Origin of the sequence: Actinophytocola sp. NPDC049390, from assembly GCF_044466355.1 — a bacterium.
Taxonomy (GTDB): Bacteria; Actinomycetota; Actinomycetes; order Mycobacteriales; family Pseudonocardiaceae; genus Actinophytocola.
In genome coordinates this window covers 57,466-250,074 of record NZ_JBITMQ010000016.1, presented here as the reverse complement: position 1 = coordinate 250,074, position 192,609 = coordinate 57,466, and the positions used below count along the sequence as shown (strand labels likewise).

Genomic DNA, 192,609 nt, shown 5'->3' with positions numbered 1-192,609 from the left:
GATGTCTTTCCGTGCGCGAAGAGTCTTGACTCCATGAGCCTGCCGCCTTATGCCTCACCCCATATGGCGCCAGAGCGGATCCGATGTGGAGCATTTCATCGCGGTGGAGTGCGCTCAGCCGGCCGAAGATCTGCTGGCCGCGGTCGGTCAACTCGATGCGCACCGCCCGCGCATCGGCTGGATGCGGCTCCCGGCGATCAGATAGCGCCGGATGCCGAACCGGAAGCGCGCGAGGGCCTCGGCCGGTCATCACCCAGTACGAGCGTGGTGTCGTATTCCGGTTCGGGCGGGTGCGCGAGGCGGTCCGCGGCCCGGGCTGACGGTGGTCCCCGTTGTCGACCGGCTGCGTACGACCTCCTGTCCAACCGGGAAAGCTCAACCAGGGCCTGGAACTCATGCTCGACAACCCCGCACTGGACTGGGGAGTGCATGTCGACCGTGTCGAGATCAAGGACGTCGTCCTGCCCGAGGCGATGAACCGGTCCATGTCCCGCCAGGCGGAAGCCGAACGCGAACGGCGCGCCCGCATCATCACCGCGGACGGCGAACCACAGGCCTCCGCCAAGCTCGCCGAGGCCGCCGAGACGATGACCGAACCCCCGGCCGCGCTGCAGTTACGCCTGCTGCAAACAGTTGTCGAAGTGGCCGCCGAGAAGAACTCGACGCTCGTGTTGCCTTTCCTGTGGAGTCGCTCCGTTCCCGGAACACGCGACTCCACCCGACCCTGGCCGGACGCCGCCGACCAACGGCCGTCGGGCTTCCCGGATTGAGCGATTGACGACAAGCAACTCGAACGCGGACCTGGCCGAGAACGGGACACGCGCCTCCAACGTGGTGGGGTGGGCTGGCTCCTCGAACAGCCTCGATCGGATAGCCCAGGACAGCAACCGCCCGGTCCTCGTCGTCCCCGACGCCGCCCGCGAAGCGCAGGCAGTTGGATTCGCTGCGGTGGGTGGAGTTACAGCCGGGGAGGTGCCGTCCCCGAAGGCTCCAGGAGGCGGTTCTCTCACCGGTCGAGCCCTGTTGATCAGAGGGGTCGTGGTGTGGGCTTCTGGAAGTGCGGTAGTGGTGACAAACCGTGCAGCCGATGACTCGATTGAGGTGGCCGAGCGGGTGTTGATCTCGACGACACAGCTGGTGGATCGGGTGGCTCCTCCGGGCATAATCGCCGACATGAACGAGAGCACCTTGTCGGCTGTTGATGCCGTCCGGAGCTATGTTGTGGCGCTTCGTGAGGTCCGGAGTCGGCTGTTCGCCGATCTCCCCGGCATGACCGGTGTGCAGGACTTCATGTTCGCTGTGCGCTCGCAGCGGACGATGGCCCGCGAGGGTCGGACGGACAGCGGCATCGAGTACTCGGTTCATGGCGTGGGATGTCGTATGACCGATGAGGACGGTCGTGAGGTGGATGTCGACCTGATTCCCGCCCCTGACACGACCATGGGGGTGGAAGCCTTCGACGCCTGGCGAATCAAACTCTTTCTCTCCAACAGCGGATACCACCCTCCGACAAACGAGGAACTCAACGCCGCGTGCGAGCAGCTCGCTGCCTGCGGCGAACTGCGGGTGGTTGAACAGGGTCGATGGTTCGCGCTGCCGCCATCCAGCTGACGGTTTAGCATCGCAAATCACCCGTGTCGGACACGTGCCTTCTCAGCGGCGTGACAGTGGCGGGCGAGCTGGAAGCCTGTTCCCGTAGGGCCTTGTTCTCCAGCGTGAGCTCGTTGATCACCTGGGCGTAGGTGCGGACGAGTTCTTCGAGACCTGTGCAGTGCTTCTTGAGTGCCAGGTGGTCGCGTTGCAGCTGGGAGAAGGGGTCGTGGTTGTCGCGGAACTCGGCTGCGGTTCGGCGTGCATGGAGGGCCAGTTGTTGGAAGTGGTCGCGTAGGTCGGGGTGTTTCTGCGCGACGATCCAGTATTTGACGTCGGCTTTGCTGGCCACCGCGATCTGTGGGGAAGCGAACACGGCTGACAGTCCCGCTCCGGCTGCGATGCCCACGGCCACTCCGCGGGCGCCGAGCCTGTCGTGAACGACGTCGCGCGCCGTCAGGCTCGTGCCCGCGAACACCGAGCCCGCCGGTACGACCAGTCCGCCAAGGACAAGCGGCGGCCAGTGCACGGAGGCGATGTTCGCGGCGACGACCGAGCGCAGATATCCAATCATCGCCGCCGCGGCCGTGATGTGTTCGCGGTGCTCATGCCGCACGCTCGGGGGTGTCCGTGCTCGACAGCGGTGACCGGCTCCCCGGACCGACACGACCACGGCGAGCATCCGTCGGGGTCGCCGTCCTCGTCCATGCTGTTCGTGGCGGATGGCGCGACCGAACTCGACCTCCTCTGCCCAGCCGTCCGGATCGTTGTCGCGCGCCCAGCGCCAGCCCGCGTTGCCGTGGAACGGGCAAGTTATTGCGAATATCCGGTAACGATCCCAGTGACACAGTGCGTCATCTGGCCAGCTGAGCTTGGTTGTTGACCGGTTGAGTGCCTCGTCTTGGCCGGAGGCCTTTGGTTGGCTGGTGGCCTCGGAACTACTGTGGCTGAGGTGACTTCTGAGCTGTTGCGCCGTGCCATGACAGATCCCGGTGATCTGGCTCTGCGGGCGTTGCCGGCCCGGGCCGAGGTTCTGCTTGAGGGGTTGCAAGCCTCGCCTCGGTTGGTCGCGCATCTGCGCGTGGTTCACGACGTGGCCTGTCGGTTGGCGGAGTGGGTCCAGCGGCACTATCCCGAGGTGGACTTTGATCGGGAGGCGGTGGTGTTTGGCGCGGCCATTCACGACATCGGGAAGGTCGAGCATCTCGGCGAGTTGTCCGGGCCTGGTTCGGTCCATGAGCAAGCCGGTTATGAGCTGTTGTTGGACCGTGGAGTCGAGGAGGGTTTGGCGCGTTTCGCGCGGACTCACGCGTCGTGGACAGCGGCCGAGGTGGGTGTGGAGGATCTGTTGGTCAGCCTCGCTGACAAGGTGTGGAAGGCCAAGCGCGTCCCAGATCTGGAGCAGCTGGTGACAGAGCGTCTGACGGCTGCAAGCGGTCAGCAGCCTTGGGAGGCGTTCATGGCGCTGGATGACGTGCTTGACCGGATCGCGGCTGACGCCGATCTCAGGCTGGCCTTCCAAGCAAGCTATCCGATCGTGGCGTGACCCGCGATGGCAGATTGAGTCGTCAATCGAGGGCGGCGTGCGGGAAAGCCTCGGAGGTCTGCAGCCAACCAGGACGCTCGGACGTTGCCATCACTTCCGCGGAGGCCGAACTCATCGGCTCCACCCGGTTGGAAGGTGTGCCGCTGGCCGACGCCGCGGCCGAGCGTGATTGGGTGCTCCGTGGGTGCTCCATGGCGGCGCCCGAAGCGCGCCCTCGAGTGAACGTGCCGTCAGCGTCAGACCGCCGGCGGGATCGAACTACAGACCGTCGGCGAGGCCGATGCGGTGACCCGAGGCCTGGTTCCGGCTTCGGTCCACCGGGGCTCGATGTTGGACGTGCTCTTTATGTGGTGAGGAATTTCGTCAGCACGGGCGAGAGCAGTTCCGGTGGCACGACGTGCCCCTGCCTCGCCATGACGTGGAGTTGCCCCTGTGGCAGGGCTTCCGCGAGTTCCCGTGCTGTGTTCACCATCCACGGTGGGCTTTCGGTGCCGGCGAGCACGAGCGCCGGGTTGGTCACCGCGGCGGATTGCTCGGCTGGCGTGCGACCGCCCCGGCTGTCCGCGCTCATGACCTCGAACGGGTCGTACAGGAGCGTGGGCGCGTTGGCCACCATGGCCGGGTCGTTCCGAACCTCGGCGATGATCTCCGGTGGCATCCCGGCCGAGGCGAGGAAAAGCTCGACCACGTCGCCGCGACGTCCCTCGGCGAGCAGCAGCCGGTACCTGTCCGCTTCCTCCCGGGCCGCGCCCTCATCCTCGTCCGGGTCGAACGGCAGCTCGTGCAGCACGATCTTGTCGATCGGCAACCCGAACTCCGCGGCATGGAGTACCAGGCCCGCGCCGGAGGAGTGGCCGTAGACCGAGGCGGATCCCCCGGCGGCCGCGATGATGGCGGCGAGATCCTCGACCTCCCGCTCGACCGAGTACGGCGCGGTGTCACCCGAATCGCCCCGCCCGCGACGGTCATAGGTGAACACGGTGAACCGCGCGGCGAGCGTCTCGGCGAGTGGCTGGTAGGAGGCTCGCCCCTGTAACGCGGCGCTGACGATGACCACCGGCGCCCCGGCTCCCGACCGGTCGTAGGCGATCGTGGTCCCGTCCTGAGACATCGTCTTCATAGTACTGGACGGTACAGTACTCGGTACTGGACAGTCTAGTACCATGGAGTGCATGGACGAGACGAGCCAATCGGCCCGCAAACACCAGGCGATCCTGGACGCGGCGCGGTCTGTGTTCCTGCGAAAGGGATACGGCGGGGCCAGCATGGACGAGGTGGCGGCGCAGGCCGCCGTGTCGAAACAGACCGTCTACAAGCACTTCGCGGACAAACGCCGGTTGTTCGAGGCGATCATCACCAACGACATCAGCGCGACCGAATCACTGACCCACGACATGGTCGCCTCACTGTCCGCGACCGACGACCTCGAGCACGACCTCCGCCAGTTTGCCCGCGGACACATCGACGAAGTCACCCAGCCTCACCTGATCCAACTCCGTCGCATCATCATCGCCGAGGCAGACCGTTTCCCCGACCTGGCCAAGAGCTGGTTCGCCAACGGACCCGAGCGCGCACACGCCACCCTGGCGGCGCAGTTCCAGGAACTCGAACGCCGCGGCCTGCTCACGGTGCCCGACCCCGTGCTCGCCGCGCAGCACTTCAACTGGCTGGTTCTCTCCATCCCGCTCAACAAGGCCATGTTCCACCCCGACCACAAAACCCCCCGCCGCGAACTGAACCACTACGCAGACGAAGCCGTGCGGATCTTCCTCGCCGCCTACGCGGCCGAACCCAACACCTGACATCCGGCGGCGGTACGGGAAAGACGTCGAACCACGCACCCCACAGCCCCAACGGCATGCCCAGTCCTCGGCCAACCTTCGACCGAAGCTGGTCGGAGGTCCTCCTGGACCTTGACAACAACACGCGGGTCGCGGCTCCTGCTGCAGCATGTCACCGAGAACCGGTTCGAACTGCGGCAACTATCACCGCTCCGAACAGACGTACGCTGACCTGCCAGAGTCACGTTTACTCAGGTCAGCGCACCTGGCAACTCCCCGTGAGCCGCCCGTTCAGCCGCGGGTCTTGGAGCGCCGCGACCGTTCGTCGTAGTCCCGTTTGCGTTGCGGGTAGCCGGTCCGGAAGACCTCGTAGACGGGAACCCCGCACTGGTTGCCGAACCGGATCGCGCCTTCGAGGCTGCCGATCTTGCGCCGGGTCCACTCACCGTCGCCCGCGATGAGCATGACGGTGGCGACGATCGTCGCCGTCCCCGGTTCGTAGTAGGCCTCGACGCCGGTGCGTTGCAGCGCCCACTGTTCCATGTATTCGAGGTCTTCATCACGGGCGCGCTGCACGGGCGCCGTCGGGCCCATCACCGGGTGCCCTCGTCGGCGCAACCGCCGGAACGCCCGGAACACCACGATCACGACCACGGCACCGAGAACCAGGACGAGCACGAACTCCACGGTCCAGATATCGGTTTCCGGTGTGGTGGTCGCGGCGGTGGCGTCGAGCCAGTCGTGCAACGTGGAGACGTTGGTGGCCAGGCCCTTCAGCGCGGAACTGTCGCCGGTGGTCCCCGAGCCGCTGAGAGTGCCGATCAGTTGCCAACGGCCTTCGTTCTGGAAGATGACCGGACCACCGGAGTCGCCTTTGGCCGCGCGCTGCCCCGGGTCGTCCTCCGGCCACGTCAGCAGTTCGTTGCCGGAGGACGTGCTCGCGGGCGCGGCCAGGCGCAAGGGCAACTGCTTGAGCGTCGTGGCGAGCGCGCAGTCCCTGGCCTCGCAGACCTGGCCCCAGCCGACCAGGATCGCCTCCTGCCCGCTGCGCGGCGTCATCCGCGCCGCGACCTGGATCGGCGCCTTGTCCGACGCCCGGTCCAGCTCGATCAGGCCGACGTCGAGACCCGCAGGGCCCTTGACCAACCGGTTGGCCCGGCGGGATTCGCCCTCGTAGCGCACAGTCGAGCCGATGAACAGCCGGAAATCGTCAGCCGGGCGCAGCGGGTTGTCCAGCCCCAGGTCGCTCTCGGCCTGGTCAGGCCGGTCGGTGACGATGCAGTGCCCGGCGGTCAGCACCCAGCGTGGCGAGATCAGTGCGCCGCTGCACGCCCCACGGGAGTGCTCGACCACTACCGCCCACGGGTACTCCTGGGCAACCTCCTGACCGCCGACGATCGCCGACGCCGTCGCGGGGAAGATCCCACTGACCACAAGTACCGAGACAAGAGCGGCCAGAGCACTCCTGCCGATTGAACCCCACACGCCCGTCCCCCGCTCCAACCACAACATCCGCACCATGCCAGAGCAGGAACCCGCCGACAAGCACAGGGCGTTCCAAGCCAACACTGGCAGCCTCATCACCGTCGGCACCGCGGGTAGCACCAACCGGCAACAAGGCACGAGCGGTGACCAGCCCTGCGGCTGCCGAGCACCAGGTCCTCAAGGAGCATGTGGGAGCGGGTCTTGGGAGCAGATTGGGAGCCGAGTACGCCATCGAACGGCGGTGAGCCGCGCTCAACCGCTCCGAACAGACCTACGCTGAGTCGGCAACCGAGAGCTCGCCGGCGACGCTGGTGGCTCCCTGCAAGGATGGTGGCCATGGCGAGCTTCCACGCGCGGTACGTGTCCGGTGATCCCGACGACGTATGGCGCGACCTGCGCGGTCTTGGCCTACGGGTCTTCGACGCCCCGTACCGCGAGGACGCCGAGGCGGTGGCGCGCGAGTTCGCCGACCGTGCCCGCAGGAACGTCGAGACGCTCGTTGAGCGGCTGCAGGCGCGGGGCTTCCGTGCGGAGGAGAACGACGACGAGGGGACGCCGTGTCGCGCCCACGTTCCCCCGTCGCCGGGCGCGCCCGCGCTGGCCGACTGGCTGGAGGTGACGTTCGCGCCGTTCCCGATGACGATCAGCGCGTGGATCCGGCAGGTGGGCGATGTGTGGCTCGTCGGCGACTTGCCAGGTTGGCCGGCCAGCGTGCTCGCGGACCCGTTGGTGGTGCGGTTCGAGTGGGCCGAGCGGGGCGGCTCGCGCTCCTACTACGAGGCCGAGCACGCCGCGTACCTCAGGGACACCGCGCGCCGGGACGCCGGCATCTCGTTCCAGCTCGACTACGCGCCCGACGAGCTCCACAAGGCGAACATCAGCGGCGACGCGCCCTACGGCATCGACGTGCCCGGCCCCGGAATCGACGGGAAGGTGGGGCCCGCGATCTGGTTCGTCGACGATCTCAACACCGCGTTCGCGGCCGGCGGCTTTCCCGGGGCGCTGTGGGACGAGGGCTACCAGGAGCCGCCCGCCGGACTGCGTGAGTCGCTCGCCGCGGGGCTGCTGCGGCTCTGAGGCCGGGCGAGGTGAACGGACAGCGGGGCCCCACGATGTACGTCCGTGCGGGCCCCGCATGTGTTCCGAATGATCTGATATCTGTCAGCCGAGAGTGGCTACCCAGTCCGGGTTGTCCTTGAGCCACTGGGCGACGGCCTCTTCTTCCTTGCCCTCGCCGTACTCGTTGACCACGAGGTCCTCGAGCGTGCCGTACTGCTCGTCGTCGAGCTTCGCCTTCGACATCATCTCAGCGACCTCGGGGTGGTCGTCCTTGAAGCCCTGGCGCGCCAGCTCGTGCAGGCCTTCGGGCTCACCCAGCGCACCCTTGGGGTCCGCCAGGTCCTTCACCGGGAAGGCGTTGTTCGCCCAGAACGGCCGCCACAGGGTGACCACGATGTCCTTCTTGCCGTCGACGGCCTTCTGCAGCTCGGCGAGCATCGAGGTCGTCGACGAGGTGACCAGCTCGTAGTCGCCGTCGAGGCCGTACTTCGGCATCACCGACGTCTTGGTGACCTCGGTGAGGCCCGCGCCCGGCTCGATGCCGATGATCTTACCGTCGAACTTGGCCGCGTTGCCGGTGAGGTCCTCAATGGACTCGATCTGGGTGTACTCGGGCACCGCGAAGGTCAGCTTCGCGTTGTCGTAGTACGCGCCGAGGTCCTCGACCTTGTCGCCGTACTGCTCCATATAGGACTTGTGGGTGACTTCTGGCCACGCGGACGGGTAGACGTCCACGTCGCCCTCGGCAAGGCCGGTGTAGAGCGGTGCGGCCTCGGACAGTTCCTGGATCTCGACCTCGTATCCCTTGCTCTCCAGGATGTTCTTCCACAGGTACGCGGTACTCAGGCCGTCGGTCCACGACGGGATGATCCCGAGTGTGATCTGCTTGTCGTCACTGCCGCCGCCGCTGTCCGAACCGCAGGCCACCAGGCCGAGGCTCACACCGAACGCCACAAGAGCCGCACCGACTCGCTTCACCGTCGTCTTCCTCGTCATTCGTCGTCCTTTCCTTGTGCGGGCATGCGCGGAAACGGCACCGACTTCGTGCGTCCGCCTGGTCTGACAGTCAGTTGGCCCCGGCCGGGACGGTCCCCTGGTCCGCGGCGGCCGGCGCGCCGGCCCCGGCGGGCCGGGTGAGCTTCGTGCGCAGGCGGCGGAACAGGCCACGCCGTCCGCCGGGCTGCCCGGCGGACGCGGTGACGCGGTCGAGGAAGATCGCGAGGATCACCACGGAGATCCCGGCCTCGAAGCCGAGCCCGATGTCCAGTCGCGAGATCGACGTGGTCACCTCGCTGCCGAGCCCGCCGCCGCCGACGAGCCCGGAGATGACCGCCATCGACAGCGCCAGCATGATCACCTGGTTCACACCGGCCATCACGGTCGGCAAGGCCAACGGCAGCTGGACCTCCCGCAGGATCTGGCGCGGCGTCGCGCCGAACGCGTGCCCGGCCTCGACGACCTCCGCGTCAACCTGGCGGATGCCGAGCTCGGTCAGCCGGACCCCCGGCGGCAGCGCGAAGATGATGGTGGCCACCAACCCGGCCGGCACGCCGATGCTGAACAGCGTGACGACCGGCACGAGCCACACGAAGGCCGGCATCGTCTGCATCAGGTCCATCACCGGGCGGATCACTCTGCTGAACCGGTCGGAGCGGGCCGCGAGGATACCGAGCGGGATCGCGATCACCAGCGCCACGACGGTGGCGACCACGATGAGCGCCAACGTGTCCATCGCGTTTTCCCACTGCTCCATCGAGATGATCAACGTCATCCCGACCAGCGTGCCGACGGCGACCTTCCAGTCCCTGGCAAGCAGCGCGAGCAGTGCGAACACGAACGCCAGCACGAGAGGCGCCGGCGCGTTCAACAGGTCGGCGATCCCGTTCACCGCATCCCGCAACAGGTCGGCGACCTGGTCGAAGAAGGCGTCGAGGTTGTCCTTGACCCAATCGAACGCGTTGTTGATCCACTCCCCGACGGGGATGCGCGGGACCCCGTCGACACGGTCCGCCCACATGTCCTGCAACCCACCGCTCACCACACGCATCACCGGGCTCCCGTCGCATCACCGTCGTGCACCAGTTCGGTGTTCGACGTTGGCGGCGATCCGGTGTCGAGCACGGAGGCGGCGGACTGGGCGACACTCCCGAGCGCGCTGAGCAGCGTGACCCTGGCGATGACGCCGAGCAGCTTCCGGTCGGCGTCGACGACGGCGATGGGGGTGGCGCTGTTCGCAGAGGCGGCGAACAAGTCGGCGACCGCGACGTCGGGAGCGACCGCGGCAGGCTGCTCCAGCACGTCGGCGAGGTCGTCGCGCCCCGTGGCGACGGCGTCCGCGGCGGCCGACTCGCTCACCACGCCCTGCAACCGGTGCGTACGGTCGACCACCATGACACCGTTGAGCTGGTTCTCACGCATCAGCTTGTGCGCCGCGCGCGGGCCCTGACCGGCACCGAGCACGGCGACCGGGTTCTCCATCACAGATGCCGCGGTGAGAATGCGGGTGCGGTCGACGTCCTGGACGAACTGGGCGACGTAGTCGTTGGCCGGGTCGTTGAGGATCTCCTCCGCGGTGCCCTGCTGCACGATCCGGCCGTCGCGCATCATCGCGATGCGGTCACCGAGGCGCATCGCCTCGTTGAGGTCGTGGGTGATGAACAGGATGGTCTTGCCGAGCTCATGCTGCAGCCTGATGAGCTGGTCCTGCATCTCGCGCCGGATCAGTGGGTCCAGCGCGCTGAACGCCTCGTCCATCAGCATGATGTCGGTCTCCGCGGCGAGCGCGCGGGCGAGCCCGACCCGCTGCCGCATCCCGCCCGAGAGCTCGCCGGGATACGAGCCGCCCCAGCCGCCGAGCCCGACCAGACTGAGCGCCTCCTCTGCCCGCCGTTCACGGTCCGCGCGGTTGAGGCCGCGGATCTTGAGGCCGTAGGCGGCGTTCTCGCCGACCGTGCGGTGCGGCAGCAGCGCGAAGTGCTGGAACACCATGCTGATCCGCTCACGCCGGACGCGCCGCAGCCCGCGTCCCTCCAGCTGCGTGATGTCCTCGCCGTCGATGAGCACCGCACCGGAGGTGGGCTCGAGCAGCCCGTTGACCATGCGGATCAGGGTGGACTTGCCGGACCCCGACAGTCCCATCACGACGTAGATCTGGCCGGGATCAATCGAGAAGGACGCGTCGATGACCGCCGCGGTCAGACCGTCCGCACGCAGTTCGTCCCGATCGGCACCCCCTCGCAGTCGTGTTACCCCGCGTTGCGGACGACGGCCGAAGACCTTGTAGATCTCGGCCAACTCGATCAATGACGACACAAGCAGAAAGACCTCTCGATGGGTTGACGCCGCCCCTGACACCGACGTCCTCAGCTGCGGGCCGCACCGCCATGGAGGCACGTGCACGCGCCCCGCAACCTAACAAGTCCGTCGCACGTCAGCGGACCACCCGGACGTGTGACGCGGACGATCACGGCCCGCGGCGGCGCGATGCCACTCCGCGTCATCGGGGCATCGCGCTGAGTAATGGTGGCCGTGCCTGCGCCCGACGCGGTCATCCACACCACGAAACAAGCCACATGCTGGGACATCGCCGGTTCACGGCGGACAATTCCGAACCGTTCCATACGGCCTCGAGAAGCTTGATCACGGATCAGAAACGATTCGATCGCCGCACGCGGCAACCGAACTCACCGAGCCATATCGTCAGCGAATCGCAAGATTGTCCACTGTGGATCAGTGGTACACGGTAGTGGTCGCGTCTCGACGGCTCGGTGGTCTTCGTTGTGCGCAACACGAATGCCGCGCCACGGCGGCGCCCGCTGCTCGCACAGGATCGCAAGGTTCTCGCCAGGTTCGACCATCCACGTGCGTGGGATGATGCGCGGCACGGCACTCCCGCGAGCATCGGGTCTGATGTCGCCGGTGAGCATGAGTCCCGGTTCCGTATCCTTCCGGGGCTCATCAAGGGGTCCGGCCGGAGATCGTCTCGTCCTGCGGCCGGGCCCCGCACGGCCAGCTGTTTGGCTCGGGTACATGGTCGCGCCGGCAGCAGGAACCGCAGCCACGCAGACAAGGGCATCACTACCGCAGCACGCCAGTTCCAGCCGGCACCGGGCGTTCCGACGGTGCAGTGTGCCCCCTCGTGACCCGAGGCAGCACCGGAAACCAGGCGGCCGGCGCCCTCACCTGGTGAGAGCGCCGGCCGCGTCAGGTGATCAGCGTTGCAGTGTCAGCAGGCCCGGCCGGTAGGGCAGGAGACCGTAGTCCCCGCCGGAGTTGGGGCTGCGGCCCTGGTAGAGGAACTGCAGGTTGCACGGGTCGATGGTCTTGGTCTGGTCCGGGTTGCTGCGGATCAGGTCGCCGTGGCTGATGTCGTTGGTCCAGGTGGCACCGCTGTTGGCCTTGCCCGCGAACGGGTTGCTCTCGCTGGCGGCCTGCGGTGTCCACGAACCGTTGAGGCTGCTGGAGGTGAACGAGCGGAAGTAGCGCCCGTTGGCCCCGATCGCCTCGACGATCATCAGGTACTGGTTCTGGCCCTGGACCTTGTAGACCTCGACCGCTTCGAACAGGTTGTTCGTCGTGTCGCTCATGATCGTCGTGTAGGACGACCCGAAGCTCCCGGGGAAGTTCCCGAGGGGCATGCTCTGGCGGTAGATCTTGCCGTTGTCACCGGCGAAGAACAGGTACATGTTCGTACCGTCGCCTATGAGGGTCTGGTCGATGGGACCCGTGCCGGAGCCGGTGATGCTCGCGGTCGAGAGCGTCCGCGGCGACGACCAGCCATTGGGGTTGGTGGGGTCGCTCGACGTCCGGTACGTGAAAGCGGTCCCACCCCACTGGTAGGCGAGCACCCAGATGCTCTTCGGCGCGAAGTACAACAGCGTGGGTGCGACGGTGCCGGAGTTCATCGCGTTCTGGCCGGCCGAGGCCATGTCGGACCAGTTCGTGAAGGTGGTGAAGTTCATCGACCCCCAACTGGTCCCGGTGTCGTGTGTGGTCGCGTAGACCAGGTGCTTGCCGTTGTAGGGGACGTACGTGAAGTCCTTGAGGGAGACCCAGCCCTGCCTCGGGTTCGCCAGCACCCCCGACGAGGACCAGCGGTAGGTCGACGGAAGCGAGCACCCGCCCGGGTTGTCGCCGCCCATGCGAACGAGCTGCCACTGCTGGTTGGCGCCACCCCAGTCGCTGTACTGCACGACGGGGGCGCCGTCCGCTGTGGACGCGCCCTGGACCTCGACTGCCTTGCCGGAGTGGCGGTTGATCAACCGGACGTAGCCGCCGTCGGAGTCGGCGAGCCGGAACTGCTGGTTGGCCCCGTTGAGGTCCGGCCACTGCTGGAGCCGCCCGCCGTCGGCGGTCGACCAGTTGGCGACATCGAGGACCTTGCCGGAGTTCTTCGACTTCAGCCGGTAGTAGCCGCCGCCGGAGTCCACGAACTGCCACTGCTGGTTGGCCCCGTCGTGCCGAGCCCACTGGTGGATCACCGCTCCGTCGGCGGTGGAAACGCCGGAGACGTCTATCGCCTTGCCACTGTTGCGGTTGACCAGCACGTACCACGCGCTCGTGTCGACGGTCGCCGCCGACGCCGCGGTGGGGTTGAGCGCGACCGCCGCGCTGGCCGCGAGGACGGTCGCGAGCAGGGCGATCAGCGCACGTACCCCACCTCCGCGCCGGACGTGACCAGCACGGTGCGGCCGCACGGTCGGTGGGGCCTGGCCCATCGAATTCATGGTGGTTCTCCTTACGGTTGCTACGGTGTGGTGAGGTCGAACCGGCGGACGGTCACCGCGCCGCCGAGGGACTGCGTCGCGTGGTTGAAGATCCCGAAGCGGTAGCCCATGAAGAACTGCCAGGTGTTGTTCAACGTCAACGCGTTGCCGAGGGCGGTGAAGGTGGTGCCGTCGGTGCTGTAGGAGAACCGGGCCTGCCTGCCCGACCCCGGCCGGATGTCGGCGTTGGCGCGCAACCAGATCCGGCCGCCGCTCACCGCGGCGCTCGCGATCTCCGTCCCGGTGCTGGTCGTGTTCCAGCTGCCGTCCATGGACAGCCCGTTCGTCATGACGACGCGGGTGACGCCGTTGTCCCGCCTGACGCCGATCCACGCGGAGGCCTGGCGCAGCATCGCGAGGCCGGCCCGGTCCCCGTCGCGCATCGCGCTGTAGTCCAGCTCGATGGTCGCGGTCGACGTCGGCCCCTGGATGCGGTGGGTGAGGGTGTTGCGTGCCGCGTAGAGGTCGTTCGTGACGGTCGCGGTCTGCAGGGTCAGCCCGTTGTTCACCGAGTAGCGGCTGGTGTCGGGGTCGTGGTTCCACTCGTACTGCGGACCGAGGGTGTTGCCGGCGAAGGTGTCCGAGCCGATGAGTGGTTTCACCGGACGGGCCGGCAGCGGCGACGGGTAGTTCAGCCCCCACCGGCCGTTGACGGTCTGCAGCACCGGCCACCCGTCGGAGGTCCAGGTGATCGGCGCGAGCGCCGGTACCCGGCCACCGGGGTAGGCGTCGACGAAGGCCATGTAATACCAGGAACCGTTCGGCAGCTGGACGAGCCCACCCTGGTGCGGGACCCCACCGCCGCTGATGGGGCCGGGCAGGTCGAGCAGGACCTGGCGCACGGTGTACGGGCCGAACGGGCCGTTGTCGGACTTGAGCACGTACTGCCCGTTGGCCGGGCGGGTCAGCCAGATGTAGTAGCTGTTGCCCCGCTTGTAGAACCGGGCCCCTTCCAGCGTGCCGATGTTCGACGGCGTCTGGAACACCTGCTGCGCGCGAACCTGGCTGCGACCGTCCGCGGACAGCTGCGCCACGCTGATCGTGGTGTTGCCGTAGGCGACGTACATCGTGTCGTTGTCGTCGATCAGCATGCCCGCGTCGTAGTAGCAGTTGTCGATCTGGGCGTGGCGCTGCCACGGCCCCGCCACACCGGACGCGGTGTAGATGAAGGTGTCGTTGAACTCGATGCAACCCGCCCAGTAGTACGTCCGGTTGCTCGGCCGGTACGCCAGCGTGGACGCCCAGATGCCCTTGACGTAGGCCCGCTGCCCGCTCGTGAGGTCGTACTTCGTGCCGAAGTCCAGCGACGGCACCGCATGCCCCGCGAACTCCCAGTTCACCAGGTCGTAGGACCGCAGGATCGGCGCACCGGGCGAATAGTGCATCGTCGACGCCGTCATGTAGTACACCTCGCCGACCCTGATCACCTCGACGTCGGCGAAGTCCTGCCACACCACGGGGTTGGTGAACTGGTCGGCGGGCTGCTGGCCGCCGTCGACGCGTGCGAGCTGCCACTGCTGGTTCGCGCCACCCCAGTCGGCGTACTGCACGACGTTCGCACCGTCCGATGTGGACGCGTTCTGCACCTCCACGGCCTTGCCGCTGTTGCGGTTGATGAGCCGGACGAAGCCGCTGTCGGAGTCGGCGAGCCGGAACTGCTGGTTGGTCCCGTTCCAGTCGGCCCACTGCACGATCGCGCCGCCGTCCGCGGTCGAGAAGTCGCGGACGTCGAGGACCTTGCCGGAATGGCGGGACCTGAGCCGGTAGTAGCCGTCGCCGGAGTCCACGAACTGCCACTGCTGGTTCGCGCCGTCGTTGCGGGCCCACTGCGTGATCCGCGCGCCGTCGTTCGTGGCGAGGCCGTAGACGTCCAAAACCTTGCCACTGTTGCGGTTCACCAGCACGTACCACGCGCTCGTGTCCACAGTGGCCGCCGCGCTCGGCGTCGGGTTGACGGCCATGACGACACTGCTCACCAGGAGCGCCACCAGCAGTGTCACCATGCCGGTCAGCCGACCGGACCTGCGTGTCGGGAAGACCATGACCAGCGCGCTCCTCACTTCGATGTGACGAGGGTGTTAGCGCAAACACACACTGCCGACGTCGATCGACGCCGCTACCGTCTGGGTGAACTCAAGCTCAGGGCGTTAACTCGCAGTTCACATGAAAGCACCGCGCGTACGCTCCGGTCAACGGGGCGGAGCAAGAATGTTAGCGCTAACGCTCTTGGGGCGCTCCACCGAAGAGGCGGCGCTGAATCTCGCGCCGGTAGTCCTCGAGGGTGTTGTCCAGGTGCACGCCGGCGACCGCGGCCGCCTCGTCCGGCTTCCCGTCACGGATCGCCCGGTGGATCGCCGCGTGCTCCGCGACCGCCTCCGCCACGTGCCCACCCGCGGAGCCGTGCAGGCCGATGGTGCTGGACTGGCGCTGCAGGCGGCGTGCCTCACGTACCGACGCGACCAGGAACTGGTTGTGCGACGCGGCGGCGACCGCGAGGTGGAAGTCGTCGTCACCACGGTCGAACAACGCCATCTCGCCCGTCTCGTACCCCAGCCCGCACAACTCGACCGCCGCCTCGATGGCGCGCAGCTCGGCCGGGGTCGCGTTGGTCGCGGCAAGCCTGCTCGCGGCGGTCTCCTGGACACGGCGGAACTCGAACAGCATGTAGACGTGGTCGAGGTCGGCGGGCAGGAAGAACCCGCCCCAGCGCGCGGAACCCAGCACCCCCTCGTCGTCGGCGACGAACCGGCCACGCCCCCTGTGCGCCCTGACCCACCCGATCGCGGAAAGGATCTTGACCGCCTCGCGGACCATGCCCCGGCTGGTCTCCAGCCGCACGGCCAGGTCCTTCTCGGTGGACATCCGGTCACCCGGCCGGAGCCCCGACTCGGCGATGATTTCCAGGATCCGCTCGGCGACCAGCTCGTACCCGGGCCGGTACGGCGAATCGGACTGGATCTCCACGGAGAAATGTTACCGGAGCACATGATCAGCACGGATGAGTCGGACTCATCCGCCGATGACTCTTGACGACCACCGACAAGAGAAGGCTATGGTGTGATGCGGGCAACACCCGCCGTCCCCACTGAGTCCGAAACATTTCGGTCCGTCGGACGGTCGCGGCCCTTCCTCTCGATTACCGGCCCGCGGCGGTCTCGCGATGTCTTGGGAGCGCTCCCAACGGAGGTGAGCGAGCAGACCTGAACGGTTCCCCGCGACCGCGCCTCTCCCCTGCCTCCGGAGGCACCCGTGCGACACACACTCGGCAAACTGGCGTCGGCGTTCGCCTGCGCCCTGCTGGTGATCACCCTGACCGCGTCCACCTCCCCCGCCGCCCCGGCGGCGGGCGAGAAGGTGCTGCTGTTCACCAAGACCACGAGCTACCGGCACGACTCGATCCCGGCCGGTATCGCGATGTTCCAGCAACTGGCCGCCGACAACGGCTGGCAGCTCACGCAAACCGAGGACTCGGCCGTCTTCACCGACACCACACTGTCCACCTACGACGTCGTGATCATGTTCCAGACCTCCGGCATGGTCTGGAGCACGGCGGCGCAGCGGACGGCGTTCCAGAACTACCTGCGCGGTGGCGGCGGCATCGTCGCGATCCACAACGCGACGGACATGAACGTCGAGAGCGAGTTCCCGTGGTGGGACCAAACGCTCGGGATGACCATGACCCAGCACTCGGCGACGGTCAGCGGCACCGCGAAGGTCGCCGACCACGAACACCCGTCGGGGCAAGGACTTCCGGACCGGTGGACGCGCACGGAGGAGTGGTACAACTTCGACCGCAGCGCCCGCGGTGACGTGCACGTACTGGTCACCGCCGACGAGACGACCTACGACCCCGGCTCGTCGCGCATGGGTCACGACCACCCGATCTCGTGGTGCCGCGACGTCGAGGGCGGCCGGCTGTGGGCGACCGCCATGGGCCACCAGTCCTCCGCGTACTCCGAACCCCTGTTCCGCGCGCACATCCTGGGTGGGGTTCGGTCCGCGGCGGGCACCGTGGCCGCCGACTGCGGCCCGACGGTGTGGTCGAGCTACGACCGCGTCGAACTGGACGGCAACACCGTGGCACCCGGCACGCTCGACGTCGCACGCGACGGCCGCGTCTTCTACACCCAGTACGGCGGGCAGCTGAAGATCTACAAGCCCAGCACCAGGACCACGGTCACCGCGGGCACGCTCAACGTCTACACCGGCGGCGAGGACGGCCTCGCGGGCGTGGCGCTCGACCCGGGCTTCGCGGCCAACGGCTGGGTCTACCTGTTCTACTCCCCTGCCGGGTCGCAGGAGGTCAACCGGGTGTCCCGCTTCACGATCAGCGGCGACTCGCTGGTGTCCGGCAGCGAGCAGGTGCTGCTGACCATCCCCGCCGCACGGCAGTCCGAGCCCGGGCACACCGGCGGCTACCTCACGTTCGGGCCGGACGGGAACCTCTACGTCGGCGTCGGCGACGACACCAACCCGCACGAGTCCAGTGGCTACACACCGATCGACGAGCGGTCCGGACGCAGCCTGTTCGACGCGCAGAAGACCGCGGCGAACACGAACGACCTGCGCGGCAAGATCCTGCGCATCCACCCGGAGTCGAACGGCACGTACACGGTGCCGAGCGGCAACATGTTCGCGCCCGGCACCGCGTTGACGCGGCCGGAGATCTACGCGATGGGCTTCCGCAACCCGTTCCGGTTCACCGTGGACACCGACGGCACCATCTACCTGGCCGACTACGGTCCGGACGCGGGCGCGGACAACGCGAGCCGCGGACCCGGCGGTCTGGTCGAGTGGAACGTGATCAAATCCCCCGGTTTCTACGGCTGGCCGTACTGCGTCGCGAACAACATCCCGTTCACCGACTACAACTTCGCCTCCGGTGCGTCCGGCTCCAAGTTCAACTGTTCGGCGCCGGTCAACACCTCCCCCAACAACACCGGGCTCACCAGCCTGCCCTCGGCGCGGCCCGCCACGGTCTGGTACGGCAACGGCAGCAACGGCAACGCCTTCCCCGAGATGGGTGGCGGCGGTGAGGCGCCGATGGCCTTCCCCGTCTACCACCACGACGCGAACAACCCGTCGCCAACCAAGTTCCCGGAGTACTTCGACGGGACGCCGTTCTTCGGTGAGTGGGCACGCAACACCATGCACGAGTTCCGGCTCGACGGCTCGGGAAACCTGTTGAAGATCAACCGGTTCCTGGCGAACCTGACGTTCCGGTCGCCGATGGACGCGAAGTTCGGCCCGGACGGCTCGCTGTACCTCCTCGAATGGGGCACCGGGTTCGGCCGCGACAACGCCGACTCCGCGCTGTCCCGCATCGACTACGTCTCCGGTGACCGCGCGCCGGTCGCCCGCGCGACGGGCACGCCGTCCTCGGGCGGGGTGCCGCTCACGGTGAGCTTCTCGAGCGCGGGCTCCGCCGACCCGGAGGGTGGCGCGCTCACCTACCGGTGGACCTTCGGCGACGGCGCCACCGCGACGACGGCCAACCCGTCGCACACCTACACCACGCGCGGCCAGTTCAACGCGCAGCTCACCGTCACCACCCCGGACGGGCGGACCGGCGTCGCGAACGTGCCGGTGACGGTCGGCAACACCGCGCCGACCGTCCGGATCACCTCGCCCCCGCACGGCGGCATGTTCGACTTCGGCGACGAGGTGCCCTACGCGGTGACCGTGACCGACCCGGAGGACGGCTCGATCGACTGCGCCAGGGTGGTCACGACACCCGGGCTCGGCCACGACGAGCACGCGCACCCGCTCGACCCGATCACGGGTTGTTCCGGGGTGATCCCCACGCACGGCGACGGCGGGCACAGCGCGGACTCGGACCTGTTCTACGTCGCCGACGCGGTCTACACGGACAACGGGGCGTCGGGGGTGCCCGCGCTCACCGGCCGGGCGCAGGTGCTGCTGCAGCCCAAGCACCGGCAGGCCGAGCACTTCACCGGCTCGTCCGGCATCCGGGTGGTGTCCCAGTCCGGCGCCGAGGCGGGCGGGCGGATCGGCGACATCGACAACGGCGACTGGATCTCGTTCAGCCCGGTGAACCTGACGGGCATCGACCAGGTCTCGTTCCGGGTGTCCTCACCGGGACCGGGCGGCACGATCGAGCTGCGGGCGGGGTCACCGACCGGGTCGCTGGTGGCCACCGCGACCGTGGGCAGCACGGGCGGCTGGGACAACTACGTGAGTCTCGCGCCGGTCGACGTGAGCAGGCCGTCCGGGACGGTCGAGCTGTTCGTGGTGTTCCGGTCCAGCTCCGCCGCACCCTACGACCTGGACTCCCTCACGTTCGTCGGCGACGGCGTCGGCACCCCGGGCGCGGTCACGAGCGGCCCGATCACGGGTGCGAGCGGCAAGTGCGTCGACGTCAACGGCGGGAACTCCGCCGACGGCACCCCGCTCATCCTCTGGACGTGCAACGGCGGGGCCAACCAGCGGTGGACCCGCGACGGTGGCACCCTGCGCGCGCTCGGCAAGTGCATGACCGCGGCGGGCACCGCCGACGGCAGCGCCGTCCAACTCTCCACGTGCGACGGCGCGGCCGGGCAGACCTGGACCACGGGCGCCAACGGGTCGCTGACCAACGCGGGCAAGTGCCTCGACGCCAACGGCGCGGGCACCGCCGACGGCACTCGGCTCATCGTCTGGCCCTGCCACGGCGGTACCAACCAGCGCTGGACCCTGCCCTGACCCACTCCCAGAGACCGGAGCCCCCATGCCCGAGCAGATCCACGCTCGACGCCTCTTCGCCCGCCCTGCCCGACGCTCTCCCCATGGCAACGAACGATCCGCCCGTTCTGCTCCCCGAGCCCGTACGAGTGTCCCATTCGCTCGGTCGAGAGTCCTGTTCGTACGGATCGTGACGGCGTTTGCGCTGGTCGCGGCCACTATCCTACTCCCGGCGATCACCGCGCCGGAGCCCGCTGCCGCGCACGCGGTGAACCCGGACGACTTCAAGCAGGTCGAGCTGGCGCGCGGTGTCGGCGAGGTCGGCGAGCCGATGTCGCTCGCCGTGCTGCCGGACCGGTCGGTGCTGCACACCGCGCGCAACGGCGTGCTGCGCAGAACCACGTCGGCCGGCGTCACCAGTGTGATCGGCACGCTGCCGGTCTACACCCACGACGAGGAGGGACTGCAGGGCGTCGGGGTCGACCCGGGGTTCGCGAGCAACCGGTTCGTCTACCTCTACTACGCGCCGCCGCTGTCCACCCCGAGCGGGGACGCACCCGCGACGGGCACGAACTTCTCGGCGTGGAACGGGGTCAACCGGCTGTCGCGGTTCACGCTCAACTCCGACTACACGCTCAACACGTCGAGCGCGGTGACCGTGCTCGACGTGCCGACCAGCCGGGGCATGTGCTGCCACGTCGGCGGTGACATCGACTTCGACACGGCGGGCAACCTGTACCTGTCCACCGGCGACGACACCAACCCGTTCGACTCCGCGGGCTACACGCCGATCGACGAGCGGTCGGGCCGCAACCCGGCCTACGACGCGCAGCGCAGCGCGGGCAACACGAACGACCTGCGCGGCAAGGTGCTGCGGGTCAAGGTGAACGCCAACGGTTCGTACTCGATCCCGTCGGGCAACCTGTTCGCGCAGGGCACCTCCGGCACGCGGCCGGAGATCTACGCGATGGGGCTGCGCAACCCGTTCCGGTTCGGCGTCGACAAGGCCACCGGCGTGCTCTACCTGGGAGACTACGGGCCGGACGCGGGTTCGGCGAGCAACAGCCGGGGGCCGGCCGGGCAGGTGGAGTTCAACCGGATAACAAGCGCCGGGAACTACGGCTGGCCGTACTGCACCGGCAGGAACACCACCGCCGAGACCTATGTGGACTACAACTTCGCCTCCGGCACGTCGGGCTCACGGTTCAACTGCGCGGCCCCGGTCAACGACTCCCCCAACAACAGCGGCCTGCGGAACCTCCCGGCCGCCCGCGCGGCGTGGCTCAACTACGACAACTGCTCGGTCTCGGCGTTCGGCTGCGGCTCCGAGTCGCCGATGGGCGGCGTGGTCTACCGCTACGACGCGTCGAACCCATCGACGGTCAAGTTCCCGGCCGCGCTGGACGGGCACGTCTTCCTGTCCGAGTTCGGCAGGCGCTGGATCAAGACCGTCGACGTGAACGCCGACGGCTCGCCGGGCCAGATCAACGACTTCCCGTGGCGCGGCACGCAGGTCATGGACACCGCGTTCGGGCCGGACGGCGCGCTGTACGTGCTGGACTACGGCACCGGCTGGGGCAGCGGTAACTCCGAGTCCGCGCTGTACCGCATCGAGTACAACCCGTCGGGCAACCAGGCCCCGACCGCGCGGGCGAGCGCCGACAGGACCTCCGGCACCGCGCCGCTGACGGTGGGCTTCTCCTCGGCGGGCTCGTCGGACCCGGAGGGCGGCGCACTGTCCTACCTGTGGAGCTTCGGCGACGGCACCACGTCGACCTCGGCGAACCCGACGAAGACGTACTCGTCGAACGGCCAGCGCACGGCGACGCTCACGGTGACCGACCCGGCGGGGCTCACCGCCACCGCGAACGTGACGGTGACGGTCGGCAACACCGCGCCTGCGGTCACGCTCACCACGCCCGCCGACGGGGCCCTGTTCTCCTTCGGCGACACCGTCCCGTACACGATCACCGCGACCGACCCCGAGGACGGCACGATCGACTGCTCGCGGGTGAAGCTGTCCTACCTGCTCGGCCACGACGAGCACGCCCACCTGATCACCACGAACACCGGGTGCTCGGGCACGCTGTCGATCCCGGCGGACGGTGAGCACGACACGGCCGCGAACCTGTACGCGGTGTTCGACGCCGAGTACACCGACGGCGGGGCGAACGGCCAACCTGCCCTGACCACGCACACGCAGCACACGCTGCAGTTGCGGCACCGCCAGGCCGAGCACCACACCAGCCAGTCCGGCACGGCGCGGTACGACAAGTCGGCCGCGGAGGGCGGCAGGACGGTCGGCGACATCCACAACGGCGACTGGATCGCGTTCCGGCCCTACGCGCTCGGCGGCGAGACCCGGTTCTCCGCGCGGGTCTCCTCCGATACCTCCGGTGGCACGCTGACCGTGCGGACCGGATCGGCGACCGGCACCGTGCTCGGCTCGGTGACCGTGCCGGCCACCGGTGGGTGGGACACCTTCACCGAGGTGGCGACCACGCTGTCGAACGTCCCGAGCGGCACCACCACGGTGTACCTCACGTTCTCCGGCGGTAGCGGCTTCCTGTTCGACGTGGACGCCTTCACGTTCGGCGCGTCCTCGAGCGGCACCACGAACCGGATCACCGGTCTCGGCGGCAAGTGTGTCGACGTCAACGGCGGGAGCACGGCGGACGGCGCGAAAGTCCAGCTGTGGACCTGTAACGGCGGCACCAACCAGCAGTGGACCGTCAGCGGGAGCACGCTGCGCGCCCTGGGCAAGTGCATGACCGCGGCGGGCACGGCGGACGGCAGTGCGGTGCAGTTGTCCACGTGCGTGGGCAGCGCCGCGCAGAACTGGTCCGTGCGGTCCGACGGCACCATCCGCACCGCGGCCGGCAAGTGCCTGGACGCGTACGGCGCGTCGTCGGCGGACGGCACGCAACTGATCATCTGGACCTGCAACGGCGGCGCCAACCAGCGCTGGACGTTGTCGTAGAAAGGCAGCGAGATGACACACTCGTTCACCCGGCGCGTGCTCGGCGCGACCGCGGCCGTGCTCGCCGCGCTCACCGTGGGCGCGAGCCCGACCGCGAGCGCCGCCGACGCGCCCTACGACGTCCTGGTGTTCTCCAAGACCGCCGGTTTCCGGCACGACGCGATCCCGCAGGGCATCGCGCTGATCCGGGAACTGGGGGCGGCGAACAACTTCACGGTGACCGCGACCGAGGACTCGTCCCGGTTCACCGCCTCGACCCTCGCCCAGTACGAGGCGGTGGTGTTCCTCAACACCACCGGCGACGTGCTCAACGACACCCAGCAGAGCGCGTTCGAGTCCTACATCCGGGGCGGCGGCGGGTATGTCGGCATCCACTCGGCCGCCGACACCGAGTACAACTGGTCGTTCTACGGGCAGTTGGTCGGCACGTACTTCTCGTCGCACCCGGCCATCCAGCAGGCGACCGTGCGGGTGGAGAACCGGGCGCACCAGGCCACCCAGCACCTCGGCCAGTCCGTGGTGCGCACCGACGAGTGGTACAACTTCCGTTCGAACGTCCGGTCGACCGCGCGGGTGCTCGCCACCCTCGACGAGTCCACCTACTCCGGCGGCACGATGGGCGCCGACCATCCGCACACGTGGTGCCAGGTGGTCCACGGTGGACGGTCGTTCTACACCGGCGCGGGCCACACCCAGGCGAGCTACGCCGAGTCCGGGTTCCGGGCGCAAGTGCTGGGTGGCATCCGGTACGCGGCGAACCGGACCAAGGCCGACTGCCGGCCCGAGACCGGCTACACCACGCTGTACAACGGCGGCACGATCGGCTGGTCGCAGGCCGGGCCGGGCGGTTTCACCAACGGTGACGCCACGCTCAGTTCCTTCGGCGGGCTCGGCACGTACTGGTACAGCGCCAAGGAGTTCCACTCCTTCTCGCTGAAGCTGGACTGGCGGCTCGCGGGCGACGACAATTCCGGTGTGCTGCTCGGCTTCCCGGCCAGTTCCGACCCGAACACGTCGCTGAACCAGGGCCACGAGGTCCAGATCGACGCGACCGACTCGGCGGACCGCACCACCGGCGCCGTCTACGGCTTCCAGGCGCCCGACACCGCCGCCCGCGACGCCGCGCTCAACCCGCCCGGCGAGTGGAACACCTTCGAGGCACTGGTCGAGGGCGAGCGTCTGCAGGTGTTCCTCAACGGCGTGAAGGTCAACGACTTCACCAACACCGACCCGAACCGCTCGCTGACCTCCGGCTACATCGGTGTCCAGAACCACGGCACCGGCGACGACGTCTCCTTCCGCAACATCCGGATCAAGGAGCTGGGTGGCAGCACGCCGACCGCGGGCCCGATCACCGGCGCGAGCGGCAAGTGCGTCGACGTCAACGGGGCCAGCTCCGCCGACGGCACCAAGGTGCAGCTGTGGACCTGCAACGGCCAGGCCAACCAGCAGTGGGCCCGCGACGGCAGCACCCTGCGTTCACTGGGCAAGTGCATGACCGCCGCCGGCACCGGGGACGGCAGCCAGGTGCAGCTGTCGACGTGCACCGGCGCCGCGACGCAGAACTGGGCCCCGCAGTCGAACGGCGCCATCGTCAACGGCGCCTCGGGCCGCTGCCTCGACGCCAACGGCGGGTCGTCGGCCAACGGCACCCAGCTGATCGTCTGGAGCTGCCACGGCGGCGCCAACCAGCGCTGGACGCTCCTCTGACCCCGAACACGAAAGGGACGACATGGCACGTGTGCTGATACTGACCGGCGACGCCGCCGAGGAACTGGACTCGATGTACCCGGTGTTCCGCCTGCGCGAAGGCGGGCACGAGGCGGTCGTCGCCGCGCTGACGACCCGGCCGGTGAAGCTGGTGGTGCACGACTTCGAACCGGAATGCGACGCCTACACCGAGAAACCCGGCCACCTGCTGCCGGTGGACGTCGCGGTCGCCGACGTGGCGCCCGAGGAGTACGACGCGCTCGTCATCCCGGGCGGGCGCGCACCGGAGTACCTCCGCACCGACCCCGACGTGGCCCGGATCGTCCGGCACTTCTTCGACCACGGGCTCCCGGTCGGCACGATCTGCCACGGCCCGCAGGTGCCCGCCGCGCTCGGGCTCCTGCGCGGCCGTGTCACCGCGGCCTTCCCGCCGTTGCGGGCCGACGTGGAGAACGCGGGCGCCACCTTCGTCGACGGACCGGACGTCGTGGACGCCAACATGGTTTCCTGCCGGGGCTGGCCGGACCTGCCCGAGTGGTCCCGCGCGTTCATGGCGGTGCTGGAGAAGTCGGCACCGGCATGACGGATCGCCGGGCGCCGGCTCCACGGGAGGCCGGCGCCCGGCGCCATCACGTCCTCAGACGACCGTGCAGGGCGCGCCGTTCAGCGTGAACGACGTCGGCTCCGCGGTGTTGCCGGTGTGACCGGCCTGGAACCCGATGCTGACCGACGCGCCCGGCGGGATGCCCGGGTTGTAGGCCACGTTCCTGGCCGTCACCTGTCCTGACGTCGGCGAGTAGCTCGCGTTCCACCCGGACGTGATCGTCTGCCCGGCGGGCAGGGTGAAGACCAGCGACCAGCCGTTCACCGCGGCGGTGCCGGTGTTGGTGATCGTGATCTCCGCGGTGAGGCCGCTGTTCCAGGCGTTGACCGAGTCGCTGACCCGGCAGGCACCCGGCTCCGGCTCGGGATCGGGGTCGGGGTCGCTGCTCTGGAACTGGGTGATGAACTTCCACACCTCGCCCGAGGTCCACGTCCGCCAGCCGTCGCCGCCGCCGTCGACCGGGCCCGGGGTGTGCCCGCCGTCGAACGCCGCCCACACGACCGGGTACCCGGCCCGGCACCCCGAGTACGCGGTGACGATGTGCGAACGGCTCCCCTGCGCCGGTTCGGGCGGGTTCTGGGCGGTGCAGCCGTTGTTGCGGACGAACGTGTCCCGCAGGCCCCGGCCCAGCCCGATGCCGAGCACGTTGTCGGTGAGCCCGTGGATGCCCATGTAGGCGATCGGCTGGGTGCCGCCCGCGCACCCGCTCAACTGCGCGCCCGAGTAGACGGCCACCGCGCGGAAGACGCTCGCCCTGGCGCACGCCAGCGCGTAGCTCATGCCGCCGCCGTAGCTGAACCCGCCCGCGAAGATCTGCGTGGTGTCGATGCACAGCCCTGCCTGGAGCTGCCGCAGGATGTCGTCGACGAGTGTGACGTCCTGGCCGCCGGAGTTGGCCCAGCCGTTGTTCAGGCCCTGCGGTGCCACGAAGATCGTGCCGTTACCGGCGCCGTCCGCGAGCCGCCGCAGCCCGTAGTAGGACCAGTTGTAGCCGTCGGTTCCGCCGGAGTCGACGTCGTTCGCGGTGCCGTTCAGCCAGTGGAAGCCGAAGAACAACCGGTACTGGTGGTTCTGGTCGTAGTTGGCGGGCAGCCGCAGGATGTAGGTGCGGTTCTGCCCGCCGCTCTGGATCGTGTGGGTGCCGCTCGCCAGCCCGGGCGCCGACCCGCACCCCGCGGAGGGGGCGGCCGCCGCCGGGCCGGCCTGCACGGCCGAGGTCAGCACGAGAACCGCGGCGACCGCGACGGATCCGAACCAGGCTCTGTGTCTTCCCATCACATCACTCCCTTTGCTGGACGCGCTGGAGCTGGAACCTCTGGTTCGCGGCGCCGGTGACGGTCCACTGGGAGATGCGGGTGCCGTCGGTGGTCGCCGCCGACCACACGTCCATCGCGAGGCCGCTCTGCCGGTTGACCATGCTGACCACGCCACTCCCCTGGTCGACCACCCGCCACTGCTGGCTCGTGGCGCCGGTGTCGGCTTGCTGGGTGATGTCGGCGCCGCTGCTCGTACTCGCGACCTGCAGCACCAGACCGCTGTGCCGCGCGCGGACCCGGTGGTAGCCGCCGCCGGAGTCGAGGAAGTCGAACTGCTGGTTGGTCCCGCCGGTCGCCGACCACTGGTGCAGGAGCGCACCGGCCGACGTGGACACCCCGCTGATGTCGGCGAGTTTTCCGCTGTGCTGGGCGACGAGCCGGTAGTACACGCCGGTCTCGACGACCGAGCTGGACTCGTTCCCGGTCGCGCGGTAGGTGTGCCCGGCGACGGCGGTGAACTCGACCAGGTCGCTCTCCGGTTTCGCCGGAGTGACCACGGTGCCTGCCGTGGTGTCCCGCAGTTCCCAGGTGCCGGTGAACATGCGGCTGCGGACCCGGACGGTGCCCGCCCGGTCGGGCGTGACGGTCAGCGCGGTGATCCGGCCGCCCGACCACGTGGCGCCGACGGCGTGGCCGCCGCGGCCGCGCAGCCCGGTGACGCTTCCCGTCGGCCAGGCCGTCGGTAGCGCGGGCAGCACGTGCAGCTCACCGTTGTGGCTGTGCAGCAACATCTCCGCGATACCTGACGTGGCGCCGAAGTTGCCGTCGATCTGGAACGGCGGGTGCAGGTCGAACATGTTGGGCGCGAGCCGCTCGGTGGTGACGAGGTCGCGGACCAGCTTGTGCGCCCGCGCACCGTCCTCCAACCGCGCCCAGAAGTTGATCTTCCAGGCGAGGGACCAGCCGGTGCCCGCGTCACCGCGCAGCTCCAGCGTGCGGCGAGCCGCGTCGAACAGCGCGGGGGTGCCGCGCCGCGTGATCTGGTTCGACGGGTGCAGGCCGTACAGGTGCGAGACGTGCCGGTGGTTCGGTTCGGTCTCGACCCAGTCGTACAGCCATTCCTGGAGGTTGCCGCGCGACCCGACCTTCATCGGCGTGAGCCGCTGCCGCGCGGACCGGACCTGGCTGCGGAAGCCGGAGTCCACCCCGAGCACCTCGCTCGCGGCGGCGGCCCCGTCGAAGAGGTCTCGCAGGATCTGTGAGTCCATCGTGGGGCCCGCGCACACGCTGACCCCCGAGTGGTGTGCCAGCTCCGGCGAGTTCGACGGGTTCGTCACGAGCGTCCCCAGGCTGGGCTCGGTGACGAGCGTGTCGAGGAAGAACTGGGCGGCGCCCTTCACCGCCCCGTAGTTGGCGCGCAGGAACTCCACGTCGCCGGTGAACCGGTAGTGGTCCCAGACGAGCGAGGCGAGCCACGCCCCGCCGGTCTGCCACATGCCCCAGAACGCGCCGTCCACCACGGACGTGCCGCGCCAGGCGTCGGTGTTGTGGTGGGTGACCCAGCCGGACGCGCCGTACTGGACCTGCGCGGTCCGTGCCCCGGTCACCGCGAGGTCGCCGAGCATGCGGAACACCGGCTGCAGGCACTCCCCGAGGTTGGTCGTGTCGGCCGGCCAGTAGTTCATCGGCAGGTTGGCGTTGATCGTGTACTTCGAGTCCCACGGCGGGCTCATCTGGTCGTTCCAGATGCCCTGCAGGTTCGCCGGCTGGGTGCCGGGCCGGGACGAGGAGATCAGCAGGTACCGGCCGTACTGGAACAGCAGCGCGGAGAACTGCGGGTCGCTGACCGATGCGTGCTGGGCGATCCGCACGTCGGTCGGCTGGTCGGCCGCCGACGTCCGCCCGAGGTCGATCGTGACCCGGCCGAACAGCGCCTGGTAGTCGGCGACGTGCCGGGCGCGGAGGGTGTCGAAGGAACTGGCCTGGGCCGCGCTCAGGCGGGCTCGCGCGAGGCCTTGGTAGTCGCCGTTCACCGTGCGGTAGTCGACGTAGCTGGTGCCGATCGACACCAGCAGGGTCACGGTGGTGGCGCCGGAGACCCGCAACGTGCCGCCGGAACTGCTGGTGCTCCCGCCCTCGGCGATCACTCTGGCCAGCGCCAGGAACCGGACGGACCCGGAGATGCCCCTGGCGTCGCCGGAAACGCCGTCCAGTGCGATCGTCGTGCTGTCCGGGCTGGACGCGGTGACCCGCTGCGGGCTGCTGAACGCGGCCGTGAACGAGACCGACCCGGTCAGGCGCATCACGATGACCTGGTCCGGCGCGCTGGCGAACACCTCGCGCCGCTGCCGCACCCCGCCCGCGACGTAGGTGACGACCGACGTCGCCGTGGTGAGGTCGAGCCACCGCTCGTACCCGGAGACACCGCTGGTGCTGGGCATGGTCAGCCGCAGGTCGCCGACCGGCTGGTACGGCAGCTGCGCGGCCGGGCTGCCCAGCATCGTCTGGTCGATCAGGCTCTGTGCCTGCGACCACTGGTTCGCGAACACCAGCTGCCGGATCTGCGCGATCGCGCCCGCACCACGCGGGTTGGCGTAGTCGTGCGGACCACCGGCCCAGACCGTGTCCTCGTTGAGCTGCAACCGTTCCGTGTCGGTGTTGCCGAACACCATGGCGCCGAGGCGGCCGTTGCCGACCGGCAGCGCACGCAGCCAGTCCGAGCCCGCCGCCTCGTCGTACCACAACGCGAGGTCGCCCGCGGCCCGCACGTCGGCGGGCGCCGCCGGGTCGGCGCGGGCGGTCGCCGTCCACCCGGCGCTCGCGATCGCGACGCCCGTACCCAGCTTCAGCGCCTGCCTGCGGGTCAGTCCATCGTTCACTGCGCGGCCCACCGCTGGTTGTTACCGCCGGTGCAGCTCCACAGCTGGACCAGTGTGCCGTTGGCGGTGGCGTTGCCGCTCACCTCGAGGCACAGTCCGGACTGGGCGTTGCGGATGGTGCCGTCCCCGTTCCGGTTCCACTTCTGGTTGGCGCCGCCGTGGCAGGTCCAGATGATCACCGGTGTGCCGTTGGCGGTTCCGGCGCCCGAGGCGTCGAGGCAGCGTCGCGAGTCTCCCGTGTAGACGGTCAGCTCACTCGCCGACGTGTACGTCCACTGCTGGTTGGCCTGGCCGTTGCAGTCCCAGATGATCAGCTGGGTCCCGGTCGCGGTGGTCTGGTTCGGTACGTCGAGGCACCGGTTCGAGGCGGCCGAACGCAGAGGCGTACCCGTGCCGGGGTTTCCGCCGCCGCCGTTGAGCGCGTCGAGGACGGCCTGGTACGCCTGCTTCTTCTGGTAGTTGGAGTCGAACAGCAGCGGGGTGTCGTTGGGGCGCCAGGTGTACCGGTCGGTGATCCCCCACGTGGTGATGCCGGTGCAGCGGGCCACGGCCATGCACGCCTGGGTGACCTGCCGGTAGACGTTCGCCTGACCCGACCCGGAGCCGCCCACGTCCAGCTCGGTGATCTGCACGTCCACGCCGAGGTCGGCGAAGCGCTGCAGGTTCGCCTGGTAGCTGGACAGGTTGGAGTTCCAGCTGAGGTGACTCTGGAACCCGACGCAGTCGATGGGTACGCCGCGGTTCTTGAAGTCGGCGACCATGTTGTAGATGGCGGTGCTCTTGGGGTTGATGCCGTCGGTGTTGTAGTCGTTGTAGCAGAGTTTGGCGTTGGGGTCGGCGTTGCGGGCGGCGCGGAAGGCGGCTTCGATCCAGTCGTTGCCGGTGCGTTGGAGGTTGGAGTCGCGGCGGGTGCCGCTGGTGCCGTCGGCGAAGGCTTCGTTGACGACGTCCCAGGAGTGGATCTGGCCGCGGTAGTGGGTGGCGACCTGGGTGACGTGGTTGATCGCCGCGGATCGCAGGTCACTGCCGGACAGGTTCTGCGCCCAACCCGGCTGCTGCGCGTGCCACAGCAGGGCATGACCCCGGACGCTCATGCCACGAGCGCGGGCGTAGCTGACGATCTGGTCGCCACCGCCGTAGCTGAACTGGTTGCGGTTGGGTTCGGTGGCGTCCCACTTCATCGCGTTCTCGGCCACGACACTGTTGAACTCGCGGCTCAACGTGCCCGAGTACGAGCCGTCGTTCAACAGGTTCGGCACGACCGCCGCCCCGAAGTACCGGCCCGTCTGTGCCGCCGCCGCACCGAGTGTGTCCGCCGCGCTCGCGGGCGTCGCCGACAGCACGAGCCCGGCCGCGGCGAGCCCCGCGGTGGTGATCGCGGTGAGCACGGCTCTGACGCGTGTTCCGGTGGTCATCGCAACCCTCTTTCGTCGTTGAGGAAAGGGTTTTCACATCGGCAAGCCGCACCGCCCGCTCAGGCGCGCGACCACCGCTGGTTGGCCTGGCCGTTGCAGGTCCAGAGAATGGTCGTGGTGCCGTTCGCGGTGCCCGCCTGGTTGACGTCCAGGCAGAGTCCGGACCCGACGTTGCGGACGGACCCGTCCGACGCGAACGTCCAGCGCTGGTTGGCCTGGCCGTTGCAGGTCCAGATGATCACGCGCGTACCGTTGGCGGTGCCCTGGTTGTACGCGTCGAGGCACTTGTCGCCGTACACGCGGATCTCGCCGTTCGCCCAGGTGGTCCAGGACTGGTTCGCGGCCGTGTGGCAGTCCCAGATCAACGCGGTGGTGCCCGCGGCGGTGGCGGCGCCGTCCACGTCGAGGCACCGGTTCGACCCGGCGCCGCGCAGCCGGGACGTCGTCGCGTCGACCGGCGTCCCGCCGGAGACCCGGTAGACCGCGACACCGTGTGCCGGCACGCTCGCGCTGATCTGCCCCGAGGTGGCCGCAGTGCCGCCGGTCCACAGGTCCGTCAGCGTGAACGAGCCGCCGGACAGCCCGGCCTGCGCGGCCGTGGTGCTGATCGTGGCGGTGGCGCCGCCGCGGTTGAACAACCCGACCGCGACCGAGCCGTCGGACAGCGACTTGGCGAACACCTCGACGTTGCCGTCGTCGCGCACCCGGCGCCCGCCCGCACCGAGCCGGTCCTGGTTCACCGCGAGCAGGCGCGGGTTGCGCAGGATCGCGCTCACCTCGGCGGACATGGTGCGGATGTCGTTGCCCGCCATCAACGGCGCGGCCATCAACGCCCACAACGCGAAGTGCGCCCGCGACTCGGTCAGCGTCAGTCCCGGGCGGCCGACCACGAGCATGTCGGGGTCGTTCCAGTGGGTCGGCCCTGCCTGCGCAGCCAGCGGCGCGTTGACGTCGACCACGTTGCCGACACCCATCGGGTAGCTGTTGGTGTTGCCGTTCTGCCAGATGTCGAGGAGGTCCTCGGTGGTGCGCCACAGGTCGGCGACCTCGCCCCAGTTGTACTTGTCACCGGTGATCGCGTGGAAGCTGTTCGGGTTGATGCTGTAGACGATCGGCCTCCCCGTGGCCCGCAACGCATCCCGCATCAGCGAGAACCGCGCGACCTGCTCGTCCCGCGTCCCGTCCGGGGAGCACCAGTCATACTTGAGGTAGTCCACGCCCCACGACGCGAACGTGTTGGCGTCCTGGACCTCGTGGCCCATGCTGCCGGTCGAACCCGGGTGTGTCCCGACCCGCTGAGCACAGGTCCGCTCCGTCGGCACCTGGTAGATCCCGAACTTCAACCCTCGGGCGTGGATGTAGTCACCGAGAGCCTTCATACCGCTCGGGAACTTCGACGGGTGGGCCCGCAGGTTGCCCTGGCTGTCGCGGCTCGGGTCGAACCAGCAGTCATCCACCACCACGTACTGGTAGCCCGCGTCCCGCATCCCCGAGCTGACCATCGCGTCGGCCGCCTGGCGGACCGACGACTCGGTCACGCCGCAGCCGAAGCTGTTCCAGCTGTTCCATCCCAGCGGCGGTGTCACGGCGGGGCTTCCCGGCGCCGCCTGGGCCACTGGCCGGTGGGACTCGGACGGGAGCAGTACCAGCCCGGCCGTCGCGAGCACGGTGAGCGTGGCAGCGGCGACCTTCCGCAGCAGGCGCATTTCACCAGACATAAAGGACCCCATCATCGTTGACGGTGTGTGAAACACGACGCACAAGTGGTTCGAATGTGAACGCTAACACAATACGACTGAGCGAGACAACCGCAGTACAACAGGGTTTCTGTCGAAACTTTCGACAATTGAGGAGCATTCAAGTGATCGCGAACATGCCGCGCGAAAATGCGTATCCGAGCCGATTGGGAGCGCTCCCAGCGCGATCAGCCGAGGACATCGCCCACGCCGCACCGCAGCGGGACCTCGTCGACACAAGCCCGGATGAGTCCGATCCATCGCGGGAACGGTCACTCGCCTGACACCATACCGTCGCCCAGCGTGCCGGCGTCAAGTCATGAGTCGTATCCATCTACTGCTCGTCGTCGCCCGGAAAGGTCCGGAGTCCAGATGCGGCGTCGCCCCCGGGGTGATGACCGGCGCGGGCATCACCCCGACCGCTTCTCCCCCGCGGACTCCGCGCGGGCCGGCAACCTCGTGACCGCGTGGCAGAGCGCGGGGATGGCGCGCTACTTCGTCAACTCGCTGGTCGTCGTGCTGTGCGCGGTCGTCGTGCTGCTCCTGATCGGGTCGATGGCGGGCTTCGCACTGGGGCGGCTGCGGTTCCGCGGTTCGCGGGTCCTGTTCCTCGGCTGCCTCGCCGCGTTGTTCGTCCCGTTCCAGGTCGTCATGGTCCCGCTCGCGCGGACGCTCGCCACGCTCGGCCTGATCGACACCTACCCCGGCCTGGTCCTCGCGTACGTCGCCCAGTTCCTGCCGTTCACCATCTTCCTGATGGCGAGCTACTACGCGCACGTGCCCGCCGAGATCGTCGACGCCGCCATGCTCGACGGCAACACGCTCTTCGGCGTGTACCGCAGGGTCATGCTGCCGCTCGGGACCCCGGCGCTGATCTCGGTCGGCATCCTCGACACGTTGTTCTGCTGGAACGACGTGCTGATCGCGCTGCTGGTGATGCCGTCGGCGGAACACCGCACCCTCATGGTCGGTGTCACGGCGCTGCGCGGTCAGTACTCCGACGACATCCCGACGTTCGCCGCGGGCGTCCTGATCGCGGCGGTTCCCATGCTGGTGGTCTACCTGTTCTTCCAGCGCCAGATCGCACAGGGCGTCACGGCGGGCGCCACGAAGGGCTGACCCATGCGCATCACCGGATTCCGCACACTGACCACGGTCCTGGACTGGGGCCGCCCGGTCGGCGACGCCAACGGCGTGCTCGCGGACGGACGCACCCCGGTGCCGATCGTCCTGGTGGACACCGACGAGGAGATCACCGGAGTCGGCCTGGGGCCGCACCTCGACGGCGAGGACCCGAGAGGGGTCACGGCGCTGTACGACCGGATGCTGCGCCGAACGTTCAAGGCCGGGCACGCCGGTGCGGTGTTCGGCACGATCGGCGCGTTCGACACGGCGCTGTGGGACATCAAGGCGAAAGCGGCCGGGGAGCCGCTGTGGCGGCTGCTCGGTGGCCGCGACCGGCGGGTGCCCGCGTACGCGTCCGGCCTGGACATCGCGTTGGACGACGAGGAACTCGTGGCGGTGTACCAGGCCTACGCCGACCGCGGCCTGCGCGCGGCCAAGCTCAAGGGCGGGCTCGACGTCGACCAGGACCGGCGCAGGCTGGCACTGGTGCGGGACGTGCTCACCGACGCGGGCCGGGTCGCACGGCCCGCGCTGATGCTCGACGCGAACGAGACGTGGACGCGCAAGCAGGCCGTCCGCCACGTGTGCGAACTGGAACGCACGATCGACCTCACCTGGGTCGAGGAACCGGTCCGGCGCTGGGACGCCGACGGGCTGGCCGCGGTGAGCAGGGGCATCCGGGCGTCGGTGGCCAGCGGGGAGAACCTCACCGGGCTCGAACAGTTCCGGCCGCTGCTCGCGGCGGGCGCGCTCGACGTCGTCCAGACCGCGGCGGTCTGGGGCGTCACCCACTTCCTGCGGGTCGCCGCCCTGGCCCATGCCCACGACCTGCCGGTCAGCCCCGTCGGCAACACCCCGGCCGGCCTGCTGCACGCCGCGACGGCGGTGCCGAACCACCTGGCCGGCGAACTCCAGGACCTCGAGCCACCAGTCGGCGTGCGCCTGGCCCACCACGTCGAGGACGGCGCGTTCATCCTGGGCGACACACCCGGCGCGGGCGTCGACGTCGACGAGCACGCGATCCGGACGGCACACGTGGGTCACCCGGCCCACAACGGCGACGGTCCGCACATCCGGCCGCCCGCCGCCGGGCACCGGCTGTTCGCCGCACCGTACGACGACACGATTTCGACACACCCCCGGTGAAAGTTTCGAAATGGCTCCCCAGCAAGGAGCTGAATGCGAAACTTTCGGGACATCCGATGTTCGACGCAGGCTTTCCCGCCGATACCTCCGTCGCCCATGAGCGCGCTCACAAAGTCGGCCTCAACGTCATTCCGAACGGGACGGCAACGATCGCACGACACGCATCTACACAGGTAGAGATGGCGCACCGAAGCCTCTGAGGCAACGCTGACGGCTGCGCCTGTCGAATTAGCGTTCACAACGAGATTGACTTTCTGTCAAGTCGCTCGCTACCTTCGGTGGCGAGGGCAGCACTTGGTGAGCGCGCGATGACGCGATACCTGCCGCCGTGTTGTCGACCCCGTGGACAATGTTGTCGAAGGGAACGCGCAATGCATCGAAACATTCGAAGAAGCCCGGTCGCGGCGGTGGTGTGCCTCGCGGTCGGGTTGATGGTCGCGAGTCTGGTGTCGGTGTTCGCGGGCACCGCACAGGCGGCCGAGTCGACACTGGGCGCCGCGGCCGCGCAGTCCGGCCGCTACTTCGGGACCGCGGTCGCGGCGAGCAAGCTGGGCGACAGCACGTACTCCACGATCCTGCGGCGTGAGTTCAACAGCATCACCGCCGAGAACGAGATGAAGTGGGACGCGACCGAACCCAACCGCAACCAGTTCAACTACAGCAACGGGGATCGCATCGCGAGCCAGGCCCGCGGCCAGGGCGCGTTGCTGCGCGGGCACGCCCTGCTGTGGCACCAGCAGCAGCCGGGGTGGGCGCAGAACCTGTCCGGCAGCGACCTGCGATCCGCGGCGATCAACCACGTCACCCAGGTCGCCACCCACTACCGCGACCAAATCCACTCCTGGGACGTCGTCAACGAAGCCTTCGCCGACGGCACCAGCGGCACCCGCCGCGACTCCAACCTCCAACGCACCGGCAACGACTGGATCGAAGCCGCCTTCCGCGCCGCCCGCAACGCCGACCCCAACGCCAAACTCTGCTACAACGACTACAACACCGACGGCATCAACCCCAAGAGCACCGCCATCTACAACATGGTCGCCGACTTCAAGAACCGCGGCGTACCCATCGACTGCGTCGGGTTCCAGTCGCACCTGAGCAACTCCGTGCCCAGCGACTACCAGGCCAACCTGCAGCGCTTCGCCGCGCTCGGCGTCGACGTGCAGATCACCGAGCTGGACATCTCGGGGTCGAACCAGGCGAACGTGTACGCGACCGTCACCCGCGCCTGCCTCAACGTCCCGCGCTGCAACGGCATCACCGTGTGGGGCATCCGGGACAGCGACTCGTGGCGGCAGGGCGAGAACCCGCTGCTGTTCGACAACAACGGCAACAAGAAGGCCGCCTACAACGCCGTGCTGGACGTGCTCAACAGCGTCGACCCGGACCCCGATCCCGACCCGCCCGCCGGTTCCGGTGAGATCCGCTCGGTCGGGGCGGACCGGTGCGTCGACGTGCCGAACGCGACCACGAACAACGGCACGCAGGTGCAGCTGTGGGACTGCCACGGCCAGTCCAACCAGGTGTGGACGTACACGTCGAGCAAACAGCTGACCGTGTACGGCAGCAAGTGCCTCGGCGCGAGCGGCCGTGGTACGACCAACGGCACCGCCGTGGTCATCTGGGACTGCGACGGTCACTCGAACCAGCAGTGGAACTTCAACTCGAACGGCACGATCACCAACGCCCAGTCTGGCCTGTGCCTCGACGCCGTCGGCGCCGGCACGGCCAACGGCACGCGGATCCAGCTGTACTCGTGTACCGCGAACGCGAACCAGCGGTGGACCGGCATCAACCAGGGCTGAACACGAGCGCGGGTCCCGGACCTCCCGGGGCCCGCGCTCGCGGTCCCGGACCCGCCCGCTGAACCTTTCGCCGAACGGAGGTCACCGATGATCAGAACGGCGCTCGTGACATTCGCCAGCACCCTGCTGGTGACCATCACCGCACTCGTGTTCCCGCCCGCGGCGGCCGCGGCGTCACTGGTGGAGGTGACCGGCTTCGGCGACAACCCGGGCGGGACGCGCATGCACGTCTACGTGCCGGACTCCCGCCCGGCGAACCCCGCGATCGTGGTCGCCATGCACGGCTGCGGCGGCTCCGGCCCGGGGTTCTACTCGGGCAGTGAGTTCGCCTCGCTCGCCGACCGGCACGGGTTCATCGTGATCTACCCGAGCGCCCAGCAACAGGCCGGGTTCGGGAACTGTTTCGACACCTGGTCGGACGCGGCGAAACGCCGAGGCGGTGGCAGCGACCCGGTGTCGATCGTCTCCATGGTCACCTACGTCGAACAACGCTACGGCGGCGACCCGAACAGGGTGTTCGCCACCGGTTCGTCCTCCGGCGGCATGATGACCAACCACATGCTCGCCCTGTACCCCGACGTGTTCAAGGCGGGTGCGGCGTTCATGGGCGTGCCGTTCAACTGCTTCGCCAACGCGGCGGACTACCCACCGGGTGCCAGCAGGTGCACCGGCGGCAGCATGAACCGGACACCGCAGGAGTGGGGAGACGCGGTCCGCCAAGCCTTCCCCGGCTACACCGGACCGCGCCCGCGAATCCAGCTGTGGCACGGCACCGCCGACACGCTCGTGCCGTACTCCCTGCTGCAGGAGGAGATCGAGCAGTGGACCAACGTGTTCGGCCTGAGCCAGACACCGACGTCCACCGACACCCCGCAGCCGAACTGGAACCGCCGCCGTTACGCCGACACCTCCGGCACCGTCCAGGTGGAGGCCTACAGCATCCAGGGCGCCGGGCACACCCTGCCCTCAAGTGGCATGGCGGCATCGGCCATCGCGTTCTTCGGCCTGACCGGCTCCGGCCCCACGCCCGAACCCGAGCCGGGCGGTTGCCGGGTCGGCGCCACGGTCTACGCGTGGAACACCGGACTGACCGAGAACCTCACCGTCACCAACACCAGCTCCGCCCCGATCAACGGATGGTCGCTGGTGTTCACCCTGCCCAACGGTCAAACCATCACATCCGGGTGGAACGCCACCTACACGCCGTCGTCAGGGCAGGTGACCGCACGCAACGTCGACCACAACTCGACGATCGCACCGAACGCGTCAGTCAGCATCGGTTTCCAGGCCACCCACACCGGCAACACCGGCAAACCCGGATCCTTCACGCTCAACGGCACACCCTGCACCACCACGACGTACTGACGGTTCCCCACCGCACTCGGCACTGAACATGACTCTCGCTGGTGCTTCCGAAACGGAAGGCTTTCAGTTGCCGGGAAGGGAACGCGGGAGCCCGAACCACGGAAGGACGCTGTTGTCGAAACGGGTCACGGCGCTGATGCGGTCGCCGGCCAAGGTGAGGACCACGAGCCCCGTCCCACGCCGGATGCCATCACTGCCCGAGCGCAGATAGGTACCGAACGCCGGTTGGCCGTTCGCGCGGGTAGGCACCAGGTGGTACTTGCGGTTGGCGCTCATGAGCGCGGCGTAGAACCCGGAGACGGCGTCGCGGCCGAGGTACTCGAGCGGCATCGGCGGCATGGAGACGCGAGCGTCGTCGGTGAGCAGGCCGACCAGGGCGTCGACGTCGCCGGATTCGTAGGCACGGGCGAACCTCGCCACGAGTGCCTCTTCGGCGGGCGACGCGGGCGCAGGTGGTGAGTCGTTGATCCCGCTCGGCGGGATTCGCCGGTGCAGCGCGGCGCGTGCCCGTTTGAGCGCGCTGTTGACCGAGTCGACGGAGGAGTCGAGCATGTCGGCGACCTCGGCCGCCGGGTAGCCGAGCACCTCGCGCAGGATCAGGACGGCGCGTTGGCGTGCCGGCAGGATCTGCAGCGCGGTGACGAACGCCAGCGAGATGGACTCCTTCTGTTCATACCGTGCTTCCGGTCCGACCGGCGCGGCGATCGCACCGTCGAGGAGAGCGTCGGGGTAGGGCTCCAGCCACACGACTTCGCCGAGCCTGCTCGGCTCCGGCGGTTCGATCTCGGGCACATCCCACTCCTTTGCCGGGCGACGGCTGGCCGAGCGAATCGCGTTGAGGCACTGGTTCGTGGCGATCCGGTACAGCCAGGTGCGGATCGAGGCCCGCCCCTCGAACCGGTCGAGTGCCCGCCACGCCGCGAGCAGCGTGTCCTGCACCGCGTCCTCGGCGTCCTGGAACGAGCCGAGCAGCCGGTAGCAGTGCATGTGCAACTCCCGGCGATGTGGCTCGGTCAGCTGCCGGAACGCCTCGCCATCGCCGGCCCGCGCCCTCGCGATCAGCTCGCTCGCTGTCACGTCTCATCACCCACCAGGTGTCGGTTCTTGCCAGCCCTTCTCCGGTTCTGACACCGGACCGGCCGGGAACTGGGCGCGTCACGGCCGCCCAGTTCCTCCACAGCGTGGTGTCTGAACCGTCGACAGCTCGATTCCACCTCATGAGGAGCACACGTGACACTCACGGGCAAGACGGTCCTGGTCACCGGAGCCAACCGCGGCATCGGAAGGGCGCTGGTCGACGAGGCGCTGAGCAGGGGCGTCGAACGGGTCTACGCCGGCACCCGGCAGGCCATGAACCCCACGGACGAGCGGGTCACGCCCCTGGCCCTGGACCTGACGGACGCCGCCCAGATCAACCGCGCCGCCGAGACCGTTGACTCGCTCGACGTCCTGATCAACAACGCGGGCGTCTACGGCTACGAAGACCTGGCCGACCGAGCCGCCATCGAACAGCATCTCGCGGTCAACCTCTTCGGCCCCTACGCCCTCACGCAGGCCTTCCTGCCCCGGCTTGTCGAGTCACAGGGCGCGATCGTCAACGTGCTGTCATTGGCTGCGGTGGCTGCCGTGCCCATCAGTCCCGCGTACTCGATGTCCAAGGCGGCTGCCTTCTCGCTGACGCAGTCGCTGCGCGCCACTCTCGCCGGCCAGGGCGTGGACGTCCACGCCGTACTGCCCGGTCCCGTGGACACCGACATGGTGCGCGACCTCGAGATCCCGAAGACGTCACCACAGTCGGTAGCCGCGGCCATCCTCGACGCGCTGGACAAGGGAGAGGACGAGATCTTCCCCGATCCCTTCTCACAGGCGCTCGCCGACAGCTGGAACAGCGGCGCGGTCAAGGCGCTCGAACGTCAGAACGCGGCGCTCGTCGGCGAGGCCCAGAACCAGTAGCGGTGCCTCAGGCGTAGAAAAGGTGGTCGAGTGCCACGGTGGCCGCGCCGTTGACGCCCGCGTCCAGGCCGAGGCTCGACCGTCGCAGCTGCACGGCGGGCCGGATGACCGGGAAGACCGCCTCGCGGGTGGCCTCGGCCAGCCTGGTCACGAACGTTTCCGGTGCGGTGGAAAGGAAACCGCCCAACAGGATCAGTTCCGGGTTCAGCAGGTTGGTCAGGAACGACAGGCTCGTGGCGAGGTGCTTGGTCACCAGTTCGGCGTGCTTGGCGGCCGCGGGGTCGTGCTCGGTGGCGCGCAGGAGCGTCTCCAACGGATTGGCCGTGCCGGCGGGCAGTCCGAGGTCGGTGAGCGCGTGCCGCAGCGCCCGCTCCGACAGGACCGTCTCCAGGCAGCCGATCCCGCCACAGATGCACTTCTCGCCGTTCTCCACGATCCGCAGGTGCCCCACCTCGATCGCGCCGTGCACGCCGCCCTGGAACGCCTGCCCCGCGACGACGAGGCCCGCGCCGACCCCGGTGCGCAGGTAGATGAACGCGACACTGCCCAGCTTGCGGCCCGCGCCGAACCGTGCCTCGGCCAGCGCCATCGACCGTACGTTGTGGTCGACCACCACCGGCACACCGAGCGCCTGCTCCAGGTGGTCCGCGACCCCGACCTCGCGCCACGGCAGGTTTATCGGCAACAGCAGCTTGCGGTGACCGCCGTCGACCGGGCCCGGCACGGCCACGCCGACACCCAGCAGCCGCGTGTGGTCCAGCCGTGCCTTGGCGAGCAGCGCGGGCACCGCCTCCGCGATCCGGTCGAGGACGGGGTGGACGTCCTGCTGGGCGTCGAACTCGAAGTCGGTCTGCTCGCGGGTTTCGCCGAGCACGTCGATCACGCCGAGGCGGACGGAGCCGACGCCGATGTGCACGCCGATGACGAAGTACGACGTGGGCTCGATCGACAGCTCGGTGCCCGGGCGGCCGGTGCCGACGCGGGACACCTTCCGCGTCTCGGTGACACAGCCGTACTCGAGGAGCTGCCCCACCACGCGTGTCATCGTCGTGGCCGAGAGCCCCAGCCTGCGCGCGACCTCGCTGCGGGTGAGCCCGGGTTCCTGCTGGAGCAGCCGCAGGACCTGGCCGTTGCGCCCGGATTCCTCCTGGCGGACGGGCTCCGGCTGGAGGAGGCGCCGCACCCGCGTGATGTTGCCGGCGTGCCAGGGCGGGAGTTCTTTTCTCACGTGTCAAAAATAGCATTTCCGCCGGTCAAGTACCATGCCGACGCCCCACACGGAGCGTGCGGGGCGTCGGCTGCTGTGGTCGTCACGACGATGCGACACCGGTCCCGTGGAAGTCGATCGCGTCCACGTTGTACCCGTTCGCCACGTCGGCGGTGAACACCAGGTACAGGGTGTGCGTACCCGCCAGCGCCGTGACCGGCGCCGGTGCGGTGTTCACGTAGCGCGCGCCACCACCGGTCGCGGCCACCGGGGTCGTGGCGAGCACTGGGCCGTCCGGTGCGTCGGCGCGCAGCTCGATCCGGCCGCCCGCCGTTCCCGCGACGCGGTAGCTGATCGCGTCGATCCCTTCGACGCTCATGCGGTCGAAGGCGATCCAGTCGCCGGTGGAGATGCCGGCGACGCGGTACGCGCCCTCGGCGGCGGCGTCGTTGCGGGACTCGGACGTGCCGGACTCCGCACTGTAGTGCTCGGCCTGGCGGTGCTTGGGCTGCAACAGGATCTCTGTCGTCCCGATGAGCGGGGACGCCCCGTCCCCGCCGTTGTCGGTGTAGGTGGCGGTGACGGCGTAGAACATGTTGGCGTCCGCGCCGTGCCCGCCCGCCGCGGTGGTGAAGCTGCCCTCGCAGCCGGGCAGTTCCTCCAGCGGGTGGGCGTGCGAGTCGTGGCCGATCGCCGGCTGCACGACGACCTTCGCGCAGTCGACGGCACCGTCCTCGGCGTCGGTGACCGACACCCGGTACCGCACCGTGTCGCCTTCGCCCACGAACCCGCCGTCGGTCGGCGCGGCGAACTCGACCTCCGGCGGGGTGTTGCCGACGGTGATCGTGACGGCGGCGGACGCGGACCGACCGGTCTCGTCGGTGACCGTCAGGATCGCCTGGTAGTCGCCGTTCCTGGTGTAGGTGTGCGCGGGATGGCGCTCCGTGGACGTCTTGCCGTCACCGAAGTCCCAGTGGTAGCGCAGTTTCTGGCCTTCGTCGGGGTCGGTGGTCCCCCTGCTGGAGAAGGCGACCTTCAGCGGGCGGTGTCCGTTCGTCGGGGTTCCGGTCGCGGCGACGATCGGCGACCGCTTGCCCGGCTCGGCGTACTCGATGCGGTAGAGCCCGTCGTCGGGGTTGTTGCGGCCGAACCCGCGGCCCCATTCGAGCAGGTACATCGCGCCGTCCGGGCCGAAGGTCATGTCCATCGGCGCGTTGAACGTCTGGTCGGGCAGGAACGGATAGGCGTGCACGGGCGCACCGGCCGCGTCGAGCTCGATCTCGGCGAGGAAGTGCTTGCCCCACTCGTAGAAGAACGCCTTGCCGTCGTAGTGCTCGGGGAACTTGCGGTCCGAGGCGAGGTCCGGGTCGTACCGGTAGACCGGCCCGGCCATCGGCGCGCCGCCGGTGCCCAGCTCCGGGAAGTCCGGATCCGGGGTGCTGAACGAGTACGAGATCTCCGGCGCGGTCACCGCGGGCAGGTCGCGGATCCCGGTGTTGTTGGGCGACTCGTTGACCGGCGCCGCGCAGTCGAACTTCGGGCCGGACACGCCGGTGGCGAAGTCGTAGTCGTTGTAGGCGAGGTTCGGGCCGTGGCAGTACGGCCAGCCGTAGAAGCCCGGCTCGGACACGGTCTGCCACTCGACGTGGCCCGCCGGACCCCGGTCGGGGTTGGCCGAGCGCGCGTCCGGTCCGTAGTCGGCGACGAGCAGGTCACCGGTGTCCGGGTTGACCGACATGCGGAACGGGTTGCGGAAGCCCATCGCGTAGACCTCCGGCCGGGTGTCCGGTGTGCCCGGCGCGAACAGGTTTCCCCCGGGGATCGTGTACCCGCCCGCCGCCGTGTCGGTCGGGGTGATCCGCAGGATCTTGCCGCGCAGGTCGTTGCTGTTGGCGGAGGTGCGCTGCGCGTCGAACTCGGCGCGGCCGGGCCGCTCGTCGATGGGTGTGTACCCGTTCGACTCGTACGGCTGGGTGTCGTCTCCTGTGGACAGCACCAGGTTGCCCGCCGGGTCGAACTCGATCGACCCGCCGACGTGCGACGGTCGCGGCGGGTAGGTGGTGGGGACGGTCAGCAGCACGACCTCGCTCGCCACGTCGAGCGTGTCGCCGGTCAGGTGGAAGCGGGACAGCCTCTTCTCCGGCGCGTCGATCGCCGAGTAGTACAGGTACAGCCAGCCGTTCGTCGCGAAGTCGGGGTCGAGCCCGATGCCCTGCAGCCCGCTTTCTCCTCGGGTGTCGACGTTGACGGCGCCGGCCGTGACGGTGGCGCCGGTGTTCGGCTGCCAGATCCGCAGGCCGCCGGTCCGCTCAACGAACAGCACCCGGCCGTCGGGCGCCACCGCGAGCGACATCGGCTGCGTGACGTCGGTGTTGAGCGGAACTTTCTGGAAGTTGCTCGCCGGCGGGGTGACCGCGGGCTCGTGGCCGGGGTGCGCGGCCGCGGTCGCGGTGACGACACCGGCGGCCAGCGCGCCACCGGCCGCCAGCGCGAGGACGCGCGCGGAGAATCGACGGTGATTCATGGTTGGTGGGCCTCTCGATGGGCGGTGTGGTGACTACTGGCAGGTGAGGAACCGGAAACTGTCCGCCGCGGTCTCCGGCCCGGTCGGGGCGTTGTCGCGCTCGACGACGTACTGCTTCACGTACGGCAGCGCGGCCTCGAGGATCGGCGCCCAGTCGAGCTCGCCCTCGCCGACGTCGGCCGGGACGCCGCGCAGGTCGCCGTTGAGGAAGCCGTCCTTGACGTGCAGCAGCTCGATCCGGTTGCCGTACTCCCTGATCAGCGCGGCGACGTCGACACCGGCGTCGGCGGCCCAGAACACGTCGACCTCGAAGGTCACCCAGCGCGGGTCGGTGTTCTCGACCATGATCTGCCAGGCGCTCTTCAGCTCGCCGGTCACCGGGTCCGGGTACCTGGTCGTGAACTCCTGCCAGTGGTTGTGGCCGAAGACCTTGCCGGTGCCCGCGCGCACCGAGCGCTCGCCGAGCCGGTTGAGCGTCGCCGCGGTCGCCAGTGTGTCCGCGTAGCTGCCGATCCCGGGTGCGGCGAAGCCGCCGGAGCCCATGTACTTCTGCCCGATCGTCCGCGCGTACTCGATCGTCGCGTCGAACGTGGCCTCGTCGACGTTGCCCTGGCCGCTCCAGGCCGCCAGGTCGTTGTTCTTGAGCATGGCGCGCAGCTCGGTCGCCGGGGTCCGGTAGGTCGCGCGGTAGGGCTGGACCTGCTCGTACCCGATGGCGCTCAACTCGGCGAGCACGGCGTCGAGCCCGACCTCGCCGATCCAGTTCCGCGAGGTGAACAGCTGGTAGGAGACCCGCGCGGCGGGGACCGCCGGGTGTGCGCAGGACGTGGCGGCGGGGCCGGCGGCCGGGGCGGCCACGGCCGGCACCGCGACCGCGCCTGCCACCAGTGCCGCGGCCGCGGTGGCGGTGAGCGCGGCCCGTGAAGAACGGCGGCCGAAAAGCGAACGGATCATGACTCCTCCTGGGCGGAGCGGCGTGCGGCGGACCTCGGGGAGCGCCCGCACGGGTTCGAGGGCATGGCGGAACACGCCTCGGTGGCGGGGTCTGGGGGCTTGTCGCCGGGCGGGTGGTTCGTGCGGTGGGGGTCTGAAGATCGTTCAAACGACTACTTCACGTGGAGAAAGTAAGCAAGCAACATGACCAGGTCAAGGGTTGTCAAGCAGTTACTGCAGGTAGCGATCGTCCAAGAATGGGAAACTCCCGGCAACCTGTTGACACCATGGACCACGTATGCGACTTTTTCACCGTGAGCAAGGAAGTCTGTTCACCAGCGGCCCGGTAGGTGGACCCAACCGTTCCTTCGACATCCCCCACCCGGCTTTCCACTCGCGTCCCCTTTCCCGTGACCGCGGCAGACCTGCCGAGCAGGCCCGTAGTCGTGCACCACCAAGCGAGGAGTCATCGATGACCACTGCGACGGCGCGTATCGACCTGCCGCTGCGCCAGCTGGACCCGCTGGATTCCACGGTCGTGTTCCGGCCGGAGGCGACCGAAGCGGGCTACTGGACCGGCTGCGCGTCGGTGCTGCACGAGCCGGACCGCGACCGGTTCGTGCTGACCTACCGCCAGCGCCGTCCCCGTGGCCACGCCGACGGCGACCGCGGGTACCGGTGCGCGGTGGCCGTCAGCGACGACGGCCTTGCCTTCACCGACGTCTGGTCGGTGCACAAGTCCTCTTTGGTCTCGCCGTCGATGGAGCGGTTCAGCCTGATCGGCGTGGACGGCGGCTACCAGCTCTACATCAGCTACGTCGACCCGGCCGACAACCGGTGGCGCATCGACCTGATGGAAGCCGGTGAGGTGGACGGCTTCGACGTGTCCGCCCGCAAGGAGGTGCTGACCGCGGCCTCGACCGGCACGGAGGGTGTGAAGGACCCGTACGTGCTGCGCAGAGGACCGGTCACCTACCTTCTCGCCAGCTACGCGGCGGGCCTGCCGGAAACGGCCGATGCCGCCGCCGCGCACGGCACGGCCGACATCTACAACGTCGGCGCCACCACCCACCCCACCGGCCTCGCCACCAGCGTCGACGGGCAGGCGTTCACCTGGCACGGCGAGGTGCTGGGTGTCGGCGACGGGTGGGACCGCTACCAGGCCCGCATCAACTCGGTCGTCGCCCTCGACAGCGGCGGCTACCTCGGGTTCTACGACGGCTCGGCCGGCCACGAGGAGAACTACGAGGAGCGGACCGGGCTCGCCACCTCCCCCGACCTGTTCACCTGGCACCGCCTCACCCCGGGCAGCCCGTGGACGGTCACCCCGCACGCGACCGGCTCGGTGCGCTACGTCGACGCGCACGTCATCGACGGCGAGTGGTGGCTCTACTTCGAGATGACCAGGCCGGACGGTGCCCACGAGCTGCGGCTCGCGCGGCGTCCCGTCGGCATCTGAGGAGCGTCGATCATGACCACGAGGTCTGACCCCGTGCCCAGGACCGTGCCGCCGGGCATGGCGGACGGGTCCAGCGGCGGCACCGTGCCCGCGCGCAGGCGCCGAAGGCAGGGCGGCGAGCGGTCCATGGTCTGGCTGTACGTGTCCACCCTGGTGCTGGGCATCGGGCTGTGGTGGCTCGCCTCCGCGCTCGGTGACAACGCACTGGCGCCGACGCCGATGGAGGTCGTCGCCGCGTTCGGTGAGGGCGTCCGCGACGGCTGGCTGCTCGACCACACCCTGGCGAGCCTCGGGCGCGTCCTGGTCGGGTTCGTCCTCGGCGTGGCGCTCGCGATCCTGGCCGGTTTCCTCATGGGCTGGTACCGGCTGGGGCGCGGGTTGCTCGAACCGTGGGTGCAGTTCTTCCGGACCGTCCCACCGCTCGCGCTCATCCCGCTCGTGATCGTCTTCCTGGGCATCGGCGAGTCCGCGAAGGTCTTCGTCATCTTCCTGGCCGCGTTCCTGTCGTGCGTGATCGCCACGTTCCAGGGCGTGCGCAACGTCGACCTGACCTACCTCAACGCGGCGCGGGTGCTCGGCGCCAAGGACGGGACGATCTTCCTGCGGGTGGTCATCCCGGCGTCCATGCCCTACATCTTCGTCGGCATGCGGGTGGCACTCGGCTCCGCGTGGGCCACCCTCGTCGCCGCGGAACTGCTGGCCGCGCCGACCGGGCTCGGCCGGATGATGCAGGCGGCACAACAGTTCCTGCAGACCGACCGCATCGTCGTCGGGATCCTGATGATCGGTGCGCTCGGCTTCCTGATGGACCGGTTGCTCCTGGTCGCGGAGCGGCGGCTCACGAGCTGGCAGGAGGTCCGCTGATGGCCCCGATGATCGCCATCGAGTCGGTCACGAAGACCTACGACACCTCGCGCGGCACGGTGACCAGCCTGCGGGACGTCAGCCTGGACGTCGAACGCGGCGAGTTCGTGACGCTCGTCGGGCCCAGCGGGTGCGGCAAGAGCACCCTGCTCAACCTGATCGCCGGGTTGCTGACGCCGACCACCGGGCAGGTGCTCGTCGACGGCAGGCCGGTCACCGGGCCAGGACCCGACCGCGGCGTGATCTTCCAGCAGTACGCGCTTTTCCCGTGGCTCACCGCCCGCGAGAACGTCGAGTTCGGCCTACGTCTGCAGGGCATGAAGAAGGCCGAGCGGCGGGCCCGCGCCCAGCAGTACCTCGAACTGGTCGGCCTCGGCCGGTTCGCGTCGTCGCTGCCCAAGGAGCTGTCCGGCGGCATGAAGCAGCGGTGCGCCATCGCCCGCGCGTACGCCGTGCACCCGACCCTGCTGCTGATGGACGAGCCGTTCGGCGCGCTCGACGCGGTGACCCGCGTGCAGATGCAGGACGACCTGCTCGCCACCTGGCAGCAGGAGCGGCGCACCGTCCTGTTCATCACCCACGACGTCGACGAGGCTGTCTACCTGGCGGGCCGGGTGATCGTGATGAGCCCGAGCCCCGGCCGGATCAGCGATGTCGTCGACGTCCCGCTGGCGTATCCCCGCACCGAGGAGATGCGCCTTTCCGCTCAGTTCGCGAAGATCCGCGGCCGCGTGTGGCGCGGCGTCCACCACCCGGCCGCGAACACCGACCCGGCAACAGAAGGAGCCCTCCCATGAGAGTACGACGCCGTACCTCGCTGATCGCCGTGCTGGCCACCGGACTCGCGCTGACCGCGTGCGGCTCCGGCTCGGACGGTTCCGGCGCGTCCGACGGGGTCGCGCTCAACGTCGGCTACATCGACACCAGCATCAACGGCGTCGGGCTGATCTCGGTTGCCAACGACCTCGACCTGTGGAACAAGGCCGGGGTCAAGGTCAACCTCACCCCGTTCACCAGCGGGCCCGCGCAGATCCAGGCCATGGCCGCGGGCTCCCTCGACGTGGGCTTCATCGGCGCGGGCGCAACCTGGATGCCCGCCTCCGGCCAGGCCGTCGTGATCGCCCCGAGCGAAGCCACCTACGGCGACTTCCTGCTCGCCTCGCCCGACTCGGGCGCGAAGACCGTGGCGGACCTCAAGGGCAAGCGGGTCGGTGTGCCCGACGGCGGATCCGGTGAGATGATCCTGAGCCTCGCACTCGACAAGGCCGGGTTGTCCGAGTCCGACATCACGCGGGTGCCGCTGGACCCACCGGCGGTCGTGTCCGCGTTCGTCAGCGGGCAGATCGACGTGGCGGCGATCTTCTCCCCGCTCAGCGACCAGATCACCGAGAGCGTGCCGGACGCGGTGGTGCTGGCCAACAACAGGGACTTCCCGGAGACGACCTTCCTCGGCTCGTGGGTGGCGTCGCCGCAGGCGGCGAAGGGCAAAACCGATGCGCTGCAACGGTTCCTGAAGGTCTACATCGAGGCGAACGACTTCCGGAAGGCCAACCCCGGCGAGACCGTGCAACTGGCCGCGGCGGCGTCCGGCGCACCCGCGGAGCAGTTGCAGGGCCAGGTCGACAACCTCGAGTGGTACACCTCCGACGAGATCCTGGCCGACAACTCCTCCGGTAGCACGCACGAGCGGTTCGCCGCGCTGCAGAAGCTGTTCGTGAAGCTGGGCAGGCTCGACGCGGAAACCCCGGTCGAGCAGTGGGTCGACGTCGACCTGTTCGCCAAGGCGAAGGGCGGGGCCGCGTGAGCGCCGGTCCCCCGCTGGGCCCACAGTCCGGTCCGCCGGTGCGGATCGGACTGGTGGGCGCCGGGTTCGTCGCCGACCTGTACCTGCGCGCGCTCCGGCACGTCCGCGGGCACGAGGTCACCGCGATCTCCGGCAGCACCCCGGACCGGGCGAAGGCCCTGGCCGAGCGGTTCGGCATCCCCGCCGCGGTCACCGGAGTGGCGGCGCTGGTCGAGCGTGACGACGTGGACCTGGTCCTGATCGCCGTCCCGCACGACCTGCACGTCGACGCCGTCGCCGCGGCGGCCGCCGCGGGCAAGGCCGTGGTGTGCACGAAACCGTTGGGGCGCAACGCGAAGGAGGCGAAGGCGTGCCTGGACGCGGTCGAACGCGTCGGTGTGTGGCACGGCTACGCCGAGACCGAGGTGTTCGCGCCCGGCATCGTCAAGGCCAAGGAACTGGTCGACGCGGGTGCCATCGGCACCGTGACATGGGTCCGTGCCCGTGAAGCCCACGGCAACCCGCACCAGCACGCACGCGACCGCGAACGCATGGGCGGCGGTCCCCTGCGCGGGCTCGGCTGCCACTGCGTCGCGATCGGCCGCTGGTTCCTCGAGGGCGCGACGCCCGTGGAGGTCATGGCGTGGGGCGACCGCCTCGTCCGCGACGACGTCGAGGCCGAGGACAGCGCGGTAATGCTGGTGCGCTTCGACGACGCCCGGATGGTGCAGGTCGAAGTCGGCTGGACGCACGTCGCCGGGCTGGACGTGCGCAACGAGATCCACGGCTCGCACGGCTGGCTCGGCACCGACGAGACCGGCAGCACCGGTGTCGTCGGGTTCGCGGGCCGGCCGGCGGGCTACGTGGTGGAGAAGGCAGGCGCGACCCAGGGCTGGCTCACCCCGGTCCCGGACGAGCCGTGGATCTACGGCTACCACGCGGAACTGGCCCACTTCGTCGACTGCTTCCGGCGCGGCGTGTCACCCCGTCAGACCCTGCGCGACGGCGTGCTCGACAACGCGGTGATCGACGCGGGCTACCGGTCGATGGCAAGCAGGGCCTGGGAACCGGTCACCATGCCGTGAACCTCCCCGGCGACGTCCCGTCGTCGGATCGAAACGCGCTCTCCCCCGACGTTCACCAACCCGACGGCCGCTGCTCGACCCCGAAAGGATTCACATTTCAGAGCGTGCGGGTTCGCTGTCGGACATGCCGAGAACCCACTTCGAACACACCCGTGTCGTTCACCGCCGTGGGATGGTGGCGGCGCTCGCCGCAGCGCTCGCCGTCATCCTCGCGGGCTGGTTGACACCGCCGACCCCCAGCGCACAGGCCACACCGGGCGAGTCGTGGCATCCGCGACAGCTCGACTCGTGGTCGACGATCACCCAGCGCACCACGACACCGCCGGAGCCCGTGACGAACGGCGTCACGTACTCGAGCGAGTCGATCGCCTCGATCGACGGCAACGTGCCGATCCACGTCGTGACCGCGGACACGCGGAACGCGAACGTACGCCTCGGCACGATCGTGTCTCACGATGTCGTGGTCGACCCGGAGAACGAGACGGTCTCGTCGATGGCGAACCGTACCGGAGCGGTCGCCGGGATCAACGGCGGCTACTTCGACTTCAACGCGTCCGGCCAGGCGAACGACGGCGAGATCGTCGACGGCGAGATCTGGAAGAGCCCGACCGGCGACCACGAGGGCACGGTGTCGGTGCTCCGGGACGGATCGGTCGTGTACGGAAAGCAGGAGTTCAGCGGAACGGTCGCGGTGACCAACGGGCCGAGCCGCGCGCTCACCTCGGTGAACCGCCTCGACGACGCCACCGGCGATGGCATCACGCTGGTGACGCCGCGGCTCGGTGACGTGCCGACCACCTGGTTCGGTGGCACGCATGTGATGGCGCTGGGCAGGTCGGACGACGGCGGCGAGACGATCACGATCACGAGCGTGACCAGCGCCGACTCGATCTCGGGTGCGCACTTCGGCCTCGTCGGCGGCGACGCGGGCAGCCCGGGCGGCCGGTGGATCCAGGAGAACGTCGAGGCCGGGACGGTCCTGACGACGACGCGGCGGACCAGCCCGAACGACGACATCCGGCAACTGATCCAGGGACCGGGCCGCATCCTCAAGGACGGCGCCGTCTTCTCCGACCCGAACCACCAGATGCCCAGTGGTCTGCACCCCGAGTCCGTCATCGGCAGCACCGCCGACGGCGAACTCGTCATGGCGGTGTTCGACGGCCAGAAGACGGCCGACGTCGCGCTGGGCGTGGGGTGGCGGCAGGCGGCCTCGTACCTGCGTTCCCTCGGCGCGACGGACGCGGTCCTGCTCGACGGAGGCGGATCGACCGACATGGTGGTGCGCCGGCCGGGTGACACCGCCGCCACCGTGGTGAACACGCCCTCGGACCTGGCCGAACGCCCCGTCGCGAACGGTCTGTTCGTCTATTCGACGGCCACCGCGCCCGGCCCCGCGACGGGCGTTTCGATCAACGGCGGCACGTCGCTGTCCACGGCTGCCGGCGTGGTCTCACAGGTCGACGCCTACTCGACCGACGCCGCGGGCAACCCCAGCACCGACGAGGTCGCGGTCGAGGTCAGCCCCAGCGGGCTGGGCACCTGGGCCGACGGCAGGTTCACCGCCGGCTCCCCTGGCTCTGGCGCCTTGATCGCCCGGTCGGGCCGTGCCGTCGAGACGACGCGGGTGACGGTGTCGGAGGCGTTCGACGAGCTGAGCATCTCGCCCGCGCGCAAGGGACTGCCCAACGGCGGTACGCAGCAGTTCACCGTGCACGGCACCAACCGCAAGGGTGCGGCGGTCACCGTCGAGCCGGACTCGGTGGACTGGCGGCTCGACAACACCGATGTCGGCGCGATCGACCCGGCCACCGGCGTGTTCACCGCGGCCGGCACCGGCGACGGCGCGGTCACGATCAGTGCGTCCGCCGGAGGGCGCACGGCCACCGCGACGGTGAGCGTCGGATCGGTGATCCGGCCCCTCGTCACCGCCGACAGCGCCGCCGACTGGCGACTGCGCGCCGAGGGTGGTGCGACGACCGTGCCCGCCGACCGCCTCGCCGAGACCACCGACGTACCGCCGTGGTCCGACCAGGAGCGGGCGTTGCGGGTCGACTACACGTTCCCGGACGACCCCGGTCAGCACCGGGTGCGGCTCAGCCCCGGCAACGGTGCGGGCGTCCAGGTCGACCTGAACGATCTCGGGCAGAAGCCGCAGGACGCGTACTTCTCCTTCAAGATCGACAGCCCGACCCCGCAGCAGTCGTGGATCGTCCTCAACGTCGCCGACGCCGACGGGCACACCCTCGGTCTGTGGACCGCACTGCAGGCGAGCGACTACGGCAAGTGGCGGGAGATGAGCAAGAGCATCAACCGGGGCGTGTTCACGTCCTACCCGCTCACGATCCAGGACATCAGCTTCGTCGGCCAGTTCGCCACGGCCGCCGACGCGGGCACGTTCACCTTCGCGGGGATGCGGGTGAGCTACGACGTCGGGAACCCCACCCAGGAAACGCCGTACGAACCGATCAACGCGAACAACCCGTCCTGGCTCTCGTACGTACAGGACGCGTCCGAGTTCAAGCCCGGCGGACAGACGTTCGTGCTCGGTGACGACGGCCATCTCCGGGCGGAGTTCCCGGACTCGGCGAGCGCCACCAACGTCGACGACATGGTCAGGCGCACGAAGGGCGAGGCCTACCGGACCGCGTCCGGCCAGACCGTCGAACCCCTGCCCGAGGTGGCCCGTCCCGAGGTGGCGGTGAGCCTCGGCGACATCTCCGACACCGGCAGGCCGGAGGATCTCACGTTCGCGAAGAACGTCTGGGAGCAGTTCGACGTGCCCCTGTGGGACGTCGTCGGCAATCACGAGATCAGCCAGGGCGCGTACCCGCAGAACGAGAACTTCCACGACGTCTTCAACCAGGACACGCACTTCTCGTTCACGCGAGGATCCGCGACGTTCATCGGCCTGGACAACTCCAGTGGCTCGATCGTCGGCTCGGACCCCTTCCAGGTACCGGCGCAGGCGCAGTACCCGTGGTTCGTGCGGCAGTTGGACCAGGCGGACACGCCCGTGGTGTTCGTCGGCCTGCACTGGCCCGCCTACGACCACGCGCCAAGCAAGACGAACCAGTTCTCCAGCCGCTGGGAGGCCCAGCAGTTCCTGCAGATCATCCAGAACTACCGCCTGGCGCATCCGAACAAGCACGTGGTCGTGATGTACGGCCATTCGCGCGGGTTCGCCAACCAGCTCACCGATCCGCGGGGCAACCCCGGTGACGCGACAACGGGCATCCCCCAGTTCACGATCGCCGACATCGGGACGCAGCCGTACGTGGCAGCCGACAAGGGCGGCTTCTTCCACTTCGCGCTGTTCCACGTGAACAACGACGGCACGGTCCAGTACACCGTGGAGCCGATGCTCCAGTCGATGACCATCGACCAGGGCACCGCGGGCGACGACGCGGCCGCGCCACGCGGCGACACCCTCGTGGCGGGCGAGACGAAGCAGTTCACGGCCACGGCGGTGAACACCGGCGGCAGCGACATCGCCGACCCACCCACGATGCCGGTCGCCGACCCGCTCTCCCACGTGTGGGCGAGTTCCGACGAACGGGTTGCCAGGATCGACCCGGTGACCGGCTCGGTCACCGCGATCGCGGCCGGCACCACGACGATCTCGGTGACCACCGGCGGGATCACCAGCCGTCTCGAGCTGACCGTGACAGCGCGCTGATCGTCGATCTCGGCGGCGCCAGGGCGAGCTCACTCGAACTCGCCCTGGCGCCGGTGCTCACCGCACGAGGATCGCGCGGCGGCGGAAGACGGTGACGGCGACGGCGAGGACCACGGCGGCCATCCCGGCGAGCACGGCCAGCTCCAGCAGGACCGAGGTGATGCCCGCGCCGGGTTTGGTGGCCGCCAGGAGGGCGTCCATGGCCCAGGAGTGGGGAAAGAAATACCCGATCGTCGTCAGGGGTTCGCCCGCGACCTCTCGTGGCCAGAGGCAGCCGCCGAGCATGCCGAGGACGATGCCGACCGGGGGGCCGATGGCCGGGGCCTGCTGCGGGGACTTCACCAGGGCACCCACCAGCATGGCAGCCCCGGTGGCTGTCAGGCAGAAGAGCGCGGTCACCGCGGTGACGGTGAGCCAGTCCCCCCAGTCGACGGCGAAGACCAACGCACTCACGACGATGATCAGCAACGACTGGGCGATCGCCACCAGGAAACGGCTGACCGCCTCGCCCATGAGGATCTGGGACTGGCGGACCGGGGCGGCGAGCGACCGGCGGATCATGCCGATCCGGCGGCTCTCCACCAGAGCGGCGGCGACCGCCATCGAGTTGACGAAGGTGAACAGCAGCAGGTTCGCGGGTGCGGTGTAGGCGAATCCGGTCGGGGTCTCCCCCGCCTCGTCGCCGGAGACGCTGACCGCGACCTCCCTGGTCTCCGTCTGGGCGTCCCGCACGTACCCGGCCGCCTCCTCGGGTGACGCCCCGGCGCTCTCGGCCGCCCTGGTCGCCTCCTGGACGGCCGACACCTTGCCGACGGCGACGTCGACCGCACTGCGTGCCGCCATGCCGCTGCCACTGGTCTGCGTCATCACCAGGTCGAACTCGGTGGCCCCACGCGGAATGACCAGACCGGCGGCCAGCGTTCCCCTGCGGACACCGTCCCGCAGCTCGGCCTCGGTGTCCACACGGGACACGAGCAGGTCCGGGTCGGCGCTCAGCTCGGCGACGACCGCGTCCGCCACCTTGTCGCCGGGGGCGGCGACCACGGCGACGGGAATCTGCTCGTCGGCCGCTCCCCCGCCCAGCGCCATGCCGACGAACACGATGGTGACGAACGGCATGACCACCATGAAGAACAGGCCGACGCGGTCGCGGGTCTGGCGGACCAGGTTGGCGACGATCAGGGCCCTCAGCGGACGGGGTTTCATCAGGCGAACAGCCCCTTACGGTAACGGAAGAACGCGACCCCGCCCGCCAGCAGCCCGATGCCCGTGACGACCAGCGCCGGTACCGCGGCCGCGGCCGTCGAGGCACCGGCGGCCAGGTCGGAGAGCCCGGTGGAGATCCAGCCGTTGGGCGTCACCAGGGCCACCTTCTGGAGCCAGTCCGGCAGGTTGTACAGCGGCACGAGGCTGCCGCCCAGGAACGCGAACACGAACGACACACCCAGGATGAACCCGTCCGCCTGCGCGTCGGTCCGCGCACCCGCCGCCACCAGCAGGACGATCATCGTCGCCGCGAACGTGTGCGCCAGGAGCAGCAGCAGGACCCCCGCGGGCGTGCCCCAGGACGCGCCGAAGAACAGGACCGACGACAGCCAGACCGCGCACATGCTGACCAGCGCCAGCAGGAACCCGACGATTCCCTTGCCCGCCAGCGCGGTCCACAGTGGAATGGGCGCCGCCCTGGTGCGGGCCAGGGTGCCGTTCTGCCGCTCGGTCAGCAGGGACCGCGCCGACGTCCCCACCACGAAGAACGCGAACAACACCGCCATCCCGGCGCCGTAGTAGACGGCCAGGTCGACCGCCCCGCCGGCCACCGGGTCGCTGGACAGGCTCAGCGTGGGCCCGTCCGCGCCGTTCTCCTCCACGAACAACTGCACGTCCTCGACCGGCACCCCCGCCGCCAGCGACGCCTTCACCGCCAGGGTGCGTGCCTCGACCAGTGACGAGATGCGGTCGACCATGCTCCTGGCGACCACCCCGGCCAGCGGTGCCTCCGGCGACTCCAGGACGGACACCGAGCCACCCTCGCCCGCGCGGACGCTCTCGCTGAAGCCGGCCGGGAAGACGATCGCCGCGCCGGCGTCACCCGAGTCGACGGCCGCCTGCCCGGCGGCCTCGTCGGGTAACTGCGTGAACGTGAGCACGCCTTTCAGCTCGTCGACGGCGAGCGCCTCACGCTGGACGCTCGCCGGGAACTCACCGCCGTCGAGGTCGACGATGCCGATGGTCGCGGTCAGCGGCGGGTCGTCGTCACCGCCGAGCGCGAGCCCGAACAGGGTGGCCAGCAGGACCGGGGACACCAGCGCGACGAGCAGCGCCGTGCCGTCGCGCAACCGGGAGCGCAGTTCGTGCCCCGCCACCACGAGCAAGGGTGTGAACACCGTAGAGGTCTCCTAGTCGCGCAGGGTGCTGCCGGTCAGGTGCAGGAACGCGGCCTCGAGGTCGGGTTCGACCACCTCGACGCCGGTCACGGCGGCCACCCCGGCGACCGAGCCGAGCAGGGCGGGCAACAGGTGCCTGCCGCCGGTGGCGAGCAGCCGCACCGACGACGTGCCCGTGACCACGGCCTCGGACACACCCTCGACGGCACGCAGCTTCTCGGCGGCGAGCCCGGTGTCACCGTCGAGGACCAGCTCGACCCGGTCGGTGCCGCCGAGCCCGGACACCAGCTCCTGCTTGGTGCCGTCGGCGATCACCTTGCCGTGGTCGATGATCCCCACGCGGTTGCACACCCGCTCGACCTCCTCCATGTAGTGGGAGGTGTAGAGCAGCGCCATGCCGTCGGCCACGAGCCGCTCCACCTGGTCGAGGATGGCGGCGCGGCTCTGCGGGTCGACGCCGACGGTCGGCTCGTCGAGGATGAGCAGCCGGGGGCGGTGCAGCAGGGCGACGGCGATGTTGGCCCGCCGCTTCATGCCACCGGAGTAGGTGTCCACCTTGTCGTCGCCGCGGTCGGTGAGGCCGACCGTGGCCAGGACCTCGCCGATGCGCTCGGTCAGCTCCTTGCGGCCGATGCCGTAGAGCCTGCCGAAGTACCGCAGGTTCTCGCGGGCGGACAGCTCCGGGTAGAGGGCGATCTCCTGCGGCACGTAGCCGACGAACCGCTTGGCGGCCACGGGGTCGTCGGCCACGGAGACGCCGCCGACGGTGACCGTGCCCGCGTCCGGGGGCAGCAGCCCGACGAGCATGGAGATGGTCGTGGTCTTCCCGGCGCCGTTCGGGCCGAGCAGGCCGTAGGCGTCGCCCTCGCCGATGTGGAATCCGACGTGGTCGACCACCGCGCGGTCGCCGTAACGCTTGACCAGGCCCTCGCACACCAGAACGGGGGTCATGGAGTCCTTTCCGGCCTGCAGCCTTCGACGGTCTCCGGCTGGGAGACGCCGACGATGTTGTTGCGGAACCGCTGGTTGCCCGGGTCGGTGCCGATCTGCATGTCGAACGGCTCGTTGCCGGTGATGGTGTTCCACTCGAAGGAGTTGTCCACCGAGTCCGAGCCGCCCCAGTCGGCCGAGGAGCCCAGCACGAGCGCGGCGGCCATCACCGAGGGTCCGCCGGGCTTGTTGCCGTGCATCCGGTTGCCGACGATCGCGGCCCGCCGCACGCCGACGGCGGCGATGCCGACCCCGGAGATGGGCGGTCCGGCCGAGCCGAGAGCGTCCGGGTCGTCACCGCCGCTCGCCAGGGTGTTGTCGTGGATGTCGTTGTCGGCCACGAGGACGTCGGTCACCCCGCCGGGCAGTTCGCCCTCGTAGGTCTGGTGCAGCAGCAGCACGCCCGCCGCGTTGCCGTGGCAGTCGTTGCCGACGACCCGGGCGTGGCTGGAGTTGTCGACGAACACGCCGAACGCGTTGCCGGTGGTCTCGCTGTCGGCGATGACCGCGTGGGCGGTGGCGCAGAACGCGAGGGCCACCCCCGCGTACTGGCTGCCGGCACCCCGGCAGCGGCGGACCTCGATGTCGGAGGACTCCCGCAGGTAGAGGCCCCACACCCGGTTGCCGTCGGCCTCGACGTCGACCAGCCGGACACCGGTGCAGGTGTGGGCGTACACCCCCGCGCCGGTGAAGCCGCGCACGGAGAGCCCCTCGACGGTCAACCCGGCCACGCCGTGCGCGCAGATGCCGCTGACGACGCCTTCGGGCGCGTCGTGGAGCTGGGGAACGGTCGTCGGGGCGACCTCGCCGGGGACGATGACCGTCCGGCCCGCGCCCGCACCGACGATGGTGACCCCAGCCGCGGACACGGCGACGCTGCCGGGGAAGGTGCCCTCGGCGAGGCGGACCACGCCGCCCGGGCCGGCCTTCTCGACCGCTGCCTGGACGGACTCTCCCGGTTGGACGTGCACCTCGACCGGTGCCTCCGTCGTGGTCATGGTTGCGTTCCTTTCTGCACGGTGGTGAGTATGGCAAGGGCGACGACGAGATCCCCGCTCCAACCCCAGCGGGCGGCCCCGACGACGCCCAGTCCGGGCGCGTGGGCCGGACCGGCCAGACGTCTCAGCGCGGCACGCCCGCTGGCGCCGCGGACCACGTAGGCGCACGACTCGGTCATCACGACGGAGGCGGTCGCCGCGACACCGGGGACCGCGTCGGCGAGCAGGTCACCCGCCCATTCCGGTGCCCCGACACCGGTGGCGGCGAAGTCGTGCCACGAGAACCCCGCCGGCCGGCCGCCGACCGCCTTCACCAGGCACTCCTTGACCGCGACGGTGGCCGCGACGGCAAGCGCCGGGTCGGGGTGCAGGTCAGCCTCGGCGGGACTCGCGACGTGGGTGGCGTAGCGGTCGCCGCTGTAGGCCATGGCGCGGGTGATCCGGGTGACGTCGAGGACGTCGACCCCGATCAGCACCGGCGGCGGGCTCACCCGACCCGGTCCAGGAACGCCAGCAGGTCGCCGGTGTACTCGTCGGCCTTCTCCACCATGGGGATGTGGCCGCAGTCGGCGACGGTGGTGAACTCGGCACCCGCGTACCTGCTCACCAGGTCCCGCCACGGCCCGACCGGCGTCATCCGGTCGTGCTCGCCCCAGACGAAACGCGACGGGCAGGTCACCTTGTCCATCGCGGAGTCGGCACGGTAGGTCCGGGTGGCGCGGAGGCTGCGTGCCATGGCGACCATCGCGGGCCCGGTGGCCAGCAGCTCACCGGTCGCCACCACCTGTTCCTCGGTGAACAGCGGCTCGCCGTGGAAGAGCGCGGCGAGCATCCGGTCGCGGAACTGGTTGTCGTTGAGCTTGACGCTGCCCCGGCGGTCCATGCTCAGGCCCACGTCGGGATCGGCGGACAGGCCGGGCGCACCGGAGACGACGATGCCGCGCACCCGCTCGGGAAAGCGGCCGGCGAGGTCGATCGCGACCAGCCCGCCGAGCGAGTTGGCGCAGACGACGACGTCGGTGGCGCCCACGTCGTCGGCGGCCGCCATGAGCGCGTCGCCGAGGCGTTCGATGGACCCGGCGACCTTGGAGTCCAGACCGCAGATGGGCTCGTTGGCGCGCAGCACCGGCCAGCCGGCCTCGGACAGCGCCTGGAACGGGTGGTCCCAGATCCAGCCACCCGCGAACAGGGCGGACATGAACGCCACCAGCGGGCGCCCGCCGGGCGCTGGGCGGTGCTCGGTGGTGAACACGGACATCACGTCGGCTCCTAGAAGAGAGGGGTGGTGGTCGGGGTGGTGCCGCAGTCGCAGGCCCTGTCGTCGGTGCTGTCCACCATGGACCCGCAGTCGGGGCAACGCAGGTAGACGCTGTGCCGGGCCAGGGTCCACACGCTCGTGTAGGCGCCGGAACACAGGCCGCCCTTGAAGAAGCGGCGCATGGCGCGCTGGTGCGGGCGGGCGTGCACGGCGCGGACCGACTCGGGTCTGTCGAAGGCGGCCAGCGTGTACTTGCGGGTGCCGAACTCGAACGTGCTCATGCCGAGGAAACCGCGGGAGGCACGCAGCGACTTGACGACCTCGACGCTGAGCAGGTCCAGCTCGGCGCCTTCCGCGTCGTCGCGGAAGTCCAGCCAGGTCAGGGTGATGGCGCCCGGGAGCGCGGTGCGGCCGGTGCCGGCGCGCGAGCTGGACCCGTAGTCCTGGACACCGTCGGACTCCGGGACGAACCGCGGGGTGTAGCCGAGCGACTCGGCGAGCGCGAGGCGGTCGTAGTGCCTGCGGACGGTCACCTCGCCCCCGGCGAGCGTCAGCACGTCCACCCCCGTCACGGCGGCCTGCGCGCCGGTCCCCGGGATGCCGTGCCACTCGCCGCGGTGGGCGGCCTTGAGCGTCCACGCGAGCACCGCGGTGGACCCGGCCACGGCAGGGCTGTCGAAGTCCAGCTCGACGGCGGGGAAGGCGGCGAGCACGGCGGTGACGTGCGCGACGAGCGCGTCACCGGAAACCGGCTCGGTGGTGTCCGGGTCGGTGTAGGCCGCCGCGACGGCGGCCACCGCCGCGGGGTCACGCCGTGCCCACGCGGCCGTCCACTCGCCCGTGGCCTCGGTCATGTCCATGCGCTCACCGCTTCCAGGTCGTGGTCCTCGGGCAGCCGCGCCGACGCCAGCGCGACGGCGACGGCGAGGTCCGCGTTGTGGCTGACCGACACCCGGACGCGGGTGTCGTCACCGGCGCGGCCGGCCAGCTCCGCGCCCAGCCGCACGCCCGGCGGGTGCCCGTGCAGGCAGGCCGCGTTGCGGGCGCACAGCGAGGTGACCTCGGGGAGCACCTCGACGGCGCCGAGCGCGGGTGCGTCGGCGGGCACGTCGAGCAGCTGGAGCACGGCGTACTTGGCGGCCAGGCGCCCGGCCCAGTGCTGGAGCGTGCGCCCACCACCGGACCGCAACCGCTCGGCGCGGGTGAAAACGGTCTCCACGGGCAACGCCCCCAACAGCTGCTGGGGCGCGGTCAACCCACGAAACGCCACAACGGCACTACCCCACCCACTCACGAGACCCCCACTCCACAACAAACAAACCCCGCGAGTCGCGCCCGCGAACACACCGAGTTGTACGTTTCGTGCACCTGCACGAAACCGACAACTCGATGTGTGTGACAACGCGACTCGCGGGTTGTTTTGGTCACGACACGGGCTCCCGGCGTAGGCGGCGCAGGGCGGCCGGGTCGGCCATGCTCAGGCACCCGGTGCCCACGCCGCGGAAGAGTCCGGTGAGGACCTTGCTGTCACCGACCTCGACCACCGTGTCCATGTCGGACAGCGCCGCCATGGTCGCGGTCCACCGGACGCGGGCGGTGAGTTGCTCGATCAACGCCTCCGACAGCACCGCCGGGTCGACGGTGGGTTCCGCCGTGGCGTTGGGGACGACCCGCACCGACGGTTCCGCCAGGCGGACCGCACGCACGGCGTCGGCCCAGCCGTCCACCGCGCCCACCATCAGCGGCGAGTGGAACGCGTTGCTGACCTTCAGCGGCACGATCTTGGTGGCGTCGGTGGCGAGCGCGGTGAGCCGGTCGATCGCGGGCAGCGCACCGGAGACCACGGTGTGCCCCGGCGCGTTCTCCAACCCGACCACGAGCGGCTCCCCCGGCGCGGACGCGGCCTCGGCCAGTTCCTCGACCCGCTCGACGGACAGCCCGAAGACGGCCGACATGCCCCCGGTGGCGGGTAGCCCGGCCATGAGCCCGGCGCGGACCGCGACCAGCCGGACGGCGGTGTCGGCGTCCAGCGCGCCGGCGGCCACCAGCGCGCTCAGCTCCCCCACGCTGTGACCCGCGGTCACCGACGGGGTCACGCCCTCCTCGGTCAGCACGGCCAGGGCGGCGAGGTTGCACGCGGTCACGGCGGGCTGGGCGTGTGCCGTGTCGACGAGTACCGGCAGGGGGCCACGGGCCAGCAGCGGACCGACGGGCGCGGGCAGCAGGGCGTCGGCACGTGCCAGTGCGGCCGCGCCGGCGGCCGACCGGCGCAGCCAGCCGCCCATGCCGACCCGGACAGTGCCCTGCCCCGGGAACACGAACCCGATCACCCCGACCTCCAGATGTGTGCGCTCAGAGCCTGCGCCTGCGACCCGGGACGGTCGCGGCCTTCTCGGTGCCGAGGAAACCCAGCAGCAGCTTGGTGACCTGCTCCGGCTGGTCCAGCGGGATCCAGTGGCTGGCGTCGTCGACGCGCTCGTAGCGCCACGGTCCCTTGATGAACTTGGCCGAGCCGGTCATGCCCTCCTCCAGCAGCGCCTTGTCCCCGGTGGACCAGACGCCGAGCGTGGGGGCGAGCACGGGCGGGAAGTTGGTCTCCACCCGCAGCTCCGCGGCCGGGGACCGGTTGGCCCGGTACCAGTTCAGCGCGGAGGTGAGCGCACCGGGCTTGGCCAGCTCACGCACGTAACGCTGGTGGTCGCCCTCGCCGCCCATGATCTCCTTGAACAGCCGCCATCCGTTGCGCCGCAACAGCTGCTCGCTGACGCCGGGGAACTGGTAGAAGAGCATGTACCAGCTGGCCGCGCGCTGCTCGATCGACGGGGTGCTGAACACGCCGGGGTGCCCGACGGACAGCACCGCCAGGTGGTCCACGCGCCTGGGCATGAGGAAGGCGTACATCCAGGCGATCGCGGCGCCCCAGTCGTGGCCGACGATGTGCGCGCGGGAGATGCCGAGGTGCTGGGTGAGGCCCACGACGTCGTTGACGATCGTGCGCATGTCGTACGCCTCGGCTTCTTGGGGCTTGCTCGACCCGCCGAAGCCACGCAGATCCGGTGCGATCACCCGGAAACCGGCGTCCACCAGCGGGTCGATCTGGTGTCGCCACAGGTAGTGCGAGTCCGGGAACCCGTGCAACAGCACCACCGGGTCACCCTCGCCCCTGTCGACGTAGGCGATCTCGACGTTGTTCACCGACGCGACATCGGTGAGCAGACTGTCCTTTGTGGTCACACTGTCTCCCTGAACAAACGCTCTGCGAAGAACTCACTGAAGCCGAAGTCCGGCACCTCTTCCGGGGGCACCATGTTGAGCAGGCCGGTGACCTGGGCGGCGAAGTTGTCCGCCATCAGCACCCGTGCCTTGCGGCGTCGCTCGGCGGCGTCCGGTCCGAACTCGCAGTGCAGCTTGGCGATGATGCCCGCGCCGAAGTGCAGCCGATGCATCCGGAACCTGCGCTCGTCGAGGTAGGGCTCGAACGCGGCGGGCGACCAGTCGTCGCCGCCGAGCAGGATGTCGCACACCGTGCGGGTGTCACGCAGACTGCACGACAGACCGGTGCCGAGCACCGTGTCCGCGTTGCCCGCCTCGTCGCCGACCAGTGCCACCCCGTCGGTGACGATCGGCTGCTCGGGGAACATCGCCACCGACGGCCACACCTTGAGCGGGCCGACCGGCACGGCGGCGGCGTACACGGACTTGCCCCGGTCGGGCAGGGACGCCAGCTCGAAGTCGGCGATGAACCGGGTGAGGCCCTCCTGGCCCCGGTAGCGGTCCTTGTTCTCGGTGGGGAAGTTGATGTACAGCCGGGCGTGGCCGTCGCCCTGCGGGAACACCATGAACATCTTGTCGTCCTCGGTGCCCATCGCCTGGACGTCCATGGGCCAGTCGTCCAGTCCGGACACCCGCACGCCGCCACCCCAGTGGTGGACCGAGGTGGCCATCGACACGCCGATCTGGCGGCCGATGGTGCAACCGCGCCCGGTGGCCCCGATGACGAACCGCGGCCGCAGCTCGTGGGCTTCGCCGTCCTTCGTGTACGTGACGACCGGGGCGACGCCCTTCGTGACGTGGGTGCGCTGGGCGCCCATCACCACGGTCGCGCCGTTCGCGGCCGCCTGTTCGGCCATCAGCTCGCACACCGTGTGGTGCGGGAACGACATCGGCCCGCCGACGCCGGGCACGAACCGGGTCATGTCCACGGTCTCGGCCTCGGCGGGGTCGACGGTCTCGTCCCACTGGGTCCACTCGCGGATCTCCCAGGCGCCGCCGACGCCGAAGGCGTCCTCCACGCCGAGGACCTGCGCCTCGCGCAACCCCCACGGCGCGATCCACTCGCCGCGGACGATGTCGGCGTAGTGCTCCTGCTTCTCCAGCATTACGACGGACATGCCGTTGGCGGACAGGTACGCGGCGGCGGACGCTCCCGCGATTCCCCCGCCGACCACCACGACGTCGACACCGGATGTCTGCGATCGATGATTCGGTCCGCAAGCTCCGCTCATGCGTGCCACCTCTCCCAACACGTGCGTTCCCGGGCGGCGTGCCGCTTGGCCGGGCGGAAGTCGGTGCCGACGGTGTAGGCCACCGGCACCATGCAGATCTGCGTCACCCCGGCAGGGATGCCCAGCAGGTTCCCGACCTGGCGCTCGAACGGCAGGTGCATGCACGAGATCGTGCTGCCGAGGCCGCGGCTGCGGAGAGCCAGCTGGAACGACCAGATGGCGGGGAAGATCGACCCGTAGAAGTTGCTGGCGCGCATCGCGCCGATGCGGACGCCCTCGACCGCCTCGCCGTGCTCGGCCCGGCCGGTGCGAACGCGGGGGTCGGCGCCCCACTGGGCGTCGATCGCGCCGATGTCCGGCGGCCTGCCGAGCACGCACGGGATCACCAGCACCGGCACCTTGGCGATGCTTTCGGCCAGCGCGGCGGCCGACGCGTTGTTCCTGCGGGCCTGCGGCACGTTGCGTCGTCGCCCCGCGCCCGTCCACACCTCTTTCTGGTGGAACTGCCAGGAGATGTCGAACAGCTCCGCCAGCTGGTCCTTCACGTCCTGCTCGGTGACCACGAGCCAGCGCCAGTTCTGCTGGTCGTTGGCGGTGGGTGCCTGCACGGCGATCTCGAGGGCCTCCTCGATGACCGCCTTCGGCACCGGCCGAGTCAGGTCGAGCCTGCGCCGGACCGACCGGGTGGTGGTGAGCAGCCGGTCGGTCTCGGCGGTGTCGAACGGCGTGTCGAAGGTGGTCATACCGCGCCCAGGACGACGGCGCCCCGCACCGAGCCGGGCGCGGCCGACAGCACCAGCGCGCGGCCGACCGGGCCGGACAGGTCGGGCTTGGTCACGTACGCGTCGACGCCGCCCGTGTGCGGTGTGGACAGCGCGGGCAGCGCGGGCGCGGTGCCGTCCCGCAGCGCGAGCGCGGCCAGCGCCAGGTTGAGCGCACCGGTCACCGACCGGGCGTCGCCGGTCAGGCCCGTGGTCGCGGTGAGCTGCCCACCGGGGACGGCGTCGAGGACGGCGCCGGCCTCCACCGCGTCACCGGGGCCGCCGGTCGCCGCGCCGACGACCAGCGCGACGCCGTCGGTGGGCACGGCGGCCAGCGACCGGTCGACCAGGGCGCGTTCGTCGCCGCCACCCGCGCCGACGTGCGCGCTGTCCAGCACCCGCGCGTACGGGCGGGCGTCGCGGGCCCGCGCGTGTGCGGCGGACTCCACCACGATGGCCACCGCGCCGGACGCCCCGGCCGCGGCGGACGAGTTCTTGTCGTAGGGCACCGCGATGCCACCGTCCGCGCCGCGCGGCGCCTCGTCGGCGGCCACGACCAGGACGACGTCCGCCTTGCCAGCCCGGATGGTCTCCACCGCGCAGTCCAGCGCGATGGACGCCGACGCGCCGCCGTTGCAGATCGTCGTCGTCGGGCCGCGCAGACCCAGCGTCTGGCAGACCGCGCCGCCGGTGGCGTTGAGCACCACGTTGGAGAAGCTCAGCACGGCGGGCTTGTTCGGGTTGGCCAGCACGCTCTCGTCGAACCCGTCGGTGCTCTCCTGCGAGCCCGCCGCGGTGGCGAAGATGACGCCGACCTGTTCGGACTCGGCACGGGTCAGCTTCAGCCCGGCGTCCTCCCAGGCCAGCCGGGAAGCGGCGATGGCCATCCTGGACAGGTTGTTCATGTGCCGCCACAGCGACCGCGGTGCGAAGGTGCGGCCGTCCAGCGACGGCGCCGCGCCGACGGCGGTGCGGCCGGTGGCCACCGCGTCGGCGACCTCCGCGATGCCGACCCCGAGTCCCAGCACCGGACCGAGGCCGGTGACCACGACGTCCGCCTCGGGCAGGGTCGCCTCGAACGGGCCAGGGTGTTCACGCGGCGAGCGCGGTGTGCGCAGCACCAGGGAGGCGTTGTTGCCACCGAACGCGTAGTTGTTGGACACCACCACGTCCATCGGCAGCGGCCGGGCGGTGTTCGGCACGAAGTCCAATGTGGACTCGGCGATCGCCTCGTCGGTGAAGCCGATGGTCGGCGGTGCGGTCGCGGTGCGCAGCGCCAGCACGGCGGCCACCGCCTCCACGGCGCCCGCCGCGCCGAGGGTGTGCCCGATGAAGCTCTTGATGCTGCTGGTCGGCACGCCCGGCGCACGGTCGCCGAAGACCGCGCGCATGACCTTCTTCTCCATGGCGTCGTTGGCCGGCGTGCCGGTGCCGTGCCCGTTGACGTAGTCCACGTCGGTGATGTCGAGCCCGGCGTCGGCGAGCGCCCTGCGCACCGCGGAGACACCGCCGCGGCCGGTCGGGTCGGGCGCGGTGGCGTGGTAGGCGTCGGCGGACAACCCGTACCCGGCGACCTCGGCCAGCGGTGTCGCGCCGCGAGCCAGTGCCGATTCCAGGGCCTCCACGACGAGGAACGCCGCGCCCTCACCGAGGTTGAGCCCGTCGGAGCGGCTGTAGGGCGCGCACGGGCCGGACGCCAGCGCCTGCAGCCCGGCGAACCCGGCGTAGGTGCCGAACAACAGCGGGTCCACGCCGCCCGCGAGGACGACGTCGGCCTCGCCGGTCAGGATCTTGTCCTTGGCCAGGCCGACGGCGTTGCCGCCCGCGGCGCAGGCCGTGGACACCAGGATGCGCGGCCCCCGCATGCCCAGCCGCGCCGCGACGACGTCCGCGGTGGCGTGCATGGGCTGATAGCCGCCGTTCGGGGCCGGGGTCGCCTGGCACTTGCCGAGCACCAGGCCGTAGCGGTCCCCGTCCGGGTCGGTCAGCCCGGCCTGGCCGACCGCCTGCCGGGCGGCGACCAGCGCGAGCCGAGCGGTCCGGTCCAGCCCGGCGTCACCGCCGGGCAGCTGGCTGTCGATCCACTCGTCGGGGACCTGGCCGGCGTACCGGGCTTCGCCGAAGGCCGCGAACCGGTCGTCGGCGACGACCGAGACACCACCTTCGCCCGCGGTCAGCCTCCGCCAGAACTCCTCCGGGTCCCGGCCGACCGCGCAGATCACCCCGACACCGGTGACCACCACCGGGCGCAGCGTCATGACTCGCTCCTCCACTCAGGGCGATTGTGGGGTGTCCACCAATGTCGATGGGTTTGTCGGTGGATCCAGGTTTCCGCTGGCAAGACGCCGCCAGCGGGAAGCTGGGCCGCCGAGAAACCCGGCGAACGTTGGTGGACACCCCACTAGATGATGGGGGTGCTCCAGCTCTTGGGCGTGACGTACGGGCTGGTCAGCGTCGTGACCTCGCTGCCGCCGACGGTGAGGCGCAGCCCCGCGGCCGCCAGGTCGGCGGGCACGCGAACCAGGCCCAGGGTGGCCTCCAGGCCGACGCTGTGCACGGCGTGGACGACCTCGCCGATCACCTCGCCGTCCACGGTGACCTCGGTCCCGGCGGCGGGCACCTCGCCCTGACCGGAGAACCCGACGGTGCGACGGCCCGCCGGGCCGTTGAACACGGCCAGCACGGCGTCGCGGCCGACGAAGTCCTCCTTGGTGATGTCCACGAGCCAGCTCGCGCCCATCTCGAGGATGTCGGCGGCGGTCTCGCGGTGCAGCACCGGCTGGCGAACCTCCAGCATCGCCAGCTCGAGCGCGTCCTGCCCGGCGGGCACGGCCTGCTCGAGGGCCTTGTGCCACAACGCCTCCGCCGACTCGCGCGGCGCGATGACCTTGTAGCCGTACTCGCCGGTGACACCGGTGCGGGCGAACAGGATGTCCACGCCGTCCCACTGGGTGTCCGCGACGGTCTCGAACGGCAGCGCCGCCAGCTCGCCGTCGATCAGTCGGCCGACGACACCCCACGCGTACGGCCCCTCGAGGCCGAAGAGCGCGAACTCCTCGGTGCGGTCGGTGATCTCGACACCGGCACCGGCCTGGGAGCGAAGGTGTTCCAGCAGCTTGGTACCGGCGCCCGCCGAGCTTTCCAGCAGCATGCCGTCCTCGCGGCCCCACACCACGACCTGGTCGACGGCGGAGCCGTCCTCGGCCAGCACGAGGCTCGTCATGCAACGCTCGGCGGTCAGGAACTCGACGTCACGCGCGAGCACCTTCTGCGCGAACTCGACGGCGTCCGGGCCGGACACCTCGATGACGCGCTCGCCGGAAAGGTCGACCACCGCGGCACGCGAGCGGATGGCGTCGTACTCGGCTTCGAGCGTGGAGAACCGCAGCGGGACCTCGGCCTCGCCGACCGTGCCGTAGGCGGTGCCCTCCGGGTGCGCGGACTTCACCGCTGACGTCAGGGGAGCCATGTTGCTGTTCAGACCTTTCCGGTAGTGGTCGCGGGATCGGCGATGGTGATGGCGCCCTCGGCCGCGAGCTGGTTGTCCACACGGGCACTGACCTTGAACTCGCTGAAGCCGCGTCCGCCCGCGGTCTTGTCGGCGGTGAGGACCAGCTTGTCGCCGGGCACCACGGGGCGGCGGAACCGCATGGTCCGCACCCCGGTGAGGTAACCGATGGGCCCGGCACCCTCCAGCGCGAACACCACGCCCGCGAGCTGTGCCATGGCCTCGATGATGATGACGCCCGGGAGCACGGCCGTGCCCGGGAAGTGCCCCTGGAACCAGAACTCCGTGGCGGTGACGTTCTTGACCGCCACCCCGCCGACCCCGGCCTGGACCTTGTCGACGCGGTCCAGCAGCAGGAACGGCCAGCGGTGCGGGAGGATCTCGCGGATCTGGTCGTTGGACAGCTTCAGCGGCTTGACCGCGGGCTCCCGGGTGGCGGTCATGCCGGAACGCTCGTGAGCGCCGGGTTGACGTGGTCGGCGAGGCGTGACACCGAGCCGAACACCGACATGTCGCTGTCGTAGAGGCCGACGCCGAACTCGGCCTCGATGGCCACGTACAGCTCCAGCACATCCAGGCTGTCCAGTTCGAGACCGCGGCCGAACAGCGGCTGGTCGTCGGTGATCCACTCGGGCTCGATCGGCAGGTCCAGCCGCGACACGATCATCTTCTTGATCTGGGCGCAGGTCTGGTGGCGCACGGCGGCCGCGGCGCGCAGCTCGTCGATGGTCACACTAGTCCCTTCCGTTGCTGTTACTGGGTTTCGCACTCAGCCGAGGCCGCCGCCGTTGGCGACGAAGATCTCGCTGGTGATGTAGGAGGCCTTGTCCGAGGCCAGGAAGGTGACCAGGTTCGCGATCTCCTCCGGGCGGCCCATGCGGCCGAGGCGGATCCGGTCCGCGTAGCCCTGCTTGAGCTTGGCGGGGATCACCCTGGTCATGTCGGTCTCGACGAAACCGGGGGCGACCACGTTCACCCGCACGTTGTGCGGAGCGGCCTCATAGGACAGTGCCTTCGTGAACGCGATGATGGCGCCCTTCGAGGCGACGTAGTTGGTCTGGCCGGGGAACCCGCCGTCGAGACCGCTCGCCGAGCTGAGCGTCACGATCGACCCGCGCTTCTGGTGCTGCATGATCCGCAGCGCCTCGCGGCAGGCCAGGAACGTGCCGTTCATGTTGATGTCCATGGTTTCCTGGAACTGGGCGGGGCTCATCACCACCAGGTGCCGGTCCCGGGTGACACCCGCGCTGGTGACCAGCACGTCGAGCCTGCCGTGCTCGGAACGCAGCGCGCGGAACATCTCCCGCACCTGCTCCTCGTCGGTGACGTCGGCCTGTGCCGCGCTCGCGCTGCCGCCGTCCGCCTCGATCCGTGCCACGAGTTCCTTGGCCTGTTCCTCGGAACGGGAGTAGTTGACCACCACGTGGACGCCGTGCGCGGCGAGGTCGACGGCGACGGCACGTCCGATCCCCCGGGATCCCCCGGTGACCAGTGCGACCGAACCTTCCGTGAACAATGGTGTCTCCAGCCGTTTCTGCGAGGTGCGCGCGTAGACCGCCCGCCAGCGTGGGAAGACCGTACTGCGGGGCGTTGTCAGTGCCATATCACTTCGATATTCGCCCGTTGACGACGACGCGGGCGGTGCCGCAGGCTTCGCCCCATGGCAGACACCGAGGTCGACGTACTCATCGTGGGCGGTGGCCCGGTAGGCCTTTCGGCCGCGGTGGAATGTGCACGGCACGGGCTCACGTCCGTGCTGGTGGAGCGCCACGAGGGAACGTCGATTTTCCCCAAGGCGCGGCTGATCTCCACCCGCACCATGGAACTGGCGCGCGCGTGGGGCATCCAGGACGCCGTCGAACGGGAGGGACTGCCCCGTGAGGACAGTCTCGCCGTCGGCGTCGGCACCTCGCTGACCGCCGACGACTTCCACCGCGAGGTCGCGCCGATCGAGGCGGACGCGCCCAACAGCCCCACCTACGCCTACATCTGCGCGCAGGACAGGTTCGAGGTGATCCTCCGCGACCTCGCCGAGCGGTTGCCGGGCACGGACATCCGGTTCGCCACCACGATGACGCGCCTCGACCAGGACGAGTCCGGTGTGGACGCCGTGGTCGAGTCCGCTTTGGGGCGGTCGACCGTGCGCGCCAGGTACGCGATCGCCGCGGACGGCGGGCGCAGCGGCATCCGCGCGCAGCTCGGTATCGACGTCGACGGCCCGCCGCCGCTCGGCCACATGATCAGCATCATGTTCGACGCGGACATCGCGCACCTGCTTTCCGACCGCATGTGCGCGCTGTACTTCCTCCGTTCGGCGATCCCCTGTGCCGTGGAGGCCGTCGACCACCAGCGCCGCTGGATCGTCCAGACCGGCTACGACCCCGCGGAGGGCGGCAGCGAGGCCGACTTCACCCCGGAGTTCTGCGTCGAGGTCGTCCGGGCCGCCGTGGGCGTACCGGACCTGGCGGTCGAGCTGGTGGGCGTCATGCCGTGGCTCCAGCAGGCCGTGACCGCGCGGCGGTTCCGGGACGGCCGGATCTTCCTGGCCGGCGACTCCGCGCACGTGTCGACGCCCCAGGGCGGGTTCGGCATGAACTGCGGCATTCAGGACGCGCACAACCTGGTGTGGAAACTCGCGGCCGTGCTGAAGGGCACCGCGTCGCCCGCGCTGCTCGACACCTACGAGGCCGAGCGCCACCCGGTCGGCGAGCGGACCGTGGGCGAGAGCCTCGCCAACGCGTTCATCACCTTCCAGATGATGGAGGGCGCGCTGACGATGAAGGAGGCCATCACGCGGCAGGCGGGCCGCAGGCGGTCCGAGGGTCTCGTGCTCGGCTTCCACTACGACTCCGCCGCGGTCGTGCCCGACGGCACCGCGGAGCCCGCGGTCGAGGACGACTACCGCGACTACGCGCCGACGGCCCGTCCCGGCCACCGCGCGCCGCACCTGTGGCTGCGGGCCGGTGTGTCCACACTGGACGCCATCGGCCCGCACTTCACGCTGTTCTCCGAGGGCGGCTGGACGGACGCGGCCAAGGAGGCCGACGCCCGGACCGGCGTGCCGGTGTCGTCCGTCGACGTGGACCTGCCCGGGTGGGCCGCGACGTACGGCGTCGATCCCGGCGGCGCGGTGCTGGTGCGGCCGGACGGGCACGTGGCGTGGCGCAGCGCGAGCGGTCCGGCCGACGCCGACGCGCTCGCCGGCGCGCTGACGTCCGTGCTGGCTCGGTGAGTCAGGCGGAGACGCTGGTCAGGCGGCCGCGAGCACGGCGTTCCGAACCTGCCGTGGCCGCGGCCATCCGCAGCGGCAACGGAAAGCCCTGCGCGGTCGCGACCAGGCGCCCCGCCTCGCGGGGGTCGTCGCTGACCCAGGACCGGCCGAGCAGCAGCTCCAACAGCCCCAGCGACTCCTCAGTGGACAGTGGGGCGAGGAAGACCCCGGCGGCGCCGTCCCGGACGACGAGGTCGTCGAGCGGGTCGCGACCGGTCACGAGCACCCGCGTGCCCGCGCCACCCGGCAGCAGGGGCCGGACCTGCGCGGCGTCGACCGCGCCGTCGAGCACCACCAGGAGCCGCAGGTCCGCCACCGCCGTGCGGTAGCGGTCCACCCGTTCGTCGGGGTCCGCCGGGACCGCGACGCCGAGGGCGGTGAGGAACCGCGCCAGCACCCGGTCGACCGGCACGGGTCTGCCCGTGTCGTCGGACAGTTGCGCGTACAACCGGCCGTCGGGGAACTGGGCGGCGTTGGCGTGTGCCCAGTGCAGCGCCAGCGCGGACTTGCCGATCTCACCGGGACCGGACACGACCGCGACGCCGGACGGTTGCGCGAGCGCCGCGTCCACATCGGACAGCTCGGCGGCGCGACCCGCGAACGGCACCGGTTGCCGGGGCAGCTGGGACGGGACCGCGGCCGGTTCCCGTGGCACGTCCTGCGTCAGCCGGGGCTCGTCGCGCAGAATCTGCTCGTGCAGTGCCCGCAGCTCGGGGCCGGGCTCGATACCGATCTGCTCCACCAGTGCCCGCCGCGCGTCCTGGTACGAACGCAACGCGTCCGCGCGCCGGCCCGCGCGGTACTGGGCCAGCATGAGCTGCGCCCGTGCCCGTTCCCGCAACGGGTGCTCGGCCACCACGACCGGCAGTTCCTTCAGCACCCGGTCGTACAGTCCGAGCTGGAGCTCCAGCTCGGCACACAGCTCGATCGCGTCGAGGCGGGCCGCGTGCACCCGGGCGGCGTCGTCGCGCAGGCCGGGCAGGTCCTCGAACGGCGCGCCCCGCCACAGCGACAACGCCTCGCGCAGCAGTCCGACCGCGGCGGACCGCTCCCCCGCCGCTGCGCGTGCCTTGCCACGCGCGACCAGGGTGTTGAACCGCGGCCAGTCCGCGGACTCGTCACCGAGCCGGGCCATGTAACCCGGCGGCGCGGTGGCGATGACCGTGCTGGCGGTGCCGAGCGAGCGCCGCAGCCGGGACACGCAGATGGCGACCTGGCTGCGTGCGCTGGCGGGCGGGTCCGCGGGCCAGATCGCGTCGATCAGCCGGTCGACGCTGACCACCCGGTTGGCGTCGAGCACCAGCCGCGCCAGCACCGCGCGTTCACGCGGCCCGACCCGGACGTCGCCCGCCCGGACCTGGACCGGGCCGAGGATGCTGAACTCGGTGGCGGGGGCCGTCATTCCGCCGTCCGGGTCAGGTGCCGCTCGATCTCGTCCGCCGCCCGGACGGCGCCGCCGGACTCGGCGACGGCCTTGCGCATCAGCTCGGCGCGGGCGGCGGTGTCCTCGTCGGCGACGACCCGGCCGACCGCGGCGGCGATGTCGGCCGCGGTCGCGGTCTCCCGGTCGAGCAGCACGCCGAGGCCGAGTTCCTCTACGCGCCACCCGGTCGGCCGGTCCAGCGGCGAGTCGGGCAGGGCGACCATGGGAACACCGGCACGCAACGCCTCCATGACGGTGCCCATCCCCGCGTGGGTGACGCAGACGGCGGCCCGTTCGAGGACGGCCACGTGCGGCACCCACCGGTGCGCCTCCACGTTGGCGGGCAGCTCGCCGAGGGCGGCGGGGTCGAGCCCGCCCAGGGTGATCACGGCGTGCCACGGCTGCTCGCGGAACGCGTCCACACAGGTCCGGAAGAACCCGGGGTCCTCGTTGAACACCGCGCCCAGCGACACCAGCACGACCGGGAGGTCGGTGTCCGGTGGCGTCCAGCCGCCGAGGAAACCCCGGTCGCCGACACACGGACCGACGAACGCGAACCGCTCGTCGAAGGTGTCCCCGGCGAACTGGAACTCCCTCGGCACGGTCACGACGCTCAACGGCGGCACCTCGAACCACACCTCGTGCGGGGCGGCCTCGACGCCGTACCCGGCGCAGAGCGCGCCGATCCTGGCCATCGTCTCGCCGACCCAGGCAGGCATCTCCTTCGGCTTCTCCGCGGCGGGCTGCTCGGCGCTCGACCGCGGGTTGTACATGGCGTTGAGGAACGAGAAGTGCTCGTTGGACGCGAACACCGGGATGAACTGCGTCGCGGGCACACCCCAGTGGCGGGACAGGATCCGCCCGGCGTAGAGGACGGAGGTGTCGTAGACGACCATGTCCGGCCGGTCGACCCGCGCGACCGCGGTGGCGAGCATCGCGGTGCTCTCGTCGAGCAGTGTCCGCATGAGATAGCCGGGATCGGCCGACAGCCGCGCGAAGTCCGCGTCGCGGTACCGCGAGTCGTAGGTGACGACGGTGGCGCCCGCGCCCTCGGCGATCTCGGCCATGCTGGGCGCGGTCAGGTACGTGACCCGGTGGCCCCGGGCGACCAGCTCGGTGACCGCGGCCAGGTTCGGGATCACGTGGCCGTGATCGGGGTGGCACAGGAACAGGAAGTGTGGCATGCGCAGGATCCGCCTCGCGTCGTCGTCAAACCGCCGGCGCGGCCACGGTATTGGCCGCCGGACGGGCTGGGACACCCCTAGCGGCCCCCTAGCCGTCCCCTCCTTTCGCGTTGCTGCGCACGGCGTAACGGCCGTTGGTTCCCCCACCCCACGACAGTGGCGCTGACCTGCGAGTTAGGGGTTACCCCTCATTCCCTGCCAGCCATAGGATTGCCGCGACTTCCGCACTGAAAGGGCGATGATGGCGACTCTGGTCTGGGACTACTCCCGCGAGTACGAAGCCGAACGCGAGGACATCCTCGACGCGGTCGAGTCCGTGTTCTCCTCGGGGCGGCTGGTCCTCGGCCCGAGCGTGTCGGCGTTCGAGTCGGAGTTCGCCGCCTACCACGGCCTGCCGCACGGTGTCGGTGTCGACAACGGCACGAACGCGCTGAAGCTGGCACTCCAGGCCCTCGGCGTCGGCCCCGGCGACGAGGTGATCACGGTGTCCAACACGGCCGCCCCCACCGTCGTCGCCATCGACGCGGTCGGCGCGATCCCCGTCTTCGTCGACGTCGACCCCGACACGTACCTGATGGACACCGCCCAGGTCGAGGCCGCGATCACGAGCAGGACCACGTGCCTGCTGCCCGTCCACCTCTACGGCCAGTGCGTCGACCTGGCCCCGCTGCGTGCGCTGGCCGCCCGCCACGGGCTGTCGTTGCTGGAGGACTGCGCCCAGGCCCACGGCGCCCGCCGCGACGGGGTGATCGCGGGCGCCACCGGCGACGCGGCGGCCTTCTCCTTCTACCCCACCAAGGTCCTCGGCGCGTACGGCGACGGCGGCGCGGTGCTGACCGGCCGGTCCGATGTGGACGCGAACCTGCGCCGCCACCGCTACTACGGCATGGAGAAGACGTACTACGTCGTCGAGACGCCGGGCCACAACTCGCGCCTCGACGAGGTGCAGGCCGAGATCCTCCGCAGGAAGCTGACCCGCCTGGACGCCTACATCGCGGGCAGGCAGGCCGTGGCGGCCCGCTACGCGGAGGCGCTAGCGGGCACCGACCTGGTCCTGCCGGCCACGGCACCGGGCAACACCCACGTCTACTACGTCTACGTGGTCCGCCACCCGCGCCGCGACGACATCATGGAAGCGTTGAAGGCGTACGACATCCAGCTCAACATCAGCTACCCGTGGCCGGTCCACACCATGACGGGCTTCGAGCACCTGGGCTGGCGGAAGGGCAGCCTGCCGGTGACGGAGGCCGCGGCGGACGAGATCTTCTCGCTGCCGATGTACCCCTCGCTCCCCGAGGACACGCAGGGCCACGTGGTCGACTCGCTGCTGAAGGTGCTGAAGAGCCTCTGACCGTCCGGACGGATCCCGCGCGGGGTCACCCGCGCGGGATCAGGCTGCGCAGGCACAGCAACAACGTCCGCGCCTGGATGTTCACGTAGAAGCTGTGCCGCAGCAGCTCCTCGAACTGCGCCACGGTCAGCCACCGGTACTCCGGGTCGTCGGGTGACACCTCGGCGTCGGTCTCCACGATCAGGTACCGGTTGCGCGCCCCCAGGAAGCGCCCGCCTTCCTCCGACAGGACCGTGTCGAACCGAAGCCGCGGCGAGGTGAGCACCTCGTCCAGGAACCGGGGCCGCACCGGCAGGCGGTCGTAGGTCTCCGGCACGCACTGCACGGTCGGCGCCAGCTCGGCGGTGTCCGCGTAACCGGGCTCGATCCTGGCGTGCGCCAGCACGTGCAGCACGCCACCGATGTCCCGGACCAGGAACCCGATCACGCCGACACCGACCGGTTCCAGCATCGGCTGGCACCACGTGCCGACCTCACGGCCGACCGCCTCGACCGACGCGCCCACCACGGAGAAGAACCCGCCGTCCCGGTGGACGATCCGCCCGTCGGCCCGTGTCCAGTCGGGACAGTCGGCCAGCGACCCGAGTGCGGCACGCAGCTCGGTGCGGGTGCGGACCTCGGTGATCCAGCTCAGCACGTCCCCGATCCAGTGCGCGGACGCGGCGGTGGGATCGGCCGACCGCACCAGGGCCGCCGAGAAGTCGTCGTCGGCCGCGGCCGCCAGCGCCGCTCCGCCACCGGGCAGGCAGGCCAGCACCGTCCGCGCGTCCATGTTCACCAGGTCCGGCACCGACATCAGGGCCGAGATCTCCCCCAGTGTCAGCCACCGGAACCCGTCGAGCACCGGCACATCCGCGTCGACCTCGACCACCATGTTGCGGTTGCGCTTGCGGTAGAACCACGCCCCCTGCTCGGACTGCCGGATGTCCACGAGCACCTCGTGCGGCGAGACGTCCCGGAAGTGGTCGAGGTAGGGGATCGGCCGCCCGTGGTGCACCCGCGTGTAGTTGCTCCGCGTCGCCTGCACGGTCGGCGACAGCTGGATGCCGGACGGGTTGCCGGGTTCGTCCTTCGCCTGCATCAGGCACTGCAGCGTCCCGTCCACCTCCCGCACCAGGATCCCGAGAATGCCGATCTCCGGCTGGTTGATGATCGGCTGCGTCCACGCGGGCACCGGCGCGCCCGGCAGCGACACGGTCAGCGACTCGACGCTGAAGAAGCGGCCGGTGTGGTGGCGCAGGTTGCCGGTGCCCGGCTCGGTGACCCACCCCGCCATGTCCTCCAGGGGAATCCGTTCGGCACGGGTCCACGTGACCGCCGCCCGCTCGGCCAGCCAGGCCAGCACGGGCGCGGTCGCGCGCCCGTCGCGGGCGGAGAGGGCGACGCGGGTCGCCAGGTCGGGTTGCGATGGCGCGGCCACCGGACTCCTTCGTCAGTAGGTCGGCAGGAGGCCACCCGCGAGGGCCCGCTCCAGGGGGATCGCGACCCGGTCCCGTTCGGACAGCCGCGGCGTGGTGGGCAGCGGCAGGCCGAGGCCGTGCACGGAGACCGCCAGCTCGTCGGCGGGCACGTAGCCCCGGGAAAGCAGGTAGCAGACCGTGGAGTCGTCCTCCAGGGCGACGAACGCGTGGCCGAGCCCGGCCGGGATGTAGACGGCGGCGTGGTCGGCCAGTTCGACGGCGTCCCACTGGCCGAAGGCCGGCGAACCGGCACGCAGGTCGACGATGATGTCCAGGACACGTCCGCGCGGGCAGTGCACGTACTTGGCACAACCGGGTTCGGTGCGGGCGTAGTGGACGCCGCGAACGACGTCCTTCGCGGACACGCTGGTGCTGGCCTGTGCGACCGGGAAGAGCGGCCGCCCCACCGCCGCGGCGAAGACGTCCGCCTCGAACGGGGACGTGAACAGACCGCGGTCGTCGGTGTGGCGTTCGGGGGTGAACGCCCACGCGCCGCCGACGGCGAGCTGACGTGCTTCCATGCGGGCCCTGTTTTCCGTGCGTGCTGCCCGGTCGGCGAACAGCTTGTCCGGGCAGCGGCACGGCGGTAAACCCCAGTGATACCCCTAAAACACGGGTTAGGGGTGGTTATCTCCCTTGTGGACCAAGCAAACCGGCCACGGTGTCCGCGACCGCGTCGGCGAGCGGGCGGGATGGCCGCCACCCGGTCACGGCCGTGAAGGCGGACGGGTCGGCGACCAGGCCGCGCAGGTCCATCGGGCTCGCGTGCTCCGGCGGCGGCACGGACGTGACCGGCACCGGCGGCCTGCCCGTCTGCTCGGCGACCGTCGCGGCGATCAGGGTGAACAGTTCCACGACCGGCACGCCGTGCCCGGACCCGATGAGCCAGTGCCTGCCGGCCAGTCGGTCCGCGTGCGCGACCGCCGCGGCGAACGCGGCGGCGACGTCGTCGACGTGGACGAGGTCCCGGAGCATGCCGCCGGATCCCCAGACGGTCAGGGGCTGACCGGCGAGCGCCCGCCGCGCCATCGCGCTCACCACGCCCCGGTCCAGGCTCGCCGGTGCGGGGCCGAACACGACCGGCAACCGCAGGCTGACGCCACCTTCGGCGAGGACCGCGGCCTCGGCGGCGGTCTTCTGCCGGTCGTACTCGGTGCCGGGCCGGTCCTGCTCCGCGCCCGTGATCACCTCGGGCGCGTCCGCGCCGACCTGCGACGTCGACCCCGCCGCGATGACGGTCTTCCCGGCCGCGGCGGCCGTCGCGACGACGTCCACGTTGACTCTGGCCGCGTCGGTGGCCTGCGCACCGGCCGCTCGCCAGGTGCCGCCGCCGGTGTAGAGCACCAGCGGCAGCACGACGTCCGCCCCGGCGACGACCCTGGCGACGGCGCCGGGTTCGGTCAGGTCGGCGGCGACGGTCTCGGCCGGGAACGCGGGGGTGCCCGGATCGCGGGCGACCACCCGCACCCGGGCCCCGCACGCGGCGAGGCGGGCGGCGACCGCCGAGCCGACGAACCCGGAACCGCCGAGGACGACGGCGAAGGCCCCGGAGAGGTCAGACAACGCGGACGTCCGGCACGTACGTGATCCACCTGCCGCCCGCGTCGGCGAACGCGGTCTCCTTGGCCTGGATCTCCTCGGCGTGGTTCCAGGCGAACAGCAGCGCGTAGCCGGGGTAGGGGTCGGCGAAGTCGGCGGCCGGGCGGACCGGGATGCCCGAGCCGGGCGCGAGCCGGTGTTGCTTGGCGGGGGTGGTGTCGGTGATGAACTCGACCAGGTCGGGTCCGATCCCGCAGTAGTTGGTGACCGTGGCGCTCTTGGCGGTGGCGCCGTAGCCGACCACCCGCTCCCCCTTGGCCTTCAGGTCGGTCAGCAGGGTGACCAGGTCGTCGCGGATCTTGCCGACCCTGGTGGCGAACGCGGCCAGCGTCGTCAGGTCGGCCAGCCCGGTCGCCTCCTCCTCGGCGAGCAGCGCGGTGACCGCGTCGCCGACCGGCCGTGCGCCGGGGCGGGCCAGGGTGTAGCGGACCTCGCCGCCGTGCACCGGGATGCGTTCGACGTCCACGAGGGACAGTCCGTTGCGGGCGGCCATCTCCGCGACCGAGCGGGCGGTGAAGAAGTAGAAGTGCTCGTCGTAGATCTGGTCGAAGGAGTTCCGCGCCACGATGTCGCCCAGGTAGGGGTCCTCGAACACGAAGACGCCGTCGGGCGCGAGCAGTGCGTCCACCCCGGCCAGGATCGAGTCCATGTACGGGATGTGGCAGAGGGTGTTGGCCGCGTAGATGACGTTGGCGGGTCCGTTGCCCTCCCGGATGTCGCGGGCGGTGGCCTCCTCGAAGAAGTCCTTGCGCACGTTGACGCCGTCGGCCGCGGCCATGTCGGCGACCGCGCCGGACGGCTCGACCCCGAGGTGCCGCACTCCCGCCTCCGCGACCACCTTCAGCATGGTGCCGTCGTTGCTGCCCAGCTCGACGACGAAGGGGTCGGCGCCAGTCAACTCGGTGTCCAGGAACCGTTGCGCCACACCGCGGAAGTGCGCGCGCATGACCGCGGAGCCGCGGGAGACGTAGGGGTAGTCCTCGTGGAACATCTTCTCCCTCGGCACCTCGGCCATGAGTTGCGTCATGGTGCAGGTGCCGCAGAAGCCGACGGCGAGGCGGTAGAAGAACTCCTCGGTGGTGTCGTCGGGGCGGCGGAACGCGTCCGACAGCGGCTGCCTGCCGAAGTCCGCGAACTCGGTGACCGTCCCGCCGCAGATGCGGCAGCGCGTGGTGTTGGGCATGCGGGTGCTCTTTCTGGTGGGTCGACGGGAGTGTCAGTGCTGGGGGCCCTGTCCGGCTTGGACGGGCAGAACCCCCGCGCCGAGCGCGTGCGGGAGGTCGGCACGGCTCTTCAGGTTGAGCTTCCGGTAGACGCGGGTCAGGTGCTGCTCGACGGTGCTGACCGTGATGTGCAGGCGCCTGCTGATCTCCCGGTTCGTGGCACCCGTCGCGGCCAGCTCGGCGACCCGGCGCTCGGAGTCGGACAGGAGCGGGGGCTCCCCGGGGCAACCGTCCATCTCGGACGGTGCCCAGTCGATGTCGTGGGCGGCTTCCCGGTCGTGCCGCCCGTCGGCCAGCGCCGTCTGCTCGGCCAGCAGCTCCCGCGCGGTGTCCGGCCTGCCGAGCCGCAGGTTGGCCTCGGCGAGGTCGCTCCGCCACGGTGCGAGCACGGGCAGGTCGACGCCCCACGACCGCATCCGCGCGCCGCAGGCCTGGAACTCGCTGATCGCGGCGAGCACCCGGTCGGCCGCCAGGTTGGCGTGCCCACGGGCGCGCAGGTACCGGAGTCCGAAGACCGTGGCGTACGTGCCGTCGGGGACCCGCGCACGCATGAGGTCGTCCAGCACCGCGTGCCTGCCCAGCGCGACGTTGGCCATGAGCAGCACCGAGAGCGGATACCCGACCGACACGCCCCAGCTCTGGTGCGGCAGCAGGCGCAGCGCTCTCTCCGCGCCATCGACGGCGGCGTGGACGTCGCCGCGCCGCAACGCGATGTCGGCGCCGACGACCTCGAGGACGGCTCGCCAGGTGAGCACACCCGCTTCGGTGGCCTCCGCGATGAGCCGGCCGCACCACTCGGCGGCCAGTTCGGGCTCGTCGCCGAGCGCGAGCACCAGCAACGCCGTGGTGACGACCTCGGGAGCGGTGTCGCTGGGACGGCTGCTGCGCAGGATGTGCTCGGCGGCGGCGAGGGCCCGTCCACGGCCCGACCGGCCGAACCGCGCTGTCCAGAAGGTGTCCAGTGCGCGGGCGGCGGCGACCCACGGGTCCTCGTCGCCCGCCGGAACCGCCTCGGCGAGCTCGGCGGCGCGGCCGATCCCGGGGAACCAGCGGCAGATGATCTGCAGTTCGGCGAGCGACTGGGCGTCGAGCATGCCGGGCACGGACTTGACCACGTCCACGGCGCGGACCACGGTGGCCTCGTCGCCGTGCCACAACGCCTGCCGGATCAGGATGACCGCGTCCTGGTTGCGCAGCAGGCCCGCGAACATCGCCTCACGCAACGGCGCGACGTGCGCGCCCACCGCGGCGGGGTTCACCCGCCACAGCGCCCGGACCAGCACCTTCGTGATGGCGAGTCGCTGCTCGTCCTCGGCGGCGGTGAGCGCCAGCTCCAGGTAGCGCACCGCGTCCGCGGTCGCGTCGTCCACCAGCGCCTGCTCGGCCGCGATCCGCAACAGCCGTACCGACCAGCCCTCAGGCACTCGGTCGGCGGCGACCAGGTGCCGGGCCACGACGGCGGGCTCGGCACCGCGCCGGTAGAGCAGTTCCGCGGCGTCGCGGTGCAGGCGGGACCGCTCGGGACCGGGCGCGCCCTCCAGGACGGCGGCCGCGGCGGCCGGGTGCCGGAACCGGCCGTCGACCAGCAACCCGGCGGCGGTGAGCACCTCGACGGTGTGCTCCGCGGTCTGCGGGGTGGTCCTGGCCAGCCTGCCGACCACGCGAGTGTCCTGGCCGTGTCCGAGGGCGGCGATCGCCCTGGCGACGTCGAGCAGGTGCGGTTCCCACCGGTGCACGGCCTCCACCACGGCCCTGCAGAACGCCGGACCGGCGTTCTCCGCGTCGGCGGCGATCCCCTTCGCCAGGTCCTTGGCCATCGCGTCGACCAGCATCGGGTTGCCGCCGGTCGCCTCGACCCAGACGGGGGCGAGCACGGCGGCGGTGGCCGGGTCGGTCCAGCTCGCGACGAGGTCGGCCACGGCGGGTTCGGTGAGCGGGACCAGCCGGAGCCTGCGATGTGGCCTGCGGCTGATCTCGGCGTGGAACTGCGGGAGGGTGATCTGTGGCTGCTCCCACTCGGTGAGGACGACGAGCACCCGGGCCGACGCGATCCGCCTGCACAGGTAGAGCAGGAACTGCAAGGACGAACTGTCCGCGAACTGCACGTCGTCGACACACACCACGACGGACCGCTCGCGGGACAGTTCGAGCACGACCCCGGTGATCTCGTGCACGACCCGCGCACTGGCCTGCTGGATGGTGCACACGTCCTGCCCGTGCCCGTCCGGTCCGAACGCCCCCGACGTGATCAGCCGCGCCACCCGGTCGGCCGCGTCGGGCGGCAGTCCCGCGCCGTGGAAGAGCTGATCGATGACCCCTGCCTGCAACGTCCGCTCCGCCCGCGACCCGGCCGCGCCCAGCAACAACGCGTCCCCGGCCGCCGCGGCGCACTGGAAGTGACGAAGGAGGTCGGTCTTGCCGCTGGCCAGTCCACCGCTGACCAACGCGAGACCGCCTGCGCCGCCCTCGCATTCGGCAAGGAGGTCACACAATACGTCGAGCACACCGCCGCGGTCCGTCGATTCCAATGGTTACCTCCTTTCGGTCTAGCACCCACTAGTCCTATTTGCCATGACTTGCCCACCTTGGGCGTTTTATAGCACGCGACAGTGAGCCACAGTCGCGAATGGACAACTGGCCGCGCAAACGTGACCGGAGTCCGAAATGGACAGTGCACGACAGGCGCCGAACCGGTGGCCACCTGGTTACCAAAGGGAGGTACGCCGCGCGGGCGACAGAGAACACGGACACCGTAGCCCAAGGACGCCGATCACGATGTCGTGTGAACGTACGACAGCCATTCAGCTCAACCCATGCCGCCAAGCGCCTCGGACCGCCGAGCCGCATCGCGGTCGGCCCCGCCCCGCCGACGCCGCGCCGGGCGCCTGGCCACACCAGGCCGCCGGAACGGTGCGTGATGTGAATATCACTTTCTGCTATCGACTACGGGGCACGTTGGTCGGATCCGACCTCGATTTCGTCATAACACCCAAAGGGACCACCACCTGTGGGTTCACGACAGTTCACGCGTTCTCTGCTGTCGAAAACCGACAAGCGCCACGGTTGCGGTCTCAGCACAGTAGAAGGTGATCGCGCGATTCGGCAACGGTGCGGGATTTACGGCGCTCCTCGATCAATTGGCAGACCACTTTCTTGCGGTCACGACTTCACACGGAGGATTTGTCATGCTCAGCGAGCGGTCATTTCGTGCCGGCAAGGGCGCACGGGCGGCTACCCCGCGTCATCTGACGTACGGCGAATTCGCCGCGTGGGGCGTATTGCTGGCAGTTGCCTTCGTCATCGTCGGGGCGTACGGCGCCGCCGTGCTCGCCACCGCCGCCGCGGTTGTCCTGGGTTTGGCAAGTCACATCACGAACCCCGCACGGAAGTAGCGGGCCGGAACCGACCGGGAGTTGGAGAAATGGAGGACCGCACCGTGAAAACGGTCATCTGCGGAATTGACGGTTCGCCGGGTGCACGCTCGGCGTTGCGTGTCGCGGCCGTGCTGGCCGAACGGATGTCGGCGCGGCTGGTCGCCGTGCACGTGCGTGACCGGTCGGCCGACGGAGCCGAGACGGCTGAACGGACCGCCGTGGCGATCATCGCCGACGAGGTTCCGGGCTCCGACGCCCAGGCACGCGGGGCGACCGGCGATGTCGCCGAGCGCCTGGCCGCGATCGCGGAGTCCGAGAACGCGCTCATGATCGTTGTCGGCGCGCGCCGACGTGGCCGCTCACGTGCGTTTCTCCGGGCACGGTCCGCGGTCGGCCTTGTCGGTCTGACCGACGTCCCGGTGCTCGTCACGCCGTTGCCGGCCCGTTCGACCGTCGCCGACGCGGTGGACCCGCACGCCGTCGCACGCCGGTCACCCGTTCCGGTGGCGGCCGCACCGGACGTCGACCGGGGTGGCCAAGCTCCGGCCGACCGTGTCCGGCCCGCCAGGAGCACGGTCGAGGAGCAGCGCCGGCTCCGCCGCACGTCCCGGGTGGCGCTCCGCCCGGGCTGGTCCAGGGGGACGTTCCTGGGCAAGCGCCCCCGCAACTGATGCCCGCCGCCCCTTCAGGACGGCGGATGGCCCGCATGGTGGGTTCTCGGAATCGGAGGAGAAATGGGTACGGCGTATGCGATCGGCGGGATCGCGATTCTCGCGTTCCTCGTGGCCGCATCGTGTGTTCACGTGGTCACCCAGTACGAACGCGGTGTGGTCTTCCGGTTCGGACGGGTGCGTCCGGCGGTGCGCGGGCCGGGCCTTGCGATCGTCGCACCCGTCGTGGACCGCCTGCGGAAGGTCAACATGCAGATCGTGACGATGCCCGTGCCCACACAGGACGGCATCACGCGGGACAACGTCTCGGTTCAGGTGGACGCCGTGGTCTATTTCAAGGTGATCGACCCGGTACGCGCGATCGTGGACGTCGAGGACTACAAACTGGCTGTCGGCCAGGTGGCGCAGACGTCGTTGCGTTCGATCATCGGCAAGAGCAACCTGGACGACCTCCTGTCCAACCGGGAACAGCTCAACCACGGGCTGGAACTGATGATCGACAGCCCGGCCCTGGGCTGGGGAATCCAGATCGACCGTGTCGAGATCAAGGACGTCATGCTGCCGGAGTCGATGAAACGGTCGATGTCGCGTCAGGCCGAGGCGGAGCGACAACGGCGAGCGCGTGTCATCACGGCGGAGGGCGAACTGCAGGCCTCGGAAGCGCTCGCGCAAGCCGCCACCGTCATGGGTGAGTCACCCGCCGCCCTCCAACTGCGGCTGCTCGAAACCGTCGTGGCCGTCGCCGCGGAGAAGAACTCGACACTCATTCTTCCCATCCCGGTCGAACTGCTCCGCTTCCTCGACCGGGCCGCGCGCCCCGGCGCCGCTCGACAGACGGAGGTCACAGCGGTCCCCACCGCACCGACCCAGCCCGATGCGAAGGCCAGTCCGGTCCCTGCCGGGTAAGCCCGCGAACCGCGCCAGACCGTGACGTGAGACATCGGCCCGACGGTCGCTCGCGACCTCTGCGAGCTCCGTCGGGATCACGTACGTTGAGGACCCGTCTGCTGCCTGCACGAGGAGTTGCCCATGGCGGACGCCCGCGTCGGTGCGGCAGCCCCGGAGGAGGGCGCACCTCGCCGCAGGTCGGCGACGGACTGGCCGGGATGGACGGCATGCGCGGCGGCGATGGTGGGGTTCGCGCTGTGCCTGCTCGGCTGGTTGGCGGGCGGCGGCGGGTTCTCGGTGCCGTGGGCGCCCACTGTGGACTTACGACTGAGTTTCGCGCTCGACGGTCTCGGCGCGCTCTACGGCTTGCTGGCGACCGGTGTGGGGGCCCTGGTCTTCGCGTACGGCACCCGCTATCTGAGTCTGCACCTGGAGCACCAGCGCCGGTCCGCGGTGGAACGGTGGCGGTTCTGGCCGTGGATGACGCTGTTCGCGGTGGCGATGGTGGGGCTGGCCACCGCGCAGGACCTCGTTCTGGTGTTCGTGTTCTTCGACCTGACGGCGGTGTGCTCGTACTTCCTCATCGGCTTCGACCGGGCCGAGCGTGAGGCGCGGACCGCTGCACTGATGGCATTGTTGATCACGGTGGTCGCCGCGGTGGCGCTGCTGGTCGGCGCGGTGCTGCTCTACGCGGCGCACGGGACGTTCTCGATCCCCGAGTTGCTGGCGCGGGCCGGCCCGTCGACGACCACGACGGTCGCGGGCGCGTTGGTGGCGGTGGCCGCGTTGGCCAAGAGCGCTCAGGTCCCCCTGCACTTCTGGCTGCCGAGAGCGATGGCGGCGCCGACCCCGGTGTCGGCCTACCTGCATTCGGCGGCGATGGTCGCGGCCGGTGTGCTGCTGATCGGGCGGGTGCACCCGTTGCTGTCGCGCAGTGCGGCCGTGCTGGACGGGCTGCTGGTCGTCGGGGCACTGTCCATCGTGGTGGGTGGGGTGCTCGCGCTGCGGCGGGACGTGCTCAAGCAGGTGCTCGCCTACTCCACGATCTCGCAGTACGGCTACATGGTCATGCTGTACGGGATGGGCGGAGCCGCGGCGAACGGTGCGGCGGCCTTCTACGTGCTGGCCCACGGCGTCGCCAAGAGCGCACTGTTCATGACCGCGGGAGCGGCGACGACGGCCACCGGCGAGGACCGGTTGTCCCGGTTGGGTGGCCTGGGACGCCGGATGCCGGTGCTCGCGGTGGCGGCCGGGGTCGCGACGGCGTCACTGGCCGCACTGCCGCTGTCGATCGGGTTCTTCAAGGACGAGTTGCTGTTCACCGCCGCACTGGAGCACGGCCCGCCGACCGCGGTGCTGGCCGTCCTCGCCGCGGTCCTGACGTTCGCCTACATCGGACGCTTCTGGATACGGCTGTTCCTCGGGCCCGAGCGCGGGCACGTGGGGGCGACACCCGGCCTGCTCGTCGCTCCGGTCGTGATCCTGGCCGCGGTCGCGGTGTTCGGCGGGCTGGTCGTCGGTCCTTTCGCGCGGCTGGCCGAGGACGCCGCCGCCGTGTCGAACGGCGGACCGGTGACGGTTTCCCCGGGCTACCACTTCGATGCCCGGCCGGAGAACCTGATGGCCGTCGCCGCCTGGGTGCTGGGCGCACTGCTGCTGGCCCTGCCGCGAGCGGCGGACCGGATGTCGCGGGTCCTGGCCGTGGCGGGAGAGCGATGGGGGCCGAAGCGGATCTACGAGGCGGCGCTGCACGCACTGGACCGTCTCGCGGCCGCACTGCACGACCGGGAGGTGCGGGACCTGCGCACCAGCATCGCGGCGGTGCTGGTCCCGGCCGGCGTGTTGATCGGTCTCGCGTTCGCGGCCACCCCGACGGCCGGCGCCTACGTGGTCGGCGCGATCGTCGGGGCCGACTGGCTGATCCTGCCGCTGTTGGCGCTGACCGTCGTCGCGACCGTGGTGATCGCCAGGGCTCGGGTCCGGCTCGTCGTGGCACTCGCCCTCTCGGTGGTCGGGTTCGCGCTGGCCGCGGTGTACGCACTGGTCGGCGCCCCGGACGTCGCTCTGGTGGCCGTCGTGGTGGAGACCATGCTGACGCTGGTCTTCGTCGCGGCCCTGGCCAGGATGCCGCACGAAGAGCCAGGACCGGACACGACCGTTCCCGCCCGCCGCCGGCGCCGGCGCGACGCGCTCGCCGGGTGCGTCGCCGGGCTGGCGGTCTTCGTCGCCGTGTGGGGGTTCCTGTCCCAGCCCGCTCCCGACAGCGTGTCCGCCGAACACATCCGGCTCACACCGGCCGCGCACGGCGGAGACGTCGTCACCGTGATCGTCGCCGACTTCCGCGGCCTGGACACGCTGGTCGAGATCACGGTGCTGCTGGTCGCGGTGATCGGCGTGGCCACCCTGATGCGACGGAGGCTGTGGTGAGGACCGGAGACGAAGGTGGGACGCCCAGCGCTGTGGTCCGCGTGGTCGCCCGGCTGTTGCCCGGGCCGAGCGTGATGGTCGCGGCCGGTCTGATCGTCAAGGGGTACGCCGAGGTGGGCGACGGGTTCGCCGCCGGCGTGATCGTCGCGCTGGCTGTCGCGTTGATCTACGTCGCGCTGGGTGCCGACGGCGCCGAGGCGGCCTTGCCGATGCTGCGTCACGCGCCCGCTCTCGCGATCGGCGGCGTGCTCCTCGCGCTCGCCAGCGGGTTCGTCCCACTCGCGTTCGGCGAGCCGCCCGTGACCCACCACCCCGGCCGGGGAGAGCACGTCGTCAAGATCGGCGCGCTCGAACTGTTCACTCCGCTGCTGTTCGACATCGGGGTCTTCCTGCTGGTCGTCGGCGTCCTGACGGTACTGCTGCACCAGCTCGGCCGTCCGCGCAAGGAGGGAACCCGGTGATCCTCGCGTTCGCGCTGGCCGCGGCCGTCCTGTTCGGCGCGGGCGCCTACCTGCTGCAGAAACGGGACCTGATCCGGATGGTCGCGGGCATCATGCTGATCTCCCAGTGTGCCGTCGTCACGCTCCTCGCCGCGAGCCTGAGCCGCGGGCAGGCGGCGATCGCCGTGTCCCCGGGCGACGAGGTGAGCGACCCGCTGCCGCAGGCGCTGGCGTTGACCGCGCTGGTGATCGGGCTGGCCACCGTGGCGTTGCTGCTCGCCCTGGTGCACCGGGCCATCGTGGTCTTCCGGACCGCCGAGCAGGACGAGCTGGCCGCGACCGAGACCGAGCACGAGGCCGGACTGGAACCGGAGCGGCGGGCCGACCGCGAAGAGGTCGAGGCCGGCGCGGAGGACGACCTGGACGGCGAGCGGCCGGTCGAGAACGAGCGGGCCGGCTGATGGTGCTGTCGACATCGCTGCTCGTGCCCTGGGTCGCCGGCGTCCTGCTGGTCGGGCTGGACGGACGTCGGCGCGTGGTGTCGTGGCTGGCCGTGGGGGTGCTCGCGGTCGACCTCGCCGTGCTCGGCGCGCTCGCCGCCGACGTGTTCGCCGGGGGCGGCAGGGAGGTCGTCACCGGGGGCTGGCCCGCCGGGGTGGGCATCGTGTTGCGGGCTGACGCCCTCGGCGTCGCCTTCGGGTTGCTGTCGGTCCTGGTGCTGCTGGCCGCGGCCGTTCACGAGGCGATCGGCGGGGTGCGGTCACGCACCTTCCCCTGTCTGGTCGTGCTGCTCGCCGCGGGGTTGACCGGCCTGTTCGTCACCGCCGACGTGTTCTCCTTCTACGTCTTCTTCGAGCTGGCGATGACCGCCGCGTATGCGTTGTCGGCCTACGGAGGCAAACGGCGCCAGCTGCGGGCCGCGCTGGTGTTCACCGCGGTGAACCTGCTGGGCTCGTTCATCTTCCTGCTGTCGGTCGCCGGCGTCTACCGGGTCACCGGGACGCTGGCGATGGAGCAGGTGGCCGCGCGCATGCCTGATGTCAACCCCAACGCCGCCGTCCTGATCTCGGCTGGGTTCTTCATCGCGTTCAGCGTCAAGCTCGGCCTGTTCCCCTTCCACTTCTGGCTGCCCACCGTCTACGCGGGCGCCCGGCCCGCCGTCGCGGCCATCCTCAGCGGAGCCGTGGCGAACATCGGCGCCTACGGCCTACTGCGTTTCGGCGTCGGCCTGTTCCCCGAGCAACTGCGGCTCGCCGGCGTCACGCTCGTCATCCTCGGCGCCGTGTCGATCGTCTACGGCGGGGTGCTGGCCGTCGCCCGAGGCGACACCGCCGAGATGCTGGCCTACTCCGCGATCGGACAGGTCGGGTACGTGCTGGTCGCGCTGGGTGTGGGCGGCCCGGTCGGCCTGGTGGCCGCGGTGCTCTACAGCGTGATCAACTCGCTGAACAAGGCGTTGCTGTTCCTGGCCTCTGGAGTGCGGGGCCCACTGATCGCGGCCGCGTTCGCGGCCGGGGCGTTCAGCGTGGCCGGGGTGCCGCCCGCGGTGGGTTTCGTCGGCAAGCTGGAGTTGTTCCGCACCGGCGTCGTCGCGGGCAGTACCGCGCTCGTGGTGCTGCTGGTGGCCGGCAGCGCGCTCTCGCTGGTCTACATGTTCCAGGTTTACCAACATCGTTTCTGGCGCACGGACCCGCTGACGGCCACCACGGCGAGCCCGCTACCGCAACGGCTGCTCACGGCTGCGCTGGCACTGCTGGTGGTCGCCGCCGGGCTGTGGCCGGAGCCGCTGCTCGTGCTCAGCGGCCACGCCGTCGACGCCCTGATGGCCGGCGGCCCCGAATGACCCCGAACGAACAGATGGGAGGTTGACCATGATTGCCCTGTTGCTCCGCGTCGTCGTGCTCACCGCGGTCTACCTGCTGGTGCTGACGAGCCTGCATCCCGGGGACGTCCTCACCGGAGTCGTCGTGGCGACACTGCTCGTCGCCGCGGGCCGGCGAATCAGCCCGCTCGGGCCACCGCCACCCGCGCCGCTGCTGCGCAGGCTCGCCGGCGTGCCCGCGTTGGTCGGCGGAACCCTGGTGGACCTGGCACGTGGCACGTGGCAGACCGCCGCCTGCCTCATCGGCCGGGGTCTCGCCGACGGCGGCCTGGTCGAGGTTCCGATCCCCCGCACCGGCCCCACCTCCGCCGCGGCGTGGGGCATCCGGGTCGGGTTCGTGCCGGACACCGTCGTCGTCGACCTCGACGAGGAGCGCGGCCGGATGCTGCTGCACGTGCTCGACGCCCGCGACCCCGAGGCCGTGGTCGCCGAACAACTCGACTCCTACCAGCGGCGCCAGCGCCCGGTCTTCCCCTGATCGCCGTGCCTGCCTACATCGTCGTTCCGGCCCTGTTCTGGGTGACGCTGCTGCTCGTGGGAGGCGGCCTGGCGCTGGTGCGTGCCCGCGACGTGCTCCAGCGGGTCGTCGCGCTCGACCTGCTGGCGGTGATCGTCGTCGCGCTGCTGGCGCTGCTGAGCTACCTGCGGGGGCAGGCGTACTACTTCGACGCCGCGGTGGCTCTCGCGCTGCTGTCCTTCGTCGCCACCGTCGCCGCGGCCCGTTACCTCGGTTCCGGAGGTCCGTTCGGATGATGTCGATCCTGCTCGACGTGCTCGGTGGCGTGCTGCTCCTGCTCGGCCTGGTGCTGCTCACGATCAGTCTCGTCGGCATCCTGCGACTACGCGACACCTACAGCCAGCTACACGCCCAGGGCCTGGCCACCGTGCCGGGGGTGATCGCGATCCTGGCGTCCTCCGTCGCGACCGAGAACGCCAGGATCATCACCTTCGCCGCCCTCGCGATCGTGTTCGTCGCGCTCACCTCTCCGGTGACCAGCCACGCGATCGCCCGCGCCGCTCATCGCCGCGACGGCGCGGCCGACAGTACTTCCGACACTGGCGGCACCGACTCCGCGGCAGGCTGATCTGTGGTGGACAGGAAGAGGTGAGCGGTGGACTCCGAGCGGTACCTCGGGCACCTCGGGCGACTGCTGGTGGTGTACGCCGCGAACTATCCAGGAGGGGCCGGTCTGCTGGTGATCGGTACCCGAGGCCATGGCCGCGTCCTGGGCCCCCTGCTCGGCTCGGTGGCGTTCGCGGTCGCCGCACGCGCTCCCTGTCCCGTGATCGTCGTCAAGTCCGTTCCCCGACCAGCGGACACACCCACAGCTGGACGTCGTCACCGTGGTCGAGCACGGACCGGCCGAACGAGCCCTCGTCGACGCCTCGGCGGTCGCCGAACTGGTCGTGGTCGGGACCCGCGGCCGCGGCGCCTTCCACGGGAAGCTGTTGGGATCGGTCAGCCACGCGGTGATCCACGGCGCACACTGCCCCGTCGCGGTCGTCGAGCCCGACCACGGTCACGGCGTCGACACGCCGTCCCACCTCACGTGACCACACAGGAGGTGTTTCGGCCACAGCCGAAACACCTCCCCACCCGCCGTCCACCGTGGCTACGGTCCGCCGCGGCGCGAGGAGCACAGTGGACGAAGGTGTGGAGAACGGTGTTGGCACAGACGACTTCCGGCTGGGGCACGCAGCGCCGGCGCCGCCCAGGCGTCGTCGGGTGGCGCGGCCGGTCGACCACGAACTGCGCCGCAGGCTCGCCGACGTCTATCTCGACCACTACGACGCCTTCCTGCGCTACTCCATCCACAAACTCGGCAACCGGCAGGACGCGGAGGACGTGGTGCACGAGTCGTTCGCCAGGGTGCTGAAGGCCAACCCGGACCTCGACGTGCCGGACGCGCTCGTCGGCTACGTCCGCGCCGCGGTCAACAACGAGGCCAACCGTCGCGGCGCCAGCAACTCCCGGGACCGGGCGCACCGCGACGGCGGCGACCCCGCGCAGTTCGAGGACACGATGCACGCCCCGGCCAAGCCGGTCGACGAGCGGGTGGCCGACGAGATCACCGTCGGCCTCGCGCTCGCGGTGCTCACCCCGCGCGAGCGGGAGGCGGTGGCGTTGCGGCACATCGAGGACCGCAGCGAACGGGAGACGGCGCTGCGGATGAACATCACGCTCGGAGCGGCGAAACGGTACTGCGCCGACGGACGCAGGCGTATCGCCGCGATCCTCTCCCGGTTGTGACGTGGACCGTACTCGGCGAACCGGAAAGCTCACCCCAACCTCCCGGGCACCGCCCGGGTCCTACCTGTCGACGGCGGGCCGCGAAGGGCGGCCCGGATGAGCGAGAGGTGACCAAGAATGCGGTTCCAGTGGATCTCGGTCATGGCGGTGGCCGCCGCGACGGTCCTGACGGCGTGTGGCGGCGACGGGGTCGCCGGCATTCCGGTCACGACCACGGTCACGACCACGCCGACGAGCGACAAGGTAGCGGCGACCGAGTGGGTGAGCGCCGTGTGCACGGGGTTCACCGAGGCGTTCCGGACCGCGCCGACCGACGAGGAGCTGGCGACGATGGCGCCGGACGCCGTCACCAAGCGCTACCTCGAGTTCCTCGACGTCCAGCAGGCCGCGACCGAGGAGGCCGCCGACAACCTGACCGAACTGGGGCCGCCGGACATCTCCGACGGGGCCAGGCAGGTGCACCGGGACATGGTCACGACGTTCACCGACATCGCGGAGAACACCGAGGACGAACGAAGGACCGTCGGCGAGCTGAGCCAGGCCGGCCGGGACGGCGACGCCAAGCTCGTCCTGCACATCGCGGCCAACGGCGGCAACCACCTGTACGGCCTCGACATCGTCGAGGACAACGAGGAGCTCGACGCGGCCGCCCAGCAGACCCCGGCGTGCACGCGGATGTACGACGAGCTCGCCCACCTCCTGTCCTGACGGGTGTCCACCGCCGCACGGCTCACGTGACGAGCACCGGTGGGTACGGGAATGGATCCGGCGCCACCCGCGTTGCTAATAGTTGAAGATTCAACTATTGGTCGGAGACGACTCCGGCAACAGGCGGAAGGTGGGCGGCATGATCGTCTACAACGAGTTGGTGGCTGTCACGGCCGGTGCGGGACTGCTGGGCGTCGCGTGGTTCCTCATGCACCTGATTCGGCGCACACCGATCAACAGCGAGGGCTGGGCCGCGTTCTTCGGGGTCACCGGCCTCCTGCTACTGGTGCTGGGCCTGCACACCACGGTGACCTGGCCGTTCGGCGGCGGCGGCTTCGAGTACGCCAACATCGCGTTCGGTCAGCCGGCGGCAGGGTTCGGCGCGCTGCTCCTCTTCGCCGCCGTGTACCTGTGGCGGCAGCGGGCGCTCTTCGCCGGTGACCCCGACGAGGCCAACGCGACCGCTCTGGCCGCGTTGAAGCCGGTCGGCATCTTCGTCGGCGCGCTGGGCCTGGCCATGGCGGTGCTGGCCGTCACGTTCGTCCGCTTCCAGCTCGGCGCCGCGCCGCCGGAGGAGCCGATCAGTGGCCGCTTCGGCCACCTGCCCCTCCTCGAGGCGCTGTTCCTCGGTGGTCTGTGGGGCGTCGTCGCCCTCGGCGCTCTGCTCTTCGCGGTCGCGCTGTTGACCGACCGGCCCCGGCTGCTGCGCTGGGCGGCGTGGGCCTGGATCGTTGGTGGTGTGGTGTTCCTGCTCTTCGGCGCGATGAACTTCTACACCCACATCGGCATGTACTACAACATCGAACACGGAACCACGCACCGGTGGTGAACCGGCGCTGTTTCCAGCGCCTCAGAACAGGAAGTAGCGCTGCGCCATCGGCAGTTCTGTCGCAGGCTCGTGCTCGATCACCTCGCCGTCGACCGTGACGCTGTAGGTGTCCGGGTCGACGACGATGTGCGGAAGGGCGGTGTTCTCCGGGAGGTCGGCCTTGGTGCGACCGCGGACGTTGCCGACGGCCACGAGCTGTCGTCTCACGTCGAGCCGGTCGGCCAGGCCGTCGTCCAGGGCGGCCTGGGACACGAACGCGACGCTCGTGCTCGACGCCGAAGGGCTGTTCACGGTGAAGCCCGGGCGCGGCAGCACCGGCTGAGGCGTGGGCACCGAGGCGTTGGGGTCCCCGAGCGCCGCGACCGCGGCCATACCGCCCTTGAGCACCAGCGACGGACGGATCCCGAACAGGGCCGGCTGCCACAGCACCAGGTCGGCGCGTTTGCCGACCTCGACCGAGCCGATCTCGGTCTCCAGGCCGTGGGCGACCGCCGGGCAGATCGTGTACTTGGCCACGTAGCGGCGGGCGCGGTGGTTGTCGGCCCGGTCGTCGCCCGGCAGAGAGCCACGCAGCTCCTTCATCCGGTGCGCGGTCTGCCAGGTCCGGATGACCACCTCGCCGATCCGTCCCATCGCCTGGGCGTCGGAGGACATGATCGACAGTGCGCCGATGTCGTGGAGGACGTCCTCCGCCGCGATCGTGCCCGCGCGTACCCGGCTCTCCGCGAAGGCGAGGTCGTTGGGGACCTGCGGGTTCAGGTGATGGGCGACCATCACCATGTCCAGGTGCTCGTCGATGGTGTTGTGCGTGAACGGGCGCGTCGGGTTGGTCGAGGCGGGCAGGACGTAGGGCTCCCCCGCGATCCGGATGATGTCCGGCGCGTGCCCGCCGCCCGCGCCCTCGGTGTGGAAGGCGTGGAACGTCCGCCCCTTCACCGCGGCCAGCAGATCCTCGACGAACCCGGCCTCGTTGAGGGTGTCGCTGTGGATCGCCACCTGCACGCCGGACTCCTCGGCCACGCTCAACGCGGCGTCGACGACCGCGGGCGTCGCGCCCCAGTCCTCGTGCACCTTGAAGCCGCCCGCGCCACCGCGGAGCTGCTCCCACAGGGCGTCGCGGGACACGGTGTTGCCCCGGGCGAGGAGCAGCACGTTGACCGGCCAGGGTTCCATCGACTCCAGCATCCGCGCGGTCCACCACGGGCCGGGGGTGGCCAGCGTCGCCTTCGATCCCTCCGTGGGCCCGGTGCCGCCGCCCGCGAGGGTGGTGGTGCCGGCGCACAGTGCTTCGGTGACGGCGGCCGGGTCGACGAAGTGCACGTGCGTGTCGATCGTCCCGGCGGTGAGGATCATGCCGTTGCCCGCCGCGATCTCGGTGGACGGCCCGATCACCAGAGCGGGGTCGACCCCGTCCATGGTTTCGGGGTTGCCTGCCTTGCCGATGCCACAGATCCGTCCGTCGCGGACGCCGACGTCCGCCTTGACGACGCCCCAGTGGTCGAGGATCACCGCCCCGGTGATGACCAGGTCGGGAGTGCCGTCGGCCCGAGATGCCATCGACTGCCCCATCGACTCCCGGATCGACTTCCCCCCACCGAAGACGGCCTCGTCGCCGCCGACGCAGTGGTCCTCGGTCACCTCGATGAACAGGTTCGTGTCGGCCAGCCGGATCCGGTCCCCGGTGGTCGGGCCGAACGAGGCGTCGTACTCCCTGCGGTCGATCTCAGCCATCGAGCTCACCCCCGCACTCGCCGCGCAGCCCCGCCACGATCCGGCGCCCCCTGATCGGGATCAGCTCGACCTCTTCCACCGCACCCGGCTCGAACCGCACCGACCCGCCGGAAAGGACGTTGAGGCGCCGTCCCCACGCCGCCTTCCGGTCGAACCGCAGCGCGGGGTTGACCTCCGCGAAGTGGTAGTGCGAGCCCACCTGGATCGGCCGGTCCGCGCCGTTCTCGACCCGGAGCGTGACCGCGTCGGCGCCCTCGTTGATCACCACGGGGTCCGTGCCGTAGAGGATCTGGCCCGGCACCATCGGCACCTGCTCGACAGCGGCGCCCTCGGGCAACGGCCTGCGCTCGGCCTGGCGACCGCCGGTGCCAGGACGGCGCGGCGGGCTGGACGTGCCGGCGCCACTGTGGGGGTGCCGCTCGGCCGAGTCGTCCGGGTGCTGCCCCCGCACGCCCGGGTCGTCGCTGGGGTGCTCGCCACGCGTGCTCACGAGATCGGTCCCGTCAGGGTGACCAGCTTGGTTCCGTCGGGGAAGGTCGCCTCGACCTGCAGCTGGGCCAGCATCTCCGGCACGCCTTCCATCACGTCGTCGCGGGCCAGGACGTGCCGGCCGTCCTCCATCAGGTCCGCCACGGTGCGACCGTCCCGCGCGCCCTCGAGGAGGTAGGAGGTGAGCAGGGCCGTCGCCTCGGGGAGGTTGAGCTTCAGCCCGCGATCCCGCCGCTCGGCGGCCAGCTTCGCCGCCGTCTCGACGACCTGACCGCCGAGGCGGTCGACGGTTCCGGCGCCATCGACGACCTCCCCGCGTGCGCGTCGCCGCTGCTGGACGTCAACGCCGAGCGCCACCGCTCCCGACGGACCAGGCTGTTCGCCTCGTGACCGCCACCGTCGAACCAGGGACCACGTCCGCCACGCGGATGCGCGCCCGCGCCCACCTGCGCACGCGACGCGCCGTCGACGGGGCGGGCCGGGCACGAACGGAGCTCGCCGCACTGCGTTCCCAGGCGCCCCTGACGCTGCGCCCCACCATCCCGCGGCGCACCGGTCCGTCGGCGGTCGACGGCGCCGAGCCGGCCAGGGTGAGCCTGACGGCCGCGGCCGCCGGACCGGTCGGTGGCGACGACCTGGCTCTGACGGTGCACGTCGGCGCGGGCACCACCCTCGTGCTCGACGAGGTGTCGGCCACCCTGCTCCTGCCCGGCGCCGACGGGGCGCGGTCGCTGCTGCGGATCAGGGTGTGCGTCGAGGAGGGCGCCACGCTGGTCTGGCTCCCGGAGCCGGTGATCGCGGCCAGGGGCTGCCACCACGTGACCGACGTCGCCGTCGACCTCGCACCCGACTCGCGGCTGCTGATGCGCGAGGAGGTGCTGCTCGGCCGGCACGGCGAGGCCAGCGGGCGGTTCCGCCAACTGGTGCGGGTCCACCGCGACGGACGGCCGGTACACCGCCAGGACCTCCGCCTCGGCGCGGAGCCCGGCAGATCACCCGTGGTCGTGGGAGCGCACCGGGCGGTCGGCTCCCTGCTCGTGGTCGAGCCGGCCCTGCCACCCGTGGAGACCACCCTGCTGGGTGAGGACGGCGCCCTCTTCCCGCTGGCCTGCGACGGAGCCGCGCTGGCGCAGGGGCTCTCCGCCGACAGCATCGGCCTGCGCGGACAACTCGACCGAGCGACCGCCCTGCTCGACCGGCCCTGGACCCCACGCCCCACCCCGACCAGGAGGCGAGATGAGCACGACTGACCACCACCACACCCGGGCGTTGCGGCTGGGCGTCGCAGGGCCGGTCGGGACCGGCAAGAGCTCCCTGATCGCGACCGTGTGCCGCGAGATGGCCACCGAACTCGGCATCGCCGTCATCACCAACGACATCTACACCGACGAGGACGCCCGGTTCCTGCGCTCGGCCGGTGTCCTCCCCGAGGAGCGCATCCGCGCCGTGGAGACCGGAGCCTGCCCGCACACCGCCATCCGCGACGACATCACCATGAACCTGATGGCCGTGGAGGACGTCGAGGCCGAGTTCGCGCCGCTGGACCTCGTGCTGGTGGAGAGCGGCGGCGACAACCTCACCGCCACCTTCTCGCCCGGCCTCGTCGACGCCCAGATCTTCGTGCTGGACGTCGCGGGCGGCGGCGACGTCGCCCGCAAGGGCGGGCCCGGGATCGCCCGAGCCGACCTGCTGGTGATCAACAAGATCGACCTGGGCCCCTATGTCGAGGTCGACGTCGACCAGATGGTGGCCGACGCGACCCGGGCACGCGAACAAGGCCCGGTGCTCGCACTGTCCCGCAAGCAACCCGAGACGGTCGACCGGCTCTGCGCCTGGATCCGCGACCTGCTGGCCAGGCACCGGGACGGCCGCCTCGTCGCCACCGACCCCGGCCCGATGGCGCCGCACAGACACGCGCGCTGACCCGCGCCCGCCGAACCGGGGCCAGCGGCATCTGTGACCTCAGTGTCGCCGAGAAACTGTGGTCACACCCGAACCAGGACCTCGTCGAGCGGCTTGCGCACGAGGTCGGGCACCATCGCGTCGTCAGCCGGGTAGCCGACCGGGATGACCGCGAACGCCTTCTCGTTACGCGGCCGTCCCAGAACGTCGCCGAGGAAACGCATCGGACTCGGCGTGTGGACCAACGCGGCGAGTCCGGCGAGGTGCAGGGCGGTGAGCAGCATGCCCACGGCGATCCCGACCGACTCGTCGACGTAGTAGTGCTTGTGCTTGTCGCCGGTCCGCTCGTCGAGAAAGTAACGCTGGGCGAACACCACGATGAGACAAGGCGCGTCGGTCAGATGCGGTTTGTGCTCGTCGGTTCCCAGGGGCCCGAGCGCGGCAAGCCATTCCTCGCCCAGGCGACCGGCGTAAGACTTCCGCTCCTCCGCCTCGGCGGCCTCACGGATCCTGGCACGCACACCGGGATCGGTCACCAGAACGAAGGTCCACGGCTGTTGGTGGGCCCCGGACGGTGCCGTCGCCGCGACCGAGATCGCGTTGGTGACCAGCCGCTCGTCGAGCGGCGTCGACGAGAACTCCCGAACCGTCCGCCGTTGCGCCATCCGGTCACGCAACCAGGAGGACGTGCGCGCCGACTCCTCGACGGGCAGCCGCCGCGGACGGTACGGAACCGGGCGGTATTCGCCGTGCTGCGTTGTCTGCATCCGCTCACTGTGCCCGACGCGGAAGTACGAAACGAGCGTCCGTTGCTTCGACGTCGCATGGTCCCCGCACCTCACCCCGTGCACATCCCGCTCACCGGGCCCGCGACACCGGTGTAGGTGTAGGCGTCGCTGATCCAGCTGCCGTCGGTGAGCCGGTTCCACAGGCTGGTCGGGCCCCATCGGCCGGTGTGCGTGGTGCCGTTGGCCGAGCATCCGATGGTGACGGTCGCACCGTCACGGACCGAGCCGACCAGCGGGTAACCGGTTCCTGGTCCGGAGCGGCGGTTCACCGTGGTGGCACCGTCGGCATCGACGATGCCCTGGGTGTAACCGAGCGCACCGTAGTTGTAGAGCTGGCCGCCGACCGGCACCGAGGTGCTGCCGTGCAGTGCGGAACCGCCGTACTGCGCCGAACCGTTGCGGAACAGCCACTTGCCGATGATGTGGTTGGCGATGCCGATGAAACCGCCGTTGTACATCAACGAGAAGTGCACGTGCCGTGCCCGGGCGGCGCCGCCACAACCGGTTTCGGTACCCGTGTCACCCAAGTACGTGCCGGCCGACACCGGCTGGCCGTCGGCCCACAGATGGTTGGACAGGTGGTAGTAGCGGCTCGCGTAACCGTCGGGGTGCAGCACCCTGATCATGCCGACACACGGCGTGTAGGCCAGCCCGTCCCGCACGGCCAGCACCCGCTGATCACCGCCCGCGAGGTCGACCGAACTCCACGGCCCGCTGCCGGCGTCGTAGGCGTGCGGACCGCCGAGCACGGTCCACGACTGGCCCACCGCCCACGGCAGGCGCATGCCCGTCCGGTAGTCACCGTCGACCTGTGCGCTCGCGCGGCCGCCGTGCGCGGCGAACACCGTGCGCTCCCCCGCCGAAAGCACCGGGGAGTGACTGGCCAGGTCGGCGAACTCGGGCTGACCGTCCAGGCCGATCCGCCAGCGCTTCCGCACGTCGTCGTGGTGCGCGACGAACAGCCAGTCCCTCGGCAGAACGTTCGAGCCTCGCCGCGTGACCAGGACAACCGTGCCTACCGCCCACCCGTCCTCGGACCGCAGAACACGCACCTCGGCCTTTGACCAGTGAGTCACCGACGCGCCCGGCATCCGGTCACGTGCCGCTTGGGTCACTTCCGCGACCAGGTCGGCCGGCTCCGCTCCCGCCGCACTTGGACTGGCCGACGACAAGCCGGTCACCACGGCCGCGAACGCGGCCAACCATCGGACTGCCCTACCCACGGCGGCACCTCCACCCGACGACGTCGGTGCGACGGTACGGCGCGCGACCGCCGCAGCGGTGCGTTGTTGCCCGGTCGAACCGGGGTGTGCAACAAGGGTCAGGCCCGCGCCGTCAGCGGTGCCGGCCGTTCGACGACGGCGGACGCATGGTGAGTCCGAGGCCACCGGAGCGGGCGGCGTCCAGTGCCGCGCCGTCGAGGTCCGCGCTCAGGACGTAGCCGCCTTCCGACACGCCGTCGAGGTCGATGACCAAGCTCCCGTCGGCGTGCGCGGCCTCGCGGACGGGTGCGCCGTCCCGGTCGAGCAGCGTGAGGCGAACGCCGTCGGGCATCGGCCGGCCGTCGATACCGCCCAGGGCGAGGACGCCGTCCGCGAGCAGCTCGGGGGTGATCACGACCGCCCGGTGCTCCCGCGGGTTCACGAACCGGTCGACGATGTTCTCCTCCCACCACTTGGGGACGAGCCGCACCTCGGGCCACAGGCGGTGGAAGACCTCGTCGTCGAGGTACGCACCGACCCACAACCCGTAGCGGGTGTGCGTGCGCCCGGTGACCCTGAGGTGGACGGTCCTGCCGAGCGGCAGCCCGATGCTGACCTGTCTGACGTTGGCATGGTGGACCAGCACGGCCCGGGCCGCGTCGTGCAGGGTGACGTCGAGCGGCTCGTCGCTGTGGGAGATCCGCACTTCCGCCCGATGCAGGACGCCGACGTCGCGCGGGACCTCGATGACGAAGAAGTCGGTGTCCCGGGTTCCTGGGCCGGTGCCGTCGGTGTGCAGGGTGAGGTCGAAGGATCCGGGGCCCCAGGTGCCGGTGAAGGGCGCACCGAGTTCCCACTTGCCGCGGGGCAGCACGCGCAGCCGGGTCGCCGTCTCGAAGGTGTTGTTGGACTCGAAGCGGTCCGGCAGGAGGCGCCCCGGCGCGATCCGGCCGGTGAGCAGGCACGCGCTGGTCCCTGTCCCGCGCACGGTGAGCCGGTAGGTCCCGGAGCCGACATCGGCGGCGATCGACGCGTGCCCTGGGCTCGGGTAGGTCACCACCGTCTCGACCGAGGTGCCGTCGGCGACCTGCTCCAGGTCGACGAACACCTTCGTCAACCGGTCGTACCACCGCAGGTCGACGGTCACGTGCGAGAAGGCCTTGACGTCGAACAGGAAGGTGTCGGTGTCCCCGGACCGGTTGAACCCGTCGCTGAAGATCGGCTTGAACGTGCCGTCCGCGGCCGGGTACAGGCGCTCGGGCGCGGCCTCCGAGATGTCCTCGGCGATTCCCGACTTCATCGCCTCCAGGACGGCGGCGTAGGCGTGCAACCCGCGGTCCGGTGACCCGGCGTTCTGCCACGCGGTGGTGAACAACACGTCCCGCACCTGGTCCGCGTTCAGGTTCGGGTTGACGGCACGCACCATCGCCGCCGTACCACACACGAAGGGTGCGGCGTAGGACGTGCCGTCGACCCGGCCGCCCATCGGAGCCAGCGGCGTCGGCACGACCGGGATCCTCGTGCCAGGCGCCCACAGGTCGACACCGGGCCCGTACGCGCAGTTCGCCCTGGTGTCGTCCTCCATGAGCCGGCCGACGGCGATGGCCCTGGCCGAGACCGTGCTCGGGAAGTCGCCCTGGTCGCCTGCGAGGTTGACGTTCTCGTTCGGGGCGGCGCACACGATGAGGACGCCGTTGTCGGCGGCCCAGTCGAACGTGTCGGTCCACTCGTCTTCGATGTCGTCCTGGTCGAGCAGGTGCCCGAAGCTGAAGTTCACGAACCGGATGCCCCACTGGGTGCACCGGATGATCGTGGTCAGCGCGGCGTCGACGGTGTTGCCGTGGAAGAGGGCGGGCATCGCGACCGTGCCACCCGCGCCGGCCGCGCCGACGTTGTTGCCCACCACCGCCGCCGCGGCACTCGCCACCTCGGTGCCGTGGAAGGTGGTGCCACTGTTCGGCGGCAGTCCCGGCGCGTCCGCGACGGCGTTCCAGTTCACCAGGCCGGCACCGATGTCGTTGGCGGCGGCCGGATCGAACCCGGTGTCGCAGACGCCGATGAACTCGACCGCCGACACCGAACGCATCAGCCGCATCGACTCCACCAGGTACCACGCGTCGGCGATCCGCGACCGCTGGTTCACGCATTCCCACCGCAACGGGTCGCGCGGGTACACCAGGCCCGCACCCTCGAGCGGGGTCGCCAGCGGCAACGTCCTCGGTCGCAGCACGAGGTTCAGGCTGACTCGCCTGCCCTCCGCCCGCATCGGGGCGATCAGCGCCGCCAGCGCTCGCGCGGGTTCCGAGGTCCACTCCGTCCGCTCCGCCCGAGGCCAACCACGGGCGAGCACCTCGTCCACGTTCTCCGGCGCCCGCGGCACGTCGTCGAACAGGACCTTGACGGTCCTGGGCAGTCCCGCCATGTCCACGTCGTCCCGGCCGAGGCCGAGCGCGCGGAACTCGTCCGGCATCGCCGGATCCTCAGCGGCACGCACGACCCGCCCACCGCGGCGGAGGAGGTCGTCGACGGTTTCCGTGTCGGCGGCGTTGACGAGAAGTTCGCCGGCGGCGAAGAAGGTCGCCTCCCCGTCGTCAGCGCGATAGGCCTCGACGGGCCATGCGCTCGCCCAGGACCTGGCCATCGCCAGCCGGAAGAGCGTGGAACGTTCGGATGTGATGTGTGTACGCACGACACTGTCTCCCTCCGACGAACGGGTGGGATCGATCGTTGTGCCTGGACCTCGTCCTCTGGCCGTGACGTACGTACGCTTGACACGAAGGTCGCTCGGCCCGCATGCGGCGTTACCCCGCGAACTCGATCGGGTGATCCTGGCTTGAGCGAGGGGCCGACTGTCCACTCACGCGATGGGTGCGTTCGCAGCCGCAGGGGCCGAGCACCGGATGCTCGACCCCTGCGGCATCGTCCCACCGCTGGGTGTGGGTACTGGTGTCGGTCGGGCCTGTCGTGTCAGGGAACCTGGACCGGGACGGTCAGCTCCCGTTCTTCTCCGCCGTTGCCTCGGATCACGACGTCGACGTGGCCGGTGACACCGGGCGGAAGCAGGCCGGCGTCGAGGGTGGCGGTGATCGATGTCGCCCGGCGGTCCTGCACCCCGCTGGTCTGGGACAGGCTGAGCCAGGGCGCGGATGCGAGCAGATCGTCGCCGGTGGCGTGTGCCAGGACCGCCTCGGCCGCGAAGCCGCTACTGAGTAGCGTGCCGTCGTCGCGGATGTCGGTGCCCCGGAGCAGCTGCGGCGTCCCGGCGGCAAGACGGTGCGTCGCCAGCTCGATGCACGACCGCGGGTCCACCCGCACCAGGTACGGCGGCGTCGCCAGTGCGCCCGGCGTGGTTTTCCAGAGCGACCCGGACCCGGGTTGGTAGGCGAGGCCGATCCCGTCGACGCCGTACATCACGCACCGGTTCCGCACGGTCCCGGGAGCGGCGCTGCGCCACCCGGCCACGGTCAGGATCTCCGTGCCCAGTGCGCGTCGGGTGTTGACCCCGGGGTTGAGCTCCACGAAGAACCGGTCGGTGTCCTCGTCGTAGGCCAGCCCGTTGACGCCGCCTCCCTGCGGGACGTCGAACCGGATCATCCTGGCCAGTTCGCCGGTGGCGGCCTTGGCGCAGACGATGCCGTTGACGTTCTTGTTGAAGACGAAGCAGATCTCCTCCAGGGCGTCGACGAAGGCGAGGTCTCGCACGTCGACCGTGCGGGGGTCGACGCCGAGTGAACGCACGATCTCCTCGGTGGGGATGGTCCGCCCGGTGGCCACCCCACCGGTGGTGTACTCGGCGATCTTGTGGGTGCCGTCGAGTTTCGCGAGGGAGACCCACCAGCTGTTGTCGGCCTCCTCGATCGCCATCGAGTACATCCCGAAGGGGATGTTCACCCGGCCGGTCTGGGTGGCGGGGGCGGCCGTGTCCACCGGGTTGCGGATCGCCGCCTGCCAGTCGTACTGCTCCTTGCTCTTGTTCCCGAGTTGGAAGGTGGTCGACCCGGCGCTCGTCTGGACGGTTTTCACGGTGGGCGACGCCGAGGTCAGTGACACGTTCGCGGTGGCGGACGTCTGGGCCGCCGTGATGCCCGCGGTCGCGGTGGCCGACCGGGTCGGGTAGCCACCGGGTTTGATCGCCGAGACGGTGTAGCGCTGCCCGGTGAAGATCTCCGCCCGGTACCGGCCGAGCGAGTCGGTGCGGTAACGCCACCGCAGCCGCCCGTGGCCGTCCACGATGTCGACCGACGCTCCCGCGATCGGCTTACGGGTCGCGGCGTCGGTCACGGTGCCCTGCACCAGGCCCGCATCGGGCAGGTCGATCCGCATCTGCGTGTCGTTGGTCCGCCATGGCCATTTCCCGGCGTTCGAGGGCTGGAGGTAATCGTGCGTGCAGCAGGCCATGGTGGTGGGGCTGCCACTGCTGCCGGTCATGAAAACGATCGCGCCGCCATACATCGCCGCGGCCACCTCGGGATCGACGCGATCGGCGCCGATGGTGATGTCGCCGCCCTCGTACAGGACGACGGCGAGATCGATCCTCGAGGTTGTCGTCGCGACCACGAAGTTGTGGAACTCGATGGTGAACGCCCGGTGCGGGGCGGTGCCGGTCGTCGCGGTCCGCACCTCCGAACCCTCCAGCCGCCACAGTTCGGTGTCGAGCTGAATTCTCGGCGTCGGTGGGCAGTTGTCGTCTGCCCGGATCGCATGCCAGCGCGGTTCGTCGACACAGAAGCCGAGTTCCGTCAGACCGGTGGTCTGGTTCTTCACCTCGACCTTCGTCATGGGGTAGCCCTGGTACCGGAACTCGAACGGCAGTGTGAGCTCGGCCCCGACCGTACTGCGGGCGTCAGGGTTCGGCGTCAGTTCGACCGGGTCCGTCCCTGGCGTCCAGGTGCGCTTCTCGACGACGCAGTCATAGCCGTACGGCGTGCCGATCTGGTTCCCGGTTCGACCGTCGACCGCGCGCCGGGGCACCACGACCGGCCCGAGCGACACGTCCGCGTCCACCAGCTCGACGCTGCGGAAGACCTTCCGGTCGCCGCAGATGCCCGCGTCGATCGTGACCAGGTGCGTGCGCGGAGCCGGCACGTTCTCGATCGCGTAGTTGCCGTCCAGGTCGGTGACCGCCGAGTAGACCGAGCCCGCCACCGACACGGTGGCGTTCGGCAGGGCGACCCCGGTGTTCTCGTCGACGACCCGGCCGCTGATCGTGTAGCCGGGCAACGCCACCAACGACACCGCCAGGGTGGCGGTGCCACCGGCGATGATGGTCACGGTCTCGGTGGCCTCCTCGAACCCGAAGGCCGTCACCGCGGCGCTGTACTCACCCGCCGGAATCCTGAGGGTGAACGCGCCGGTGTCGTCGGAACGGGACGAGCGGACGGTCGAACCGGCCGTGAGCCGGATGGTGGCGCCGGGCACGGCCGCACCGGACGTGCTGGCGACGGTGCCGGTGAGCGTGCCGAGTGAACCCTGGTTCGTCCCCTCCAGCAGCGCGATCGCGTCGAGCCGGCCCTCGCCGTAGACGTTGTTGTCCTCGGCGGTGCCGCCGCACTGGGCGTCCGCGGTGTCGACGGCCGTCGAGTCCAGCAGCTGCCGGGTGCCCGCCACGTCGCCGGCCAGGGTGGGGTCGGCCGCCCAGAGCAGCGCGATCGCACCGGCGACGTGCGGCGCGGCCATCGAGGTGCCGTTGTAGATGGCGTAGCGGCCCCCCGGCACGCTGGACCGGACGTTCACGCCCGGCGCCGAGATGTTCGGCTTGATCTCGCCGTCCTGCCCGGCGCCGCGGGAGGAGAACGGGGCGATGGCGTTGTTCACGTCGTAGGCGCCGACCGAGTAGTTGATGGTGCGGGAGCCGGGGGAGCCGGAGGTCGCGCAGTTCGGGCCGTTGTTGCCGTTGGACCACACCCCGAAGATGCCGGCGTCGGCCCAGGCCTGCTGGATGTCCTCCATGAACGGGTCGTTGGACGGGACCCTCGTTCCCCACGAGTTGTTGATGATGTCGGGTCTCTTGCCCGGGTCGGGGGCGGTGCCGTCGACCTTCGTCGGTGCGAGCATCCACTGGGCCGAGGCGATCAGGTTGGTGTCGGAGCAGCTGGCGCACCCGTTCGCGGAGATCCAGGTCGCGCCGGGGGCCACCCCGATCCGGTTGGCGGCACCGTCGTCACCGACCATGGTGCCGATCGTGTGGGTGCCGTGGCCGTTGTCGTCGGTCGGGAAGTCGGACGCACCGGTCGCGTCGAACCAGTTGTAGTCGTGGCTGAACGTGCCGTCGTCGTGGTAGCCGCGGTAGGAACCGGCCAGGGCGGGGTGGTCGAACTGCGCACCCGTGTCGATGCTGCCGATGACGACTCCGTCGCCGCGTACCCCGTAGTCCCGCCACACCTGGTCGGCCCGGATGTTCTTCACGCCCCATTCGGGCTCGGCCTCGGCGTTGACGCCGACCCGGTTCTCACTGAGTTCCGACGAGACCGGGGCCGGGGGCTCGTACTCCTGCGGCGGGAGGATCCGGTCGACGCCCGGGTCGGCGGCCAGGACGTGGGCCAGGCCCAGTGAGCCGTCCTCGACCCGGACCGCGTTGGTGATCCAGACGGAGGTGTACTCGACCTTCTCCTTCTTCAACCGCGCGATCGTCGCGGCCTGGCTGTTCTTCGCGGTGGCGCGCAGTCGATCCACCACCAGCGCACCCCGGCTGTCCCAGGACCGCACGTCCCGGGCGGCGGCGGTGTCGGCTTCGGCGGTGAAGGTGATCCAGAAGTCCTGCGCCTCGCCGGGCGCCGCCGCGAACTTCTCGGTCAGGTCCGGCGCGATCTTGTCGGCTGCCGGCTTCGTGTCCGGTTCGGCCGCCGCTCCGGCGGTCGGCGGCGACACCACCAGCAGGGAGAGCATCAGGCCTGCCGCCGACAGCGCGGCTGTGACACGCGGTGTTCGGCGCGGCGGATGGTTCATGGTCATGGATTCGGAGGATTCCCGAGCGCACCGGGCCGGGGCGAGCGGTCAGATGACCTATTGGTTATGACCTACCGGCCGGTCACCCGGCCGTCCGGCTTCTGCCCCGCTGGCGACGGCGGCCGGATCAGCCCCGCGTGAGTGGCGGCCACGACCAGCGCCGTCCGCGAGGCCACGCCCGTCTTCTGCATCGCCTTCGACAGGTGCTGGCCGACGGTCCGGGGGCTGATGAACAGGGCGACGGCGATCTCCTTGTTCGTCATCCCGCGGGCCGCGTGTTCGATCACCTGGATCTCCCGTGGCGACAGTTCGTCGCCGTAACCCAGCGGTCCGCGCCGCCAGGTCCGGGCGATCTCGACGTTGTACTCGCGCAGCGTGTGCACCACCCGGTCGGCGTCCCAGCTCGCCCCCAGGTCCCGCAACCGCTGCTCGGTCTCGCGCAGCAGGGCGACCGCCGCCGACAGCTCGCCCGCGCCGAGCAGGCACCGGCCCTGGCGTTCGGCGGCGAGCAGTGCGTCATACGGACGTGGCAGCTGGGCCCACTGCCGGGCCGCGTCCGCGAACAGCCCGGCCGCGCAGACGGGGTCGTCGCCCTGGGCGAGCAACCCCCGGCAGACGGCGAGTGCCGAGGACGACGCCGGGATCCGGCGGCCGCGGTGCCAGTCCGCCACCTCGTCGACCAGGCGCTCGGCCGCGGGTCCGCGGCCTGCGGCGAGCAGGCTCTCCACGTGCACGCCGAGGATGTCGGCCGACCAGTGCCAGACCGCCTTCTCCGCGATGACCGCCAACACCGGTTCGGTGACCCGCAGGGCGTCGTCGACCCGGCGACGCCCGAGCAGCAGCCTGGCCAGCCCGGCAGGCGCGATCGTGTGCTGCGGCATGAGGACGGCGCCGGCGCCACTGTCGACCGCGGCCCGCAGGTGCCGTTCGGCGACCGCGTGGGAGCCGACGGCGATGGCCAGTTGACCGGCCACCGCGTAGGCCCACATCCGCTCGTCGCCCCGGACCGCACGGAAGGCGAGCGCTGCCGCCTCGTCGAGCAGCCCGTCCCAGCCGCCGGTGTTCCACCGCAGGCCGGCGGCGACCACCTGCGCGCTGACGGCCAGCGCCTGCGGACTCGCGTCCGCCATGATCCGCCTGGCGTCGTCAAGCAGGTGGCGGGCGTCGGGATAGCGACCCCAGGCCACGGTGGCGATGGCGTGATCCAACGTCCGGGCCGCCGTCGCGGCCCGTTGCGACGGGGTCAACCCCGCTGGGGACTCCGGACCGGGCCAGGCGGTCTCCGCACCGAACAACAGCATCAACGTGGACCGGTGCGCGGCGGTGGCCGCCCGCTCCACCGGGCTGCCCGCCGCGTCGACCAGTTCGGTCGCCCGGTCCAGCCAGCGCAGGTGCCGCTCCGGCGCCCAGCCGGGCGCGAACGGGAAGGCAAGGTTGAGCATCGACCGGACCGCGAGGTCGGGGCGGTGGACTTCGAGGTCCGGCACCGACGCCTCGAACTCGGCGATCGCCTCGCCTGCCCGGCCCGCGCTCCACAGCGCCCGGCCCAGCCGGAGCCGCAGCTCGCCCCGCTCCCTCGGGCCGCACTCCGCGGACTCGAGCAGCTTCCGCAGCGCCGTCGCGACGCGGTCGGCGAACTCCCCGAGCGCGTCCTCACCGTAGAACCAGGCGTCACCGAGTTTGTCGGCGAGCCGGAGGTGCCGGTCGATCGGGTGGTTCGCCTCCTCGACCAGCTCCAGCAGCGTGAGGAAGGCGCCGCGGCCGTCGCCCGCGGCGACCGCCCGATCGGCGCTCGCCTCGCCGTAGCGGCACCAGGCCTTGATGTCGCCTGCTCCGCGCGAGTGCCTGGCCAGTCGGTCCAGGTCCTGGGGGTGATGACGCAGCAGCGACGCCACGGCCCTGGCGTGCCGGGTGCGCACCCCGGACGGCGGGACCGTGTCGAGCACCGCACGGGCCTCCAGCGCGTACCGGAAACCGTAGGTGGCGACATCGGCCTCGCCGAGGATTCCGGACTCCAGCGCCGCGTCCAGGGCAGGTTCACCGCGCTCCGGCCGCAGGGCCGCCACCTCGGCCAGCACGGTCCCGTCGGCGGGATGCGCCAGCACCGCCGCGGCCTCCAGCAGCCGCACGGCGTCCGGTGGCAACCGGGACAGCCGTCTGTGCACCGAGTCGGCGATGGTGCGGGGAACAGTCAACTCCGACAACACTTTGCGGTTCACGGCGCCGGTGGCGAGCAGGTCGGCGTCGCGGTCCTGCAGCAGCCGCACCGTCGCCTCGACGGCCAGCGGAACGCCGTCTGTGTGGTCGTGGATGAGGGCCGCGAGCTCCTCGGAAACCCCGTCACCGCCCAGCATGTCGTCGATCAGCCTGCGGGCCTGGTCGACGTCGAGCGGGCCGGGCGCGACCCGGAGCAGTCCGTGTGACTCCGGCATCCGGGAGGTCAGCCCCCACAGCAGGGAGTCCCGGTCGACGTCCGCGGGCCGGTAGGTGACGACCAGCGAGCACTCACTGTCCAGGTCGCTGGCCAGCAGCAACAGCCATTCGATGGTCGCCCGGTCGGCCCACTGCGCGTTCTCGATGACCACGAGGTCGGCGCCCAGCCGCGCCACCAGCTCGGTGAGCGCCCGCAACAGGCGGTGCCGGGTGGCGGCGCTGTCGTCCAGCGGTTCCGGTGCGGGCGGCAGTTCGCCCGCCCACTCGGGGAACACCGGGAGCAGCGCGCCGCACAGGTTGCTCAGGCCGAAGGACCGCAGGTCGGCGTGCCCGAGCCGGTCGCGCAGCCTGCGCACCCCGTCGAGGGCGGCGCTCAGCAGGAAGGGCCGGTCCAGCGGCGGACAGGCCCCGACCACCTGGCGGCGGTCGGCGATGTCCGGGTGCCCGAGCACCTCGCGCAGCAGCCGGGTCTTGCCGATGCCCGGCTCGCCCTCGATCAACACCAGGGTGGGACCGGCCGCGATGGCCTCGACCACGCGCGTCACGAGGTCGTCACGACCGATGACGGGCCGCGCCGGCGGCGACGGTTCACGCTGCGACTGGGGCTGCATACCGCGTCCTTCCCGGCAGAAACTGCTGGTCGTCAGCCCATCAAAGCCCGCGGCCGTCGTCGGCACCAGAGTCGGCGGCCGTGACCGCACGATGCGGGTGATGATCATCACATGTGGACGCCGGTGAACCTCGACGGGCGTGCGGCAGCCTGGCGACGCGTGCCGTTCCGCCGATCGGACTACAACGACTTCACCGCCGCCACGAGCTTGCTCAGCGACTCCTTGGCGTCGCCGAACAGCAGTGTTGTCTTCGGGTCGTACAGGAGCTCGTTCTCGATGCCCGCGAAGCCGGGCCGCATGGACCGTTTGAGGAACACGACGGCGTCGGCGTTGGCGACCTCGAGGATGGGCATGCCGTAGATCGGTGACCCGGGCGCGGAGTGCGCGGCCGGGTTGACGACGTCGTTCGCGCCGACGACGAGTGCCACGTCCGTGCTGCGGAACTCCGGGTTGACCTCGGTCATCTCCTTGAGCTTGTCGTACGGCACGTCGGCCTCGGCGAGCAGGACGTTCATGTGCCCGGGCATCCGCCCGGCCACCGGGTGGATCGCGAAGGTGACCTCGATCCCCCGCTGCTCCAGTTCGTCGGCGAGGTCGCGCAGGGTGTGCTGGGCCTGGGCGACGGCGAGTCCGTAGCCGGGCGCGACGACCACCTTGCGGGCGTAGCCGAGGAGGATCGCGACGTCCTCCGGGCCCGCCGAGCGCACGGGACGATCGGACTCGGTGGTGCTGCCCAGCGTCGACCCGCCCGCGAAGGCGCCGAACAGGATGTTGGTCAGCGACCGGCCCATCGCGTCGGCCATCATCTTGGTCAGCAGCGTGCCCGACGCGCCGACCAGCGTGCCCGCGACGATCAGCAGCGTGTTGGACAGGACGTACCCGCTCGCCGCCACCGTGATCCCGCTGAACGCGTTGAGCAGCGAGATGACGATGGGCACGTCCGCGCCGCCGACCGGCAGCACCAGCAGCAGGCCGACGCCGAGTGTCAGGACCGCGAGCAGGACGGCGCCGAGCATCGAGCCGTTGACCGCCACCCAGACGCCGGTGGCGAGTGCGCCCGCGACCGTCCCGACCGCCACCCAGCGCATGCCGGGGAAGAGCATCGGGCGGCCGGTGATCAGCTCCTGCAGCTTGGCGAAGGTGAGCAGGGAACCGGAGAAGGTGATGGACCCGATGAGGACGGTGAACGCGGTCACCGCGAGGTGTGCCAGGTCGTCCGAGGTGCCCTCGGCCAGCTCCAGCAGCGCGACCAGGGCGCCCGCCGCGCCGCCGACACCGTTGAACAACGCGACCATCTGCGGCATCGCGGTCATCGCGACGCGCCGGGCCGCCGCGGTGCCGATCGCACCGCCCACCGCGATCGCCAGCAGGATCCACACGAGCCGGTCCGGGCGTTCTGCGGCGAACACGACGAGCACCGCCACCAGCGCGCCCGCGGCCCCGACGAGGTTGCCCACCCGCGCGGTCCTCGGCGAGGACAGTCCCTTGAGCGCGAGGATGAAGCAGACCGCGGCGACCAGGTACAGCAGGGCCGTCCAGTTCTCGCTCACGACCGGGGCTCCCGTTCTTTCCTGTCCCTGCCGCGGAACATCCGGAGCATGCGGTCGGTCACGACGAACCCGCCGACGAGGTTGACCGTGGCCAGCACGATGGCGACCAGCTCGAGCACGAAGATCGCCGTCGACTCGGTGTGCGCGGCGACCGCGACCGTGCCGACCAGCACGATGCCGCTGATCGCGTTCGAGCCGGACATGAGCGGGGTGTGCAGTGTCGAGGACACCTTCGAGATGATCTCGTAGCCGACGAACACCGCCAGCACGAAGACCGTCAGCAGCGCGATTCCATCCACTTAGGACTGCTCCTCTCCACCGCTGTTGTCGAGCAGGTCTTTCGTGGGCGCGTGCCGGACCTCGCCGCGGTGGGTGACACAGCACGCGGAGATGATCTCGTCGTCGAAGTCGGGCGCCAGGGTCTCGCCGGAACGCATGAGCAGCAGCAGGTTCACCACGTTCGTGCTGTAGAGCCGGCTCGCCTGCGCGGGCAGCTGGCTGGGCACGTTGCGGGCACCCCACAGCAGCACCCCGCCGACCGTGATCTCCTCGCCGGGCTTCACCCCCTCGACGTTGCCGCCGGACTCGGCGGCGAGGTCCACCACGACCGACCCGGGCCGCATCGCGGCCACCATCTCCGCGGTCACGAGCAGCGGCGCGGACCGCCCGGGCACCGCGGCGGTCGTGATCAGCACGTCGGCCGCGGCCACGTGGGGTGCGAGCAGTTCACGCTGCAGCCGCGCGCGTTCCTCCCCCATCTGCCTCGCATACCCGCCGGTGCCCTCCAGGGTCGGCAACTCCAGGTCGACGAACTCCGCGCCGAGGCTGCGGACCTCCCCCGCCGCGGCCGCGCGCACGTCGTACGCGTGCACCAACGCACCCAGCCGCCGCGCCGTGGCGATGGCCTGGAGTCCCGCGACACCGGCGCCGAGCACGAGCACCCGCGCGGGCGGGATCGTGCCGGACGCCGTCATCGCCAGCGGCAGGAACTTCGGCAGCCGCTCGGCGGCGACCAGCGCCGCCCGGTATCCGGCGACGAAAGCCTGCGAGGACAAGGCATCCATGGCCTGCGCGCGGGCGATGCGCGGCACCAGCTCCATGGCGAACGCGGTGTGCCCCGCGTCGCGCAGCGCACGCACCCGGTCCAGTTCCTGCGCCACGGGCAGGAACGACACCGTGATCGCGTTCGGGGCGAGCACGTCGAGCCTGTGTGTGCCGATCGGCCGCACCGACAGCACCGCCCCGGCGCCGTCCAGCGCACCGGTGTCCACGGCCGCGCCCGCGTCGCGGTAGTCGTCGTCGAGGAATCCCGCGGCCGCACCGGCACCCGGCTCGACCACGACCTTCAGACCTGCTTCGGCAAGGCGCGACACCAGGCCAGGCACGAGCGCGACCCGCCGCTCGTCGGGTCCGGTCTCGCCGGCGATGGCGACCTTCACAATCGCACCTTAACGCACAGAATCGATGCGAATAAGGAGTTGATTTTCCGAGCGTGACGAGAACGATGACGTGATGGTCCACATGAGACCCCCGCGCCGGTCAGCGCCAACGGCCCCGGCCCACGAATCGCAGCACCGCCGCGAGGAGGAGGAAGCCGCCGATCAGAAGGATCGCCGGCACGAGTTCCGCCACGCAGTCCTCCTGATCAACATCGACCGGCATGGACACAACATGGTATCCGCGCGCCGAGATCGCAGAGGGTCGCGGCGCGGGAGTTGACCAGGAAGGCATAAGGGCGGCATAAAAATGATCCGGCGCCACGGCTGACCCCGGCGAGCACTTCGGGCAAAACGGTCACCCGTTTGCGATCCATGGATCTTTGCGGCATCTTTGTGCGCGGCGTGCCGGGAAGTCTGGTCGGCGACCGTCCCCGGCCGGGGGCGGTGTCCTGATGTCGACCCCGGAGCCGCCCAGTGGTGTTGTCCCAACCTTGTCGTGCCGATGCCACCACGTTCGTCGTACGCTGCGACCATGCACGCCAAGGAGATGGCCGAGGACTTCCCGGTGGTCGACGCGGAGTCCGACGCGTGGGACGCGGTCACGCGGATGGCGGAACGCCGCCTGCCCGGGCTGGTCGTCACCGACACGGCGGGCAAACCGGTGTCGGTGCTGCCGTCCTCCCAGGTGGTGCGGATCCTCGTGCCCAGCTATGTCCAGGACGACCCGTCGCTGGCCGGGGTGTTGTCCGAGCGGATGTGCGACCGGGTGGCGGACAAGCTGCGCGGCAAGACGGTCCGGGCACTCGTGCCGGACGACGCGCCGGAGCCCGCGACGGTCAACGCCGACGACACGATCGTCGAGGTCGCCGCCGTGATGGCCCGTCTGCGCAGCCCCCTCGCCGCGGTGATGGACGGCGACGAACTGGTCGGGGTGATCACCGCGTCCCGGCTCCTGCAGCTCGCCCTCACTCCGCGCTAGCCGTCTCGGCGGCCGCCCCTGCCCAGGGGGCGGTGTGAGCACCGGGATCGCCATCACCGTGTTCGTGGTGGCCTACCTGTTCATCGCCACCGAGCGGATCCCGAAGACCGCCGCCGCGCTCGGCGGGGCCGCCATCGTCCTCGCTCTGGGCGTGGTCGGGTCCGAGGACGCGTTCTACTCACACGACACCGGCATCGACTGGGACGTCGTCTTCCTGCTGCTCGGCATGATGATCATCGTCGGGATCCTGCGGCGCACCGGCGTGTTCGAGTACACCGCGATCTGGGCGGCCAAACGCGCCAAGGGCTCCCCGCTGCGGATCATGATCCTGCTGGTCCTGATCACCGCGGTCGCGTCCGCGTTCCTCGACAACGTCACCACCGTCCTGCTCATCGCCCCGGTCACCCTGCTCGTCTGCGAACGACTCGACATCAAGCCGATCCCGTTCCTCATCGCCGAGGTGCTCGCCTCCAACATCGGCGGCGCCGCCACCCTCATCGGCGACCCGCCGAACATCATCATCGGCAGCCGCGCCGGGCTCACGTTCAACGACTTCCTCGTCCACATGACACCGATCGTCCTGATCGAGCTCGCCGTGTTCACGCTCGTCCTGCCCTGGCTGTTCCGCGGCTCGTTCGCCGTCGACCCGGACAAGGCAGCGGGGGTCATGGAGCTGAACGAACGCGAAGCCATCCAGGACACCCGGCTGCTGGTCAAGTGCGGGCTCGTGCTGGCGGCGGTGTTCACCGCGTTCATCGGGCACTCGGTGTTCCACATCGAGCCCTCGGTGGTCGCGCTGCTCGGCGCCGGTGTGCTCGTGCTGATCTCCGGCAGCAGGCCGAAGGACTACCTCGCCAGCGTCGAGTGGGAGACGCTCCTGTTCTTCGCAGGGCTGTTCATCATGGTCGGCGCCCTGGTGAAGACCGGCGTCATCGGCGAGCTCGCCGGACTGGCCGCCGACGCCACCGGAGGCGACGCGCTCACCGCGGTCATGCTGATCCTCGTCGTGTCCGCCGTCCTGTCCGGGATCATCGACAACATCCCGTACGTGGCGACGATGAGCCCCATCGTGCTCGAACTGGCAGGCGACATCGGCAACCCGGTCCACTCCGAGGCGCTGTGGTGGTCGCTCGCGCTCGGCGCGGACTTCGGGGGAAACCTCACCGCGGTCGGCGCCAGCGCCAACGTCGTCGTCCTCGGCATCGCCATGCGCGCGGGCACGCCGATCTCGTTCTGGGAGTTCACCAGGAAAGGCGCCGTGATCACCGCGATCACCATCGCCATCGCCGCGCCCTACCTGTGGCTGCGGTACTTCGTCCTCGCCTGAAAGCACACGGGAATGCCCGGAACGGAACCATGGCGATCGCACTGATCGTCGCCGACGATCCCCATACCCTCGACGTGTTGCGGATCGCCTGCACCGCGCGCGGCTACCAGGTGGTCACGGAGACCGCGGGACGTGCCGCGATCCACACCGCCGCCAGTGTCCAGCCCCACGTGGTGCTGCTCGCCGTCGAACTGTCCGACATGGACAGTGCCGGTGTGGTCGTGGCGTTGCGGCGCCTGACCGGCGCGCCGATCATCGCGTTGTCCGCCGGTCACGACGCCCGGGAGGCCGTGCGGCTCCTCGACGCGGGCGCCGACGACTACGCCACCCTGCCGTTCGGCATCGACGAGCTCCTCGCCCGCGTCCGCGCGGCTGTGCGGCGAACCACGTCCCGGACGGATGACCAGCGCCGCGGCATCGTCGACACCGGCTCGTTCGCCGTCGACCTCGACACGAAGAGGGTGTGGCGGGACGGTGCCGAGGTGCACCTCACCCCCACGGAGTGGCGGGTGCTGGAACTGCTCGTCCAGCACGAGGGACGCCTCGTCAGCCACCGGGAGCTGCTGCGGAACGTCTGGGGATCGGACCACTACGCAGACACCCACTACGTCCGCGTCTATGTCGGACAGCTGCGGCGCAAGCTGGAACCGGAACCGGCCAGCCCGCGGCACCTCGTCACCGAACCCAACCAGGGGTACCGGTTCCACGCGCACCGCATCGACGTCAGGTGACGTTGACCTCCCGTTCCCGGAAGGCGAGCAGGCCGCACGCCGCCAGCACGGCGGCCAGCCCGGTGAGCACCACGAGAGGCACGAGGTCGAGGTCGTCGACCGGCAGCTGGGGGATGTGGCCGAACGGGGAGAGGTTGTTCATCCAGGTCGGGAACTGGAGGATCTGACCGAGGTAACCGACCAGAAAAGCGTACAGCGGAACGACCCATGCCAGCGCCGCGACGCGGGGCGCGAGTCCCACCAGCACGACCGCGACCCCGGCGATGACCCACAGCGCGGGCAGGTAGGCCAGCGACGCACCGACCAGTTTCCCGGCCATGGCGGCGTCACCCATGGACGACGCGCCGGACAGACCGATCCCGAGGCCCGCGGCGAGCAGCATCACGACCGATCCGATCAGGACGACGACGAGGTGGCTGCCGAGCCAGCGGGTGCGGGACAGTGCGGTCGCCAGCACCGGCTCGGCCCGGCCCGCGTTCTCCTCGGCCCGGGGCCGGAGCGCGGCCATGACCACGTAGACGGACGCGATGATCGCCATGATGACCATGACCATCGAGGCGAAGGACTCGGCGACCGACGCGCCTCCGATCTCGGCGATGACGTCTGAGAACACGTCGATCCCGGCCAGCATGTCCTCGGCCTCACCGAGGATCGAGCCGTACGTGATCCCCAGCAGCAGCATCGCGACACCGAAGCCGAACATCAGGCCGCGGTGCAACCGCAGCGCGAACCCGATCGGGTTGGCCAGCGCGTTCGAGGCGGCCGCCGCACCGCGGCGCGGCTGACGCAGAGCCGCACCGACGTCGCGACGGACGCTGAGCCGGAACGCCACCAGCACGAGCGCGGCGGCCAGTGCCAGCGCGAGCAGCAGCGGCCACCACCGGTTCTCCAGGAACGCCCAGGTCGCCTGAATCCACCCGATCGGCGACAACCACGACAGCCCGTTGTCCCCGACGTCGCCGGCCGCGCGCAGGACGTAGGCGACGCCGACGACCGCGAGCGCCAGCCCGGACGCGCCGCGCGAGTGATCGGTGATCTGCACGGTCACCGCCGCCGCTCCGGCGAACACGATGCCCGCCGCGGCGTGTGCCGCACCGTAGAGCAGCGCGCCCGGCCAGGTGATGCCCGCCATGCCGAGCCCGCCGAGGCCTGCCGCGATGAGCAGGGCCAGCACCACGTTGGTCGCGGTGACCACGACGAGCGCGGCGACGAGGTGCGCGTGACGGCCGACGACGTTGGCGCGGACCAGCTCGGCGCGGCCGGTCTCCTCCTCGGCCCGCGTGTGCCGGACCACGGCGAGCACGCTCATCAGCCCGACCATGATCGCCATGAAGCCCAGCATCTGGTGGCTCATCATCGCACCGAGCGTGTAGTTCTCCAGGTAGTGCGCGGGCCCCGTCATCGCGAGCCCGGCAGGAGTGCCCATCGTCTCCGCGGTCCGGGCACGGTCCGCGTCGTCGCCGTACAGGTCCTGGAAGCTCTGCGCGGTGCCGACCGTGGTGATGGTGAGGGCAGCGAGCCACACGGGGATGCGCACGCGGTCCCTGCGCAGGATGAAACGCACGAGGGCGCCCGTGCCGGTGAGTGCGCTGCCGCGGTCCTGCGCGGTGACCGCCGTCCGCGTGGTCGTGGTGGTCATCGGGCGTTCCGAGCGGTGGTGTGGTCGGCGTCGGTGTCATCGCCGTAGTGGCGCATGAACAGCTGCTCGAGCGTGGGCGGCTGGCTGACCAGCGACCGGATGCCGAGGCCGTGCAGGTGCCCGATCGCCTCGTCGAGGTGCTCGGTGTCCACGTCGAACCGGATCTGTCCGTTCCGGACAGCCGGGTCGTGCACGCCGGGCACGTCGGCCAGCCGGTCGGCGGGCCGGGTCGTCTCGGCGGTGACCGTGGTCCGGGTCAGGTGCCGCAGCTCCGACAGCGACCCGGACTCCACGATGTGACCGAGGCGGATGATCGAGACCCGGTCGCACAGGGCCTCGACCTGCGCCAGGATGTGGCTGGACAACAGCACGGTCCGCCCGGCGGCCTTCAGCTCCCGGACGCACTCGGCGAACACCGACTCCATCAGCGGGTCCAGGCCGGCGGTCGGCTCGTCGAGAACCAGCAGTTCCACATCGGACGCGAGCGCGGCGACGATCGCGACCTTCTGCCGGTTGCCCTTGGAGTAGGTGCGGCCCTTCTTCGTCGGGTCCAGGTCGAACCGCTCGCACAACGCGTCCCGGCGCTTGCGGTCGAAACCACCGCGCAGCCGGGCGAACAGGTCGATGGCCTCTCCCCCGGTGAGGTTGGGCCACAGGTTCACGTCACCGGCCACATAGGACAGCCGCCGGTGCAGTGCCACGGCGTCACGCCAGGGGTCGCCGCCGAGTACCGACGCGGTGCCCGCGTCGGGCCGCAGCAGGCCGAGCAGTACCCGGATCGTGGTCGACTTCCCCGCCCCGTTCGGCCCCAGGAAGCCGTGCACCTCACCGGTGCGCACGGTCAGGTCGAGCCGATCGAGTGCCTTGGTGGTACCGAACGACTTGTCCAGGCCCGACACCACGATGGCGGCGTCGGCCTGTGCGGGCATGACAGCGGACATGGCAGGTCCTCGTTGACAGGCACGCCGGAACCACCGGCGCACGGGCGGATATGCGAAACCGCCACCTGGGGCATCGTCACCAGGCAGCCGGTCGAAGAACACGAGAAGGCGGAGTGTCTACCGGGCCGGCGGGTCGGAGTCCGCGCGGCGAGCGCCCGCGTGCGAGGACGACAGGCGAGACGACAGGCGATCGGCATCCGCCAGGACCACGTCCCTGGCGACCACACCCGAACCCATCATAGCTTCACAAACTACAGCATTTTCACAAATTCGTGACGTTAAGAACGCGCAAAGATGAGCGGCGAGGCAACCAGGACTCCCTAATCTCGTTCCGGTCGATCATCGGCAACCGGAACCACATCCGTCGACGAAGAGCAGTCGTGGCGATCGGTCATGAAGCACGTGGACGTGAGCGCGTGATCGGACGCAACAGGCCGGGCACGGAGCGATGGCGGCATCCGACCCAGGTTGTCGTGGCAGGCTTCGCCTCGGCGATCGCCGTCGGCACCGTGCTGTTGTCCCTGCCGCTGGCGACGGAGTCCGGGCAGCGCACGGAGCTCGTGGACGCGCTGTTCACCGCCACCTCGGCCGTGTGCGTGACCGGACTGGTCACAGTGGACACCGGCAGCCACTGGTCCGCGTTCGGTGAGGTGGTCATCCTGGGGCTGATCCAGGTGGGTGGGCTGGGCATCATGACCCTCGCCGCCCTGCTCACGGTGCTGGTGGCACGACGGCTGGGCCTTCGCCGCCGCATGCTGGCCCAGGCGGAGACCAAAACGCCCGGGTTGACCGGCATCGGCGGGCTGGTGCGGAACATCGTGGTCTTCAGCCTGGTCAGTGAGGCGGCTGTGGCCGTGGTGCTGACCATCCGGTTCGCCACGGGCTACGCACGGCCGTGGGGCGAGGCGGTCTATCACGGGGTCTTCCACGCGATCTCGGCGTTCAACAACGCCGGATTCTCCGTGCACCGCAACAGCCTGATGGACTACGTCACCGATCCGTGGGTGAGCCTGACCATCGCGGCAGCGGTGATCGTGGGCGGACTGGGCTTCCCGGTGGTGTTCGAACTCCTCCGCTCCTGGCGACGCCCCTCCCGGTGGTCCGTGCTGACCCGCATCACCGTCGTGCTGACCGTCGCGCTGCTGGTCGTCGGCACCGTCCTGACCATCCTGTTGGAGCGGACCAACCCCGCCACCCTGGGGCCACTGTCCGGACCGGGCAAGCTCCTCGCCGGGTTCTTCCACTCCACGATGACCCGCACCGCGGGCTTCAACAGCATCGACATCGCCGCGCTGCGACCGGAGAGCCTGTTCACCACGGACCTGCTGATGTTCATCGGTGGTGGCAGCGGCGGCACCGCGGGCGGGATCAAGGTGACCACGTTCGGGTTGCTGGCGTTCGTGATCTGGTCGGAGATGCGCGGCCACACCCAGGTCAACGTGGGGCACCGCCAGGTACCGGAAACCAACCAGCGCCAGGCGCTCGCCGTCGCGCTGCTCGGCATCGGCGCGGTCGCGCTGTCGGTGCTGCTGATGCTGGCGATGACCCGCCACACTCTCGAGCTGGTGCTGTTCGAGGTCGTGTCCGCGTTCGGCACGGTCGGCCTGTCCGCCGGCATCACCGCGGACCTGCCGCCCGCGGCCAAGGTACTGCTGAGCGCGCTGATGTTCCTCGGCCGTGTCGGACCGCTGACCCTCGCTTCGGCACTGGCGCTGCGGCAACGGACCCGCCGCTTCGAACTCCCTGAGGAAAGGACGATCGTTGGCTGACTTCAAGGACGAGACCGTCGTGGTCATCGGGCTCGGCCGCTTCGGCGGCGCGCTGGCCCTGGAACTGTCCAGTCTCGGCACCAACGTCCTCGCGATCGACAGCGACCGCAAGATCGTGCAGAGCTTCGCGGGCGAGCTGCCGCACGTCGTCACCGCCGACACCACCGACATCGACGCGCTCCGCCAACTCGGCGTGCCCGACGTCCACCGGGTCGTGGTCTCCATCGGCACCGACATCGAGGCCAGCATCATGACCACGTCGTTGCTGGTCGACCTGAGCGTCCCGGACATCTGGGCCAAGGCGATCAGCCGCCAGCACGGCACCATCCTGCAGCGTGTCGGCGCCCACCACGTCGTGCTCCCCGAACACGACATGGGGGAACGGGTGGCGCACCTGCTGACCGGGCGCATGCTCGACTACATCGAGGTCGACACCGACTACGCGATGGTCAAGACCAAACCCCCGCACGACGTGGTCGGCGTCCCCCTGCACGAGTCGCGCCTGCGCGCCAAGTACGGGGTCACGATCGTGTCGGTCAAGAAGGAAACCGACGGGCCGGACGCCGGCTTCACCTACGCCACCCCGGACACCGTGCTCATGTACGGCGACCTCATCCTGGTCGTCGGCGCCATCGCCGACGTCGAACGTTTCGCCAACGCCAACTGACCGCGTCGCGTCGACGCGGTTCAGCACAGCGAGGACATCACGTCAGCCAGGTCGGTCGGTCAGGGGCGCGTTGCCCGGCGGCAGGTTGTCGGGCGGTTCGACGCGCAGTGCCTTGGCGATCGGCACGTCGGTCGAGGAGTGCAGGACGATCGAGAGCGCGATGGTGATCGCGACGAGGTCGAACACGTGGTCCCCGGCCGGGAGGCCTGCCTGCAGGACGAGCAGCCCGTAGACCACCGACGCGAAGCCCTTGGGCCCGAACCAGGCGGCGACCCACCGTTGTTGGGCGGGCAGCGTGGTGCGCAGCAATGACAGCAGCATGGCCGCGGGCCGGACGAGCAGGATCGCGATAACGGCGACCAGCCAGTCGCCCACGGACAGGTCGCCGAGGCGGTCCGGGGTGATCAGCGCGCCGAACACCAGCAGGGCGGCGAACTTGGTCACCTCCGAGAGCAGGTCACCGAAGTGCTCGAACCGCTCCGCAGCCACGTGGTCCAGCGTGGCGATCGTCGAACCGGCCGCGAACGCCGCCAGGTACGGGTTCGCGTGCGTGAGGTGGCAGGCGGCGTAGAGCATGACGGCGATCGCGAGCGGGCCGAGCGCCTGCAGCCGTGGCTCGGCGGTGAGGATCCGCAGCCGCCAGGCGAGCACGACCACGGCCGGGATCGCGATGCCCAGCGCGAGACCGGCGACCAGCTCGAGCGCCACCTCGCCGAGGTGCGCGTCCCGGTTGGCCGCGGTGGCGAGGAAGATCAGCACGAACGGCAGCGCGAGCCCGTCGTTCAGACCCGACTCGACGTTGAGCAGCCGTCGCAACCGCAGCGGCACGTCGTCCCGGCCGACGATCGCGGCGGCGAACACCGGGTCGGTCGGTGACAGGATCGCGCCGACCAGGAACGCGGTGGGCCAGTCCAGTCCGGCGAGGAAGTGCGCGGGCAGGGCGATGCCGACCATCGTCAGCGGCATCGCGAGCCCCAGCGCCCTGCCCGACAGCCGCCAGCCCTCACGCAGCGCGGGCAACCCGGCCCGCTGGCCGTCGGTGAACAGGACCGTGAACAGCGCGAGGTCGGCGAGGCCGGTCACGAACGCCCCGTCGGACGGGATGTCCACCAGGCCCAGGCCGCCCTGCCCGATCAGGGCACCGGCCAGCAGGAACAGCAACGCCGTCGACAGGACCGTTCTCGCCGCCACCCCGGACAACGACACGCTGATGAGCAGCACTACCCCGAACGCGAGCACAAGCGCCACGGACACACCCCGTCCACATCGGAAACACCCATCCACCCCAGAGGGTGTGCCGACCAGACTTCCCGGCGCGCCGCAGGTAAAGATGCCGCACAGACCACCGGGAACACAAGCCGGGGTCAGTGCGCGTCGAACCGGCGCAGGATCCGGCGGGTCAGCAGGACGGCGGCGATCGCGGTGAGGACGGTGCCGGCGAGCAGACCGAGCGGGCCGGGGTGCCACAGGACGTCGACGGTCCAGTAGTGCGGCACCACGCGCAGCGGCCACTGGGCGGCGTCGGGCAGCCACCACATGGCGGGCGCGATCCCGGTGGGCAGCAGCCCGAGGATCTTCAGCCAGCCGAGTCCTTCGACCTTGTTGGGTGCCACGGCGGCGGTGGCGAGGGTGATCAGCGGTGCCTGCGCCGCGGCCAGCGCCACCGCGGGCAGCGGCAGGCCGGGCACGAGCCCGGAAACGGGCACCGCGACGACGAGCAGGAGCAGTGCCGCCGCCGCGACCGCCACCACCCGGTACGCGAGGTAGCGCCGCACTCCGACCGGGCTGACCCGCACGACCAGCAGGGTTCGGTCGTCGACGTCGTCGAGCACCAGCAGCGCGCCGACCATGCCGGTGATCAACGGCACGTGCAGCAGGAGCAGCGACGCGACCAGAACGGGTTGGTACGGCGTGACATCGACGCCGAACCGGTCGCGCAGGTATCCCACGAGCGGCGGGTAGCCCAGCCGCAGTGCGACGGCGAGCAGGACGGGCCCCGCGAGCACCACGGTCAGCAGGGCGCTACGCACCGACGTCCGGCGGTCGATCCCCGTCAACGCGGCGAGCCACCCTCGCGGACGCCAGGGCTTGTGGTGCGACCGTCCCCCGCGTGGGCCGCCCACCGGCTCGCGGGTGAAGCGGCCACGGGCGACGAGAACGGCCGCGGCGACGGTCAGCAGCAGGTAGCCCAGCCCCGCGGGATGCGGACGGCCCTGGATCACGTCGGCGGCCGCGGTGGTGGGCACGAGGAACAGGAGCGGGTGGTCGAGCAGGCCGGTCAGGTGGGCCAGCGGTGCCGCGATGAGCGGCGCGAGCGGCAGCGGCGCGACGGTGAGGAACGCGGTGAGCGAGGGCTGCCGGACCACGAGCGCGAAGCTGACCGTCAGGAACAGCACCGACAGCAGGACCACACCCGCCAGTGCCGCCGCGAGGTTCACCCCGGCGGCCAGCGCGACCGGGACCGCGGACGCCACCGACAGCCCGGCCAGACCACCGACCTTCGCGCCCAGGTATTCCCCGAACCGCACCGGACTGACCGTCAACGCGGCCAGCGCCCCCTCGTCGCGTTCGAACAGCACCAGCGCGGCGATGAAGAACGCGCCGAAGGCCGCGGTGTCGACGGTCAGGATCACCGGACCGGCACCGCGCGCCACCGACGCGGGCAGCGCCGCCAACACCACCGTCCACACCACGGTCACGACGAGCGCCACCGCGGGAATCCGGTACCGCCACTCCACCGTCCACTCCAGCGCGACGGCAGCGCGGAGACGGTTCACAACCGCCCGCCGGTGACGGCGACGAACACGTCGTCGAGGCTCGCCTCGCGGGTGTGGACGGTCTCCACGGGATACGCACGCAGCAACGCGGCGAAATCGGGGTCCTCGCCGATACCCGACAGCGGGAACTCCTCCCGCCGTACCGTGTTCTCGTCGCGGTACTCGACCACGACACACGGTTTTCCGTGAGCCAGCCGGAAGTTGCGCGGGGTGTCGACAGCGGCGAGCCGTCCGTCCACCATGAACCCGACCCGGTCGCACAGCTGGTCGGCGGTCGCCATGTCGTGCGTCGTGAGGAACACCGTGCGTCCCTGCGCGGCCTGGCGGCGGACCAGGTCACGGACCAGACTGGCGTGCACCGGGTCCATGCCGGACGTCGGTTCGTCGAGGAACAGCACGCGCGGCCGGTTCACCAGCGCCCGCGCCAGGTTCAGCCGCATCCGCATCCCCTTGGAGAACTCCCCCACCAACCGGTCGGCCGCCGACCCGAGATCGACCAGGTCCAGCAACCCGCCCGGCTCGTCGACCGGACCGCGGTGAAAACCGGCGAACGCGGCCAGGTTCTCCCGCGCGGTGAGCCGCGAGAAGTGCGCGGGCAACTCGAACCCGACACCGATGTGCTCGTAGTAGTCCCTTCCCCACCGCGCCACCGGCCGTCCCAGCACGTCGGCGCGTCCCTCGTGCCCGCGGAGCAGACCGGTGAGGATCCGCTGGGTGGTCGACTTCCCGGCACCGTTCGGCCCGAGGAACCCGAACACCTCGCCCTCGGCCACGGTGAACGAGATCCCGTCCACCGCGTTCGCCGTGGCGCCGCGGTACCGCATGCGCAGGTCCTCGACCTCGATGACCGTCACGACCCCCGCCGCCCGTCGAGCGCACGGAACGCGTCGTCGATCAGGTCCGGCAGTTCGGCGGAACCGTCGGCGGCCACCCACTCCTCGAGCGCCGTGGTCAGCGTGGCGAGGCACGCCGAGGCCAGGATTCTGGTGGTGAAGTCCGGTTCCCCGTCCACCAGCGCACGCGCGAGAAGGTCCCGCGTGGCGACCTGGTTCTCCCACAGCCGTGCCCGCAACGCCGGGGTCCGCAGCGTCAGCCGAACCCGCGTCAGCAACGCGTCCCGGTCGGACGCGTAGATCGCGCCAAGGCCCTCACGCACCGCCGCACGGATCCGGCTCACCGGTTCCTCGGTACGCGGCCTCGCGCGGATCGCCGCGACCAGCAGCGGGTCGTAGGAGTCGCTGAGCACGACGTCTTCCTTGGTCGGGAAGTACCGGAAGAACGTCATGTGCGACACCCCGGCCGCCGCCGCGATCCGCTCCACCGTCGTCGCCTCGTAACCACGCTCGATGAACAACCGCAACGCCTGCTCCTGCAACCGCTGCCGCGTCCGGGCCTTCTTCCGCTCCCGCCAGTCCGCCGCCATCCCGCCTCCTGTTAGCCACTAACATATTAGCGACTAACAGAACGGATCGCCACGGCGGCCACTTCTGCCACCGCGTCGGAGGAAGTCGCGTTCAGCGTCGGTCGGCGCCAGGGCGGCGGCATGCCGGTAGGCGCGGGCGGCGTCGTCGTGCCGGCCGAGTCGGTCGAGGAGGTCGGCCCGCGTGGCGTGGAAGGCGTAGTAGTGGTCGAGATCCAGCTCGTCCACGAGTTCGAGGGCGGCGGCGGGGCCGTGGACCTCGCTGACCGCGATGGCGCGGTTGAGCGCCACGACGGGAGTGGGGGTGAGCGCGAGCAGGCGGTCGTAGAGCGCGAGGATCTGTGGCCAGTCGGTGTGCTCGGCGGCCGTGGCGTCGGCGTGCACGGCATGGATCGCGGCCTGGACCTGGTAGGGGCCGGGTTGGTCGCGGCGCAGGCATTGCCGTACCAGCGCCTGTCCTTCCGCGATGAGTTCGCGGTCCCACCGGCCGCGGTCCTGTTCCCCCAGCGGCACGAACGAGCCGTCGGCGCCGGTGCGGGCGGCGCGACGGGCCTCGATCAGCAGGACGAGGGCGAGCAGGCCGGTCACCTCCGGTTCGTCGGGCATGAGTTCGGCGAGCATGCGCGCCAGCCGGATCGCCTCGGCGCACAGGCCGGGGTTGGCGAGTCCGGCGTTGTAGACGAGGTAGACGACGGCAAGTACCGGTCGCAGCCGGCCGGGCAGCTCCTGGGCCTCGGGCACCCGGTAGGGGATGCGGGCGGCCTTGATCTTGCGTTTGGCGCGGACCACGCGTGCCGCCATCGCCGGCTCGGCCACCAGGAACGCTCTGGCGACCTCGTGGGTGGACAGGCCGCCGAGCAGCCGCAGGGTGAGGGCCACCTGGGTCTCGGTCGCCAGGGCGGGGTGGCAACAGGTGAACATGAGACGAAGCCGGTCGTCCGGCACGGTGTCCACCTCCTTGGGGACGTCGAGGGCCGGGAGCCGGGCGGCGTCGGTGGCCAGCTCCCGTCCGCGTGCTTCGCGGCGGAGCCGGTCGATGGCGCGGTTGCGGGCCGTGGTGGTGATCCAGCCACCGGGGTTCGGGGGCAGACCGTCGGCAGGCCACTTCCGCAGCGCGAGGGCGAACGCGTCCTGCACGGCGTCCTCGGCAACGTCGATGTCGCCGCAGAAGCCGATCACGGCGGCCAGTGACCGGCCGGACTCCGCGCGGAAGATCCGGCCGATCACCGACTCGTCGGGACGCTCGTCGGTCACGGCGCCTGGGGTTTGTCGGCGAAGCCCGCGAAGGGGCGGACCTCGATCGGCACGCCGATGCAGGCGGTGACCTTGGCCGCCCAGCCGAGCGCGGAGTCGAGGTCGGGCGCCTCGATGACGTAGAAGCCGCCGAGGTGGTCCTTGGACTCGGCGAACGGGCCGTCGGTCGTCAGCACCTCGCCTCCGGACGCGCGCACGACGGTGGCGGTGTCCGGCTCGTGCAGGCGCCCGGAGAACACCCACGCGCCGGTCGCGGCCATGTCCCGCTCGATCTCGCCGAGTTGTGCGTGGGACCGCAGCATCGCCTCCTCGTTCACCGGTTCGCGAACCGCACCCTCGCGACTGTGCACCGACAACATGTAACGGGCCATGGCGACCTTCTCCTCGTGACAGGGGCGGGCTCGTTCCCCGCATCCTCACCCCACTACGAACGGACCGCACCCGAATCGACGCGCCTTGCCGAACATCCTTTGACACGAGCGGGGTCGCTCCGCTCGCCCGCGGATCAGGGGCGGGTGGCCGCCGCGATGATCCCGTGCACCGCGTCGCCGATGCGGTCGGCGGCCTGGTCCGGTTCGGGTTTGCCGGCGTCGAGCCAGGCGATGACGGCCTCGGTGGTGAAGGTGGGCAGGAGCCGGGCGGCCCACCGCGTCCACGGTCCGTCGGGCACGGCGGCCGTGAGGTTGCGGTGGGCCACCTCGGCCGAGGTGGCGGTGAACCGGTCGGTGACGTCGCGGAACTCGGGTTCGCGGTTGGCGTGGCGGAACAGCAGGCGGAAGCCGTCGGGGTCGGCGGCCGCCGCGTGGACGAGCGCGCTGATGCTGTTCTCGGTGAAGTTGTCGGTGCCGACCGCTTCGGCGAGGCGGGCACAGGCGCGGTCCAGCGCGGCGCGGTAGAGGTCGGCCTTGGTGTCGAAGTGCCGGTAGAGCAGCACCCGGGTGATCCCGGCTTCGGCGGCCACGTCGTCGAGGTTCGTCGCCGCGAACCCGGTGTGGACGAACGCGCGGACTGCCGCGTCGAGGATCTGTTCCCGCCGCTGCGCCCGCGGCATCCGGCGAACCGGTTCGGCCATCCTCCACCTCCGTTGTTAACACGAGAGTGTACATGTAGCGTTGTTTACACAGACGTATACAAGAGGGAGGCGTCATGGCCGCGCTGCGCGCCGTACAAGGGCCGATCCACCGGATCCGCACATCGGTCGGTGACGAAGGCTGGCGGGTCATCGGTCACGCCGAGGTCCGCATGCTGCTGACCGACGACCGGCTGGGGCGTGCGCACCCCGAACCGGAGAAGGCCGCCCGGACCGGCGAGTCAGCCCTGTTCGGTGGCCCGCTGGGAAACTTCGCCACCGAGCAGGCCGACCACGCCCGGATGCGCGGACTGCTGCAACCGCACTTCACCCCGAAGCTCATGCGCGCGCTGGCGCCGCGCGTGGACGAGCTGACCACCGGGCTGCTCGACCGGCTGGCCGACAGCGGCTCGCCCGCCGACCTGGTCGAGGCGGTCGCGGAACCGTTGCCGGTCCTGGTGATCTGCGAGCTGCTCGGCGTCCCGTACGAGGATCGCGACCGGTTCCGGGCCTGGGCGCGGGACGCGGCCGACACCGAGGACCGCGGCCGGTCCGAGCACGGGCTCGCGGCACTGTTCGGCTACGGCACCGAACTCGTCGCACGCAAACGGGCCCATCCCGGCGACGACGTGATCACCCGGCTGGCGACGACACCAGGTGTGTCCGACGAGGAGGCCGCCGGACTGGGCATGGCGTTGCTGTTCGCCGGGCACGAGACGACCGTCGTCCAGATCGGGCTCGGCGCACTGCACCTGCTGGCCGATCCCGAGCAGTGGCGGGCGCTGGCGCGCGATCCGGCGCTGCTGGCCGGCGCCGTCGAGGAGGTCCTGCGAGCACCCGCCCGGAGCGGAGGCGGCATCCCGCGCTACGCCCGGACCGACCTGGAGATCGCCGGAACGGTGGTGCGCGCCGGCGAACTGGTGCTGCTGGACACCGGTGCCGCCAACCACGACGCCACCGTGTTCCCGGACCCGGACCGCTTCGACATCCACCGATCAACCGCCGCACACCTCACGTTCGGGCACGGCCCCCGGTACTGCGTCGGCGCCCCGCTCGCCCGCATCGAACTGCACTCGGTGTTCGGCCGGCTCGCCACGCGGTTCCCGGCGATGCGGCTCGCGACGCCGGTGTCCGATCTGGTGTTCAGGACCGGCACTCTCACCGGTGGGCTCGTCACACTGCCGGTGGCGTGGTGACCGGCACGCGGTGCGCCACCTGTCCGTCTGTCCGCGGCTCCCCTCGGCGTCTGGCCACGGCGAGCGAGCGAAGCTCGGCCTGGTAGCCGGCGTACGCCGTGCGCATCGCCGCGGCGGGCCAGTCGCCGGGGAGCAGGGCGGCCGGCAGGAGCGGGTCGCCCGCGAGGTGGCGGACGACGTGCGCCGCGACGGCGAGCCGGGGTGCCGGCTCGCGGGTCGAGGCGAGCGCGTCGAGGAGCAGGACCCCGTGGGCCGCCCAGGTCCGCAGATCCCACAGCCCGGCGGCCAGGGTGGCCGGATCCTCGTCGGGCGTGGCCGTGAAGGTGCTCAGCACGGCGTCGTCGGCGTAGGCCCGCGGCCGGCTCAGGTTGGACGGCCGGGTCCACACGCCCTCACGCAGCTCCGCGAGCCGGTGCGACGACAGCCGCTCCCGCAGCGCGGCGCGCTGCGCCCCGGGTCGTCCGCCGACGACGACCACCGCCATCTCCCAGGTGCCGTCCCACGGGGTCTCGGCGTCGAGGACGGCCTCCTCCTGGCGGCGCCGGCGGGCGGCGAGACGCTCCCCGAGGACGTAGTCGCCGTCGTCGCGGCGAAGGTCGCCGGCGGCGACCGCCCTGGTCAGCGCCACCCGCGTGGTGGCGGCCGGGATGCCGAAGTGCTCGCCCGCGTGGACCAGGTCGGCCGAGCTCAGCCGATCCGGGTGCGCGCCGAGCAGGAGGCTGAGCACGACCGACCGCGCGGGCAGCGGGGCGAGGTCAACCGGCACGCCGACACCTTCTCACGCTACATATCTCGACACAACTGTCATCGAAATTGTAACGTCGCCGGCATGACTGAAGCCGCCCCCTGGCGCCGCGCCGCGCACGAGGGTCCCGACTCGCCGTACCGCGACGCCGGGCCCGTCGCCGACGACGTCCCCGCCTACCGGACGCTGACCTACGAGGTCGACGGCCGTGTCGCACGACTGACGTTCAACCGGCCGGCGCAGGGGAACTCGATCACCCCGGACACGCCGGTCGAGCTGGCCGACGCCGTCGAGCGGGCCGACCTCGACCCGCGCGTGCACGTGATCGTGCTGAGTGGCCGCGGCAAGGGGTTCTGCGGCGGCTACGACCTCGCGGCGTCGGCGGAGCACCTGATGGACGGGCGGATGGCGGGGTCCACGCCGCGTGCCGGCACCGTCCTCGACCCGACCGTGCAGATGCACAACCACGACCCGGCGGGCACCTGGGACCCGATGGTCGACTACGCGATGATGAGCCGCTTCACGCGCGGGTTCGCCAGTCTGCTGCACGCCGACAAGCCCACGGTCGCGAAGATCCACGGCTTCTGCGTCGCGGGCGGTACCGACATCGCGCTGCACTGCGACCAGATCGTGATCGCCGCGGACGCCAAGATCGGCTATCCCCCGACCAGGGCCTGGGGCGTCCCGAGTGCGGGGCTGTGGGCGCACCGCCTCGGCGACCAGCGAGCCAAGCGGCTCCTGTTCACCGGCGACACGCTCTCGGGCCGCGAGGCAGCGGAGTGGGGCCTCGCGGTCGAGGCGCCCGAGCCGGAGGAGCTCGACGCCCGCACCGAGCAGCTCGTGCAACGGATCGCCGCGATGCCGCTCAACCAGCTGATGATGGTCAAACTCGCCCTCAACTCCGCGCTCCTCGCCCAGGGCGTGCAGAACAGCCAGATGATCAGCACCGTCTTCGACGGCATCTCCCGCCACACCCGCGAGGGCCACGCCTTCCAGCAACGCGCCGCCACGGTCGGCTTCCGCGCGGCCGTCCGTGAGCGCGACGCGGCGCCGTACGACGACGGCGGACCCGCCACGAGCAACGTCACCAACCAGCCGACAGACAAGGGATGAGCACGATGCCGAGCACGCACGAGGTCGTCAACCAGGTCCCGCCGCTGGTGGGCCACAACACCGCCGCCGACCCGGCGCTGCGGGAAGGGGTCGAGCGCGAGGGCGCCGGCTGGGCGTTGCCCGGGATCGACGAGCTCGGCCGGCTGGCCGGCACCGCCGAGGCCCAGGAGTGGGGCCGGCTCGCCGAGCGCGTGCCGCCACGGCTGCACACGCACGACCGTTACGGCCGCCGCGTCGACGAGGTCGAGTACGTGCCGGCGTACCACCAGCTCATGCGGACCGCCGTCGGCCACGGGCTGCACGGCGCCCCGTGGGCCGACGACCGGCCGGGCGCGCACGTCGCCCGCGCCGCGAAGTTCTACTCCTGGCAGGTCGACGCCGGCCACGGCTGCCCGATCTCGATGACGTACGCCGTCGTACCCGCCCTGCGCGCGAACGCCGAGCTGGCCGAGAAGTTCGAGCCGCTGCTGACCAACCGCGAGTACGACTTCGGCCTGCGCGACCCGGAGACCAAGCGGGGCCTCATCGCCGGCATGTCGATGACCGAGAAGCAGGGCGGCTCCGACGTCCGCGCGAACACCACGACCGCGACTCCGCGGGCCGACGGCACCTACGTGCTGCGCGGCCACAAGTGGTTCACCTCGGCGCCGATGTCGGACCTGTTCCTGACGCTGGCGCGGACGGGCGCGGGCGTCACCTGCTTCCTGGTCCCCCGCGTGCTGCCCGGCGGTGAACGCAACGCGATGCGCTTCATGCGTCTCAAGGACAAGCTCGGCAACCGGTCCAACGCCTCCTCGGAGATCGAGTACGACGCCGCCGTCGGCTGGCTGGTCGGGGAGGAGGGCCGCGGCGTGCGCACCATCATCGAGATGGTCAACATGACCCGCCTCGACTGCGTGATCGGCTCCGCCGCGGGCATGCGGGCCACGCTCACCGCGGCGGCACACCACGCCCGGCACCGATCAGCGTTCGGCGACCTGCTCGTCGACCAGCCCGCGATGCGCAACGTGCTGGCCGACCTCCAGGTCGAGTCCGAGGCCGCGACCGCGGCGATGCTGCGGCTGGCCGGTGCCAACGACCGCGCGGTCCGCGGCGACGATGCCGAGGCGGCGCTGCGCCGGATCGCGCTGGCGGTCACGAAGTACTACGTGTGCAAGCGGGCGCCGTTCATGGTCAACGAGGCGCTCGAGTGCCTCGGCGGTAACGGCTACGTCGAGGACTTCGACATCGCGCGGATCTACCGCGAGATGCCGCTGTTGTCGATCTGGGAGGGCTCGGGCAACGTCGCCGCCCTCGACGCGCTGCGGGCGATGGCGAAGGAGCCGCACACCCTCGACGCGTTCTTCGCCGAGGCCGAGCGGGCCGCCGGCGTCGACGCGCGGTACGACGACGCCCTCGACCGGCTCAGGAAGGAGTTCACCGGCTTCGACGACATCCAGCTGAGGGCCCGACGGATCGCGGAGCGGATGGCTCTCGTCTTCCAGGGCGGCCAGTTGCTGCGCCACGCGCCCGCCGCCGCCGCCGACGCGTTCTGCGCCAGCCGGCTCGGCCGCGACTGGGGCGGCGCGTTCGGCACCCTGCCGACCGGCCTCGACCTGGCGGCGATCATCGACCGGGCGCTCCCGGCATGACGGCGGGAACGGAGCCGGGTGCACCCGAGCTGGTCACCGTCCGGCGGGACGGGCCGGTCACCACGATCGGGATCAACCGGCCGCAGGTGCGCAACGCGGTCGACCGCGCGACAGCCCAGGCGCTCGCCGACGCCTTCCGCGCCTTCGACGCCGACCAGGACGCCTCCGTGGCGGTGCTCCACGGCGAGGGCGGCACCTTCTGCGCGGGCGCCGACCTCAAGGCGCTCGCGAGTGGTGACGTCAACCGGTTCGAACCGCACGGGGACGGCCCGATGGGGCCGACCAGGATGCGGCTCGGCAAGCCCGTGATCGCCGCGATCGCCGGTCACGCCGTCGCGGGCGGGCTGGAGCTGGCGATCTGGGCCGACCTCCGGGTCGTCGAGGAGAACGCCGTGCTCGGGGTCTTCTGCCGCCGCTGGGGCGTCCCCCTCATCGACGGCGGCACGGTCCGCCTGCCCCGGCTCGTCGGAGCAGGCCACGCCATGGACCTGATCCTCACGGGACGACCGGTCGGCGCCGCGGAGGCCCAGCGAATCGGCCTGGCCAACCGGGTCGTCCCCGCGGGCCAGGCGCTGCCCGCGGCCCAGGAGCTCGCCCGCGAGATCGCGGCGTTCCCGCAGACCTGCATGCGCCATGACCGCCTCTCGATGCTGGAGCAGGAGGGTCTCGGCGAGTCCGACGCGCTCGACGTCGAGTACGCACACGGCGTCGTCTCCGTGGCGGCCGACAGCGTCACCGGCGCCACCCGGTTCGCTCAGGGCGCGGGCCGGCACGGCGACTTCGATCGCTAGGAGGTCACCCGGTAGCGCAGGTGAAGCACCCGTTCGCCCTGAATCACCACGTCAGGATCCGCCAACAGGTGCTGCGCGTCGACCGACCCGAAGAAGCGCTTGCCGGACCCGAACACGACGGGCACGACGTCCATGCGAACCTCGTCGACCAGGCCCGCGGCGAGTGCCTGGCCACCGACGTCGCCTGCGGCGACCTCGACCACGCGGTCACCCGCGAGCTCCCGCGCCTTGGCGACGGCTGCCTCGACGCCGTCGACGAAGTGGAACGACGTCTTGGCGTCCCAGCCCTCGGGCGGCGGCCGGTGTGTCACGACGACCACGTGGTCGACCCCGCCCGGAGGCTGCCCGTCCCAGCCGTCCGTCATGTCGAAGACGTGGCGGCCGGCGATCGTCGCACCGATCTGGTCCCAGTACGGCCGGGTGTAGTCGTAGGACGTCCGCGACACCTTCAGCGTGCCGCTCTCGTCCAACGGGACGTCACCGCTCAACAGCCAGTCGAACAGCGGCCCGGGCTGGTCGTTGTCGTCGGCGATGAAGCCGTCCACCGACACCGAGCTGTACATGACCACCTTGCCCACGGGACTCTCCTCTGCTTCGGGTTGCCCCGAAGCTAACGTGTCGTGAGCTGTCGCTCTTGTAGGAAATCAATCGGCGGGCAGGGGCCAGCCGTCCAGTGTGTGGCCGGGATGTTCGCGCAGGAACCGGCGCCGGACTTCGACGTACCGGGTCGGCGTGAGCCCGGTGAACGCCCGGAACTCGTGGCCGAAGTGGGCCTGGTCGAAGTAGCCCGCGGCTCCGGCGAGGTCGCCCCAGTCGACCGGGCCCGCGGGGTCGATCGCGAACACGGTGGCGGTGAAGCGGTAGGTGCGGGCCAGCCGCTTCGGCGTGACGCCGACGAGTTCCTTGAACCGCTGTGCCAGATGAGTGCTGCTGACACCGGCCGCCACGCTCAGGTCGCCGATCGCCACGGCCCCGCTGGTCGCCGCGATGACGCTGCTCGTGTGGCGGACCAGGCCCAGGCCCGCGGTCTCGCGCAGCCGTCGCACCAGCTCCGCCTCGAGCAGCGTCAGCATCTCGTGCGGTCCGTCCGCCGTGGCGAGCCGGTCCCGCAGCTCAGCAACGGCGGGCCTGCCCCACGCCTGCTCCAGCGTCACCGGCCGGTCCCGCAGCTCGGCCGCGGGCATCGGCAGGAACGGCGCCAGCCCCCACGGCTTGACGTGCACGCCGACGGACCGGGTCGGGAGCGGATAGCCGAACTCGAACGCGCGGGTGCGCATGGTGACCACGCAGCCGTCGGCGTACTCGGCCGTCTCGACGTCGGTGCCGGCGCGGATGCGGAAGGGCGCCCCGAGGTTGACGATGAGCAGCGCCGACGGGGCAGGCGGCAGCGTCAGCCGGGCGTACGGCGGCGCTCCCTCCAGGTAGTAGAGGTCGTCGATCAGCCCGTCCAGCGGCGGTCGCGGCGCTCTGGACACGTACTCCACGCCCACAGCATCGCCGACGCCTCACCGGCTCGCGCGCCGGGATGGTGCACGACGCGCACGCGCCCCGCGGAGCGCTGGCGAACCGCGTCCGGCGGTGCCATGCTGACCGCGTGCGCACGCGCGAACCATCGACCGGCGACGAGGCCGGTTCGGGGGACATGCCGAGGCTCTCCTGGTCTCGGCACGGCGCTGTGCAGATCCTCCAGGTCCACGGTGACATCACGGCTGCGTCCGCGGTCGACGTTCACGACGCGCTGCTGACCTTCGACCCTCCGCCGGGAGCCATGGCACTGGTGCTCGACCTCAGCACGGTCGACAGCCTGGCGGCCGCCGGGGTCGACGCGATCCGAGCCGGCAACACGAGCTTGTCGCTCCACCTCGTCGCGACCGGGTCCGTGCTGCGCTCGCTGCGGCTCGCCGGTCTGTCGGAGACCACCGCCGTGCACGGGTCGCTCGATGCCGCCATCGCCGCTGTCGAAGGCGTCGACGAGGCGACGCTGCTGCGCGAACAGCTCCACCAACGCGAGCGGTAGATCGTCAGCCAGCCCGTGATCGAGCAGGCCAAGGGCATGCTCATGCAGGACTTCGAACTCGACGAGGCGGAGGCGTTCGACCTCCTGACCGCCCTGTCGCAGGACACCAACACCAAGGTGCGGGACGTGGCCGCGAAGGTCGTGGACGAACTCACCGGATCAGCGTCGGAGGAGACCGCGCACGCCACTCTGGAGGCCCTGCGGGAGCTGCGCGACCAACTCCGCGAAGGATGACCGACGGCGAACTGCCCGCCGGTCACCTCACGCACCACCGGCCGTGCCGCGGACTTCCACCTCGGCCAGCGACAACGGGTTGGTCGGCGACGCCAGCTGCACCCTGACGTGCCGGGCGGTGGTGCCGTCCGGCAGCCGCACGACCGACGGCGTGCCGGCCTGACCCGGCACGTGCACCGCGGTGACACCGGGTGTGGCGCGGGCCTCGGCCAGCGAGTCGGCGGTGATCGGGTCGTCCGAGGCAAGCACCCAGAAGTCGGACAACCGGTCGGCGCAGCAGTCGGTTCGGTTCCACACCTCCACGCTCGACACACCGGTGACCGCGCCGAGGTCCACCTGCCACCACGCCTGCTGGGACGGCTCCGCGGTGTGGGTGACCGAACCCGCACCGAACCTGCCGTCGGTGTTGCCGTCCACCGCGCGGGACGCGGGCGCCGACCATGCCGTCGACTGTTGCGTCGCCGGCCTGCCCAGCGCGAGGTTGGGCAGGTTCACCTCGACCGGCACGACGGTCGTCGTCGTCATCCGTCCGGTCCGGACGGACACGGCCAGCTCGTAGGTCCCCGGTTCCGCGCCGCGCGGCACGGTGATCCGCAGCGGCACCGGCTTCTCGGCGCCACCCGCCATCGGCGCCACGGAGGTCGACCGCGGTGACACGGTCCACCCCTGCGGCGCGGCGATGGTCACATCGCTCGCGGGCGAGAAGGACCGGCCCGTGTTGGTGACGGTGAGCGTGCCGTCGGCCTCGGTGCCCGGCGCCAGCTCGGCGGGCACCTCGGCACGGGTGCGCAGGATGGTGCGCACGCCCGGCGTGCTGATCCTGAACACGTACGCGTGCTTGCTCGCGGTCGCGTCCTGGCCTGGGGTCTCGACCACCACACGGCCGGCGGAGTCCTTGTGCCAGGCCAGTTCCCGGCCGTCGGACCCGAGCAGGGTGATCTCCGTGTCGCTGTCGACCGGCAGGTCCGTGCCCAGTGTCAGCTCGGCGCCCGGCCACGACAGCGCGGTGGCGTACACCGCGCCGTCCTTGACGGTGTACCGGACGTCGTCCGGACCGTCCGGCTCCGCGGCGTGGTTGAAGTAGGTCGTGCCGTAGATCGCCTCGCCGTTGATCCGCAGCCACTCGCCGACGTCCAGCAGCCGCTGCCGTTGCAGCTCCGGGATCGTGCCGTCGGCCTTCGGGCCGATGTTCAGCAGCAGGTTGCCGTTCTTGCTGACGATGTCCACCAGCGAGTCGACGAGCTGGTCGGACGTCAGGTAGTCCGACTCGGGTTCGTTGGCGTTGTAGCCGTAGGAGTGCGCGATGCCGCGGCTGGACTCCCACTTGTCCGGGTCGATGTCCGGCTTGACGGTGTACTCCGGGGTCTGGAAGTCCAGCTCGGTGCTGTCCAGCGCACCGGTCTGGATCTTGCAGCGGTTGGCGACCGCGACCTCCTTCGGGTTGTCGCGGTTCTTCGCGCCGTTGTAGAAGTCGGCGATCACCGGTGCGGTCCGCCAGTACGCGGCCGGCTTCTCCCATTGTCCGTCGCACCACAGGATGTCCGGGTCGTAGCGGTCGACCAGCTCACGCATCTGCGGGACCATGTAGGCGCCCACGTAGTCGTCCACGGCGGGCGCGCCCGTGTAGGGCACCTCCTCACCGGTGTACGGGTTGCGGGCCGGGCCACCGGTGTAGCTCGGGTTGTACCACTCGTAGAGCGAGTAGTAGAAGCCGGCCTTGAGCCTGCCGTCGCGGCGGGCGGCGGCGAACAGGTCTCCGGCGAGGTCGCGCCGAGGGCCGAGGTCGACGGTGTCCCGGCCGGACACGTCGCTGTCGAACAGCGCGGCGCCGTCGTGGTGCTTGGAGGTCAGTACGAAGTACTTCGCGCCCGCGTCGTTGAACAGCCGGACCCAGTCGGCCGGATCGAACTTCTCCGCCTTCCACTGGTGGATGAAGCTGTCATAGGGCGTCTGCGTGCCGTAGGTGTCGCGGTGGTGGCTGTTGGTCGGCGACCCGGTGTTGTTCATGTAGTTCCAGTACCACTCGGCATAGCTCCCGCGCGGTCCCCACGCGGGCACCGAGTAGGGGCCCCAGTGGATGAAGATGCCGAACTTGCCGTCGTCGAACCACTCCGGCGTCGGGTGGCTGTTGAGCGACTCGACCGTCGGCTCGTAGTCCGGAGTGGACGTCGGCGCCGCCGCGGCGGGCACGGTGAGCGCACTGCCCGCGAGCGCCGCCAGGGCCGCCAGCGACACGGCCGCGACACGAGTTCTTCCTCGCATGAACTACCTCCCGAACGGTTGTGGCCCGACCACTGGTGATGTACGCCAGGATAGATCCGACCAATGTGGGCCAACCTGCGGGAAAACACTGCGCCGATGCAGCATCCGATCCTCCAGTGAGAGAAGTGATCGGATGAAAGGTAACTCACGGCACCCAGTTGCACAAGGTTTCGCCAGGCGGGGAAAGCGTTTTCCTGCTCGCGTTCCCGCTTCGGTCACCGCCGGGCGCCCGCGCCTCGGCTCAGCGCGACGATGACGACCACCGCCAGGACCGGATAGGTGGCGGCGGCGAGCTGGGCGACCGGGGACATGTCGAGGTTCGCCGCGTTCGACATGGGGTAGAAGGCCGCCGGGGGGACGAGCCAGAAGACCACGCGCAGCGCGAACACGGCGACGGTGAGCGCGGTGAGCGCGAGCCACCAGACCGACCGGCGCCGCCAGGCGATGGCGGCGAGCACGACGACCAGCGGCACCGCCCACACCCAGTGCGGCAGCCAGGACACCGGCGACACCAGGAGCGTGGTCAGCACGCACACGAACACGCCACGCAGGGGGAAACCTCCGCGGTGCAGGGACACGGCGGCGGCCAGTCCGAGCAGGCCGACCACGGCCGCGACCGCGAGCCAGACGGGGCTCGTCGGCGTGTCGGTGCCGAGCAGCCGGGCGACCACGCCGCGCAGCGAGGCGTTGAACGGCGCCTGCGGCACACCGGGCCGGTTGGGCGACAGGCCGGGCCCGAACCAGTACGCCAGCGCGTCGCGCGGCACGGCGAGGAAGCCGACCAGGACCATGCCCGCGAAGGCGGCGAGGGCGGTCCCCGCGGCACGCGGCCGACCCGTGCACGCCAGGTACACCACGTAGACCAGTGGGATCAGCTTGATGCCGGCGGCGATCCCGATACCGACGCCCTGCCACCGCCTGCCTTCGCCCTTCACCAGGTCCAGCAGCACGAGGAACATCAGCATCGCGTTGAGCTGCCCGAGCGCGAGCTCGAGCTCGACCGGGACCGTGAACACCGCGAGCACGACGACGGCGGCGGTGAGGCCGGCGCGGTGCCGCGGGTCGCGTACGCCGACGGCGCCGAGCACCAGCCAGACCGAACCGGCGAGGAACGCGGCGTCGAGGACGACCCAGACCAACCCGGCGACGGCGAACGGGCCGAGCGCCGTCGGCGCGAAGAGCACGGCGGCGACCGGCGGGTAGGTGAAGAACATCTGGCTGAACGGCCGCAGCTCCAGGTACAGGTCGTGACCGGCGAGGAAGTTGCTCGCACCGAACCGGTACACGTCGAAATCGACGAGCCACATGTCTGTCTCGCCATGTCTCAGCCACACGAGGAACGCGGCCAGCACCGCGGCACCGCACACGCCCAGCAGCCACGGCGCACCGCGGCCGGTCTTCGAATCCACAGTGGACATCACAGAACACCTGCCGGCTCAGCAACGGGGATCGGACAACCACAGAGTCCCCCGCCGGAACGGATGTGAATAGTCCTCACTTATGGGATTCGGTCCTCGCCGACGGGACGATGTCCCACTCAGGGCACCTCGCCGGTCCCGGGATCCGGGCTGAAGAGGGAGCCTGCCACCGGACGGCCCGCGGCGCCGATCTTGTTCGGCTTCTTCGGCACCGGGGTGCCGCGGTAGTCGAGCGCGGCCGGGCCGAGCGGCTGGTGCACCTCGACGAGCCCACCGTGCGGCAGCCGCTTGACGATGCTGGTCGGGAGGCCGTGCCGGAGGATCTCGTGGTCGTGCCGTTGCAGGCCGAGGCAGAGCCGATAGGTCGCGAAGTAGGCCAGTGGCGGCAGCACCAGCAGCACGATGCGGGCGGTCCAGAGCAGGGTGTCGGCCGAGAGATCGAAGCGGAACGCCAGCACGTCGATGGCGGCGGCGAGTTGCAGGCAGCCGTAACCGGCCAGCACCGCGACGCCGAGCGCGGTTCGCCACGGCACGTCACGTGGCCGCTGCAGCAGGTTGTGCGGGGCGCGGTCGCGGCTGAACCGTTGCTCGAGCCTGGGATACAGCAGGAGGGCGAGGAAGCTCACCGGCAGGAACACCATCGCCGGCCAGAACTGCGGCGGTATCAGGTAGCCGCCCAGCTGGATCTCCCACGCCGGGAACAGCCGCACCGCGCCGTCGACCCAGCCGAAGTACCACGGTGACACCGAGCCCGCGGACACCTGCGCCGGGTTGCCCGGCCCGTAGTTCCACGCCGGGTTGATCTGGAACAACCCACCCATGAGGGCGAGCACGCCCACCGTCGCCATGACCACGATCGCCAGCCGGGCCGCGAAACCGGGCACCAGCCGGACACCGACGAGGTTGCGTTCGGTCCGCCGGTGTCCCCGGAACTGGGGCGGCCCGACGCGGCGCTGCAGGGCCGCACGCAGCACCAGCAGCCCGACCAGGCTCACGATCAACAGCCAGTGCACCGCGTAGACGCGCGGGATGACCTCGGTGCCCGGGAACTCGCCGCCGAACACGATCCAGTGCAGCCCGGTGCCCACCACCGGGGCCGACAGGATGTACCCGGAGATCATCCGCAGGCTGGTGTCGGACAGCATGTCAGCGCCCAGCAGCACACCCGTGAAGGCGGTGAAGATCCCCGCGATCAGCAGGAGCACGGTGACCGTCCACACAGGACGGTGTGGTCGCCGGAACCCGCCGGTGAAGAACATCACGGCGAGGTGCACCAGCAGCGAGCCGACGAACAACGACGACGCCCACGCGTGCATCTGCAGGATCAGCAGCCCACCACGCACCTCGAAGGCGATGTGCAGAACGCTGGCGTAGGCGCGCGTCATGTCGATGCCGCGCAGGTTGTCGAACGGGCCGTCGTAGGTGACGCTGCCCATCGACGGGTCGAAGTACAGCGCCAGAAGGCCGCGCGTCAGCAGCATGACGACGAGGCTGGCCGTCGTGATCCCGGCGATCAGCTGCGACCAGTGCGTGGGCAGGACCTGGTTGAACCGCCGGCGAAGGTCACCGGCCCTGGCGGTCTGCTGGCTCAGCCGATCCAGCAGGCGTCGGCGAGACCTCGTCGGCATCCGATACGTCCGCATGCCATGGAGACTCCGCGGAGCGCCGAAATGTGACAGTTCGACCGTAGGACCCCGGTCACAGCGCCTTCGCCGGCGTTCACCTCCCCTGGCCTGTCGTGATCGGCTGGGTGAGCCGCCGGAGGAGGCGGTGCACGACATAGCGGGCGTCGCGTCCGACACCCCGGAGGGTCGCGGAGGCGAAGCTGCGTTGCCATTCCAGCCCTACGAAGCCGAGCCCGGGGTGGGCGGTCGAGATGCCCTTGTGGTGCCCGCGTTCCGCCGGGTCCAAGTAGGACAGTGCGGGCCGGTAGCCGGTGGCGAGGAGGATGGTGTCGACGTGTTCGCGGGTGCCGTCGGGCCAGGCGACCGTGTCGCCGTCGACGTGGGTGAACACGGGGCGCTGGTCGGGTTGTCCGGCGTCCACGGCGCGCTGGTAGCGGCCGTCGTCGTTGACCGGGGTGTGCGGTGGGTTCCTGAGCAGGTGCCCGATGGGCAGGTGGTCGAAGCCCAGGGCGATGGACCAGAAGTGGACGTCGCGGCCGAGTGGGCGTTGCGGGGCGTACCTGACCGGCTTGCGGGTGGCGAGGGAGACGGTGGCGACCTTCGCCAGCTCGTAGCCGACCTGCACGGCGGTGTTCGCGGCGCCGACCACGATCACCCGCTGCCCGGCGAACGGGCCCGGTTCGCGGTAGTCGGCGGAGTGCAGGACCGTGCCGGTGAAGGTGTCCAGGCCCGGGAGCGCCGGGCGGTGCGGCGTGCTGAACGCGCCGGACGCGGCGATCACGACGGGCGCGGTCAGCTCGGCGCCGTCCGCTACCTGGACGGTGAACCGCCCGTCGCGGCGCCGGACCGAGGTGACGCGGTGCCCGGTGCGGATGTCGGCGTCGAGGTCCTTGGCGTAGTGGCGCAGGTAGTCGACGACCTCGTCGCGACGCGGGTAGCGGTCCGGGTCACCGGGGAAGGGCATCCCGGGCAAGGAGCTGTACCGCGCTGGTGAGAACAGGGTCAGGCTGTCGTAGTAGGAGGGCCAGGACCCGACGGGCTCGGGACCGGCTTCGAGGACGACCGGAGAACGGCCTGCTGCGCGGAGTGCGTGTGCGGCGGCCAGGCCGGACTGCCCGGCGCCGATGACGATGACGTCGCTGGCGTCGATCATGACAAGTACTGCCTCTACTGGGTTTTTGGGATGGTGAGGAAGGACAGTGCGGTCGCGACTGCGGCGAGCGCGCCGAGGATGAGGAACGTGGTGGCGTAGCTGCCGAACCACTCGGCGAGCGCGGCGCCCGCGAACGGGGCGAGTGCCATGGTGATGGTCACCGGCGCGGACAGCAGACCGGTGAGGTGGCCGTAGTGGCGACGACCCCACCGGTCGGTGACCGCGGTGGCCTGCACGAGCGTGAACAACCCCCGTGCCATGCCGCCCACGATCGCGGCGGCCACCAAGGCGACCGCGGTGTTCAGCACCCCGAGCAACGCGGTCGTGCCCGCGAGAGCGAACAGGATCGCGGCGGTCCGCGCCGGCACGCTGGTTTCGCGGACGATCCTGCCGTAACCGAGACGCCCGACGACCTGCCCGGCACCGGCGAGCCCGAGCGCGACCGCCGCCACCTGGGTGGACAGCCCGCGTTCCGTGAGCAGCGGCACGAGGTTGACGATCGCGGCGAACGTGGCGAGCGCGGCCAGGCTCAGCGTCACCGCCAGCATGACGAACGGCGTGGTCCGCGCGACGTGCCGTGGATCGGTGTCGGCCCGTCCCAGCTCGGGCGGAGGACGCGGCGGCCACGACAACCGCAGCCCGAACCAGTGCGCCGGAATCGTGACGACCGCGAGAATCCCGGCGAGCACCAGGTAGGTCCGCCGCCAGTCCACGTGCTGGGCGAGGGTGGCGGTGAGTGGCGCGAACACGGTACTCGCCAGCCCGCCCGCGAGCGTGAGGATCGTGAGCGCGCGGACCGGGTCGGGGCCGTACCAGCGGGTGAGCGCGGCGAACGCGGGCGGGTAGAGCACCGCGCCCATCGCGGCCCCCACCAGCACCCAGCCCGCGAAGAACCACGCCAGGTTCTGCGCGGTCGCGACGACCACGACCGCAGGCACGCCCAGCAACGACCCGGCCGTCATCACCCCGCGCGGACCGTGCCGGTCGAGCCGCCTGCCGACCGGGATCCCCACGAGCGCCGCGACCAGCTGGCTGACCGACAGGGCGGCGGTGATGACCGGGGACGACCAGCCTGTAGCGGCCGTGATGTCGCCGGCCAGCACCGGGAACGCGTAGTAGAGCACGCCCCAGCCGGTGATCTGCGTCGCGGACAGGGCGGCGAGCACCACCCACCGCCCCGCGTGCGACGCGCGACGCTCCTCCGTCGCCGCGGTGGCTGTCACCGGCTCTGCGGCGCGGACAGCGTGAGCACCTCCGGCTCGGTGGGCGCGCCGCAGCAGCCGCCCTGGCTCTGGGCGGGTTCGTCGAAGACGCCGGCGCCACCGCACACGCCCGTCTCGGGCAGGACCAGCTCGACCCGTTCGGCGGCCTCGTGGTCCCCGGCGAGTGCGGCGGCGATGGAGCGGACCTGTTCGTAGCCGGTCATCGCGAGGAAGGTCGGCGCGCGGCCGTAGCTCTTCATCCCCGCCAGGTACACGTCCGGCTCCGGGTGGGACAGTTCCTTGACGCCGTGCGGGTAGACGGTGCCGCACGAGTGCACGTTCGGGTCGACCAACGGGGCGAGCGCGACCGGCGCCTGCAGCGTCGCGTCCAGTTCCAACCGCAGCTCCGAGAGCCACGACAGGTCCGGCCGGAACCCGGCCGCCACCACCACCTCGTCCACATCGGACACCGTCTGCCCGCCATCGGACACCAGCGTCAGGGAGCCGTCGCGCCGCTCGACGGCCTGGGTGCGGAAGCCGGTCACCACCGCGATCCGCCCGGCGTCGACCGCTGCCTTCGCCCGCAGGCCCAGTGCACCGCGGGCGGGTAGCTGGTCGTGGTCCCCGCCGCCGAACGTCGAGCCGACCGCGCCGCGCCGCAGCAGCCACGTGACCCGCGTCGCGGGCTCCCGCTCGGCGAGGTCGGCGAACGCGACGAGCGCGGTGAGCGCCGAGTGCCCGCTGCCCGCGATCACCACGTGCCTGCCCGCGTACCGCGTCCGCACGGCGTCGGCGGTGAGGTCGGGCACCCGGTAGGAGATCCGGTCCGCCGCGGCACGCTCGCCGAGCGCGGGCAGCCCGTCCCCACCCAGCGGGTTGGGGGTGCCCCAGGTGCCGGACGCGTCGATGACCGCACGCGCGGCGATCCGCTCCTCGCTCCCGTCGGCGCGCCGGACGTGCACGGTCAGCGGCTCGCTGTCCCGGCCCGCGTCGACCACCCGGTCCCGGCCCCGCCGCGCGACACCGACCACCTCGGCCCCGAACCGGACCCGGTCACCGAGCACGTCGGCAAGCGGCCGGAGGTACTCGGCGGCCCACTCCGCACCGGTCGGGTACGCGGCGCCGTCGGGCCGCTGCCGGCCGGCGCCCGCCAGCAGCCGCCCGGCGGCCGGTGCCACCAGCTCCGACCACTGGGAGAACAACCGCACGTGATGCCACTCGGCGACCGCCGCGCCCGCCCGGTCCGCCCGCTCCAGCACCAACGGCTCCTGACCACGCTCGACCAGCTCGGCGGCGGCCGCGAGACCCACCGGACCGGCACCGACCACCACCACGGGCAGCTCCGACATCACCGACTCCATTCATCGACAGTGTTCGATTGATTGAGGCGACAGTATCGATGAGAGTCGATAAATGCAACGGGTCGGCCACCCGAGGAGTTTGACGCCTCATCGACGCGCGTCGATACTCAGGAGCATGACCGCCACCGTCCCCGCGACCACGGTGCTCCCGGAACAGGAAGCCGCGACCTACGCCGAATGGTTCGCGAGCCTCGCCGAACCCACCCGCGTCCGCCTCCTGAACACCGTGGCCACCACCCCCGGCGGTCTCACGATCGGCCGGCTCACCGAGCTGCTCGGCATCAGCCAGTCCACCTGCTCCCACCACGTCCGCAAACTCGCCGACGTCGGCTTCCTCAGGCTGCACAAGGAAGGCACCAGCACCCGCGTCGTCGTCAACGAAGCCTGCTGCGTCGGCCTCCCCCACGCCGCCGACGCCGTCATGGGCCTGCTCACGCGACGTCCGTGCTGCCCGCCGGACGTCCCGGCCGACGTGACCGTCCGCGCGCTCGAACCCGGCGACTGGCCCGCGGTCCGCCGCATCTACGGCGAAGGCATCGCCACCGGCGTCGCCACCTTCGACACGACCGTCCCCTCCCGCGCGTCACTGGACGCCAGATGGCTCCCGGACCACCGCTGGGTCGCCGAACGGGACGGCGAGGTCGTCGGCTGGACCGCCCTGTCCCCCTTCTCCAGCCGCGAGTGCTACTCCGGTGTCGCCGAGAGCGCCATCTACGTCGCCGACGGACATCGGGGCGCCGGGGTCGGCAAGGCCCTGATCCGGCACCAGGTCGTCGCCGCCGACGAGGCCGGGCTCTGGACCCTCCAGACCACGATCTTCACCGAGAACCGCGCGAGCGTCGCCCTGCACCACCAGGCCGGCTACCGCACGGTCGGCATCCGCGAACGCATCGCCCAACGAGACGGCACCTGGTACGACACCGTCCTCATGGAACGCCGCTCCGACCGCACGGGCGATCAGTCGCGGTAGTAGTCGGCGATGGCGGCGAAGGCGGCCTTGGGTTCCCACGGCATACCCGGATAGGTGTCGCCACCGCGGTCTTCGAGGACCTTGACGATGCCGAGGCTGGCCAGGTCCAGGTCACGGCGAGGGTCGTCGGGACGGTGCGGGTAGTTGGCGAGCGCGAAAAGGTACACGAATGCGCCGTCCACACCTTCGGCGTCAAAGATCTCCAGCAGCTCGCGCAGGTAGGCGGCCTGACCGGCCTCGTCGCGGTCGTACTCCCCGTTCAGCCGAACCGGGTGGCCGGTCTCGTCGTACTCGACGATCTCCATGCTGCGCGGCGCCATGTCGCCTGCGCCGCGCCAGGTGGCGGTGCCGAAGCCGGTGATCGCGACGGGCTTTCCCTGCGCCACGAGGGTGCGTACGCCTTCCTGGAACCGGTCGGCCACCTCGGCGGACCGGATGAGTTCGACCGACATGATGTCGAAGAGGGTCCAGTCGACCCGCTCGAACGGGATGCAGGCATAGGTGATCTTCCCGTGAAAGTGCCCGCGGACCGTTGCCACGGCAGCACGGAGGAAGTCGTTGAGGCGGACGCTCGCCTCGGCGGTGCGCTCGCCAAGGCTGTCCGGCCGGCTGAACAGTCGATCGAGCCGCTCGGTGATGTTGTCACCGGGGAGGAATCCCCGGTCCATGAGGCTCAGTTCGACGCCGGTGACGAACACGACGTCGGCTCCCGCCCGCCGGACCCGCTCCGCCCGCTCCGCGCAGTCGGCGAACAGCGACAGCATCTGCGCGGTCGTCAGGTCCAGCGGGTAGGGCGAGAACCAGACCTCCAGTCCGAGTTCGGCGGCGCACCGGGCAGCCAGTTCCAGCCGCTCCGGATCGCCGCCGACGACGTGCACGGCGTTGCAGTGCAGGTCGTCACGGATGATGGCCAGTTCCCGCTTCACCTGGTCGAGATCGAAGGTCGCGCGGGAGATCTCGCCGCCCCGGACAAAGCCGGTGTCGTAGGCGATGCCTTTGGCTCGCATGGGTTTGGTCCTCTCGTGTCGCGATGTGGCGCCCCCGAGACTAGGAAGAAAAGTGCGTGCACGCAAATTTGCGTGGTCGCAGGTTGCTTGGGATACTCGACCGGTGACGACACGACGGACGGGGTTGCGCGAGCAGAAGAAGCAGGCCACCAGACAGGCTTTGCGCGAGGCCGCGCTGCGGCTGGCCCTGCGGCACGGCCCCGAGAACGTGCGCGTCGATGACATCGCCGAGGCGGCCGGAGTCTCCCCCAGGACCTACAACAACTACTTCTCCAGCCGCGAACAGGCCATCGTCGCCGCCGTCACCGCCGAACGGGAAGCGCGGGTCGCGGCGGCGGTGACGGCCCGGCCCGGCGTCGGCCTCGCCGACGCCGTCGTCGACGCGATCGTCGAGCAGTACACCGACCCGGGAGAGCACCATCGCGACGCGCTGCTGCTGATCACCACCCGGCCGGCGCTGCGCGACGCGTTCGTCGACACCACCGGCGCGATCGAGCTTCCCCTCGCCGACGCGATCGCCGAACGCCTCGGCGACACCACGCCGTACGTCGCCCATGTGCTCGCGGCGAGCGTGACCGCCGCGGTTCGCATCGCACTGCGGCAATGGCTACAGCCGAGCACCGCGCCGCTCACGACCGGCGGGCTCGTCGTGCCGTCCGGCTCGCTGCCCGACCTGCTCCGCACCGCACTCACACCGCTCGCCCCCGCACTCGACGCCGCCGAGGACCGAGCACGACAACGCTCACACCGGCACAGTTCGGCTACCGGTCGTCGAAGGTGAAGACCGCCTGCAGGACGTGCCTGCGGTGGTCGGCCAGGTCGGCGAGCAGGGCCGGCGCGTGGTCGAGCGGCACCAGGTCGGTGATGACGTGTTCGCGCACGCCCTTCCCTTCGGCGCGCAGCAGTTGGATGGTCTCCGCGGAGAGCCGTTCGCGGTCCCACAGGTGGGCGGTGCCCCTGGGCACCCGCCCGATCTGCGCGCAGCGGATCGTGAGGCCGTTGTGGTGGAACTCCTCGCCCAGGCGCAGTGCCTCGGCGCCGCCTCCGTAGAACGCGAGGTCGATCGCGGTGCCCTGCGGCCGGAGCAGTCTGAGCGCGATGGCGAGGCTCTCCGCGTTGCCCCGGCACTGGAACACGACGTCCGCGCCGCGGTCGCCTGCCGCGTGCCGCCACCGGGACTTCAGCGTCGTCGCGGGGTCGTCGCCCGGGTCGAGCACCTCGAAGCCGAGGGCGGTCGCGGCGGCCTGCCGCTCGGGCGTGGGATCGACGAGCACCACCTCCTCGGCACCGTGGTGCCGGGCGAACAAGGCGGTCAGCACGCCGACCACGCCCGCACCGGTGACCGCGATCCGGCGGCCGAGCACGCCGTCGGCCAGGGCGCGCACGTCGGTTCCGTGCAGTTCGGCGGCCGCGTGCAGGAGTCCGTTCGCGCAGATCGGGCCCATGTGGGCGACGTAGATGCCGAGCAGCGGATCGAGGTCGTCCGGGAGCGGCACCACCCGGTCGGCGAGGGGGTCGGCGCGGTAGCCGGAGCGGTGACCGTAGGTCATCGCCACCGTGGTGCCCGCCGTGACCGCGGGCGTGCGGCTCTCCCGCACGACCGCCACCTCCATGTAGCCGAGCTTGCGGACCGGGTAGCCGACGCCGCCCGGCCGGAACAGGCCGAGTTCGGTGTCCCACGTCGCGTGGAGGAAAGGGTTGGTGCCCTTGAGGAAGCTCAGCTCCGTACCCGCGGACAGTCCGCTGTAGACGGTCTCGGCCCGGAACTCGCCCTCGGCGGGACGTTCGGCCCGCTCGGTGGCCACGCAGACCCGGCCGGGTTCCTCGACGACCAGAACGCGTTCATCCATCGCGGTCCTCCGCCACGCGCACCGGGCGGCCGTCCACCACGGACCGTGCGAGCGCGCACGCCAGCCGGTGGGTGCGCAACGCCTCCGCGTAGGGCACCAGCACGTCGTCGCCGCGGCCGAGCACGGCGTCGACGAACGCCCGGTCCGCGGCGCGCTTGGCGTCGTCGGGATCGACCGCCTCCCACACCGGCTCGTCCACGCCCGTGCGGACCGCCATGCCGTCCTCGGTGACGGTGACCGCGAGACCGTCCGCGAAGACCTCCAGCCCGGCACGCTGCTTCCAGCCCAGCACGCAGGTCGCGGCCAGGGTGCCGACCGCCCCGTCCGCGAACCGCAACGCCGCGGCCGTCGCCCCGTCGACGTCGCCACCGTTCGCCGGTGCACCGGCCACGGCGTGCACCTCGGTGACCTCGCCCGCCAGCAACCGGGCCAGGTCCAGCACGTGCACCGCCTGCTCGACGGCCTGCCCGCCGGACCGGTCCCGGTGCGACCACCACGGCACGGGCGGCACCTTGTCGAGCCACGCGCCGACGACGAGCCGGACGGGGCGGTCCGCGAGCAGTTCACGGGCGCGGCGCACGGAGGCGGCGTAGCGCCAGTGGTGCCCGACCGCGGTCGGCACCCCGGCGTCGGCGACCGTCCTGGCGACCTGTTCGGGCACGGTCAGGTCGAGGCCGAGCGGTTTCTCCACGAACATCGGCAGGCCCGCGGCGGCCACCGCCTCCTCGATCTGCCCGTGCCCGAACGGCGGGACGCACACGTACGCGGCGTCCACACCGGAGTCGAGCAACGCGGCGAGATCGGCCACGGGTCGCGCGCCGTGCGTGCGCGCGAACGCCGCCCTGCGCGGCTCGTCGGGGTCGGTCACCGCGACGACCCTGACCTCGGGGAACCCGCTCAACATGCGGGCGTGCCGGTCCGCGACCCCGCCGGCGCCCACGAACCCGATCCGGCAGTCACGCACAAGTCCTCCTCGGTCACCCTGTGCTTTCAGGCCCCTTCGAGAAGGAGTTGCCACACCGAAGGGACCCAAAACAGAACACGTTGGACGGTTTGACGGGCGTGGACGGGGAAGTTCTCCCGTCGTGACTGACAGGCCCGTACTGCACCGCGCGGTCGCGGACTGGCTGCCCCGCCGCAGCTGGCACCGCGACCGGTGGAGTGCGGACGCGCTGCTGTCGCACAAGGACGGACAGCGGGTCAGCGTGGTGATTCCCGCGCAGAACGAGGAACGCACGATCGGCCACATCGTCGCCACCGTGTGCCGGTGCCTGATGTCGGCCGTTCCGCTGGTCGACGAGCTGATCGTGGTGGACTCCCGGTCCACCGACACCACCGCGGCCACCGCGGCGGCGGCCGGTGCCACCGTGGTGGCGCAGGACGACGTCCTCCCCGAGCTGGGCCCCATGTCCGGCAAGGGCGACGCGCTGTGGAAGGGCCTCGCGGCCAGCACCGGCGACATCGTCGCGTTCGTCGACGGGGACCTGCGGGACTTCTCCGCACAGTTCGTCACCGGGCTGCTCGGCCCGCTGCTCACCGAACCCGGCGTCGGCTACGTGAAGGGGTTCTACCAGCGTCCGCTCGCCGACGGCGGCGGCGTGGACCGCGACGGCGGGGGCCGGGTGACCGAACTGGTGGCACGTCCCCTGCTCGACCTCTACTGGCCGGAGCTCTCCGGTTTCGTCCAGCCGCTGGCCGGTGAGTACGCGGGACGTCGCGACGTGCTCACCCGGGTGCCGTTCGTCGCCGACTACGGTGTCGAGGTCGGTCACCTGATCGACCTGCTCCACGGCCGGGGTCTCGACGCGCTCGGCCAGGTGGACCTCGGTGTCCGCCTGCACCGCCACCAGCCCAACCACCGCCTCGGGCGCATGTCCGCGCAGATCCTGCTCACCGTGCTCAGCAGGCTGGAGACGGCGGGCCGGCTGACGGGCGCGACCCCGCCGTCGACCACGCTCGCCCAGTTCCTCGGCACGGACACCGACGAGGACGACCGGCGTGACGACGGCCTGGACCTGCCAGAACTCGGCCGCAGGCTGGTGCTGACCCGCGTGCGGCCGGAGGAACGACCACCGCTGACGACCGTGACGGAGGCCCGGCGATGAGCCTCACCGTTCTCATGAACGCGGGCCCCTGGCTGCCGGTCCCGCCCAACGGCTACGGCGGCATCGAGAACGTCGTCGCGACGCTCACGACCGCGCTGCGCGGGATGGGCGTGCGGGTGGTGCTCGCCACGGTCGGTGACAGCACCCTCCCCGCCGACGAGCGGATCACGCACTTCCCCCACGGCCAGTTCGAACACCTGCTCGAGCCGTACAACCGCGTGTCGGGGCTCGCCCACGCGCACCAGCAGCGGGTGCTCACCGAGCTGCGGCGCCGCGACGACGTCGACCTCGTGCACGACCACGTCGAGGTGGTCGGGCCGAGCACACTCGCGGGCACCGACATACCGGCACTGCACACCCTGCACTGGGATCCCCGGCGGCACGCCGACTTCTACACCGCGCTCGACGGCGGCCCGCACCTGCGCGTCAACGGCGTCTCCCGCGCCCAGCTCGCCTCGGCACCCGCGCGCCTGCGGGCACGCAGCGTCGGACACGTGCACCTGGCCACCCCGCTCGCCGACGGCGCGGCGGGCAGACCCGTGCCGCACAAGGAGGACCACGTGGTGGTGCTCGGCAGGATCACCCCGTGCAAGGGTCAGCACGTGGCGATCCGGGTCGCCGCCCAGGCCGGGGCACCGCTGGTGCTCGCCGGTCCCGTCGGGCCCTACCGGAACCGGGCCGAGCTGGACACGGCACTGCGTGCGAACGCGGACGCCGGGACGCACCCGGACGTGCGGTACTTCCTCGACGAGATCTCCGCCCACGTCGACGGCAGGCGGGTGACCTGGCCGGGCAGCCTCTGCGACGCGGAGCGGGCCCTGCTCCTCGGCACCGCGCGAGCGGCCCTGTTCCCCATCGAGTGGGACGAACCGGGCGGCACCGCGATGATCGAGTCGCTCGCCCTCGCCTGCCCCGTCATCGGTTACCGGCGCGGTTGCCTGCCCGAGCTCGTCGACCACGGCCGCACCGGCCTGCTCGCCGACCCCGGCGACGAGGACCGGCTCGCCGCGCACCTCCTCGCGGCAGGCGCCATCGACCCGACGGCCTGCGCTCGCGAAGCCGCCAGGAGGTTCACGCCCCGGGTCATGGCGCGGCGGTACCTCCAGCTGTACCGGCAGGTCCTGGCCACGGCCGAGGGCCGTGCCCCCGCGGACGACGTCGTCGCGGTCACGAGCCTGTCGGGACCACGCGCGTCAGGCGCGCCCGCGCCAGGACGAGGTGCGTGACGGGGCGCCCCGGCACTACCACTCCCACTGGATGCCGAGCACCCCCGAGCTGACGGCCGACGCGACCAGGTGCACGGTGTCGTGTGGACTGAGCGCGAGCCTGCCGGTGGGGTGGCGCTCGTCGCTCAGGTCGCGCTGCGCGAAGGAGTGACAGGCCACGGGCCGCGCCGAGGGGTGGAACCGCACCTCCAGCACGTACTGCTCGGCCGGATACCGGAAACCGTGGGCGAACTCGCTGGAGACCCCGGCCGTCGGGTCGACCAGGTCGCACTCGAACACCCAGGTCTCCCCCACGTCCAGGACGTGGCCGAAGAGCAGTTCGTAGACCAGGGCCGGTGCGCTGGGATGGGGCACGAACCGGCCGAGCAGGCAGTTGCCGAGCGAACGCGGACGCACCAACTGGGGAACGCACCCGGGGTTGCCGTAGTACCGGGCGACATAGCGGTCGACCCCGTGCCGCACGGCGCGGACCGCCGTCCGCGTCCACACCGAGGAGGTGCGCCGCTGCGCGTCGACGACGACCTTGTGCTGGACACTGACCAGCTCCACACCGCGTTCCCGCGCCCCGGGAACCGCGTCGAGCAGGTCCGTGATCGGCGCGATGTCGGCGACTCCGGCACGGGACGCGCGGTTCGCCGCGGGCAGCAGGCCGATGAGGGACTCCGGCGGCAGCCCGAGGACCTCTTCCAGCGCCCGCACGGCACGCAACGACGCCGCGGTGTCCGGGCGTGACTGCCCGGTCTGCCAGTTGCTGAGGCTCGACACCCCGACCGAGATACCGCGGCGGGCGAGGTGGGACCGCAACCGGTCCAGTGTCAGGCCACGTTCCCGGATGGCCACGCGCAGCGCGACGTGGAAGGGCTCCGTGTAGAGGTGCGCGCCGGGCCGCCGCTGTTCCATCGCGTGCCTGAGTTCCCCGTGCGGTGTCGACCGCCGCCGTTGGCGGTGCCGTCGATTTTACCGGCCACCGCAAGCACATGCGGCCCGCGCGGGCGCCTGCCGGCCGGGCACCGCGCACGCCCGGCCGGCAGGTCGCGGTCACGGGATGGTGACCCCGAAATCGCGGTTCGCGGTGGCGAAGTCCTGGAAGCCCAGCCGGGCCCCGGCCGACCGCGTCACCGTGCCGTTCGCGACCACCCCGCCGGAGGCGCTGGAGTACACGGAACCGCCGCTGTCACCACCTCGCGCGGCTGTCTGCCCCTGGGTCTGCTCGGCCTCGACGAGGTCCTCGCGGTCCTGCCAGAAGAAGATGACCCGCAGGTTGCACACCGGCCCACCGGTCGCCTCCGCGCTGGTGACACCCGACTGGCAGAGGTACTGCCCGACGAACACGTGCCCCCACCCCGTCACCCGGACGCCGGTGTTGCTGTCGCCGCCGCCGATGTAGATGACGTTCTCGCTCGCGGCCGGGATGAGCCCGATGTCGTGGTCGTCGTGCCCTCGGCTGGTGAAGCCGATGAGCTCCCCCGTGCCGTCGGCGATCCTGCTCCCGACCTGACCGCAGTGCTCGGCGGTGAGGATGTACCGCTGGTTCGCCGCGTCCCGCACGCCGAAGCCGGACGTGCACAGGGTGCTCGCCGTCTGGTTCCACGTGCGCGCACCGCCCCACCACGGCGGGGAGTCGTCCTGCCGTGACACGTCGGTCATCGGCTCCTCGTGCAGGACCGTGAGCGGTACGCCCGCCGCCGCGCGCAACGTCGCGACGTCGGCGGCGCGTGTGGCCACGCCCGGGTGGGCCGCGAGCACGAGCCCGCTGCCGTCGCCGGGGCTCTTCACACCGTGGATCCCGGTCCCCGGGTTCGCGTCCAGCCACGCCTGGACCTCGCGGGCGGCGGCGGCGATCTCGGCCTCGGAGTGCGCGGCGGCCGCCACGCGCACGGGGACGTCACGGGACACGCGGGTCACCACCGTCGCGACGGCCTTGGGCACCGCTCCCTTCCACCACAGGGTGACCTCCCGGTCCCCCAGGACGATTCCCGCGTACCCCGGGGCGCCGCCGATCGCGGACCGCAGCGTCTCCGCTGCCTCGACCAGCGGCCGCTGCGCGCGGGACAGGTCGGTGGCCGTCACGACATGTCTGCCCTCGGCGTGCGCGGCGGGCACGGCGGCGACCGACGCGCAGGCGACCACCACGGCGGCGAACAACGCACCAGCTCTGCTTCGTGAACTCACGGACGAACTCCTTGTGTCGCAGGGAGAGCCCCGTCCTCCACGGACGAAGGCCCTACCGCGATGACACCGGACCGCGAGCGCTGCGGACAACATCGGCGGGCACTCCGAAATTTCGGACCCCGGTTGCAACCGCGTAGAAGTTGATGTGACAGTGCGTGGTGGACAAGAACGCATCGCGCGACACGCTCGCGCTCGAGGTACTCACCGCCGCGCACGGACCGGTGATGTCCAGGCTGTGGCAACTTTACTGGCACGACCTCAGCGAGTACCGCGAAGTGCCGCCGCGCGCCGACGGCACCTTCAAGGAGTTCGACATGCCGTCCTTCCTCGGGGCGGAGCCGGGCAGGTCGGGTTTCCTGCTCTGGCGCGGAGATGACCTGGCCGGGTTCGTCCTGGTCGGCCCGGCCGACGACGACTCGGACAGGGACATTCGGGAGTTCTTCGTCGTGCGTGGGCTACGACGCCACGGTGTCGGCCGTCGAGCAGCCGCCATGGTGCTGGCCCAGCTCCCCGGGCGCTGGATGATCGCCTTCCAGGAGGAGAACCCCGGCGCCGCCGCGTTCTGGCGCCGCGTGGCCGCGGACGCGGCCACTGACGGGGTGGTCGAAGAACCGCATCCCGTGCCGAACAAGCCGTGGCTCCCGCCCGACGTGGTGCTCCGCCTCACGACGAGCCACTAGCGCAGCTCGCGTTTGAGGATCTTGCCGGTCGCCGTCATCGGCAGCGTGTCACGCAGCTCGACGATCCGCGGGTACTTGTAGGCCGCCATGTTCTCCCTGCACCAGGCGACGAGCTCGTCCTCGGTCACCGTGGTGCCGGGGGCGGGGATGACGTACGCCTTGACCTCCTCGCCGTGCGAGTCGTGGGGCACGCCGACCACCGCCACCAGCGAGACCGCGGGGTGGGTCATCAGCACCTCCTCCAGCTCACGCGGGTAGATGTTGAAGCCACCCCGGATGATCATGTCCTTGGTGCGGTCGACGATGGCGTAGTAGCCGTCCTCGTCGCGGGTGGCGAGGTCGCCGGTGTGGAACCACCCGTCCCGCAGGACCTCCTCGGTGTCCTCGGGCCTGCCGTGGTAGCCCTTCATGACGTTGTGCCCGCGGACCGCGATCTCGCCGGGCCCCTCGCCCTCGACGGTGTTCCCGTCGCGGTCCACCAGACGCATCTCCACGCCCCAGAGCGGAAAGCCGATCGTGCCGGGTTTCGTCGGCCTGCCGAGCTGGTTGAAGCAGACCGCGGGTGAGGTCTCCGACAGGCCGTAACCCTCCAGGATCGGGATGCCGAAGAGCGACTCGAAGTCCTTGAGCACCTCGACCGGGCAGGCGGCCGCGCCCGACACGGCCAGCCGCAGCGTCGTGGGCACCTCGGCGCCCTCGGCGTGGATCTTCGACAGCATCGCCCAGTACATCGTGGGCACCCCGGCGAACATCGTCACCTCCTCGCGGCGCATGAGCGCCAACGCCTCGCCTGGCTCGAAGCGCGGCATCAGGACGAGGGTGGCGCGGCGACGCAGGCTCACGTTCATGACCGAGGTCTGGCCGAACGAGTGGAAGAGCGGCAGCACGGCGAGTGAGACGTCGCCCTCGGGGTCGGCCGGGAACATCTCGTCGCTGACCAGAGCGTTGATCAGCATGTTCGCGTGGGTCAGCTCGGCGCCCTTGGGCCGGCCGGTGGTGCCGGAGGTGTAGAGGATGGCCGCCGTGTCGTCCGGCCCGGTCCGCACCGTCTCGAACTCCCCCGGCAGCCCCGAAAGCGCCGCCCAGAACGACTCGCCGTGCTCCGACTCGGTCGCCAGCGGGGTGGCGGGCAGGACGAAGAAGTGCTCGCAGCCCGCGACGGCGTCGAAGCCCGCCCGGCCCCGGGCACCCATGGGCACCTCCGGCGTGCCCTCGAAGCAGAAGAACGCCGTGGTGTCGCTGTCGGCGAGGTGGTACTCGATCTCACGCGGCCGCAGCAGCACGTTGAGCGGCACCACCGTGGCGCCCGCCTTGAGGATCCCGAAGTAGACGAACGGGAAGTACGGCACGTTCGGGCACAGCAGCGCGACCTTGTCGCCACTGCCGATCCCGCGCGCCACGAGGAGGTTGGCCATCTGGTTCGCGACGGAGTCCACCACGGCGTAGGGCAGGCGCAGGTCTCCGTAGACGAGGGCGGTGCGGTCGGGGACGGCGCGGGCGCTGTCTTCGAGGACGATCGACAGGTTGAGCACCTCCCAAGGATGTTGTGCCGCCGCCGTGACGTGCTTGTACGAACGTGCCGATTCACGGCACCCAGTCGATGGCGGCGGCCAGCGTCGAGGGCGCGGTGCCGAAGTTGCGCCGGAAGACCCGGGTGAAGTGCGGCCCGTCGGTGAACCCGGCGCTGTGGGCGGCGGTCGTCAACGTCTGCCCGTCGGCCACCAGCCGGATCGCGTGCTGCAGCCGCTGCCAGCGCACGTAGGGCCGAAGCGGGATCCCCACGTGTGCGCTGAACAGGTGCGCCAGCCGGCTCGGTGACAGGTGGACCGCGGCGGCGACCGCGTCAAGACGTACCTGCCCGCCGGCCAGGAGCGCGGGGATCACGGCCACCGCCCGCGCGACGGCCGGGTGGACGTCCGGCCGCGCGTCGCGGTCGTGGCCTGCCCAGTCCTCGACGACCGTCAGTGCGGCGGCGGCCGCCGCGTGACCGTTCGCGGGCCTGGCGAACGTGAACGGCGCAACCGGGCTCTCGTGTGGGCGGGCGGGAAACGGCGGCCCCCAGGTCTGCGCGCCGGTCGCCGCGCCGGAACGGGCCAGCAGGGCGCGGCCGGGCGCGCTGCTGGGTTCGACCTGAGCCAGGACGGCGCCGTGTGCTCCCGTGACCAGCGTGTGCGGCGTGTCGGGCGGGATGACCGCGACCCGGGTGGTCAGCCGCCGGCCGCGGGCGTCGGCCATGGTGAACGGCTCCTCGGCGACGATCAGGTGGACCGCGTGGTGGGCGTGGAGCTGGTTGGTGCCGATGGTGCCGCCGTAGAGGAGGAGCCCGGGGCGGAGCAGGCACCAGCCCCGCCAACGATGCGTCATCCGCCCTCCCCGCTCACCACGCCGGTCGATCAGGGTCGATCAGGGTCGATCCTGTCGGATCACTGGCCACCTTTCGCGCACAGGTAGCGGATCGGGCGGATGAAGGCGCGGTAGAACGGCCGGATCAGGCGACCACTGACGCGCCCGTGGCGTTCCTCGTGCCAGACGCGTGCCCGCGGATGCGCCTCCATCAACCGGTCGAGGACGCCGGCGCCGATGCGGTGTGTGGGCAGCTCCGTGCACACCTCGATCCCGCGGAGGTGCTTGATGTTCACGTACCCGTACTGCGCCGGGCTGACCAGCCGGATCGGCGCGCCGTGGTCGCCGTCGAGGGGGCGTCCGTTCAGCGTGTCGGCCAGCAGGACGTCCTCGGCGAGCGCGTCGCGCGGCTCGACGACGGACACCACGCCGTCCAGGCCCTCGAACACCAGGTGGGTGACGGTGGTCCCGGGCGCCAGCGCGGGTTCGACGAACCGGCGGTAGAAGTCGGCGAACCGCACCCCTTCCCAACGCAGGTCGGTCGCGGTCCAGCCGGCGACGCAGTGGAAGTCGGCGACGATCTCGCTCCGGGGCAGCCGGGACAGCTCCGCGAGCCGCACCTCGGACGAGGTTCGCAGCGCTCCGTCAACCGCGATCACGGGGTCCTCGGGCACGGCGGGCGGCGGCCGGTGCAGGTGTGTGCCGAACCTCGGGAACCCGTCGACGCGACGTTGCCCGGGCGGAAGTGTCCTCATCCCCTACCCCTTCACCGACCGACGGTCGGTCACCGACCTTCGGTCAGTCTCTAAGCTTGCCCGGTGAGTGTCAAGCGACATCGGGAACGGCAGGCGGAGGCGACCCGGGACCTGCTGGTGACGATCGCCCGGGAGCGATTCGTCGAGCAGGGCTACGCGGCGACCGCGATCGACGACATCGTGCAGCGAGCCGGTCTCGCGAAGGGCGCGCTCTACCACCACTTCAGCGGCAAGGACGCGCTGTTCAAGGCGGTGTACGACGTCGTGCTCACCGAGACCGCCGAGGCCGCGCTGGCCGCGGCGCTGGCCGAACCCGATCCGTGGGCGGCGGTGCGCGCGGGTCTGTCCGCGTTCCTCGACGCCTGCCTGCAGCCCGCGTTTCGGCGGGTCGTGATCATCGACAGCGTGACCGTGCTGGCCGCCGACGCGTGGGAGGGCGGCATCGAGGGCGTCGAGCTCCCGATGTTGCGGACCGTGCTGAGCGTGCTGATGGACGGCGGCACCCTGCCAGGTGTCGCGCTCGACCCGTTGGCACACGTCGCGCTGGGCGGCCTCTACGGCTCAGCGCTCTACATCGCCCGCGCCGCCGACCCCCACGCCGCGCGCGCCGAGTCGGACACGGTCCTCGACCTCGTCCTGCGCGGTGTGCGGGCCGTCGCCGACGAGCAGCGCGGTCAGCCGGCCTGACGGCGCTCCGGTACGCACCACAGCAACTCCGGCGACGTGTCGCGATCGCCGACCACGATGGCGTCCTGGCCGAACTCGGCGCCGATGCGCGACGCGGTACACCGGTCCAGTCCCACGGCGAGCAGGCTGTCCTCGGCCGGCCAGTCCGGGTCCGTGCCGATGCCGACGCCCGGCAGCACCGGCACCCCGGTGGCGCGGAGCCGGTGCTGGAGCGCGCGGTGGCGTCGCCGGTTCTCCTCGGCGGGCAGCACGCGGCCACCGGGACTCCACGCGGTGAGGAACGCCCAGCAATGGACACCTTCGCGGCACAGCAACGGATCCAGGTCCGGACTGGGCTGCCCGATGCGGACGTCGATCGGTCCCGCCGGAGCGATCACGCGGAACGTGGTGGTCCGGTAGGCCTCGGCGAGGTCGACGGTGACGTGGGCCGGAATGCGGCTGGTGCGCAGCGCGAGACAGGTGTCCGGCCGCCAGTCGCGCAGCGGCTGTGCACGCGTGCGCCCGGTGCCGCGGTCGTGGACGAGGCGCACACCGCTCACGTCGGCGGGCAGCAGACCGGCCTTCTGTTCGGCGAACGGGCGCCGCGGCACAGGCACCCAGCCCGGTTCGTCCTTGCCGACGAGCGTTCCGGACGCGGTGCGCAGGTGCGGGCCGAAGTACATCCAGCAGGTCTGACCGCGGGTCTCGGCGGTGAGCGCGGGACGCGCCAGCGGCGAGAACATGCCATAGTGCGCCAACCACGCCTTCTCCTCGCCGATCGGCCCGAACTGGTGGCCGTGCACGGCGTGCCCGAACACGTCGTGCACCACTCGGAACAGGTCGTTGGCGAGCAGTTCGACGCCGGCGACCACGATGCCCGTGCGTGCGAGCACCGGGTGATCGGCGTGCTCGGCGCCCGCCTCGCCCCACCTGGCGTGCGTGGCCAGGACGTACAGGTGCCGGTGCCGCCGGACGTCCTCGATCATGTGGCGGCTGTCGCGGTAGGGCTCGTTCTGGTGTGGCCACGGCTCGATGCGCAACCCCAGCGCGGCGACGGCGAACTCGTACTGTTCGGTGATCTCCCGGATGTACTGCCGGTAGGACGCCGCGACCAGCGGATGGTCCGGTTCGTGACGCATGACCGTGAACTGGTCGGCGACGAGCATGCCCAGGTCGTCGGTCACCGACGCGAACCGCGGGCTGTCGCGTTCGGACCGGCCGGACGAGGCGAGGTACCGGGACGCGCAGCGGCGGAGTTCGTCGTCCACCCGGCCGCTCTCGGTCGTCGTCAAGCAGGTCTCCTCCGGTCGGGTTCGGTGTCCACGCGCTCGCCGAACGCGCGCTGCCAGCCGTCGACGATCTCGTCGGCGAGGAAGTCCGGGAACGGCTGGACCCCGGGCCGGGGCCGCGCGCAGGAGAGCAGGTCGACCACCAGGTTGTGGGCGTGGAAGACGGGGTCCAGGTACCGCACCAGCCCCGGGTCGCTCGCCGAGAAGTTGACCGGCCGTTTGCCGCACAGGACGTCCTCGGCCGCGAACGCGTCGCCGAACTCGTCCTCTCCGCCCATGTTCGCGAGGTGGGCGCCGAGGAAGGCGGCGGGGTCGTAGCCCGCGGTCACCACCCCCGGTACCCCGGTCGCGGTGACGACCGCGAAGGCCTGCCGTGCCCAGGCGGCCACCCGGTCGCGCTCCTCGGCGAGCATGGCCTCGCAACCGGCCGCCGCGGCGGCCGCCACCGCCCCGGGGTCGACGTCCACCACCCCGATGCGATCGGTGTGGGGACCGAGGGCACGGACGATCCCCCTGCCGACCTTGCCGTATCCGAGGACCAGGAACGGCCGCCCGTCGACCGGCTCCGGCACCAGCCGCCGGAACGCGTGCACGAAGGCGCGCCCGGTGCCCAGCAACGCCTCGAGATCCTTCACCCGGCTCTCGTCGACCGCGATGACCGGATAGTCGGGACACGCGGCGCGGTAACGCCGGGTGCCGGTGCCGGTGAGTTCGCCGACGCCCATCCGCGGTGCCACCCACGGCTGCAGCTCACCGCCGCAGTCCAGCACCACGTCGAACTCCTCGGGGAACCGGTAGGAGTCCCGGAACTCGACACCGGCGGCGCCCAGCGCCTCGACGCAGCGCGGATCGGGACTCGTGAAACTCGGGTTGGTGACCACGAGGTCGGCCCCGCCCACCGCGAGCACCTCGATCTTGCACATCGTCTCGGCGGTGAGCGGCACGTTGTGCAGGACCGTCAACCCGGCGTACGGCCGCGCGCGTTCCGCCCGGAGCCGTGCCCGCCGCAGGAACACCACGTCGTCGGCGGCGAAGCGTGCCGTGAGGTCCGGGAAGAGGCCGTTCTCAGTCAAGACCGGGCCGATCCCGCGCCGGAAGTCGCCATTCGACGACGGTAGGCGCGGCCGGTCATCGCCCGACCAGGGCGAGGTAATGTCCGATGTTTAGCCCGCCCACCAGCGGGTAGTCACCCTTTGATGTGCGCGAAACATGCCGAGCTGCCAGGGCGTGCACTGGCAGAGTATGTCAGTGCCGTCGCCGGCGTCATGCGCATGACGCCGGACGCGGTCTGGGCCGACAGCCGCCCTCCCGCCACCGCCTACCTGCCGCTTCGGCACCGCTGTCCGGAGTTCCCGGACCGGGACCTGCTCCTGGTCTGGGGCGAGCAGGACGGCTGGTTGATCGCCGCGGAGACCGAGCCCAGCGATGAGCCCGTGGTGGTGGCCTACCTCGGCGAGGACGTGCTCCCGGCACCCGATGTCGTGCACCGGTTCGTGGCCGACACGGCCGCGGGTGCCCGGCCCGGACAGCTCCAGCCACCCGGCTTCCGCACGGTCGGCGCCCACGATGACCTCGCCGACCGGCTCGGCGCCTACCTGACGGCCGAGGCCGCCGTCGTCTGACCGAGTGTGACGGTGCGTGACGTGCGGACGCCAAACACGAGGGACACGCGGCGGACGGAGTGGCTTGGACAGCATCTGGCGGGAAGGTCGTGTCGTCGCGGGCCGTTACCGGTTGGGGTCTCCGGTCGGCGAGGGCGCGATGGGCACGGTGTGGCGGGCGTTCGATGTGCGGCTCGGCCGCGTCGTGGCCGTCAAACAGCTACGTGCCGCCGTGGCGGCCACCGCCGACGAGACGTCCCGGGCACGGCAGCGGGTCTTCCGTGAGGCCCGGGCCGCCGCCGGGTTGACGCATCCGCACGCGGTCGCGGTCTACGACGTGGCCACCGATGACCAGGACCAGCCGGTCCTGGTCATGGAGTACGTGCCGTCGCGCAGCCTCGCCGACGTGCTCACCGAGCGTGGCGCCCTCCCGCCCGAGGACGTGTCCCGGATCGGTGCCCAGATCGCGGGTGCGCTGGCCACCGCGCACGCGGCGGGCATCGTGCACCGCGACGTCAAGCCCGCGAACATCCTGCTGACCACCGACAGCGACAACGACAACGACGAGGCCGCGGGCAGCGCCAAGATCACCGACTTCGGGTTGGCGCGCAGCAGCGGGGACGTCACCGTCACCGGAACCGGTCTGCTGGCGGGCACGCCCGCGTTCCTCGCCCCGGAGACCGCGCGCGGCGAACCGTCGACACCGGCCGCGGACGTGTTCTCCCTCGGCGCCACCCTCTACACCGCGATCGAGGGCACGCCGCCGTTCGGCACCGCCGACAACCCCGTCGCCCAGCTCCACCGGGTCGCCGCCGGAGGAGCCCCACCACCACGACGGGCCGGTGCCCTGGCGGCCCCGATCATGGCCATGCTGCACGACGACCCCGCGGCACGCCCCACCATGAGCCACGTCGCGGCCACCTTGGCCGGGCACGAGCCCGCACCGTCGCCCGCCGCGGCGCGAAGCCCTGCACCCACGCGGCTGGACCTGCACCCGATGACCCAGTACCGGGCCGTGCCCCCGCCGCCCGCGGCGCGGGCACGGTCGCGGCGACGAACGGGTTTCGCGGCGATCGCCGCGCTCGCCGTCGGCCTGTTCGTCCTGCTGGTCGTCGCGCTGTCGGCCGGCGGGGACGCCGAGCCCGACAGGGCGGCACCCGCGTCCACGACTCCGGCCACGACGACCACGCCGTCGCCCTCGGCCGATCCGGCGCTGCTCCGCCGGACGGTCACCGACTACTACACCCGGCTGGCCGACGACCCGGACCAGGCGTGGCACCTGCTCGGTCCCGCGCTCCGCGACCAGGGCCAGGAACGGTTCGAGGAACAGTGGAAGGACGCCAAGGACCTCCGGCTCGTCGGCACACCCACCGTCGAGGGTGACACCGTCGTCGCCGAGATCACCTACACCGCCGAGAGCCGCGGCCAGATCCACGAAACTCACCGGCACGGCCTGCTGGTCGACGACGGCACCGCCCTGATCAACTCCGACGAGGTTCTCTCAACCACGGTGGTGCGGGGCGGCGACAAGGGGAAGAAGGACGACGAGGACAAGGACGAGAAGCACAAGAAGAAGGAGGACAAGGACGACGACGGCAACTGACCAGCACCACCGGCTCCCGTCGCCGCAACGGCGTCCGTGGTCATGACCTGTCGGCGTGACCGGGGTCCGCGCCCGCGGCGCCGGGCTCGACGTCCAGGCCACGGAGTGCGACGGCACGGGTGATGTCGCTGGGTGTGACGATGCCGACGAGCCGTTCGCCGTCGAGTACCAGCGCGCGTCCGTCGGCGCCGCCACCCAGCCGCGGCAGCAGCGCGGTCAGGGGTTCGTCCGGCGCGGCCGTGGGCACCGCTCCCGGTGGGCACGCGGTCTGCCGCAGCACGGTGGTCGAACGGCGGTCCGGCGGTACCGCCCTGAGCCGGTTGAGGGTGACCAGCCCGGCGATCCGGCCGGTGTCGTCGAGCAGCGGATAGGCGGAGTGGCGGCGCGCCAGAGCGGTGTCGACGAGGAACTCGGCCACGCCGCGGTCGCCCGGCGCGGTGTCCGGGTCGGGTGTCATCACGTCCCGCACCCGCAGCCCGCCCAGTGTCGTGCCGGCGCGTGCCCGCTGCTCCTCGGCGCCGGCCATGGTCACCACGAACAGGCCGAGCAGAACCCACCACAGCCCGCTCGAGAAGCCGCGCACGGCGGCGAGGACACCGCCCGCCACCAACAGGAACCCGAACACACGTCCCGCGCGGGCCGCCCACACCGTCGCCCTGACCCGGTCCCCTCGCCACGCCCACAGCACCGCCCGCAGCACCCGGCCACCGTCCAACGGCGCCGCGGGCACCAGGTTGAACACCGCGAGCACCGCGTTGACCGCCGCCAGGTACAGCAGCACCTGCACCCACATCAACCCGCCGTCGAACCAGGCCGTCAGCCACGTCATGACCACGAACAACCCGGCGACGAGCAGACTGGCCAACGGTCCCACGACGGCGATGCGGAACTCCGCGCCCGGGCTCGGCGCGTCCCCGCGCAGCCGCGCCGCCCCGCCGAGCAACCACAGCGTGATGCCGTCGACCTCGACCCGGTTGCGCCGCGCCACCACCGCGTGCGCCAGTTCGTGCGCCAGCAGCGACAGCACGAACAACACCACCGTCAGCACCGCGGCCACCACGTAGGCGGTGGTCCCATAGGCGGGGAAGTCCACCGGCAGCCGCGCCAGCAGGGACACGAGCAGCAGCACCACGATGCCCAGCACGCTCCAGTGCAGGCCGACCACGACCCCGGCGATCCGTCCCAACCTCAGCGTCGCCTTCATCCTCCAGGAGTACCCACCCCGATGCGCCTACACGCCGATGACAGCCTCGGGCGCGGCACCGAGTCAATGCGGTTCTCCACACAAGAACGGTGTGGTGTTCCACAGTTCGATTCTGCGGAGCTCAGCAAGGTCCGCCCGAGCCGACCCGGCATAGCGTCGTGGGCATGTTCCTGAACACGATCCTGTCTGTCACCCTCGCCGTCGGCCCCGGCACCGTTCCGTCCACATCGGACATACCGGCGGTGGAGTTGCGTAACCAGCTGACCGGTCTTGTGACCGACCGGCATGTCACCGCCGGGCTGATCCACGTCCAGGACGGTACGCACCAGTGGTCGGACGCGGTGGGCGTGAGCGACCTGGCCACGGGGAAACCGGCCGACCCGAAGGGACACTTCCGGATCGGCAGCGTCACCAAGACCTTTGTGGCCACAGTGCTTCTGCAGTTGGTCGACGAGGGAGTGCTGGCGTGGACGAGCCGGTCGAGCGATACCTACCGGGTGTCGTACCCGCCGGCGAGCACATCACCGTCCGGCAGATCCTGCAGCACACGAGCCTCCTGCACGACTACATGAGCGAACCGGGCTACTCCACCAACCGTTGGCGCGGCGACGCCCGCTTCGACGACTACACGCCCCATGAACTGCTGGAGGTCGCGTTCACCGCGGACCAGGACGACGACCCCGCCATGCCCTGGCGCTACTCGAACACCAACTACGTCGTGGCCGGGTTACTGGTCGAGAAGCTGACCGGCCAACCGTACGGCGAGGAGGTGAAGCGCCGGATCCTGCGCCCGCTCGGCCTCGATGACACCAGCGTGCCCGGCCACCGAGCGTCCGTGCCCACGCCGCACGCCCGCGGCTACGAACCACTGCCGACGAACCCTCCGACGATCGTGGACGCCACGGAGATGGACCCGTCCCTCGACTGGGCGGCCGGTGAGATGATCTCCACTACCCGGGACCTGACCACGTTCGTCACGGCCCTGCTCGACGGGCGACTGACGAGCCGGGCAAGCCTGGCGGAGATGCGAGAGACGACAGCGGCCGATCCCCTGTTCCGCTACGGCTTGGGGCTGCAGGAGTTCACCCTCCCCTGCGCCGACGGGCCCAAGGCTGTGTGGGGGCACACCGGCCAACTGATCGGCTACCTCACCTTCGCGTTGACCGACGGGGAGGGCAGGTCGTTGGTGCTGTCACTGAACCCGTACGAACAAGACCCGCCCGCAGCGGCGGTGGTGTCCATCGGGATGACGGTGTTCTGCCGCTAGCGGCCGGTTCACGAAGCAGTTGCGCCGCACCGTCACGGCGTGCCGAGGACGTTCGCGGCCACGCGAGGGCGCAGTCCGCCACGGATCGCCTCGGCCCGCCACGACGTGATCCCCCGTGGGCCGCAGGCGCCGTTGTCGGTGACGATCCGGTTGACGCCGCGGACCGATCGCTTGGCTTGCCACCATCGAGGATCTGGCCGACTTTGTGAAGTCGAGGTGGACCCTGTGGCAGGCCCATGACCCGCAACAACTAGCGGCCGGTTCACGAAGCAGTTGCGCCGCGCTGTCACGGTGTGCCGAGGATGTTCGCCGCCACGCGAGGGGCGCAGTCCGCCACGGAATCGCCTCGGCCCGCCACGACGGTGATCCCCGTGGGCCGAAGGCACAGTTCCAGCACCCGCACGCGGTCGAGGGGTGACAGAGCCTCGTAGCGGCGGCGGAGGTCCGGGTCGTCGAACAGGTCGTCGCCGCGGATCGTGAGGTGGCGGTTGGGGTCGCGGGCGCCGAAGTCGATCAGTTTGCTGTCCTGCTCGAGGTTGACCCCGAACGCGGCGACCCAGTCGAGGGCCTGGCCGGCGCACAGGTCGAACACCTCGGCGAAGGTCACCGGGGTGACGACCGGGTTGAGGTAGGCGTCCGCGTCCACAACGGACTGGACAAGCGCCGACCCGCCGCCGTCCGCGGTCGGGCCGTAGCGGGTGCGGGACAGGCGCAGCCCGAGTGCGTGGACCGTGTGCAGATCGGGTCGCCCCCCGGGGCTCTCCGCGAGCAGGTGCACGAGCTCCCGTTCGAGCATGCGGTTGTGCTCGCCCAGGGCGCCGTAGAACCACAGGTACAGCAACCCGTCGTCGACGAGGTGGTCGGCCGCCCACGCGAGCCCCGCACGTGGGTCGGGCAGATGGTGCAGCACACCGGTCGACACGACGAGGTCGAACGTGGTGCCCACGTCGGCGTCCGGCACGCTGCCGTGCAGGAACTCGACGTTGGTCACGCCGTGCAGTTCGGCGAGTTTCCTGGCCACGGCCAGCGACTGCTCGCTCGCGTCGAAGCCGGTGAACCGTGCGTGCGGGTACTGCAGCGCGAGCGGGACCAGCCGATGCCCGGTGCCGCAACCGAGGTCGAGCACCTCCCAGCCGTCCAGCCGGTCATCCTCGAGCAGGCACGCGACCCCGAACGCCGTGTCGTGGATCAGCGGACCCGACGGATCCGGGGACGGGTACGGGTAGGCCTCGTACAGGTCGCGGGTCACCGACATCAGGCCGTTCCCTTCTCGTACAACACGCCGTCGCTCCAGATCCGGTCGACGCGGCCCCAGTCGGCGGCCGAGGCGACGTCCGGGAAGAAGCCGCGGCCGTTGTGGTTCGCGCTCGTGTTGCACAGCACGGGAATACCGCTGAGCCGGTGGTACTCGCGCAGCACCCTCGTCAGCGTCGGGTCGTCGTCGGCGCAGACGGTCTGCAGCCGTGCGGTGCCGTCGAGGTGCAACACCGCGGGGATGCGGCCCTTCCAGTCGTCGCGCACGTGGTGGTCGAACAACATGTGCGGATCGGGCACGCCCGGCTCGAAGATCTCGGGTGCGTGCTCGGTGAGGCAGATGGGCGCCACCGGGCGGTAGGGTTCCCGGCCCTTGACCTCGTTCAGCAGGTCCTTCATCGACGGGTCGACCGCGGGTGCGATGATGCTGCGCCCACCGAGTGCCCTCGGCCCCAGCTCCGCCCGCCCGTTGAGGAGTACGACCGGATCGCCGGTGCGGTGCAGGACGCCGGCGAGTTCCTCGGGGGTGCAGGGGGTGGTCCGCCAGCCCGCCGGGGGCGTGGCCGGCCCCATCACGGGCCCCTGCCGGGGGTGCCAGGTCAGCGGGGTGAGGCCGTCCCGCGCGGCAAGGTGGGCGCACGCGGCACCGATGGCCGAGCCGGAGTCGTTCGGGAACGGCGGCACCCACACCGCGCGGAACTCCGGCTGCGCACGCAGCGCGCTGTTCCACTTGATGTTGAGCGCGCAGCCGCCGACGAAGCACAGGTTCCACGGGCCGTCGCCACGCCACCTCCGCACCGCGGCGGTGGCGCGCTCGACCAGCAGATCCTCCAGGAACTGGTGGACGCTCGCGAGGACGTCGACGTCCGGCGCGTCGACGCGGGCCCGCAGTTCCCGGAAGAACGCGTGCACATAGGACAGTGACGGTTCGGCGTTGCTGCCCACTCCCGCGATTTCCGCCCGGTAGCGGGCGACGCGCGGCGTGTCGGCCTCGAAGTGCTTCTCGAACAGCTCGCGAAGCACCGCGACCACGTCCTGTTTGGGGCTGCCCATCGCGATGTAGGCCATCAGCTTGCCCGCGACCGACAGGTCGTCGACGGTCTTCGCCTCGTCGGCGCGCCGGAACGGGCCGAAGTGGTGTGCCGCGGACGCGTAGGCGTGCCCGATCAACGGGAACAGTTCGCCGCCGTTCGTCACGCCTTCCGCCGGGTCCACGTGGTAGAGGCGGGGGAACAGCCCGCCGTCCCAGATCAACACGAACGACGGCTCGCCCGCGAACGGAGCCGTGCAGTAGGCGCTGGCGAGGTGCCCGGCGACGTGCACGTAGCTGGTGAACGGCAACGTGGTGCCGTCGAGCCGGAACTCGCCGGTCCGGCCGGGGCGCAACAGGTCGGTGATCGTGTCGTTCTCGCGGTACGGCGCGACCGTGAGGGTGTCGGGCACCCCGTCGTCGGTGACGGACACCGAACCGGTCTCCCTGCCGTCCCAGCCGTCGATCACCCATTCGTCCACGTCGCCCGGCCGGTAACCGAAGTCGGCGAGGATCCGCCGCACCACGGCCATGTCCTCGACCTGGCTGTAGCGCAACCCGTTGTCGAGCTTCTCGATCTCGACGCTGAACACGAGCCTGCCGTCCTCCACGACGGCGACGGCGCCGTCGTGCGTCAGTTTCAACCCGCAGACGATCATTTCCGCTCCCCCTCGATCTCGTCGAGCAGCCGGGTCAGCTCGGCGGGGTCGACGTCACGGAGGAAGTCGTCCACAGTGGATTCGTCCACAGTGGAGTCGGCTGCCACCGGAGGAGTCGCGGGGGAAGCCTGGGCGGCGCCGCCGAGTTGTTCGATCTCCTCGGTCACCACCGCGCTCAGGTGCGCGGCGCTCGGGTTGTCGAAGACCTTCGTGACCGGCAGCTCGATCCCGTAGTGGTCCCGCAGCCGTGCGACGAGCTGGAGCGCCATCAGCGAGTCGGCGTCGAACTCGAAGAAGTTGTCGTGCACACCCACCCGGTCGAACCCGAGGATCTCGGCCATCTCGCCGGTGACGACGCGCTCGACGTCCGTCCTCGGCGGCGAGTAGGGCACGCTGACGTCGGGCCGCGGGTACCGGGACGACGGCGTCGGGGCAGGCTGTTCCCGCACCGGCGCGGGTGCGGGGGTGGGCGTGACCACCGGCGCCGGGACGGCAACGGGCACCGGCACGGGCGCCGGCTGCTGGACGGGCGGCGCGAGCGGAACCGGGTCCAGCCAGTAGCGCCGGTGCTCGAAGGGGTAGACCGGCAACGACAGCCTGCGCCGCCGGGAATGACGCCACAGCGCGGCGAAGTCCACGTCCACGCCCGCGGTCCACGCGGTGCCGACCGCCTGCAGGAACGTGCGCACCCCGTCGCCGCGCTTGCGCGGGTCGGCCTGCAGGGACGCGGCCGCCACCCACGTCCTCGCGGTCGCCAGTTCCAGCATCGACAGCAGGGCGGTGCCCGGACCGACGTCGAGCACCACGAGGTCCTCGACCGCGGCGAGGGTGGCGCAGCCGTCGGCGAACCGCACGGGCTCCCGCAGGTGCCGCACCCAGTAGTCGGGGTCGGTGGCTTCGGCCTCGGTCACCCAGTCACCGGTGACGTTGGAGACGAACCGCGCCGTGGGCGCCGACAGCTCGACCGTGTCGAGCACCGCGCGGTACTCGTCGAGCACGGCGTCCATCATCGCGGAGTGGAACGCGTGCGAGACCGCGAGCCTGCGCACCCGGACCCCGTCCGACTCGAGCCGCTCGACCACCGGGTCGAGCGCCTCCGACGGACCGGACAGCGTCACCAGCGCGGGACCGTTGACCGCGGCGAGGTCGACGCCGTCGGTGAGGTACGGCGCGACCGCCTCCGGTGACAGCGGGACCGACACCATGCCGCCCGCGGGCAGAGCGGCCATGAGGCGGGCCCGCTCGGTGACCACCCGGATCCCGTCCTTGACACTGAGCACACCGGCGACGACCGCGGCCACGTACTCGCCGAGGCTGTGGCCGAGCATCGCGACGGGCTCGACGCCCAGGCCGCGCAGCAGGGCGGCCGCGGCGTACTCGACCACGAACATGGCGGGCTGGGTGATCGCCGTGTCGCGCAGCCGTTCCGCGGCGCCCGCGTCGCCGGGGGCGGCCGTGACCAGCAGGTCGCGTAGCTCGTCGCCGATCGGACACGCCGTCAGGCACTCCTCGACGGCGTCCCGGTAGACGGGGAACGCCTCGTACAGGTGTGCCGCCATGCCCGGGTGCTGCGCGCCCTGTCCCTGGAACAGCAGCGCGACCCCGGCGACCGCGTCGGTGCGGCGGGTCGCGACCCGGGACGATCCGGAGGTGCCGAGCGCGTAGCTCGCGTCCTCCGGGTCGCGGACGGCGACCGCCCTGCGGTGGCGGAGCTGCCTGCGGCCCACCTGCAGCGTGTAGGCGACGTCGGCGAACTCGGCGCCCGGGTTGGCGGCGAGCCACCGCACCAGGTTCTGGCTCATGGTCTCCAGGGCCGTCGCGGTGTGGGCGGACAGCAGCAGGAGCTGGCTGCCCGGTGCCGGGTCGCCCTCCGGCTGGTCCGGCGGCTGTTCGATGATCACGTGGGCGTTGCTGCCGCCCATCCCGATCGAGTTCACGCCGGCCCGGCGCGGTTCCGGTCCCGGCCAGTCGATCAGCTCGTTGTTGACGAAGAACGGGCTGTCCTCCAGTCCGAGCTGGGGGTTGGGCTCGCGGAAGTGCAGCGTCGGCGGGATCATGCCGTGCCGCAGGGCCTGTGTGGCCTTGATGAAGCTCGCCACGCCCGCACCGGCGTCCAGGTGCCCGATGTTCGGCTTCACGGACCCGAGGGCGCACGTGCCGACGGCGTCGCTGGTCTCGCGGAACGCCTGCGTCATCGCGGTCACCTCGATCGGGTCACCGAGCGGGGTGCCGGTGCCGTGCGCCTCCACGTACCCGATGTCGTCCGCGGTCAGCTCCGCGGCGAGCAGGGCGCTCGCCATCGCCTTCGCCTGTCCGTGCACGCTCGGCGCGGTGAAGCTGACCTTGTTCGACCCGTCGTTGTTGATCGACGTGCCCTTGATGACGGCGTACACGTGGTCGCCGTCGGCGAGCGCCTCCGACAGGTGCTTGAGCATGACGACCCCGGCGCCGTTGCCCACGACGCTGCCCGCGGAGCCCGCGTCGAACGCCCGGCAGTGCCCGTCCGGCGACGACGTGCCGCCCGGCACGTGCAGGTAGCCCGCGCCGAACGGCATCCGGACCGACGAGCCGCCCGCCAGCGCCATGTCGCACTCGTCGTTGAGGATCGCCTGGCACGCCATGTGGATGGCGGTCAGGGAGCTGGAACACGCGGTCTGCACGGCGATGCTGGGCCCGGTCAGGTCGAGCTTGTAGGACACCCGCGCCGGGAGGTACTCCTTGTCGCCGCCGAGCATGATGTGCAGGTCGCTCATCACGTCGACGATCCGGCCGTTCGGGATGATGTTCATCGGCAGGTAGGTGTTCATCGTGCACCCGCCGTAGACCCCGATCCGGCCGTCGTAGCGGGCCGGGTCGTACCCGGCGTCCTCGAGCGCGTGGTAGGACACCTCGAGGAAGTGGCGGTGCTGCGGGTCCATGATCTCGGCCTCGCGCGCGTTGTAGCCGAAGAAGGACGCGTCGAATCCCTCCCCGTCGCGGAACACCCCGGCCGCCTTGACGTACTTCGGGTTCGCCAGCAGGTCCGGCGCGACGCCCCGCGCGCGGAGCTCGTCGTCGGTGAAGAACGTGATCGACTCGACGCCCTCGCGCAGGTTGCGCCAGTACTGGTCGGGGTCGTCCGCGCCCGGCAGCCGGCACGCCATGCCGATCACCGCGATGTCGGCGGGTGTCGTCTCGTACTGGGTGGGCATGTCAGCCTCCTCGTCGTCGGTCAGCCTCTGCGCTGGCGTCCGCGCACGCGCCGGGCGGTGCCCAGCGACGGGGTTCTGGCGGTGGTGTCCTGGGGGTTGGCGCGCATGCTCTCCAGGTAGGCGGAGAGGCTGCGCGCGGTCGGGTACTGGAAGAGCTTCGGGACGGAGACGTCGATCGTGGTGGCCTCCCTGACCGCCGCGGCGACGCGCGCGAGCAGCAGCGAGCTGCCCCCGATCTCGAAGAAGTTCGCGTCCACGTCGAACTCGTGCAGGCCGAGCACCTCCCGCCAGATGCCGACGACGACGGGCAGGAGCTGCCCGTCCGCACGCGTGGACCGGGTCGACGCGTCCGGCCGGTCGGCCGTGGCGAGCAGTGCGCGGGTGTCGAGCTTGCCGTTGCGGGTCCTCGGGAGGGTGTCGAGCACGACGACGCGCGCGGGCATCATGTAGCCGGGCAGCCGCTCGGCGAGCGCGACGCGCAGTTCGGTGGCGTCGGCCGAGGAGCCGGTGACGAAGGCGAGCAGGCGAGGGCCGTTCGCGCCCGGCGCGACGAGCACCGCGCAGTCGGCGACCAGTGGCCGCAGCTGCGCCTCCACCTCGCCGGGTTCGATGCGATAGCCGCGGATCTTCACCTGGTCGTCGAGCCTGCCGGTGATCACGAGCCGGCCGTCCGGGAGCACGCGGCCGCGGTCACCGGTGCGGTACATGCGGCCGTGCCCCAGCACGGTGTCGGGCAGGAACCGCGCGGCCGTCTCCTCGGGGCGGTTGACGTACCCTGCGCCGACCCCCGGCCCGCCGATGTACACCTCGCCGTACAGGGTCGGCGGCAGCGGCCGGTGGTACCGGTCGAGCACGTACAGCCGGGCCAGCCCGGTCGGCGTCCCCACCGGCAGCGCGGCGCCCTCCGCCGCGGTGCCGGGTGCGGTCAGGTACATGGCGCAGTTGATGCTGGTCTCGGTCGGTCCGTAGCCGTTGTAGATGTGGCAGCCGGGCGCGAACAGCGGGCGGACCCGTTCCACGACGGTGCTGGTGAGCATCTCCCCGGCGATCTGCACCACCTCGATCGTGTGCATCGGGGTGTCGCGCGCGGTCAGCTCCCGGATGAACGTCGGTGTCGCGTAGAGCGCGTTCGCCCGGTCCCGTGCGAGGAACCCGCCGAACCCCGCGGCGGAGTACCGCTCACCGGGCAGCGGCAGGCAGATCGCGCCACCGAACACGAGGACCGTGAGCAGTTCCTGCAACCCCACGTCGAACGACAGCGCGCAGGTCTGCGCCATCCGCATGCCGGGCCCGGCCGGGAACTCGCGTGCCTGCCAGCACAGCAACGGCAGCACGCTGTCGTCGGTGATGATCACGCCCTTGGGACGCCCGGTCGTGCCGGACGTGTAGACGACGTAGGCGACGGCCTTCCCGTCCCGCACCGGCAACGAGTCCGAAGTGTCCACATCGGACTCCCCGACCGCCTCGGCGGCCGCCTCGTCGATGGGCAGGACCGCCGGGGACACACCGGCGTCGGCGGCCAGGGCCGTGATCCGGCCGACGTCCTCCGGCGCGGCGAAGACGGCGGCCACGGACGCGTCGGCGAGCATGAACCGCAGGCGCTCGTTGGGCAGGTCCGGCATCAACGGCATGAACGCGTACCCAGCGCGCAGTGCGGCCACCATGCCCGCGACGAACCGGGGCCCGCCCTCGAAGAACAGGGCGGCCACCGGCGTGCCGCCGTCCCGCGGTGCGGGCGGCAGAGCCGTCGCCAGCCGCGCCGTCCACGCGCCCAGTTCGGCGTAGGACCAGGTGCGCTCGCCGTGCACGACGGCGGGCGAGTCCGGCACGGTCCGGACCTGCTCGACGAACCGGGCGGCCAGTGACGCGGGCCCGACCTCGACCTCGCCAGGCACGAGGACCGATCCCGGACCGTGCCAGGTCGGGAGGTCCCGCAACGATTCGCGGGGTGCGGCGAGTGCCGCGGACACGAACGTGCGCAGGCTTTCCGCGAGGTGGCGTGCGGTGTCGGCGTCGAACACCTCGGTGCTGTGGTTGACGCGCACGACGAGCCCGTCGCCGGTCCGCCCGAACGTCACGTCCAGCTCGGTGACCGCGGTCCGCACCGGCAGGGGCCACGAACTGGCCGTGAACGGCCCCAGCTCGCCCTCGGCCGCCTCGATCTCGAGCGCGAGCCCGGCGATGCCCGCCTGTCCCGGCGCGCCGTCGTCGTAGAACCCGCAGCTGACCTGGAACAGCGGTGAGGGGTCGGCGCCGACGCCGAGCTGTTCCACGAGGCTCGGCAGCGGCACGCGTGCCCGTGCCAGCACGGTCGCCAGCGCGTCGCGGCCGCGGGCGATCCGGTCGACGAGACTGTCCTCGCCGCCGGTCGCGGCGATGCGGACAGGCACGGTGTTGATCAGGTAACCGACCGCGCCGGCGAGCCGGGGGCCGGACCGCAGCGCGACCGGGACGCCGACCACGACGTCGCTCTGCCCGCAGATCCGGTCGAGGAAACCGTGGTAGGCGGCCAGGAGCACGGTGTACGGGGTGGCACCCTGTTCGGCGGCGATCCGGTCGAGCGCGGCGGTGTCCTCGGCGCCGAACCGCAACGTGGTCACGTCGCCGACAAACCGGGTGCCGGTGCCGCGTTCACGGTCCCTCGGCAGGTCCAGGACGGGTGCGTCCCGCAGTTCGTCGGTCCAGTCGGCCAGTGCGGCCTGACCTTCGGCGGAGGACAGGTAGGCGTTCTCGGCGGCGACCACGGTGGCCACGTCCGGCGCGGGCGGCAGCGGGGTGCCTTCGTAGAGCGCGCCGAGCTCGGTGCGGATCACGGCGAGCGAATGCAGGTCCGACACCAGATGCGAGGCGACGATCAGCAGGACCGGCGGCCGGGCCGGGGAACGGAACAGGACGAGCCGGAACAGCGGGTCCTCGGCCAGGTCGACCGGCCGCGCGGCCTCGGCGGCGACGGCGTCGGCCAGTTCGCCGCTGTCGCCGTCCACGTCCCGCACGGTGAACCATGCGTGGTCACCGACCCGCCATTCGTCGCGCACGACGCGCACCCCGTCGTGGCGGAAGCGGCTGCGCAGCTGCGCGTGCCGTGCGACGAGGGCGAGGGTGGCCGCGCGGAACCGGTCCGCGTCCGGGTCCGGGGTGAGCTCGACGGCCCGTGCCAGCACGTACGCCGCCGCGCTGCCCTCGTTCCACTGGCTGAGGAACCACAGCGCCTGCTGGCCCCTGGTCACCTCTCCCGGCGCCGCGGCGCGCGGCGGCGGCCCAGCGGGTGTGAGGGCGGCGATGTCCCGCAGCGTCGCGCCGCCAAGCAGCGCGTCGAGACCGGGCACGGTTCGGCCGCTCTCGGCCAGGGCCTGCTGGAGGTGCATGGCGCGCAGGGAGTCCAGCCCGGACGCGGTCAGCGGGCGGTCGTCGGCGAGCGAGCCGACCGGCACACCGAGGACCTCCGCGACGAGTTCGGCGGCCTCGCCCGGGTCCTCGGCGCCCGCACCGGTCACCCCGCCGGGTCCGCCGCGGACGACGACCGGCAACGCGCCGGTCAGGTAGTCGTCCCGGCACGCGGCCCTGCGCACCTTCCCGCTCGTGGTCCTCGGCACGCCCGCGGGTTTCACGAGCACGACCTCGTCGAGCGCGAGCCCGTGTTCCCTGGCGACCGCCTGCCGGATGCGGGCGACCGCGTCCTCCGGGTCCGGCACTCCCCCACGGACGGCCTGCACCACGACCAGCCGGTCGTCATCCGTGGTGAACGCGGCACCCGCGCCCGCCACCAGCCGGGGTTCGACCGCCTGGACCGTCGCCTCCACGTCCTGCGGGTGGTGGTTGCGGCCGCGGACGATCAGCAGGTCCTTCACACGGCCGGTGACGAACACCTCGCCGTCGAGCACGAATCCCAGGTCGCCGGTGCGCAGGAACGTCCTCGGGTCACCGGGCAACGCGGCGCGGAAGTGCTCCTCCGTCGCGCTCGGGTCGCGCCAGTACCCGCCGGCCACGTTCGGGCCGTGCACCCAGATCTCGCCCTCGGTCCCGTCGGGCACCGCGGTGCCGTCCCGGACGATCACCACGTCGGTCACCGCGGCGCCGCAGGACACGTGCGGTTCGACGCGCGGCCGCCTGCCCGCGCTGGCGCTGACGAGCAGCGTGGCCTCGGCGAGCCCGTAGCAGGGCACGAGGCTCTCCGCGCGGAATCCGCACCGCGCGAACGTTTCCGCGAACGCCGTGAGCACGCGCGGGTGCACGGGCTCGCTGCCGTTGCACGCGACCTGCCAGCTGGACAGGTCGAGGCCGGGCAGGTCGTCGGCGCGGACGCGCCGCACGCACTGGTCGTAGCCGAAGTTCGGGGCCGGGGAGATCGTGCCCCGGTACCGGCTGATCGCCCGCAGCCAGCGGACCGGCTCGCGCAGGAAGGTCGCGGGCGGCATGAGCACCGCGGTCGCGCCGAGGTACAGGGGGTGGAGCACGCCGCCGATGAGACCCATGTCGTGGAAGAACGGCAGCCAGCTCACGACGACCGCGTCGTCGCCCTGCCCGAACGCGGCCCGCATCTGTTCCTGGTTCGCCATCAGGTTGCGGTGGCTCACCATGACGCCGCGGGGCGAGCCGGTCGAGCCCGAGGTGTACTGCAGCAGCGCGAGATCCGCGGACGCGGACGCGAGTTCGGTCTCGTCGTCGTCGAGGTCCCGCACGTGCGCGACCGGCCATTCGCCGCGCAGCCACGCCGTGACGTCCGTGTCCGGGAAGTCGGTCAGCACCAGGGACACGTCGGCGTCACGCAGGATCGCGTGCATGCCCGCCGTGGAGGCGCCGTGCGCGACCGGGGCCGCGAGGGGCACCGCGACCCGGCCCGCACGCAGCACCCCGAGGAACCCGGCGACGAAGTCCAGTGACGGGGTGTACAGCAACGCCACCCGGTCGCCGACCGCACCGTGCCGGCGCACGCCTCGGGCCACCCGGTCCGCCTCGGCACGCAACTGTCCGTACGTGAGCCGGGCGGTCTCGGTCTCCCCGTCGCCGAGCAGCCGGTACGCAACCGCGTCCGGGCGGTCGCGGGACCACTCGTCGAGCCTGCCGAGCAGGGTGTCCGAACTGGACGGTTGGCTGCCGGTCATCGCTCCTCCGTGGTCGCGTGCATGGCTGGGTTCCTCCGTGTCCGCCGGTAGCCCGCCGCCTGCAGCTCGTACAGGCGGGCGTACACGCCGCGCGCCGCGCGGAGCTCGTCGTGGGTGCCCGCCTCGGCGACGCGTCCCGCGTCGAGCACGACGACCAGGTCGGCGTCGCGCACGCTCGAGAACCGGTGGGACACGAGGACCGTGACGGTTCCGGTCGTGGCGCCGTACTCGCGTGCGGCGGCGACGTGGCGGCGCAGCAACGCTCGTTCGGTCTCCGCGTCGATGGCCGACGTGGGCTCGTCGAACACCTGCAGCAGCGGGGAACGGCGCATCATGCCGCGTGCCAAGCCGATCCGCTGCCACTGACCGCCGGACAGCTCGGTGCCGTGCGGGAAGCTGGCGCCGAGCTGGGTCCTGGTGCCGGCCGGGAGAGCGGCGACGACGGTGTCCGCGTCGGCGCGGGTCAGCGCCGACGCGACCGCGGCCGCGTCGTCCAGCGCGGGCAGGTGCCCGACGCCGACGGCTTCCCGCACCTCGAACTCGAGGCGGGCGAAGTCCTGGAACAGGCCGGTCGTGCGTCCGCGCCACTTCTCGCTGTCGAGGTCGGCGAGCGGGGTGCCGTCGACGAGGATCTCGCCGCCGTCCGGCTGGTGCATCGCGGTCAGCAACGCGACGAGCGTGCTCTTGCCGCTGCCGTTCTCGCCGACCAGACCGATGACGGTGCCCGCGGGCAGGTGCAGGTCGACACCGGCGAGCACGTCGGTCGCCGCGCCCGGGTAGCGGAACCGCAGCCCGCACAACGTGATCCCGTCGCGCAGCACGTCGGGGGGTGCGGCGCCCCTCGGCCGGTCCGCCGGTGGGGCGGTCCGCCGCAGCCACACCAGTCCGCGCCCGGCCGCCGCGCACCGGTTCAGCAGACCGGCGAACCGGACCGTCTGCGTCATCTGCAACACGATGCTGGTGAGGAGCATGAGGACCATGACGACGTCGCCGACACCGACGCCACCGCGGGCGGCGCTCACGACGACCAGCAGCCCCGCTCCGGCGTACCCGGCGGTGAACACGAGCCAGCCCAGCGCGGACAGTGCGAACGCGCGGCGGGCCGCTCGGTCCAGCAGCCGGTCGCCGTCCACGCCGAGGCCGGTGTGGCGGGCCAGGATCTCGCGCTGGATCCCGTGCATGCGCAGTTCCCTCGCGGGCGCCGAGGTGGTGGCGAGCGTGAACAGGGTGCGTGCGCGCCGGTCGCCCTCGGCGGTGGCGGTGAGCGCCTCCTGCCGTACGCGTTCGGCACGGGAGCTCGCCAGCAGCGCGGGCACCGCGAACACCACCACCAGCAACAGCCACGGACTGACGGCGGCGAGCAGCGCCACGGTGCACAGGGCCCGCAGCGTCGCGCCGAGGAGCAGGGCGAGCACGTCCGCGCTCTCGGAGAGGCTCACCTGTTCCTTCGCCAGCACGGCGACGGTGTCGAGGTGGTCGCGCCGACGCTGGTGGTCGATGCCGACCGGGCGCAGCGAGAGCCGGACCAGTTCGCGGTCGACGGCGTGACCGGCGCCGGTCATCACCCGGTGTGCGAGCCGGACACCCCACAGACCGGCGACGAACCCCGCCGAGTTCACCGCCGCGATCGCGGCGCCGACCGCCACGGCCGTCGGCACGTCCCGCACCGCGGCGGCGTCGACGACCAGCTTGAGCCCGTACGCGGTGCACACGAGTGCGAGCGGCCGCACGGTGAACAACGCCATGCAGCCGATGGCGGCGGGCCGGTCGGCGCGCACGCACACCCCCACCGCCGCGGCGAGGCCGCGCATCCGGTCACCAGTCACGGCCGCGCACCTCCTCCCCGTCGAGGAAGCTCCGCGCCTGCAGGTGGAACAGGCGGGCGTACTCGCCGCCCGCGGCGACCAGGGTGTCGTGGTCGCCGTCCTCGGCGACCACGCCGTCGCGCAGCACCACGATCCGGTCGGCGAGGCGCACGGTCGCGAACCGGTGGCTGACGAGCACCGTGGTCAGCTCACGCGGCCCGGACAGCAGTGTGGCGTTGAGTTCGGCCTCGGCACGCACGTCGAGCGACGCGGTCGGTTCGTCGAGCACGAGCAGGCGGGCGCCGTGGCGGACCGCGAAGAACGCGCGGGCGAGCGCCACCCGCTGCCACTGCCCGCCGGAAAGCCCGGCCTCGTCGGCGAGTTCGCGCCGCCAGCCGTGGCGTTCGAGCACCTCGGCCACGCCCGCCTGCCGGGCGGCGGCGACGATCCCGGTGTGGTCGTCCGCGTGCTCCGGCGTGCCCAGCGCGATCGCGGCCGCCGGCGACAGCTCGTAGCGGGTGACGTCCTGGAACACCGCGGCGATCCGCCGCCGCCACGCCGTGAGGTCTACTGTGGACAGCGGGACGCCGTCGACGAGGACACGGCCGTCGTCGGGTTCGTACAGTCCGCACAACAGGTTCACGAGCGTGGACTTGCCCGCGCCGTTGAGCCCGACGATCGCGAGCGAGCGCCCGGCCGGGATGTCGAGGGTCAGCCGGTCGAACACCGGCCGGTCCCGTCCGGGGTAGGTGAACGTCACCGCCTCCAGGCGGATCCCGTCGGTGAGCGGTGGCGGGTCGGCGGCCCCGCCTCTGGCGGGTGGCACCACCGCCGTCAGGCGGGACACCAGTGGCACGGCGGCCGAGCCGTGCGCGATCGTGAGGTTGTCGGGGCTGGCGACGAGGATGCCGACCACGCCGAGCACCGCGCCCGCGTACGCCACGAACTCGCCAGCGCCGATGGCGCCGCCCGCCACCGCCGCCGCGAGCCAGCAGTACACGGCGAGCTGCGCCAGCAGCGTGCCCGCGCCGAGCGCGGGCACGAGCCACCACCGGCGGCCCTCGCCGCGCGGCGCGGTCACGGCGGCGAGCCACTCGCGGTGGAACCGCTGGTCCACCCAGCAGGCCAGGCCGAACAGGCGGAGGTCCTTGGCGTTCGCGGGGTCCAGCGCCATGCCGCGCAGGTAGTTCGGCCTGCGCAGCGACGCCGGCGCGGCGCCCAGAGCGCGGGCCCCGGCCCGGTAGTCCGCCACCGCACCCGAGGTGAACACGGCGAACGCGGCGAGCAGTCCGAGGCCGAGCCACCAGTGGAACCCGGCGAGGACGGCCGCGCAGCACACCCCTTGCAGGCGGATCGTGCCGACGGCGACGGCGGCCGCCAGCGCGTCGCGTGCGGTGGCCTTCGTGACGCCTGCCTCGGCGACGCCGGACACGAGCGCGAGCGTGTCCCGGTCCGCGAGGTGCCCGACGCCGTCCGGGGTCAGGCACGCGGCGAGCGTCCGGTTCCGGAGACGGCGGTCGACACGTCGGCCGAGCGCGTCGGCGAGCTGGGCGGCCGCCGGGTCGAGCAGTTGCTGCAGCACGAACAGGACACCGACCGCGGCGGTCGCGACCGCCGCGTCCCGGGCCGGGGTGCCCGCGACCAGGAGCGCGTCCGCGAGCCGTCCGACCGCGACGACCAGCGCGGCGGGCGTGATCCCCGCGGCGAGCACCACCACGGCGAGCGCGGCGGTGAGCCCGCCGTGCGCCCGGGGGAGTTCGCGCAGCAGCGCGCCGGTCGGCCGGCGCCACGCGCGCGCGGCTGCCGGAGCGGTCGGTGTCGACGTCACGAGGCGGGCTCGCTCGCCAGGTCGCGGAGCCGGGCCAGGTCCTCGAGGTGTTCGAGCACGGTGTCGGCGGGGAGCCCGAAGTCGATCAGGCAGGCGATCTCGTCGACGCCCGCGCCGGTGAGGCGGTGCACCATGGGCAACGCCTCGGCCGGGGTGCCGAACAACCCGTGGCTGGTGAAGTAGCGCTCGAACGCGAGCGCGGCCAGCGCGTCCTTGTCGGCCTGCGTGACCCGGTCGGGGTCGATCGACAGGTCCGTGCTGCGCGCGAGCTTCTCGTACAGGTTGATGTGGGCGCGCAGGTAGGCGGTGAGCGGCTCCCGCACCATCGCGCGGACGTCGTCGGTGTCCTTGCCGATGAACGTGTGCACCATCGCGGTCACCGTGTGGGCCTCGGGGTCGCGGCCGTGCTCGCGCAGCGCGTCGCGGTAGACCCGCACCCGGTCGGCGACGTCGGCCACGCTCTGCTCCACCAGCCCGGTCAGCACGTGGAGACCGAGTTCGGCCCCGGTCCGCCAGGTCTGCTCGGACGACGAGCTGGTGATCCACATCGGCAGCGTGCCCGCGGCGGGGTTGGGGAAGGTGCGGAACGAGATCTCCTTGCCCGCTCCGTCGACCCGCTGGATCCGGCCACCGGCGAGCAGTTCGCGCAGCGTCGCGAGGTGGTCGACGAGCACCTGCTTGCGCTTCTCGTAGTTGTCCGGCTGGAACACGAAGTCGTTGGCGTGCCAGCCGGACGCGAGCGCGATACCGGTGCGGCCGCCGGAGATGTTGTCCACGACCGACCAGTCCTCGGCGACGCGGACCGGGTCGTGGAGCGGCAGCACGACACTGCCCGCCCGGATGCGCAGGCGTTCGGTCGCCGTCGCGAGCGAGGCGGCGAGCACGGCGGGGCTCGGGTAGGGGGCGCCGAACGCGTCGAAGTGGCGTTCCGGCACCCACAGTGCCTCGAACCCGTTGCGGTCGGCGAACCGCGCGCAGTCGAGCATCATCCGGTACTGCTCACGGGTCTCGCGGCCGTGACCGGTGCCGAAGAAGAACAGGCTCCACCGCGGGCCCGCGGGGCGCGGTTCGTCCGTAGTCTTCCGGGCGCCGACCTGGAGCCGGTCCCTGAGCCGTTGCCGTTGTTCCGGACTCAATGCCGCGAGGCGGCCGCTGAGATCGTCTCCCACGTGTGCGCCCTTCCTTGCCAGCCTGTCCCGCAGCAGCGTGAACAGGGTCGACTCGTGACTGTGGACGAAGAAGTGGTCGCCCCGAACCTGCACGAACTCGAAGCCGTCGCCTGCCTTATCCGCCCAGCGGCGCACGTGGTCGGCGGTGACGGTGTGGTCACCGGCGCCGTGGATCGCGGTGATCGGCACCCCGGTCAGCACCGTGCCGTCGTCGACGTGGTTGCCGGTGACGGCGAAGTCGGCGCGCACGGTCGGCAGCAGCAGCCGCATCAGCTCGTGGTCACCCAGCACCTCGGCCGGGACCGCGCCGATCTCCCGCAGGCGCGCCACGAACTCGGCGTTCGACAGGTCCTCGCCGCTCTCGCGGACGAGGTCCGCGGTCGGGGACGGGTAGGACGCGAGGAACAGCCGCGTGGGCGGCCGGGAGCGTGCGGTGAGCACGCGCGCGGTCTCGAACGCGACGTGCGCGCCCATGCTGACGCCGAACAGCGCGTAGGGCCGGTCCAGCAACGGGTTCATCGCGTCGGCCAGCGCGGCGACCAGGTCGGGCATCCGCGTGAACGGCGGCTCGGCCACCCGGCCCAGCCTGCCGGGCAGGCGTACCGGGACGACCTCGACGTGCGGGGCGAGGAGCCCCTGCCAGTGCCGGAACGCGGTCGCGTTGCCCCCTGCGTAGGGCAGGCAGAACAGCCGGACCGGCGCGTCCACTGTGGACCGGGAGAACCAGGGCGCGGTCATCGCCCGCTCCCCTCGGGTGGGGTGAGGTCGACCAGCCCGCCCGCGAGCCAGCGCGGCAGCAGCGCGCGGTATCCGGTGGCGAGGGGGTCGCCGGACTGCCCGCCCGGCCAGCTGACCCGGAACTCCCCGGTGACGGGGTCGCTCACCATGCGCATGGCGGCGCCGAACCCCGCCGCCGCGGCGTCGACCGACTGCTGGCAACCGGCCCTCGGCACGTCCGGGTGGTCGATGGCCCAGCGCAGGCGGGGCAACGCCGGGGACAGCGGGTGACGCAGGCCGAGGCGGTTGACCGCACCCCATGGCGTGTCCGGCGCGCCCGGCCCCAGCTGCCGCTCCAGGTAGAGCGTCGCCGCCCGCACGGCCCAGCGCAGCAGGTGCGGCCAGTCGCGGAAGCCGGCGGGCGCGGTCGCCGGGTCGGCATCGGCGACGATCTCCGCGAGCTCGCCGTCGAGGGCGGCGAGTGAGGTGGCCCCGAACAGCTCGGCCGTCGGTGTGCGGGGTGCGAGGCCCGCCAGCGCCTTCCCGCGCACGATGCGGTGCAGCAGCACGAGGTAGTGCAGGCCGCGCGCGTGCACGTCCGCGGTGCCGTCCCAGCTCGCGACCGCCGCCGCGACCGCGGGGTGCGGCTCGAGGTAGGGCAGGAAGACCGTGCGCCACGGCCGGTAGAACGCGGCGTCCACATCGGACTGGACGACCGGGGCGGGGCGCCCCGCGCGCAGCGACTCCGCGATGCGCCGGGCGCGGTGGTGCGGGTAGGCGTTCTCGGCGACCGACCGCCCGTCCGGCATGCCCACGGCGGGGTCGCAGTTCGCGGTGACGAGCACCCGCTGCCCGACGACCTTCGGCACGCCCTCGGGCGGCACGACCCCGTCACCGCTCCCCCGGCGGACGAGCCGGCCCGCGACCGTCCACGCGGACCCGCCGTGCCGGTCGGTCACCAGCAGGTTCACCGGTGGCGCACCGGACACCGCGGCGGCGTCGCACGCCTGGCTGACCGTGCCGCACCGCACGAGGTCGCCCAGCCCCAGCTCGATCCCACCCGGTTCGAGCGCGAGCCAGCGCAGGACCGACCCGTCCGACAGCACCGGTCCCGCCTCCGCGAGCCGCACCCGGACCCGCGCGGTCCCGGTGCCCGCGGTGAGCACCTCGTCGCGGTCCACGACGGTCGCCGTCCCTGGCGCACCAGGGGTGAGTCGTTCGCCGGTGCGGCCGCACAACCGGGTCAGGCCCCACGACAGGTCCCTGGTGGTGCCCGCGAGGAACACCGGGAGCCCGGGGCGCAGGAACCCGCGCACCCCGGTGCCCTCGATCGTCGCCCCGGCCGCGACGAGGGTGTTCGGGACACCGAGCGCGAGGTGGATGTCGTTGGCGAGTTCGGTGCCCACCACCCAGCTGTTCGACCCGGCGGCGGGTTCGGTCCGCAGTGGCGTGCCGTCGGCCTGTTCGGCGCGCGCGGCGGTGAGGACCCGGCGGAGCAGAGCGGCGGCGGCCCGGTCGCACCGTTCTGTCCCGTCGAGCGCGGTCGTGGTGCCCAGCGACCGGTCGACGAGGTCGCCCGCGCCGGGCGCGAGTTCGTCGAGCCGGTCCCGCAGCTCACCGCCCGCGGGGTCGGTGAGCTGGTGGAACATGTCCTGTGCGACGAGCACGGAGTCGACGGCCGACCAGTTCGCGGGCGCCGCGCCGAGCACCGCGTACTCCCACGGCGTCGCCCGCGCGCGGAACGCGTTGACGCCCTCGGCGTACGCGTCGAGGACTGCGCGCTGGTGCGGAGGCAGCGCGGCGACGATCCGCTCGGCGTAGAAGGCGAAGCCGATGCGCCGGGCCCGCACGTCGTCGTCGAGCACCCGCTCGCCGAGCAGTTCGTGCAGTGTCCCGGCCGTCCGCCTGCGGGCGAGGTCCATCGCGAACCCGTGTGAGCGGGCCGTCGCGACGCCGAGCGCTCGCCACACCTCGGTCGTGGTGCCCGTCGCCCACGGCACCCCGAGCCGGTCGGTCCGCAGGTCCGGCGCGAGCGCCCGCACCGCGCGCGCCGCGTCGCGGTGGAACCGCCACATCGCCGCCAGCGCGGTCGCCTCGGTGCGCCACGCGCTGCGCGTGAGCCGGTCATCCGCTACCGACGCCGCGGCCGCCGCGACCCGCGTGCCCGCGGTGCGAACCGCGCACCGGAGCGCGAGCGCCACCGGCGACAGGTCCCACCACCGCGGTCCGCGGTCACCCATGGCGCACCACCCCCGCCACGGTGGCGAGGCGCCGGCCGGGGTCGTCGGCGGCCGCGCGCAGGTAGCGCGCCATCGCGGCGAGGACCCCGGTGGCGTCGTCCTTGGTGAGCAGGTCGGAGTTGTAGCCGAACCGCACCTCGGTGTCCCGGTCCGCGGTCCCCCGCCGCACCGCGAGGTGCGCTGGCACGAACGCGGGCTTGGGCCGGTCGGCCACGTCGAAGCCGTCCACCGGTTCGAAGGTCGTTTCGGCGCCCGCGGGGATCTCGGTGCCCTGGTTGACGACCGCGAGCGTCGCCTCGTACAGGCTCGACGAGCGGAACGCGGGGTCGGCCGCCCGCAGGGCGCCGAGCACCGGCGCGAGCGGCACGTGGGCGTCGTCGATCGCGCCGAGCATCGCCGCACGGGTGCGCGTCAGCACGTCGCCGACCGTGCCCGTGGCCCGTACCCGCAGGACCGACTGGGTGGCGAACAGGCCGATCGTGCCGGTGTGCGCGGGGCCGCGGTTGGCCATCGACGTGCCGACCCGCACGTCCTCGGCGCCGGTCACGCCGTGGAGGGCCGCGACGTACGCCGCCGCGCACGCGATGCCGAACGTCACGCCCCTGGCGGCGAGCCGCCGGGTCACGTCGGCGAGCCACGTCCGCTCCCAGGTGTCGGCGACGGTGAGCTGGCGGTAGCGGCGCCGCTCCGGGGTCCTCGGCCAGGTCATGGCGGGCAGGGGCGGTGCGAGCGCCGCGGCGCGGCGAGCCACGGCGACACCGTCGGCGAGTGCCGCGCCCTGGGCCTGTGCGTGGTCGCGGTAGTTGCCGGGCGGTGGCAGCGGCTCGCCCGCGTACCGGGCTGCCAGGTCGCGCAGGTAGACGGCGTGGGAGACCTCGTCGCACCGCAGGTGCGGCAGCGGGGCGAGCAGGACGTGCGTGCGCTCGTCGACCGACAGCAGCAGAGCGTGGTGCGGTGCGGTGGAACGGACGTCGACCGGGGTTGCCATGAGCGCGCCCGCCCGTGCCGCCGCGTCGGCCAGGCCGGAGATCGGTTCGGCCGTCAGCCGCGCCCGTTCCGGTGGCCGGATCACCATCAGCGGGCTCGGGGAGAACACGAAGTGGGTGCGCAGCATCTCGTGCCTCGCGACCAGCGCGTCGAGTGCCGCCCGGAGCGCCGGGACGTCGACCGGCCCGGTGATCCGCGCGGAGACGAGGTCGACGTGCGGGGACAGCCCGTCCTTCGCGGCCGCGGCGGCGAGCATCTGGGACTGCGACGGCGACGGAGTGGCCGGCACGCCGCCGAGCACGCGCAGCAGCCGGTCGCGCAGCTCCGCGCGATCCGCCGCCGCGGTCACGACTTCCCTCGCCACGGCCGGGTCACCGCGTCGAGGCGCAGCGCCATCTTGTCGGTGAGCGTCACGCCGAGCCCCTGTGCCGCCTCCTGCGCCTGGCGGCGGTCGTGGACCCCGACGATGGGCACCGCGCCCTGGTGCCGCAGCCAGGCGAGCGCGACCGCGGCGGGTGAGGTCGCGAGCCGGTCGGCGTACCGGATCAGCAGTTGGATCACGGGGTCGGCCTGCCGCAGCACCTGCTCGTTCAGCGGTCTGCGGCCGGTCATGGCGTCACCCGCGCGGTAGCGCCCGGACAGCAGGCCCTGGCCGAGGGCGCTGTGTGCCAGCAGCACGATGCCCTCCGCGCGGCAGAGGTCGGCGACCCCGTCGCGTTCGACACGGCGGTCGCAGAGGTTGTACCGGGCCTGGTGTGCGCTGACCCGTTCACCGTGCTCGGCCAGCGCGGCGACGGTCGCGCGCAGCCCGTCCGAGGACAGGTTGGACGTGCCGAGGGATTCGACGAGCCCGGCGCGGCGCGCGGCGGCGAGGTGTCCGGCCAGTCGCCGCAGGAGCGGGCGCGGTGGCTCGTGGTGGACCTGGTAGAGGTGCGCTCGGTCGATGCGCAGCCTGCGGTTGCCGCGCTCGACCGCGCGCAGGAACTGGCCCCTGGCCAGGCGCCACGGGTAGGGGAAGAACTTCGTCGAGACGATCGCGGCGCCGCCCGCGCAGTCGCCGAGCAACCGTTCGGCCCGCCCCCTGCTGTAGACCTCGGCGGTGTCGTAGCACCGCACCCCGTGCTCGGTGAGCGTCTCGACCGCGGCGCGCACGTCCGTGTCGCCGAACCGCGTCCCGTACCCCCAGGTGCGCCGGTTTCCCCACGACCAGCACCCGGCGACGACCGGGATCTGGGCCACCTCGGCGGTGAAGGTGGTCATCGCCATCCGCTCAGCCATGGCGCTCCCAGAAGGCCGGGTCGGGCTTGGGCAGCGCCGTGATCCGCGGTACCGGCGACGTCGCCAGCACGACCAGGGAGATCGGCAGCGCGAGCAGGCAGACGACGAGTGCCGTGCCGGGGCCCCACGCGTTGCCCGCCGCACCGCCGAGGAGCGCGCCGATCGGGACGGCGCCGAGGACGAAGACCCAGCTGCCCGCCATCACGCGGCCGAGGAGGTGTTCGGGCGTGACCGACTGGCGGATGCTGAGCGACTGCACGCTGTAGGCGGCGATGGCGAAGCACCAGACGACGAACACGGCGGTGCACAGCGCGACCGAGCCGAGTCCCGCGTCGTCGGGCAGGACCAGCGCGAACGGCAGGATCGTGCCCGCAGCCTGCATGAGAGTCATGGCCCGGCCGATGCCGAGCGCCGCAGCGATCCTCGACGAAGCGAAACTGCCCAGGATCGCGCCGACGCTGCCACAGCCGAGCACCATCCCGATCTGGGTGACGGACATGCCGAGGCCGTTGGCGGCGTGCACGAGGAACACGGTCGTCGCGGCCGAGTCGACGAGGTTGTACGTGGTCGCGGTGGCGATCGTGGCGCGCAGCACCGGGTGCGCGACGACCGCCCGAAGGCCCACCGTGATCTCGCGGAGCAGGTGCCGCTCGGCCCGGTCGCGCACGGTTTCCACCACCCGGATGCGCAACAGGGTGGCCGTGGCGACGAGGAAGCTGAGCGCGTCGAGCACCAGCACCCACCCGAGCCCGACCCACCCGAGCAACAACCCGGCGATGCCGGGCCCCGCGGTCTCGGCGATGGACTGGGCGCCGAACAGCCTGCCGTTGGCCCTGGCGAGGTCGCCCTCCCCGACCACGGCGGGCACCAGCGCGGGATAACCGACCTCCGCGAACTGCGCGAGGACACCGAGCACGGCGACGCCCGCGACGAGCACGACCAGCACGGCGTCCCCGTTGAACGCGGCGGCGGCGAGCAGTGCGAGCACGACCGCCTGCGCCGTGTTGACCGCGATCAGCACCGGCCTGCGCCGCAACCGGTCCGTCCACACCCCGATGAGCGGCATCGCGACCATGACCGGTGCGAACGCCGCGGCACGCAGCAGGCCCAGCTGGCCGGATGTCGCGTGCAACGCGCTGAGGGCGTACAGCGGCAGGGCCAGCTTCGTGACCTCGCTGCCGACCTGGCTCACCAGCTGCCCCGACCAGAGCAGCCGCAGGTTGACCTCGGCGCGCCGGGTGTCGGTGGATGCGGACGTCATGTGCCTCCTAGCGGAGAAGTTCCGGGGGTGGCGGGCCGGCTGTCGCCTGCCCGCCACCGGCGAGTGCGCGGGGCGCCCCGGCTCACTCACGGATGCTCGTCACGGACGAGCCCGGCTCACTCGTCGTCCTCCTCCTCGAAGGCGGCGAGCACGGCCTCGGCCTCCTCACCATCGAGGATGGAGTCGTGGAACGTCTCGACTGGCATGTTGATTCACCCCCCTCCATCTGTTTTTGGGCAGGCGACTACCGTGCGCCGATTACCCGGCACACGGAAGAACATTGATTGTCGACCGAATCCGCGGCCCACGCGGAGGCGGCCACCGGTCTCATCTTGGGGAGGACGTACGCGAGCCAACAACCCGGAATTGATGTGACATACATCACGTTGACTGTTTTCCTATCACATCTACGCTCAGGTAGAAGCTTTCGCAAATGGCGCCGATCAGCGAGTTGTGCGGACAACACGCCGATCGGCCTATTTCTGCGTACGTCACAAACAGGACGCATCTCGCCGTTCCATGCCGCCGCGAATCGACCCGGTTTCGACCGCTTTTCGAGTATGCGAACTTGAGCGTTGAACAATTCGGAATGACTCTGAGTAGATGTCTTTCCACCCGATCAGCGGGTTGACACAATTGACGCGGAAATCCGTCCCCCTGAGCCCGGCGGAGCGTGAGGGCGGATTCGCGCCGGCTCCGGATGTCGTGCTGATGTGGGCCGTGTCACGAGCGGCGGCCGAACACGGTGTGCCACGATCCTTGTGGTGTCACCCGTCGGGAGGGAGCTCCATGAGCGTGTCGGAAACGGTGCCGGCAGGCCAGGTGGTGAACACCGACCGCTATCCCTTGTCCGAGCCGGACGGGCCGGGCTGGCGGGCCGTCGTCGACAGCACGCGTGCCGGGCTCTCAGATGTCGGTTGTTGCGTGCTTCCCGAGTTCATCAGACCCTCGCTGCTCACCGCGCTGCGGGAGGAATGCGCGCGGATAGCCCCGTTGGCGCACAGCGAGGTCGAACGTGTCAACGCGTACAACATCGCGCTCGACTCGCCGCTGCCGAACGGGCATCCGGCTCGCCGGGTCATGGAACGCGGGAACGCGTTCGTCGCTCGCGACCACATCCCGGTGGCCTCGGTCATCCAGCAGCTCTACGCCAGCCCGGTGTTCCAGCGCTTCGTCGCCGACTGCTTCGGGTTGGACGAGCTGCACGAGCTGGCCGATCCGTTGTCCGGCCTGACCCTCAACGTGATCGCGCCGGGCCGCGCCCACCCGTGGCACTTCGACACCAACGAGTTCACCGTCAGCATGCTGACCCAGCCCGCCGACGACGGTGGCGTGTTCGAGTACTGCCCGAACATCCGCTCCGCCGACGCGGAGAACTTCGCGGACGTCGAGGCCGTGCTCGCCGGCCGCGGCGACCACCTCGTCCGCGAGCTCGAACTGCGCCCCGGCGACCTGCAACTGTTCCGCGGCCGGTTCTCGCTGCACCGGGTCAGCACCGTGCGCGGCTCGGTGGCCCGGCACACGGCGATCTTCGCCTACAGCGAGCGGCCCGGCGTGATCGGCAGCGTGGAACGCACCAGGCAGCTCTTCGGCCGGGTGACCCCCGCGCACACACAGGGCCAGACCGTCCGAGGCGACCACCTGCTCGACTAGTGGGGAATGAGCCGTGCACTTCGACACGACCGGCAAGGTCTCCTTCGACCACGTCTACACCGAACCCGATCCCCGCCCCTACTTCTCCGCCCTGCGCGAGTTCGACTACCAGCTGCCGCAGCTGGCCAAGCCGTACTTCGCGGAGCTGATCGCGGGGTGCGACCAGCCGACCGTGCTGGACGTCGGCTGCTCGTACGGCGTCAACGCCGCGTTGTACCGGTGGGACACGACGATGGACGAGCTCTACGAGCACTACGCGAGCGCGCGGACGGCCGGCATGGACCGCGCCGAGCTGATCGCGGACGACCGTGCGCGGGTCGCGCGGGCCGGCGTCCGGTTCATCGGGCTGGACGTGTCGGCACCGGCGTTGGAGTACGCCCGCGCCGCCGGTTTCGTCGACGTGGCGATCCACGCGGACCTCGAACGACACGAGCCGACCGGATCGCAGCGCGCCCAGCTGGCCGAGGCGGACCTGGTGGTCTCGACCGGCTGCGTCGGCTACGTCACCGAACGGACCATCGCCCGCATCGCGAGCCTTCCCGGCGGGCGGCAGCCCGTGATGGCACACTTCGTGCTGCGCATGTTCTCCTACGAACCGATCGCGGAGAGCCTCGCGGGGCTCGGCTACGAGACGGTCGCCGTCGAGGGACTGTTCAAGCAGCGGCGGTTCGTCTCCGCGCAGGAGCAGGCACAGATCCTGGACGCGATCGGCGCCACCGGGGCACAGCCGCACGCACTGGAGACCGAGGGCTGGCTCTGCGCGCAGCTCTACCTTTCCCGGCCCGCCGAAACCCATTGAGACCCGAGGATGACCGTGACGATCAGCGACAACACCTTCGGCAACGAGGCGCACCTGCCCCGGGTGCCCGTCCCCGGCATCGCCGAGAGCTGCGAGCGATTCCTCGAGTGGTCGGCGCCGTTGCTCACGGACGCGCAACGCGCGGAGACCGAAGCGGCGGTGGCGGCGTTCCTGGCGGAGGACAGCCCGGCGCACACGCTGCAGGCGGAGCTGCTCCGGTACGACGAGCAGCCGGGGGTGCACAGCTGGCTGGACGACTTCTGGGCCTACCGCTACCTCGGGCGGCGCGACCGGATCGCGCTCAACGCCAACTTCTTCTTCCTGTTCCACGACTCCGGCGAGGAGCAGGTCGAGCGCGCCGCCGGGCTCGTCGCGGGCACCGTGGACTACAAGCTGCGGCTCGACGACGAACAGATCCCGCCCGCCACCCTGCGCGGGCAGCCGCTGTCCATGGCACAGCAACGGTTCCTGTTCTCCACCACCCGGATCCCCGGCGCCGTGCAGGACACCGTCCGCGCACCGTACAGCGCCGACGCGCCCGGCCCCTCGACGGCCCGGCACATCGTGGTGTTCCACCGCAGCACCGTGTTCCGGCTGGAGGTGCTCGCCGAGGACGGCCTGCCCTACGGGCGCGACGACATCGCCGACGCCCTGCGCGCGATCACGAAGTTCGACGCGGCGGTGACCGACCCGTCGACCGCCGTGGGCCACCTGACCACGATGGCGCGAGCGGAGTGGGCGACCACGCGGCAGGCCCTGCTCGACGCGGGCAACGCCGAGGCGTTGGAGGAGATCGAGACCGCGCTGTTCTGCCTGTGCCTCGACGAGCACACGCCCGCGAACACCGAGCAGGCCTGTGACCAGTTGCTCCACGGCAACAGCGGGAACCGGTGGTTCGACAAGTCGCTTTCCCTGGTCGTGTTCGCCGACGGCTCCGCGGGGATCAACCTCGAACACTGCGGCCTGGACGGGACGACGGTCCTCGCCTTCGTGGACACCCTGTTCGGCACGGCACCGGCCGCCCGGCCGACCGCGCACGGCCTCCCGGCCACCACGCCCATCGAGTTCACCCTCGACGACGCGCTGCGTGACACGGCCCGCGCCGCCGCCGAGTCGTTCGCCGCGTACGCCGCCGCCACGGCGACGGCCACGCTGACGTTCCCGGACTTCGGTGCGAACACCGCGAAACGGCTCGGCATGTCACCGGACGCGTTCGTGCAGATGGCCTACCAGCTCGCTCACCGGCGCGCCAAGGGGCTCACCGGCGCCACCTACGAGTCGATCGCCACCCGCCAGTTCCGGCACGGCCGCACCGAGGCGATGCGGGTCGTCACCCCCGAGGTGCTGCACTTCGTGTCCACAATGGACGACGAGTCCGCCGACCCCGCCGCCCGTCGCGACGCCTTCCGTGCCGCGGCCGGGAAACACGTCGCCCGTGCCAAGGAGTGCCAGGCAGGCGCGGCACCCGAGCAGCACCTGTGGGAGCTGTCGCGGCGCGCCGGTGACGCGGAGCCGCACGCCCTGTACCGCAGCCCCGGCTGGCTCGTCATGCGCGACGACTTCCTCAGCACCAGCTCGGCGCCGTCGACGAACGTCCGGTACTTCGGGTTCGGATCGACCAGCCCGCAGTGCGTCGGGGTGGCGTACGTGCTGCTGGCCGACACCCTGAACATCTACCTGAGCACACCGCGCCACGTGGCGGGCCAGATGCACACCTTCGCCGGGGAGCTGACCACCGCGATGCGCGAACTCCGAGAGCTGCTCGAGGTGGCACGGCCGTGATGATCGTCGAGCCCGGTACCCGCACCCCGGTCGCCGGAGCCATGCCGGTGCGGTGAACCGCCACCTGCTCGACAACCGCCGCCCGGAGGCGGGTGGCTGGTGCTCGACGACGGCGATCCCGCGCTGCAGCCACTCGCCTGCCCCGACGAACGCGGCCCCTCCGAGGAACTGGCGAACCGGCTCCGCGCCCAGACCCGGACGCTGATGGTCCGGCAGGGCGCGGACCTCGCCTTCGGCCGCACGCTGCCCCGGCTGCTGCGCGAGTCGGGCCTCGGCGACGTGCAGGCGGAGGCCTACTTCCCCGTCGCCGCCCCAACCTGCGCGGTCCTCGAGGCGGCGACGATCCGCCACGTCCGCGACCAGCTGCTGGCGTCGGAGCTGGCCACCCCCGAGGAGATCGAGACACACCTCGCCAACCTCGACCGCAGCGACCTGGACCTCATGCTCGCCCCTATGATCACCGCGTGGGGCCGCAAGCCGGCGTAGTCCCGGCGCCGGGACGGCCGGCCGTGCCCGAAGTGGCCGAGGTGATCGCCCCGCCCTGCGACCTGATCACCGCCTTCACCCCGTCGGCATACCGCGGCCCACCGTCCTTCTCGGCCGCGGTACCGGCGGCGGCGAGGAGGGTCACGGCGGCGAGGCTGCCCCAGAGCGCGGCCGGGCCGCGGGCAGCGAGCGCGGTGATGACCGCCGGGGAGATGGCCAGGCCGAAGCCCGTGGAGAGCTGGAAGCGGGCGAGCGCGCGGCCCAGGACGTGCGGCGGGGCGAGTGCGGTGACGAGCGCGGTGGCGCTCCCCGCGTAGATGATCTCGCCGAGCGTGCAGACCACGGACACCGCGGCGACGGCCGGGGCGGCCCAGCCGTGTCCCAGTGCGGTGGCCGCGAGGAAGCCGAGGTAGGACACGGCGAGTACCACCCCGCCGAGCGCCAGCACGGCCCGCCTGGAGAAGCGGGACAGCAGGACGGTGACCGGCACCTGCAGGGTGACCACCAGCACCGTGTTCGCCACGAAGATGGCCGCCGCCCACGCAGGCGATGCGTGCAGCTGGGTCACCAGGATCAGCGGGAGCGCGATTTCCGGGACGTTGAGGCAGAAGACGTAGATCACGTTGGCGGCCAGCAGCCCGCGCATCCGAGGCGCCGGCTGGTCGTCCCGGGCCTCGGCCGGGGTGCCGGTCGGCCGCGCGCGGACGTGGACCGACCACGCCAGGACCGCCGCGGCGAGATACGCGAGGCCGGTGACGGCCGCCAGCACCTGCAACGCGGTGGCGCCGCCCGCCAGGCACGCGGTGGCGAGGAGCGCACCCACCCCCATGCCCGCGTTGCGCAGGGCGCGGCCGCTCGCGAGCGCGGCGTCGCGTTCGCGGCCGTGCGCGACCGTGGCCACAAGAGCCGCGTGGGCGGCCGGCCAGGCCTGGTTGCCGACGCCGAGGAACAGCGCCGCCGTCGCGAACAGCCCTACGTGCCCCGTCGGCGCGGCCAGCAACAGCGCCACGCCGAGCACCCGCACCAGCATCGACGCCGCCACGGCCGTGCTGCGCGCACCCCGGTCCAGCCACCGGCCCACCGCGGGCACGCACACCAGGCCCGCGACGATCCCGGCCGTCATGGCGATGCCGGTGACCGACGCGGAGAGCCTCAGCACGGCCACCCCGTAGATCAGCAGGAAGGGCCGCAGCATGCCGGTGCCGAGCGCGTCCACGGCCAGGGCGACGGCGTAGCGGGGACCGCCGGACGCCCGGACGAGGGCGCGGAGCCGGATCTTGGTTGCCATGGCGTCAACGGTGCTGCGCGCCGTCCCGCTCGCCACGTCGATTGACGAACTCCGTCAACCGGCGCGGTCGCCGGCCGCCCGACCAGCGAGAATGGGATGATGACGTTGCGCATCGACATCAGCGGCCTGCC

At 71.2% G+C, this 192,609-nt stretch carries 155 protein-coding genes and 3 pseudogenes (1 of these 158 only partly in view); 64 read left to right on the top strand and 94 right to left on the bottom strand.

The features are described 5' to 3' along the window. Nucleotides 1-351: 351 nt before the first annotated feature. A pseudogene (locus tag ACIBVP_RS36955) lies at nucleotides 352-680 on the top strand (SPFH domain-containing protein); the annotation flags it as partial. Between the two features lie 94 nt (nucleotides 681-774). Beyond that, nucleotides 775-1,611: a DUF6896 domain-containing protein gene (locus ACIBVP_RS36950; protein ID WP_396111122.1), complete on the top strand. Its 837-nt coding sequence runs from the start codon at nucleotides 775-777 to the stop codon at nucleotides 1,609-1,611. Nucleotides 1,612-1,615: 4 nt separating this feature from the next. On the opposite strand, the gene ACIBVP_RS36945 is transcribed toward ACIBVP_RS36950, so the two are convergent. Then, complete coding sequence (locus tag ACIBVP_RS36945; RefSeq protein ID WP_396111121.1) at nucleotides 1,616-2,206, bottom strand: hypothetical protein; 591 nt, start codon at nucleotides 2,204-2,206, stop codon at nucleotides 1,616-1,618. 336 nt (nucleotides 2,207-2,542) lie between these two features. Here ACIBVP_RS36945 and ACIBVP_RS36940 point away from each other — a divergent pair, with 336 nt between their 5' ends. After that, on the top strand, nucleotides 2,543-3,136 hold the full coding sequence (locus ACIBVP_RS36940; protein ID WP_396111120.1) for an HD domain-containing protein: 594 nt from the start codon (nucleotides 2,543-2,545) through the stop codon (nucleotides 3,134-3,136). A 343-nt stretch (nucleotides 3,137-3,479) separates the two neighbouring features. Here the strand turns inward: ACIBVP_RS36940 and ACIBVP_RS36935 are convergent, their stop codons facing one another. After that, entirely contained in the window at nucleotides 3,480-4,247 is a 768-nt protein-coding gene (locus ACIBVP_RS36935; RefSeq protein WP_396111119.1) for an alpha/beta fold hydrolase, read from the bottom strand. 61 nt (nucleotides 4,248-4,308) lie between these two features. On the opposite strand from ACIBVP_RS36935, the gene ACIBVP_RS36930 reads away from it, so the two are divergent. Then, a complete protein-coding gene (locus ACIBVP_RS36930; RefSeq protein ID WP_396111118.1) occupies nucleotides 4,309-4,938 on the top strand; it encodes a TetR/AcrR family transcriptional regulator in 630 nt (209 codons plus the stop codon). Nucleotides 4,939-5,208: 270 nt separating this feature from the next. On the opposite strand, the gene ACIBVP_RS36925 is transcribed toward ACIBVP_RS36930, so the two are convergent. Continuing rightward, nucleotides 5,209-6,351 carry a S1 family peptidase gene (locus ACIBVP_RS36925; protein WP_396111117.1) on the bottom strand — a complete coding sequence of 381 codons (1,143 nt, stop codon included), beginning with the start codon at nucleotides 6,349-6,351 and terminating at the stop codon, nucleotides 5,209-5,211. A 387-nt stretch (nucleotides 6,352-6,738) separates the two neighbouring features. Here ACIBVP_RS36925 and ACIBVP_RS36920 point away from each other — a divergent pair, with 387 nt between their 5' ends. After that, a complete protein-coding gene (locus tag ACIBVP_RS36920; RefSeq protein ID WP_396111116.1) occupies nucleotides 6,739-7,479 on the top strand; it encodes a hypothetical protein in 741 nt (246 codons plus the stop codon). Nucleotides 7,480-7,563: 84 nt separating this feature from the next. Here ACIBVP_RS36920 and ACIBVP_RS36915 read toward each other — a convergent pair whose 3' ends face one another. The 6 genes from ACIBVP_RS36915 to ACIBVP_RS36890 all read right to left on the bottom strand — a co-directional run bounded on the left by ACIBVP_RS36915 (nucleotide 7,564) and on the right by ACIBVP_RS36890 (nucleotide 16,190). Next, nucleotides 7,564-8,457 carry a glycine betaine ABC transporter substrate-binding protein gene (locus ACIBVP_RS36915; protein WP_396111115.1) on the bottom strand — a complete coding sequence of 298 codons (894 nt, stop codon included), beginning with the start codon at nucleotides 8,455-8,457 and terminating at the stop codon, nucleotides 7,564-7,566. A 70-nt stretch (nucleotides 8,458-8,527) separates the two neighbouring features. After that, a complete protein-coding gene (locus tag ACIBVP_RS36910) occupies nucleotides 8,528-9,508 on the bottom strand; it encodes an ABC transporter permease (protein ID WP_396111114.1) in 981 nt (326 codons plus the stop codon). Then, nucleotides 9,508-10,773 carry a glycine betaine/L-proline ABC transporter ATP-binding protein gene (locus tag ACIBVP_RS36905; protein WP_396111113.1) on the bottom strand — a complete coding sequence of 422 codons (1,266 nt, stop codon included), beginning with the start codon at nucleotides 10,771-10,773 and terminating at the stop codon, nucleotides 9,508-9,510. Before ACIBVP_RS36905 ends, ACIBVP_RS36910 begins: the two co-directional genes overlap by 1 nt. An 899-nt stretch (nucleotides 10,774-11,672) precedes the next feature. Further along, entirely contained in the window at nucleotides 11,673-13,187 is a 1,515-nt protein-coding gene (locus ACIBVP_RS36900; protein ID WP_396111112.1) for a non-reducing end alpha-L-arabinofuranosidase family hydrolase, read from the bottom strand. Nucleotides 13,188-13,207: 20 nt separating this feature from the next. Next, the gene (locus ACIBVP_RS36895) at nucleotides 13,208-15,268 is read right to left on the bottom strand and encodes an RICIN domain-containing protein (RefSeq protein ID WP_396111111.1); all 2,061 of its coding nucleotides are present in this window, start codon (nucleotides 15,266-15,268) and stop codon (nucleotides 13,208-13,210) included. A 175-nt stretch (nucleotides 15,269-15,443) separates the two neighbouring features. Beyond that, entirely contained in the window at nucleotides 15,444-16,190 is a 747-nt protein-coding gene (locus ACIBVP_RS36890) for a FadR/GntR family transcriptional regulator (protein ID WP_396111110.1), read from the bottom strand. 285 nt (nucleotides 16,191-16,475) lie between these two features. Between ACIBVP_RS36890 and ACIBVP_RS36885 the strand changes: the two genes are divergently transcribed. The 4 genes from ACIBVP_RS36885 (at nucleotide 16,476) to ACIBVP_RS36870 (ending at nucleotide 25,180) form a co-directional block, all read left to right on the top strand. After that, nucleotides 16,476-19,928, top strand: a complete 3,453-nt coding sequence (locus ACIBVP_RS36885) for a ThuA domain-containing protein (RefSeq protein WP_396111109.1) — start codon at nucleotides 16,476-16,478, stop codon at nucleotides 19,926-19,928. A gap of 169 nt (nucleotides 19,929-20,097) precedes the next feature. Further along, entirely contained in the window at nucleotides 20,098-22,887 is a 2,790-nt protein-coding gene (locus tag ACIBVP_RS36880) for a PQQ-dependent sugar dehydrogenase (protein WP_396111108.1), read from the top strand. 12 nt (nucleotides 22,888-22,899) lie between these two features. Beyond that, nucleotides 22,900-24,597, top strand: a complete 1,698-nt coding sequence (locus ACIBVP_RS36875; RefSeq protein WP_396111107.1) for a ThuA domain-containing protein — start codon at nucleotides 22,900-22,902, stop codon at nucleotides 24,595-24,597. A 22-nt stretch (nucleotides 24,598-24,619) separates the two neighbouring features. Next, nucleotides 24,620-25,180: a DJ-1/PfpI family protein gene (locus ACIBVP_RS36870; RefSeq protein ID WP_396111106.1), complete on the top strand. Its 561-nt coding sequence runs from the start codon at nucleotides 24,620-24,622 to the stop codon at nucleotides 25,178-25,180. 54 nt (nucleotides 25,181-25,234) lie between these two features. Here the strand turns inward: ACIBVP_RS36870 and ACIBVP_RS36865 are convergent, their stop codons facing one another. From ACIBVP_RS36865 to ACIBVP_RS36850, 4 genes are read right to left on the bottom strand one after another with little or no spacing between them, the layout of a single operon-like run. Then, complete coding sequence (locus ACIBVP_RS36865) at nucleotides 25,235-26,476, bottom strand: cellulose binding domain-containing protein (protein WP_396111105.1); 1,242 nt, start codon at nucleotides 26,474-26,476, stop codon at nucleotides 25,235-25,237. Between the two features lie 4 nt (nucleotides 26,477-26,480). Further along, nucleotides 26,481-29,336, bottom strand: a complete 2,856-nt coding sequence (locus ACIBVP_RS36860) for a glycosyl hydrolase family 95 catalytic domain-containing protein (protein WP_396111104.1) — start codon at nucleotides 29,334-29,336, stop codon at nucleotides 26,481-26,483. Then, nucleotides 29,333-30,751, bottom strand: a complete 1,419-nt coding sequence (locus ACIBVP_RS36855; protein WP_396111103.1) for an endo-1,4-beta-xylanase — start codon at nucleotides 30,749-30,751, stop codon at nucleotides 29,333-29,335. Before ACIBVP_RS36855 ends, ACIBVP_RS36860 begins: the two co-directional genes overlap by 4 nt. A 59-nt stretch (nucleotides 30,752-30,810) precedes the next feature. Further along, nucleotides 30,811-32,457 carry a glycoside hydrolase family 27 protein gene (locus ACIBVP_RS36850; protein WP_396111102.1) on the bottom strand — a complete coding sequence of 549 codons (1,647 nt, stop codon included), beginning with the start codon at nucleotides 32,455-32,457 and terminating at the stop codon, nucleotides 30,811-30,813. Between the two features lie 402 nt (nucleotides 32,458-32,859). On the opposite strand from ACIBVP_RS36850, the gene ACIBVP_RS36845 reads away from it, so the two are divergent. The 4 genes from ACIBVP_RS36845 to ACIBVP_RS36830 all read left to right on the top strand — a co-directional run bounded on the left by ACIBVP_RS36845 (nucleotide 32,860) and on the right by ACIBVP_RS36830 (nucleotide 37,928). Next, nucleotides 32,860-33,606, top strand: coding sequence for a carbohydrate ABC transporter permease (locus tag ACIBVP_RS36845; protein WP_396111101.1), 747 nt, complete (start codon nucleotides 32,860-32,862; stop codon nucleotides 33,604-33,606). A 3-nt stretch (nucleotides 33,607-33,609) separates the two neighbouring features. Continuing rightward, nucleotides 33,610-34,758, top strand: a complete 1,149-nt coding sequence (locus ACIBVP_RS36840) for a mandelate racemase/muconate lactonizing enzyme family protein (RefSeq protein WP_396111100.1) — start codon at nucleotides 33,610-33,612, stop codon at nucleotides 34,756-34,758. A 431-nt stretch (nucleotides 34,759-35,189) separates the two neighbouring features. Beyond that, nucleotides 35,190-36,563 (top strand): endo-1,4-beta-xylanase, encoded by a 1,374-nt coding sequence (locus ACIBVP_RS36835; protein WP_396111129.1) that lies wholly within the window; start codon nucleotides 35,190-35,192, stop codon nucleotides 36,561-36,563. 87 nt (nucleotides 36,564-36,650) lie between these two features. Beyond that, complete coding sequence (locus ACIBVP_RS36830; protein WP_396111099.1) at nucleotides 36,651-37,928, top strand: PHB depolymerase family esterase; 1,278 nt, start codon at nucleotides 36,651-36,653, stop codon at nucleotides 37,926-37,928. A gap of 63 nt (nucleotides 37,929-37,991) precedes the next feature. Here the strand turns inward: ACIBVP_RS36830 and ACIBVP_RS36825 are convergent, their stop codons facing one another. Further along, complete coding sequence (locus ACIBVP_RS36825) at nucleotides 37,992-39,005, bottom strand: sigma-70 family RNA polymerase sigma factor (RefSeq protein ID WP_396111098.1); 1,014 nt, start codon at nucleotides 39,003-39,005, stop codon at nucleotides 37,992-37,994. A gap of 153 nt (nucleotides 39,006-39,158) precedes the next feature. On the opposite strand from ACIBVP_RS36825, the gene ACIBVP_RS36820 reads away from it, so the two are divergent. After that, nucleotides 39,159-39,881 carry an SDR family NAD(P)-dependent oxidoreductase gene (locus ACIBVP_RS36820; RefSeq protein WP_396111097.1) on the top strand — a complete coding sequence of 241 codons (723 nt, stop codon included), beginning with the start codon at nucleotides 39,159-39,161 and terminating at the stop codon, nucleotides 39,879-39,881. Nucleotides 39,882-39,888: 7 nt separating this feature from the next. Here ACIBVP_RS36820 and ACIBVP_RS36815 read toward each other — a convergent pair whose 3' ends face one another. The 3 genes from ACIBVP_RS36815 to ACIBVP_RS36805 all read right to left on the bottom strand — a co-directional run bounded on the left by ACIBVP_RS36815 (nucleotide 39,889) and on the right by ACIBVP_RS36805 (nucleotide 44,566). Beyond that, entirely contained in the window at nucleotides 39,889-41,109 is a 1,221-nt protein-coding gene (locus tag ACIBVP_RS36815; protein ID WP_396111096.1) for an ROK family transcriptional regulator, read from the bottom strand. An 82-nt stretch (nucleotides 41,110-41,191) separates the two neighbouring features. Next, nucleotides 41,192-43,612, bottom strand: coding sequence for a PQQ-dependent sugar dehydrogenase (locus ACIBVP_RS36810; protein WP_396111095.1), 2,421 nt, complete (start codon nucleotides 43,610-43,612; stop codon nucleotides 41,192-41,194). Between the two features lie 33 nt (nucleotides 43,613-43,645). Beyond that, nucleotides 43,646-44,566 carry a sugar phosphate isomerase/epimerase family protein gene (locus ACIBVP_RS36805; protein ID WP_396111094.1) on the bottom strand — a complete coding sequence of 307 codons (921 nt, stop codon included), beginning with the start codon at nucleotides 44,564-44,566 and terminating at the stop codon, nucleotides 43,646-43,648. Nucleotides 44,567-45,017: 451 nt separating this feature from the next. Between ACIBVP_RS36805 and ACIBVP_RS36800 the strand changes: the two genes are divergently transcribed. The 6 genes from ACIBVP_RS36800 to ACIBVP_RS36775 all read left to right on the top strand — a co-directional run bounded on the left by ACIBVP_RS36800 (nucleotide 45,018) and on the right by ACIBVP_RS36775 (nucleotide 53,415). Then, nucleotides 45,018-46,004, top strand: coding sequence for a hypothetical protein (locus tag ACIBVP_RS36800; protein ID WP_396111093.1), 987 nt, complete (start codon nucleotides 45,018-45,020; stop codon nucleotides 46,002-46,004). 12 nt (nucleotides 46,005-46,016) lie between these two features. Continuing rightward, nucleotides 46,017-46,868: an ABC transporter permease gene (locus tag ACIBVP_RS36795; protein WP_396111092.1), complete on the top strand. Its 852-nt coding sequence runs from the start codon at nucleotides 46,017-46,019 to the stop codon at nucleotides 46,866-46,868. Then, nucleotides 46,868-47,665 (top strand): ABC transporter ATP-binding protein, encoded by a 798-nt coding sequence (locus ACIBVP_RS36790; protein WP_396111091.1) that lies wholly within the window; start codon nucleotides 46,868-46,870, stop codon nucleotides 47,663-47,665. Before ACIBVP_RS36795 ends, ACIBVP_RS36790 begins: the two co-directional genes overlap by 1 nt. After that, complete coding sequence (locus ACIBVP_RS36785; RefSeq protein WP_396111090.1) at nucleotides 47,662-48,672, top strand: aliphatic sulfonate ABC transporter substrate-binding protein; 1,011 nt, start codon at nucleotides 47,662-47,664, stop codon at nucleotides 48,670-48,672. The genes ACIBVP_RS36790 and ACIBVP_RS36785 overlap by 4 nt, the downstream gene beginning before the upstream one ends. After that, complete coding sequence (locus ACIBVP_RS36780; RefSeq protein WP_396111089.1) at nucleotides 48,669-49,736, top strand: Gfo/Idh/MocA family protein; 1,068 nt, start codon at nucleotides 48,669-48,671, stop codon at nucleotides 49,734-49,736. The genes ACIBVP_RS36785 and ACIBVP_RS36780 overlap by 4 nt, the downstream gene beginning before the upstream one ends. Nucleotides 49,737-49,860: 124 nt before the next feature. Continuing rightward, entirely contained in the window at nucleotides 49,861-53,415 is a 3,555-nt protein-coding gene (locus ACIBVP_RS36775) for a phosphodiester glycosidase family protein (RefSeq protein ID WP_396111088.1), read from the top strand. Between the two features lie 57 nt (nucleotides 53,416-53,472). Here ACIBVP_RS36775 and ACIBVP_RS36770 read toward each other — a convergent pair whose 3' ends face one another. The 17 genes from ACIBVP_RS36770 to fabG all read right to left on the bottom strand — a co-directional run bounded on the left by ACIBVP_RS36770 (nucleotide 53,473) and on the right by fabG (nucleotide 69,335). Further along, nucleotides 53,473-54,621, bottom strand: a complete 1,149-nt coding sequence (locus tag ACIBVP_RS36770) for an ABC transporter permease (protein WP_396111087.1) — start codon at nucleotides 54,619-54,621, stop codon at nucleotides 53,473-53,475. Further along, the gene (locus ACIBVP_RS36765; protein WP_396111086.1) at nucleotides 54,621-55,799 is read right to left on the bottom strand and encodes an ABC transporter permease; all 1,179 of its coding nucleotides are present in this window, start codon (nucleotides 55,797-55,799) and stop codon (nucleotides 54,621-54,623) included. Before ACIBVP_RS36765 ends, ACIBVP_RS36770 begins: the two co-directional genes overlap by 1 nt. Nucleotides 55,800-55,811: 12 nt before the next feature. Next, entirely contained in the window at nucleotides 55,812-56,750 is a 939-nt protein-coding gene (locus ACIBVP_RS36760) for an ABC transporter ATP-binding protein (protein ID WP_396111085.1), read from the bottom strand. After that, the gene (locus tag ACIBVP_RS36755) at nucleotides 56,747-57,787 is read right to left on the bottom strand and encodes a nitrous oxide reductase family maturation protein NosD (RefSeq protein ID WP_396111084.1); all 1,041 of its coding nucleotides are present in this window, start codon (nucleotides 57,785-57,787) and stop codon (nucleotides 56,747-56,749) included. The genes ACIBVP_RS36760 and ACIBVP_RS36755 overlap by 4 nt, the downstream gene beginning before the upstream one ends. Continuing rightward, nucleotides 57,784-58,278 (bottom strand): phosphopantetheinyl transferase, encoded by a 495-nt coding sequence (locus ACIBVP_RS36750; protein ID WP_396111083.1) that lies wholly within the window; start codon nucleotides 58,276-58,278, stop codon nucleotides 57,784-57,786. Before ACIBVP_RS36750 ends, ACIBVP_RS36755 begins: the two co-directional genes overlap by 4 nt. Beyond that, complete coding sequence (locus ACIBVP_RS36745; protein ID WP_396111128.1) at nucleotides 58,275-59,045, bottom strand: alpha/beta fold hydrolase; 771 nt, start codon at nucleotides 59,043-59,045, stop codon at nucleotides 58,275-58,277. Before ACIBVP_RS36745 ends, ACIBVP_RS36750 begins: the two co-directional genes overlap by 4 nt. A gap of 11 nt (nucleotides 59,046-59,056) precedes the next feature. Then, nucleotides 59,057-59,905 (bottom strand): ester cyclase, encoded by an 849-nt coding sequence (locus ACIBVP_RS36740; RefSeq protein ID WP_396111082.1) that lies wholly within the window; start codon nucleotides 59,903-59,905, stop codon nucleotides 59,057-59,059. Continuing rightward, a complete protein-coding gene (locus tag ACIBVP_RS36735) occupies nucleotides 59,896-60,264 on the bottom strand; it encodes a phosphopantetheinyl transferase (RefSeq protein WP_396111081.1) in 369 nt (122 codons plus the stop codon). Before ACIBVP_RS36735 ends, ACIBVP_RS36740 begins: the two co-directional genes overlap by 10 nt. Before the next feature lie 205 nt (nucleotides 60,265-60,469). Beyond that, the gene (locus tag ACIBVP_RS36730) at nucleotides 60,470-61,375 is read right to left on the bottom strand and encodes an ACP S-malonyltransferase (protein ID WP_396111080.1); all 906 of its coding nucleotides are present in this window, start codon (nucleotides 61,373-61,375) and stop codon (nucleotides 60,470-60,472) included. A 22-nt stretch (nucleotides 61,376-61,397) separates the two neighbouring features. After that, complete coding sequence (locus tag ACIBVP_RS36725) at nucleotides 61,398-62,279, bottom strand: alpha/beta fold hydrolase (RefSeq protein ID WP_396111079.1); 882 nt, start codon at nucleotides 62,277-62,279, stop codon at nucleotides 61,398-61,400. Continuing rightward, nucleotides 62,276-63,550 carry an FAD-dependent oxidoreductase gene (locus ACIBVP_RS36720; RefSeq protein WP_396111078.1) on the bottom strand — a complete coding sequence of 425 codons (1,275 nt, stop codon included), beginning with the start codon at nucleotides 63,548-63,550 and terminating at the stop codon, nucleotides 62,276-62,278. Before ACIBVP_RS36720 ends, ACIBVP_RS36725 begins: the two co-directional genes overlap by 4 nt. Continuing rightward, a complete protein-coding gene (locus tag ACIBVP_RS36715; RefSeq protein ID WP_396111077.1) occupies nucleotides 63,547-64,293 on the bottom strand; it encodes a nitroreductase family protein in 747 nt (248 codons plus the stop codon). The genes ACIBVP_RS36720 and ACIBVP_RS36715 overlap by 4 nt, the downstream gene beginning before the upstream one ends. Next, nucleotides 64,290-66,569, bottom strand: a complete 2,280-nt coding sequence (locus tag ACIBVP_RS36710) for a beta-ketoacyl-[acyl-carrier-protein] synthase family protein (protein WP_396111076.1) — start codon at nucleotides 66,567-66,569, stop codon at nucleotides 64,290-64,292. Before ACIBVP_RS36710 ends, ACIBVP_RS36715 begins: the two co-directional genes overlap by 4 nt. Nucleotides 66,570-66,712: 143 nt before the next feature. Continuing rightward, nucleotides 66,713-67,780 carry an aminomethyltransferase family protein gene (locus ACIBVP_RS36705; protein ID WP_396111075.1) on the bottom strand — a complete coding sequence of 356 codons (1,068 nt, stop codon included), beginning with the start codon at nucleotides 67,778-67,780 and terminating at the stop codon, nucleotides 66,713-66,715. Nucleotides 67,781-67,788: 8 nt separating this feature from the next. Then, entirely contained in the window at nucleotides 67,789-68,262 is a 474-nt protein-coding gene (gene fabZ / locus ACIBVP_RS36700) for a 3-hydroxyacyl-ACP dehydratase FabZ (protein ID WP_396111074.1), read from the bottom strand. Further along, entirely contained in the window at nucleotides 68,259-68,552 is a 294-nt protein-coding gene (locus tag ACIBVP_RS36695) for an acyl carrier protein (RefSeq protein WP_396111073.1), read from the bottom strand. Before ACIBVP_RS36695 ends, fabZ begins: the two co-directional genes overlap by 4 nt. A gap of 36 nt (nucleotides 68,553-68,588) precedes the next feature. After that, nucleotides 68,589-69,335 (bottom strand): 3-oxoacyl-ACP reductase FabG, encoded by a 747-nt coding sequence (fabG, locus tag ACIBVP_RS36690; protein WP_396111072.1) that lies wholly within the window; start codon nucleotides 69,333-69,335, stop codon nucleotides 68,589-68,591. A 144-nt stretch (nucleotides 69,336-69,479) separates the two neighbouring features. Between fabG and ACIBVP_RS36685 the strand changes: the two genes are divergently transcribed. Then, a complete protein-coding gene (locus ACIBVP_RS36685; RefSeq protein WP_396111071.1) occupies nucleotides 69,480-71,051 on the top strand; it encodes an FAD-dependent monooxygenase in 1,572 nt (523 codons plus the stop codon). Nucleotide 71,052: 1 nt separating this feature from the next. Here ACIBVP_RS36685 and ACIBVP_RS36680 read toward each other — a convergent pair whose 3' ends face one another. After that, entirely contained in the window at nucleotides 71,053-72,492 is a 1,440-nt protein-coding gene (locus ACIBVP_RS36680) for a BTAD domain-containing putative transcriptional regulator (RefSeq protein ID WP_396111070.1), read from the bottom strand. Continuing rightward, a complete protein-coding gene (locus tag ACIBVP_RS36675) occupies nucleotides 72,489-73,697 on the bottom strand; it encodes a macrolide family glycosyltransferase (protein ID WP_396111069.1) in 1,209 nt (402 codons plus the stop codon). Before ACIBVP_RS36675 ends, ACIBVP_RS36680 begins: the two co-directional genes overlap by 4 nt. 241 nt (nucleotides 73,698-73,938) lie before the next feature. On the opposite strand from ACIBVP_RS36675, the gene ACIBVP_RS36670 reads away from it, so the two are divergent. Then, a complete protein-coding gene (locus ACIBVP_RS36670; protein WP_396111127.1) occupies nucleotides 73,939-75,048 on the top strand; it encodes a DegT/DnrJ/EryC1/StrS family aminotransferase in 1,110 nt (369 codons plus the stop codon). A gap of 25 nt (nucleotides 75,049-75,073) precedes the next feature. Here the strand turns inward: ACIBVP_RS36670 and ACIBVP_RS36665 are convergent, their stop codons facing one another. From ACIBVP_RS36665 to ACIBVP_RS36645, 5 genes are all read right to left on the bottom strand, one after another. Continuing rightward, nucleotides 75,074-76,468 (bottom strand): NDP-hexose 2,3-dehydratase family protein, encoded by a 1,395-nt coding sequence (locus ACIBVP_RS36665; RefSeq protein WP_396111068.1) that lies wholly within the window; start codon nucleotides 76,466-76,468, stop codon nucleotides 75,074-75,076. A gap of 12 nt (nucleotides 76,469-76,480) precedes the next feature. After that, nucleotides 76,481-77,029, bottom strand: a complete 549-nt coding sequence (locus ACIBVP_RS36660; RefSeq protein WP_396111067.1) for a dTDP-4-dehydrorhamnose 3,5-epimerase family protein — start codon at nucleotides 77,027-77,029, stop codon at nucleotides 76,481-76,483. A 106-nt stretch (nucleotides 77,030-77,135) separates the two neighbouring features. After that, nucleotides 77,136-78,071 (bottom strand): NAD-dependent epimerase/dehydratase family protein, encoded by a 936-nt coding sequence (locus tag ACIBVP_RS36655; protein WP_396111066.1) that lies wholly within the window; start codon nucleotides 78,069-78,071, stop codon nucleotides 77,136-77,138. Next, the gene (locus tag ACIBVP_RS36650) at nucleotides 78,064-79,290 is read right to left on the bottom strand and encodes a methyltransferase domain-containing protein (RefSeq protein WP_396111065.1); all 1,227 of its coding nucleotides are present in this window, start codon (nucleotides 79,288-79,290) and stop codon (nucleotides 78,064-78,066) included. Before ACIBVP_RS36650 ends, ACIBVP_RS36655 begins: the two co-directional genes overlap by 8 nt. A gap of 33 nt (nucleotides 79,291-79,323) precedes the next feature. Continuing rightward, nucleotides 79,324-81,858 carry a LuxR C-terminal-related transcriptional regulator gene (locus ACIBVP_RS36645; RefSeq protein ID WP_396111063.1) on the bottom strand — a complete coding sequence of 845 codons (2,535 nt, stop codon included), beginning with the start codon at nucleotides 81,856-81,858 and terminating at the stop codon, nucleotides 79,324-79,326. A gap of 558 nt (nucleotides 81,859-82,416) precedes the next feature. Between ACIBVP_RS36645 and ACIBVP_RS36640 the strand changes: the two genes are divergently transcribed. From ACIBVP_RS36640 to ACIBVP_RS36570, 15 genes and pseudogenes are all read left to right on the top strand, one after another. Beyond that, entirely contained in the window at nucleotides 82,417-82,722 is a 306-nt protein-coding gene (locus tag ACIBVP_RS36640; RefSeq protein WP_396111062.1) for a hypothetical protein, read from the top strand. A 44-nt stretch (nucleotides 82,723-82,766) separates the two neighbouring features. After that, entirely contained in the window at nucleotides 82,767-83,375 is a 609-nt protein-coding gene (locus ACIBVP_RS36635) for a universal stress protein (protein ID WP_396111061.1), read from the top strand. Between the two features lie 63 nt (nucleotides 83,376-83,438). Beyond that, nucleotides 83,439-84,281: a slipin family protein gene (locus ACIBVP_RS36630; protein ID WP_396111060.1), complete on the top strand. Its 843-nt coding sequence runs from the start codon at nucleotides 83,439-83,441 to the stop codon at nucleotides 84,279-84,281. Nucleotides 84,282-84,404: 123 nt separating this feature from the next. Continuing rightward, nucleotides 84,405-86,690: a hydrogen gas-evolving membrane-bound hydrogenase subunit E gene (gene mbhE, locus ACIBVP_RS36625; RefSeq protein ID WP_396111059.1), complete on the top strand. Its 2,286-nt coding sequence runs from the start codon at nucleotides 84,405-84,407 to the stop codon at nucleotides 86,688-86,690. Beyond that, nucleotides 86,687-87,151 carry an MnhB domain-containing protein gene (locus ACIBVP_RS36620; protein WP_396111058.1) on the top strand — a complete coding sequence of 155 codons (465 nt, stop codon included), beginning with the start codon at nucleotides 86,687-86,689 and terminating at the stop codon, nucleotides 87,149-87,151. Before mbhE ends, ACIBVP_RS36620 begins: the two co-directional genes overlap by 4 nt. Beyond that, nucleotides 87,148-87,591 carry an NADH-quinone oxidoreductase subunit K gene (locus ACIBVP_RS36615; protein ID WP_396111057.1) on the top strand — a complete coding sequence of 148 codons (444 nt, stop codon included), beginning with the start codon at nucleotides 87,148-87,150 and terminating at the stop codon, nucleotides 87,589-87,591. The genes ACIBVP_RS36620 and ACIBVP_RS36615 overlap by 4 nt, the downstream gene beginning before the upstream one ends. After that, complete coding sequence (locus ACIBVP_RS36610; RefSeq protein WP_396111056.1) at nucleotides 87,591-88,973, top strand: complex I subunit 5 family protein; 1,383 nt, start codon at nucleotides 87,591-87,593, stop codon at nucleotides 88,971-88,973. Before ACIBVP_RS36615 ends, ACIBVP_RS36610 begins: the two co-directional genes overlap by 1 nt. A 28-nt stretch (nucleotides 88,974-89,001) precedes the next feature. Then, nucleotides 89,002-89,490, top strand: coding sequence for a Na+/H+ antiporter subunit E (locus ACIBVP_RS36605; protein WP_396111055.1), 489 nt, complete (start codon nucleotides 89,002-89,004; stop codon nucleotides 89,488-89,490). A 5-nt stretch (nucleotides 89,491-89,495) separates the two neighbouring features. Beyond that, nucleotides 89,496-89,765: a monovalent cation/H+ antiporter complex subunit F gene (locus ACIBVP_RS36600; protein WP_396111054.1), complete on the top strand. Its 270-nt coding sequence runs from the start codon at nucleotides 89,496-89,498 to the stop codon at nucleotides 89,763-89,765. Next, complete coding sequence (locus tag ACIBVP_RS36595) at nucleotides 89,762-90,097, top strand: cation:proton antiporter (RefSeq protein ID WP_396111053.1); 336 nt, start codon at nucleotides 89,762-89,764, stop codon at nucleotides 90,095-90,097. Before ACIBVP_RS36600 ends, ACIBVP_RS36595 begins: the two co-directional genes overlap by 4 nt. Before the next feature lie 27 nt (nucleotides 90,098-90,124). Next, nucleotides 90,125-90,298: pseudogene (locus ACIBVP_RS36590) on the top strand (universal stress protein); the annotation flags it as partial. 43 nt (nucleotides 90,299-90,341) lie between these two features. After that, entirely contained in the window at nucleotides 90,342-90,566 is a 225-nt protein-coding gene (locus tag ACIBVP_RS36585; RefSeq protein ID WP_396111126.1) for a universal stress protein, read from the top strand. A 172-nt stretch (nucleotides 90,567-90,738) separates the two neighbouring features. Beyond that, entirely contained in the window at nucleotides 90,739-91,263 is a 525-nt protein-coding gene (locus ACIBVP_RS36580; protein ID WP_396111052.1) for an RNA polymerase sigma factor, read from the top strand. A gap of 117 nt (nucleotides 91,264-91,380) precedes the next feature. Next, the gene (locus ACIBVP_RS36575) at nucleotides 91,381-91,971 is read left to right on the top strand and encodes a hypothetical protein (RefSeq protein WP_396111051.1); all 591 of its coding nucleotides are present in this window, start codon (nucleotides 91,381-91,383) and stop codon (nucleotides 91,969-91,971) included. A 139-nt stretch (nucleotides 91,972-92,110) separates the two neighbouring features. Then, the gene (locus tag ACIBVP_RS36570; protein ID WP_396111050.1) at nucleotides 92,111-92,800 is read left to right on the top strand and encodes a DUF981 family protein; all 690 of its coding nucleotides are present in this window, start codon (nucleotides 92,111-92,113) and stop codon (nucleotides 92,798-92,800) included. A gap of 21 nt (nucleotides 92,801-92,821) precedes the next feature. Here the strand turns inward: ACIBVP_RS36570 and ACIBVP_RS36565 are convergent, their stop codons facing one another. The 3 genes from ACIBVP_RS36565 to ACIBVP_RS36555 all read right to left on the bottom strand — a co-directional run bounded on the left by ACIBVP_RS36565 (nucleotide 92,822) and on the right by ACIBVP_RS36555 (nucleotide 95,377). Further along, the gene (locus tag ACIBVP_RS36565) at nucleotides 92,822-94,531 is read right to left on the bottom strand and encodes an urease subunit alpha (protein WP_396111049.1); all 1,710 of its coding nucleotides are present in this window, start codon (nucleotides 94,529-94,531) and stop codon (nucleotides 92,822-92,824) included. Further along, nucleotides 94,524-94,835 carry an urease subunit beta gene (locus ACIBVP_RS36560; protein WP_396111125.1) on the bottom strand — a complete coding sequence of 104 codons (312 nt, stop codon included), beginning with the start codon at nucleotides 94,833-94,835 and terminating at the stop codon, nucleotides 94,524-94,526. The genes ACIBVP_RS36565 and ACIBVP_RS36560 overlap by 8 nt, the downstream gene beginning before the upstream one ends. A gap of 182 nt (nucleotides 94,836-95,017) precedes the next feature. Further along, nucleotides 95,018-95,377, bottom strand: coding sequence for an urease subunit gamma (locus ACIBVP_RS36555; protein ID WP_396111048.1), 360 nt, complete (start codon nucleotides 95,375-95,377; stop codon nucleotides 95,018-95,020). Between the two features lie 29 nt (nucleotides 95,378-95,406). On the opposite strand from ACIBVP_RS36555, the gene ACIBVP_RS36550 reads away from it, so the two are divergent. Together ACIBVP_RS36550 and ureG are read left to right on the top strand one after the other, a co-directional pair. Continuing rightward, nucleotides 95,407-96,270, top strand: a complete 864-nt coding sequence (locus ACIBVP_RS36550; RefSeq protein WP_396111047.1) for an urease accessory protein UreD — start codon at nucleotides 95,407-95,409, stop codon at nucleotides 96,268-96,270. Beyond that, the gene (ureG, locus tag ACIBVP_RS36545; RefSeq protein ID WP_396111046.1) at nucleotides 96,257-96,943 is read left to right on the top strand and encodes an urease accessory protein UreG; all 687 of its coding nucleotides are present in this window, start codon (nucleotides 96,257-96,259) and stop codon (nucleotides 96,941-96,943) included. Before ACIBVP_RS36550 ends, ureG begins: the two co-directional genes overlap by 14 nt. A 62-nt stretch (nucleotides 96,944-97,005) precedes the next feature. Here ureG and ACIBVP_RS36540 read toward each other — a convergent pair whose 3' ends face one another. The 9 genes from ACIBVP_RS36540 to ACIBVP_RS36500 all read right to left on the bottom strand — a co-directional run bounded on the left by ACIBVP_RS36540 (nucleotide 97,006) and on the right by ACIBVP_RS36500 (nucleotide 112,113). Next, nucleotides 97,006-97,689, bottom strand: coding sequence for a nitroreductase family protein (locus ACIBVP_RS36540; RefSeq protein ID WP_396111045.1), 684 nt, complete (start codon nucleotides 97,687-97,689; stop codon nucleotides 97,006-97,008). A gap of 71 nt (nucleotides 97,690-97,760) precedes the next feature. After that, a complete protein-coding gene (locus ACIBVP_RS36535) occupies nucleotides 97,761-98,933 on the bottom strand; it encodes a peptidoglycan DD-metalloendopeptidase family protein (protein WP_396111044.1) in 1,173 nt (390 codons plus the stop codon). Between the two features lie 112 nt (nucleotides 98,934-99,045). Beyond that, nucleotides 99,046-101,601, bottom strand: a complete 2,556-nt coding sequence (locus tag ACIBVP_RS36530) for a S8 family peptidase (protein WP_396111043.1) — start codon at nucleotides 101,599-101,601, stop codon at nucleotides 99,046-99,048. 278 nt (nucleotides 101,602-101,879) lie between these two features. Further along, the gene (locus tag ACIBVP_RS36525; protein WP_396111042.1) at nucleotides 101,880-105,863 is read right to left on the bottom strand and encodes a S8 family serine peptidase; all 3,984 of its coding nucleotides are present in this window, start codon (nucleotides 105,861-105,863) and stop codon (nucleotides 101,880-101,882) included. A gap of 65 nt (nucleotides 105,864-105,928) precedes the next feature. Beyond that, nucleotides 105,929-108,901: a LuxR C-terminal-related transcriptional regulator gene (locus tag ACIBVP_RS36520; protein WP_396111041.1), complete on the bottom strand. Its 2,973-nt coding sequence runs from the start codon at nucleotides 108,899-108,901 to the stop codon at nucleotides 105,929-105,931. A gap of 179 nt (nucleotides 108,902-109,080) precedes the next feature. After that, nucleotides 109,081-110,451: an NAD(P)(+) transhydrogenase (Re/Si-specific) subunit beta gene (locus ACIBVP_RS36515; RefSeq protein WP_396111040.1), complete on the bottom strand. Its 1,371-nt coding sequence runs from the start codon at nucleotides 110,449-110,451 to the stop codon at nucleotides 109,081-109,083. After that, nucleotides 110,448-110,750: an NAD(P) transhydrogenase subunit alpha gene (locus tag ACIBVP_RS36510; RefSeq protein WP_396111039.1), complete on the bottom strand. Its 303-nt coding sequence runs from the start codon at nucleotides 110,748-110,750 to the stop codon at nucleotides 110,448-110,450. The genes ACIBVP_RS36515 and ACIBVP_RS36510 overlap by 4 nt, the downstream gene beginning before the upstream one ends. Further along, nucleotides 110,751-111,890, bottom strand: coding sequence for an NAD(P) transhydrogenase subunit alpha (locus ACIBVP_RS36505; RefSeq protein ID WP_396111038.1), 1,140 nt, complete (start codon nucleotides 111,888-111,890; stop codon nucleotides 110,751-110,753). 100 nt (nucleotides 111,891-111,990) lie between these two features. Then, a complete protein-coding gene (locus ACIBVP_RS36500; RefSeq protein ID WP_396111037.1) occupies nucleotides 111,991-112,113 on the bottom strand; it encodes a hypothetical protein in 123 nt (40 codons plus the stop codon). A 309-nt stretch (nucleotides 112,114-112,422) separates the two neighbouring features. On the opposite strand from ACIBVP_RS36500, the gene ACIBVP_RS36495 reads away from it, so the two are divergent. From ACIBVP_RS36495 to ACIBVP_RS36485, 3 genes are read left to right on the top strand one after another with little or no spacing between them, the layout of a single operon-like run. Further along, nucleotides 112,423-112,869: a CBS domain-containing protein gene (locus ACIBVP_RS36495; protein WP_396111036.1), complete on the top strand. Its 447-nt coding sequence runs from the start codon at nucleotides 112,423-112,425 to the stop codon at nucleotides 112,867-112,869. 34 nt (nucleotides 112,870-112,903) lie between these two features. After that, nucleotides 112,904-114,196, top strand: a complete 1,293-nt coding sequence (locus ACIBVP_RS36490; protein WP_396111035.1) for an SLC13 family permease — start codon at nucleotides 112,904-112,906, stop codon at nucleotides 114,194-114,196. A gap of 29 nt (nucleotides 114,197-114,225) precedes the next feature. Next, nucleotides 114,226-114,927, top strand: coding sequence for a winged helix-turn-helix domain-containing protein (locus ACIBVP_RS36485; protein WP_396111034.1), 702 nt, complete (start codon nucleotides 114,226-114,228; stop codon nucleotides 114,925-114,927). On the opposite strand, the gene ACIBVP_RS36480 is transcribed toward ACIBVP_RS36485, so the two are convergent. Both ACIBVP_RS36480 and ACIBVP_RS36475 read right to left on the bottom strand, forming a co-directional pair. After that, nucleotides 114,920-116,566: an ABC transporter permease gene (locus ACIBVP_RS36480; RefSeq protein WP_396111033.1), complete on the bottom strand. Its 1,647-nt coding sequence runs from the start codon at nucleotides 116,564-116,566 to the stop codon at nucleotides 114,920-114,922. The two genes, ACIBVP_RS36485 and ACIBVP_RS36480, sit on opposite strands and share 8 nt — an antisense overlap. After that, the gene (locus tag ACIBVP_RS36475; RefSeq protein ID WP_396111032.1) at nucleotides 116,563-117,507 is read right to left on the bottom strand and encodes an ATP-binding cassette domain-containing protein; all 945 of its coding nucleotides are present in this window, start codon (nucleotides 117,505-117,507) and stop codon (nucleotides 116,563-116,565) included. Before ACIBVP_RS36475 ends, ACIBVP_RS36480 begins: the two co-directional genes overlap by 4 nt. Nucleotides 117,508-117,887: 380 nt before the next feature. Between ACIBVP_RS36475 and ACIBVP_RS36470 the strand changes: the two genes are divergently transcribed. Both ACIBVP_RS36470 and ACIBVP_RS36465 read left to right on the top strand, forming a co-directional pair. Continuing rightward, nucleotides 117,888-119,276: a TrkH family potassium uptake protein gene (locus ACIBVP_RS36470; protein WP_396111031.1), complete on the top strand. Its 1,389-nt coding sequence runs from the start codon at nucleotides 117,888-117,890 to the stop codon at nucleotides 119,274-119,276. Continuing rightward, nucleotides 119,269-119,943 (top strand): potassium channel family protein, encoded by a 675-nt coding sequence (locus ACIBVP_RS36465; RefSeq protein ID WP_396111030.1) that lies wholly within the window; start codon nucleotides 119,269-119,271, stop codon nucleotides 119,941-119,943. Before ACIBVP_RS36470 ends, ACIBVP_RS36465 begins: the two co-directional genes overlap by 8 nt. 42 nt (nucleotides 119,944-119,985) lie before the next feature. Here the strand turns inward: ACIBVP_RS36465 and ACIBVP_RS36460 are convergent, their stop codons facing one another. From ACIBVP_RS36460 to ACIBVP_RS36430, 7 genes are all read right to left on the bottom strand, one after another. Further along, the gene (locus tag ACIBVP_RS36460) at nucleotides 119,986-121,197 is read right to left on the bottom strand and encodes a cation:proton antiporter (protein ID WP_396111029.1); all 1,212 of its coding nucleotides are present in this window, start codon (nucleotides 121,195-121,197) and stop codon (nucleotides 119,986-119,988) included. 110 nt (nucleotides 121,198-121,307) lie between these two features. After that, on the bottom strand, nucleotides 121,308-122,720 hold the full coding sequence (locus tag ACIBVP_RS36455) for a hypothetical protein (protein WP_396111028.1): 1,413 nt from the start codon (nucleotides 122,718-122,720) through the stop codon (nucleotides 121,308-121,310). Beyond that, nucleotides 122,717-123,574 (bottom strand): ABC transporter ATP-binding protein, encoded by an 858-nt coding sequence (locus ACIBVP_RS36450; RefSeq protein WP_396111027.1) that lies wholly within the window; start codon nucleotides 123,572-123,574, stop codon nucleotides 122,717-122,719. Before ACIBVP_RS36450 ends, ACIBVP_RS36455 begins: the two co-directional genes overlap by 4 nt. Further along, complete coding sequence (locus ACIBVP_RS36445) at nucleotides 123,571-124,143, bottom strand: TetR family transcriptional regulator (protein ID WP_396111026.1); 573 nt, start codon at nucleotides 124,141-124,143, stop codon at nucleotides 123,571-123,573. The genes ACIBVP_RS36450 and ACIBVP_RS36445 overlap by 4 nt, the downstream gene beginning before the upstream one ends. 33 nt (nucleotides 124,144-124,176) lie before the next feature. Then, nucleotides 124,177-125,394, bottom strand: coding sequence for an RNA polymerase sigma factor (locus ACIBVP_RS36440; protein WP_396111025.1), 1,218 nt, complete (start codon nucleotides 125,392-125,394; stop codon nucleotides 124,177-124,179). Continuing rightward, complete coding sequence (locus ACIBVP_RS36435; protein ID WP_396111024.1) at nucleotides 125,391-125,765, bottom strand: YciI family protein; 375 nt, start codon at nucleotides 125,763-125,765, stop codon at nucleotides 125,391-125,393. Before ACIBVP_RS36435 ends, ACIBVP_RS36440 begins: the two co-directional genes overlap by 4 nt. A gap of 134 nt (nucleotides 125,766-125,899) precedes the next feature. Then, nucleotides 125,900-126,466 carry a TetR/AcrR family transcriptional regulator gene (locus ACIBVP_RS36430; protein ID WP_396111023.1) on the bottom strand — a complete coding sequence of 189 codons (567 nt, stop codon included), beginning with the start codon at nucleotides 126,464-126,466 and terminating at the stop codon, nucleotides 125,900-125,902. A 74-nt stretch (nucleotides 126,467-126,540) separates the two neighbouring features. On the opposite strand from ACIBVP_RS36430, the gene ACIBVP_RS36425 reads away from it, so the two are divergent. Then, the gene (locus ACIBVP_RS36425) at nucleotides 126,541-127,659 is read left to right on the top strand and encodes a cytochrome P450 (protein ID WP_396111022.1); all 1,119 of its coding nucleotides are present in this window, start codon (nucleotides 126,541-126,543) and stop codon (nucleotides 127,657-127,659) included. Here ACIBVP_RS36425 and ACIBVP_RS36420 read toward each other — a convergent pair. Then, the gene (locus ACIBVP_RS36420) at nucleotides 127,637-128,425 is read right to left on the bottom strand and encodes a PaaX family transcriptional regulator C-terminal domain-containing protein (RefSeq protein ID WP_396111021.1); all 789 of its coding nucleotides are present in this window, start codon (nucleotides 128,423-128,425) and stop codon (nucleotides 127,637-127,639) included. The two genes, ACIBVP_RS36425 and ACIBVP_RS36420, sit on opposite strands and share 23 nt — an antisense overlap. Before the next feature lie 63 nt (nucleotides 128,426-128,488). Here ACIBVP_RS36420 and ACIBVP_RS36415 point away from each other — a divergent pair, with 63 nt between their 5' ends. Genes ACIBVP_RS36415 through ACIBVP_RS36405 form a run of 3 tightly spaced genes read left to right on the top strand, consistent with a single transcriptional unit; the run spans nucleotide 128,489 to nucleotide 131,939 of the window. After that, complete coding sequence (locus ACIBVP_RS36415) at nucleotides 128,489-129,517, top strand: crotonase/enoyl-CoA hydratase family protein (RefSeq protein ID WP_396111020.1); 1,029 nt, start codon at nucleotides 128,489-128,491, stop codon at nucleotides 129,515-129,517. Between the two features lie 5 nt (nucleotides 129,518-129,522). Next, nucleotides 129,523-131,148: an acyl-CoA dehydrogenase family protein gene (locus ACIBVP_RS36410; RefSeq protein WP_396111019.1), complete on the top strand. Its 1,626-nt coding sequence runs from the start codon at nucleotides 129,523-129,525 to the stop codon at nucleotides 131,146-131,148. Then, complete coding sequence (locus ACIBVP_RS36405; protein WP_396111018.1) at nucleotides 131,145-131,939, top strand: crotonase/enoyl-CoA hydratase family protein; 795 nt, start codon at nucleotides 131,145-131,147, stop codon at nucleotides 131,937-131,939. Before ACIBVP_RS36410 ends, ACIBVP_RS36405 begins: the two co-directional genes overlap by 4 nt. On the opposite strand, the gene ACIBVP_RS36400 is transcribed toward ACIBVP_RS36405, so the two are convergent. Together ACIBVP_RS36400 and ACIBVP_RS36395 are read right to left on the bottom strand one after the other, a co-directional pair. Then, a complete protein-coding gene (locus ACIBVP_RS36400; protein WP_396111017.1) occupies nucleotides 131,936-132,517 on the bottom strand; it encodes a dihydrofolate reductase family protein in 582 nt (193 codons plus the stop codon). The genes ACIBVP_RS36405 and ACIBVP_RS36400 overlap by 4 nt on opposite strands. 66 nt (nucleotides 132,518-132,583) lie before the next feature. Next, nucleotides 132,584-133,423: a helix-turn-helix domain-containing protein gene (locus ACIBVP_RS36395; RefSeq protein WP_396111016.1), complete on the bottom strand. Its 840-nt coding sequence runs from the start codon at nucleotides 133,421-133,423 to the stop codon at nucleotides 132,584-132,586. Nucleotides 133,424-133,533: 110 nt separating this feature from the next. On the opposite strand from ACIBVP_RS36395, the gene ACIBVP_RS36390 reads away from it, so the two are divergent. Both ACIBVP_RS36390 and ACIBVP_RS36385 read left to right on the top strand, forming a co-directional pair. Next, nucleotides 133,534-133,956 (top strand): hypothetical protein, encoded by a 423-nt coding sequence (locus ACIBVP_RS36390; RefSeq protein WP_396111015.1) that lies wholly within the window; start codon nucleotides 133,534-133,536, stop codon nucleotides 133,954-133,956. 15 nt (nucleotides 133,957-133,971) lie between these two features. Further along, entirely contained in the window at nucleotides 133,972-134,190 is a 219-nt protein-coding gene (locus ACIBVP_RS36385; protein ID WP_396111014.1) for an ANTAR domain-containing protein, read from the top strand. A 27-nt stretch (nucleotides 134,191-134,217) separates the two neighbouring features. On the opposite strand, the gene ACIBVP_RS36380 is transcribed toward ACIBVP_RS36385, so the two are convergent. The 6 genes from ACIBVP_RS36380 to ACIBVP_RS36355 form a co-directional block, all read right to left on the bottom strand. Continuing rightward, complete coding sequence (locus tag ACIBVP_RS36380; protein ID WP_396111013.1) at nucleotides 134,218-136,452, bottom strand: alpha-L-fucosidase; 2,235 nt, start codon at nucleotides 136,450-136,452, stop codon at nucleotides 134,218-134,220. Nucleotides 136,453-136,667: 215 nt separating this feature from the next. Continuing rightward, nucleotides 136,668-137,870, bottom strand: a complete 1,203-nt coding sequence (locus tag ACIBVP_RS36375) for a glycosyltransferase 87 family protein (RefSeq protein WP_396111012.1) — start codon at nucleotides 137,868-137,870, stop codon at nucleotides 136,668-136,670. Nucleotides 137,871-137,989: 119 nt separating this feature from the next. Next, a complete protein-coding gene (locus ACIBVP_RS36370) occupies nucleotides 137,990-139,513 on the bottom strand; it encodes a cytochrome bc complex cytochrome b subunit (RefSeq protein WP_396111011.1) in 1,524 nt (507 codons plus the stop codon). A 76-nt stretch (nucleotides 139,514-139,589) separates the two neighbouring features. Then, complete coding sequence (locus ACIBVP_RS36365) at nucleotides 139,590-140,648, bottom strand: flavin-containing monooxygenase (RefSeq protein WP_396111010.1); 1,059 nt, start codon at nucleotides 140,646-140,648, stop codon at nucleotides 139,590-139,592. Nucleotides 140,649-140,662: 14 nt separating this feature from the next. Continuing rightward, nucleotides 140,663-141,871 carry an MFS transporter gene (locus ACIBVP_RS36360; RefSeq protein ID WP_396111009.1) on the bottom strand — a complete coding sequence of 403 codons (1,209 nt, stop codon included), beginning with the start codon at nucleotides 141,869-141,871 and terminating at the stop codon, nucleotides 140,663-140,665. After that, entirely contained in the window at nucleotides 141,868-143,199 is a 1,332-nt protein-coding gene (locus ACIBVP_RS36355; RefSeq protein ID WP_396111124.1) for an NAD(P)-binding domain-containing protein, read from the bottom strand. Before ACIBVP_RS36355 ends, ACIBVP_RS36360 begins: the two co-directional genes overlap by 4 nt. A gap of 127 nt (nucleotides 143,200-143,326) precedes the next feature. Here ACIBVP_RS36355 and ACIBVP_RS36350 point away from each other — a divergent pair, with 127 nt between their 5' ends. After that, the gene (locus ACIBVP_RS36350; protein WP_396111008.1) at nucleotides 143,327-144,181 is read left to right on the top strand and encodes a helix-turn-helix domain-containing GNAT family N-acetyltransferase; all 855 of its coding nucleotides are present in this window, start codon (nucleotides 143,327-143,329) and stop codon (nucleotides 144,179-144,181) included. Here the strand turns inward: ACIBVP_RS36350 and ACIBVP_RS36345 are convergent. Beyond that, the gene (locus tag ACIBVP_RS36345) at nucleotides 144,169-145,188 is read right to left on the bottom strand and encodes a hypothetical protein (protein ID WP_396111007.1); all 1,020 of its coding nucleotides are present in this window, start codon (nucleotides 145,186-145,188) and stop codon (nucleotides 144,169-144,171) included. The two genes, ACIBVP_RS36350 and ACIBVP_RS36345, sit on opposite strands and share 13 nt — an antisense overlap. A gap of 103 nt (nucleotides 145,189-145,291) precedes the next feature. On the opposite strand from ACIBVP_RS36345, the gene ACIBVP_RS36340 reads away from it, so the two are divergent. Then, a complete protein-coding gene (locus ACIBVP_RS36340) occupies nucleotides 145,292-145,969 on the top strand; it encodes a TetR/AcrR family transcriptional regulator (RefSeq protein ID WP_396111006.1) in 678 nt (225 codons plus the stop codon). On the opposite strand, the gene ACIBVP_RS36335 is transcribed toward ACIBVP_RS36340, so the two are convergent. Continuing rightward, nucleotides 145,950-147,038 carry a zinc-binding alcohol dehydrogenase gene (locus tag ACIBVP_RS36335; protein WP_396111005.1) on the bottom strand — a complete coding sequence of 363 codons (1,089 nt, stop codon included), beginning with the start codon at nucleotides 147,036-147,038 and terminating at the stop codon, nucleotides 145,950-145,952. The two genes, ACIBVP_RS36340 and ACIBVP_RS36335, sit on opposite strands and share 20 nt — an antisense overlap. Beyond that, nucleotides 147,031-148,002, bottom strand: coding sequence for a Gfo/Idh/MocA family protein (locus tag ACIBVP_RS36330; RefSeq protein WP_396111004.1), 972 nt, complete (start codon nucleotides 148,000-148,002; stop codon nucleotides 147,031-147,033). Before ACIBVP_RS36330 ends, ACIBVP_RS36335 begins: the two co-directional genes overlap by 8 nt. Before the next feature lie 121 nt (nucleotides 148,003-148,123). Here ACIBVP_RS36330 and ACIBVP_RS36325 point away from each other — a divergent pair, with 121 nt between their 5' ends. Together ACIBVP_RS36325 and ACIBVP_RS36320 are read left to right on the top strand one after the other, a co-directional pair. Next, a complete protein-coding gene (locus tag ACIBVP_RS36325) occupies nucleotides 148,124-149,143 on the top strand; it encodes a glucosyl-3-phosphoglycerate synthase (RefSeq protein WP_396111003.1) in 1,020 nt (339 codons plus the stop codon). After that, a complete protein-coding gene (locus ACIBVP_RS36320) occupies nucleotides 149,140-150,369 on the top strand; it encodes a glycosyltransferase (RefSeq protein ID WP_396111002.1) in 1,230 nt (409 codons plus the stop codon). Before ACIBVP_RS36325 ends, ACIBVP_RS36320 begins: the two co-directional genes overlap by 4 nt. Nucleotides 150,370-150,384: 15 nt before the next feature. Here ACIBVP_RS36320 and ACIBVP_RS36315 read toward each other — a convergent pair whose 3' ends face one another. Further along, nucleotides 150,385-151,269 (bottom strand): helix-turn-helix domain-containing protein, encoded by an 885-nt coding sequence (locus tag ACIBVP_RS36315; RefSeq protein ID WP_396111001.1) that lies wholly within the window; start codon nucleotides 151,267-151,269, stop codon nucleotides 150,385-150,387. Nucleotides 151,270-151,407: 138 nt separating this feature from the next. Further along, entirely contained in the window at nucleotides 151,408-152,541 is a 1,134-nt protein-coding gene (locus ACIBVP_RS36310) for a hypothetical protein (protein ID WP_396111000.1), read from the bottom strand. Between the two features lie 155 nt (nucleotides 152,542-152,696). Between ACIBVP_RS36310 and ACIBVP_RS36305 the strand changes: the two genes are divergently transcribed. After that, the gene (locus ACIBVP_RS36305; protein WP_396110999.1) at nucleotides 152,697-153,221 is read left to right on the top strand and encodes a GNAT family N-acetyltransferase; all 525 of its coding nucleotides are present in this window, start codon (nucleotides 152,697-152,699) and stop codon (nucleotides 153,219-153,221) included. Here the strand turns inward: ACIBVP_RS36305 and ACIBVP_RS36300 are convergent. The 3 genes from ACIBVP_RS36300 to ACIBVP_RS36290 are packed head-to-tail and all read right to left on the bottom strand — an operon-like array spanning nucleotide 153,218 to nucleotide 156,319. Continuing rightward, nucleotides 153,218-154,753, bottom strand: a complete 1,536-nt coding sequence (locus ACIBVP_RS36300) for a long-chain fatty acid--CoA ligase (protein ID WP_396110998.1) — start codon at nucleotides 154,751-154,753, stop codon at nucleotides 153,218-153,220. The genes ACIBVP_RS36305 and ACIBVP_RS36300 overlap by 4 nt on opposite strands. Nucleotides 154,754-154,805: 52 nt before the next feature. Continuing rightward, nucleotides 154,806-155,585: a helix-turn-helix transcriptional regulator gene (locus ACIBVP_RS36295; RefSeq protein ID WP_396110997.1), complete on the bottom strand. Its 780-nt coding sequence runs from the start codon at nucleotides 155,583-155,585 to the stop codon at nucleotides 154,806-154,808. A gap of 59 nt (nucleotides 155,586-155,644) precedes the next feature. Beyond that, entirely contained in the window at nucleotides 155,645-156,319 is a 675-nt protein-coding gene (locus ACIBVP_RS36290) for a molybdopterin-dependent oxidoreductase (RefSeq protein WP_396110996.1), read from the bottom strand. A 63-nt stretch (nucleotides 156,320-156,382) separates the two neighbouring features. On the opposite strand from ACIBVP_RS36290, the gene ACIBVP_RS36285 reads away from it, so the two are divergent. Next, complete coding sequence (locus ACIBVP_RS36285) at nucleotides 156,383-157,006, top strand: TetR/AcrR family transcriptional regulator (RefSeq protein WP_396110995.1); 624 nt, start codon at nucleotides 156,383-156,385, stop codon at nucleotides 157,004-157,006. Here ACIBVP_RS36285 and ACIBVP_RS36280 read toward each other — a convergent pair. Continuing rightward, the gene (locus tag ACIBVP_RS36280) at nucleotides 156,994-158,277 is read right to left on the bottom strand and encodes a DUF3293 domain-containing protein (protein ID WP_396110994.1); all 1,284 of its coding nucleotides are present in this window, start codon (nucleotides 158,275-158,277) and stop codon (nucleotides 156,994-156,996) included. The genes ACIBVP_RS36285 and ACIBVP_RS36280 overlap by 13 nt on opposite strands. Continuing rightward, on the bottom strand, nucleotides 158,274-159,347 hold the full coding sequence (locus tag ACIBVP_RS36275) for a hypothetical protein (protein WP_396110993.1): 1,074 nt from the start codon (nucleotides 159,345-159,347) through the stop codon (nucleotides 158,274-158,276). The genes ACIBVP_RS36280 and ACIBVP_RS36275 overlap by 4 nt, the downstream gene beginning before the upstream one ends. 123 nt (nucleotides 159,348-159,470) lie before the next feature. Between ACIBVP_RS36275 and ACIBVP_RS36270 the strand changes: the two genes are divergently transcribed. Next, nucleotides 159,471-159,896: a DUF6292 family protein gene (locus ACIBVP_RS36270; protein WP_396110992.1), complete on the top strand. Its 426-nt coding sequence runs from the start codon at nucleotides 159,471-159,473 to the stop codon at nucleotides 159,894-159,896. 64 nt (nucleotides 159,897-159,960) lie between these two features. Next, a complete protein-coding gene (locus ACIBVP_RS36265; RefSeq protein WP_396110991.1) occupies nucleotides 159,961-161,478 on the top strand; it encodes a serine/threonine-protein kinase in 1,518 nt (505 codons plus the stop codon). 40 nt (nucleotides 161,479-161,518) lie between these two features. Here the strand turns inward: ACIBVP_RS36265 and ACIBVP_RS36260 are convergent, their stop codons facing one another. Next, nucleotides 161,519-162,682 carry a site-2 protease family protein gene (locus tag ACIBVP_RS36260; RefSeq protein ID WP_396110990.1) on the bottom strand — a complete coding sequence of 388 codons (1,164 nt, stop codon included), beginning with the start codon at nucleotides 162,680-162,682 and terminating at the stop codon, nucleotides 161,519-161,521. Nucleotides 162,683-162,846: 164 nt separating this feature from the next. On the opposite strand from ACIBVP_RS36260, the pseudogene ACIBVP_RS36255 reads away from it, so the two are divergent. Continuing rightward, nucleotides 162,847-163,949, top strand: a pseudogene (locus tag ACIBVP_RS36255) (serine hydrolase domain-containing protein). Between the two features lie 286 nt (nucleotides 163,950-164,235). Here the strand turns inward: ACIBVP_RS36255 and ACIBVP_RS36250 are convergent. Genes ACIBVP_RS36250 through ACIBVP_RS36200 form a run of 11 tightly spaced genes read right to left on the bottom strand, consistent with a single transcriptional unit; the run spans nucleotide 164,236 to nucleotide 186,470 of the window. Next, on the bottom strand, nucleotides 164,236-165,204 hold the full coding sequence (locus tag ACIBVP_RS36250; RefSeq protein WP_396110989.1) for a class I SAM-dependent methyltransferase: 969 nt from the start codon (nucleotides 165,202-165,204) through the stop codon (nucleotides 164,236-164,238). Further along, the gene (locus tag ACIBVP_RS36245; RefSeq protein WP_396110988.1) at nucleotides 165,204-166,877 is read right to left on the bottom strand and encodes a carbamoyltransferase N-terminal domain-containing protein; all 1,674 of its coding nucleotides are present in this window, start codon (nucleotides 166,875-166,877) and stop codon (nucleotides 165,204-165,206) included. Before ACIBVP_RS36245 ends, ACIBVP_RS36250 begins: the two co-directional genes overlap by 1 nt. 11 nt (nucleotides 166,878-166,888) lie before the next feature. Then, nucleotides 166,889-170,083 (bottom strand): type I polyketide synthase, encoded by a 3,195-nt coding sequence (locus ACIBVP_RS36240; protein ID WP_396110987.1) that lies wholly within the window; start codon nucleotides 170,081-170,083, stop codon nucleotides 166,889-166,891. A gap of 20 nt (nucleotides 170,084-170,103) precedes the next feature. Beyond that, entirely contained in the window at nucleotides 170,104-175,185 is a 5,082-nt protein-coding gene (locus ACIBVP_RS36235; protein WP_396110986.1) for an amino acid adenylation domain-containing protein, read from the bottom strand. Continuing rightward, nucleotides 175,182-177,011 carry an ABC transporter ATP-binding protein gene (locus ACIBVP_RS36230; RefSeq protein WP_396110985.1) on the bottom strand — a complete coding sequence of 610 codons (1,830 nt, stop codon included), beginning with the start codon at nucleotides 177,009-177,011 and terminating at the stop codon, nucleotides 175,182-175,184. The genes ACIBVP_RS36235 and ACIBVP_RS36230 overlap by 4 nt, the downstream gene beginning before the upstream one ends. Further along, on the bottom strand, nucleotides 177,001-178,818 hold the full coding sequence (locus ACIBVP_RS36225; RefSeq protein ID WP_396110984.1) for an ATP-binding cassette domain-containing protein: 1,818 nt from the start codon (nucleotides 178,816-178,818) through the stop codon (nucleotides 177,001-177,003). Before ACIBVP_RS36225 ends, ACIBVP_RS36230 begins: the two co-directional genes overlap by 11 nt. Continuing rightward, the gene (locus ACIBVP_RS36220) at nucleotides 178,815-180,725 is read right to left on the bottom strand and encodes a MupA/Atu3671 family FMN-dependent luciferase-like monooxygenase (protein ID WP_396110983.1); all 1,911 of its coding nucleotides are present in this window, start codon (nucleotides 180,723-180,725) and stop codon (nucleotides 178,815-178,817) included. Before ACIBVP_RS36220 ends, ACIBVP_RS36225 begins: the two co-directional genes overlap by 4 nt. After that, the gene (locus ACIBVP_RS36215) at nucleotides 180,722-182,944 is read right to left on the bottom strand and encodes a penicillin acylase family protein (RefSeq protein ID WP_396110982.1); all 2,223 of its coding nucleotides are present in this window, start codon (nucleotides 182,942-182,944) and stop codon (nucleotides 180,722-180,724) included. The genes ACIBVP_RS36220 and ACIBVP_RS36215 overlap by 4 nt, the downstream gene beginning before the upstream one ends. Then, nucleotides 182,937-184,295 carry a condensation domain-containing protein gene (locus ACIBVP_RS36210; RefSeq protein ID WP_396110981.1) on the bottom strand — a complete coding sequence of 453 codons (1,359 nt, stop codon included), beginning with the start codon at nucleotides 184,293-184,295 and terminating at the stop codon, nucleotides 182,937-182,939. The genes ACIBVP_RS36215 and ACIBVP_RS36210 overlap by 8 nt, the downstream gene beginning before the upstream one ends. Continuing rightward, the gene (locus tag ACIBVP_RS36205) at nucleotides 184,277-185,209 is read right to left on the bottom strand and encodes an aldo/keto reductase (protein ID WP_396110980.1); all 933 of its coding nucleotides are present in this window, start codon (nucleotides 185,207-185,209) and stop codon (nucleotides 184,277-184,279) included. The genes ACIBVP_RS36210 and ACIBVP_RS36205 overlap by 19 nt, the downstream gene beginning before the upstream one ends. Beyond that, entirely contained in the window at nucleotides 185,202-186,470 is a 1,269-nt protein-coding gene (locus ACIBVP_RS36200) for an MFS transporter (protein WP_396110979.1), read from the bottom strand. The genes ACIBVP_RS36205 and ACIBVP_RS36200 overlap by 8 nt, the downstream gene beginning before the upstream one ends. Nucleotides 186,471-187,259: 789 nt before the next feature. Here ACIBVP_RS36200 and ACIBVP_RS36195 point away from each other — a divergent pair. The 4 genes from ACIBVP_RS36195 to ACIBVP_RS36180 all read left to right on the top strand — a co-directional run bounded on the left by ACIBVP_RS36195 (nucleotide 187,260) and on the right by ACIBVP_RS36180 (nucleotide 191,190). Continuing rightward, nucleotides 187,260-188,123: an arpA protein gene (locus tag ACIBVP_RS36195; RefSeq protein WP_396110978.1), complete on the top strand. Its 864-nt coding sequence runs from the start codon at nucleotides 187,260-187,262 to the stop codon at nucleotides 188,121-188,123. A 13-nt stretch (nucleotides 188,124-188,136) separates the two neighbouring features. Next, the gene (locus tag ACIBVP_RS36190) at nucleotides 188,137-188,922 is read left to right on the top strand and encodes a class I SAM-dependent methyltransferase (protein WP_396110977.1); all 786 of its coding nucleotides are present in this window, start codon (nucleotides 188,137-188,139) and stop codon (nucleotides 188,920-188,922) included. Nucleotides 188,923-188,931: 9 nt separating this feature from the next. Next, nucleotides 188,932-190,704, top strand: coding sequence for a choline/carnitine O-acyltransferase (locus ACIBVP_RS36185; RefSeq protein WP_396110976.1), 1,773 nt, complete (start codon nucleotides 188,932-188,934; stop codon nucleotides 190,702-190,704). A gap of 99 nt (nucleotides 190,705-190,803) precedes the next feature. Further along, nucleotides 190,804-191,190, top strand: a complete 387-nt coding sequence (locus ACIBVP_RS36180) for a hypothetical protein (RefSeq protein WP_396110975.1) — start codon at nucleotides 190,804-190,806, stop codon at nucleotides 191,188-191,190. Here the strand turns inward: ACIBVP_RS36180 and ACIBVP_RS36175 are convergent. Continuing rightward, nucleotides 191,162-192,478, bottom strand: a complete 1,317-nt coding sequence (locus tag ACIBVP_RS36175; RefSeq protein WP_396110974.1) for an MFS transporter — start codon at nucleotides 192,476-192,478, stop codon at nucleotides 191,162-191,164. The two genes, ACIBVP_RS36180 and ACIBVP_RS36175, sit on opposite strands and share 29 nt — an antisense overlap. Nucleotides 192,479-192,577: 99 nt before the next feature. Between ACIBVP_RS36175 and ACIBVP_RS36170 the strand changes: the two genes are divergently transcribed. Then, on the top strand, nucleotides 192,578-192,609 hold the beginning of the coding sequence (locus tag ACIBVP_RS36170) for a DUF5937 family protein (protein WP_396110973.1). The gene runs 1,054 nt beyond the window's last position; 32 of the gene's 1,086 nt are visible here — the first part of the coding sequence; the start codon lies at nucleotides 192,578-192,580; its stop codon lies beyond the right edge, outside the window.

Bases quoted from the DNA above. Each gene is read 5' to 3' on its own strand.
- ACIBVP_RS36935 (WP_396111119.1), bottom strand. From the start codon at position 4,247: ATGTCTCAGGACGGGACCACGATCGCCTACGACCGGTCGGGAGCCGGG.
- ACIBVP_RS36930 (WP_396111118.1), top strand. From the start codon at position 4,309: ATGGACGAGACGAGCCAATCGGCCCGCAAACACCAGGCGATCCTGGAC.
- ACIBVP_RS36920 (WP_396111116.1), top strand. From the start codon at position 6,739: ATGGCGAGCTTCCACGCGCGGTACGTGTCCGGTGATCCCGACGACGTA.
- ACIBVP_RS36915 (WP_396111115.1), bottom strand. From the start codon at position 8,457: ATGACGAGGAAGACGACGGTGAAGCGAGTCGGTGCGGCTCTTGTGGCG.
- ACIBVP_RS36910 (WP_396111114.1), bottom strand. From the start codon at position 9,508: ATGCGTGTGGTGAGCGGTGGGTTGCAGGACATGTGGGCGGACCGTGTC.
- ACIBVP_RS36900 (WP_396111112.1), bottom strand. From the start codon at position 13,187: ATGAATTCGATGGGCCAGGCCCCACCGACCGTGCGGCCGCACCGTGCT.
- ACIBVP_RS36895 (WP_396111111.1), bottom strand. From the start codon at position 15,268: ATGGTCTTCCCGACACGCAGGTCCGGTCGGCTGACCGGCATGGTGACA.
- ACIBVP_RS36875 (WP_396111107.1), top strand. From the start codon at position 22,900: ATGACACACTCGTTCACCCGGCGCGTGCTCGGCGCGACCGCGGCCGTG.
- ACIBVP_RS36870 (WP_396111106.1), top strand. From the start codon at position 24,620: ATGGCACGTGTGCTGATACTGACCGGCGACGCCGCCGAGGAACTGGAC.
- ACIBVP_RS36865 (WP_396111105.1), bottom strand. From the start codon at position 26,476: ATGGGAAGACACAGAGCCTGGTTCGGATCCGTCGCGGTCGCCGCGGTT.
- ACIBVP_RS36855 (WP_396111103.1), bottom strand. From the start codon at position 30,751: ATGACCACCGGAACACGCGTCAGAGCCGTGCTCACCGCGATCACCACC.
- ACIBVP_RS36850 (WP_396111102.1), bottom strand. From the start codon at position 32,457: ATGCGCCTGCTGCGGAAGGTCGCCGCTGCCACGCTCACCGTGCTCGCG.
- ACIBVP_RS36845 (WP_396111101.1), top strand. From the start codon at position 32,860: ATGCGGCGTCGCCCCCGGGGTGATGACCGGCGCGGGCATCACCCCGAC.
- ACIBVP_RS36840 (WP_396111100.1), top strand. From the start codon at position 33,610: ATGCGCATCACCGGATTCCGCACACTGACCACGGTCCTGGACTGGGGC.
- ACIBVP_RS36835 (WP_396111129.1), top strand. From the start codon at position 35,190: ATGGTCGCGAGTCTGGTGTCGGTGTTCGCGGGCACCGCACAGGCGGCC.
- ACIBVP_RS36830 (WP_396111099.1), top strand. From the start codon at position 36,651: ATGATCAGAACGGCGCTCGTGACATTCGCCAGCACCCTGCTGGTGACC.
- ACIBVP_RS36810 (WP_396111095.1), bottom strand. From the start codon at position 43,612: ATGAATCACCGTCGATTCTCCGCGCGCGTCCTCGCGCTGGCGGCCGGT.
- ACIBVP_RS36805 (WP_396111094.1), bottom strand. From the start codon at position 44,566: ATGATCCGTTCGCTTTTCGGCCGCCGTTCTTCACGGGCCGCGCTCACC.
- ACIBVP_RS36800 (WP_396111093.1), top strand. From the start codon at position 45,018: ATGACCACTGCGACGGCGCGTATCGACCTGCCGCTGCGCCAGCTGGAC.
- ACIBVP_RS36795 (WP_396111092.1), top strand. From the start codon at position 46,017: ATGACCACGAGGTCTGACCCCGTGCCCAGGACCGTGCCGCCGGGCATG.
- ACIBVP_RS36790 (WP_396111091.1), top strand. From the start codon at position 46,868: ATGGCCCCGATGATCGCCATCGAGTCGGTCACGAAGACCTACGACACC.
- ACIBVP_RS36785 (WP_396111090.1), top strand. From the start codon at position 47,662: ATGAGAGTACGACGCCGTACCTCGCTGATCGCCGTGCTGGCCACCGGA.
- ACIBVP_RS36775 (WP_396111088.1), top strand. From the start codon at position 49,861: ATGCCGAGAACCCACTTCGAACACACCCGTGTCGTTCACCGCCGTGGG.
- ACIBVP_RS36770 (WP_396111087.1), bottom strand. From the start codon at position 54,621: ATGAAACCCCGTCCGCTGAGGGCCCTGATCGTCGCCAACCTGGTCCGC.
- ACIBVP_RS36760 (WP_396111085.1), bottom strand. From the start codon at position 56,750: ATGACCCCCGTTCTGGTGTGCGAGGGCCTGGTCAAGCGTTACGGCGAC.
- ACIBVP_RS36755 (WP_396111084.1), bottom strand. From the start codon at position 57,787: ATGACCACGACGGAGGCACCGGTCGAGGTGCACGTCCAACCGGGAGAG.
- ACIBVP_RS36745 (WP_396111128.1), bottom strand. From the start codon at position 59,045: ATGTCCGTGTTCACCACCGAGCACCGCCCAGCGCCCGGCGGGCGCCCG.
- ACIBVP_RS36740 (WP_396111082.1), bottom strand. From the start codon at position 59,905: ATGGACATGACCGAGGCCACGGGCGAGTGGACGGCCGCGTGGGCACGG.
- ACIBVP_RS36720 (WP_396111078.1), bottom strand. From the start codon at position 63,550: ATGAGCGGAGCTTGCGGACCGAATCATCGATCGCAGACATCCGGTGTC.
- ACIBVP_RS36715 (WP_396111077.1), bottom strand. From the start codon at position 64,293: ATGACCACCTTCGACACGCCGTTCGACACCGCCGAGACCGACCGGCTG.
- ACIBVP_RS36710 (WP_396111076.1), bottom strand. From the start codon at position 66,569: ATGACGCTGCGCCCGGTGGTGGTCACCGGTGTCGGGGTGATCTGCGCG.
- ACIBVP_RS36705 (WP_396111075.1), bottom strand. From the start codon at position 67,780: ATGGCTCCCCTGACGTCAGCGGTGAAGTCCGCGCACCCGGAGGGCACC.
- fabZ (WP_396111074.1), bottom strand. From the start codon at position 68,262: ATGACCGCCACCCGGGAGCCCGCGGTCAAGCCGCTGAAGCTGTCCAAC.
- ACIBVP_RS36685 (WP_396111071.1), top strand. From the start codon at position 69,480: ATGGCAGACACCGAGGTCGACGTACTCATCGTGGGCGGTGGCCCGGTA.
- ACIBVP_RS36680 (WP_396111070.1), bottom strand. From the start codon at position 72,492: ATGACGGCCCCCGCCACCGAGTTCAGCATCCTCGGCCCGGTCCAGGTC.
- ACIBVP_RS36675 (WP_396111069.1), bottom strand. From the start codon at position 73,697: ATGCCACACTTCCTGTTCCTGTGCCACCCCGATCACGGCCACGTGATC.
- ACIBVP_RS36670 (WP_396111127.1), top strand. From the start codon at position 73,939: ATGGCGACTCTGGTCTGGGACTACTCCCGCGAGTACGAAGCCGAACGC.
- ACIBVP_RS36660 (WP_396111067.1), bottom strand. From the start codon at position 77,029: ATGGAAGCACGTCAGCTCGCCGTCGGCGGCGCGTGGGCGTTCACCCCC.
- ACIBVP_RS36650 (WP_396111065.1), bottom strand. From the start codon at position 79,290: ATGCCCAACACCACGCGCTGCCGCATCTGCGGCGGGACGGTCACCGAG.
- ACIBVP_RS36630 (WP_396111060.1), top strand. From the start codon at position 83,439: ATGGGTACGGCGTATGCGATCGGCGGGATCGCGATTCTCGCGTTCCTC.
- mbhE (WP_396111059.1), top strand. From the start codon at position 84,405: ATGGCGGACGCCCGCGTCGGTGCGGCAGCCCCGGAGGAGGGCGCACCT.
- ACIBVP_RS36610 (WP_396111056.1), top strand. From the start codon at position 87,591: ATGGTGCTGTCGACATCGCTGCTCGTGCCCTGGGTCGCCGGCGTCCTG.
- ACIBVP_RS36605 (WP_396111055.1), top strand. From the start codon at position 89,002: ATGATTGCCCTGTTGCTCCGCGTCGTCGTGCTCACCGCGGTCTACCTG.
- ACIBVP_RS36595 (WP_396111053.1), top strand. From the start codon at position 89,762: ATGATGTCGATCCTGCTCGACGTGCTCGGTGGCGTGCTGCTCCTGCTC.
- ACIBVP_RS36575 (WP_396111051.1), top strand. From the start codon at position 91,381: ATGCGGTTCCAGTGGATCTCGGTCATGGCGGTGGCCGCCGCGACGGTC.
- ACIBVP_RS36570 (WP_396111050.1), top strand. From the start codon at position 92,111: ATGATCGTCTACAACGAGTTGGTGGCTGTCACGGCCGGTGCGGGACTG.
- ACIBVP_RS36565 (WP_396111049.1), bottom strand. From the start codon at position 94,531: ATGGCTGAGATCGACCGCAGGGAGTACGACGCCTCGTTCGGCCCGACC.
- ACIBVP_RS36560 (WP_396111125.1), bottom strand. From the start codon at position 94,835: ATGGTGCCGGGCCAGATCCTCTACGGCACGGACCCCGTGGTGATCAAC.
- ureG (WP_396111046.1), top strand. From the start codon at position 96,257: ATGAGCACGACTGACCACCACCACACCCGGGCGTTGCGGCTGGGCGTC.
- ACIBVP_RS36540 (WP_396111045.1), bottom strand. From the start codon at position 97,689: ATGCAGACAACGCAGCACGGCGAATACCGCCCGGTTCCGTACCGTCCG.
- ACIBVP_RS36525 (WP_396111042.1), bottom strand. From the start codon at position 105,863: ATGACCATGAACCATCCGCCGCGCCGAACACCGCGTGTCACAGCCGCG.
- ACIBVP_RS36520 (WP_396111041.1), bottom strand. From the start codon at position 108,901: ATGCAGCCCCAGTCGCAGCGTGAACCGTCGCCGCCGGCGCGGCCCGTC.
- ACIBVP_RS36500 (WP_396111037.1), bottom strand. From the start codon at position 112,113: ATGCCGGTCGATGTTGATCAGGAGGACTGCGTGGCGGAACTCGTGCCG.
- ACIBVP_RS36495 (WP_396111036.1), top strand. From the start codon at position 112,423: ATGCACGCCAAGGAGATGGCCGAGGACTTCCCGGTGGTCGACGCGGAG.
- ACIBVP_RS36485 (WP_396111034.1), top strand. From the start codon at position 114,226: ATGGCGATCGCACTGATCGTCGCCGACGATCCCCATACCCTCGACGTG.
- ACIBVP_RS36480 (WP_396111033.1), bottom strand. From the start codon at position 116,566: ATGACCACCACGACCACGCGGACGGCGGTCACCGCGCAGGACCGCGGC.
- ACIBVP_RS36475 (WP_396111032.1), bottom strand. From the start codon at position 117,507: ATGTCCGCTGTCATGCCCGCACAGGCCGACGCCGCCATCGTGGTGTCG.
- ACIBVP_RS36445 (WP_396111026.1), bottom strand. From the start codon at position 124,143: ATGGCGGCGGACTGGCGGGAGCGGAAGAAGGCCCGGACGCGGCAGCGG.
- ACIBVP_RS36435 (WP_396111024.1), bottom strand. From the start codon at position 125,765: ATGGCCCGTTACATGTTGTCGGTGCACAGTCGCGAGGGTGCGGTTCGC.
- ACIBVP_RS36430 (WP_396111023.1), bottom strand. From the start codon at position 126,466: ATGGCCGAACCGGTTCGCCGGATGCCGCGGGCGCAGCGGCGGGAACAG.
- ACIBVP_RS36425 (WP_396111022.1), top strand. From the start codon at position 126,541: ATGGCCGCGCTGCGCGCCGTACAAGGGCCGATCCACCGGATCCGCACA.
- ACIBVP_RS36415 (WP_396111020.1), top strand. From the start codon at position 128,489: ATGACTGAAGCCGCCCCCTGGCGCCGCGCCGCGCACGAGGGTCCCGAC.
- ACIBVP_RS36410 (WP_396111019.1), top strand. From the start codon at position 129,523: ATGCCGAGCACGCACGAGGTCGTCAACCAGGTCCCGCCGCTGGTGGGC.
- ACIBVP_RS36405 (WP_396111018.1), top strand. From the start codon at position 131,145: ATGACGGCGGGAACGGAGCCGGGTGCACCCGAGCTGGTCACCGTCCGG.
- ACIBVP_RS36380 (WP_396111013.1), bottom strand. From the start codon at position 136,452: ATGCGAGGAAGAACTCGTGTCGCGGCCGTGTCGCTGGCGGCCCTGGCG.
- ACIBVP_RS36375 (WP_396111012.1), bottom strand. From the start codon at position 137,870: ATGTCCACTGTGGATTCGAAGACCGGCCGCGGTGCGCCGTGGCTGCTG.
- ACIBVP_RS36370 (WP_396111011.1), bottom strand. From the start codon at position 139,513: ATGCGGACGTATCGGATGCCGACGAGGTCTCGCCGACGCCTGCTGGAT.
- ACIBVP_RS36365 (WP_396111010.1), bottom strand. From the start codon at position 140,648: ATGATCGACGCCAGCGACGTCATCGTCATCGGCGCCGGGCAGTCCGGC.
- ACIBVP_RS36355 (WP_396111124.1), bottom strand. From the start codon at position 143,199: ATGTCGGAGCTGCCCGTGGTGGTGGTCGGTGCCGGTCCGGTGGGTCTC.
- ACIBVP_RS36350 (WP_396111008.1), top strand. From the start codon at position 143,327: ATGACCGCCACCGTCCCCGCGACCACGGTGCTCCCGGAACAGGAAGCC.
- ACIBVP_RS36345 (WP_396111007.1), bottom strand. From the start codon at position 145,188: ATGCGAGCCAAAGGCATCGCCTACGACACCGGCTTTGTCCGGGGCGGC.
- ACIBVP_RS36335 (WP_396111005.1), bottom strand. From the start codon at position 147,038: ATGGATGAACGCGTTCTGGTCGTCGAGGAACCCGGCCGGGTCTGCGTG.
- ACIBVP_RS36320 (WP_396111002.1), top strand. From the start codon at position 149,140: ATGAGCCTCACCGTTCTCATGAACGCGGGCCCCTGGCTGCCGGTCCCG.
- ACIBVP_RS36315 (WP_396111001.1), bottom strand. From the start codon at position 151,269: ATGGAACAGCGGCGGCCCGGCGCGCACCTCTACACGGAGCCCTTCCAC.
- ACIBVP_RS36295 (WP_396110997.1), bottom strand. From the start codon at position 155,585: ATGACGCATCGTTGGCGGGGCTGGTGCCTGCTCCGCCCCGGGCTCCTC.
- ACIBVP_RS36290 (WP_396110996.1), bottom strand. From the start codon at position 156,319: ATGAGGACACTTCCGCCCGGGCAACGTCGCGTCGACGGGTTCCCGAGG.
- ACIBVP_RS36270 (WP_396110992.1), top strand. From the start codon at position 159,471: ATGTGCGCGAAACATGCCGAGCTGCCAGGGCGTGCACTGGCAGAGTAT.
- ACIBVP_RS36260 (WP_396110990.1), bottom strand. From the start codon at position 162,682: ATGAAGGCGACGCTGAGGTTGGGACGGATCGCCGGGGTCGTGGTCGGC.
- ACIBVP_RS36250 (WP_396110989.1), bottom strand. From the start codon at position 165,204: ATGTCGGTGACCCGCGACCTGTACGAGGCCTACCCGTACCCGTCCCCG.
- ACIBVP_RS36240 (WP_396110987.1), bottom strand. From the start codon at position 170,083: ATGCCCACCCAGTACGAGACGACACCCGCCGACATCGCGGTGATCGGC.
- ACIBVP_RS36235 (WP_396110986.1), bottom strand. From the start codon at position 175,185: ATGACCGGCAGCCAACCGTCCAGTTCGGACACCCTGCTCGGCAGGCTC.
- ACIBVP_RS36220 (WP_396110983.1), bottom strand. From the start codon at position 180,725: ATGACCGCGCCCTGGTTCTCCCGGTCCACAGTGGACGCGCCGGTCCGG.
- ACIBVP_RS36215 (WP_396110982.1), bottom strand. From the start codon at position 182,944: ATGGGTGACCGCGGACCGCGGTGGTGGGACCTGTCGCCGGTGGCGCTC.
- ACIBVP_RS36205 (WP_396110980.1), bottom strand. From the start codon at position 185,209: ATGGCTGAGCGGATGGCGATGACCACCTTCACCGCCGAGGTGGCCCAG.
- ACIBVP_RS36200 (WP_396110979.1), bottom strand. From the start codon at position 186,470: ATGACGTCCGCATCCACCGACACCCGGCGCGCCGAGGTCAACCTGCGG.
- ACIBVP_RS36195 (WP_396110978.1), top strand. From the start codon at position 187,260: ATGAGCGTGTCGGAAACGGTGCCGGCAGGCCAGGTGGTGAACACCGAC.
- ACIBVP_RS36185 (WP_396110976.1), top strand. From the start codon at position 188,932: ATGACCGTGACGATCAGCGACAACACCTTCGGCAACGAGGCGCACCTG.
- ACIBVP_RS36175 (WP_396110974.1), bottom strand. From the start codon at position 192,478: ATGGCAACCAAGATCCGGCTCCGCGCCCTCGTCCGGGCGTCCGGCGGT.